Annotated in this window: 163 protein-coding genes and 4 tRNA genes; 53 read left to right on the top strand and 114 right to left on the bottom strand. The window is 48.1% G+C overall.

Annotated features, from left to right (window positions below):
* Positions 1–32: 32 nt before the first annotated feature.
* Positions 33–1,007: an HTH-type transcriptional regulator CysB gene (gene cysB, locus IDZ20_RS09705; RefSeq protein ID WP_188151227.1), complete on the bottom strand. Its 975-nt coding sequence runs from the start codon at positions 1,005–1,007 to the stop codon at positions 33–35.
* Between the two features lie 188 nt (positions 1,008–1,195).
* Between cysB and IDZ20_RS09700 the strand changes: the two genes are divergently transcribed.
* Positions 1,196–1,987 carry a sulfite exporter TauE/SafE family protein gene (locus IDZ20_RS09700; RefSeq protein WP_188151226.1) on the top strand — a complete coding sequence of 264 codons (792 nt, stop codon included), beginning with the start codon at positions 1,196–1,198 and terminating at the stop codon, positions 1,985–1,987.
* Positions 1,988–2,042: 55 nt separating this feature from the next.
* Here IDZ20_RS09700 and IDZ20_RS09695 read toward each other — a convergent pair whose 3' ends face one another.
* The 22 genes from IDZ20_RS09695 to IDZ20_RS09590 all read right to left on the bottom strand — a co-directional run bounded on the left by IDZ20_RS09695 (position 2,043) and on the right by IDZ20_RS09590 (position 21,465).
* A complete protein-coding gene (locus IDZ20_RS09695; RefSeq protein WP_188151225.1) occupies positions 2,043–2,576 on the bottom strand; it encodes a universal stress protein in 534 nt (177 codons plus the stop codon).
* A 290-nt stretch (positions 2,577–2,866) separates the two neighbouring features.
* Positions 2,867–3,772: a 5'-nucleotidase gene (locus tag IDZ20_RS09690; RefSeq protein WP_188151224.1), complete on the bottom strand. Its 906-nt coding sequence runs from the start codon at positions 3,770–3,772 to the stop codon at positions 2,867–2,869.
* 38 nt (positions 3,773–3,810) lie between these two features.
* A complete protein-coding gene (locus IDZ20_RS09685; protein WP_188151223.1) occupies positions 3,811–5,172 on the bottom strand; it encodes an alanine/glycine:cation symporter family protein in 1,362 nt (453 codons plus the stop codon).
* Positions 5,173–5,215: 43 nt separating this feature from the next.
* On the bottom strand, positions 5,216–6,238 hold the full coding sequence (locus IDZ20_RS09680) for a D-cysteine desulfhydrase family protein (RefSeq protein WP_188151222.1): 1,023 nt from the start codon (positions 6,236–6,238) through the stop codon (positions 5,216–5,218).
* Positions 6,239–6,363: 125 nt separating this feature from the next.
* Positions 6,364–6,702, bottom strand: coding sequence for a preprotein translocase subunit YajC (gene yajC, locus IDZ20_RS09675; protein WP_188151221.1), 339 nt, complete (start codon positions 6,700–6,702; stop codon positions 6,364–6,366).
* Between the two features lie 312 nt (positions 6,703–7,014).
* The gene (locus IDZ20_RS09670) at positions 7,015–8,016 is read right to left on the bottom strand and encodes a helix-turn-helix domain-containing protein (RefSeq protein ID WP_188151220.1); all 1,002 of its coding nucleotides are present in this window, start codon (positions 8,014–8,016) and stop codon (positions 7,015–7,017) included.
* 341 nt (positions 8,017–8,357) lie between these two features.
* Complete coding sequence (gene bcp / locus IDZ20_RS09665; protein ID WP_188151219.1) at positions 8,358–8,828, bottom strand: thioredoxin-dependent thiol peroxidase; 471 nt, start codon at positions 8,826–8,828, stop codon at positions 8,358–8,360.
* 193 nt (positions 8,829–9,021) lie between these two features.
* Entirely contained in the window at positions 9,022–10,005 is a 984-nt protein-coding gene (locus IDZ20_RS09660) for a malate dehydrogenase (protein WP_188151218.1), read from the bottom strand.
* 64 nt (positions 10,006–10,069) lie between these two features.
* A complete protein-coding gene (locus IDZ20_RS09655) occupies positions 10,070–10,693 on the bottom strand; it encodes a dUTP diphosphatase (protein WP_188151217.1) in 624 nt (207 codons plus the stop codon).
* Between the two features lie 4 nt (positions 10,694–10,697).
* Positions 10,698–11,501, bottom strand: a complete 804-nt coding sequence (locus IDZ20_RS09650) for a TatD family hydrolase (RefSeq protein ID WP_188151216.1) — start codon at positions 11,499–11,501, stop codon at positions 10,698–10,700.
* A gap of 90 nt (positions 11,502–11,591) precedes the next feature.
* The gene (locus tag IDZ20_RS09645; RefSeq protein ID WP_188151215.1) at positions 11,592–11,945 is read right to left on the bottom strand and encodes a PilZ domain-containing protein; all 354 of its coding nucleotides are present in this window, start codon (positions 11,943–11,945) and stop codon (positions 11,592–11,594) included.
* Positions 11,946–12,314: 369 nt separating this feature from the next.
* Positions 12,315–13,310: a DNA polymerase III subunit delta' gene (locus IDZ20_RS09640; RefSeq protein WP_188151214.1), complete on the bottom strand. Its 996-nt coding sequence runs from the start codon at positions 13,308–13,310 to the stop codon at positions 12,315–12,317.
* Positions 13,307–13,951 (bottom strand): dTMP kinase, encoded by a 645-nt coding sequence (gene tmk / locus IDZ20_RS09635; RefSeq protein ID WP_188151213.1) that lies wholly within the window; start codon positions 13,949–13,951, stop codon positions 13,307–13,309. The genes IDZ20_RS09640 and tmk overlap by 4 nt, the downstream gene beginning before the upstream one ends.
* Before the next feature lie 8 nt (positions 13,952–13,959).
* A complete protein-coding gene (gene mltG, locus IDZ20_RS09630; RefSeq protein WP_245792236.1) occupies positions 13,960–15,051 on the bottom strand; it encodes an endolytic transglycosylase MltG in 1,092 nt (363 codons plus the stop codon).
* 54 nt (positions 15,052–15,105) lie between these two features.
* A complete protein-coding gene (locus IDZ20_RS09625) occupies positions 15,106–15,999 on the bottom strand; it encodes an aminotransferase class IV (RefSeq protein WP_188151212.1) in 894 nt (297 codons plus the stop codon).
* 24 nt (positions 16,000–16,023) lie between these two features.
* Positions 16,024–17,256: a beta-ketoacyl-ACP synthase II gene (gene fabF / locus IDZ20_RS09620; protein WP_188151211.1), complete on the bottom strand. Its 1,233-nt coding sequence runs from the start codon at positions 17,254–17,256 to the stop codon at positions 16,024–16,026.
* Positions 17,257–17,408: 152 nt separating this feature from the next.
* Positions 17,409–17,648, bottom strand: a complete 240-nt coding sequence (acpP, locus tag IDZ20_RS09615) for an acyl carrier protein (RefSeq protein WP_045860003.1) — start codon at positions 17,646–17,648, stop codon at positions 17,409–17,411.
* A 251-nt stretch (positions 17,649–17,899) separates the two neighbouring features.
* A complete protein-coding gene (fabG, locus tag IDZ20_RS09610) occupies positions 17,900–18,643 on the bottom strand; it encodes a 3-oxoacyl-ACP reductase FabG (RefSeq protein ID WP_188151210.1) in 744 nt (247 codons plus the stop codon).
* A gap of 10 nt (positions 18,644–18,653) precedes the next feature.
* Positions 18,654–19,601, bottom strand: coding sequence for an ACP S-malonyltransferase (gene fabD, locus IDZ20_RS09605; RefSeq protein WP_188151209.1), 948 nt, complete (start codon positions 19,599–19,601; stop codon positions 18,654–18,656).
* A 70-nt stretch (positions 19,602–19,671) separates the two neighbouring features.
* The gene (plsX, locus tag IDZ20_RS09600; protein WP_188151208.1) at positions 19,672–20,703 is read right to left on the bottom strand and encodes a phosphate acyltransferase PlsX; all 1,032 of its coding nucleotides are present in this window, start codon (positions 20,701–20,703) and stop codon (positions 19,672–19,674) included.
* Positions 20,704–20,705: 2 nt separating this feature from the next.
* Entirely contained in the window at positions 20,706–20,888 is a 183-nt protein-coding gene (gene rpmF, locus IDZ20_RS09595) for a 50S ribosomal protein L32 (protein WP_188151207.1), read from the bottom strand.
* A gap of 49 nt (positions 20,889–20,937) precedes the next feature.
* Positions 20,938–21,465 (bottom strand): YceD family protein, encoded by a 528-nt coding sequence (locus IDZ20_RS09590; protein WP_245792235.1) that lies wholly within the window; start codon positions 21,463–21,465, stop codon positions 20,938–20,940.
* A gap of 230 nt (positions 21,466–21,695) precedes the next feature.
* Between IDZ20_RS09590 and IDZ20_RS09585 the strand changes: the two genes are divergently transcribed.
* The 8 genes from IDZ20_RS09585 (at position 21,696) to IDZ20_RS09550 (ending at position 28,394) form a co-directional block, all read left to right on the top strand.
* Positions 21,696–22,319, top strand: coding sequence for a Maf family protein (locus IDZ20_RS09585; protein WP_188151206.1), 624 nt, complete (start codon positions 21,696–21,698; stop codon positions 22,317–22,319).
* Positions 22,320–22,322: 3 nt separating this feature from the next.
* Positions 22,323–24,257 carry an ABC-F family ATP-binding cassette domain-containing protein gene (locus IDZ20_RS09580; RefSeq protein WP_188151205.1) on the top strand — a complete coding sequence of 645 codons (1,935 nt, stop codon included), beginning with the start codon at positions 22,323–22,325 and terminating at the stop codon, positions 24,255–24,257.
* A gap of 104 nt (positions 24,258–24,361) precedes the next feature.
* The gene (locus IDZ20_RS09575) at positions 24,362–25,345 is read left to right on the top strand and encodes a hypothetical protein (RefSeq protein ID WP_188151204.1); all 984 of its coding nucleotides are present in this window, start codon (positions 24,362–24,364) and stop codon (positions 25,343–25,345) included.
* A gap of 75 nt (positions 25,346–25,420) precedes the next feature.
* Positions 25,421–25,849, top strand: a complete 429-nt coding sequence (locus IDZ20_RS09570; protein WP_188151203.1) for a YqaA family protein — start codon at positions 25,421–25,423, stop codon at positions 25,847–25,849.
* A gap of 324 nt (positions 25,850–26,173) precedes the next feature.
* Positions 26,174–26,425, top strand: coding sequence for an Arm DNA-binding domain-containing protein (locus IDZ20_RS09565; RefSeq protein ID WP_188151202.1), 252 nt, complete (start codon positions 26,174–26,176; stop codon positions 26,423–26,425).
* Entirely contained in the window at positions 26,403–27,347 is a 945-nt protein-coding gene (locus IDZ20_RS09560) for a tyrosine-type recombinase/integrase (RefSeq protein WP_188151201.1), read from the top strand. The genes IDZ20_RS09565 and IDZ20_RS09560 overlap by 23 nt, the downstream gene beginning before the upstream one ends.
* Before the next feature lie 385 nt (positions 27,348–27,732).
* On the top strand, positions 27,733–28,128 hold the full coding sequence (locus IDZ20_RS09555) for a type II toxin-antitoxin system YafO family toxin (protein WP_188151200.1): 396 nt from the start codon (positions 27,733–27,735) through the stop codon (positions 28,126–28,128).
* A gap of 5 nt (positions 28,129–28,133) precedes the next feature.
* Positions 28,134–28,394, top strand: a complete 261-nt coding sequence (locus tag IDZ20_RS09550) for a hypothetical protein (protein WP_188151199.1) — start codon at positions 28,134–28,136, stop codon at positions 28,392–28,394.
* Positions 28,395–28,488: 94 nt separating this feature from the next.
* On the opposite strand, the gene IDZ20_RS09545 is transcribed toward IDZ20_RS09550, so the two are convergent.
* The 12 genes from IDZ20_RS09545 to IDZ20_RS09490 form a co-directional block, all read right to left on the bottom strand.
* Positions 28,489–29,397: an NgoMIV family type II restriction endonuclease gene (locus IDZ20_RS09545; RefSeq protein ID WP_188151238.1), complete on the bottom strand. Its 909-nt coding sequence runs from the start codon at positions 29,395–29,397 to the stop codon at positions 28,489–28,491.
* 2 nt (positions 29,398–29,399) lie between these two features.
* On the bottom strand, positions 29,400–30,428 hold the full coding sequence (locus IDZ20_RS09540; RefSeq protein ID WP_188151198.1) for a DNA cytosine methyltransferase: 1,029 nt from the start codon (positions 30,426–30,428) through the stop codon (positions 29,400–29,402).
* A 203-nt stretch (positions 30,429–30,631) separates the two neighbouring features.
* Positions 30,632–30,708: transfer RNA gene (locus tag IDZ20_RS09535), tRNA-Pro, on the bottom strand.
* Positions 30,709–30,803: 95 nt separating this feature from the next.
* Positions 30,804–31,157 carry a MerR family transcriptional regulator gene (locus tag IDZ20_RS09530; protein ID WP_188151197.1) on the bottom strand — a complete coding sequence of 118 codons (354 nt, stop codon included), beginning with the start codon at positions 31,155–31,157 and terminating at the stop codon, positions 30,804–30,806.
* Positions 31,141–31,464, bottom strand: coding sequence for an integration host factor subunit alpha (ihfA, locus tag IDZ20_RS09525; protein WP_188151196.1), 324 nt, complete (start codon positions 31,462–31,464; stop codon positions 31,141–31,143). Before ihfA ends, IDZ20_RS09530 begins: the two co-directional genes overlap by 17 nt.
* Positions 31,448–33,835, bottom strand: a complete 2,388-nt coding sequence (gene pheT / locus IDZ20_RS09520) for a phenylalanine--tRNA ligase subunit beta (RefSeq protein ID WP_188151195.1) — start codon at positions 33,833–33,835, stop codon at positions 31,448–31,450. The genes ihfA and pheT overlap by 17 nt, the downstream gene beginning before the upstream one ends.
* A 76-nt stretch (positions 33,836–33,911) precedes the next feature.
* The gene (pheS, locus tag IDZ20_RS09515; protein WP_188151194.1) at positions 33,912–34,925 is read right to left on the bottom strand and encodes a phenylalanine--tRNA ligase subunit alpha; all 1,014 of its coding nucleotides are present in this window, start codon (positions 34,923–34,925) and stop codon (positions 33,912–33,914) included.
* A 352-nt stretch (positions 34,926–35,277) separates the two neighbouring features.
* Positions 35,278–35,637, bottom strand: coding sequence for a 50S ribosomal protein L20 (rplT, locus tag IDZ20_RS09510; protein WP_188151193.1), 360 nt, complete (start codon positions 35,635–35,637; stop codon positions 35,278–35,280).
* Between the two features lie 38 nt (positions 35,638–35,675).
* Positions 35,676–35,870, bottom strand: a complete 195-nt coding sequence (rpmI, locus tag IDZ20_RS09505; RefSeq protein ID WP_188151192.1) for a 50S ribosomal protein L35 — start codon at positions 35,868–35,870, stop codon at positions 35,676–35,678.
* Positions 35,871–36,114: 244 nt separating this feature from the next.
* Positions 36,115–36,723 carry a translation initiation factor IF-3 gene (infC, locus tag IDZ20_RS09500; protein WP_425443425.1) on the bottom strand — a complete coding sequence of 203 codons (609 nt, stop codon included), beginning with the start codon at positions 36,721–36,723 and terminating at the stop codon, positions 36,115–36,117.
* A 30-nt stretch (positions 36,724–36,753) separates the two neighbouring features.
* Complete coding sequence (gene thrS / locus IDZ20_RS09495; protein WP_188151191.1) at positions 36,754–38,670, bottom strand: threonine--tRNA ligase; 1,917 nt, start codon at positions 38,668–38,670, stop codon at positions 36,754–36,756.
* A 202-nt stretch (positions 38,671–38,872) separates the two neighbouring features.
* Positions 38,873–39,178 (bottom strand): hypothetical protein, encoded by a 306-nt coding sequence (locus IDZ20_RS09490; protein ID WP_188151190.1) that lies wholly within the window; start codon positions 39,176–39,178, stop codon positions 38,873–38,875.
* 22 nt (positions 39,179–39,200) lie between these two features.
* Here IDZ20_RS09490 and IDZ20_RS09485 point away from each other — a divergent pair, with 22 nt between their 5' ends.
* The 5 genes from IDZ20_RS09485 (at position 39,201) to IDZ20_RS09465 (ending at position 44,699) form a co-directional block, all read left to right on the top strand.
* Positions 39,201–40,562, top strand: coding sequence for a capsule assembly Wzi family protein (locus IDZ20_RS09485; protein ID WP_188151189.1), 1,362 nt, complete (start codon positions 39,201–39,203; stop codon positions 40,560–40,562).
* A 78-nt stretch (positions 40,563–40,640) separates the two neighbouring features.
* On the top strand, positions 40,641–43,136 hold the full coding sequence (locus IDZ20_RS09480; protein ID WP_188151188.1) for an SLBB domain-containing protein: 2,496 nt from the start codon (positions 40,641–40,643) through the stop codon (positions 43,134–43,136).
* Positions 43,137–43,308: 172 nt separating this feature from the next.
* A tRNA-Val gene (locus IDZ20_RS09475) sits at positions 43,309–43,385 on the top strand.
* 205 nt (positions 43,386–43,590) lie between these two features.
* Positions 43,591–43,666 (top strand) — tRNA-Asn (locus IDZ20_RS09470).
* A 265-nt stretch (positions 43,667–43,931) separates the two neighbouring features.
* Positions 43,932–44,699 (top strand): sulfite exporter TauE/SafE family protein, encoded by a 768-nt coding sequence (locus tag IDZ20_RS09465; RefSeq protein WP_188151187.1) that lies wholly within the window; start codon positions 43,932–43,934, stop codon positions 44,697–44,699.
* Between the two features lie 43 nt (positions 44,700–44,742).
* On the opposite strand, the gene IDZ20_RS09460 is transcribed toward IDZ20_RS09465, so the two are convergent.
* The 11 genes from IDZ20_RS09460 to IDZ20_RS09410 form a co-directional block, all read right to left on the bottom strand.
* On the bottom strand, positions 44,743–45,225 hold the full coding sequence (locus IDZ20_RS09460; protein ID WP_188151186.1) for an NfeD family protein: 483 nt from the start codon (positions 45,223–45,225) through the stop codon (positions 44,743–44,745).
* Between the two features lie 13 nt (positions 45,226–45,238).
* Positions 45,239–46,180, bottom strand: a complete 942-nt coding sequence (locus IDZ20_RS09455; protein WP_188151185.1) for an SPFH domain-containing protein — start codon at positions 46,178–46,180, stop codon at positions 45,239–45,241.
* Between the two features lie 33 nt (positions 46,181–46,213).
* Positions 46,214–47,434 carry an MFS transporter gene (locus IDZ20_RS09450; protein ID WP_188151184.1) on the bottom strand — a complete coding sequence of 407 codons (1,221 nt, stop codon included), beginning with the start codon at positions 47,432–47,434 and terminating at the stop codon, positions 46,214–46,216.
* A gap of 111 nt (positions 47,435–47,545) precedes the next feature.
* Positions 47,546–48,838: an ammonium transporter gene (locus IDZ20_RS09445; RefSeq protein ID WP_188151183.1), complete on the bottom strand. Its 1,293-nt coding sequence runs from the start codon at positions 48,836–48,838 to the stop codon at positions 47,546–47,548.
* A gap of 339 nt (positions 48,839–49,177) precedes the next feature.
* Complete coding sequence (locus tag IDZ20_RS09440; RefSeq protein WP_188151182.1) at positions 49,178–51,271, bottom strand: transglutaminase TgpA family protein; 2,094 nt, start codon at positions 51,269–51,271, stop codon at positions 49,178–49,180.
* Entirely contained in the window at positions 51,268–52,317 is a 1,050-nt protein-coding gene (locus IDZ20_RS09435) for a DUF58 domain-containing protein (RefSeq protein ID WP_245792234.1), read from the bottom strand. Before IDZ20_RS09435 ends, IDZ20_RS09440 begins: the two co-directional genes overlap by 4 nt.
* Before the next feature lie 20 nt (positions 52,318–52,337).
* Positions 52,338–53,276 carry an AAA family ATPase gene (locus IDZ20_RS09430; RefSeq protein WP_188151181.1) on the bottom strand — a complete coding sequence of 313 codons (939 nt, stop codon included), beginning with the start codon at positions 53,274–53,276 and terminating at the stop codon, positions 52,338–52,340.
* Positions 53,277–53,430: 154 nt separating this feature from the next.
* Positions 53,431–54,408 (bottom strand): VanZ family protein, encoded by a 978-nt coding sequence (locus tag IDZ20_RS09425; RefSeq protein ID WP_188151180.1) that lies wholly within the window; start codon positions 54,406–54,408, stop codon positions 53,431–53,433.
* A 59-nt stretch (positions 54,409–54,467) separates the two neighbouring features.
* Positions 54,468–55,673: an O-succinylhomoserine sulfhydrylase gene (locus IDZ20_RS09420; RefSeq protein WP_188151179.1), complete on the bottom strand. Its 1,206-nt coding sequence runs from the start codon at positions 55,671–55,673 to the stop codon at positions 54,468–54,470.
* A gap of 48 nt (positions 55,674–55,721) precedes the next feature.
* The gene (gene purF, locus IDZ20_RS09415; protein WP_188151178.1) at positions 55,722–57,245 is read right to left on the bottom strand and encodes an amidophosphoribosyltransferase; all 1,524 of its coding nucleotides are present in this window, start codon (positions 57,243–57,245) and stop codon (positions 55,722–55,724) included.
* A gap of 67 nt (positions 57,246–57,312) precedes the next feature.
* Positions 57,313–57,810: a CvpA family protein gene (locus tag IDZ20_RS09410; RefSeq protein WP_188151177.1), complete on the bottom strand. Its 498-nt coding sequence runs from the start codon at positions 57,808–57,810 to the stop codon at positions 57,313–57,315.
* Between the two features lie 296 nt (positions 57,811–58,106).
* Between IDZ20_RS09410 and IDZ20_RS09405 the strand changes: the two genes are divergently transcribed.
* The 3 genes from IDZ20_RS09405 to IDZ20_RS09395 all read left to right on the top strand — a co-directional run bounded on the left by IDZ20_RS09405 (position 58,107) and on the right by IDZ20_RS09395 (position 61,507).
* Complete coding sequence (locus tag IDZ20_RS09405; RefSeq protein WP_188151176.1) at positions 58,107–59,801, top strand: response regulator; 1,695 nt, start codon at positions 58,107–58,109, stop codon at positions 59,799–59,801.
* 127 nt (positions 59,802–59,928) lie between these two features.
* A complete protein-coding gene (locus tag IDZ20_RS09400; protein WP_245792232.1) occupies positions 59,929–61,020 on the top strand; it encodes a sulfite exporter TauE/SafE family protein in 1,092 nt (363 codons plus the stop codon).
* Between the two features lie 283 nt (positions 61,021–61,303).
* A complete protein-coding gene (locus IDZ20_RS09395; RefSeq protein ID WP_188151175.1) occupies positions 61,304–61,507 on the top strand; it encodes a dodecin family protein in 204 nt (67 codons plus the stop codon).
* Between the two features lie 126 nt (positions 61,508–61,633).
* Here IDZ20_RS09395 and IDZ20_RS09390 read toward each other — a convergent pair whose 3' ends face one another.
* The 12 genes from IDZ20_RS09390 to leuC all read right to left on the bottom strand — a co-directional run bounded on the left by IDZ20_RS09390 (position 61,634) and on the right by leuC (position 77,001).
* Positions 61,634–62,155, bottom strand: coding sequence for an SPOR domain-containing protein (locus IDZ20_RS09390; protein ID WP_188151174.1), 522 nt, complete (start codon positions 62,153–62,155; stop codon positions 61,634–61,636).
* Between the two features lie 10 nt (positions 62,156–62,165).
* Complete coding sequence (locus IDZ20_RS09385) at positions 62,166–63,551, bottom strand: bifunctional folylpolyglutamate synthase/dihydrofolate synthase (protein WP_245792230.1); 1,386 nt, start codon at positions 63,549–63,551, stop codon at positions 62,166–62,168.
* A 46-nt stretch (positions 63,552–63,597) separates the two neighbouring features.
* A complete protein-coding gene (gene accD / locus IDZ20_RS09380) occupies positions 63,598–64,461 on the bottom strand; it encodes an acetyl-CoA carboxylase, carboxyltransferase subunit beta (RefSeq protein ID WP_188151173.1) in 864 nt (287 codons plus the stop codon).
* Between the two features lie 50 nt (positions 64,462–64,511).
* The gene (gene trpA / locus IDZ20_RS09375) at positions 64,512–65,330 is read right to left on the bottom strand and encodes a tryptophan synthase subunit alpha (RefSeq protein ID WP_188151172.1); all 819 of its coding nucleotides are present in this window, start codon (positions 65,328–65,330) and stop codon (positions 64,512–64,514) included.
* A 205-nt stretch (positions 65,331–65,535) separates the two neighbouring features.
* The gene (gene trpB / locus IDZ20_RS09370) at positions 65,536–66,720 is read right to left on the bottom strand and encodes a tryptophan synthase subunit beta (RefSeq protein ID WP_425443426.1); all 1,185 of its coding nucleotides are present in this window, start codon (positions 66,718–66,720) and stop codon (positions 65,536–65,538) included.
* Between the two features lie 22 nt (positions 66,721–66,742).
* Positions 66,743–67,375 (bottom strand): phosphoribosylanthranilate isomerase, encoded by a 633-nt coding sequence (locus tag IDZ20_RS09365; protein ID WP_188151170.1) that lies wholly within the window; start codon positions 67,373–67,375, stop codon positions 66,743–66,745.
* Positions 67,376–67,439: 64 nt separating this feature from the next.
* On the bottom strand, positions 67,440–68,294 hold the full coding sequence (gene truA, locus IDZ20_RS09360; RefSeq protein WP_188151169.1) for a tRNA pseudouridine(38-40) synthase TruA: 855 nt from the start codon (positions 68,292–68,294) through the stop codon (positions 67,440–67,442).
* Positions 68,295–68,404: 110 nt separating this feature from the next.
* Positions 68,405–72,127 (bottom strand): motility hub landmark protein FimV, encoded by a 3,723-nt coding sequence (locus tag IDZ20_RS09355; protein ID WP_188151168.1) that lies wholly within the window; start codon positions 72,125–72,127, stop codon positions 68,405–68,407.
* Positions 72,128–72,623: 496 nt separating this feature from the next.
* The gene (gene asd / locus IDZ20_RS09350) at positions 72,624–73,733 is read right to left on the bottom strand and encodes an aspartate-semialdehyde dehydrogenase (RefSeq protein ID WP_188151167.1); all 1,110 of its coding nucleotides are present in this window, start codon (positions 73,731–73,733) and stop codon (positions 72,624–72,626) included.
* Positions 73,734–73,763: 30 nt separating this feature from the next.
* Complete coding sequence (leuB, locus tag IDZ20_RS09345; RefSeq protein ID WP_188151166.1) at positions 73,764–74,843, bottom strand: 3-isopropylmalate dehydrogenase; 1,080 nt, start codon at positions 74,841–74,843, stop codon at positions 73,764–73,766.
* Between the two features lie 71 nt (positions 74,844–74,914).
* Positions 74,915–75,565: a 3-isopropylmalate dehydratase small subunit gene (gene leuD / locus IDZ20_RS09340; protein ID WP_188151165.1), complete on the bottom strand. Its 651-nt coding sequence runs from the start codon at positions 75,563–75,565 to the stop codon at positions 74,915–74,917.
* 17 nt (positions 75,566–75,582) lie between these two features.
* Positions 75,583–77,001 (bottom strand): 3-isopropylmalate dehydratase large subunit, encoded by a 1,419-nt coding sequence (leuC, locus tag IDZ20_RS09335; RefSeq protein WP_188151164.1) that lies wholly within the window; start codon positions 76,999–77,001, stop codon positions 75,583–75,585.
* Positions 77,002–77,124: 123 nt separating this feature from the next.
* On the opposite strand from leuC, the gene IDZ20_RS09330 reads away from it, so the two are divergent.
* Together IDZ20_RS09330 and IDZ20_RS09325 are read left to right on the top strand one after the other, a co-directional pair.
* Positions 77,125–77,991, top strand: coding sequence for a LysR family transcriptional regulator (locus tag IDZ20_RS09330; RefSeq protein WP_188151163.1), 867 nt, complete (start codon positions 77,125–77,127; stop codon positions 77,989–77,991).
* Positions 77,992–78,144: 153 nt separating this feature from the next.
* Positions 78,145–78,927 (top strand): TIGR04219 family outer membrane beta-barrel protein, encoded by a 783-nt coding sequence (locus IDZ20_RS09325; RefSeq protein WP_188151162.1) that lies wholly within the window; start codon positions 78,145–78,147, stop codon positions 78,925–78,927.
* A 163-nt stretch (positions 78,928–79,090) separates the two neighbouring features.
* Here IDZ20_RS09325 and IDZ20_RS09320 read toward each other — a convergent pair whose 3' ends face one another.
* The 3 genes from IDZ20_RS09320 to prmB form a co-directional block, all read right to left on the bottom strand.
* Entirely contained in the window at positions 79,091–80,077 is a 987-nt protein-coding gene (locus tag IDZ20_RS09320; RefSeq protein WP_188151161.1) for a hypothetical protein, read from the bottom strand.
* Between the two features lie 137 nt (positions 80,078–80,214).
* Positions 80,215–81,318, bottom strand: a complete 1,104-nt coding sequence (gene aroC, locus IDZ20_RS09315; protein WP_188151160.1) for a chorismate synthase — start codon at positions 81,316–81,318, stop codon at positions 80,215–80,217.
* Between the two features lie 83 nt (positions 81,319–81,401).
* Complete coding sequence (gene prmB / locus IDZ20_RS09310; protein WP_188151159.1) at positions 81,402–82,316, bottom strand: 50S ribosomal protein L3 N(5)-glutamine methyltransferase; 915 nt, start codon at positions 82,314–82,316, stop codon at positions 81,402–81,404.
* Between the two features lie 271 nt (positions 82,317–82,587).
* On the opposite strand from prmB, the gene folE reads away from it, so the two are divergent.
* On the top strand, positions 82,588–83,142 hold the full coding sequence (gene folE / locus IDZ20_RS09305) for a GTP cyclohydrolase I FolE (RefSeq protein ID WP_188151158.1): 555 nt from the start codon (positions 82,588–82,590) through the stop codon (positions 83,140–83,142).
* 46 nt (positions 83,143–83,188) lie between these two features.
* On the opposite strand, the gene IDZ20_RS09300 is transcribed toward folE, so the two are convergent.
* From IDZ20_RS09300 to sdhC, 16 genes are all read right to left on the bottom strand, one after another.
* On the bottom strand, positions 83,189–84,079 hold the full coding sequence (locus IDZ20_RS09300) for a DUF4892 domain-containing protein (protein WP_188151157.1): 891 nt from the start codon (positions 84,077–84,079) through the stop codon (positions 83,189–83,191).
* 114 nt (positions 84,080–84,193) lie between these two features.
* Entirely contained in the window at positions 84,194–85,093 is a 900-nt protein-coding gene (locus tag IDZ20_RS09295; protein WP_188151156.1) for an alpha/beta fold hydrolase, read from the bottom strand.
* Between the two features lie 25 nt (positions 85,094–85,118).
* Positions 85,119–85,577 (bottom strand): phosphohistidine phosphatase SixA, encoded by a 459-nt coding sequence (sixA, locus tag IDZ20_RS09290; protein WP_188151155.1) that lies wholly within the window; start codon positions 85,575–85,577, stop codon positions 85,119–85,121.
* On the bottom strand, positions 85,574–86,011 hold the full coding sequence (locus IDZ20_RS09285; RefSeq protein ID WP_188151154.1) for a DUF4389 domain-containing protein: 438 nt from the start codon (positions 86,009–86,011) through the stop codon (positions 85,574–85,576). Before IDZ20_RS09285 ends, sixA begins: the two co-directional genes overlap by 4 nt.
* A complete protein-coding gene (locus IDZ20_RS09280; RefSeq protein ID WP_188151153.1) occupies positions 86,011–87,030 on the bottom strand; it encodes an NAD(P)H-dependent glycerol-3-phosphate dehydrogenase in 1,020 nt (339 codons plus the stop codon). Before IDZ20_RS09280 ends, IDZ20_RS09285 begins: the two co-directional genes overlap by 1 nt.
* Positions 87,031–87,229: 199 nt before the next feature.
* Positions 87,230–89,128 carry a molecular chaperone HtpG gene (gene htpG / locus IDZ20_RS09275; protein ID WP_188151152.1) on the bottom strand — a complete coding sequence of 633 codons (1,899 nt, stop codon included), beginning with the start codon at positions 89,126–89,128 and terminating at the stop codon, positions 87,230–87,232.
* 367 nt (positions 89,129–89,495) lie between these two features.
* A complete protein-coding gene (locus IDZ20_RS09270) occupies positions 89,496–89,813 on the bottom strand; it encodes a DUF4156 domain-containing protein (protein WP_188151151.1) in 318 nt (105 codons plus the stop codon).
* Positions 89,814–90,113: 300 nt separating this feature from the next.
* On the bottom strand, positions 90,114–90,986 hold the full coding sequence (gene sucD / locus IDZ20_RS09265) for a succinate--CoA ligase subunit alpha (RefSeq protein WP_188151150.1): 873 nt from the start codon (positions 90,984–90,986) through the stop codon (positions 90,114–90,116).
* Positions 90,986–92,152 (bottom strand): ADP-forming succinate--CoA ligase subunit beta, encoded by a 1,167-nt coding sequence (gene sucC / locus IDZ20_RS09260; protein ID WP_188151149.1) that lies wholly within the window; start codon positions 92,150–92,152, stop codon positions 90,986–90,988. The genes sucD and sucC overlap by 1 nt, the downstream gene beginning before the upstream one ends.
* A 183-nt stretch (positions 92,153–92,335) precedes the next feature.
* Positions 92,336–93,790 carry a dihydrolipoyl dehydrogenase gene (gene lpdA / locus IDZ20_RS09255; protein WP_188151148.1) on the bottom strand — a complete coding sequence of 485 codons (1,455 nt, stop codon included), beginning with the start codon at positions 93,788–93,790 and terminating at the stop codon, positions 92,336–92,338.
* Positions 93,791–93,882: 92 nt separating this feature from the next.
* Entirely contained in the window at positions 93,883–95,130 is a 1,248-nt protein-coding gene (gene odhB, locus IDZ20_RS09250) for a 2-oxoglutarate dehydrogenase complex dihydrolipoyllysine-residue succinyltransferase (protein ID WP_188151147.1), read from the bottom strand.
* A gap of 231 nt (positions 95,131–95,361) precedes the next feature.
* Positions 95,362–98,202: a 2-oxoglutarate dehydrogenase E1 component gene (locus IDZ20_RS09245; RefSeq protein WP_188151146.1), complete on the bottom strand. Its 2,841-nt coding sequence runs from the start codon at positions 98,200–98,202 to the stop codon at positions 95,362–95,364.
* 267 nt (positions 98,203–98,469) lie between these two features.
* Positions 98,470–99,174, bottom strand: a complete 705-nt coding sequence (locus IDZ20_RS09240; protein ID WP_188151145.1) for a succinate dehydrogenase iron-sulfur subunit — start codon at positions 99,172–99,174, stop codon at positions 98,470–98,472.
* Between the two features lie 26 nt (positions 99,175–99,200).
* A complete protein-coding gene (gene sdhA / locus IDZ20_RS09235; RefSeq protein ID WP_188151144.1) occupies positions 99,201–100,973 on the bottom strand; it encodes a succinate dehydrogenase flavoprotein subunit in 1,773 nt (590 codons plus the stop codon).
* Positions 100,973–101,344, bottom strand: coding sequence for a succinate dehydrogenase, hydrophobic membrane anchor protein (gene sdhD, locus IDZ20_RS09230; RefSeq protein WP_188151143.1), 372 nt, complete (start codon positions 101,342–101,344; stop codon positions 100,973–100,975). Before sdhD ends, sdhA begins: the two co-directional genes overlap by 1 nt.
* Positions 101,338–101,712 (bottom strand): succinate dehydrogenase, cytochrome b556 subunit, encoded by a 375-nt coding sequence (gene sdhC / locus IDZ20_RS09225; protein WP_188151142.1) that lies wholly within the window; start codon positions 101,710–101,712, stop codon positions 101,338–101,340. Before sdhC ends, sdhD begins: the two co-directional genes overlap by 7 nt.
* A gap of 1,240 nt (positions 101,713–102,952) precedes the next feature.
* On the opposite strand from sdhC, the gene gltA reads away from it, so the two are divergent.
* Positions 102,953–104,266 (top strand): citrate synthase, encoded by a 1,314-nt coding sequence (gene gltA / locus IDZ20_RS09220; protein ID WP_188151141.1) that lies wholly within the window; start codon positions 102,953–102,955, stop codon positions 104,264–104,266.
* Positions 104,267–104,364: 98 nt separating this feature from the next.
* Here the strand turns inward: gltA and IDZ20_RS09215 are convergent, their stop codons facing one another.
* Complete coding sequence (locus IDZ20_RS09215; protein ID WP_245792228.1) at positions 104,365–105,069, bottom strand: transglutaminase-like cysteine peptidase; 705 nt, start codon at positions 105,067–105,069, stop codon at positions 104,365–104,367.
* A gap of 143 nt (positions 105,070–105,212) precedes the next feature.
* On the bottom strand, positions 105,213–105,896 hold the full coding sequence (locus IDZ20_RS09210; protein ID WP_188151140.1) for an arylesterase: 684 nt from the start codon (positions 105,894–105,896) through the stop codon (positions 105,213–105,215).
* 187 nt (positions 105,897–106,083) lie between these two features.
* Between IDZ20_RS09210 and IDZ20_RS09205 the strand changes: the two genes are divergently transcribed.
* Together IDZ20_RS09205 and IDZ20_RS09200 are read left to right on the top strand one after the other, a co-directional pair.
* On the top strand, positions 106,084–106,752 hold the full coding sequence (locus IDZ20_RS09205; RefSeq protein WP_188151139.1) for an ABC transporter ATP-binding protein: 669 nt from the start codon (positions 106,084–106,086) through the stop codon (positions 106,750–106,752).
* A complete protein-coding gene (locus tag IDZ20_RS09200) occupies positions 106,749–109,226 on the top strand; it encodes an ABC transporter permease (protein WP_188151138.1) in 2,478 nt (825 codons plus the stop codon). Before IDZ20_RS09205 ends, IDZ20_RS09200 begins: the two co-directional genes overlap by 4 nt.
* 210 nt (positions 109,227–109,436) lie before the next feature.
* On the opposite strand, the gene IDZ20_RS09195 is transcribed toward IDZ20_RS09200, so the two are convergent.
* Positions 109,437–110,666: a cellulase family glycosylhydrolase gene (locus tag IDZ20_RS09195; protein ID WP_188151137.1), complete on the bottom strand. Its 1,230-nt coding sequence runs from the start codon at positions 110,664–110,666 to the stop codon at positions 109,437–109,439.
* Positions 110,667–110,981: 315 nt separating this feature from the next.
* Between IDZ20_RS09195 and IDZ20_RS09190 the strand changes: the two genes are divergently transcribed.
* The 7 genes from IDZ20_RS09190 to trmA all read left to right on the top strand — a co-directional run bounded on the left by IDZ20_RS09190 (position 110,982) and on the right by trmA (position 115,871).
* The gene (locus IDZ20_RS09190; protein ID WP_188151136.1) at positions 110,982–112,364 is read left to right on the top strand and encodes an SLC13 family permease; all 1,383 of its coding nucleotides are present in this window, start codon (positions 110,982–110,984) and stop codon (positions 112,362–112,364) included.
* Positions 112,365–112,480: 116 nt separating this feature from the next.
* Complete coding sequence (locus tag IDZ20_RS09185; RefSeq protein ID WP_245792226.1) at positions 112,481–112,723, top strand: hypothetical protein; 243 nt, start codon at positions 112,481–112,483, stop codon at positions 112,721–112,723.
* 196 nt (positions 112,724–112,919) lie between these two features.
* Positions 112,920–113,576 (top strand): Bax inhibitor-1/YccA family protein, encoded by a 657-nt coding sequence (locus IDZ20_RS09180; RefSeq protein ID WP_188151134.1) that lies wholly within the window; start codon positions 112,920–112,922, stop codon positions 113,574–113,576.
* Between the two features lie 183 nt (positions 113,577–113,759).
* Complete coding sequence (locus tag IDZ20_RS09175) at positions 113,760–114,125, top strand: DsrE family protein (protein WP_188151133.1); 366 nt, start codon at positions 113,760–113,762, stop codon at positions 114,123–114,125.
* On the top strand, positions 114,122–114,472 hold the full coding sequence (locus IDZ20_RS09170) for a hypothetical protein (RefSeq protein ID WP_188151132.1): 351 nt from the start codon (positions 114,122–114,124) through the stop codon (positions 114,470–114,472). Before IDZ20_RS09175 ends, IDZ20_RS09170 begins: the two co-directional genes overlap by 4 nt.
* Positions 114,473–114,478: 6 nt before the next feature.
* Positions 114,479–114,775 carry a hypothetical protein gene (locus tag IDZ20_RS09165; protein WP_188151131.1) on the top strand — a complete coding sequence of 99 codons (297 nt, stop codon included), beginning with the start codon at positions 114,479–114,481 and terminating at the stop codon, positions 114,773–114,775.
* 1 nt (position 114,776) lies between these two features.
* Entirely contained in the window at positions 114,777–115,871 is a 1,095-nt protein-coding gene (trmA, locus tag IDZ20_RS09160; RefSeq protein WP_188151130.1) for a tRNA (uridine(54)-C5)-methyltransferase TrmA, read from the top strand.
* A gap of 36 nt (positions 115,872–115,907) precedes the next feature.
* On the opposite strand, the gene IDZ20_RS09155 is transcribed toward trmA, so the two are convergent.
* Both IDZ20_RS09155 and IDZ20_RS09150 read right to left on the bottom strand, forming a co-directional pair.
* Positions 115,908–116,387, bottom strand: a complete 480-nt coding sequence (locus IDZ20_RS09155) for a DUF2489 domain-containing protein (RefSeq protein ID WP_245792224.1) — start codon at positions 116,385–116,387, stop codon at positions 115,908–115,910.
* Between the two features lie 2 nt (positions 116,388–116,389).
* Positions 116,390–117,868 carry a DNA recombination protein RmuC gene (locus IDZ20_RS09150; RefSeq protein WP_245792222.1) on the bottom strand — a complete coding sequence of 493 codons (1,479 nt, stop codon included), beginning with the start codon at positions 117,866–117,868 and terminating at the stop codon, positions 116,390–116,392.
* Between the two features lie 55 nt (positions 117,869–117,923).
* Between IDZ20_RS09150 and murI the strand changes: the two genes are divergently transcribed.
* Complete coding sequence (gene murI, locus IDZ20_RS09145; protein WP_188151129.1) at positions 117,924–118,772, top strand: glutamate racemase; 849 nt, start codon at positions 117,924–117,926, stop codon at positions 118,770–118,772.
* Between the two features lie 124 nt (positions 118,773–118,896).
* Here murI and IDZ20_RS09140 read toward each other — a convergent pair whose 3' ends face one another.
* The 11 genes from IDZ20_RS09140 to IDZ20_RS09090 form a co-directional block, all read right to left on the bottom strand.
* Positions 118,897–120,771: a SurA N-terminal domain-containing protein gene (locus tag IDZ20_RS09140; RefSeq protein WP_188151128.1), complete on the bottom strand. Its 1,875-nt coding sequence runs from the start codon at positions 120,769–120,771 to the stop codon at positions 118,897–118,899.
* Between the two features lie 290 nt (positions 120,772–121,061).
* Positions 121,062–121,334 (bottom strand): HU family DNA-binding protein, encoded by a 273-nt coding sequence (locus IDZ20_RS09135; RefSeq protein WP_188151127.1) that lies wholly within the window; start codon positions 121,332–121,334, stop codon positions 121,062–121,064.
* Between the two features lie 219 nt (positions 121,335–121,553).
* Complete coding sequence (gene lon, locus IDZ20_RS09130; protein ID WP_188151126.1) at positions 121,554–123,974, bottom strand: endopeptidase La; 2,421 nt, start codon at positions 123,972–123,974, stop codon at positions 121,554–121,556.
* A gap of 316 nt (positions 123,975–124,290) precedes the next feature.
* On the bottom strand, positions 124,291–125,580 hold the full coding sequence (gene clpX, locus IDZ20_RS09125) for an ATP-dependent Clp protease ATP-binding subunit ClpX (protein ID WP_188151125.1): 1,290 nt from the start codon (positions 125,578–125,580) through the stop codon (positions 124,291–124,293).
* Between the two features lie 121 nt (positions 125,581–125,701).
* The gene (gene clpP / locus IDZ20_RS09120; RefSeq protein ID WP_188151124.1) at positions 125,702–126,349 is read right to left on the bottom strand and encodes an ATP-dependent Clp endopeptidase proteolytic subunit ClpP; all 648 of its coding nucleotides are present in this window, start codon (positions 126,347–126,349) and stop codon (positions 125,702–125,704) included.
* A 369-nt stretch (positions 126,350–126,718) separates the two neighbouring features.
* Positions 126,719–128,038: a trigger factor gene (gene tig / locus IDZ20_RS09115; RefSeq protein ID WP_188151123.1), complete on the bottom strand. Its 1,320-nt coding sequence runs from the start codon at positions 128,036–128,038 to the stop codon at positions 126,719–126,721.
* A 57-nt stretch (positions 128,039–128,095) separates the two neighbouring features.
* Positions 128,096–128,179: transfer RNA gene (locus IDZ20_RS09110), tRNA-Leu, on the bottom strand.
* 206 nt (positions 128,180–128,385) lie between these two features.
* The gene (fadA, locus tag IDZ20_RS09105; protein ID WP_188151122.1) at positions 128,386–129,567 is read right to left on the bottom strand and encodes an acetyl-CoA C-acyltransferase FadA; all 1,182 of its coding nucleotides are present in this window, start codon (positions 129,565–129,567) and stop codon (positions 128,386–128,388) included.
* A complete protein-coding gene (gene fadB, locus IDZ20_RS09100) occupies positions 129,564–131,735 on the bottom strand; it encodes a fatty acid oxidation complex subunit alpha FadB (RefSeq protein ID WP_188151121.1) in 2,172 nt (723 codons plus the stop codon). Before fadB ends, fadA begins: the two co-directional genes overlap by 4 nt.
* A 244-nt stretch (positions 131,736–131,979) precedes the next feature.
* The gene (locus IDZ20_RS09095) at positions 131,980–132,579 is read right to left on the bottom strand and encodes a helix-turn-helix domain-containing protein (protein WP_188151120.1); all 600 of its coding nucleotides are present in this window, start codon (positions 132,577–132,579) and stop codon (positions 131,980–131,982) included.
* A 74-nt stretch (positions 132,580–132,653) separates the two neighbouring features.
* Positions 132,654–134,507 (bottom strand): beta-ketoacyl synthase, encoded by a 1,854-nt coding sequence (locus tag IDZ20_RS09090; RefSeq protein ID WP_188151119.1) that lies wholly within the window; start codon positions 134,505–134,507, stop codon positions 132,654–132,656.
* Between the two features lie 287 nt (positions 134,508–134,794).
* Here IDZ20_RS09090 and IDZ20_RS09085 point away from each other — a divergent pair, with 287 nt between their 5' ends.
* On the top strand, positions 134,795–135,811 hold the full coding sequence (locus IDZ20_RS09085) for a GlxA family transcriptional regulator (RefSeq protein ID WP_188151118.1): 1,017 nt from the start codon (positions 134,795–134,797) through the stop codon (positions 135,809–135,811).
* A gap of 108 nt (positions 135,812–135,919) precedes the next feature.
* On the opposite strand, the gene IDZ20_RS09080 is transcribed toward IDZ20_RS09085, so the two are convergent.
* Positions 135,920–136,456 carry an Hsp20 family protein gene (locus tag IDZ20_RS09080; RefSeq protein ID WP_188151117.1) on the bottom strand — a complete coding sequence of 179 codons (537 nt, stop codon included), beginning with the start codon at positions 136,454–136,456 and terminating at the stop codon, positions 135,920–135,922.
* Positions 136,457–136,776: 320 nt separating this feature from the next.
* Positions 136,777–137,715 (bottom strand): TIGR01777 family oxidoreductase, encoded by a 939-nt coding sequence (locus IDZ20_RS09075; protein WP_188151116.1) that lies wholly within the window; start codon positions 137,713–137,715, stop codon positions 136,777–136,779.
* 320 nt (positions 137,716–138,035) lie between these two features.
* On the opposite strand from IDZ20_RS09075, the gene IDZ20_RS09070 reads away from it, so the two are divergent.
* The 5 genes from IDZ20_RS09070 (at position 138,036) to IDZ20_RS09050 (ending at position 144,086) form a co-directional block, all read left to right on the top strand.
* Complete coding sequence (locus tag IDZ20_RS09070; protein ID WP_188151115.1) at positions 138,036–138,353, top strand: HPF/RaiA family ribosome-associated protein; 318 nt, start codon at positions 138,036–138,038, stop codon at positions 138,351–138,353.
* 487 nt (positions 138,354–138,840) lie between these two features.
* Positions 138,841–140,757: a biosynthetic arginine decarboxylase gene (gene speA / locus IDZ20_RS09065; protein ID WP_188151114.1), complete on the top strand. Its 1,917-nt coding sequence runs from the start codon at positions 138,841–138,843 to the stop codon at positions 140,755–140,757.
* An 84-nt stretch (positions 140,758–140,841) separates the two neighbouring features.
* On the top strand, positions 140,842–142,041 hold the full coding sequence (locus tag IDZ20_RS09060; protein ID WP_188151113.1) for a saccharopine dehydrogenase family protein: 1,200 nt from the start codon (positions 140,842–140,844) through the stop codon (positions 142,039–142,041).
* The gene (nspC, locus tag IDZ20_RS09055; protein ID WP_188151112.1) at positions 142,041–143,267 is read left to right on the top strand and encodes a carboxynorspermidine decarboxylase; all 1,227 of its coding nucleotides are present in this window, start codon (positions 142,041–142,043) and stop codon (positions 143,265–143,267) included. Before IDZ20_RS09060 ends, nspC begins: the two co-directional genes overlap by 1 nt.
* A gap of 72 nt (positions 143,268–143,339) precedes the next feature.
* On the top strand, positions 143,340–144,086 hold the full coding sequence (locus IDZ20_RS09050; RefSeq protein ID WP_188151111.1) for a GGDEF domain-containing protein: 747 nt from the start codon (positions 143,340–143,342) through the stop codon (positions 144,084–144,086).
* Here the strand turns inward: IDZ20_RS09050 and msrA are convergent.
* Entirely contained in the window at positions 144,083–144,733 is a 651-nt protein-coding gene (gene msrA / locus IDZ20_RS09045) for a peptide-methionine (S)-S-oxide reductase MsrA (protein WP_188151110.1), read from the bottom strand. The genes IDZ20_RS09050 and msrA overlap by 4 nt on opposite strands.
* 53 nt (positions 144,734–144,786) lie before the next feature.
* Positions 144,787–145,416, bottom strand: a complete 630-nt coding sequence (locus IDZ20_RS09040; RefSeq protein WP_188151109.1) for a class I SAM-dependent methyltransferase — start codon at positions 145,414–145,416, stop codon at positions 144,787–144,789.
* 177 nt (positions 145,417–145,593) lie between these two features.
* Here IDZ20_RS09040 and IDZ20_RS09035 point away from each other — a divergent pair, with 177 nt between their 5' ends.
* From IDZ20_RS09035 to IDZ20_RS09020, 4 genes are all read left to right on the top strand, one after another.
* Entirely contained in the window at positions 145,594–147,078 is a 1,485-nt protein-coding gene (locus IDZ20_RS09035; protein WP_188151108.1) for a Ppx/GppA phosphatase family protein, read from the top strand.
* On the top strand, positions 147,075–147,809 hold the full coding sequence (locus IDZ20_RS09030) for a J domain-containing protein (RefSeq protein WP_188151107.1): 735 nt from the start codon (positions 147,075–147,077) through the stop codon (positions 147,807–147,809). The genes IDZ20_RS09035 and IDZ20_RS09030 overlap by 4 nt, the downstream gene beginning before the upstream one ends.
* 164 nt (positions 147,810–147,973) lie before the next feature.
* Positions 147,974–148,795, top strand: a complete 822-nt coding sequence (locus IDZ20_RS09025; RefSeq protein ID WP_245792218.1) for a glycoside hydrolase family 11 protein — start codon at positions 147,974–147,976, stop codon at positions 148,793–148,795.
* Positions 148,796–149,403: 608 nt separating this feature from the next.
* A complete protein-coding gene (locus IDZ20_RS09020; RefSeq protein ID WP_188151106.1) occupies positions 149,404–151,347 on the top strand; it encodes a DEAD/DEAH box helicase in 1,944 nt (647 codons plus the stop codon).
* A 68-nt stretch (positions 151,348–151,415) separates the two neighbouring features.
* Here IDZ20_RS09020 and IDZ20_RS09015 read toward each other — a convergent pair whose 3' ends face one another.
* The 8 genes from IDZ20_RS09015 to IDZ20_RS08980 form a co-directional block, all read right to left on the bottom strand.
* Complete coding sequence (locus tag IDZ20_RS09015) at positions 151,416–152,783, bottom strand: DUF58 domain-containing protein (RefSeq protein ID WP_188151105.1); 1,368 nt, start codon at positions 152,781–152,783, stop codon at positions 151,416–151,418.
* Positions 152,780–153,784 carry an AAA family ATPase gene (locus tag IDZ20_RS09010; protein ID WP_188151104.1) on the bottom strand — a complete coding sequence of 335 codons (1,005 nt, stop codon included), beginning with the start codon at positions 153,782–153,784 and terminating at the stop codon, positions 152,780–152,782. Before IDZ20_RS09010 ends, IDZ20_RS09015 begins: the two co-directional genes overlap by 4 nt.
* The gene (locus IDZ20_RS09005; RefSeq protein ID WP_188151103.1) at positions 153,781–155,202 is read right to left on the bottom strand and encodes a DUF4350 domain-containing protein; all 1,422 of its coding nucleotides are present in this window, start codon (positions 155,200–155,202) and stop codon (positions 153,781–153,783) included. The genes IDZ20_RS09010 and IDZ20_RS09005 overlap by 4 nt, the downstream gene beginning before the upstream one ends.
* The gene (locus IDZ20_RS09000) at positions 155,192–156,799 is read right to left on the bottom strand and encodes a DUF4129 domain-containing protein (protein ID WP_188151102.1); all 1,608 of its coding nucleotides are present in this window, start codon (positions 156,797–156,799) and stop codon (positions 155,192–155,194) included. The genes IDZ20_RS09005 and IDZ20_RS09000 overlap by 11 nt, the downstream gene beginning before the upstream one ends.
* Positions 156,789–157,742 (bottom strand): stage II sporulation protein M, encoded by a 954-nt coding sequence (locus tag IDZ20_RS08995; protein ID WP_188151101.1) that lies wholly within the window; start codon positions 157,740–157,742, stop codon positions 156,789–156,791. Before IDZ20_RS08995 ends, IDZ20_RS09000 begins: the two co-directional genes overlap by 11 nt.
* On the bottom strand, positions 157,739–158,452 hold the full coding sequence (locus IDZ20_RS08990) for an RDD family protein (protein WP_188151100.1): 714 nt from the start codon (positions 158,450–158,452) through the stop codon (positions 157,739–157,741). Before IDZ20_RS08990 ends, IDZ20_RS08995 begins: the two co-directional genes overlap by 4 nt.
* Positions 158,453–158,595: 143 nt before the next feature.
* Entirely contained in the window at positions 158,596–159,081 is a 486-nt protein-coding gene (locus IDZ20_RS08985; protein ID WP_188151099.1) for a DUF4234 domain-containing protein, read from the bottom strand.
* A gap of 148 nt (positions 159,082–159,229) precedes the next feature.
* The gene (locus tag IDZ20_RS08980; protein WP_188151098.1) at positions 159,230–159,967 is read right to left on the bottom strand and encodes a helix-turn-helix domain-containing protein; all 738 of its coding nucleotides are present in this window, start codon (positions 159,965–159,967) and stop codon (positions 159,230–159,232) included.
* Positions 159,968–160,142: 175 nt separating this feature from the next.
* On the opposite strand from IDZ20_RS08980, the gene IDZ20_RS08975 reads away from it, so the two are divergent.
* Positions 160,143–163,682: an acyl-[ACP]--phospholipid O-acyltransferase gene (locus tag IDZ20_RS08975; protein WP_188151097.1), complete on the top strand. Its 3,540-nt coding sequence runs from the start codon at positions 160,143–160,145 to the stop codon at positions 163,680–163,682.
* A gap of 116 nt (positions 163,683–163,798) precedes the next feature.
* Here the strand turns inward: IDZ20_RS08975 and hrpB are convergent, their stop codons facing one another.
* Entirely contained in the window at positions 163,799–166,429 is a 2,631-nt protein-coding gene (hrpB, locus tag IDZ20_RS08970; RefSeq protein WP_188151096.1) for an ATP-dependent helicase HrpB, read from the bottom strand.
* A gap of 40 nt (positions 166,430–166,469) precedes the next feature.
* On the opposite strand from hrpB, the gene IDZ20_RS08965 reads away from it, so the two are divergent.
* Complete coding sequence (locus IDZ20_RS08965) at positions 166,470–167,309, top strand: M90 family metallopeptidase (RefSeq protein WP_188151095.1); 840 nt, start codon at positions 166,470–166,472, stop codon at positions 167,307–167,309.
* Positions 167,310–167,358: 49 nt separating this feature from the next.
* Here IDZ20_RS08965 and IDZ20_RS08960 read toward each other — a convergent pair whose 3' ends face one another.
* The 4 genes from IDZ20_RS08960 to IDZ20_RS08945 all read right to left on the bottom strand — a co-directional run bounded on the left by IDZ20_RS08960 (position 167,359) and on the right by IDZ20_RS08945 (position 169,577).
* Positions 167,359–167,781: an MAPEG family protein gene (locus tag IDZ20_RS08960; protein WP_188151094.1), complete on the bottom strand. Its 423-nt coding sequence runs from the start codon at positions 167,779–167,781 to the stop codon at positions 167,359–167,361.
* 58 nt (positions 167,782–167,839) lie between these two features.
* The gene (locus tag IDZ20_RS08955; protein ID WP_188151093.1) at positions 167,840–168,370 is read right to left on the bottom strand and encodes a YaeQ family protein; all 531 of its coding nucleotides are present in this window, start codon (positions 168,368–168,370) and stop codon (positions 167,840–167,842) included.
* Positions 168,371–168,422: 52 nt separating this feature from the next.
* The gene (locus tag IDZ20_RS08950) at positions 168,423–169,163 is read right to left on the bottom strand and encodes a dienelactone hydrolase family protein (protein WP_245792217.1); all 741 of its coding nucleotides are present in this window, start codon (positions 169,161–169,163) and stop codon (positions 168,423–168,425) included.
* A gap of 63 nt (positions 169,164–169,226) precedes the next feature.
* Positions 169,227–169,577: a HopJ type III effector protein gene (locus IDZ20_RS08945; RefSeq protein ID WP_188151092.1), complete on the bottom strand. Its 351-nt coding sequence runs from the start codon at positions 169,575–169,577 to the stop codon at positions 169,227–169,229.
* A 203-nt stretch (positions 169,578–169,780) separates the two neighbouring features.
* Here IDZ20_RS08945 and IDZ20_RS08940 point away from each other — a divergent pair, with 203 nt between their 5' ends.
* Positions 169,781–171,226, top strand: a complete 1,446-nt coding sequence (locus tag IDZ20_RS08940; protein ID WP_188151091.1) for a PTS transporter subunit IIC — start codon at positions 169,781–169,783, stop codon at positions 171,224–171,226.
* 36 nt (positions 171,227–171,262) lie between these two features.
* On the opposite strand, the gene IDZ20_RS08935 is transcribed toward IDZ20_RS08940, so the two are convergent.
* Positions 171,263–171,619, bottom strand: coding sequence for a YibL family ribosome-associated protein (locus tag IDZ20_RS08935; protein WP_188151090.1), 357 nt, complete (start codon positions 171,617–171,619; stop codon positions 171,263–171,265).
* Between the two features lie 200 nt (positions 171,620–171,819).
* On the opposite strand from IDZ20_RS08935, the gene IDZ20_RS08930 reads away from it, so the two are divergent.
* The 6 genes from IDZ20_RS08930 to IDZ20_RS08905 all read left to right on the top strand — a co-directional run bounded on the left by IDZ20_RS08930 (position 171,820) and on the right by IDZ20_RS08905 (position 179,295).
* Complete coding sequence (locus IDZ20_RS08930) at positions 171,820–172,506, top strand: response regulator transcription factor (RefSeq protein WP_188151089.1); 687 nt, start codon at positions 171,820–171,822, stop codon at positions 172,504–172,506.
* Positions 172,507–172,531: 25 nt separating this feature from the next.
* On the top strand, positions 172,532–173,926 hold the full coding sequence (locus IDZ20_RS08925) for a FecR domain-containing protein (protein WP_188151088.1): 1,395 nt from the start codon (positions 172,532–172,534) through the stop codon (positions 173,924–173,926).
* Positions 173,927–173,960: 34 nt separating this feature from the next.
* Entirely contained in the window at positions 173,961–176,423 is a 2,463-nt protein-coding gene (locus IDZ20_RS08920) for a CHASE2 domain-containing protein (protein WP_188151087.1), read from the top strand.
* 326 nt (positions 176,424–176,749) lie between these two features.
* Positions 176,750–177,910, top strand: a complete 1,161-nt coding sequence (locus tag IDZ20_RS08915; protein WP_188151086.1) for an OmpA family protein — start codon at positions 176,750–176,752, stop codon at positions 177,908–177,910.
* Between the two features lie 112 nt (positions 177,911–178,022).
* Positions 178,023–178,844 (top strand): mechanosensitive ion channel family protein, encoded by an 822-nt coding sequence (locus IDZ20_RS08910; protein ID WP_188151085.1) that lies wholly within the window; start codon positions 178,023–178,025, stop codon positions 178,842–178,844.
* 76 nt (positions 178,845–178,920) lie between these two features.
* On the top strand, positions 178,921–179,295 hold the full coding sequence (locus tag IDZ20_RS08905) for a hypothetical protein (protein WP_188151084.1): 375 nt from the start codon (positions 178,921–178,923) through the stop codon (positions 179,293–179,295).
* 38 nt (positions 179,296–179,333) lie between these two features.
* On the opposite strand, the gene IDZ20_RS08900 is transcribed toward IDZ20_RS08905, so the two are convergent.
* Together IDZ20_RS08900 and IDZ20_RS08895 are read right to left on the bottom strand one after the other, a co-directional pair.
* The gene (locus tag IDZ20_RS08900) at positions 179,334–180,299 is read right to left on the bottom strand and encodes a hypothetical protein (RefSeq protein ID WP_188151083.1); all 966 of its coding nucleotides are present in this window, start codon (positions 180,297–180,299) and stop codon (positions 179,334–179,336) included.
* 181 nt (positions 180,300–180,480) lie between these two features.
* A complete protein-coding gene (locus tag IDZ20_RS08895; protein WP_245792216.1) occupies positions 180,481–181,086 on the bottom strand; it encodes a DUF1415 domain-containing protein in 606 nt (201 codons plus the stop codon).
* 101 nt (positions 181,087–181,187) lie between these two features.
* Between IDZ20_RS08895 and IDZ20_RS08890 the strand changes: the two genes are divergently transcribed.
* Together IDZ20_RS08890 and ypfJ are read left to right on the top strand one after the other, a co-directional pair.
* A complete protein-coding gene (locus IDZ20_RS08890) occupies positions 181,188–182,789 on the top strand; it encodes an ABC-F family ATPase (RefSeq protein ID WP_188151082.1) in 1,602 nt (533 codons plus the stop codon).
* Between the two features lie 50 nt (positions 182,790–182,839).
* Positions 182,840–183,751, top strand: coding sequence for a KPN_02809 family neutral zinc metallopeptidase (gene ypfJ / locus IDZ20_RS08885; RefSeq protein ID WP_188151081.1), 912 nt, complete (start codon positions 182,840–182,842; stop codon positions 183,749–183,751).
* A gap of 104 nt (positions 183,752–183,855) precedes the next feature.
* Here the strand turns inward: ypfJ and IDZ20_RS08880 are convergent, their stop codons facing one another.
* Positions 183,856–185,367, bottom strand: coding sequence for a helicase HerA-like domain-containing protein (locus IDZ20_RS08880; protein ID WP_188151080.1), 1,512 nt, complete (start codon positions 185,365–185,367; stop codon positions 183,856–183,858).
* A 315-nt stretch (positions 185,368–185,682) separates the two neighbouring features.
* Between IDZ20_RS08880 and IDZ20_RS08875 the strand changes: the two genes are divergently transcribed.
* Positions 185,683–186,255: DUF2780 domain-containing protein (locus tag IDZ20_RS08875; protein ID WP_188151079.1), on the top strand; the 573-nt coding region annotated here is incomplete at its 3' end.

Genomic DNA, 186,255 nt, shown 5'->3' with positions numbered 1-186,255 from the left:
CCGGCCCTTTTTATTTCTGGAGCAAATACAATTTAGTACTCTGGAAGCTCTATCCCCGAAAACAACTCGTCCAACTCGACCTTTGAATGCCGGTTAAATGCCTCACTTACCAACTCCCTCGTTAAGTGAGGGGCAAACTGCTCGATAAATTCGTACATAAAGCCGCGCAAGAAGGTCCCGCGTCGGAAACCGATTTTAGTAGTGCTAGCTCGGAACAAATGACTCGCATCCAACGCCACTAAATCGCTATCTTCATCCTCTTTGTAGGCCATCTTGGCGACAATACCAATACCGAGACCGAGCCGAACATAGGTTTTGATTACATCAGCATCGGCTGCGGTAAACACCACTTTCGGAGCCAAGCCTCTTTCCATAAAGGCTTCATCAAGCTTAGATCGCCCAGTAAAACCAAATACGTAGGTAACGATTGGATGTTTCGCCACGTCTTCTAGTGTCAGATTTTCCAATTGCGCAAGCGGATGCGCTTTAGGAACAAGAATACAGCGGTTCCAACGATAGCAAGGCAGCATAATCAGGTCGCTGAAGAGGTCCAATGCCTCTGTCGCTATTGCAAAATCAACCGAACCATCGGCGGCCATTTCCGAAATTTGCATCGGCGTACCCTGATGCATATGCAAGCTTACGTCGGGATACTTTTGAATAAAATCAGCGATGATACTCGGCAAAGCGTAACGCGCCTGCGTATGTGTCGTCGCAATAGACAAGCTACCTTTACGCTCGTTACTAAACTCTTGCGCTACCTGCTTAATACTTTCAACTTTGCGCAGAATTTCGCCGGAGGTTCTTAAAATAGCCTCCCCTGCAGGCGTAATCCGCGTAAGGTGCTTACCACTTCGTGAAAAAATCTCTACCCCAAGCTCATCTTCAAGCAAACGTATTTGCTTGCTAATACCGGGTTGAGACGTATACAGACTTTGGGCCGTTGCCGACACATTTAACTCATGATGAGCAACTTCCCAAATATAACGCAACTGCTGCAGTTTCATATGCCCTCCGGATGGCGGCTGTCGTTGATCTTCGAACCTTAGATTCGATCGCCGTGGACCCAAATGCACCCAAAAAATTAAAATGATTATAAAAATATAGAAAAATATTCTTTTGAAGAATAGTTATAAATAACTATATTTGCCACCCGTGTTTGTAATTTAGCAGCGAGAATCACACTTTTAAGCCTATGAACGATTTAATCTTCTACATTTTCGCCGGCGCTGGTGTCGGCTTGGCCGTCGGGCTTACCGGTGTTGGCGGCGGCTCACTGATGACTCCGCTACTCATACTCTCGGGCGTTCCAGAAAAGCTCGCCATTGGTACCGACCTCTTGTATGCCGCCGCAACCAAAACTGGGGCTCTGTACGGCCACCACAAGCAATCTAACGTCAGGTGGCGCACCGTTGCACTACTGGCATCCGGAAGCATCCCTGCATCGCTTATAACCGCTTACGGGTTAAAGAGTTGGATACCACCCGATTTTGACTATAGCCCCATCTTGACCCACTCGCTCGGCGTCATGTTAATCATCACCGCATTTGTTGTATTTTTTAAAAATAGAATACAAACCGAAAGCGAGTCAGCCGACCCGGTACATACGTGGGTTCAACGCCACTCATCACCAGTCACCGTCATAGCAGGCATACTTCTCGGTATTTTGGTCACACTCTCGTCGGTCGGCGCCGGTGCCTTTTGCGCCGCACTACTGTTAACCCTCTATCCTCGCTGGCCCGCATTACGAGTTGTTGGCACCGACATAGCTCACGCAGTACCGTTGACACTTTTCGCCGGCATGGGCCACCTATGGAACGGGAATGTGGACTTTCAGCTGTTAGGGGGCCTATTAATAGGATCGTTACCCGCAGTTCACTTCGGAACCAAACTAGCGGCACGTGTGCCAAATGGCATTTTACAACCGCTACTAGCCACAATCTTGCTGATCATTGGAACTCGGTTTGCTTTCTTTGCGGTCCACTAAAGCGGAATACTCACAATATTTATTAGCTAAAGTCGCAATTGGGACGCGGCAGTGATCACCTCAAACGCGATGAAAAAGACGCCAAGGAGCGTCCAACAGAACCCGCCGGATTCATCATTGGCACCATAAAAACGGGAACCCGAGACAGTTGCAAGATCTTGCTTGTTACAGAACCCATAAGCCTTGAGTCTAACGAGTCAACACCATGGCTCCCTACCACGATCAAATCGGCGTCAGTCGCTGCAGCTAAAGCTAATATTTCAGCGGCAGTATTCCCCTCTACAACAACGACATCCGTAATACGATTAGCCAATTCGTCATCTACCAATGAGTTTTGTTTGATGCTTTCAGTTACCTCGTCTCGAAGCACGTCAAGCAAGCCATCCACACGAGACTTTGCCAGCACCTCCCGCTTAACTTGCGTCGAGCAGTGTGCTTTAACTACTGCCTCAGCCAGTTCGCTCATGGGGGGAACAACATGGACCACCGTAATAAAGGCATCCATCTGAATTGCCAATGACTCAACCTGCAGCAACACATGGGGTGTAAATACGCTCATATCTGCAGCGAATAAGATTCGTTTTATCATTATCTAGCTATCACTCCGCCGCCCTAGCCTTCATAGCACTAATAATGGATAGTACTAATAATTGATTTTGTGAACCGTATAGTTAAGTTGCATGAGCAAGTACACGAAAGCGTCACCATGTGTTTTATCTAATTCATGTTATTGAGAGGTTCGATTACAGATATCGGATTAACACCTGCAGAAATCCACTGTCGCGGAGCTGCCCTCCTAAGAACATCCTTAAGAGTAGCAGGCGAAGAGCTATAGAGCGTCACGAGTGATAGATGGTTTAGCGCTTAATTTGGCGTTTCTTATTGCTCGTTTTGATTGGCGATACCATGCGGAACATGGCCCGTTGCAACGTGGTCGCGTGCCGACTGGCAATGTGCAGGCTGGTCATCAAAAAAAACATCGGCGCCATAGGCCTTAAGAAACTCACCCTTACTTAACCCACCAAGAAATAACGACTCGTCGATGCGAATATTCCAAGCGCGAAGTGTTCGGATGACACGCTCATGTGCCGGTGCAGAACGCGCAGTAACCAATGCAGTACGAATCGGGCATTCGCCAGGTGCAAATTCTTTTTGTAAGCCGTGCAATGCCGCCAGAAAAGACTTAAATGGACCACCGCTTAAAGGCGTCTTGGCTGCGGCAAGCTCACTCTTAGTAAACGCATCTAACCCCTGAGTTTTAAAAACCTGCTCAGCTTCATCAGAAAAAATTACCGCGTCACCGTCGAACGCAAAACGCAGCTCGTCCATTTCAGACTTACTTCGAGTTGACGTTAACAAGGTTGCCGCCGCCACACCATGCTCAAGCGCATGGCGCACATCCTCAGCATCTGTAGACAGAAACAAGTGGCCGTTAAACGGTGCAATATAACGATACGGACTCTGCCCGCCAGTGAAAGCTGCCCGGGTAATTTTTAAACCGTAATGATTAATTGAATTAAAGACACGAAGACCCGTATCGGCACTGTTTCGCGATAACAATATAACTTCGATTCTCGGAGTCTCCATTGCATCATTTATCTTTAAAAGCTTCTCCACCATTTGAAATGCATCGCCAGGCGGCAGCACTACATCCTCGTGTTCGATTTGATATTTAGAATAGGCTTCCAAACCTTCACTCTCAAATACCTGATGGCTCTCATCTAAGTCAAACAACGCGCGTGATGAAATTGCGATAACCAGTTTATTACCAAGCCCGGTGCTCATATTTTTTATATCCAAAAAATAGTCATTATTAATCGTAATTACGATTCAGCTTCCGCTGCCGCTTTATCGTGATTGTCGCTTTTCGAATAGAACTCTCGCGTTAATCTAGCAACCACGCCAGATAACAAAATTAACGCAATCAAATTCGGTATTGCCATTAAACCATTCATAATATCGGCAACGATCCATACGGTATCTAAACTAACTAAAACACCAATCGGAATCGCAGCCACCCAAAGCAACCGAAAAGGATATACCGACTTTTCCCCTAACAGGTATTCGACACAGCGCTCGCCGTAATAACTCCAGCCAAGAATTGTCGTAAACGCAAATAAACATAAAGCAAATGACACCAACTTATCACCATAAGGTAACACCGCGGCGAATGCTTGCTGCGACATAGCCGCGCCCTTGGCATCGCCCGTCCAAACACCGGTTACAATAATCGCCAAACCGGTAATTGAACAGACCACGATAGTATCGATAAAAGTACCCAGCATAGCGACTGTACCTTGACGCACAGGACTATCGGTCGCGGCGGCCGCATGGGCGATAGGGGCGCTACCTAAGCCAGCTTCATTTGAAAAAACGCCGCGAGCAATGCCTTTTTGAATCGCAAGGGCAATTGCCGCTCCGGCAAAACCACCCTGTGCGGCAACCGGTGAAAAAGCACTCTCCACGATCAATACAAAAGCGGCGGGCACAGCAGAGAAATTCCACAACAGCACGACTAGGCCAGCGACGAAATAGCTGATGGCCATAAACGGAACCAGGTGTTTCGCCACCTCTGAAATACGCTTAACACCGCCCAATAACACAAGCCCCACCAAGACAACCATTACCCCAGCAGACACCGGCTTTGGAACGGAAAATGAATTGAACATAGCATCGGCAACCGAGTGAGCCTGTACAGTGTTGCCGATTCCAAATCCGGCGATAGTGCCAAAAAATGCAAATGCTAAGGCGAGAAATTTCCACTTCTTACCTAGCCCATTTTTTATGTAGTACATCGGGCCGCCAACCAACTCGCCTCGGTCATTGGTTTCTCGGTAATGTACCGCGCAAACCGCCTCCGCGTACTTAGTTGCCATACCCACCAGCGCACTGCACCACATCCAAAAAAGCGCACCGGGCCCACCAATACCAATCGCAGTGGCAACACCCACAATATTGCCAGTACCTATAGTCGCGGAGAGTGACAACATCAAGGCGCTAAATGGCGCAATCGAACCATCCCCAGCAGCTTTTCGGCCAGCGAACAGCTGCGAAAACCCATACGGAATCTTTCGCAAACTAAGTGCTTTTATCCTTACAGTTAAAAGTAGGCCCACACCCAGAATTAACCCGAGGGTCACCGGCCCCCAAACGTATCCCGAGATGGTATTTAATGCGTCGTTCATGCAAATTCCCCCAAGAATTTTATTGCACATATCAAGATTATTTCTATCCCGCCCCAGCTAAGAAATCGGTAAAAACATCTCTGTAAGGAAATAATCCAAATAGGCCTCCGGTATGAACAAATACGATATTCCCCATCCCCTTCATACAGCCAGAAGACACCTCGTTTACCAATCCAACCAATGCCTTGCCGGTATAAACTGGGTCTAAGACAACCCCCTCCCCCCTCGCTAGACTGGCAATTTCTTTATATAACTCGGGGTAACCCTGAGCATATCCTGGGCCAATGTAGCTATCTAAGGTAATAATTTGCAAGCGCTCAACAACGGTCGAATCAGGCATTAGATGCGGGTATAGCTGCTGGGCCGAAATGACATCGTCGTGAATACGTTTTTCGAAATAATCTACCGAGTCGCAAACCGCAATCCCAATCACAGGGATCGCAGCACCTGTGAGAGTGGAGCCAAGGGTAAGTCCAGCCTGAGTTCCTCCAGAACCCGTAGCACAGACAATTGCATCCGGTGTAAATCCGGCTTGCTCGCAATCTCGAATTATCTCTTCAAAGGCCGCGACATAGCCCCAAACGCCAACGCCATTACTCGCCCCCGTTGGAATAAGGTAAGGGGTTTTGCCCTGCTCATGATAGTGATGCGACCACTCAGCAAAAAGGCTTGAAAGGTTTCGTTGATATTCAGCGGCGGGATACACCGACACCGCTGCACCGGCAAGTAAATCTAGTAGGTGATTCCCATCAGCGAGCTCCGGCATGGATCCGCGCAAGATCAAATGCACGTTCAGGCCCAATTGAGCCCCTGCTATAGCGGTCGCACGACAATGATTCGACTGTAAGCCACCGCAGGTGATGAGCGTATCAGCGCCAGCTGCAAGTGCGTCGGCAAGCACAAACTCTAGCTTGCGCACCTTGTTGCCACTCATCATCGAGTGGGTTAAATCGTCTTGCTTTAACCAGATTTGAGGCCCGTTAAGACGCGACGAAAACCGCTTCAGATGCCGAAGCGGTGTAGGGAGTTGAGCCAAGGATATTTTAGGAGGGTAAGTAACGGTCATGGCGCAAAGTTACCTCTATTCCACCCCACAGGTAAAGCAAAGCCATAATTTCTGTGATTTCAAAGCAAAAAAAAGCGCCAACCCAAAAAGGTTAAAGCGCTCTTTTTGAATCTATGCTCGCCGGCTTACTTGGCTATAGATTTAATAGTGCCCTTGGGCAACACCGCGTGTACTGAAGATTTCTGAAACTTAAAATCAACATTATTGGCTGCGTTAAGCGTAATGTAGTGTTCGTCAACATCTACGATTTTACCCAACATACCGCTGGTAAGTACCACCTCATCGCCTTTTGAAAGACTCTGGACCAAAGACTGATGCTCCTTTTGGCGCTTACGCTGAGGGCGAATGATAACGAAATACATAAACGCGAATAGACCGCCCAACAACAGGATATTGATGAAACCAGCGTTTGGGGGTGCTGCACCTTCGGTTTGTGCTACAGCGTCGGCGATAAAAAAGCTCATCGGTGAGGGACCTCAGTAAAATTAAATTGAGCCCGAAACTGGGCATACTTAGAGGCGGGTAACTCTACAAGAGTTTGAGATAGAGTCAAGGGCTAGATATTGTCTGACAGACGCAATAAGGGAAGATACTTATAGATCGAATGGCTATTACTAGGAAAGCTCGCTAGCGGCTCTCAACGAGATACTAACAACCCTCGCCGCGAAGTATCTCGCCCTGCTCCATCCGTCGCAGTCCAAAACACACGAGCGCTGGCGCACCCGTGTTTTTATACAGACGTTTAATAACCGTTCAAAACTTACGTAATTTCTAAACTACACGTAATCCCGGAACAGCTTTCTAAACGTACTCGGGGAAAGTCCAGTCCAACGCTTAAAAGCGTTGGTAAAACTAGTACGATCCGAGAAGTCCAAAGACGCCGAAATACTATCGATACTCAGGTGCTGCTTTATCAAGTAATCAATCGAATAGTGGAATCGAACCTGGTCTCGCAGATCAGCAAAACTAACATCTTGCTGCTGGAGCCGCCTTTGAAGTGTACGCTTAGATAGATTTAACTCTTCGGCGATATGGCCAATACTCAAAGGAGATTGTCCAATACGGCGTTCCAGTACCTCCACAACTCGTGCAGGCACCCCAAATACCTCAGGCAAACGTGCCTGTTCGAGGTATTCATCTAGAGTTTTGATTGAACCTAGGGCAAACATCGCCTGATCGGTTAACTTTTTCTGTGCTTGTGCTAAGTGTTGGTCAGTCATAGAGGCCACTCCTTCAGCCAGTAGCTCAACAAAAGATACATCCTCAACAGCAAAATCGCCCGCCTTCCCGACAGAAGAAAGAAAACACAAAACAGCATTGTCGGTATTACGAGAATCTACAACCGTGCCGAGGTACGCACCCACTTGTGTATTATTATATGCCACATTTAATGAATGCACATTAAATAAGCTAGTGTCGGGGATGGCACAAGTCTCATTTTGAGTCAGAACTTGCTCGCAAAATGCACCACTTAGGGTCAAATGCTGACCAACAAAAAAATTATCGCCCCCTCCTGCGCACGCATAGACTTCAAAAACCCGCGCGGATACAGGCCTAGTGACCAAGGCCACATCAAACTTCAAACGTTTTAATCCTACCTCTAGTAAAAGGCTAACGCCCTGATTGATCGAATCAAGGTCTTGCACATGGGCTAACACTCGGTACAAACAGGTTAGGGTTTCAACGGGGTTATCCATATCATAATCAGAAATATCGGGTATCGTCCTTGGCTGGCTCTGATGAAAACCACTACTGGCTATCAGCTTCAAATCACTCACCTTATGCGCTTTGGTTTGGCGCTTATGCATTTTTGTTATTAACAGCGATTTAGGGTCGCCAACTACTTATAGGCGTAAACTATTGTTTTGCTCTGCACGACACCAGCATCAAGTGCGCCAGCTAGGGACTTTATGCGTCATTAATTTTGGAAGGCTACCCAATCCACACTAATTAGCATGTTAAGGAACACTTTGACACGCTTTTGATCTTACTGAATTTTGTAAAAATAAAAAGAATAATTATGAGATTTGATAAGTAAAAAGCCAATGTTGTACTAACATTGGCTTTTTACGAATTGAAGCGACCGAATTTAGGCGGGAGTTGATTTATTTCTCAGCAGTTACAATTTTTTAATGCATGCAATAACGTCATCGTGATGTGTTTTTGTTTTTACCGTATCCATTACTTCACGTAAACGCCCCTCTTTATCGATAATAAATGTCGTTCGCAGAATACCCATAAACTCTCTGCCCATGAATTTCTTTAATCCCCATACGCCGTATTTTTCGGCTATCGCATGATCTTCATCAGACAAAATATCAAAGTTTAGACCTTGCTTCTCTTCAAAGTTTTTCAACCGCGATACAGGATCAGGGCTAATGCCGAAAACCTTGGTATCTAACTTAGCAAGCTCCGATTTAATATCCCGAATACCACACGCCTGCGTAGTGCAACCTGGGGTAGAAGCTTTAGGATAAAAATAGACAACGACGTTTGCCTTCCCTTTGTAATCGGTTAATTTGATAGTTTCGTCATTTTGGTTCTTCAGTGTAAATACTGGCGCTTTATTACCAACTTTTGGAAATGTCATAGCGGTGCCCTTTTCGTATTGCAATTTAAAAGTGGACGTTAAGTAATAACAATAATTATACGTAACTAACGGCTTACTGGATAACCGCATTTAATAAAAAAGAGTGTTTACTGTGTAACGAGCGGGGAAGAATGCGAGGGATCGATAAATAGGGGAAAAGCGGAAATACCTTTGTATTTCCGCTTTTGTGATATTAGGCAGGCAATAAAGATTTTACTGCATCGCGCTCTTCTTGCAACTCAGCCTCGGTTGCCTTCATTCGCGCTTGAGAGAATTCGTCTATTGATAGACCTTGAACGATCTTCCAATCACCATTCTCACATACACAAGGGAACGAGTAGATTAAACCTTCCTCGATACCATAGCTACCGTCGCTATAAACACCCATACTAACCCAATCGTTAGCCGGTGAGCCTAGCGCCCAATCACGCACATGGAAGATCGCAGCATTCGCCGCTGAAGCCGCGCTAGATGCTCCACGAGCTTTAATAATAGCTGCTCCGCGCTGCTGGACCGTCGGTATGTAAGTCGCTTCGTACCAGTCGCGATCAATCTTATCGATTGCAACATCACCATTAACCTTGGCATGAAATAAATCTGGGTACTGAGTAGAGGAGTGATTGCCCCAAATAGTCATCTTGGTTATGTCGTTAATGCTCACACCCAATTTATGACCAAGTTGTGACATACCTCGGTTGTGATCTAAACGCGTCATAGCGGTAAATTGACGTGGGTCGATATCGGGGGCGTTGCGCTGAGCAATAAGAGCATTGGTGTTTGCAGGGTTGCCAACAACTAAAACCTTAATATTACGGGAAGCATTATCATTAATTGCTTTCCCCTGAACAGAAAATATTGCGGCATTCGCTTCCAATAAATCTTTGCGCTCCATACCTGGGCCACGCGGGCGGGCGCCAACTAATAATGCGTAATCAGCATCTTTAAATACAACGTTCGGATCATCGCTACAGATAATGCTATCCACCAATGGAAATGCACAGTCATCTAACTCCATAGCAACGCCTTTAAGCGCCTCTAACGCAGGAGTAATTTCTAGTAACTGCAAAATGACTGGCTGGTCATTTCCCAACATATCACCAGCGGCGATACGGAATAGAAGTGAATAACTAATTTGGCCTGCTGCGCCGGAAATGGCTACACGTACGGGTGCTTTCACGATAATTCTCCGTGGTTAGTTAAATATCTATGCTGTGCCCAGCACATGGGGGTATTTATGAATATCAGTTTGGATATCGCGCTTCGAGTTCAGAATAGAGTGCCTGCTGTAAGTCTGGGCGCGACTGGTCAAGGCTATCAATCGCCTCTATCAAATGTTCGTTATCTTCCCTACCGCTCCAGATCTTACTGTAGGAACCCTCTTTGTAACCGTGCTCTTGGCGAAATATGTTCAATACATTTTTGCCAACATATCGACTAAATAGCTGATCAAACGTTAGCCCGACACCGAGCATTAAACGATTAAATTCTGGAATACTAAATGCCTTTGTCCGCAAGGTAGTCTCTGTGAACGCTTCCAAATCCTGTTTGAAATCTAAGTCAGTCTCATCATGATGTAGCTGTGGTGCGATCTCGCTAGCGATTTTACTATAACCAGCAAGATCAGGTTTGACTTCGAGCAACATTAAGCTCAATCCGAAGTGCCAAATATCGATAAGCTCCAAAACAACCTGATCGGTATCGGGCGTTTGCTGCTTCCACCACTTCCAACCGTAGTGATCCATTAATTCGGCACACTCAACCCAGATCGCGCGATACCATTCAAACCCCTGCTCGCGCCAATCTGCATTTACTTTTAGGTTCATGGCTTCTTGTAATTGAAGCATGGTAATTAGTTGTTGTTGCATTAAATTAAGCCTCAGCTAAACCGGTGCGCGCTTGTTCAGCACGAGAAAATAAGCGATGAAAGTTGTCGCGTGTTATCTCGGCCAACTGCTCAAGTGTCACGCCCTTTAACTCTGCTACATATTCGGCGACTTGACGAACATATTTCGGCTCATTCGGTTTGCCGCGATAGGGAATCGGAGCCAAATAAGGGGAGTCGGTTTCGATCAACAGGCGATCTAAAGGGACTTGCCGAGTAACGTCTCGCAGCTCATCGGCATTTTTAAACGTAACGATACCCGAGATTGATATGTAATAGTTTAAATCCAGTGCTTGCTTTGCCATTTCCCAACTCTCGGTAAAACAATGCATCACCCCTGCAGATTCGGTACTACCGTAATCTTTGATCAAGGCAATGGTATCTTCCTTCGCTGCTCGGGTATGTACAATAATCGGCAACCCCAGCTGGCCACCGGCGATTAAATGATTGGAGAAACTTTGTTTTTGATTGTCTGCATTGTCAGCGCTGTAATGGTAATCCAACCCCGATTCACCAAGGGCGACTACTTTGGCAGCTCGCGACCATTCGATAAGTGTCTCCACCGATACAACTTCATCGCTCACGTCGGTAGGATGAATACCTACGGATGCATAGATGTTTGGGTAGGCTGCGGCAATATCCAACACCGCTTGACGGTTTTCATCGCTGATACACACGCACAACATTTCACTAACGCCGGCCTCATTTGCAGCGGCGATAGCCCCAGCCAAACCGTCAGGGTAACGGGACAATTCAAGGCGGTCTAAGTGACAGTGGGAATCTACAATCATAATTAAAGCTTTTACGTGTAAGTACGCGGCCAATTGCCAGCGTTAGGCATACACCTAAACGCAGGAATTGAACAAGTTTTGTGATTTAAATTACATGGTATGAGTGGGTCGGTCTGACTCTATTGATCCTGCAAGATAGGTTTCGATCTTTTTTGAAGCGATATCATCTTCACTACTAAACTGCACGCCAATACCTGCAGCTCGATTACCTTGAGCGCCCTTCGGCGTTATCCACACCACTTTACCTGCAACTGGAATTTTTTCGGGCTCATCCATCAGGCTTAACAACATAAATACCTCGTCACCAAGGCTATATGTCTTGTTGGTAGGAATAAACAAACCGCCGTGCCGCACAAACGGCATATAAGCTGCGTACAAAACCGCCTTATCGCGAATGGTTAACGAAAGAATGCCATTGCGGGCTGCGCCACCTAAACCTTTCATCAAAACTCCACTGTGTTGTTTACGCCAGATATAAGCCGATACACCTTCAAAATTTAATGCTGCTAGCTAGAACCAGCTGTTCAACCCTAAAGCTGGGTCCCGCGGCTCGACAAATATCAGAAGCGCTATACTTGAATTGACCAAGCGAAACTTATGTCAAATTGTCGACCTTGACTGCCGACAGTTTAAAGGAATCCTGAGTCAAAAACCGTAATGCCGATTAAGTTTAGCCTGTTTTTGAGGAAAGTTTAGCTAGCAATAGCGTCGCGCGCCGCTACGATAGACAATCTACCAGTAGGTGTCTAGTTTCTAGGGTTACAGCCGCAATAATGAACACATAAGTAAGAAGCGCCAATCGAAAAGCTAAACCTAGCGTAGGCGAGCCAATAACTGCCAATCTAATAGGGTTTCTTCCAAGCCTAGCTGAGCGTTCACATTAGCGCCGCTAGACAACAGTTTTTTCCGCTGGCATAGACTGTCTCGATAGCGAAACAATGCCTCCAGTGGCACCGCATCAAAAGCTGAATGCAGTTCTGCCCACTCTCGCGCTACACCTGCGTCAGGCTCGACCGAGCCCATTTTCACTTTAACTAAACGCTCTACCCAAGAAATGAGTGTGGCGACTATTTCGTCCAGCGGATAATTCTTCCACTCCACAGCCAGTGCAGCCGTGGTCTTAGTTCCGCAACTTAACGATGCGAGACTTTCGCACATTACTCGGCGGTTATCGACTACTCCATCTTGCCACCACAGCATGGCCGTTAGCGGCGCGCCGCCGGCGTCATTGAGCAAACTGACGGAGTCTTCAACGCCCATGGACTGCAACCACTCCGAAGCCACGGCTGCCGCAGGAATTCCCATCGGGATAATAGCGCAACGACTGCGGATCGTCGGCAAAACGCGACTCGGTTCAAGGCTAACCAGCACTAAAATGGTGTCGTTTGACGGCTCTTCTAGAGATTTAAGTAAAGCATTGGCCGCATTGGCGTTCATTGCTTCAACTGGGTACAAGACGACAACCTTGCGCCCGCCCTGCTGGGCCGTCTTAGACATAAACTCGTTAACAGACCTAACTTGATCAACCTTAATCTGACGCGACTTTTCTTCTGGGTGAATCTCAACAAAATCGGGATGACTACCGGCCGACAATAAATGGCATGCTTTACATCTTCCACAGGCACTTTCATCGATAGGTGCCAAACACAACAAATACTGCCCCATCGCTTGACCAAGCTTTTCTAAGCCGAGCCCTTTGCTACCGGTAATCAATAACCCATGAGGCAAGGTGTTGTTGCGCAACTGAGCCGTAAAACTTTGCCATTGCGCTATTTGCCACGGATATGGCGGCATGGCTAGCACACTCATAAAACACGCTCGAGCAGACGCTCTAGTTCGGCAAGTAGATCCGCTTGCACCGACTCTAGCGTTTGCCCTGCATCGATGACAACAAAGCGCTGCGGATCGGCGACCGCACGCTGTTGGTAGCAGTCTCGCACCCGCTCGAAAAAAGCCAGCTGCTCCTGTTCAAATCTATCCAGCTCAGCGCGCGCGCGCGCCCTCTGTAAACCAAGCTCCACATCGATATCTAGAAGAAAGGTTTTATCCGGCTGACGATCGCCTTGCACCAGTTTTTCCAACTGTGCGATTACCTCTTGTGACAATCTTCGGCCTGCGCCTTGATACGCAAAAGTCGCATCGGTAAAACGATCACACAACACCCAGCGCCCAGCAGCCAACGCCGGCTCAATTACCGTGTTTAGATGCTGAGCGCGGGCCGCAAACACGGTAAGAAGTTCGGCCGTTGGGTCGAACGCCTCGTCTCGATTGGCTAACAAAATTTCTCGCAACTCTTCCGCGAGAGGCGTGCCACCGGGTTCACGTGTAACGACTAAATCAATACTGCGATCACGTAAAAAATTTTCGATTAAATTAATATTGGTAGACTTACCTACGCCCTCAGTACCTTCGACAGATAAAAATAATCCGCGCTTTTGTGCTTGTAACATTAGCGTACTTACTCCGAGTTTTCTTGCCTAGTGATAACATCGTTTACCGCATCTTCAATTACCACTGGCGGAGCCGAACGATAATTCTTGGTACGCTTTTTTTGATACTGTTGAACAGCTTTTTCGTGTTCTTCCAATGTGTCAGAAAACTGATGCGTTCCATCACCGCGCGCAACAAAATATAATTCACTACCAGCCGCAGGATGCAAGGCGGCATAAATGGCCTCACGCCCAGGCATTGCAATTGGCGTTGGCGGCAGCCCTTTGTTGGTGTAAGTATTGTACGGTGTCGGCGTTTTCAAATCAGAGCGTCGCAGGTTACCACTATAGCTATCGCCCATACCGTAGATGACTGTCGGGTCGGTTTGCAAACGCATGTTTTTTTCTAAGCGACGTACGAACACACCAGCAATCATATCGCGCTCGTAACCTACGCCCGTTTCTTTTTCAACGATAGAAGCCATAATCAGCGCGTCATACGGTGTCTTGTAGGGTAAATTCTCGGCTCGCTGCAGCCATTCCTCCTGTAGCACCTGCTGCATTTTATTAAAAGCACGAGTCAAAATATCGGCATCGCTGTCGCCCTTAATAAATTGATAGGTGTCAGGGAAAAACCAACCTTCCGCGTGCGCGCCATCTAGATTTAATTGCTTTAATAACGCTTCGGTAGGTGACGCTTCGACCTTATGGATAAGCTTCGGCTGAAGCTGCAAATACTGCAGATATTGTTGCGCTGTGAGGCCCTCCACAAGCGTAACGTGATACTTAACGACATTGCCAGCATGTAACTGATGCAGGATATCCACCGGTGAAACACCAGCTGTAATTTGATACTCACCGGCTTTAATTAAGGTTAACGACTTGAGCTTCGCGTATTGCACCCAGACCCGCGGCCACTCAAGAACACCGTCACTATTAAGCTTTGCCGCAACGCGATATAACGAAGTACCTTTGGGAACATCAATAGATTGACCACGGGAAATCGTCGCTATCGGCGTGTGCAACCAGCTATAACAAAAATAAACCGATGCCGATACCGCTAAAAAAGCAGACATTACTAGGCCTAAACACAACCAATAGACACTTTTTTTCGTCATCATTTAATCAATGCCTATATAAAACTAAGCGTGTGTGAAACTAATTGAGCTTTAAACTTAAGCCTGTGCGACCCGAAGCCTATTCGCCATATTCGAAACTTGCTCAGCGATAAGAGCCATTTCAGATGTATCACCGCTGCCGCAATTTTTTCCATCAATACTCGCGATCGGCACAATGCCGCGTGCGGCATTTGTCAAAAAGGCGTAGTCGCAAGCGCGTAGCTGAGCGAGGCTAATATCCGTCTCGACAATATTGGGTAACGCCGCTGCAGAACAGTTTTCTATCACCAACCGCCGCATTACGCCGGCAACACCGACGCGCTGAATTGTTGGGGTTAACAAATTTTCGCCCTGTTTCACAAAAATATTATGGTGTACCGTTTCAACTAAGCAGTCACGACTGTCTAAAAGTAGCAACTCTTGATTATCTTGCGGCTTTGAGCGCGACACTGCCAGCGAATAATCGAGCCGCGATAAATGCTTTAGCCCAGCTAACGCGGGATTATCGGACAGCCGATGACTAGCGCTAACAACATCAACAGGAGGCTGCAGCCAACCCAGAATATTTGTAGGCCGAAACTGTAACACCCTGCTAGGCTCGAGATTTGCGGAGAAATAATTACCGCGACCGCCGACACCCCGCGTACAGGTGATACGAGCAATTCCGTCTTTTATATTTGATTGAACGTTGTCGTTACCAACAGCTAGGCTAAACGCATCGAGCTCCCGCCGCAATTGGCTAATATCGAGCGAGATGCCTAAAAGCGTACAGCCCTTTGCTAGCCTATCTAGATGGTAATCTAAGAATGGAAAGCCGCCCAGCTGGAAGCGTAACGTTTCGAATACGCCATCGCCCAACAAAAAGCCGCGATCAGAGTAGGAACTGGTAGCACCATCTGGGGCAAGCTGTTTGCCGTTTAAAAACAAGCATTCATGCTGCCCCAATGTCATGGTGCGCACCCGATTTGAGAAGAATTAAACTTTGGTAAATAACAAAGTTCCGTTAGTACCACCGAAGCCGAAAGAATTACTAACCGCCGTTTCGATTTTCATTTCTTGTGCTTTGTGCGGCACAAAATTCAAATCGAAACCTTCGTCCGGCTCATCGAGATTAATGGTTGGCGGCGCCACTTGATCACGAATCGCCAATACAGAAAATATCGCTTCTACTGCGCCAGCGGCGCCGAGCAAGTGACCAATCATCGACTTGGTGGAACTCACCGCAAGCTTTTGCGCATGCGCACCGAAAACGCCTTTAACGGCGCCACATTCAGCGGCATCGCCGGCCGGCGTTGAGGTGCCATGCGCATTAATATAATCGACGGCATCGGCATTTAAACTGGCGTCGCGGAGTGCATTGCGCATCGACAATTCAGCACCTTCACCAGAGGGCGAAGTAATGTGATATGCGTCGCCGCTGGTGCCAAACCCTTTTAATTCTGCATAAATTTTTGCGCCGCGCTTTTTGGCATGCTCGTAACTTTCGAGCACCATAATGCCTGCGCCATCGCCAAGTACGAAACCATCGCGACCTTTGTCCCATGGCCGACTGGCACGCTCGGGGTCGTCGTTGCGCTTTGACAAAGCGCGCGCGGCACCGAAGCCGCCGATACCCACAGGGGTTGTAGCCATCTCTGCACCACCAGCAATCATAACGTCTGCTGCACCATACATAATTTCGCGTGCGGCTAGGCCAATACTGTGAGTGCCGGTTGTACAGGCAGTCGTTACAGCTAGATTAATACCCTTAAAGCCGTAACGAATAGAAAGGTTACCGGCAATCATATTAATAATCGCGCCGGGAACAAAAAATGGGGAAACACGACGTGGCCCGCGATCGCGAATGGTAATTGCAGTATCTTCGATCGAGCCTAGCCCGCCAATACCGGAACCAATTACACAGCCAATACGAGCGGCGTTTTCGGGGGTAACTTCAATGCCGGAATCTTCAACAGCCTGAATACCTGCAACCATTCCATACTGGATAAACAAATCCATTTTGCGCGCTTCTTTTGCATCTAGATAAGGCTCAAGATCCAAATCTTTAACCGACGCACTAATCTTTGTACCGAAGGCTTCAACGTCAAATGATGTTATAGGGCGAACTCCACTTTGACCGGCCAATATAGCGCGCCAAGTATCATTCACATTGTGACCGACGGAAGTGACCATTCCCAATCCGGTTACCACAACTCTTGTACGACCCACAGGAATCCTCCATTTCTTAAAAAGCCAACTCTAGGCTTTTTTATGACGTGTATTCGCCATTACATTTTGTTATTGGACACAGAAAAAACAAAAGCCGCACTATGCGAGATAGATACGGCTTTTGATGGTGGTGGTAACGAACAACCGACGTATTAAGCCAGGTTTTCGTTGATGTAGTTGATTGCCAACTGAACCGTGGTGATTTTTTCAGCTTCTTCGTCTGGAATTTCGGTTTCGAATTCCTCTTCAAGAGCCATTACCAACTCAACGGTGTCAAGAGAATCCGCACCCAAATCTTCAACGAAGGACGCCTCATTTTTTACTTCTTCTTCTTTAACGCCGAGTTGCTCTGCGACAATTTTCTTTACGCGTTCTTCAATGCTGCTGCTCATAATCGTGTTTAACTCCTAATGATAACTTTCTGTGAAGCCGATTGATTTAAAACCACTTAAGCCGTCACCTTATTGCCCGTAGTCGCTGCCCAAAGAAGGTCAAGCTAACGAGCGTTCATTTGACACTTGAAACCGCAAAATCTTTGGGCCGGCTTACACGTGCGCGCATTTTAACGCGATTTTCTTCATGTTGTAACGCATGATTCATAAATTTCTGTAAATTTCGAAAATAATCGTTTAATTTCAAAAGCTTAGCACATGTACAAGCCACCATTTACATGGATCGTTTCGCCGGTAACATAGCCTCCATCGGCGCTACACAAGAATTTTACGACGCCAGCAATCTCTTCTGGCTGACCAAAACGGCCCAAAGGAATGTTGTCAAACATGGCCTTTTTCTGCTCTTCAGGCAATACCTTGGTCATATCGGTATCAATAAAACCCGGCGCTACAGAGTTCACGGTGATGTTGCGCGACCCCACCTCTTTCGCCAAGGATCGAGAAAAACCCATAACCCCAGCTTTTGTAGCCGAATAATTAGTTTGCCCAGCGTTGCCCATTTGACCAACGATAGAGCTGATATTAACGATACGCCCCCAACGAGCCTTCATCATGCCGCGCAGGCAAGCCTTGCTAAGACGGTAAATAGCACTTAGATTGGTATTGATCACGTCAAACCACTCATCTTCACTCATCCGCATGAGCAGATTATCTTTAGTGATTCCAGCGTTGTTAACAAGAATTTGCACCGCGCCATACTTTTCTTGAATCGCAGCCAATACACCGGCAACAGATTCCGCATCAGTGACATTCAAAGCCATACCTTCGCCTTTTAGTCCCTTCTCCTGCATTCGCGCAGAAATAGCGTCTGCACCACTTGCACTCGTTGCGGTACCCACAACAATCGCCCCAGAGGCAGCTAGGGTATCCGCAATAGCAGCACCAATACCTCGGCTAGCGCCTGTAACCAGCGCAACTTTACCTTCTAAAGACATATCATTTTCCTTATTTAAGAGCTTCTAGACACTCAGAGAATGTCGTTTGAGTTTCAAGATTTGAGGTGTTTAACTGTTTTTCAATTCGCTTATTAAGGCCAGAAAGCACCTTGCCGGGGCCACACTCAACTGTCGTTGTGACACCTTGCTTGGCGAGATACTGAACGCATTCTACCCAGCGCACCGCAGAATAGATTTGCTCAACCATTAATGCTTTTATCTTTACTGGGTCTGATTCTGGCTGTGCATTAACGTTGTGGACTACTGGTATTGCCGGAACTTTAAACTCCGTGGCTTCAATTTCACTCGCCAAGCGCTCTGCAGCCGGTTTCATTAGCGATGTGTGGAACGGCGCGCTTACCGGCAGAGGAAGAGCGCGTTTGGCGCCCGCCTCTTTACACAAGACCATGGCACGCTCTACCGCTTCTTTCTTACCGGCAATAACAAGCTGGCCCGGAGAGTTGTAATTCACCGGTGCAACAACTTCAGATTCGTTACTTGCATCGGCGCATGCCTTTTCGACTAGCGCGTCGTCCAAGCCAATAATAGCGGCCATAGCGCCGACGCCTGCAGGCACAGCTTCTTGCATATAGCGCCCACGCGAGCGCACTAAGCGCACCGCATCTTTGAAGTCGACTACACCAGCGCAGACCAGTGCCGACCACTCGCCCAAACTATGACCAGCCATCAACCCAGGCTTTACGCCACCTTCGGCCAACCAAACACGCCACAAAGCAACACTACAGGTCAGCAGAGCTGGCTGTGTGGTCTCAGTAAGATTTAGCTGCTCTTGGGTACCATTTTGGACGAGATCCCAAAGGTCATAACCCAGCACCTCGGACGCTTCGGCAAAGGTGCTTTGTACCAGCTCCGCGCCCTGTGTTATATCCGCAAGCATGCCAACCTTCTGCGACCCCTGACCGGGAAATACAAATGCTAGCTGTTCAGAATGGCTCATAATCTATTTCCTACTGCCTTTACTTAATCGTATAAATTAAACGTACATGAGGACCGAAACACCTCATTATTTATTGGCTACCACTGCCATCAGTGACGACCTGTAAGCGCTCGCCAATTTTATTGGCAATATCAGCGCGAACCTGCTCAACGGCAACAGCCAAAGCCCGCTCGAAGCCAAGCTGGTCTGCACCACCATGACTCTTAACGACGGTCTTTCTCAAACCTAGTAAAGCAGCACCGTTATATAAAGATGGATTGAACTTAGCCTTCCAAGGAGTCAACGCTGGCTTGGCAATTCGCGCCAATAGTGTTCGCCACGGGCTAGACTTAAGGCTCTCACGCAAACTCGAAAACACAAACGTTGCCACACCTTCGCTAACCTTAAGCGCAACATTACCCAGCAGCCCGTCGCAGACAATCACGTCTACTAGACCCCTATATAGGTCGTGACCTTCAACAAATCCAACAAAATGAATGTCATCACGGCTCGCCAACATCTTCGCTGCGGCTTGAATCACCTCACTGCCCTTGCCCGCTTCCTCGCCTACATTTAATAATGCGACTCGGGGCTTAGTGCAGCCAGAAACTTGCGCAAGCGCAGAACCCATCACCGCAAATTGCACCAACTGATCGGCAGAGCAATCGAGGTTGGCACCAAGATCCAGCATTAAACTACTGCCGGATGCCGTTGGCACAGACTTACAAATTGCGGGGCGCGATACGCCGGGAAACGTTTTGAGTAGCTTACGGCTGATCGCCATAAGCGCGCCGGTATTACCGCCACTAACACAGGCATCGGCCTTGCCCTCAGCAACTAACTCTAACGCCTTCCATAACGACGAATCGGAGCCACTACGCAACGCTTCACCAGCTTTGCTTTGCATGCTAATGGTAGAGTTTGTGGGGTACACAGAGATTTTAGAGTCAATAGAAGACGGGCCTAGTTCGTCAAACGCTTGCTGTAATTCAGCCTTATCGCCAACTAGTATTGCGGTTACATTCGGGGAGTGGTTCAGAAAAGCGCGCACGCTTTGAACGACAAGACGGGGACCTTGGTCCCCGCCCATCGCATCAATCGAGAGATGAATGTCGTGCGACAAACTTACTCAGCGTCGCTAACGTCTACAACTTTACGGCCACGGTAAAAACCATCGGCAGTAACGTGATGACGACGATGCTTCTCACCAGTAGTAGGATCTACTGACAAAGTGGTCTCGGTAAGCGCATCGTGTGAACGGCGCATGCCACGCTTGGAACGGGTTTTTCGGTTCTGTTGGACAGCCATAAATACTCCTGGAATTTTACAAACATTCGCCTGACAGGCCTGCTTGAGATTATCCGTCAGTCGTTTTTTTCAATTGTTGCTTCAGCCCTGCCAAGACACCAAACGGATTTGGCTCTTCGCTCTCTTTAGCAACCTGGGTTTCTTCTCCGGCGAACTCAGTGCTCGCCTCTGCACAGCTATAATCGTGTAGCGCTACTGTCGGCAATGCCAACAACAGCTCCTCTTCGAGAATAGCGTGCAAATCTCCGTCGTCTTCTCCAACAATCCATGGGTCTAGTGATTTCGGCAGCTTCGCCGCTTCTTCTTCGTCCCAACAAACCGCCAGATGAACATCGGTACTGATTTGTGTAGCGAGGGGGCCTAGGCAGCGCTGACATTCCAACACCACATCCATCTGCACCAGCCCAGTCACCAGCTTACGTCTTTGATCGTCGACCGAAAACTTAAGCTTAGCAACCATCACCCGATTAGCTCCCGCCGCACCGGAAGATCCTTCCAATGTTGCGCTGGCTTCGAGCAGACGCGGTAGTTCAACCTCAGGTACAATGCCCGCCAATTCGGAAAAGGCATGGGACATTTTTCTGGGGTCAACCCGCTTCGGCAGCCGATTAAATAAAGCACCCTCTGACATAAGCGCGCGATGATAGGGAATAGACCTATCGCTGTCAAAGAAAACCTTGATATTTAACAGTTTTCCAGTGAAAAGCACGCCTAACAAGCGTTTCTACGGCGTGTTTTCTATCAATTCAGCGCTGCTTTCCGAAAAAAACGTCTGACTTACCAACTACCTATTGGCGAACGCTATAAATGAAGCAACAAACACCGAAGATCATCCTCGCCTCATCGTCCCCCTATCGTAAGCTCCAGCTAGAACAGCTGGGCATTAGCTTCAGCTGTGAACCGGCGGATATAGATGAAACACCACGGCCAAACGAAACCTGTGGCGTCCTAGCACAACGACTATCCCGAGATAAGGCCCTAGAAATCGCCAAGCGGCCCGAACACGCCAACTGCATTATTATTGGCTCCGACCAAACCGCCGAATGCGACGGCATGCAGCTAAGCAAACCGGGTACCACTGATCGCGCAATCGCCCAGCTCTGCCATAGTCAGGGCAAGGAAGTAACCTTCCATACCGGCTTATGCGTACTGCGAACGCCAGAACTGCAAACGCACGACGACGCAAACACACAAATGCTATGCGATGTAATCCAAACCCGCGTGCGTTTTCGGGCGCTAACACTTTGGCAAATCCACCGTTATATAGAACTCGAAAATCCGCTAGACTGCGCCGGCAGCTTTAAGTGCGAAGGTTTGGGCATATCGCTATTCGAGTCAATCTGTAGCGACGACCCATCAGCCTTAATTGGCCTGCCCCTTATCGCGCTAAACCTATTTCTATTTCAACTCGGTCTGGACCTACTTAACTAACACATGATTCAACTCCAATCAGTCAGCTTGCAACGCGGAAACCTGCACCTACTCGAACTTGCAGATCTCACCATTTACCCGGGCCAAAAGTGGGGTCTCGTCGGCGCCAACGGCAGCGGAAAATCGAGCCTTTTTAAATTATTGCTCGGCGAACTGCACGAAGACGCCGGCCAAGTACAAGTGCCGAAGCAATGGCAGATCGGCCACATGGCGCAAGAAACTGGGCACAGCAGCCGCTGCGCAATCGATTATGTTTTGGATGGCGACCAACCACTTCGAGATCTTGAGCAACGTATCGCCACCCATAGCGGCGACGGCGAATCACTTGCTGCCCTCTATCAAGAAATGGAAAACATCGACGGCTACACCGCCAAAGCTCGCGCCGAAAGACTGATACACGGCTTGGGTTTTAAAGATAGCGACAGCAATCGCGGCGTAAATGAATTTTCCGGCGGCTGGCGCATTCGCCTTAACCTCGCCCAAGCGTTGATGTGCCGCTCCGACCTTTTACTATTAGATGAGCCCACCAACCACCTCGATTTAGATGCAACTATTTGGCTGGAACAATGGCTTAATCAGTACGAAGGAACCTTGCTGATTATTTCTCACGACCGCGACTTTTTAGACAACCTTGCCGAAGGTATTATTCACGTTGAGCAGCGCAAGCTAATCAGCTACAACGGCAACTATTCCTCCTTTGAAAACCAGCGCGCCGAACGACTCGCGCAACAAGCCATCGAATTTAGCAAGCAGCAAACACGAGTTGCCGAAATCGAAGACTTTGTGCGCCGCTTTCGTGCCAAAGCGACCAAAGCAAAACAAGCGCAAAGCCGCTTAAAAGAATTAGAACGAATGAAAAAAATCGCGCCGGCACATGTCGACTCGCCATTTTCATTTCGCTTCCCTGCGCCCGAACGTATGCCGCAAACATTAATCACCCTCGACGATATTGACATCGGCTATGGTGACACAGCGTTGGTAAAAAAAATAAACCTCAGCATTTTAGGCTCAACCCGTGTTGGCCTCTTGGGGCACAACGGCGCCGGTAAAACCACACTGGTGAAATCCCTCGCCGAAACACTACCCTTAGTTAGCGGCGAACTTACCAAAAGCGTACATCTGCGCTGTGGTTATTTTGCTCAACATCAAGTCGAAGCATTGGATATGCAAGCGTCCTGCGCACTGCATATCCAGCGCATTAGCCCCAAGGCAAGCGAACAGGAGATACGTAATTTTCTCGGCAGTTTCGGCTTTCAAGGGGAACGCGCATTTGAATGTATCCAGCATTTTTCGGGTGGCGAAAAAGCGCGCTTAGCGCTGGCGATTTTAGCTTGGCAAAAACCCAATTTCTTACTTTTAGACGAACCGACCAACCACCTCGATTTAGAAATGCGCCACGCACTTACGCTGGCGATTCAAGCATTTGAAGGTGCTGTAATTATCGTCTCCCACGACCGCCACTTATTACGCAGCACACTCGACGAATATTGGTTAGTAGATGCCGGCAAAGTAACCGAATTTGAAGGCGATCTCGAAGACTATCAACATTGGTTAAGTAAACAGCAAACCGACGACAATGCAGCGACAGCTATCCCCTCATCCGACACCAACACAGCAGGCAACGCGGAAAGCAGCGATAGTAAGCGCGACAAAAAAGAACAGCGTCAATACGAAGCGCAAATTCGCGCCCAGCTAACGCCCTTCAGCAAAAAAATAAAATCTATTGAAAATAAAATGCAGCCCCTACAGAAAAAACTGGGCGAACTAGAAACTGCACTTGCCGACCCAGAACTCTATGCGGGCGCTAGCACCCAGCTCACCACCCTACTGGCAGATCAGCGCGCAACTAAAGCAGCTTTAGAGGAACTGGAAATGGAATGGCTCGAACAAAACGAAGCCATGGAAAATAAAGAAGCGGAATTGCGCGGCGAAAACTAGCTCAACAGGATGATCAACATAAAAAGCTGTAGTCTTCAGTAAAATATTAAGAGCAACAAAAGTAAACACAAAAAAACTAAAACATAATAATTAGAGAGTGAACAATGAACAAAGTACCCGCAACACATCATCAGCCCTCACGAAACTTATTAACTTTCGTCGGCGCACTGAGCATCGCCCTACTGGCCAGCTGCGGAGGTGGCGGCTCGTCGACTCCCGACGACGGCTACGACAACTCATCCAGCAGCTCTTCATCTAGTAGCAGCTCTTCATCGAGCAGTTCGTCCTCTAGTAGTTCCACTGGCGGCAGCCCTATTGCCTGTAGTGAAGGCCAAGTGCTGTGCGAAAAATTTGATGACGCCGCGACAATCCCAAGCGGCTGGAGTACCAGTAGTAGCCGAGTCACCGTATCGTCGGATTACGCATTTAGCGGCGAAAATTCGATTAAGGTTTCCGCCACCGGTGGCGGGTATAACGCCAACTACCTAAAGCATGACTTAACCGCCCTACCCGCACTGCAAGGCGCTCATTACGGCCGTATGATGGTTTGGCTTTCGAGCACCAATAGCATAGGTGGCGATTTCACCTTTATCCAAGCAGAAGGCCCGTCAACCGAAGCCTCTGGCGCGCCCACCGGTACACTTGCAAAGTATCGCGGCCGTCTTGATGGTCGCTACGATCACTTTTTTGCGAATTATGACACCTGGATTGACACAAATAACGACGGCAATACTGACTGGGGAACCGACTGCTGGAAGCAACCCAACTTTCCACCACCAACGGATTACTTAATCCCTAAAGATACCTGGGCCTGCGTACAGTGGCATTTTGACAGCAACAACAATGAAATGATGTTTTGGCTAAACAATGCGGAACTCACCCAAATCAACAACCAAGGCAGTGGTGATGGCTGCGTCGCGCACGACCAAGATGATGCTTGGCTGGCACCGGCGACCTTTAACGAAATTCATTTGGGGATAGAGCAGTACCACAGCTCAGCCGAGGCGCGCACTATGTATATCGACGATATTGTTATCGATGATGAGCCTGTCGATTGCTTTGGCAACCCTGTCGCCAGCAAACCGTAGAAATAGAACTATCACTTAAAAGGCCGTCGCTTACGCCGGCCTTTTTATTAACACGCAAAAACTGCAGCGAGTAACGTGACCTACCTTATTCTTTTTGTTACGGCGTTTCTCGCTGCAACGCTTTTACCTCTATCGTCTGAGATTTTGCTACTGACCTACCTCAGTGATGGCAAGTTACCGTTATTGCTCTGGCTAGCCGCCACCGCTGGCAACACACTTGGGGCCGCGCTTAATTGGGTACTAGGCCGCTATCTTCTTCGGTTTCAAGAGCGCACTTGGTTCCCATTTAAACAGGCCAAACTGGAGCGCGCGCAAAAGTGGTTCCGAAGCTACGGCGTTTGGAGCCTACTATTTAGCTGGCTACCGTTGATTGGCGATGGATTAACCTTCGTAGCCGGCACTATGAACACGCGGTTCAGCGTTTTTATTGCGCTTACGCTAACGGGGAAGGCCATTCGATATGGCTTAGTGATTTGGGCTGGCGTGCGGTTTTTTATGGCCTAGAAACTATGTAACAACTCATACCGGCAAAATAGGCTTTGAGATTTGGATTTTATCCAGACATAAAAAAACCGCCATTAGGCGGTTTTTTTATGTCTGGTCGGAGTGGCCGGATTTGAACCGACGACCACCACACCCCCAGTGCAAAAAAAAGAATATCCCCCCAACACAAACCATGAACGACAACGAACAACATTGGAAATTATTTCCTTATATTTCAATAAGTTAAAAACAAAACCATCATTCACCATTGTTCACCACTCCCCCCTGATGCATAATTCATCTGGACTTAATATGGACTTAAATAAATTGAGCTAGAGGCAAGCGTTGAAAGCCAAAATAACCACAAGCCTAACCAAACAGCTTATCCCTGAAGAAAAAGCCTATGAAGTAGCCGATACCGAGATCAAAGGGTTCATACTTAGGGTACAACCTACTGGCAGAAAAACCTGTTACTTCTCTTACAGAACAATTGCCAGAAAACGGAAACGTATCAAGATTGGAGTGCTTGGCTCAGGCTTAACAGTGGCGCAAGCGAGAGACCAAGCACAGAGCATTGCAGCAAAATACCCTATCTAATTTCATTGAGAGTAGCTACAAACCATGGGCACTTGCCAACCTAAAAAGTGCGGAACTAAGCATTCAATCAGTACAACGTGCTTTTAAAGAATCACTGAACAACCCGTTAATCTCTTTTGATATCAAAACTATCGAACACTGGCGTACTACGAAGCTGAGATCAGGTATTAAGCCCTCCACAATCAATCGCTTAGTTAATGCACTAAGGGCCATATTAACCAAAGCGGTCGAGTGGGAGGCTATCCCCGAGCACCCCCTGCAAAAACTAAAACAGCTGAAAGTAGATGAAGCCACCAAAGCGAGATTTCTTCAAGCAGACGAGGAAAGCAGACTATTCAATGTACTCTTACAGCGAGACAAAGAACTCATCGAATCCCGCGAGCGCGCAAATGAGCACCGACGCAAGCGCGGATATGACCTCCTACCCAGCCTGACAGGGTTCCACTATGGCGATAGATTAACCCCTCTCGTGATCCTTTCGCTTAAAACAGGCTTGCGACGTGGCGAACTATTTGACGCAAAGTGGGAAGGTATCGACTTTGAAAACCAAGTACTAACAGTTCACGGAGAAAACGCAAAATCGAGTAAAACTCGACATATTCCACTTAGCCCAATAGCTTTTGAGACTCTGATTCGCTGGAGACAGCAAAGTAGTTCTAAATTTGGGCGAATATTCCCCTCTGACACCGGCGGCCGCCTTAACAACGTTAACACCGCTTGGCGTAATCTACTCAAACGAGCATCAATAACCCAGTTTCGGTGGCATGACATGCGACATGACTTTGCCTCTAAACTCGTTACGAAAGGCGTTCCCCTGAATACGGTTAGAGAGCTTTGCGGACACGCTGACCTCAACACAACACTTCGTTATGCCCACCTAGCCCCAGATCACAAATCAAGCGCAATTGCGCTGCTAGGTTAACCGCCTTTAGTTTGCAAGCAGCCACCGCCTCACTCCAGCTTGAGGCGGCTGTTAGTACACCACTTATAACCAGTAACAAAACCACCTCACAGCCCTTCCAAGATCCACCAAGTAGAGAGTCACGTGCCAACTTACATAAAACTTGTGATCAATACCTAAGATTCTTAAAGGCCTCGCAGTCAGAATACGCAGCCTCCCCTAGATAAGGATTATCTAACGATGAAAAAGCAACTCGTAGTTAAAAAAAGAAAAGCTAGTAACACCAATAACGATACGAAAATCACTAGCACAGATATCAAGCGCTCCAGCCAGCAAAACCAACAATCACTAACCAAAAATAACGCATACAATACATTTACAATTATTGAAGTAGAGTAACTACAATATGGATATTAAAGTTTACCTCTCATCATTCTTTGAAGAGAGCTGCCCAAGGGAAAAAATAGACAAGCTAGTGCAAGACTTTAAACAATACAAAACTACAGGAATAAGACCGCCAGAATTCGGAAGGGACGCCAGCTTTGACAGACCAAGCTCAGTCAAGCAAGCGGAACTCCAACACCTTCACCTTAAAGATTCAACTTCTGCAAACTGGCACTTAAAAACCCTTCAGTTTAATATGACTAGTAATACCGCGCTCATATACTGCCATGGCTTTTTTGATAAGAATAAATATCTGCTACTAGGCTTTTTGGAAGGTGCGCATCAGACTTATCAAAACTCACCCCACTACCTGCCCAGCCTAGCTGAAATTGCAGAACGTTTTAGAGCGAGGTTTTAGCCATAATGAAAGCAGAAATAATACTTGATTGGGATTACCAGCCACCCGAGCTAGATGGAATGTACTTTGTAGCTATCCAATATAGAGAAGGTGCAGGCATGCTAGAGTTTATGGAATTCAAGGACGGCCAATGGAGCCAGCATAACGGCGGCGAAGTTGTGGCTCACATCGATATAGGCAAGCTAAACAACCAACTTAGTATACGATGGCCTGACGCCCCAAAAGCACCACAGGCATTTATTGAAGATGAATTTCGGGAAGCCTAGCCTCAAAATGGGGGCTTCTACTGGCCCCCTAACTTTATAACGTAAGCACCTGCCCAAGAGGCAAAAACTGAAAGTTAAAGCAGTTTAAGCTCTGCTAAACAGCTAAGTCCAATGGTAGATCACTTATATCTTTCACTCGCTTTCCCTCAATCATCATCTCCAGTGTATCTAGCGCATCCTCATAATCTAGCTCCCTTAATGCCTCCACTAACTCATAAAGCGCAAAATGATATACGCAATCCATATCACCAGTACCCAGAGCCAGAGACGCAATTCTGCTAGGTGTTGGCTCAGCCGTTAAGGAAACTATATGGGGAGACCTCCCCTTCCGAGATCGAATTAAATTTAGAGCTTCGGTTCTTGTATTTTGCGCACGGTCAGACCTCATAGTGAATTTACAGGAGACGCTTGCGTGTAATATCAAATTTGGAGCATTATCACCCTCATGATTTTTAGCCCTTAGTTTCGCCTTGAGACAAGACTTTTCATCAACGATAATCGCATTTAAATTTAAAGCCTCATCTGACTCTGGCTTTCTTGCAATGACAACATCAGGAGCAATAATATACCCCTCACCAAGAAAAGCTCTTAACTCATCATGCTCTTTAGCGAGACGATTCAAGTCAGAAAGGTGAGAATATTGCTCATACTTTCCAATCATTCCTTCAGACCTACCACCCACCTTTTCAATAACCCAAGTCCCAGGTCGGAGATGCTGTAAACTATCAAATGTAGAACTCAAAAAATTAGCGCAATGGTCTTCGAATTCATTTCCTAGTGTTTGGCCTTCTTTTTTCTTCTCACGTCGCACTATAGTGGAGCCGACATTAGATGCGATTTTTTCGGCCAAAAGATTGGCCACTTTCACGCTCATTTTTTGGCCAGAGTCAGCATTACTTGCAATAAATGATTCACTAAACTTGGAGAAACCACTAGTACTTAATGTTTGCCCCTCAATTAAACACCTATGAAAATCAGCTCGTGCACAACTAAATAGCGACATACTCACAGCCCTCTCCTCTCTTTAACTTTAATTAATTTGAGGACCCTCAAAATTTGCCTACCCACAGCCTCAGCAACCGGAGGTGGGAAAGCGTTACCAACCTGCCTGTAAGCATGGGTCTTACTTCCAACAAACTCCCAGCTATCAGGAAACCCTTGAAGCCTTGCTGCCATCCTCACATTCAACAAAGGCATATTTTCATAACCCTCCCTAATGCCCCCGCCCCTCAACTCAACACCTTTAAAGCCTCGACAGGGAATCTCGTGATCATAAGCTAACCTATGCCCATTAACCCCAAGCTCATGCCATTGACGTTTCGCACGCGTAGGCCCCAAATCTGGCCCTCCATGCTTTTTGGAACCACCCACAAGCGTTGGGGCTATCCTATTCGCTTTTTCTTTCCATTTTTGCGCACCTTCCCAATTATTAGAGGACATCAGATCATACAATGCCTCACCAACAGTAGGTGGCGGCGTCTTATGTGGTTTTGGCCATTCGAAATGATGAAAAAAAGGCTTCTTAATCGCAACCAGTATGAGCCTAGGGCGTAATTGCGGAACCCCAAAGTCACTTGCCTGTAAAAGTTTCCACTCAGCCTCAAACCCCAAGCGTCTGAGCTTAGTAATTATGGCTGACCTATAACCTGCAAACTTTGCCTCAGCGAGCCCCTGAACATTTTCAAGCATAATTGCAGTGGGCTTTATTTTTCTTGCTATTTCAATCGCCGTTGGAAAAAGATCCCGCTCATCTTTCTTTCCTAACTGTAAGCCAGCTTTGCTAAAGGGTGGACAAGGGACACCACCTGCCAAGAGATCAATTGAACCGACAAATTCCTTTGCTTTTTGCTTTACAAATAGCTTGAGATCTTCATGTAAAATGTTTTCCCAGCCCAAATTTAGGCTGCAATTATTATAATGCAATGTTTTATGGGCAAATTCATCTAACTCAATCAAAGCTGAATGTTTAAATCCAGCATTATGCAACCCCAACGCTTGGCCACCAGCACCTGCACACATTTCAATTGCTTTCATTTTAAATTACAACCTAAATAATATGTCACTCATTAACTCAATTGATACGCCTATAAACACTCATTCTCGGAGCGCTCTGGACAGGGCATAGTAACGCAGGCTAAAACGAAATAACACATGGACATAATATGGACTTAAATTTGAGGCACAAAAAAGCCCGCGACTAGGGCGGGCCTCTAAACTGTTGATTTAACAACATAATTTGGTCGGAGTGGCCGGATTTGAACCGACGACCACCACACCCCCAGTGTGGTGCGCTACCAGGCTGCGCTACACTCCGAAATCCACATCGCTGTGGAAGGCGCACATCATACGGATTGGGCGCTGTATTGCAAGTTGGAATCTGGAAATTTTACCTTGTAACTGGAAACGGCTTTAAGTCTTAAGCAGGACCAAAACTTCTTCCAATTCTTTGATCATTTGTTGCACTACATCTTTCATACTGTGTGCTTCAGGTTTAACGTCCCCAGTCATCTGCTGGCGTGCACCACCGATGGTAAAACCCTGATCGTACAACAAAGATCTGATCTGGCGAATCGTGAGCACGTCTGAGCGCTGATAGTAGCGACGATTGCCACGACGCTTCACCGGTTTGAGCTGAGGAAACTCTTGCTCCCAGTAACGCAGTACGTGCGGTTTAACCGCGCATAGCTCGCTTACTTCACCAATAGTGAAATAGCGCTTGCCGGGGATTACGGGTAATTCGTCGTTATTACTCGGTTCCAGCATACGCTTCAACTCGTGCCTTTAATTTTTGACCGGGGCGAAATGTTACCACCCTTCTAGCCGTAATGGGGATCTCCTCGCCGGTTTTGGGATTTCGGCCAGGTCGTTGCTTTTTGTCGCGCAGATCGAAATTACCGAAACCGGAAAGCTTTACCTGTTCGTTACTTTCGAGCGCATTGCGTATTTCTTCAAAGAAATACTCTACGAGCTCTTTGGCTTCACGCTTATTGAAGCCAAGTTCCTCATATAGGTTTTCAGCCAAATCGGCTTTGGTTAATGAGTCTTTTGTAGTATCAGCGAAGGCTTGCATCAAATTCTTCCTCAAGACGCTGCACAACAGCAGCTATTGAAGCGTTGATTTCTTCCTCGTTAAGAGTGCGCGATGGATGCTGAAACGTCAAGTTAAAAGCTACACTTTTTCGTTGCGGATCAATACCTTCGCCACTATAAACGTCAAATACCTTTAAGTTCTTAAGGTTCTCTCCCGCAACCGCCGCCATAGCGGACTGTAAAGCAGAAACCTCCAGCTGGCGCCCGACAACAACCGCAAGATCACGACTTACTTCTGGAAACTTCGACAGTGGGACAAATTTTGGCACCTCGGTAATCAACGACTCAGCTAGATCTAGCTCGAATACAAAGACGGCTTTGGAAACACCAAGCTCCCGTAACAACTGCGGGTGCAAAGCCCCTACAACACCGATAACAACGCCACTCGCAACAACCTCTGCCGTTTGCCCTGGGTGTAAATAGTCGCGTATGCCTGCCTGAAAGCTGATATCACGCGCCGTTAACTCTAACAATGCTTCTAGGTCGCCTTTGATATCATAAAAGTCTACATCGCCTTTCGAGGCCGTCCAACTGGTTGCTTCGCGAGGGCCGTAAATCAAACCGGCGATACCTTGTGTTTGTGTAGTTTCGCTACCGTTGGGCACAAATCGCAGCCCTTTCTCGAAAATTCGTACACGTTGCTGCTGCCGATTAACATTGTGCATTAACGCCGTGGCCAAACCGGGGATCAAGGAGGTTCGCATTACGCTTAAATCGGCACTAATTGGGTTAAGCAACTCTACCGCTGGCTGCTCCCCACTGAATAACCGGTGCATCTTCGGGTCGATAAAGCTGTAAGTTATCGCCTCTTGATAGCCGCGAGCGATCAGCTGGCGGTCAAAACGATCGCCATCGAGAACGGTTTCGGTCTGCAGGCCAATTACCGCCGGAATTCTCATGTCGGTAGTCGGCAGATTGTTGTATCCGTAGATTCGTGCCAACTCTTCAAGCAAATCGGCATCGATACTAATATCGAAACGGTAGCTTGGCACGGAGAATGCCCAACCCTGCGGATCACTATCAACCAAAACCAAACCCAATCGCGCCAGAATATCGAGAACTTCTTCGTCCGGCATAGCAAAGCCCAAGCCCGACTGAATGCGACTTCGCTCTAATCTAACCTGACGCTGCGCTGGCAAATCTGCTGCACGCTCAGCGCAAACAACAGGGCCGGCATCGCCGCCGACGATCTGTAGCAACAGTTCGGTGGCTCGCTCCATCGCGAGTAAACACAAGTCTGGATCGACGCCGCGCTCAAAGCGATGTGATGAATCTGTATGCAATCCGTAATTTCTCGCTTTACCAGCAATAGCCAGCGGATTAAAAAAGGCGCTTTCTAGGAAGATATCCTGAGTCTCTGCCGTTACCGACGTAGGCTCGCCTCCCATAATACCGGCCATTGCGATTGGCCCAGATTTATCCGTTATAAGCAGGGTGCTGTCGTTAAGCTCTACCTCCTGACCGCCGAGGATCGTCAGCTTTTCACCGGTATTCGACAAGCGTACGCTTACATCGCCACTTAACTTACCTAGATCAAATGCGTGCATGGGTTGGCCGAGCTCAAGCAATAGGTAATTGGTAACATCGACAACGGCATCAATTGAGCGAACATCACTCCGGCGCAATCGCTCCTGCAACCACTGGGGGCTTGGGCGACTCAAATCGACACCAGAAATCACACGCCCAACGTAGCGTGGGCAGGCATCGCCAGCGCCCAAGTTAACATCTACACGCTTGTCCGAAGTTGCTGCGACAGGCTCGATAGTCACTTCGCTGACCTGAGTTCGATTAAGCACGCCAGTCTCGCGCGCAAGACCGCGAATACTCAAGCAGTCGCTGCGGTTTGGCGTTAAATCCACTTCGATAATATTGTCGTTTAAGTTGAGCGCCTCACGCAGCTCCGCACCAACAACCAGGTTGAGCGGCAATTCCCACAAACCCGAATCGTCCTCACCAGCTTGTAGCTCAGTTTGGCCACACAACATACCAAACGATTCGACACCGCGAAGCTTCGCCCTTTTAATTTTAAATGGTTTGCCATCTGGCCCGGGAGGCAAACTTGCACCTACCGTAGCAAAAGGAATTTTTATTCCTACACGCGCATTCGGCGCACCACATACCACTTGGGTTAATTCATCAGCGCCACCAGCAACCTGACAAACGCGCAGCTTATCAGCATCGGGGTGTTGAGCGACGGCGATAATTTCACCGACGACTACGCCATTAAAATCTCCCGCTACAGGTTCAACGGCATCGACCTCTAGGCCCGCCATGGTTAACTGATCAACCAATGCCTGTGTGGAAATACTGGGACTCACCCAAGAGCGCAACCAAGATTCACTAAACTTCATTGTCTTTTCTTATCTCGTTAACTATTTGCAGCCGCAACAAGGCGACATTAAAAAAGGCTAAAAATATTCTGCAGATTTAAAACTGCTTTAAGAAATTCAAATCATTCTCAAAAAACAGTCTTAAATCATTTACGCCGTAGCGTAACATTGCCAAGCGTTCAACACCCATACCAAAGGCAAAGCCGGTAAATTCTGTAGCGTCAATATCGCAAGAATCAAATACATTTGGGTGAACCATTCCACAACCCATTACTTCGAGCCAGCCGGTATTTTTACAAATACGACAGCCTTCACCACTGCAATTGGTGCACTGTATATCTACCTCGGCAGACGGTTCTGTAAATGGGAAATAGGACGGTCGAAAACGCACGGGAACATCCGCTTCAAAAAAAGATTTCAAAAATTGGTCTACCGTACCCTTAAGGTCGGCAAAGCTGATGTTTTTATCAACCACCAAACCTTCAACCTGATGGAACATCGGTGTATGAGTTAAATCTGAGTCGCAGCGATAAACTCGACCGGGACAAATCACTTGAATTGGTGGCTTCTTGTTACGCATCGTACGCACCTGCACTGGCGATGTATGGGTGCGCAACACATGAGTCGCATCCACATAAAAAGTGTCGTGCATCGCCCTAGCGGGGTGATGAGAAGGTATATTGAGCGCTTCGAAGTTGTGGAAATCGTCTTCGATCTCTGGCCCCTGCGCAACCTTGTAACCAACCGCGGTAAAAATTTCTTCGATACGCTTTAGTGTACGCGTAACTGGGTGAGCACCGCCTAATTCGGCACGTCGCCCGCCTAGCGTTACGTCGATTTTTTCTGCCGCGAGCTTTGCTTCAATAGCGGCATTTTCTAACGCTTGTTTGCGCGAGCCAATTTCAGCTTCGACGCTCACTTTGGCCTTATTAATTTCAGCCCCTGCAGCAGGACGCTCCTCTGCGGACAGCTTTCCCAAGCCTTTAAGCAATGCGGTTAACTGCCCTTTTTTACCAAGGTAGTTCACGCGTACGGAATCTAATGCAGCTAGATCTTGCGCATTCGCCACCAAATCTAACGCTTCTAGAGTTAATTCTTTTAGGTTGTCCATCTAGGTCTCGAGTAATTTCTGAGAGTTACTATTTATTAGATACGCTTTTAACAACGATTGATAACCGTTATTGGTAATCACTACTATTGGCTACTACTACCGCAACTTGAAGTTCGTGTTTTTATACGCTTAAGCACTTGGCTCAAACATTTAATAGCTAAATTACGTTATTCGTTAACAACTAATTCTGCAGCCAATTAATAATTAGCTATTCGCCACCGCGATTTTGTAACAAGACTAGGGAGAACGAGTTCACGTGCAGTAGGTATGCATTTGGGTAAAACAAAAAAGGGAAGCGCCGAAGCACTTCCCTTCTTGATTACTTCATCATTGATTGCTCAACGATTTTAGATCAAGCAGCCAAGGCTTCTTTTGCTTTCGCAACAATTGCTGCAAATGCTGGCTTATCGTGAATGGCGATATCAGCCATAACACGACGATCCAAAGCGATTTCTGCTTTTTTCAAGCCTGCGATCAAGCGGCTGTAGCTCAAACCTTCAACGCGAGATTGTGCGTTGATACGAGTGATCCACAATGCGCGGAAGTTACGCTTTTTATTGCGACGGTCGCGATAAGCGTACTGACCAGCTTTGATAACTGCTTGCTTAGCTACACGAAATACACGTGAACGTGCTCCGTAATAACCTTTAGCGGCTTTTAAGATTTTCTTGTGACTGCGGCGAGCCACCACTCCACGTTTTACACGGGCCATACTATTTCCTCTTTCTCAAAATGGGGGATGGGGCTCGACTAAACGTCGCGCAACATACGAGCAACCAATGGCTTGTCAGCAGCGTTTAAGGTGCTGGTGCCGCGAAGCTGACGCTTACGCTTGGTTGTCATTTTGGTGAGGATGTGGCTCTTGAAAGCGTGTTTGTGCTTGTAGCCAGACGCAGTTTTTTTGAACCGCTTGGCTGCACCGCTGTGTACTTTAGCTTTTGGCATTGTTACTTCTCCAATGAAGAGGACACCCACTATAAAAAAGGGCCCTTCGGTTTTACTTTAGAGTGACCCAGGCAGCTAAAAAGCCCGACCACTCGTTAGAGCCGCAAGAGTTAAATTGAGCAAATCAGCCAAAACGGTGATTCGATTCATTCACTTTCCAGCGACACATTTTCGCAATATTGCGAAAATTCTAGGGTTGTTCTAGCGCCGCACCATGACTTTAGGTGCCTACGGCCACTAGAAACTACTTGCGTTTTTTCGGCGCCAGCACCATAAACAGCTGTCGACCTTCCATTTTTGGATACTGCTCTACGGTCGCCAACTCAATGAGGTCGGTTTCGACACGCTTCATCATCTCCATACCCAACTCTTGGTGGGCTAACTCACGTCCGCGAAAGCGAAGGGAGAGCTTGGCTTTGTCGCCGTTTTCCAAGAAACGCGTGATGGCGCGTAGCTTAACATTATAATCACCCTCTTCTGTTCCTGGGCGAAACTTCATCTCTTTTACTTGCTGCTGCTTTTGTTTCTTTTTAGCAGCGGCTTTTTGCTTCTTGATTTCGAACAGATGTTTGCCGTAATCCATGATTTTGCAAACGACCGGCTCGGCATCGGCGGCTATTTCCACCAAATCCAAGCTGGCCTCTTGGGCTGCAGCCAATGCGTCTTTAATAGACACGATACCAACCTGACTTCCGTCGGCACCTATAAGTCGAACTTCTTTTGCATCAATCTGATCATTGATAGTGGCTTTTTTTGAGCGCCCTTTGGCGTTATCACGATTGTTAATGGTCAAACTCTCCTCGTTAAATTTATCTTTTCCATCCACTAGCTTCCAATGGCGTACTTTAACCACTCGTTAGGCCAAGGCCTAACGAGACATAAACTACAGCCTACCGCGCTTAGCGACAGCGTCGGCCAAGAGTTTAGCAAAGTCATCAATGGAGTATGTTCCAAGGTCATCGCCGGTGCGAGTTCGCACTGTAACGGTGTTATTTGCTACCTCTTGATCACCCACTACTAAGAGGTATGGAACCTTTTGGATGGTGTGCTCGCGGATTTTAAAGCCGATCTTCTCATTTCTCAAGTCAGAAAACACGCGAAAACCTTTGTTTTGCAAGGTTTTCTGCACATTTTCAGCATATTCTGCCTGATTATCGGTAATATTGAGCACGACAGCCTGTTCTGGCGCCAACCACGGAGGAAATGCGCCTTCGTAATTTTCGATCAAAATCCCAATAAATCGCTCAAATGACCCTAGTATGGCGCGGTGCAACATAACCGGAACCTGCCGTGAACCATCCTCTGCAACATACTGGGCATCGAGACGACCCGGCATAGAAAAGTCGACCTGAATCGTACCGCACTGCCAAACTCGACCAATACAGTCTTTTAACGAGAATTCAATTTTCGGCCCGTAGAATGCGCCCTCGCCCGGCAAGTATTCGAACGGCAAACCTTTGCTATCTAGCGCATCTGCGAGTGCTTTTTCGGCCTTATCCCACACTTCGTCACTGCCAACACGCTCTTCAGGGCGAGTTGATAAGCGGATGATTACGTCGTCAAAGCCAAAATCCCGATAAACCTCGTAAAGCAGATCCGTAAAGGTTGAAACTTCATCTTGAATAGCATCTTCAGCACAAAAGATATGAGCGTCATCTTGAACAAAACCGCGCACACGCATAATACCCAACAAGGTGCCAGATGCCTCGTTGCGATGGCAGGATCCAAATTCTGCCAGGCGCATTGGAAGATCACGGTAGCTCTTCAAACCCTGATTAAAAACTTGGATATGACAAGGGCAATTCATCGGCTTTACAGCGTAATCGCGCGATTCAGACTCTACCGTAAACATATTCGAACGGAATTTGTCCCAGTGACCAGATCGCTCCCACAGAGAACGATCGACAATCTGAGGGGTTTTGATCTCTAAATAGCCATTATCACGCTGCACTTGACGCATGTAAGACTCAATCGCGGTGTAAATAGACCAGCCTTTTGGATGCCAGAACACCATTCCTGGCGCTTCTTCTTGAATATGAAATAGGTCGAACTTTTTGCCTAGTTTGCGGTGATCGCGCTTTTCGGCTTCCGCCAAGCGATTCAAGTGTGCCTTCAAGTCTTTCTTATTTGCCCAGGCAGTGCCGTAGACACGCTGCAGCTGCTTATTATCTGAATCGCCACGCCAGTAGGCGCCAGACACTCGCATCAACTTGAAGTAATGGCAAAAACGCATATTCGGAACGTGCGGGCCGCGACACATATCGACATATTCTTCGTGATGATACAGGCCGGGCTGAGCGTCGCGAGGGATGTCGCGCTCTAGAATTTCTAGTTTGTAGCCTTCACCCCTCTCGGTAAATACATCTACAGCCTCTTGCCACGACACGTTTTTCTTGATTACGTCATAGTCCGTCTTGGCAAGATCGAGCATGCGCTTTTCCAGTGCGGCCACATCTTCGTCGGTAAGGCGCCGCTCCAGATCAATGTCGTAATAGAAGCCATTTTCGATCACAGGACCAATCGCCATTTTCACGTCCGGCCAAAGCTGCTTGATCGCATGCCCCAACAGGTGGGCGCAGGAGTGACGAAGAACCTCCAAGCCAAGCTCATCGCGTGTAGTAATAATGGTAACCTCAGCATCAGCGCTGATCAGGTCGGTCGCATCTACGGCGACGCCATCCACCATGCCGGCAATTGTTGCCTTGGCGAGGCCTGGACCAATGTCGGCGGCAACATCAAGCACGGAAACTGGGTTTTCAAACGTGCGAGTAGAGCCATCAGGAAGTGTGATAACAGGCATGATCTATCCTTTACATCAGTGGTGACCCCTACCAAAGGCCACATGAATAAGACATATATTAGTAAGTACGGCAGGAGGAGCGGGATTATAAAGGCAGTACAAGCGCTGCACAAACGGTTCTCACCAAAAGCTCAAATTTCAAGCAATTCAACCATTTATACAATTCTTTTCATGCGGATGATTGACTGCTCTGCAAAACATCTTAATATGCGTGCAGTAGTTTAGTTACACCCTCTTTATATAGCCGAACATCAGAAACTTGGAATTTGATGAGCGTCCTCTCAAACACACAAAACCGTACAACGATTACACCGTACGAAAAACGTACTAGATCGTTGCGTACCAAATCGCTGCGGACTAAATCTTTGCGTACTACAGCCTCGCGCGCTGTTGCGCTATGGCGCTCAGCCTCAACACTGTTTTCACAGGCAACGTTTTCTAGGGAAAAGTCATTGTTTTCAAGGGTAAGATTTCCACGATTAAGGTTTTCGCGAGCAAAAATATTCACGCTATGGGTTCTAGTACTTTGCGTGCCTAGCGCCTTGGCTGACCCTTGGGTCAATACTGGAGACGAGCGCACTCGCCATCACTTACAAATGCTGGCTAGCTCGGGCAAGCTAAATGTACCGCTTAACACTTGGCCGGTGATGTGGATCGACATCAAGCAAGCCCTCGATGAAATAAAAGTCGAAGAACTAAGCAAAGCGGAGGTCTGGTCCTACCGCTATCTAAAGCATTCACTCGCCCTCGCCCAGCGACCAGCAACAACCAAAGCACAGCTCAACTTAAATAACAGCCCGCAAGCGTTTACCGCCTTCGCTGACGACAGCCGCGAACAAGCTAGCGCATCTGTTAGTCTTAGCGAACAATCCGAAAATCACGCAAGTAAAATTCAGGCAAATATCTATTACGATGCTGTCGATGGTGATAAATATAGCTTTGATGGAAGCTATTCAGCCCTAGCCTTAGGCAATTGGGTGCTCGGCATAGCGGCAATCGACCGATGGTGGGGCCCCGGGTGGCAATCGAGCTTAATTCTTTCGAACGCTACGCGCCCTGCTCAGGGACTTTTCTTACAGCGTAAATCGACCGAGGCTTTCAGCAGCGCTGGGCTAAATCTCCTCGGGCCTTGGAGCCTTACGCTCATCGCCAATCAACTTGAAGGTAGCAGGCAGGTAAAAAACACCAAACTAGTGGGAGCGCGCCTAAACATCAAACCGATCCCTATACTAGAGCTTGGCTTGAGTCGTTCCGCGCTTTGGGGTGGAAAGGGGCAGCCCGAATCTGGACAGAGCTTTATCGATGCATTAACGGGGTCGGATACCAACAAACAACTACTTAGCTACGACGCGCAGTTACAACTTCCAATAGTTAAAGGCATCTCCGCCAGCATCTACGGGCAACTACTCAGAGAGTCGTCAAACACAACAAACGGCGATACCAATCAATCCAGCCTAGCGGGAGTCGAGCTTATCTATTCCACTGGCTTTGTTCAGTCGCATATCACCCTAGAGCAAAGCGATACTTTTGGAGACGACAACCAAGCCTATAGCCACAGCACTTATCAAACTGGCTATCAAAACAATGGCCGCCCACTCGGCAGTAGCTTTTATTCCAACGCAAAATCAACGACTTTGCTTGGCCAGCATTACTTAGCCAACGGCCAGCAATTTAGCTGGACTTTGGGCCAAGTCGAGATCACGCCTATCGACCCAGCTCATCCGTTTGGCGATACGCCACTCGATCAGGAATTCGCGGAACTCAGCTACAAAATTCCACTGGGACGCTTTACTCAGCTCGACACCGGCATCCATTTTTTCAAAGAGCCTATGTCGATACAGTCGCAGCGCATATACAGCGGCGGCTATTTGGGCTTTAGATTTATTTGGTAAAAACAGACATACACTCAACCTTTGACTACAATGCCTCCGGGTAAACATTGCGCAAGAAATTAAGAGTACAACTATCCAATGATGACTAAATTCGCTGCTATTACATCCGCCCTTCTCATTTCGACCGCGATCATGCTGCTCGGCACAAGTGCCCATGCGCAGCAACCAACCGCAGCACAAATAGAGCAGTTCAAGCGCCTTTCACCCGCGGAGCAGCAAGCCTTAGCATCATCGATGGGCATTAACCTAAAAGACTTTAGCGGTCTGTTAGGCAGCGATAGCGCGCAGCCATCCATCACACCCGATAACATCAGCGGAAATCGTAAAGCAAAGCCTGAACCCCAGTCCGAACTAGAGAAAAATGCCTCTCTGGCCACCGACGAGCTAAGCCTCGACGAAGGCGAAGAAATCGGCACTCTAGACACCAAACTCGAACTATTTGGCTACGACATTTTTCAATTTGGTGCCGATTCTTTTACACCTGCCACCGACATCCCTATCCAAGCCAATTATATTCTTGGCCCAGGCGATAGCTTAACGGTGCAACTCTATGGCAAAGAAAACGCCACCCATACACTGACCGTTGACCGCAACGGACAAATTTCATTTCCTAACATTGGTCCGGTTACGCTCGCGGGTATGAACTTCACCCAAGCTACCGGCAAGATCAATGAGATCGTTAGCGAGCAGATGATTGGTGTTAAATCGTCGGTTACCATGGGTGCTCTTAGAACCGTTCGCATCTTTGTTTTGGGTGAAGCGAATGTGCCCGGCTCCTATGTTGTCGGCTCGCTTTCAACCATGACAAACGCCATCTTCGCTTCTGGTGGTATTACTAAAATTGGCTCGTTGCGCAACATCCAACTTAAGCGAGCCGGAAAAATCGTTACCACCCTCGACCTCTATGACTTATTGCTTAATGGTGACACCAGTAAAGACGCTCGATTATTGCCCGGTGACGTTATTTTTGTTCCGCCGATCGGCAAAACCGTAGGTGTTTCTGGCGATGTAAAACGCCCCGCGATCTACGAATTGCGAAACGAAAAAAGTGTCGCCGAAGTTCTGAGCCTTGCCGGAGGCTTGCTACCCACCGCCTATGTACCCGCCTCACGTATTGAACGCATCATTACTGAAAGCGGCGAAAAGACCATGGTCAACTTGGACCTTTCTACTGATTCTGGTCGCCGTTTCAAAGTAAAAGACGCCGATGTTATCCAGATTTCATCAGCGCTGGATACCATGCGTGATATCGTCAAACTCGAGGGCCACGTAAAGCGTCCCGGCGGATTCGCTTGGCGGCCACAAATGCGCTTTACCGATATTGTTATTAACGTCGACGACTTGTTGGCCAACCCCGATATCGAAGTGGGCCTGATTCAGAGAGAAGAAAAATCAACACGCAAAATTGAAGTGATTACCTTTTCACCTCGACTGGCCTTCGAACACCCACACAGCTCCAACAATCCACTGCTTGAATCACGCGATACGATTACCCTCTTCGACTACGAAACCAATCGCAGCGAACTGCTAGATGACCTGCTTGCGCGCCTAACAACACAAGCCAATTTCGAGCAGCGCGAACAAAGTATCGAAATTAACGGCAGTGTGCGCTTTCCCGGCAAATACCCCTTAGCGCACGACCTGACCGTAAAAGACGCCGTTAATTTAGCCGGCGGCCTAACCGAAAGTGCGCTCGATTCCTCCGGTGAAATTACACGCTACGATCTCAACGAAGATCGAACTACCGTTGTTATGCATATTGATTTGGATATGCGTTTTGATAACCCGCTGCTCAATGCGGGCGATACCCTGCGTATAAAGCAAGTTCCCCTATGGCAAGACAAGGAATCGATTTCGCTATTGGGTGAAGTTCTCCACCCTGGTGTTTATTCCATCCTGCCCGGCGAAACGTTAATGGACGTTTTACACCGCGCTGGCGGCCTTACCCCCCACGCTTACCCTGAAGGAGCTGTGTTCTCACGCGAGCAACTGCGGCGCCTAGAAGCCGAGCGACTGGAAGCGCTAAAGGCTCAAATCGAATCCGATATTGTTGCTGCCAGCTTGCAAGACAGCTCAGCAGCCAAAAAAGCTGTGGACAAAAGCCAAGCCGATCAGATTATGAAAAACCTCGACGGCGTAAAACCCCTCGGGCGCATGGTGATCGATCTCCCCTCGATCATAAAAACACCGAATCAATACGATTTTCAGTTAGTTGATGGCGACACACTAGATATCCCGCGCTACAAGCCTTCGGTAACGGTGGTGGGCGAAGTCCAGTACCCCACTTCGCACTTTTTCGACAAAAAGCTATCCGTTGAAGATTATGTCGATCGCTCCGGTGGCACCAAACACAATGCCGATCGAAACCGAATCTATATTGTGAAAGCCAACGGTCGCGTTTACCTTCCCAGCAACTCGACCTGGTTCCGCTCTCGCGGGCAGGCTATTGACCCAGGCGACACTATCGTCGTGCCGCTAGAGACCGATAAGGTAGACGCACTAACACTTTGGAGTAGCGTCACCCAAATGATGTACCAAGCAGCCTTGGGAATTGCTGCAATCGGCAAGCTTTAACAACCGATTACCCCGCACAAAAGGCAGGCGTGAAAAATTGCAATTTTCTGTAGTCTTAGCGCTTGCCCAAGTTTTTGTTCCCCGATACAATACGCGCCCTCGCGTAGCCCCCGATTCGAACCTAAGGGTTTAGTTCTTTCAAGAATCTGGCGCTAAGCAAGTGTTATACCCTAGGACCATAGCTCAGTTGGTTAGAGCGCTACCTTGACATGGTAGAGGTCGGCGGTTCAAATCCGCCTGGTCCTACCACTTTTTCATTCGGCGGCTGGTTTTCGCAAGCACCGTTGAGCCAGTGGAAAGCTAAGCTAAGGGCAATTACAGCTGCACCGATTTATTTTTGTACAGCCGTGATTAACCCAATAAAATCAATGAGTTATTTTTTATTGATGGAGCTTGACAGGGTAGAAACACATCGCTAAGATACGCGCTCTTTCGGGGGTGACCCAAAGAAAATTCCGCCTTAGCTCAGTTGGTAGAGCAAATGACTGTTAATCATTAGGTCGCTGGTTCGAGCCCAGCAGGCGGAGCCAAATTTAAAAACCTCTTCAGAAATGAAGAGGTTTTTTTTCGCCTTAGCTTTTTACTCACCCTCACATCAGTTTTAACTACAGTTAACGCTAACTGCCCCAAAGAAAGAAAGGTAAGCCTCATACACCGCTCTAACCACAACCAGCCTTGCATTCCGCTGTACAATCTACCGGCCCACCTAGCAGTACAAGTCGCCTTGCGATTTGACTGTAAACACTCGCCTTACGATTGGCCGTCCACCACACACCCTCGATAAGACAGGTTTTTATGAGCGCCCCACTGCTAGCCGATATCACCGTAACCAGCCTATCGTTTAACGCCTTGTGCGCATTCGGACTCTTTTCCCTCGTCACTGGTATGTCGAAGTCCGGCGTGCAAGGCGTAGGAACAGCGGCTATTCCCTTGTTAGCCATGGTCTATGGCGGCAAGCTGTCTGCAGGCGTGGCACTACCGACACTCATACTGGCCGATATTCTCGCTGTCGCTTACTACCATCGTCATGCGGATTGGTCGATCTTGTGGCGTTTACTTCCGTGGGCGGCTGGAGGCGTATTAATCGGGACTTGGTTTGGTCAGCAAATTGATGACTCAAGCTTTCGAAAGATTATGGGCGTGATTATTTTCGCCAGTCTGGTCATTATGATTTGGTTAGAGCGAGGCAATAAAGGCAAGATTCCCAACCACTTTACCTTTACAGCAGTCGTCGGGATTTTGGGCGGCTTTACCACCATGGTAGGCAACTTAGCGGGACCGGTTATGGCGGTGTATCTATTGAGTGCACGCTTGCCGAAGAATAATTACATCGGCACTGCTGCGTGGTTTTTTCTAGTGATCAATCTCTTTAAGGTGCCATTCCATGTGTTCGTCTGGCAGACAATCAATATTGATACGCTATTATTGAATTTGGCTGGGCTGCCCATTATTGCCTTGGGGGTTTACCTCGGAATATGGATCGTTAAAAAAATACCCAGCCAACATTATCGTTGGTTTATTATTGCCACCACGGCAATTTCAGCCGTGTTCATGGTGCTGTAGTTTCAACAACTATAGATTCAGCTACAATTATCGGTCGAAGTAATTAGCTAGTTCGAACAACGTAAAGCTTGCCGACGGCAGCTCGCTTCACCTCAACTTCGGTTCCAGCAACGATAAGCTCTTCATGTTCATCAAACAACTCTAGGTCCCATTCAATACCAGAATAGCGCTGCGTAACAACATCTGTAACACCTGCATTGGCAGCTAAGTCGGCGCTTAAGCGAAACTTAACGCCGGCAAAAGCGTTCGGCTGTATCTCCGGCGACTGCTGAGAGTTTTGGAATTTTCGCATCGGCTTCCAAAGTAGCGCGGTAGCTAGCAAGGAAAATATTCCAACAGAAATTGAAATCGGCAGCAACGCCGGCTCAAGTATTCCAACATAAAGAATTAGCGCTGTAACAAAGCAACCTAGGGCGATAAAAAGTAGAAAGAGCGTGCTGAAACCAAACACCACAAATTCTAGAATCACCAAACTCACACCCACTATGGTTAACCACGTTGGGTAACTAATCACTAAATCATTCATAGTTGTCGCCCCACTATTTAGCCTTAGTTGCGTTCAAAACCGCCATCGCCTGGGCTACCACTGACGCCGGATCAGTACCTTGATCGGGCAACAAAACTACTGAAGATTCTTTGGCAATAGCATGACGCGCCTCAATCGCTTTAGTCGCCAAATCCAACTGTACAGCCGACTGACCTTCAACCGTACTCGATACCGAGCCGATAACACGCAAGGCATCCGCCTGCGCCTGCGCAACCGCCATAATCGCCTCAGCTTCACCCTGAGCCGATAAAATTTGCTGCTGCTTGTCACCCTCTGCTGCCAATACCTGCGACTGACGATCGCCCTCGGCGCGATTAATGACCGCCTGCTTATCACCTTCAGACTCAAGAATTTTAGCGCGACGCTCACGCTCAGCACGCATTTGTGATTCCATTGCCGACATCACGGACTGCGGTGGAATAATATCTTTAATTTCGTAGCGCAATACCACAACACCCCAAGGTTCCGCGGCTTCGTTTATGGCTTGAACAATATTAGTATTCAAAACATCACGCTCTTCAAAGGTTTTATCCAATTCCATTTTGCCGATTTCTGAACGCATGGTTGTTTGCGCTAACTGCACAACAGCGAAGCTATAATCCTCTACACCGTAGGAGGCTCTGTAAGCGTCGATTACCCGAAAATACAACACTCCATCAACCGTAAGGGAAATATTATCGCGCGTAATAGCGCCCTGACTGGGAACATCTACCGCTTGTTCTTTTAATGAACGATTGTGCGCAACCCTCTCGAATAACGGAATTACAAGGTTCATACCCGCGTCGAGAGTACGATTGTACTTACCGAAACGCTCAATCACATAAGCGCTATTTTGCGGCACAAAGCGAATTAACTTTGTCAGCAGGAAGATAATAAAAATCAGCACAAAAGCCTGAATCGAAAAAATATTACCTACAAGTGTTTGAGCGTCCATTTCTATCTCCTAGTGAAGTGAAAAGCATAAAAATCATTCTTGGCGAATTTGCCACAGTGAGCGACTAAATAAAAAGACTACAAACAATAACACACTAGCGATAGCCATCGCCTGAAAGAGCTCCCCGACGGCATGATATTCCGCTACATAACCGACCACCAAAGCGCCGAGCGGAGCCATACCAAAAAGCGTCATCTGATAAATCGACACCAACCGCCCTTTTAACTCCGGTTGCTTAGCCGCAAGTTGTTGCAGTACAACACGACAGTGGGTTGACGAATGCCCCGCAACCCATCCCCAAAAAACTAACAGCATATAAAGGCCTGTCAATGTCGGCGTCCGAGCGAGCGCGAAGCCGACGATTGCAGAATAAAGCAAGCTAAATAATGCGCCCTGCCCAGGGAAATGTTGCTTGGGTTTATTCAACAACAGTAAATAAGCCAACAACATTCCAGCGACAAAACTAAATTGCAGCATACCGTATTGGAGCGCATTAAGGTGGTACACGTCACGCGCAATTATAGGTACCGCCACCAAGAAAACGCCCATGTGAACGAAACCGTTAAAAGCAATCAACGCCAACAAATGGCCCATTGGTTTATCTTTCAGAACAAACGCTATCCCCTGCTTGAGTTCGGTTCGAAAACCTCGTTCTAGATTTGAACTGAGTTCACGCCCGGGAGGCTCAGCTGCAACACTCAATTTTTGCAGACTAAGCCTATAGAGCAGCGCAGCAGAGATAAGTGTCGCGATTATCTGGGCTCCAATAATTGCCAGCAAACCAACATATTCCGAATATGAGGCCAACACAATACCCAAACTCTGCAAACTAAATTGCACTAAGCTCGCCCGTGAAATTTTAATTTGCAAACTATGATCGGATAGTTCCCCGACGATTTTCTCGCGTACAGGCTGAACAAAAGCATTAGCCGTCCCAACGAGCACGGCATATACAAGTAAATAGGAAAAATTTAGGCTGTTTTTATACACCAACAACGCCAGCCCTATAAAACTCAACACCATTAAAATTTGGGCTAATACCATTAACAGTATCGGCCGAGTACGATCAGCCCAAACCCCCGCCACCAACATCCAACCAATCGTCGGCAACAGCGCAGCGCATTGCACCCAACCAATCTCAACAGAGGTTAAATGTAAGAGCTGAATCGATAACCACGCCAATAAAACCTGGTGAATACCAGTGGCAAATGACGCGGCGCCATGTGCTGTTAAAAAAACGCGAACAGAATGCATTATTACTCAGTTTAGCCCCAGTTTTGAGGCGAAAAACAAAAAAAGGGTTCTAAACAACGCTTAGAACCCTTCCCGTTAAGACCTACTCAAGCTTGCGCCCAAGCCGGTTTATTACAGTTTATAGCCAGACTCTTCGTGCTGCACTATATCCAAGCCCTGAGTTTCTTCGTCGCGACTGACACGAATACCACCCGTCAGCAGGCCGGTAAATTTGATCAATAAAAAGGTCACTAACGCGGTATAGACCCCTGTAGCGGCCACACCAATGACTTGGACTTTAACCTGTGCAAACATGGTTTCATTGCCGTCGCCGAAACCAAAGCCGGAAAAAATACCCAATTCAGTAGACGAGAAGATCCCCGCCGCAATAGTCCCGAGAATACCACCAACACCGTGCACGGGGAAAACATCCAAGGAGTCATCAATTATCAACTTACGCTTAATAAACTGCGTAGCGTAAAAACATACAATACCCGCGGTTAAGCCTATTACCACCGCTCCCATGGGGCCAACATAACCAGACGCAGGTGTAATCGTACCTAAGCCTGCGACCATACCGGTAACAATACCTAGCACACTCGGCTTACCAAACTTGCTCCACTCCATTGTCATCCAAGCTAATGAGCCAGCAGCAGCCGAAATATGGGTTACCAACATCGCCATAGCGGCGTCGCCATTTGCCGCCAAAGCGCTACCAGCGTTAAAGCCGAACCAACCCACCCACAACATGCCAGCACCGGTGACGGTCATGGTCATATTATGAGGCGGCATCGCCTGATCCGGGAAGCCATTGCGATTGCCGATCATTAGTGCGGTAACGAGCGCCGCCACACCAGCGGTAACGTGAACAACCGTACCACCGGCAAAGTCGAGCAACCCCATTTGCGCCAACCAGCCGCCACCCCACACCCAGTGACACACGGGTGCGTATACGAAAATGATCCACAACAAGCTAAAAATCATCACCGAAGAAAATTTCATCCGCTCCGCGAAGGCACCAACAATCAGCGCTGGGGTTATGATCACAAAGGTCATTTGAAAGATTGCGAACAGTGACTCAGGGATATCACCCGCTAGCGTATCCTTGCCTATTGCAGCGAAAAACGCGTTGCTAAAATCACCAATCAACAAATTACCTTCGCCGAACGCTAGGCTATAGCCAAACGCCAACCAAACCAAGGACGCCATACAGGCGATGCCGAAACATTGCATCAACACCGACAGCACGTTCTTGGTCCTAACCAAACCACCATAAAATAGTGATAAACCCGGCAAGGTCATAAACAAAACTAAAGCCGTTGCAGTCAAGATCCATGCGGTATTGGAACCGCTAAGCTCATCGGCCATAGCCAGGCTCGGGAATAGCATTGCCAGCGCCGCCGCAAGACAAACAGAGATTTTCATTTATCGCTCCTAATTCGAATTATTCTTTTTTATATTCTTGTCGATTTTGGGGGCAAGATTGCACCAAATTAAGGCTAGCGCCTTTTATTATTGTCGTTTTCCAATCTTACGAAGGCGTCAGGCTAAGCCCAGCGGCCAGTTCTACTTAAGGCACTCAAACTCTAACAAGAGTCGAAAGTGCCGTGAGCAGCGCTAAAAATCGCCCTGCGTCAGAGTGGTGCAACAATACCACAGAGCATTACTGATTTCGACACAGTTCAGCGCTGAAAAAGCAAGGTGGCTTAGCGTCTAAAACCGGGCCGGACACAAGCATAAATCAAGACCTAAACCACGCCTGAATTAGGGCCTGAACTTAGCAACGCGGCGACGTAGCAAGGCGATAGCCTGAGGCTGAGCACGATAAGCGACGCGCTCATAGCTACTGACAATGTCATCGAATTGAGTGCCCAATTGCGGAAATTCGCTTTTTACCCGCGCGGCAAATGCGCGCGGTGTTTCAGATGGGTTCGATATAAACCCGCGGGATGATAGACGCGCTTTCGCGCGATTTAACAACTGTGTTTCCAAGGCCAAGCGTGGTCGTGACCGCAATGCCAAACCCATCAAGAAATACAGCCCCAAAAGGCCGAAAAGACTGCCGATGAAAAATAGCGCCGTGCGCCACGGATCCAGAGACCCGAGTAAACGCTGCAGTGTTTGTGACTTCTTTTCGTTATCCCAGCTCAACACGGTTTTGTGCCAAAGATAATCCCACTGTTCAATACGTGATTGCATTCGATACACCCACATACCCGCAAACCCCGCGTCTGCTCCTACCCTCACCAAGTCACTATCCGAGGCGTTTAAAGATTCGGAAAAACCGCGCTCAATTCGCGCGGGAGCGACAGCCGCAGTTGGGTCAACCCGAATCCAGCCGCGCCCCTCTAACCAAATCTCAGCCCAAGCATGCGCGTCAGATTGACGCACAACTAAATGTTCACTGCCGGTTTTGTACTCCCCGCCCTGATAGCCCACCACTACGCGAGCGGGAATACCGGCAGCACGCATTAGAAATGTAAACGCCGAGGCAAAGTGTTCGCAAAACCCACGCTGAGACTCGAATAGAAACTCATCAATCGAATCTACGCCGAGTGTTGGCGGTTGCAATGTATAGGTGAAATCGTCACCAAACATCGCTAAGGCTCTATTCACGATCGCTTCTGCACTCAAATTTTGCGCTTGCCAATCAGCCACTAATCGACGGGAGCCGGGGTTGCCCACTTTTGGCAAAGCCAATTGCACATCACGTTCATCAACCGAAAGCTGCTCGGTACTCACACTATAGCGCTGCAGTGATTGCACCTTGTAGTAGCTTCGCGCTGTAACACGTTCTGTTGCGAGCAATAAATAGTTGTTAGTGAAGAGAGTGCGCAGGGCTTGGCTTTCAACCTTAACCGCTGGCATCAACGTAAACAGCCACGAATAACCGTGAGGCTCCAACATGACGCTGTAGTCGTAACGCTGCTCAGGTTCGAGGTTGTTGAGGCGCCAATCAGGATGCAGCTGCGAACTGCTGCGAGCACCATTGATAATCGGGTACCAGCGCTGCTTTCGCTCCCATTTACGGCCGTCAAACGCGTCCAACACTAAACCGCGCCAGTAGCGGTTTTGAGGCGCTGGAATATCGCCCTCGTTAAAGCTAACGCGAAAAGCAATTGCGTTATTACGTGCAAGATTCGCAAGGTCACCGGGCGACATATCCTCACTAAAGCCCATTTTTGCCTGTTCCTGAATCAATGGAACTGACCAAATTTGACCGAGCCGAGGCATAGTAATGAAGAGCAGTAGCATGACCGGAATAGCTTGCAGCAAAATAACGAGCGAGTGTTTGAGCTGGCGACGCCAGCGCAAATGTCGATGCTGAAATAGTGACTGCAGTGCAGCTAACAACACCAGCGTGCAAGCCACGCCGTAAAAACTCAACCACAGGGTTTGATTAAAAATAAGTTGCGCGGCGATGGCCACAAAACCGATATACAAAACCAACAGTAAATCGTTGCGAGATTTAACCTCTACCAGCTTCAGAGTGAAGGCTAAAACAAGAAACGCCACCATAGGCTCGATACCAAGGAAGCGATTAAAACTTAAATAGAGCCCGCCTACCCCCACAGCCCCGAGTAAAGCTTTGACCGTCGAACTGGGAAAACCCCAAACACCGCGAAACACCTGAACACGCAGAATAACGGCGGCCGCCCAGAGGAAAGGCAACCATTTAGGCAAATAGAAAAACAAGGGTAGAAGCGTTAAACCCTGTGCCACAAACATCCAAGCCAAGGCCGATCGATTTACCTGAGTCTGCGCCAAATGCTCGGCCATATCGCCGCCGCTAGCTTCAGAGCTATAAGTGGAATCACTGCCGTTGCGGCCCGCTACACTTCCCGCTGCGCGCTTCACGAAACACTATCGCCAAGGCCGAACAAAGCCAAATGCTCCAGCACTTTGCGCTTATGATCCTCACCTCGATTGGGGGCGAGGGTAACCCCTGGCAGTCGCAAACCATAAAATTCATCTTCGCGATGAAGCGCCACGGCGAGGTAGCTCAACATTGATAAACCCTCTTCCAAATCGGAAGTTGGCAATAGGTCTAGGCTTAGCCAGAGTTCTCGCGACAAGTTCTGGCCGAACTCTTTTACATATAAACCTCGTTCACGCGCGTAAACCTTCCACGCAATATGTTTTAACGAATCACCGGCTCGAAACTCGCGAAGACCGCTAAAATCATCACCACCACGAAGCGGATGAAAGCCCTCATCTTCACCCTCGCCACCGCCTTGACTCGGTTTGTCTGTCTCAACCAAGCGCGGATAAATCAACGCCTGAGCGTCCCACACCAGCCAAGTCCAGCAACGTAATATTCCAAGCGGAAAGTGACTTTCTAACAATAAACGCCCGGGCTTTAACCAGCCTCGTTGCGGCGCGAATAAAGGCACAGAAATTGTAACCATCTCGGCGGGGGGCACATCAATATGAATTAGTCTTTGCTCGCTGCGCTGCCACTTAGCTTCAAGATTTTCAACAAAGCGGCCGGACGAACTCGTCAATTTAAAATGAAAATCAACCTCGCTACCGGCATGGGCCTGCCCTGCCCCCACATAGGTAATATCTAAGCCGGAAAGATTCGCGTGAGTTCGCAGAATCGCCACCACCAAAATACTGGTCAGCAGGAATGAGAGCCCAAGAATGGGGTTATTCTGATAGTTCGTTCCCAACAGCCATAACAACAGCACCACACCAATAAAGCCAATACCGCGCCAGCTGGGGAATATATAGAGTTTTTTACGGGTTAATAGATGCCGGTTATCGGCGGGGGTATGTTTGTCTACCCAGCGAAAAAATCGCACCTCGGCGCGCAACCGTAAAGCGCTGAACAACGGATCAAATAACGCTGAAAAAAAACCACTGACACCAGAAGGTTTTGACATTTTCGAGGCTGGGTCCATAGGGCTCACCGCTCGCGTATTCAACGCGTTTCAATCACGCTCACGCTGTTGAGTAAATGGTCGACCAAACTGCGTGCTGGACTCGCCTGCCCACTTACCGAATGGGAGTGAACCCCACGAACTCGGTGCCCCACAACCGCCGACATGACGGCCTGTAAATCATCGGGTAAGAGGTATTCTCGGTTGTCGATTAAGGCCCAAGCCTTAGCCGCGCGCAGCCACGCCATGGCGCCACGGGGTGATAGCCCGTAGGTGAAGCTTTCATCATTGCGGGTAAATTCCACCATGCGCTGTAAATAATCCAGCAACTGCTGAGTGGCCTTTACGTCTTGTACTTGCGCCTGAAGGCTCTGCAACTGGGGCAAATCGATAACCGGTTCGATCTCAGCTAAGCGCGCACGCGGGTCGACACCCTCAAAAAGTTGCCGCTCGGCTTTTCGATTAGGATAACCCAACGAAATACGCATAAGGAATCGATCTAGCTGTGACTCGGGCAAGGGATAGGTTCCCGCCTGCGACAAGGGGTTTTGCGTGGCAATCACAAAAAAAGGTTCCGGGAGTGGTCGAGTTTCACCCTCTACCGTCACTTGGCGCTCTTCCATTGCCTCTAACAATGCACTTTGTGTTTTAGGGGTAGAACGATTAATTTCGTCGGCCAATAGCACCTGAGTAAAAACCGGCCCTGGGTGGAAGTGAAACTGAGATTTTTCACGCTCATAGACGGCGCTGCCAAGAATGTCCCCCGGCAGTAAATCGCTGGTAAATTGCACCCGCTGGTACGCCAATCCCAACACCCGTGACAAACACTGCGCCAAGGTGGTTTTGCCCATTCCCGGCAAATCTTCAATCAACAAATGTCCTTTCGCAAACAGACACGCAAGCGCCAGCTTAACCTGAGGCTCTTTGCCCAAAAGAACGGTACCGATCTGAGTCGTGAGTGCTGAAATTGTATTATTCATCTTGGAAGCATAGTTCCTATCTGGTCGGTTTTGTAGTCGGCTTTACTATCAATGGCGCTTATTGCTGCACGAGCTTTTCTGAGAGATGGGTAATAATGAATAGGCTTAGCCGCTAAATGATTTAGCACGCATATGAACGTTTCGATAAAACCCGTTACTGTAAACGCAGGTTATCCAAATAAAACGTACGCGCGGTCTTTGTCCGATACGCATAAAAAATAACTTCCTTGATTTTACTCATATCCATTTCACGCTCGGCCGGACCAGCTTTAACCTTGCCCAGAGGAATACGGATCTGCTGATAGCCTGGTTTTACCGTAATAGAACGATTGTATCGATCGGAGTAGCGATGATTGTGATTAAGGTCGTTAATACGCAAATACATTTTTGCGTTTTCAGATTCTGCGCTAAACAAATCGAATACTAGATAGTCGTAATTACTCCAATCCCGTACAACCCCGTAAAATTGAATTCCCGGCCAACTACCAGGCCAAATTTGAAGACGCGCAACCTGAGTTGAGTGACCCTTCCATTCGGGTGGCGGCGCTTCAAACTTAAGTACAGCACTCGATGTTTTGGAAACAAAAACATTTAACCAGCGGCTATCAAAATCGGCTAACAGCGGCAATTCGGCCCTAACCACCTGCTCGGCTACGGCGTACTTTAGCGGTGTAAACAATGCGCGGCTCATAACGCCTAGCGCGATTGGTATCAACAGCCAACGGATGTAGCGATAGCGAGATGTGGGACTAAAATGAAAAGCGCCGTAGGTTAACAGCCCAGCAAAAGTGCCAACGCCATCTAAACCAAGGTCGCTCCAGCTGGACTGCCTACCGACAAACCCCTGTACCACCTCTACCATGCCGCCAAAAAGCAAACACAAAATGCCAATCACCATTAGAGCAACCACACCCAAGCGACGATGAAAGTAAAACGTAGCGGCGTAGCAAAGTGCGAGGGAAAGCTCAAGAAAAGCGAGGGAGTGCCCTGCATTTTGCAAGGACATCCAAAACAGTGTTTTACCGGGCAAGCGATAAAGGAACAGTAACCAGAGATTGAAAAAGATTGCCGCGACAACGACGATAATGCCAATCCATCGCACCTGTCGCACATTGCGGGAAAAGAAAGCCACGACAGTCCTTTTAATTTCAGCCACCGTAAAGCGGCTTTTTGGTGGCAATGAAACCAAGTTTAACCGACCTGACCCAAGCCTCGTTCAAGATCCTTTTTAAGATCTCCAACAGCTTCAAGACCGACTGCGACACGAATCAGGTTATCGGTAATACCGGCATTCAGTTTTTCCTCTGGGGACAAACGGCCGTGAGTAGTCGTTGCGGGATGTACAATCGTTGATTTTGCATCACCTAAATTTGCAGTAAGCGAAATAATTCGAGCCGCGTCAATCACTCGCCACGCCTCTTCTCTACCGCCTTTGACACAAAATGAGAGCACCCCACCAAACGCAGTCTGTTGGCGCTTGGCTAATTCGTGACCGGGATGATCTTCCAAACCAGCGTAGAAAACTCGCTCCACATTGGGATGTTTGTCGAGCCAGCGCGCCAGCTCCAAGGCACTTGCCGAGTGAGCCTCCATACGCAGACGCAAGGTTTCCAAGCCTTTAAGAAAGACCCACGCGTTAAATGGGCTCATACTTGGCCCACAGGTACGAATAAAACCCAGTACCTCATTCATGTGCTCAGCTTTGCCGACCACCGCGCCACCCAGACAACGACCCTGCCCGTCTAGGTACTTAGTTGCAGAGTGAATCACCATGTCGGCGCCGAGTTCCAGCGGACGCTGTAAAGCCGGCGTGCAAAAGCAATTATCGACAACCAACAAGGCATCGTGAGCATGGGCGATAGCTGCCAACGCACGAATATCGGCAATATCACTTAAAGGATTCGAGGGCGTCTCTAAAAACAATAAGCGAGTGTTCGGCTTGATCGCATTCTCCCACGCATCTAAATCCGTGAGATTCACTAAATCAATTTGAACACCAAACTTTTGCAAATACTTGCCAAAAAGTACTGTGGTGGTACCGAACACACTGCGCGAACAGACGATGTGATCACCGGAACTCAACAGCGCCATACAGGTGCTCAGAATTGCCGCCATACCAGAAGCCGTTGCGACCGCCGCCTCAGCTCCTTCTAGCGCCGCAATTCGATCTTGAAAAGTACGCACTGTCGGATTGGTATATCGCGAGTAAACATTGCCCGGCTGCTCGCCGGAAAATCTCGCCGCCGCTTGCGCCGCCGAATCGAACACATAGCTTGAGGTAACAAAAATGGGTTCGCCGTGCTCGCCCTCTTCGGTCCGAACCTGACCTGCGCGCACAGCGAGTGTATCCAGCTCGGCGCCATGTAAAAATTCAAAAGGATCGTTGTGCTCGGCCATTGCTCTATCTGCTCTTATTCGTTTCGCAATTTGTTCGTATTTGTCTTGCTAGTCGTCGTTATTTATTCCGACCATGGCGTTGTCGCTCTGCGCGAGTAAACGTTCACGGCCGGCTTTAACGCGCTCGCCCCGGGCCGTTTCTAAATCATCAAGATAGGCGGCATCTACGTCACCCGTCACGTAACTGCCATCGAAAACAGCACAGTCGAATTTTTTGATTTCGCTGTTACCCTCGCCAGACGCCGCGACTAAATCGTGGAGATCTTGATAGACCAGCCAATCAGCACCAATCGCTTCACAAACCTCCTGCTCGGTACGGCCGTGCGCAATTAGCTCGGCGGCACTAGGCATATCGATACCGTAAACATTTGGATACTTTACCGCAGGCGCGGCGGACGCAAAGTAAACTTTACGAGCGCCGGCCTCTCGCGCCATCATAATAATTTGCTGACATGTGGTGCCGCGAACAATTGAATCGTCCACTAGCATGACATTTTTATCGCGAAACTCCAGGTCGATTACGTTCAACTTTTGACGCACCGACTTACGACGCAAGGTCTGGCCCGGCATGATAAAGGTGCGGCCGATATAGCGGTTTTTAACTAAACCCTCGCGAAACTTCACGCCCAACACATGCGCCATGGCCTGCCCTGCCACGCGACTGCTGTCTGGAATGGGAATAACAACATCGATATCGTGGTCGGGGCGCTCTCGCAAAATTTTATCGGCTAGTTTTTCACCCTGACGCAAACGCGCCTTATATACCGACACGCCATCCATAATGGAATCTGGGCGAGCGAAATAAACATGTTCAAAAATGCAGGGGCTGCACTCCGGCGCCTCGGCACATTGACGAGTATGCAAGTCGCCATCACTGGTTATAAAAATGGCTTCGCCTGGGGCGACATCACGCATTAACTTATAACCCAACACATCGAGAGCTACACTCTCAGAGGCGATCATATATTCGCGGCCGCGATCAGTGTCGCGATAACCAAACACCAACGGGCGAATACCGTGAGGATCGCGAAAAGCCATCACGCCGTAACTGGCGATCATGCCGACCACGGCGTAGCCACCGCGCACGCGTTTGTGAACACCCTCTACCGCTTTAAAGATATCTTCTGGCTCTGGCTTTAATTTACCTTGCAACTGCAGTTCATGGGCAAACACATTCAGCAACACCTCGGAATCTGAGTCGGTGTTAACGTGGCGCAGATCGGCGCGAAACAAATCTTCGCTTAACTGCCGCGTATTAGTGAGATTGCCATTGTGGGCCAACGCAATTCCATAAGGCGAGTTCACGTAGAACGGCTGAGCCAACGCCGGCCCAGTACTGCCCGCCGTGGGATAGCGAACATGGCCGATTCCCATGTTGCCAACCAAACGCTGCATATGGCGAGTTCGGAAAACATCTTTAACAAGTCCAACGGCTTTTTGTTGAGCAAACTTACCGTTGTTACAGGTCATAATACCTGCGGCATCCTGGCCTCGGTGCTGGAGCATCGTCAGGGCGTCGTATAAACCCAAATTTACGTCCTGCTTACCTACTATTCCCACAATACCGCACATAGCTAAAATCCCGATAATGAATGTACTGCCACTCGCCCGAAAGCCAACACCAGCGCTGTAAAAAAAATTATTTAATTAAATTCGTCGCTAAACTTGTGAGTTCTGCCGCCGCTGCGCGGCACCAATCTTCAAATTCCAGCAGATGTGGAATCATCGTTGATTCTTGCCACCAACTATCTTGATCTATAGGAACAACCCCTGGGACGATGATAAGTACGGCCATCACAACAACAAAACCGCGTAACAGACCAAAAATCATACCGAACAGACGATCGGTGCCCGAGAGACCCGTCATTCGAACGAGTTCACCAATAAGGTAATTCACCATTGCGCCAACAATAAGTGTAGCGGCAAACAACACACCAAAGGCGACCATTTCTCGCACTGAAGGCGTGGTGATCTGACTGGCCAGCAAGGCCGACAATTGATTGCTAAAGGTCATGGCAACGAAGAATGCCAATACCCAATTAGCCATTGAAAGAGCTTCTTTTACAAAGCCGCGCTTCAAACTGATTAGGCTGGAGACTACTAATATTGCAATTATTACCCAATCGGCCGAATTCATGCGTCTGTTTTGCTCGGTTTAAGTCTTCAAAGATTTGAGAATTAATGAGGAGGCGCAATTCTAGCAGAGGCCAGCCCCAAATCGAAACATTGCTGTGCATATGAGTGAGATTAACTTCTTAGGTCAATTTGATTCCGGCGCCACATTCACAGGTTTGGACTACACTTAACAGCAGTGAGTGACAAACCCTAAAGCGCGTAAATTCACAGCTAGCAATTGCGTGGAGCCCCGCCAAAATACACATTACAGTCAACATTAACATATTATCCTAAACTATTGTTTTTTAAGATTTAAAAATGTCAGAGATTCCGTTAAAGCAAATTGACATCATCCGAACCTACAGCCAAAAACGCTGCCTGGTAATTGATGATGTGCCGGAGATACGCACTTCGTTAAAACGTATTCTTGTAGATTTCGGCTCCACATCGATTGATACGGCCGGGAACGCAGAAGAAGCTATCGATCTCTGCCAACGCCATCAGTACGATATCGTACTGGCCGATTTCAATCTCGGTAACGGTAAAAATGGCCAACAACTCTTAGAAGAGCTGCGTTTCCACAGACTATTAAAGAACACCGCAATCTACATTGTTATTACCGCCGACAGCGCAATCCACACCGTCATTCATGCCCTCGAATTCCAACCAGACGATTATGTAAACAAGCCCATCAATCGCGACAGTCTACGCCCACGGCTAGACCACGCACTATTGCGCAACGAGGCCTTGTTGCGCGCAAAATCGGCACTCGACCGCAACAAACCAAAACAAGCCATCGCTGCCTGCGAAGAGGCGCTCGCCAAAAACGACCGCTTTAGCCCAGATGCACGTAAAATGCTCGGCGAGCTACTCATAAAACAGCATCAATATCTGGAGGCATTTAACTTGTACAAAGATGCTTCAAGTGATCGGCGGCCGCTGTGGTGCTCACTCGGCCTAGCCCATGCATTGGTAGGGCTAGAAGAAGTAACCCAAGCAGAAACGCTCTTGCTGAAAATCGTCCGCGAAAACCCCATGTGCGTTGAAGCACATGATTTGCTCGCTCAGGTATACGAAGCATCGAAGAAGCTTGCCCAGGCACAACACAGCCTTACTAACGCCATCAAAATATCACCTCGATCGGCGCCACGGCAGCGGGAAATGGGCCGCATTAGCCATGAAGTGGGCGATAATCACGCCGCCGTACATGCCTATCGTTCGACGCTTAAATACAGTAAAAATTCCTGCCACGAACAAGCTGAGGACTACCTTAACCTCGCTCAGGGTTTAACTAACCTCGCTCGCTCCAAGCCAGGTAACGCTGCCGCGACCTTAACAACCGAAGCTTTAGAAACAATCAAGTCTGTGGAGCGCCGCTATGCCAATCAACCTGTCGTACAAATGAGAAGCAAGCTAATTACTGCCGATATTTGTACGCTCGCAGATCACTTAGACGATGCCGCCGAAGCTACTCAAACAGCGGCAACAATCAATAACGAAATGAAGTTGAGCGCCGTGAGTAACACCTCTAGCCAGCTGTGTATTGACTGCGCTAAAGCGTTTATGAGCTTGGGGTTATACGACGAGGGAGAGCGCCTACTACAGGAGCTGGCGAGTATCAATGACGATCCAAAGCTCGCCATTAAAATCGATAAGCTATTGCGTGAACCCATTACTCGCGAAGGTGTAATAATTGCCGCAAAACTAAACCGCCAAGGGATAGAACTCTATCAACAGCAAAAATATGCTGATGCTGTGGAAGCATTTGAGGAGGTACTACGCGAACTGCCAAACCACATAGGCCTCAACCTCAACATGATTCAGGCCATCATCAGTAAAAACAAAGATACTCACCCTAGTGCCAAAGAACTGCAAACCGTTGCGGGAAGTTTTCAGCGTATGGGACAGATCCCAAGTGATTCAAACTATGCAGGTCGCCACGATTACCTTTACAGGCATTACGAAAAGTTACTTGCGTCGAACACAGCTGAAAATGTGCCTGACACCTTATAGCCCAGAACTCCAATCTTCATAGCGCAACTGCGGTTCCCACCCCATCATCTCAGCCCCGGAACTTATTAGACTCACGCTGACTTACTGAGCCACAACAGCAGTGTTAGAATACGCGCCCACATCCTAAATGAGCGTACCCCTTTTGAAGCCCACACTTTCGGAACGCCTAAAGCGCTTTTTACCGACTAAATTTCAGTCGCATATGTCGGCATCACAAACTAAGACCCTGATGCTATACCTTGTGGCAGTTGCTGTGTACTTTGCACTTTTTTATCGCGAATTCATCGCTGCTTGGAACTTCCCGAACCTACTGGTTGCTCCCATTATGGCAGTAGGTAGTTTCGTCGCTGGCGCGACATTTTTAGGCGGTGGCGCCGTCGCCTTTCCCGCTTTAACTAAGATCTTATCCACCTCGCCAGATGTCGCTAAAACCTTTTCGCTCGCGATTCAAAGTGTCGGAATGACATCGGCGGCCCTGTATATCGTCTTTCGAATAAAGAATATCCCTTGGTTTTTCTTGGCCATCTACTTACCCGCAGCCTTTGTTGGGCTAGGCATATCATTAAGCTATTTGGACTCTCGGCTCGCGCCAGACGACATTCGAATTGCCTTCACCCTCTTTGTTCTTACTTTTTTACTGGTCTACGTTTGGGCCTATACCAACAAAGACACCCATTACCTAACGCTCGCCCGCTTCACCTGGATGGATTACAAACTCATCATTATTGCGGGAACTGCCGGGGGGATATTATCGGGGCTAATGGGGTCTGGCGCTGACGTGTTGGCATTTTGCCTTTTGGGTTTATATTTTCGCTTAGACCTAAAGCTGGCAACGCAAACATCGGTATTAGTTATGGCTGCAAATGCCTTAGTTGGCACTGCCATGCAGGGCTTGGTATTCAATGACATTAGCGCAGACGTCCGCCAACTTTGGTTTATTGCGGCGCCAGTCGTTATTATCGGAGCACCACTTGGGGCGGTAATATGCCGCAGAATTAAACCCAGAGATCTACTGATATTTATCTGCAGCATAGCCTCGGTAGAATTAGTTAGCACACTCATTTTAGTTGAGTTTCAGCCACATCGTATCAAGTACTACGCGATTGGCGCGATTACATCAATCGTATTACTGGTGTTATTGAATAAGCTCAGTCACGAAAAAATACACCGCGGCCAAAGAGCCGTGCTAGCAAAAGTAAAATCTGAGACTCTTGTATAGTACTCAGGTTAGCGACTAGCGTTAACATAACCCAGCGATAAAAGCGTAATCACAAGAAGCATGTACTTGTTACGCGAGATCTAAAACTCGCTCGGCCTAAAGCATAAGGCTGCAAGAGAAGCGCTGCAAAACCTAATTTACACGATGTACAGGTAGATATTTCTGCAGCTAGTAACGGAATCACGGATAGATTTTACAGGGTTTTACATCGAGTCTCTGGAGCACGCCCTATACTGCTCCTTCAATTCAATACGACCACACCACCAATAAAGGAATTAATGTTATGTCTATTGCAAAAGTTACAGAAATTATCTCATCCTCACCAAAGAGCTTTGAAGACGCGATTGATGAGGGCGTACGCCGAGCGGGGAAAACGATACAAAACATCCAATCCGCATGGGTTAAAGATCAGTCAGTTCGCGTTAATGGATCTGAAGTAACCGAGTACCGAGTCACTATGATGATTACCTTCATACTTAAAGACTAGTTATTACGCACGATGGGCCTGAGGTTGTTTGTGGACGAAAACCAAAAGAAACACAATCACAAAAAACCAAGGGCCCAAATCTAAACACCAGTATCGCGAGCAAAGCCCTTGTTAATAACCGAAAAGTTAAGGCTCAAATTTAAGTAGAATCGGCTGCACACCAAACTCCTTCGCAATAACACCCTTCGCCTCTATCAGTGCGCTTTTATCAATTTTAGGCCCAACGAATAAACGCGTCATTTTGCCACGCTCAGTTTCAACATCGCGCACATAAGCGGCATAGCCAAGAGCAATTAATTTATCTCGGGTCTGCTTCGCATGGCCTTCAAAACGGTAACTGGCAATCTGCAACACCCAAGAATTAGGCGTTCCATTGCTAGCATGAGAGATTGGCTCAGGGGTTTCAGGCACGGCCTTTTTTTCATCCGGAACGAAAACAGACTCCGCAGGCTCAGCCCTAGACGGCACTGGCGTTGGCGTGGCGGCAACACTGAATTCTACTAACTCTATTGTCGGAGCATTGGGAATCTGAGTATCGCGGTCAACCGGTTCAATTCGCTCGCGATCAAACACCACAGGGATAAATACCACCCCTACTGCCAGCAATACGACTGCACCTACTACGCGCTGTTTTAATCCGTCGTCCACAACCCACCTCTTACCGGTTTAAAAGTGACAACGCCGCTGACGCTGTAAAGAATGATCCAAATACCAAAATAATCGTGTTATCCGCCTGATTTTTAAGTGCCGACCCAATGCGTTCATCCGCTTGTGTAATGGCATTTTCTACCGAATCACATTCGCTGATCTGCCCCGCCGCTACACCCAACGCCTCTAAACCACACGCCAAAGCACTAGCCGTAGCCGCACGACTATTTCCAGCAAGGCTAGCAGGGTACCAATGAGCGACGTACGGCACTAACTCTGCCAGAGCTGCACTTCTGTCCTTATCAGCCATCATGGCGCAGACGGCGAACACCTCAAGCTTCTGATCTGACCCGCCCATTAAGCGTAGTTTAGTCGCCAAGTGAGCTGTAGCCGCTGGGTTATGCGCCACATCGACAACAACGCGATTCCCAAGCGAAGACGGCACCCGCTGAAACCGCCCCATAAACGCAAGCTTAGAAATCGATTTGGCGGCAGTGTCACAAACTCGAGTAAAACCTAACAACCTAGCAACCTGACACGCGGCAGCAATACTCGGTATGGCATATTGAGTGCGTAAAATAGAGAAGGTTCGAAGCTCCCCTATCTCAATCTCACCTAGACTCTGGTCACACCAAGTCATATCACTGTAACTAAGCGTTAAAATATCGAGCTCTTCGCTGCCATTAAACTCTTCTCCTATACGAAAAAGCGTCGCGTTATTTGCATCGACAATGTCTAACAGGGAGTTTGGCGGATCGTAATCGGCGCAAATCACGGGCGTCGATGGCCGAATAATCCCAGCCTTCTCGGCGCCAATCTTTTCTCTGGTATCGCCCAACCAAGCTTGATGATCTAACGCAATCGATGTAATTACCGCAACATCGGGCCAGAGACAATTAACCGCATCGAGCCGGCCACCCAAACCAACTTCGAGCAACCAGTAGTCGACCTTACGTTGCTGGAAAATATAAAAGGCCGCCAGTGCGCCAAATTCAAAGTAGGTTAATGAGACATCCGCGCGAGCAATATCAATAGCTTGAAATGCGTCGCATAGACTCTCATCCGAGACGGCAATCCCATCGATTTTAATACGTTCGTTGTAATCAAGCAGGTGCGGCGAGGTAAAGCTTCCCACCGTAACGTCTTGCGCTAACAAAAGCTGTTCGAGCATAGCTACGCAAGTACCTTTGCCGTTGGTTCCGGCGATGGTAACAAGAGTCGGCAAGTCTTGAGATGATTCCAGGTGGACAGGTCTAGCCACCATTAGTGGCCGAAAGCCTAAGCGCTTCGCCACCTTGGCGATACGCTCTAGCCCCAGATCAATTTCGCTAGGATGAAGCTGCTCGAGCCAAGCCAGCCAACCGGGTAGATCCGCAAAACGGGGTTTAGGAATCACAACAGTCGCGCTTTCTAGTGAGCCAAAAAGGAAGGACCAAGCCTGCTTAAGGAGCAGGCTGGTTAGTAAGTTTCGCAAGCAGGGAAGCAACCCTGTCGCGCATTTCCTTACGATGAATAATTAAATCGATGGCTCCATGCTCGAGCAAAAATTCACTACGCTGAAAGCCCTTTGGCAGTTTTTGACGAATGGTTTGTTCGATAATGGCCGGGCCAGCAAAACCCGCACGAGCACCGGGCTCTGCAGCATTAATATCACCGAGCAACGCCAAACTTGCTGACACGCCACCATAAACCGGGTCGGTCATAATTGATACAAATGGAATACCTTCCATTTTCATGCGCTCAATCACCGCGCTGGTTTTCGCCATTTGCATAAGAGAAATAAGCGCTTCTTGCATACGTGCCCCGCCGGTAGCCGAGAAGCATACGTAAGGAATACGCTCTTCTAAAGCGACCTGTGCCGCGCGCGTAAAACGCTCTCCAACGGCGTACCCCATGGAGCCGCCATGAAAGGCAAACTCAAACGCACTCGACACAATAGGCAAACCTTTTAAAGTGCCTTTCATGGCGATCAGGGCTTCTTTCTCGCCCGTGGTTTTTTGTGCAGTTGTTATGCGGTCTTTATATTTTTTGACGTCTTTAAACTTTAAGCGATCGACAGGTAAAACATCCGTTGCCAACTCTTCTCGGCCATCTTTATCCAGAAAAATATCTAAGCGGCGACGTGCACCAATGCGCATGTGGTGGTCACACTTCGGGCAAACATCTAGGTATTTTTCCAGCTCAGGACGATAAAGAACTGCGTCGCATTTTGTACATTTTTTCCAAAGGCCTTCGGGCACTTTGCTGTTGCGCGTGCCGTCGGCAGAACGAACGCTACTTGGAACAATCTTCTCTAACCAGCTCATAGCTTGTAATTCTCTGTTTCTAGTACGCTATTAATCGCCATTTCTAGGCGTTAAATTGAGGAAATAGTATCTAAACCTTCTCGGATAGGTTTCAGAATAGCCGCTATTTTATTACAGATTTCATCTGTAGACGAATCTGGATCGGCGCCCATTGCGTCAACCAAAACGCTACCCACTACAACACCGTCAGCTAAGGCGCCAATAGCAATCGCCGTTGCTCGATCTTTGATCCCAAACCCTACGAGTACTGGCAACTCTGTATGGTTGCGAATTTGGCGCATTTTTTCGGCAACCGAGTCGGTATCCAAGTGCCCAGCTCCAGTTACACCCTTTAACGAAACATAGTAGATAAATCCGCCGGCTGCTGCTGCAATGCTTCCGACTCGCTTATCGGCGGTAGTTGGAGCAATAAGTAAGATATTCTCCATCCCAACAGCTTCTAGCTCACGCTTTAAATCAACAGTTTCTTCAGGTGGCAAGTCGACGGTCAATAAGCCATCGACACCCGCTGCGCCAGCGGTAGTCGCTAACACTTTATAGCCCATACGCTCTATCGGGTTGGCATACCCCATAAGCACGATCGGGGTCTCTTCGTCTGTCTTTCTAAACTCTGATACTAAACTAATAGCGCTAGTTAAACTGGCATGATGTTCAAGCGCGCGCTCGTGACCACGTTGAATAACGGGGCCTTCTGCCATAGGATCTGAAAACGGAATGCCCAATTCAATAATATCTGTTCCCGCAGCAACTAGCGCATGCATCGCCGGTAGCGTAACACCGGGCTGAGGATCGCCGTGCACTATGTAGCTAACAAGGGCTTTGCGACCTTTCGCTTTATTCTCTGTTAGTCGCTTTGTAATTCTATTCACACACAAATCTCCAAACCTGAGCTGGGAAAAAACCGCAGCTAATCGCGCCGGTAGCGCCTATTTTTATTCTAGTACTGGCCCTCATCCCACTTAAGCCTGACCTACTAATATTTTGATTCATGCCCCCAGCGAAGCTGGAATGGGCGTCATCGTTAGATTAATAGACTGAGAGCTAGCCTTTACTCGGTACGATCTAGCATCGTCCTTAAACCTCAATACCGTCGATTTTAGCCACGGTGAGAATATCTTTGTCACCACGCCCCGAAAGGTTGACGATGATCGTCTCGTCTTTGTCCATTTGCGGCGCTAGCTTTTCGGCATAGGCTATAGCATGGCTGGATTCCAGCGCGGGCATAATACCTTCAACCTTGGTCAAGCGACGGAAACCATTCATAGCTTCATCATCGTTGATGGCAACGTATTTAACACGGCCAATGTCTTTTAACCAAGAGTGCTCAGGGCCCACACCAGGGTAATCAAGGCCGGCCGATACCGAATGCGTTTCAATTATTTGGCCGTTTTCATCTTCCATCAAGTAGGTACGATTGCCATGTAAAATACCTGGAATACCATCGTTAAGCGGTGCCGCGTGCTTACCGGTTTCAACTCCGTATCCGCCCGCTTCGACGCCGAACATAGATACCGAATCGTCACTTAAGAACGGATGAAAAAGTCCAATCGCGTTCGATCCACCGCCCACACAGGCTACCAACGCATCGGGAAGACGGCCAGTTTGAGCCAAGCACTGCTGACGCGCTTCACGCCCAATTACACACTGAAAATCGCGAACTAACTGCGGGTATGGATGAGGGCCGGCAACCGTTCCGATGATGTAAAAAGTGTTATCAACATTTGTAACCCAGTCGCGCATGGCTTCATTCATGGCATCTTTAAGTGTTTTTGAGCCCGACGTTACAGGCACAACAGTAGCACCGAGCAATTTCATGCGATAAACGTTGAGCGCCTGACGCTGTACGTCTTCGGCCCCCATGTAGACAACACATTCAAGCCCAAGACGAGCGGCAACCGTCGCCGTTGCCACACCGTGCTGCCCCGCACCAGTTTCCGCAATAACACGTTTTTTACCCGTGTACTTTGCCAACAGCGCCTGACCAATAGTGTTGTTAACTTTATGGGCGCCGGTATGATTTAAATCTTCACGCTTTAAATAGATCTGAGCACCACCGCATTCACGCGACAAACGCTCGGCGTGATAAAGCGGTGAAGGACGTCCAACGTAGTAGGCAAGGTCCTTATCAAACTCGGCAACAAAGTCTGGGTCGTTTTTTACCCGCGTATAAATCTCTTGTAATTCGTCCAACGCATACATGAGTGTCTCTGACACGAAACGTCCACCGAAAATACCAAAGTGTCCGCTTTCATCGGGCATCGCTGAATAGTCAATTGTAGGTTTAGTGCTCACTCTTAAACTCCGCATGGGCGTTATCAATAAACGCCTTAATTTTATTTTTGTCTTTTATACCTGGCGAAGACTCCACTCCACCACTAACATCTACGCCGTAGGGCGAAACAATTCTCACCGCGGCGGCAATATTCTCTGGAATAAGCCCGCCCGCCAATACTATCGGCGTAATAGCGTCAGCTGGGACCAGTTCCCAATTAAAGGTTTCGCCCGTACCGCCCGGCACACCTTTTTTGTAGGTATCAAGCAATATGCCGCAAGCACTCGGGTATGACGAGATTACCGCGCCAATGTCCAGCCCAGGCTTCATTCTCACAGCCTTAATAAATGGGCGGCAAAAGCTCGCGCAAAAAGGCTCATCTTCATCACCGTGAAATTGAATCACGTGAAGAGGCACCTGACGTAAAATTTCGTCTAGAAAACCGCGCTCTGGATTTACAACTAAACCGACCACCGTCACAAAAGGTCCAACGCTTAACGCAATCTCGCGGGCGATGGCGAAATTCGCAATATTTCGTGGGCTAGGCGCGAAAAACACCAAGCCAATGGCATCAGCTCCCGCAGCCACAGCGGCTTTAGCATCGCCAACGCTGGTAATTCCGCAAATTTTAACTTTGACCACTGACGCCCCAGTTCGGATAAAAGAGGCGGAATACTACCAGAAATACAGGCGATTTGGGTGGAAATTAGCAGTTTAAGAAGACTGGACCAAGTGGCATTTGCGGCAAGTCGAAACATTGCGGATAGGTAACATCAACCAAATATAAGCCGAACGGGGAAGCCGTCATCGCCGCCTTGCTTCGGTCGCGACCAGCCAATAGTTCTGCGGCCCAAGACACCGGCTTTACCCCCTTGCCGATCTCAATCATTACCCCAGCAATATTGCGCACCATATGATGCAAGAACGCATTTGCCTTTATCTCCATCACAATTAGCGGACCCTGTGTAAAAAAACGCAAACTTTCGATCTCTCTTACCGGGCTCTTCGACTGACACTGAGCCGCTCGGTAAGCGCTGAAATCGTGACGCCCAACCAAACTTGCCCCAGCTTCAGCCATAAGCGCTAGCTCTAGCGGTGCCGTTACCCAAGAAACCTGATGGCGAAGCAGCGCAGAACGCACCCTGGTCGCATGTATTACATAACGATAAACGCGAGATGTTGCGCTAAAACGCGCATGAAAACTGGGGCCAACCTCTTTCACCCAATGAACCCTCACTTCGGCTGGCATTTTGGTATTTACACCTTCGATCCAAGCGCGATCGGGGCGTTCAGCATAAGTGTCAAAGTGAACAATTTGGCCAGTAGCGTGTACACCGGCATCGGTGCGGCCAGCGCATACCAACGTTATCGGTTCATTCGCTATACGACTCAAGCCAAACTCTAGCTTCCCCTGAACGGTATTCGAGGTGGAAACCTGCCGTTGAAATCCATTGAACTCAGCGCCAGCGTACTCCACCCCAAGCGCTATGCGCCGCATGCCTGCGGGAAACTCCATGTGAGGTTTAATTTCTATATTGCGAGAATAAGTACGACTAGTCATAAATTGAACACAATCTCTATCAATACGGCGGCTGTGAAATGAATGTCTCACATATAGATGGAATAAAAAAAGCCCCGCATTAGCAGGGCTTTTTTAACATGCTTAAACGCTTAAATCTTAGCTAAAAGATTTTCAGCCTCTTGCTTTTGTTGAGCGTTACCTTCTTCAACGACTTCGTCCAGAATATCTTTGGCGCCCTCAGCATCACCCATATCGATATAGGCACGTGCGAGATCAAGCTTGGTCGCCGTTTCATCGCTACTGCTCAGGAAGCCAAGTTCATCGTCGTCATCAGACTCTGGGTCGATATCCGGCATCGAGAAATCTTCGACTGACTCATCCACTTCCCCTAAAGCCGCATCAAAAACAAAGTCTTCACTATCGTCTTCCAGGTCAGAATCTATTTCGGCCAACTCTTCAATATCAGCGGCTTCCGACGCTGACACCTTGGAATCGTCTTCAGTGCTGTCTAAGCCGTCGTCTAAGACAGAATCGAAGCCCTCTTCCATGTCAAACTCACTGCCGAGCTCGCCTTCAAGTTCCGCTTCAAAATCTTCAAAGTCGGTAACCGGCTCGTCCATAACTGTAGAGCTAGGGAGCTCATCTTCACCACCAAGATTGCTCTCCAAATCAGGCAAGTCAAGATCCAGACCATCCAAGTCGGTTTCAAGATTAGAAATATCACTTTCTTCAACACTTAACTCAGACGTTAGCGCATCAAGTTCTTCGTCTAACGCGGATAGATCAAGGTCATCACCCAAATCCAGATCATCCATATCTACCGGGGTGGACGCTTCGACCTCGGCTTCAACTTCACCATCAACCGCCAAGTCATCGACATCAAAGCTTTCCTCTGTAAGAGACGCTAAATCCGTTTTAAAGACTTGTGTATCAGTAATATCCATGTCGAGGCCATCGAGATCAAAGTCATCATCAGACTCCAACTCAATGTCGACTTCATTTGCTGCCTCAAGGCTCAGATCTGCAGCGACCTCAGCCGTCGAGAGACTGGAAGGAGAATCAAATTCAAGATCAAAATCCTCTTCGTCACCCTCGTGCCCATCTAAAGCATCACCCAAATCTAACTTGAAATCGTCTTCCAAGGTTGCTGCTGCAACCGGCGCCACCGCTTCTTCAGAAGCGCTGCTATCAATTGCTATGTCGTCAAGATCAAAGTCTAAATCGAATTCACCGTCTAGATCACCGAGTTCATCCAGCTCCGAACTAGCCGTCTCTACCGACTCGCTAGCGAGTTCAGCAAGACTCTCATCGGTTAGGAGACCCTCTTCGAGTTCATCAATACCAAGATCGTCATCATCCAACTCAAAATCGAGAAGATTCTCTAAGTCATCAGTGGATTCATCCACCTCAAAGCTCAACTCACCGACACTGGACTCAGACAAATCCGACGCGCCTGCGACGAGATCATCTTTAATTTCAGAAGAACTATCAGACAATGCATCAAGCCCTTCACTCAAGCTTTCAGCACCTAACTCACTGTCCAAATCAAGATCAAGATCTAAACCAAACTCTTCGTCGAGCGATATAAAATCGTCGTCACCGCTATCCTCGCTAAATTCAGGCTTAACCTCTTCATCAGAGGAATCACCGGCGAGGGCAAGGCTAAATTCATCTAAATCGTCAGCGGGGTCGTCGCCCAAATCCAAATCAAGGGCAAAATCATCACCGTCATCACCCGAAACGGAATCATCGAGATCTAAACTAAACTCCGGTTCTTCATCAAGTTTTAGTTCAAAATCCAGGTCATCCGCGCCCTCAAGATCTGCAACGGTATCTTCATTCGACGCAAAGCTATCCGCAGCATAAAGGCTGGCAACGAAAACACCGGCGCCAGCAATGCCAGATCGCAATTGCGATGCTCGATCCACAGCTTGTGAGTCAGCGCTGTCATTCAACGCAGCAAAGTGGGGATCGAAACTTTCGACATCCTGAAGGTTTGAGTAAACCTCAAGTAGCTTGAGACGTATCTCGTTGTTTTCAGGCTCCTTCTTTAATGCGCCCAGCAGCATTTCTTCTGCTTGGTCATACTTACCATAAGCAATATAAATATCGGCCTCGGCAACAACGTCTTCTGTTTGAGGCTGTACCGAATCAGTTTCAGCTATTGTATCGGCCGCTACCTCTTCCTCTGCGAACTCCTCTAGCGGAAAGTCTTCCTCGCTAGACTCGGCATCGGCATCTTCAAATAATGGCTCAACATCCTGCTCTTCTGAGTAAGCTAAGAAATCTTCTTCTAGCTCATCTTCATCAACGTTGGCACTGCGCTGTTTAATGAAAAAGTACACTGCAACCAAGATTGCCAGCAGCCCTAAAGCGATAAACATCAAGTTGTCGATTAGTAGATCAACAATAGATTTTTCTTCTGGCTTAGATGAGGCAACAACCTTACTCGGATCGACCAGCTTAGGCGCTTCTGTAGGTACAACGTCCTCGGCAGCTGCAGCAGCATCCGAAGCCAATTCGCTAGAATCAACAATACTCTCGCCAGCATCTAGAGCATCGGCCTCAGACGTTTCAGTTTCAGCGGCAGAATCCAACGAGGCGGCAATCTCCTCGGAAAGCGTTGAGCCCTGAGCATCGTCACCCGATGCAGATTCGGCCTGACTGGCGTCCACGGCGTCTTGCTGATTTTTAAGGGCTGCCAGTTCCATCGCCCTTAAATCTTGGCTGCTGACCTCGACTAAGCGCTCCATCGTCTCGATTTGATCTTCAAGCGCATCGATCTTTGAGCGCAGGTCAGAATTTTCTCGTGTTGATTTGTCTAACTGTTCAAGCGTAATTGCGAGCTCATTTTTAAGAGCGTCGCTGCTGCTCTCCCCGGCACCTGCGCCACGTCCGGCCTCGCTGGCAGTGTAATCTTCAGGCGACGACAGTTTTACTCGCCCTTCAGGGCTAGTGCTCGAAGTAGACGCCGAGTCTAGGCGTTTGCGCCCTTCTAGTTGTGCTCCGCCAGCTGCATCACCATTCGGGTCACCAGACCACTGAACGTTTTGCTGGGCTACTTCGGAAACGGCTTGATTACGATTGTATTGCTGGATTTCATCGCGTGACGGAACACGTAAAACCTGCCCTTCGCGCAGCAAATTAATATTGTTTTTTATAAAAGCTTCTGGATTCTTACGCTGTATCGCGAGCATGGTCTGCTGGATGGTGACACTGCGGTCTGGGCGTATCGACTTAGCTATATCCCAAAGCGTATCGTTCGCACGCACAGCAACTGAGTCGTCACCCGCTCTAACGCCACCAGACGAACTTGTCGCTGATTGTGTTTGCGCGGCACTATTGCCCTGTTCAAAGCTACTGCGTGGGTTATAGCGTGTGGAGGAGCTTGTAGTTTGCGATGTAGTTGACGGTCTGGAGTTAGAGCTGGAAGAGGTTTGCGCTGGCGCAACTGGCTGCACCGCTTGATCTGCGTATACCGGCAAATCCATCAATAGAGTGTATTCACGCAGTAACCGCCCCGTAGGCCAGCGCACCTGTAGGACAAAGTTCAAGAAAGGCTCGCGCACCGGTTTGGTCGAGGTAACTAGAACAACTGGGCCATTGCGGCCGCGCAACTCTACTTTAAACCGGAGGTCAGTCAGAAAATATGGGCGATCGACCCCTATTCGGTCGAAATCTTCGCGCCCTGCCAGTGAAACTAAAATTTCACTATCACTGAGGTCACGCACTTCTAACAGCTGAATTTCAGCTCTTAACGGCTCGTTGAGCGCCGTTTTCAGGTTGGCATCCCCCAAGCCGAGCCCTAGTACAAAGCCAGAAAAGCTCATACCCGCTACAGCGAAAAGTAATACCAGTATTCGATGACCCATCAGAGAATCCTTGTTTAGTAATGTAGATTGGCGCGTTTTTTATAAGTAGGTGGCTTAGCCTTAGTCGACCCAATCTAACTCTCAGTCATATTCGCGGTGACCAAACCTCGAATAATCTTTCACTATTGGTCGTAAGTATTCATTATAAATAGCTTTTTTTCAACTTATTGGCAACGCAAATGGCATCGCAACAGCGACTATTCCGTAGTTTTTTTGCACAAAGGCACAAAAAAACGACGGTTTAGTAAGGAAGCTCTAGATTTTAGTACACAATTGCGCCCTCACCCAAGGGGGGCGAGACTAGCAAGCGGGTAAAGACGGGGCTGACAGCGAGATAATAAGGATGTGGAGAATAGTTTTAGATAAAGAAGCTACTCAACATTTTAACGTTGAGTAGCTGTACTTACTGCGGTATCAATCAACCAGAACAGAACTGCTGATAACACTGTGTGTTATTCGCGCTGGCGAGCTAGACAAAAAAACTCACCGACGACAATTAAGCTTCTTCGCGCAAGATTCGCAGCATTCTGCGCAGTGGCTCAGCAGCCCCCCAAAGCAACTGATCACCAACAGTGAAAGCGCTCAGATACTGTGGCCCCATATGCATCTTGCGTAAACGCCCAACCGGAATAGACAAAGTGCCAGTCACCTTCGTTGGCGTCAGATCATGAATACTGGCTTCGCGCTCGTTGGGCACAACGCTAACCCACTGGTTTGCTTCGGCAATGATTTGCTCAATATCCGCCAAAGGGACGTCTTGCTTAAGCTTTAGCGTTAACGCCTGACTGTGACAGCGCATCGCGCCAATCCGAACACAAATGCCGTCAATTGGCACAGGGTTGCCGGAACGACCAAGGATCTTGTTGGTTTCAACACCCCCCTTCCACTCTTCTTTGCTCTGGCGGTTGTCTAACTGCTTATCGATATAAGGAATCAAACTACCGGCTAACGGCGCGCCAAAACGATCTGTCGACAAGCTGGTACGCATAGTCTCAACGACCGTGCGGTCTATATCCAAAATTGCAGAAGATGGGTTCGCCAGATCTGTCGCTACAGAATCTCGAATTTCACCCATCTGGGTAATTAATTCACGCATATTCTGAGCGCCTGCACCACTGGCAGCTTGATAAGTCATCGCCGAGACCCACTCGACCAAGTCGGCTTTGAAAAGCCCGCCCAAGCCCATCAACATCAAACTTACAGTACAGTTGCCGCCGATATAGTTCTTAACACCTTTATTCAAGCCGTCGCGAATAACGCCGTCGTTAACCGGGTCTAACACAATCAAGGCATCATCCTTCATTCGCAAGGATGATGCAGCATCAATCCAATAACCCTGCCAACCAGTTGCGCGCAACTTCTCGAATACTGCAGCGGTATAGTCGCCACCCTGGCAGGAGATAATCGCATCCATGGCCTCTAGCGCTTCAATACTAAAAGCATCCTGCAACGCAGGGCTGGGCACACCAACATCAGGCGAAGCGCCGCCAACGTTTGATGTGGTAAAGAATACTGGCTCGATACCAACAAAGTCATTTTCTTCAAGCATGCGACCCATCAATACTGAGCCAACCATTCCGCGCCAACCTACAAAACCTACTTTCATTTCTATAACTCTCTATTCAAGAATGAACAATTAAACTGTTAAAGCTGCTACGACCGCATCACCCATCTCTTGGGTCGATACCTTGGTCATCCCTTCGGAATATATATCCGCTGAGCGCAGCCCTTGGTCCAAAACTTTGCCGACGGCATCTTCTATCGCTTGCGCGGCTGCTGCCTCATTCAAGGAATAGCGCAACATCATCGCTGCCGACAAGATAGTCGCTAAAGGATTGGCAATGCCCTGCCCTGCAATATCGGGAGCCGAGCCATGTACCGGCTCGTAAAGACCCTTGCCATCTTTGTTGAGTGAAGCCGATGGCAACATACCAATCGAGCCCGTTAACATTGCGGCTGTATCCGACAATATATCGCCGAACATATTTCCAGTCACAATCACGTCGAATTGCTTAGGCGCTCGAACCAATTGCATCGCCGCATTATCGACGTACATATGCGATAGCGTTACCTCAGGATATTCACTCGCAAGCGATTGCATAACTTCGCGCCAAAGTACCGTAGCTTCAAGCACATTTGCCTTGTCGACTGAACATACTCGCTTGTCGCGTTTCATCGCCATTTCGAACGCCGTACGACCGATTCGCTCAATTTCGTGTTCCGCATAAACGTAGGTGTTGTAACCCTGTCGCTCACCATTTTCGAGCAGGCGAATACCGCGCGGCTCACCAAAATAAATACCGCCGGTAAGTTCACGCACAATAAGAATATCCAAGCCGGCAACCAATTCAGGCTTAAGCGAAGATGCGTCCGCTAATTGCGGGTATAAAATTGCCGGCCGTAAATTGGCAAACAACCCCATTTCGTAACGAATCTTTAACAGGCCTTTTTCTGGGCGAATACTCGAATCCAGCGCATCCCACTTTGGCCCACCAACAGATCCCATCAACACCGCGTCGGCCTGCTGACAACGTGCCAAGGTTGACGATGCCAACGGCACACCATGCTCATCAATAGCGCAACCACCGATCAGACCCGTCTCGTAACTGAGATTCAACTTAAACCGCTTGTCGACTACCTGCAGCACTTTCACTGCCTCGGCCATAATTTCCGGGCCAATCCCGTCACCCGGAAGAAGTACAATTTTTTTACTCAAAACTTAGTCCTCGTAGCCCACGCATTAATAAATATTACAGCTGGCAATTTTCTAGTAATTTGTCTCGCGAATTATTGACTTACCGCACCAAACAGCCAAGGTTTGGTGTTTTTTCTCGCGTCTTCGTACGCGTGAATTTTATCTGAATCCAACAGCGTCAGGCTGATGTCATCAAAACCATTCAACAAGCAATGTTTGCGAAAGGCATCAACCTCAAAAGCATAGCGGTTACCCTTCGGACTCACGACCGTTTGCTCGGCCAAATCGACGGTTAAACTATAGCCTTCATCGGCGTACATTTCTTGAAACAGCTGCTCTACATCTGCCTCGGATAAAACAATGGGCAGCATGCCATTCTTAAAACAGTTGTTATAAAAAATGTCGGCAAAGCTTGGCGCTATAACCGCTCGAAAGCCAAACTCTTCGAGCGCCCAAGGCGCATGTTCTCGGCTAGAACCGCAGCCAAAGTTTTTGCGCGCCAATAAAACACTAGCGCCTTGATAGCGTTCAAAATTAAGTGGAAAGTCAGGGTTAACTGGCCGTGTACTGTTATCTCGACCTGGCTCTCCCGTATCCAGATAGCGCAGCTCGTCAAATAGATTCGGGCCAAACCCCGTGCGTTTGATCGACTTAAGGAATTGCTTAGGAATAATTAGATCGGTATCCACATTGGCGCGATCCATCGGCGCAACCAAACCGGTATGAGTCGTAAAGCTTTTCATTCTAGTCTCCAGTCTGATTAAAATTCGCGAACATCAACAAAGTGACCGGCAATAGCCGCTGCAGCCGCCATTGCGGGGCTCACCAAATGGGTACGACCACCATAGCCCTGACGCCCTTCGAAATTGCGATTTGATGTAGATGCACAGTGCTCGCCAGCGCCGAGACGATCGGCATTCATCGCCAGACACATGGAACAACCGGGCTCGCGCCACTCAATATCGGCTTCGATAAACACCTTGTGCAGCCCCTCGGCTTCGGCTTGCAACTTAACCGCACCAGAACCCGGTACAACGATCGCTTCCTTCACCGACGCGGCTTTCTTACGACCTTTAACGACCGCTGCAGCTGCGCGAATATCCTCGATACGAGAATTTGTACACGAACCAATAAAGACGCGATCCACGGCAATATCTTTGATCGCTTGACCGGGCTTCAACCCCATATATTCCAGCGCGCGGGAGTAGCCGCTGGCTTTAACCGCATCGGATTCAAGTGCTGGATCGGGAATTGAGCCACCGACAGGCAGCACCATTTCTGGCGATGTACCCCAGCTAACTTGCGGCTGGATATCGCTACCGTCTATAACCACAACTTCATCAAAGACAGCATCATCATCACTGCGCAGTTCTCGCCAGTTCTTTTCCGCTAGCGACCAATGCTCAGCTTTTGGAGCGAAAGCCCGCCCCTTTACATAGTCCAGGGTAATATCATCAACCGCGACCATACCGGCGCGAGCACCCGCTTCGATTGCCATATTGCAAACCGTTAGACGGCCTTCCATCGACATCGCGCGGAATACGGTGCCACCAAATTCGATTGCATAACCGGTACCGCCCGCTGTGCCAATTTTGCCAATAATGGCGAGCACAACGTCTTTTGGGGTAACGCCTTTGCCGAGCTCACCATCAACCCGTACCAACATATTTTTCATTTTTTTGGCGACGATACATTGAGTGGCGAGCACATGCTCTACCTCACTGGTGCCAATGCCAAATGCCAAAGCGCCTAGCGCGCCATTAGTCGAGGTATGAGAATCACCACAAACAATCGTCATGCCCGGCAGGCAAGCGCCTGTTTCAGGGCCAACAACGTGAACAATTCCTTGACGCTGGTCGTTAATTTTAAACTCTACAATTCCCAGCTCATCACAATTGTCGTCAAGTGTTTTCACCTGAATCTTAGAAATTGGGTCTGCGATACCCTCCACACCAAACGCGCGCTCGGCCGTGGTAGTCGGTACATTATGATCTGGGGTAGCGACAACGCTGTCGACGCGCCAAGGCTTACGACTGGCCAAGCGAAGCCCTTCGAACGCCTGAGGCGACGTCACTTCGTGCACAATATGCCGATCAATATAAAGAAGCGACGAACCGTCATCGCGTCGCGAGACTTCGTGGTCGTCCCAAAGCTTGTCGTATAGAGTCTTGCCTGACATAGAAAACCTCAAATTAAGAAGAGCTACTGTTGATTGCAGGCATTTTACGAAGCGCAAGCAAATAACTCAAATTCATTATTTTCATATTTTGCATTCCTCAAAGGAATAGAATATAAAGTAAGGATGGATACCGACTCACTTAAAGCTTTTCTCGCGGTTGCCGAATGCCAATCCTTTTCGATTGCCGCCGAGCGCCTTCATCTAACTCAGCCAGCCGTGAGTAAACGCATAGCTGCACTCGAAGAACGCCTGAATCACAGCCTGTTCGATCGCTTAGGGCGAAGCGTTCAGCTAACCGAAGCCGGCGAGCGCCTAAGACCGCAGGCAACGTTTATACTGCAAAATATTCGTGAAACCGAACGCAGCATTCGCGAACTATCCGGGGAAATGGTCGGCAGCTTAAAGGTCGCTACCAGCCACCACATCGGGCTCCATCATCTACCGCCGATTTTGCGTATCTTTGCCTCCAAATATCCCAAGGTGAACCTGCAATTCGAGTTTCTGGACTCAGAACAAGCTCACGAAAAGGTCATTAATGGTGATTGCGAGCTGGCGGTAGTAACCCTTGCCCCGGAACTAAAAGAACCTTTAGCCGCGGAGATAATCTGGCAAGACCCACTTGTTTTCGTTACCTCACCGAAACATGAACTTGCGCAACGAAGCCAGATCACGCTTAAAGACCTGAGTCAGGCTCGCGCCATCTTGCCGGACCTGAACACCTTTACTGGGCGCTTGGTAAAAAAATGTTTCGACGAAGCGAGCTTACCGCTGCGACTCAATATGGCCACCAACTATCTGGAAACCATAAAAGTAATGGTTTCCGTCGGGCTCGGCTGGAGCGTACTGCCGGCAACAATGCTAGACTCTCAATTGAAAGAAATTCCGATTGCAGGAACACAGCTTACCCGCAGCCTTGGCGTTGTAACCCATAAGCGGCGAACACTGGGAAATGCGGCACGCGCCTTTTATGATGTATTGCGCGCCAATTAACGTGTCTTTTCGGCAATATCACAAAAACACTCAAGTATTTTGCGATAAAACCCTGAAGATAAGCGCTGACATAGAATTATGTTTTCTGCGCCAAAGCATTTTCATCAGTACCACACCATTTTTTATTTTTAATTAGTTGATACAGGTCCCGACATGAAAAAACTTCATTCTTCGCTTTTCAAAACCACGGCGCTCGCCTGCTCACTGGCGAGTATTTCACCTGCTGCCATGTCTGACACCATTTTGGGTATTTACGCCGGTGCCGGTGTTTGGGACACATCCCTAGACGGCAGTGTTGGTGCCAGCAGTGACCCCATCACCAGTTCTGAGCTCGGCATCGACAGTTCCAAAAATACCTTCGCTTATTTGGCCTTTGAGCACCTGGTACCGGTTATACCTAACGCTCGTGTAGCCCTAACAAACATCAGCCTAGACGGCGATTCGACGGTATCTCGTGAATTTACCTTCGACGACCAAACCTTTGACGCAAATGGTCGCGCAGTAACCAACATCGATCTCGATATGACCGACGTAACCCTGTACTACGAGATTCTTGACAACTGGGTGAGTATTGACGTGGGCGTAAACGTTCGAATGCTAGATGGCATGGCTGACGTTGAAGTGACCGACGACTCAGGTAACAGCCAAACCGATAGCATGGATTTTAGTGGCGCCCTACCGATGCTATACGGTAAAGCCCGCTTCGACCTTCCCTTCTCGGGCCTCTATGTTGATGCAATCATCGATTACCTATCACTCGACGGCAACACCGTCACCGACACCGATATCAAGCTCGGCTACATGTTTGAAGGCCCTCTCGATATCGGCTTTGAACTCGGCTACCGTCAATTTAAAATTGATCTCGACGACCTCGATGATGCAACCATCAATATGACCTTTGATGGTCCCTATGCAAACCTTGCACTGCACTTTTAGTTAGTTAGCGACCGCGGTCGTTAAAGTTAAGCAAGCATCCATAAAAAAGGCTGGTTCGAAAATTCGAATCAGCCTTTTTTATATCTAGTTATTTTTAACCGGTCACTGCTGGTAGGAAAGTAATACAGTGAAGCCGTAACTCTTAAACTAGGGAGCTAACAAACTAAGGAGCTAACAACGCATTTTCCGCCGATGACTCCTGCACTTCGAAAAGCTTACTTAGAGAATTCTCTTCTGGCACAAATTGCTGCGATTCAGTTAAGGACGATTTGGCTTTTTCTGGGTCGCTAGCCATCATCCAATGGTAGCTAGCACGATGCAGCCTAGATGCAGCCTGATGCTGGTAAAAATTAATGTGGGTAAGTTCAGCCCCCGAGTTGGTTTTAGCTAGCATAACGGCTCTAGATACTGTCGAACCTTTAACCCAAGCCTGAGCAGCTCCGCGGTGGTCGCCAGCACCAGCATAAGCGTAGCCTGCCACCTCGTATGCTTTCCCCGCTAGCCGGTATAGCCGCATAGCAATTACACGGTAGGCGCTACTGGCCGCTGGGTTTTGCATATTTGGCAACTGCTCCGAAATTTCCTGAGCATAGCTATAAAAATTCTCCGCCATCTTTAACGAGTCTTCAGCGTACATCGACCAAGATTCAACAGCCTCATCACTGTTTTCATAGACCCACCAACTCAAGGTCACCTGACGCTGCTGAGCGAACATTCCATCGAGGTTGTGATCCATAATTTTTAACAAGTTTAGCGCTTCGCGAACCTGTAAATTACCGACTTTAATTTTTAGTGTCTTCAGATCCGTATGTGCAGCCCAGTACATTGTCGCTGCCTTTTTGTGGGTAGCAGTGATCTCAGCCTCAGGTAAAATTTTAACTTCGTCCAGATGTACAGTTAAGGGTAAAGGCGTCGCGGCAGGGCCATGAATGGAACAAAAATCGGTTGGCGTATTGTTATTTATTGCACAGCGTTTTTTTATTAGCTGCTGGTGAGACTCGCAAGCGGAAACCCAACTGGCCTCAGGTAAGCTGGAACAATCGCAGTTTATTTGCGGGCAAAGTTCTTGGGTGTTTGACTCTTGCGCTACTACCTGAGAACCAAGTAGACCAATAAGCACTAGCGTTAATAAACACTTAAACTGGGTCAACCTAAACTCCTATTGTTATTAATATCAAAGTCTTTAGCGTGGCGTCAGAATAACCAGCCTCTGCTCTAAATACAATCTGGGGGGTAACCGAGAGTGCGGATAACTGTGACAGCACCCGCACAATACACGCCACAATTCTATTCGGTTACGCTGCTGGGGATGATTGGCGTATCCTGCTTGACGCTGCCGTTCTGCGCGCGATTGCGCATGGCATGGTCCAATAACACTAGAGCCATCATTGCTTCGGCAATCGGAGTTGCACGAATACCGACACAAGGGTCGTGTCTACCGGTAGTTACAACCTCAACCTCATTGCCAAAACGATCAACACTACGCCCAGGAATACGCAAACTGGAAGTTGGCTTTAGCGCAAGGTGAGCAACCAGATCTTGACCGGTTGAAATTCCGCCAAGCACTCCGCCTGCATGATTTGACAAGAATCCTTGCGGGGTAATTTCATCTCGGTGCTCAGTGCCCTTTTGAGCAACACTGTCAAAACCATCGCCAACTTCCACACCTTTGACGGCATTGATTCCCATTAACGCGTGGGCCAGATCAGCATCTAAACGATCGAAAATAGGTTCACCTAAGCCTGGCACCATATTCCGAGCCACCACGGTAATCTTCGCGCCTACCGAATTACCTTCTTTACTAAGGTCTTTCATGTAGGTTTCCATGGCCTCAACTTTTGATGCATCGGGGCAAAAGAATGGGTTGTTGTGAATTTCATTCCAATCGACAGTATCTATCGTAATTGGTCCCAGCTGAGACAGGTAGCCATGAACTTCGATGCCCCAGATTTGCTTCAAAACTTTTTTCGCTAAAGCACCAGCGGCAACCCGTACAGCCGTTTCTCTCGCGGATGAACGACCACCACCACGGTAATCGCGCAGCCCGTATTTTTGCTGGTAGGTGTAGTCCGCATGAGCTGGGCGAAATACATCCATAATCTTGGAGTAGTCCTTGGAGCGCTGATCGGTGTTTTCGATCACCATTCCTATAGGCGTGCCGGTTGTTACACCTTCGAACACGCCGGACAAAATCTTGACTTCATCGTCCTCTTTCCGCTGAGTGGTAAAACGCGACTGACCAGGTTTGCGACGATCTAAGTCTCTCTGTAGATCCGCAGTATCAAGCGCAATCCCCGGAGGGCAGCCATCGACAATACAGCCCAGTGCGGGACCATGACTTTCGCCGAAGGTTGTAACAGTGAAGAGTTTTCCGAAGGTATTACCAGACATAGTTTTCTCGGGTTTTCATTATAAATTAAGTGTTCAGGCTAACGCCCTGTGGATTTCAACAAAGCTACTTTGAGCTAAGTAAACTAAACAAATAAATCACTACAAACACGCAACTGTTCGGCGGTGAGCACAAATACACCGTGACCACCATTTTCAAATTCGGGCCAGAAAAATGGCACCTCGGGGTAGAGCTCTGCAAGCGCCACCCAACTGTTGCCAACTTCCACAACGAGCATGCCATCGTCGGTTAAAAAATTCGCGGCTTGCTGCAATATTTTTCGCGTAATATCTAACCCATCGACGCCAGAGCCTAACCCTAACGCTGGCTCAGCCTGATATTCCGCGGGCATCGCTGACAAATCACAATTATCTACATAAGGAGGATTGGATACTATCAGGTTATAGCGCTTACCCTCGAATTCTGCGGCTTTAAATAAGTCTGACTCGATAATGGTCACGCGTTCAGACATCTCGTGCTCGCCGACGTTCGTGCGGGCTACTTCGAGCGCCTCTGTAGAAATATCGCTAATATCGACACTAGCACCCTCAAATACAGTAGCGCAAAGTATGCCAATACAACCACTACCCGTGCATAAATCGAGTATTTTCTCTGGGTATTCAGTTAACCAAGGTTCGAAACCCGCGGTAATCAGCTCCGCAACAGGAGAGCGTGGAACCAAGACGTTGTGATTAACGCGAAACTTCAAGCCGCCAAACCAGGCCTCTCCAGTGAGATAGGCAGCGGGAACCTTGTCGGCTATCCGGCGCTGAAACAACGAAAGAATCGTATCTCGTTCATCCAAGGTCAATCTGCAATCGTAAATAGTATCTAAACGTTGCCAAGGCTGGTTTATCGCCCACAGGGCCAATACTGCTGCCTCATCCCATGAATTGTCGGTACCGTGACCAAAATATAGTTTCTCTGCGCTGAACTTAGATGCGCCCCAACGAATCCAATCGCGTAGAGTTATAAGGTCCGAAGTAATGGAATCTGGCATGGTCTGATTGTTCCAAGAGCTGAATTTAGCGATATAACGCCAGATAGTTTTGGCAAACGGCAAAAAGGCCGGTATTCTAGCGCCTTTTTTCTTGCGCGCCCAATCCAATTGATAGCCGCTTGCCTATAGTAATTGCAAGTAGGGCGATGTTAGTGTCCGAAAACGCCTAAAAACCTCCGAGCCTAACCCGTTCGACGTTCAGGCAGGATTAAGTAAGTCGAGACGCTAGAGCACGTAGGAAGTATTTTATAGATAACAACGGGTGAACATCATGTCTGCAGAAAACACCAAAGTCCTGTTCGAGAAGATCATTGACTCAACTGGCGAAGATTTACAAAGACCGGGGCTTTTGGATACTCCAATGCGGGCTGCAAAAGCATTTGAGTTCCTCACCAGCGGCTATACGCAAACACTTGAAGAAGTTGTTAACGACGCCCTTTTCCCCTCAGATTCTAACGATATGATTATCGTCAAAGACATTGAATTGTTTTCAATGTGTGAACATCACATGCTACCGTTTATCGGTAAAGCCCACGTTGCTTACATTCCACAGGGTAAAGTATTGGGGTTATCGAAAGTTGCGCGAATTATTGATATGTTTGCGCGTCGCTTACAGATTCAGGAACAGCTGACGACGCAAATTGCGACCACTATTCAAGAGGTCACCAATGCCAGTGGTGTCGGTGTCATTATTGAAGCTAAACACCTGTGCATGATGATGCGCGGTGTAGAAAAACAGAATTCAACCATGAAGACGTCATCTATGCTTGGCAGCTTTAGAGCCAACCCAAGTACCCGCAGCGAATTTTTATCGCTGTTAAAATAATTTTTCTTACGCGAAAAATTAAATTTCCGAACGTTAATTCAGCGTACTAAAGAACGACAACCTCTAAACGCCAACTGCGCGTTTTTCCTTGTGGTGTCAAGGGGCCAAGCCCCTTGACGGTCAACCTATCAGCTTTTATTCCAAGACCAACCAACGCCTCTTTTAAAGCCTCCGCATAAGCCTGCGAACGGTCTAGGCGTTGCTGCAAAGACCCTAAGCCATAATCGTGTCCAACAAGAACAACAGACAAACTGGGCTTTCTTTTTAAAGTGTTTGCCAGCGCCTGGACATGGCGATCGAGCTTCATGTTCGGCCCATCAAAACGCGGGATTGTTAACACGTAGTATTTTTTGTCTTGCAACTGCATCAATATCGTTGACGGGTCGGCCTCTAAAGTATCCAATTGATCGCCGCGCAGCTTCACGAATTCCAACTGCAAATAGAGACGTTTATTACCTCGCTGAACTAAATAGGCAACAGCAATACCGTTAGCTTGAGGGTTTGCCAACTCCCACACCGCGTAATACTGATACTGGTCTAAACCATAGAGTTGTTTAACGTTAAAAATTTCGTTCGCCCAAGCGTTACTACTGCCGCAATCCAACCCTGTACAGCTATAGATTGCACGCCCAGAACTTCCGTAGGCTTCTAGCTGATCAACGACTTTTTGAAAATTGTCCTGGCCAACTAATTCAACCGTTGCTCGCCGCAAGTCGCCACGCAGAAGTTCCGCACGATCATTCACCCATTCGTTGTTGATTTTTTTAGGTGCGGACAACACCAGCCGATAAGTTGAATTGGTTTGTTCACTTTGAAAAATTGCACGATGCTCCGCAAACAAATCAAATAGGGGGTTGGCACCTGCGATAGCGCTTGAAACACTCGCAGTAGCGACAACAAGGGACAGCACTAGGCTAAAACGAAAACTGCGCGGCATTGTTTACAAACCTTTTTTAGAATTTTTCTCAAAATAATTATCGCAAATATAAAAAATATACGCCGTCGGAAAAGTACCGGATCAAGCTGCGCAAATTGCACGGCAAGAAATAAGCTACAGTTGACTTTGCTCGGCCGCAAAATACGACTGTAACGAGAGCGCGATCGCAGGAGCCTGCTCGCTCATATGCAAGTGATGTCCGCCGGGAAACGTTTCTATATCAATGTAATCAAAGTGTTCCAACCAACTTTTATTTGGCAAAAAATCCCAAATCATACTGTTTGACGCCAAAATCAATTTCGCCTGCAACTTCAAGGCAGAAACAAATGCATGCAGCTGTTCGGTGGTAAATTTAACGGCAGACGGCGCGGCCAAAACAGGGTCATTGCCCCAATAAAAACCTTTTTCGGAATTATGAACGCCTCTTTGCGCCAAAACTTCGGCATCGGCATAAGCGAGTTCAAACAGACCTCGCGCTCGACTTTTGGTGGCCGCCGCAAGGCTTGTGTAGTATCGCGTTTTGCGATTCTTTGCAGCCATCACCGCCTTAATCGAAGCGCTGAGCTGGCCAACTGCATCACTCGCCGCAGCAGGTTGCGGCGTGAGCGCTTCTATCGCGGCAAGATGAGAAACCCGCTCGGGAAAGGTAGCGGCCGTTAAAGTTGCAATCATCGCTCCTCGCGAATGACCAAGCAGAGCAAAACGTTGCCAACCGAGCTGATTGGCCACCTCAAGTATTTCGCCAATATCCTGCCAAATACTATAGGCCTCGCAATGCTTACGTGCATCGCTTTGGCCGTGACCGGCCAAGTCTAACGCGACTATATCGAAAGACGCCGGAGTTAACTGCATAAGTTCGCGGGCTAGAAAATCAAATGAGCCACAATTATCCATCCAACCGTGCAAAGCCACTACCGGCAACAAATCAGTATCTTGCTGACTTCTCCAGCGTCGGCCACGTAATTTAAGTCCAGAAAGCGAAAATTCAACATCGCTATAAGGTAATGCGTTCAACTACCTCTCCTAAGCTCAACGGATGTTATTCTGACGGCTTAATCCAGACTAAATCGGCGCAACGAGCTGCAATCACATTGGTCTCAAGTAGCGCCAAAGACGCCGTACTCATGTGTACAGAACCACCATTTGCGCCAGACAGTATTTCTATCAAATTACTGACCAGAGGTTGATGACTTACCAGCAGCACCACATCACTCTTGACCCTATCACGCAACTTATCAACAGTTACAGAGAGCATTGCATCAGGCGCCAACCAATCGACCGTTTCCGCCTCCGGAAGAACTTCGCCACGCACGATGTCACAAGTTTGCTGCGCCCGAATGTAGGGGCTGACAAAAACTTGCTGAACCTGAGCGAGAGCTTCACGATTTGAATCTGCACAAGCTTGTACCTGTTTGCGACCTAATTCACTTAGCGCACGTGCTGAATCATTGGTCCACGAGGGAACTGCATCGCCATGTCGTAATACGTAAACCTTCACTCAGACTTCTCATTAGTTTTTTTTACAGGGGCTGAAGAGGAAGCGTCATCTCGCTCGTCGTCTACAGCGTATTCAACGGGTTGACCACTAGAATCGTCAACAGATTCAGATCTTTCCGACTCCGCATAAACGTCCTCAGACTCTTCGCCTTCGCTCTCGACAGGATCTGGCCATTCGGCAAATGGAAACGCCTTAACCTCACTGTTGTAGGTTAAAAAGCGAATCGTTGCATTAATATATTGAGCTAGCGAATCGCCAAATTTTCTCAAATTGCCATTATCGCTACCGGTCACCAAGGCAAAAAGAAACTGCACAATCACTAACACCCACATAACCGCCAGTGCAACCTGTAGTAAAACTGCGAATAACAACATATAAACTAATCGCAACCAATGTGTGCTTGAGGTTAAATTCGATTTTAACTGTTGGTCCATCACATACCCCCTTGTAAGTCTACGTCACTACTCATTTCCCCTGTCATCAAACCTTGTACAACTTTTAATATATCGCGGTCTTCAAACAGAATTTGGTACAAACCTGCTACTAGCGGCATATACACGCCCAAATCTTCAGCTTTGCTTCGAACAATTCTCAAGGTGTTAACACCTTCGGCTACCTGACCTATTTCATCCAGTGTTTCGGCAAGTTTTTTACCCTTACCCAGTGCATAACCCACTCGATAATTACGGCTTTGATCAGAGGTACAGGTGAGAATTAAATCCCCTACACCGGCCAAGCCCTGAAATGTTTTAGGGTCTGCTCCCAGCTCAGATGCAAGCCGACTCATTTCGGCAAGACTGCGGGTTAGCAACATCGCCGTGGTATTGCTGCCACAGCCCAAAGCCGCGGCCATACCGGTAATAATGGCATAAATATTCTTAAGTGCTCCACCTAGTTCAACACCAAAGCGATCGTGATTACTATAGATGCGGAAGGTCTGAGAGGAACAAGCTTGGCGAATACACTGGATCACGGAGTCGTGCTCACTCGCAATCACGCTGCCGGTAAACTGATTCTGAATGATTTCTGACGCAAAATTGGGGCCGCTCAGCACGCCGATACGAACATTGGAGAGCTCCTGCTCAAGGATCTGGCTCATCAACAAGAAGCTTTCACCCTCAATGCCTTTGGTCGTACTGATAACGATGGTATTAGGCTTTAGATGCGGGGCCACCCGCTTGGTGACCTCTCGAAATGACTTGCTAGGCACAGAAATGACCACGACGTCACTGTTCGCAACGGCGAGAGCTAAGTCGTCGGTAACGGTTAGGTTATCGTGTAGCGCATAACCAGGGAGGTATTCGGGGTTTTCGCGCGCAGCCTGAGCTTTATTTGCTCGATCGGTATCTCGCATCCACAAAAAGGTGTTGTTGCCATTGGCCGCGATGATATTGGCAATAGCGGTTCCAAAACTGCCTCCACCCAAAACTGCTAGGGTTAATCTTTCGGTCATTGCTGCTCCCGTGCAGTCATGTGATCGCCGTAATCCAACATAAGTGCATTAGCGGTGTTAAGTTCAGTGCCTAGATTACCCACTAAACAGTATAGCTAACGAAATGCTTCTAGCCTGACTACCCTATCGCGTACCGGCAGGTAGGCGATAGGGTCATAGCGAGCAGCGTCAAGCATACCAGAGCTATACAGACTCGTGGCTATTGAATATCCATTAACAGCTTATTCAGACGCTGCACATAGGCCGCAGGATCTTTTAGCGCTCCACCTTCAGCAAGGTTAGCCTGATCGAACAACACGTGAGCAAGATCGGAAAAACGGTCTTCATCAGCTTCCTTATCCATTTTTTGGACTAGGGGATGATCGGGATTAATCTCGATACTCGGCTTGCTCTCTGGTACCGCTTGACCAGCAGACTCAAGCAGACGTCGCATTTGAGCACCCATATCGTCTTCGCCAACCACCAAACAGGCAGGAGAGTTGGTTAAACGATGGGTCACACGTACAGCTTCTACTTGATTGTCTAGAACAGCCTGTAGGCGCTCGGTAAAGCCCTTATACGCTTCTTCAACTTTTTCGTGCTGCTCCTTTTCTTCTTCGCTATCGAGCTTACCTAAATCAAGCTGACCCTTACCAACATCCTGGAACTGCTTGCCGTCGAATTCATTCAAATGTCCCATCAACCAATCATCAACGCGATCGGACAGTAGCAATACTTCAATACCCTTCTTGCGGAACACTTCTAGGTGAGGGCTGTTTTTCGCCGTATTAAAGTTGTCGGCAACAACGTAATAGATTTTATCTTGGCCATCTTTCATTCGAGAGACATAATCAGCCAAGGATTGATTTTGTTCGCCGGTATCGTTCTCGGTGGTTGCAAACAAGAAAAGCCCAGCGATTTTTTCTTTGTTAGCAAAGTCTTCCGCCGGCCCCTCTTTTAGAACTTGGCCAAACTCTGCCCAGAACGTGGCGTAGGCTTCGGCAGAATTCTTTTTCAATTTCTCTAACATATCGAGCACCCGCTTGGTCAGCGCGGCACGCATGCTATCGATGCTTTGATCTTTCTGTAAAATCTCGCGGGAAACGTTCAATGACAGATCGTTAGAATCTACGACACCCTTAATAAAGCGCAGGTAGAGCGGCAAGAACTGCTCAGCGTCGTCCATAATAAACGTTCGCTGGACATAGAGTTTCAACCCTCGAGCCGCATCGCGATTATAAAGGTCGAACGGTGCTTTAGCCGGTAAGTACAATAAGCTGGTGTAATCGAGCTTACCTTCTACGCGGTTGTGGCTCCACTTTGCCGGTGCAACGAAGTCGTGAGAAACATGCTTATAGAATTCAGTATATTCTTCATCACTAATGTCGCTACGTGAGCGAGTCCAAATTGCAGTAGCCGTATTAACGACTTCATCTTCAGCTGCCGCTTCTGCGTCGTCAGTGGCTGCCGCAACCTTTTCCATTACGATTGGAAGTGAAATGTGATCCGAGTATTTTTTGATGATGGAGCGTAAACGCCAACCGTCAGCGAATTCGGCCTGATCCTTTTTGAGGTGTAAGACAATTGTTGTGCCACGCCCGGCCTTCTCTATAGTCTCGATACTGTAATCGGCTTCGCCGCTGCTTTCCCAATGAACACCCTCTTCGATTGGCGCACCGGCGCTACGGGTCATAACTTCTACTCGATCGGCAACGATAAAAGCAGAGTAGAAACCTACGCCAAACTGGCCAATCAGATGAGAATCTTTCTTTTGGTCGCCGGTCAACTGGGACATAAAACTAGCGGTGCCGGACTTGGCAATAGTGCCGAGGTTCTCGATGACTTCATCTCGGTTCATACCGATGCCATTGTCCGCAATGGTGACAGTATTCAGCTCTTTGTCAAAACTTACACGAATTTTAAGCTCTGGATCATCTTCGTATAGAGCTCCGTCATGAAGAGCCTTAAAACGTAGCTTGTCGGCGGCATCAGATGCGTTGGAAACCAACTCACGCAAGAAAATTTCTTTGTTGGAATACAATGAATGAATCATTAGATGCAGAAGTTGTTTCGCTTCTGTTTCAAATCCTCGGGTTTCTTTTACGGCCTCTACGGTCATTGGTCTGGCTCCTGAATACAGTTGGGCAGGTCAACTTTTGACCTGCGCAGAAAGAATTTTGGCGCTCGTCTCAGGACAAGCAGCTGGTGAACTATATGGAGGTGGTAGCCAAAGATTTCAAGCACTAGAATTTAGGTGAAGAAGCCGGATTGTTTGAAAAGTAGTGATCGAGGATTTTACGGTATTGACGAATGCCGGTAACACGGCCATAAAAGGCTGCTTAGCACGATCGTTTTACAGAAATCGTCTAACACAGAGGAACACACAGAAACAGAAACCCCACACCGATTTCATACTGGCCTGCTGGCTAACGATGAAACGGGAGTGGGGAATTGTATCTCTATGACTTGCAGATCAATATAAACGCTTAGCGACAGCGATATAAACCATACTTTTGGCTTCCGTCGTCAGCGGCAGTTTCCGCGACAATAGTATCGGCGCCCGCCTGAACAGCTTGGTTACGCGCCATAGTGAGGAGCTCTTTCGACACCTTGGCGCCGCTTCGGTTAATAAAACCGACCTTGTCTTTTACCTGTAAGACTGCAGTCGAAAGCTTTTCACAATTTTGAACCACTTGCGGCTTCACCAGTGCAATAGCCTCAACACCATCCACAGGTGTCACCCAAGTGCAGCCTCCAGCTAAGATTAGCGCGCCGATCAGTGCTGCTGTTTTTATCCTGCTCACATTTTTCATGGTGCCCCCAAACATTGACAAGGTAGTCAAATTTCAATTCTAGTTCTGCGATAAACACCTGTGTATCGCGCCTTTTCTTACCTGCTTTTCCTTACGAATATGTCTTCACGTACTTTTCCGTGTGCCCCATTAGGCAACACAGTAAATAAAAGTTCCGTTCAACTGAAATCAAATCAGCTTCTGATCACGCTAGTCAACTACGGAAGTAAAAGCTGTATGCTCAAGAAAACTAAAAAAGCCGACAAAACTGTCGGCCTTTAGTAAAACGATTAAGAACCAAGACTTACGACTTTACCAGCCAGTAATCGCTTTTAAGCCATCACCAATTTCAGCCAAACTGCGTACAGTCTTAACGCCTGCATCTTCTAGCGCCGCAAACTTTTCATCGGCTGTTCCCTTACCACCAGAAATAATTGCACCGGCGTGCCCCATACGCTTCCCAGCAGGAGCCGTAACACCAGCAATATAGGATACAACAGGCTTGGTGACATGTTCTTTAATGTAGGCTGCCGCTTCTTCTTCTGCAGTACCACCGATCTCACCAATCATCACAATCGCTTCAGTTTTAGGGTCTTCCTGGAACAACTTCAAGATATCAATAAAGTTCGAACCCGGAATTGGGTCGCCACCAATACCAACACAGGTAGACTGACCAAAACCATAATCGGTGGTTTGCTTAACCGCTTCGTAGGTCAAGGTTCCCGAACGGGACACAATGCCAACTTTTCCTGGCAAGTGAATATGGCCCGGCATAATACCGATTTTACATTCACCAGGAGTAATCACTCCAGGGCAGTTTGGTCCGATTAAAGTAACACCCAACTCGTCGCATTTAACTTTACAGTCAAGCATATCCAGCGTTGGGATACCTTCGGTAATACACACGACAAGTTTTACGCCGCTATGAGCAGCTTCAAGAATGGAGTCCTTACAAAACGGAGCTGGCACATAAATAACAGAGGCATCGGCACCCGTTTCGGCGACAGCTTCTTTCATGGTGTTAAATACTGGCAAGCCCAAGTGAACCTGTCCGCCCTTACCGGGAGTAACACCGCCTACCATTTTAGTGCCGTAGGCAATCGCTTGTTCAGAATGGAAGGTTCCCTGAGAACCGGTAAAACCCTGACAGAGGACTTTTGTATCTTTATTAATTAAAACACTCATTATTTGCCCTCCGCGGCTTTTACAACTTGTTGTGCAGCGTCAGTTAAGCTGTTTGCGGCAATAATATTCAAACCACTATCAGCGAGGACTTTTGCACCAAGTTCTGCGTTGTTACCTTCTAAGCGAACGACGACTGGAACCTTAACGCCAACCTCTTCTACCGCGCCAACCACGCCTTCGGCAATAAGATCGCAACGCACGATACCGCCAAAGATATTAATAAATACAGCCGATACATTGTCGTCGGAAAGAATAATCTTAAAAGCTTCAACTACACGCTCTTTAGTCGCACCGCCGCCAACGTCAAGGAAGTTCGCTGGCTGACCACCATGCAATTTGACGATATCCATAGTGCCCATTGCCAAACCGGCGCCGTTTACCATGCAGCCGATGTTTCCGTCTAACGCGACATAATTGAGCTCCCACTTTGCAGCATGAGCTTCGCGCTCATCTTCTTGCGAGGGGTCGTGCATTTCTTTAAGCGCTGGCTGACGGTACATAGCGTTGCCATCGATAGTGACCTTAGCATCCAAACAATGTAGGTCGCCGGCGGTAGTAATAACCAGTGGGTTAATTTCTAATAACGCCAAATCTTTTTCATGGAACATTTTCGCCAAACCTAAAAAGATTTGGGTAAACTGCTTAATTTGTTTGCCCTCTAAGCCCAGTTTAAAAGCAAGTTCGCGCGCCTGATAAGGCTGTGCGCCAGCGAGCGGATCTATAGTCGCTTTGAGAATTTTTTCTGGCGTTTCATGGGCGACTTTTTCAATTTCCACACCGCCTTCGGTCGAGGCCATAAACACCACACGACGCGAAGAACGGTCTACAACAGCACCTAAATAAAGCTCTTGATCAATATCGGTACACTCTTCTACCAATATACGGCTCACTGGCTGACCATTTTCATCTGTTTGGTAGGTTACCAAATTATTGCCCAACCACTTTTTGGCAAACTCTTCAATTTCAGCTTTTGAGCTAACCAGTTTTACACCGCCAGCTTTACCGCGGCCACCGGCATGAACCTGAGCTTTAACAACCCATTTATTACCACCAATAATGCTTGTCGCCGAAGCTGCTTCTGCTGGAGTTTCTGCAGCGACACCTTTTGATACGGGCAGACCATATTCAGCAAAAAGCTGTTTACCTTGGTATTCGTGTAAATTCATCTTTGTATCCCATATGTTTCTAAGCTGTAGTATGCGCACCCTACAAAATCTACAGCGAAGAAAATCAGTTTCCGATTGCCGAAATATTCCGGACCTTGGTTTGACATCACCTCAAAAAGTGAGCCAATGCGCTGATTATTATTTAGTAATAGCGAGTAAAATTTTCGAAAAAGAAAACTCCCGCTATTTGCGCCGTTTTTTATTGGGCATATGAATTGCGTGCCCATTGACTGCCAAAGCCGCTTCTTTTACTGCTTCGGAGTAAGTTGGATGGCCAAATACTGTCATACCAATATCTTCAGCACTTGATCCAAACTCCATCGCGATAGCGACTTGCTGTACCAAATCTGGAGCACTCGGACCGACAATATGGCAACCTAGAATGCGATCGGTTTCTGCGTGAGCGATCATTTTTACCATGCCGTCGCTCTCATCAGCCGCTACTGCGCGGCCAATCGCCAAAAATGGGAAGGTTCCTACATTGTAGGGCTCGCCATCCGCTTTAATTTGTTCTTCAGTACGCCCTACAGCCGCGATTTCTGGGTGGGTATAAATAACATTCGGGACGATGTCGTAGTTCATAACCGTCTTCTGACCAGCGATACGTTCAGCCACCATTACGCCTTCTTCTGAACCTTTGTGCGCAAGCATTGGGCCACGCACAACGTCACCAACCGCCCAAACACCCGGCGCGCTTGTAGAACACAAATCATTTACGTAAATAGATCCGCGCTCGTCGAGTTTAACGCCGCTGTCTTCAGCCAACAAACCATCGGTGAACGGACGACGGCCAACGCATACGATTAACTTATCAAACGTTTCGGTCGCTTCTTTGCCTTCTTTGTCGGTATAGGTAACAACAACTTCCTTACCCTTTTTCGTCACTTCAACTTTTGAACCGGTAACGCGACAACCGAGGCGAATATCCAAGCCTTGCTTCTTATAAATCTTGTTGGCTTCTTTGGCGATCTGCTGATCCATAATTGCCAGAAACGTTTCCATGGCTTCCAACAAAACCACTTTGGAACCGAGCCGAGTCCATACACTACCAAGCTCAAGACCAATTACACCTGCGCCAATAACACCTACACGATTTGGAACTTCTGTGAATTCTAAAGCGCCGGTGGAATCGACAATAACATCATTATCAATAGGGGCGACTGGAATGGCTATCGGAATAGAGCCGGAGGCAAGAATAACGTTATCCGCCTCTAACACTTCTTCCTTACCTTCAAGATTTACATACTGGACTTTACGGTTAGCCAATAATTTACCTGTGCCAAAAAGCGAGGTTACTTTATTCGCCTTAAACAAACCCGATACACCACCAGCCATTTGCTTAACAATTTTATCCTTACGAGCAATCATCGCAGGAACATCAATTTCAACTTTTCCGGTAGAAATACCGTGATTTTTAAAGTTGCTATGAGCCTCGTGATACTTGTAAGAGCTATCGAGTAAAGCTTTGGAAGGAATACAACCCACATTAAGGCAAGTACCACCGTTAACGCCTTTTCCTGCTTTGTCTTTCCACTTTTCTATACAGGCTACGTTCATACCCAGCTGTGCAGCACGAATAGCAGCCACATAGCCCGCCGGACCCGAACCGATAACGATAACGTCGTATTTGTTGGACATTGGTCTATCCCCAAAAAAATTAAAATTGTGCAAATATTTATGTGAAATTGAATAAGTACGCCGATAGAACTATCGACGTACGAATGGTCGAATTAAAGCTCGAGTAAAATACGCGCGGGATCTTCGATCATATTTTTGATCGCCACTAGGAATTGAACTGCTTCTTTTCCGTCAATCAAGCGGTGATCGTAGGACAGAGCCAAATACATCATTGGCAGAACTTTTACTTCACCATTTACAGCCATTGGCCGCTCTTGGATTTTGTGCATTCCCAAAATCGCTGCCTGTGGCGGATTCAAGATTGGAGTCGACATCAACGAACCAAAAACGCCACCGTTGGTAATGGTGAAGGTTCCACCCATCATCTCGTCTATGCTAATTTTTCCGTCACGAGCACGCATACCAAAATCACGAATGCCGCTTTCAACATCAGCGAGGCTCATGTTCTCCGCATTACGTAACACCGGAACAACCAAACCCTTCTCGGTAGATACTGCCACGCCAATATCTTGATAACCGTGATAAACAATATCGTTACCGTCAAGCGAAGTATTAACCGCAGGCAGCCGACGCAGGGCTTCTACTGCCGCTTTAACAAAAAAGCCCATAAACCCTAAGCGAGTACCATTATGAGATTTTTCAAACTGCTCTTTATATTTAGCCCGAAGCTCCATAATAGGAGCCATGTTAACCTCGTTAAACGTGGTTAACATGGCCGTTGATTGCGATGCTTCTAACAAGCGTTCTGCAATACGTGCGCGCAATCGCGTCATGGGTACGCGCTTTTCTATACGCTCGCCTCGCATCGGCGCTGCAGCCGGTGTTTGCGCAGGTGCTGCGGATGACTTAGTGCTGGGGGCAACCGGCGTTGCGGGTGCTGGAGCGGCTGGAGCGGCTGGAGCGGCTCCATTTTTAATATAACTAGCAACATCTTCTTTGGTAATCAGACCGCCTTTTCCGGTACCGGAAACGGCGGCTAGATCGATACCTTTTTCACTCGCCATCTTTTTCGCAGCTGGCGCAGCCACGATTTCGGCGCTGGAACTTTTAGCTGCCGGTGTTGATGACTCACTAGATGCAGCCGCCGGAGCTTCGCCAGCAGAACCGGCAGAAAAAATTGCAATAACCTCGTTACTGACAACGGTTTCGCCTTCACCTTTTACAATTTCCTGTAAAACACCATCGGCTGGAGCTGGCACTTCTTGCACGACTTTGTCGGTTTCAATATCGACAATCACTTCATCGCGCGAAAACGCTTCACCAGGTTGTTTGTGCCAGGTGGCAATGGTGCCTTCCTGAACAGATTCGGGAAAAGTCGGGACTTTTATTTCGTTACTCATTCCAGATTTGTCCTTGTCGCTTTTTAGCAAAGTACGCGCTATTTAAATTTAGTTACTTACAATTTAACGTCTTACAATTTAGCTATTTTCATTTTTACCGGTGAACCTAGCTATCAATGTTCAACCCAAAACCCAATCTTCTGCCGCTGCGTTAATTTTGGGGGTAACGCGCGACTTAAAACGTCGAAGCCAGCAGTTTTGTGTTCCGCTGGCCACACTCCTTTTATCCTATTAAGCGCTAGTATCCAAAGCGCCCGATACAAATTTATTCAGCTCATCAAGGTGAGTAGACATATACCCAGCAGCAGGAGCCGATGACGCGGCTCGCCCTACGTAGCGCAGATAGGCATCATCATTAACACGTTCGATTACTCGGCTAATACGATGCTGAGTTAAATACCAAGCGCCCTGATTATGCGGCTCTTCCTGACACCAAACATAATCGGTGACGTGAGGGAACGCTGAAAATGCTACTTTTAACGCCTCCTCTGGAAACGGGTAAAGCTGTTCGATTCGAATAAGCGCAATATCTTTTTGCTCATTTTCTTCACGAGCTTCCAGCAAATGGTAGTAGACCTTGCCGCTACAGATAATCACTCGTTTAACGTCTTTCGGCTCCACGCTGGTGTCCGGAATGATATTCTGGAAAGTCCCGTCAGCAAGTTCTTCCAGCGTACTAGTCGCAAGCTTATGGCGTAAGATCCACTTCGGACTCATCACGACTAATGGACGGCGCATTAAGCGTATCGCCTGACGGCGCAGCATATGATACACCTGCGCTGGAGTCGTTGGGTTGCAAACTTGAATATTGTTTTCTGCACATAACTGCAAGAAACGCTCTAGACGAGCAGACGAGTGCTCAGGCCCCTGCCCTTCATAGCCGTGCGGCAACAACATAACCAAGCCACACAAACGCTGCCATTTATGCTCGCCACTGGTAATAAATTGATCGATCACAACTTGAGCGCCGTTGGCGAAATCACCGAACTGCGCCTCCCAGATAACGAGACCACCGGGAGATGTCGATGCATAGCCATACTCGAATGCCAACACCGCCTCTTCCGACAGAAACGAATCAAAAATATCAAACTCAGGCTGATCCGCTGAAATGTTTTGCAACGGAATATAACGCTCGCCGTCTTTTTGATTATGGACAACCGCATGGCGATGAGAAAAGGTTCCTCGCCCGACATCTTGCCCAGTAAGACGTACTTTATAGCCCTGCCTCAACAAGGTCGCGTAGGCTAGCGTCTCTGCCATCCCCCAGTTAATAGGGACTGCACCACCAGCCATTTTACGACGATCGTCATAAATTTTGGCAACTTGACGCTGTACAATTATGCCGTCGGGAACATGGCTAATGGCGTCGGCTAGCTGCTGCAAATCTTTTATTGGGTAGGTACTATCGTAAGGCGTGTGCCAATCATGGCCGATGTAGGGGCTCCAGTTTACAAAGAGGCTGGAATCGGGCTCACTCACCAAACCACGCGCAACATGCTCACCACGATCTAGTGCCGCACGGTATTTCGTCGCCATTTCTTCGGCTTCTTCCGCCGTAACAACTGTTTCATTTACAAGTTGTTCAGCATACAAGGTACGGGTGGTCTTTTGGGCTCGAATCGCCTTGTACATAACCGGCTGAGTAGAGGATGGTTCATCGGTTTCGTTGTGACCGCGACGGCGATAGCAAACTAAGTCGATAACCACATCTTTGTGAAATTCGTTGCGGTAATCTGCAACCAAATTAGTAACGTAAGCAACCGCTTCAGGGTCGTCGCCATTAACGTGAAAGATCGGAGTTTCAATCATCTTAGCAACATCGGTTGCGTAGATGGTGGAACGGGCATCTTCTGGCAAGCTAGTGGTAAACCCGACTTGGTTATTCACGACAATATGGACAGTCCCACCAGTTTTATAGGCGCGGGTTTGTGACATCTGGAAGGTTTCCATTACCACGCCTTGACCGGCGAATGCCGCATCACCGTGGATCACAACCGGAACAACCATATTGCCTGTAGTGTCATCGCGTCGATCTTGACGCGCGCGTACAGACCCTTCAACTACTGGGGCAACAATCTCCAAGTGAGATGGGTTAAACGCCAAAGCCAGATGCATTTCGCCACCAGGGGTCATCACATTAGATGAGAAACCCTGATGGTATTTTACGTCGCCCGAGGTATCGACCAGCTTCTTCCCCTCAAACTCGCTAAAGAGCTGAGAAGGATTCTTACCAAGTACGTTAACCAAGGTATTTAAACGACCTCGGTGCGCCATACCGATAACCATCTCCTTGGCACCATAACCACCACAGCGGCGAATCAAGGTGTCGAGCAGTGGAATAAGGCTTTCACCGCCTTCTAAACCAAAGCGTTTGGTACCCGGATACTTACTATCAAGGTGGCGCTCTAAGCCTTCTGCCGCCGTTAATCTACGCAGAAGGTTACGCTTAGCTTGCTCACTAAAATTCGGTTGCGAGCGCGTGCTTTCGAGGCGTTTTAGCAACCATCGACGCTCGTCGTAGTCGGTAATATGCATGATTTCTGCGCCGATAGATCCGCAGTAAGTTTTTTCAAGATCGGAGATTAGATCGCGCAGCGCAGCTTCTTTATAGCCAAACGCAAGGTCGCCAGTTTGGTAGAGCGTGTCTAGATCGGCACCATTTAAACCATGAAAACCAAGATCAAGATCTTGCGGCGTCTTGCGCTCGCGCAGGTTTAATGGGTCAATTTTGGCTTTCAGATGACCACTTAGACGGTAAGCATTAATCAGTTGTACAACTTCGACCTGCTTGCGCTCGTGATTGTTGGTGGCCGTGCCTGATGAGCCTGGAATAACCGCCGCACGGGTGCGATTACGACCAAGAATTTCAAAGTACTCAATCACCTCGGAATGACGAACATCCGATCCGCTCGCGCCATTCACTTTGGGAAGCTTTTCGAAATATTCGCGCCACTGCTCTGGTACTGCATTGGGGTCTTGCAGATAGGTTTCGTAAATCTCTTCTATATAAGCAGCGTTACCGCCAGAGATAAGAGACGTACTCCAAAGCGATTCCATTGAACTTTCTTGCATTGTATTTTTACCGTCCCGCAATCTTGTTGAGACAAAAATTCAAGCGGTCAAAAAGACCTCTAACAAACGATCATCCGTATCTATATTGTAAACCCGGAGCAACTACCACAAACGTGGACACACTAGGCGAAACAACAGTGACACGCACCTTTTAATATTTAAGTCTAGAAGCAAAGCAAAAACTAACCCAGTTTTTAACGGCGCTGAGTGAAGTTTGCAAAAACCTCTACGCCGATCAACGCTAAGATCGACGGGTTTGCGACGAGACTAAGCGCCGCGATGTAATAACATGTTGCGAATATGACCAATCGCACGTGTTGGGTTCAAGCCCTTTGGACAGACATCCACACAGTTCTGAATACCGTGACAGCGGAAAACACTGAACGGGTCATCCAACTTAGCTAAGCGCTCATCAGTCGCGGTATCTCGGCTATCGGCCAAAAAGCGATAGGCCTGAAGCAATCCCGCAGGACCGATAAACTTGTCTGGGTTCCACCAAAATGATGGGCAGCTGGTCGAACAACAGGCACACAAAATACATTCGTACAGACCGTCAAGCTTCTCACGTTCTTCCGGCGATTGCAGGCGTTCAATAGCCGGCGCTGGTGTGTCGTTTTGAAGGTAGGGGTCGATTTTATGGAATTGATCGTAAAACTGGGTCATATCAATTACTAAATCGCGCACAACAGGCAGGCCTGGCAAAGGTCGCAGCACCAACTTGTTGCCCTTAACGCTTTCAGACAAAGGCGTAACACAGGCCAAACCATTTCTGCCCGAAATGTTCATGCCATCTGACCCGCAAACACCCTCGCGACAAGAACGGCGGTAGGCAAGGCTAGCGTCTTCTTCTTTTAGAAGCTCGAGCACGTCCAACACCATTAAGTCTTTGCCTTTGGTGTCGATTTCGTAGGACTGCATATAAGGAGCTTGATCGGTCTCCGGATTGTAACGATAAACTTCAACTTTCAGCATGTCTTGGTCACCCAACATTACAAGATTTAATAGGTACGAATTTTAGGTTCAAATGCGTCCATCGTTTTTGGCGCAAAGTTTACGGCTCGCTTACCCACGCGCTTATCGACTGGGTAATACATGGAATGGCACAACCAGTTTTTATCGTCTCTATCTTGAAAATCATCACGAGCATGAGCACCGCGAGACTCTTTTCGCTCTTCTGCTGCTATCGCCGTCGCTTCAGCAACCTCAAACAGGTTTTGGATCTCTAAGGCTTCAATACGCGCTGTATTAAAAGCACCACTCTTATCGCTAAGCCCAACATTTTCAACGCGCTCACGCAGATCGGCCAATTTACGAATGCCCTCTTGCATAAACTCGCCTTTGCGGAAAACACCGAAGTGGTTCTGCATAATGCCCTGCAGCTCTGCACGTAATACTGGTGCAGACTCAGTGCTGTTTGATGCATTGACGCGATTCAAGCGTGACATACCCGCTTCAATATCAGTCTCTGAAGGCGCACGCATTTCGATACCTTCGCGTAACGACTTCTCGATAAACAAGCCCGAGGCACGACCAAACACCACCAAATCCAGTAGCGAGTTACCGCCAAGGCGGTTCGCCCCGTGAACAGATACGCAAGCAACTTCGCCACAAGCGTAGAGCCCGTCAATTACCTGATCGTTGCCGTCGGCATCTACCGTGAGCGCTTGTCCGTTAATATTGGTCGGAATTCCGCCCATCATGTAGTGGCACGTTGGCACTACCGGAATGGGTTCTTTAATTGGGTCGGCATGAGCAAAGGTTCGCGACAACTCAAGAATACCTGGCAAGCGCTGGTTTAAGGTGTCGGCACCCAAGTGATCAAGCTTCAAGAAGACATGGTCGCCATTTTCGCCGCAGCCACGCCCCTCTAAAATTTCTAATACCATCGAACGAGCAACAACATCGCGCCCCGCCAGATCTTTTGCGTTAGGAGCATAACGCTCCATAAAGCGCTCACCATCCTTATTTACAAGATAACCGCCTTCACCGCGGCAGCCTTCTGTAACCAAGACACCGGCACCGTATATACCGGTTGGGTGGAACTGCCACATTTCGATATCTTGTACGGGGAAGCCCGCGCGCAACGCCATCCCGATGCCATCACCGGTGTTGATATGGGCATTGGTAGTAGAAGCGTAAATTCGGCCTGCACCGCCAGTCGCCAAAACAGTAGCTTTCGACTTAACAAAGACCGTTTCGCCGTCTTCAATGTTAATTGCAATAACGCCACAAACAACGCCGTCTTGGTTTTTAACCAAATCAACCGCAAACCACTCGTTCAAGAATACCGTGTTACTTTTTACATTACCTTGATAAAGGGCATGAAGTAACGCATGACCCGTTCGGTCTGCTGCCGCACAGGTACGTGCCGCTTGACCGCCGCGCCCGAAATCCTTCGACTGCCCACCAAATGGACGCTGGTAAATACGGCCGTTTTCAGTTCTTGAAAAAGGGAGGCCCATGTGTTCGAGTTCAAAAACAGCCTCTGGACCAACCGAGCACATATACTCGATTGCATCTTGGTCGCCGATATAATCTGAGCCTTTAACGGTGTCGTACATATGCCACCGCCAGTCATCATTTTCATCAGAACTGCCAATAGCACAGGTAATACCGCCCTGAGCGGATACAGTGTGCGATCGTGTCGGGAAAACTTTCGTGATAACCGCCGTTTTAAAGCCTGACTGTGCCATTTGTAATGCGGCGCGCATACCCGCACCGCCACCGCCAATCACTATGCCATCGAATGATATAGTACGCATGTTACCCATTAACTTAACCCCCAAATAATTTCCACACCCCAAACTACGAAGGTTACGCAAATAAGGACATATATAAGCATAGCGGTCATACGTAAAAACAATGCTGAACCACCAACCATGCGCGTAGTAATGTAGTCTGTAAGCACACCCCACAGCCCTATCCAACCATGCGCGACAGTACTAACTAACGCTAGCAAGCTAAACACTCGCATCCAAAGCGTGCCAAACAGGCCAGACCACTCAGCGTAAGTTAAGTTTGGGTGACAAATAATAAAACCCACCAAAAACAAAGTGTAAGCCGCCAGAACAATCGCGGTAAAACGCTGTATTAGCCAATCGTGAAGGCCACTACGCCCCCAATTCGTTACTGCCGTTACCATAACCAAACCCCCAAACCCGCGATCATTAACAAAGCCACTGCGAACATTAGCTTGGCACCTAGTCGACCGCCTTCTAGCGATTCACCAAAGCCAAGGTCCATGATGAGGTGTCGAACACCTGCAGCTAAGTGATAAGCCAACGCCGAAAGCACCGCCCATACGATAAGCTTCGCCCAAACAGCCGACATTAGCTGCTGCAATTCAGCAAACGAGTCTTCCGAAGATAGGCTCATATCCAGCATCACCAACAACAGCAATACTCCAGCAAGTAATATCACACCGGACACCCTGTGTGTTATTGACGCTATCGCCGTTATGGGGAACTTGACTGTGGAGAGGTCTAGATTAACCGGTCTTTTATCTTTCACGATGTAGTTGCACCTTGCATTCAAGAGTTGAAAACATAGTATGAAAATTTGGATCTGAGGCGCACCAACCTAAATAAGTCGGTACCGCCATATATCGCACGTGACTGTTTCACCGAACGACGTAATACATTGCTGAATCAGCGTTTGGATAACCAACTCAGCTATAAAACAAGGGCGCGACCGGCCTTGCAACTTTAAGCACCTGCGCGAAACCTAAAACAACAAAGCTATAACCGAACTAACTTATCCGTATAACTGGCAAAACACCAAGCGCTTAACAACGAAAAGTACTTTAGTTTAAAAGTACGCGCCATTGATAGAGTCGGTTTTCTCTAGACGGGGCAAATCAAGAGCCTCACCCAAAATACAACTCAACAGGACTGAACTCTGCACCGAACAAGTGGCACTGATCGACGACCAACACAATTTCGAACATGAAAATTGCGCCAAAAAAACGTTCACATAGTCCGCCAAAACCGCGCGGAATTATAGTGATCGCACACCAAAATTACAATTATTTATAAGCACTTAGCACGCTTTTGGACCAGTGGCCCCAGCCTTCCCGCGCACCAATTTGGTTAACTTATCAAATTATTCACCACAATGGATCGTTATGCTCAAATTTCACTCACGCCCAGTTAAGTAAAGCAGGTTTTTTTGATTCTGCTTTGCATAAGGCTACACCTAAAACCTCAAAATTATCTATAATCCACGCGCCCGCAGCCGATCAACTTTAAGAAGCTCACCCATTTTGGTTCAGCTAGCACTAAAATTGATAGCCATCGACATATCGCTATCACGCGTGATAACAAGACGGCCTGCGGACAACGCCTTCATTAGACGACGTTTATTGATTTAAATAGAGCTTCTAGCGCGCACTAACCCTAAAGGGTTTCCATCTAAAGGCTTATTCAAATGTTAAAGTTAGCTTTAACGCGATGTAAGTGACGATTAACGCGTCAGCCACGCGAGGTTACTCTTTAGCATAGCTTTCCTCAACGACTCAAAAGAGAACCGAGGAAAGCTGATCGGGAACCTGGCACATGTAAAAAACGATTCACGCTGTATCTGCACCTACAAAGGTTATAGATCAGCCAAATTGATCGCAACCTGCTCAGAGCCGTACTTTATATTCGCCACCCACTCGGCGATTGTTGAAATCTGGTTTATGATTGGGGAACGCTCATCTCGCGGCTTCTAGAATTACTGCAGCCGGCACACAGAAATACAGGAGTCCAAAATGACTGACAAGAAAGCCACGCTCTCGATTACAGGGCTAAACGACCCCATCGATTTGCCCGTTTTAAGTGGCACGGTTGGGCCCGACGTCTTAGATGTCCGCGCCCTTGCAGGTAATGGCTACTTCACCTACGACCCAGGCTTTGTATCAACAGCGTCCTGCGAGTCTAAGATTACCTATATTGACGGCGACGCAGGTGTGTTGTTACATCGCGGCTATCCAATCGATGTTTTGGCAAAAGAATCTGACTACCTCGAAACCTGTTACCTGCTGCTTCATGGCGAACTCCCCTCCAAAGCTGAATACACCGAATTTGTTGATATAATCACCAACCACACCATGGTGCACGAGTCGATCGCTCGATTTTTCCGCGGATTCCATTACGACTCTCACCCAATGGCAATGATGTGCGGAATAGTGGGCGCCCTTTCGGCCTTCTATCACGACTCTCTTGATATTAGCGACCCGCGCCACCGCATCATTTCCGCACACCGTTTAATAGCCAAAATGCCTACGCTTGCCGCAATGTGCTACAAACACTCTCAGGGCCAGCCTTTCATGTACCCAGATAATGATTTAGGGTACTCGGAGAATTTCCTCCACATGATGTTTGGCACGCCTTGCAACGACCCCTACGTTAACCCGGTTATCGCTCGCGCAATGGATCGCATATTCCTGCTTCACGCGGACCACGAGCAGAATGCCTCTACCTCTACTGTTCGTCTCGCAGGCTCATCTGGCGCCAATCCATTCGCGTGTATCGCTGCCGGTATAGCGACTCTTTGGGGCCCTGCCCATGGCGGCGCAAACGAAGCCGTGCTGGAGATGCTTGAAGAAATTGGCGACGAAAAAAATATCGACCAGTTTGTCGCTCGCGCTAAAGATAAATCCGACCCTTTCCGCTTGATGGGTTTCGGGCATCGCGTCTACAAGAACTTCGATCCTCGCTCTAAAGTTATGAAAGAAACCTGTGATGAAGTATTAGCCGAGCTGGGCTTAGAGAACGATCCTCTATTGCGTATCGCCAAGCGTCTTGAGCAAATAGCGCTCGAAGACGAGTACTTTATCGAGAAAAAACTCTACCCTAACGTCGACTTCTACTCCGGCATTATTATGAAAGCGATTGGTATTCCAACTGATATGTTTACAGTGATTTTTGCAACTGGACGCACCGTTGGCTGGATTGCACACTGGCACGAAATGATCACAGACGGATACAAAATTGGTCGCCCGCGCCAGCTCTATAAAGGCTATGCAAAACGTGACTTTGTAACACGTGACGACCGCCCAGCAGTTAATCCAACCAACTTCTAAACGATTCTGCCAACTTCGCACACTTACCTCTGCAGATTAAAAAAGGCCGCTATAAAAGCGGCCTTTTTGTATAGCTGAGCAACCTAAACATTCACTCACTAGCGCTTGATCAACAACTTCATCCGCTCCTTCAACTGGTACCACTGCGGCAAACTCTGGTCTGGGCTGCGAGCCAACTTGCGATCCCGCTCATGCGCCAACCAAAGACTTTCGGCGTCAAAACTATAAATGGGGATCAAGTCTGGTCGCTGCGAAGCCGGTAGAATTTCGTGTTTAATATTATCTAAAATTAGCGGCTCTGAATCTGGCGTTGGATAAAACGCAAGTACCATATGCGCCTGATTGTAAGTGACCGATTTCACATAGGTAAGCCGCAACTTATCTGGGTCAATTGCGGTCGCTTTAAGTGTGAAGTATTTCCCAATTGAGTAATCTTCACAGTCGCCGCCATTTGACGCAAGCGTTTCTACTGGGGTAGCCCAATAGTCTTCAACCCCCCAATGTTGCAAGTCGGAAATCCATTCCACTTGATTAAAAAAATCATTGGCGTTGACCATCTTCTGCATATCGCTGAGTTCAGTATTATTGCGGTCTGCAAGCATCATCTGCTCCCAGCGCTGCACCCGAGTCCTAGCAAGACCACCCCACTTGCTCGCCACTTCACTCAAGCTCTCGTCAGACACAAATAAATAGCCGTAAGCGCCCGCAGGCAATATCAGCCCGAACAACAGCAACCCCATCAGCAGAAAGACAGCAAAGGCAGACGCCGAATAACGAGCAGGCGGAGGATGCAGGGCCAACACCCCGCGCCTCCGCTTTATGTAAGACTTAGAACTCATTACCCCAGTATAGTTAACGAATCACTCCACCGAGGCTACCGAATGCCAATACCACTAGAACTTTTATTCTGAATTTGCCCCTGAGTACGAACTCAATGACCTAAAGTTCACAGCAACGCCTCTAAACTCGACCAAATGTTTTGTAAAACTATTGGTTGACCTGCCGCCGTAGGGTGTAGACCATCAGCTTGCATAAGTTCGCTATTGCCCGCGACACCGTCGAGAATAAATGGCACTAAGGCAACCCGGTTATACTCAGCCAAATGACTGTATTGATCAAAAAAAGGCCCAGTGTAGCGAGCCCCTAAATTTGGCGGCAAACGTGTACCAACCAGTAGGACTTTTGCTTTTGCAGCTAGGGCGATATCAATCATTTTTTGTAAGTTAGACGTAATATAAGGAACCGGCTTACCTTGCAAACCATCATTCGCACCCAACTCTAATATCATAAGGTAGGGGCGATATTGCTGAACTAAGCTGGGCAAACGTTGTAGACCGGCTGCAGTTGTAGCTCCTCCAGCAGATGCATTAAAAACCACGTAATCGCTATAGGCTGGCGTTGTCGCCAAGCGCTGCTCGAGCAACGTCACCCAACCCGATTCAACGGCAAGATTGTAAGCAGCGCTTAAACTATCACCGACAACGAGAATATTTCTTTTGCCCTCAACAACGTCGGGCTCAGCATTTAGCAACGGCGCGACAGTAAAAGCGCATGAAAAAAATACAAGCAAACGGCAGCGAACAAAAAACAACCAAACTGCTGTAAATGTCGTAATTAAAGACGAAATCATAAAATGGCTTCTTGGTAAATTTATTAGTGATGCCAAATAGCATCAGAATAGAGCAACACCATTGTATTAATATAGCTGCCCCCCGCTAATACTGAAAAGTCGATTAGTTGACACAATAGCAGCGACAAATAGCGCTGTGGTGTCTAAACAAATTTATACACATCTTAAAGGTTAACGAGTGATAACTATGATAAAAACGGAACAACTACAACATCAGGTACCCGTAACCGATGGCGTGTTGACTATCTTGAAAGGAATCAACCTTAGTATCAAGCGTGGTGAATCAATCGCGATTGTAGGAGCCTCAGGCTCCGGAAAATCGACTCTGCTAGGCATGCTGGCGGGGCTTGATACGCCCTCCTCCGGAAAAATCCTCCTCGATGGCACCGAGATCACACAGCTAGATGAAGAAAAACGATCGGCGGTTCGAAGCAAACTCGTATCCTTTGTTTTTCAAAACTTTCAATTACTTAGCAGTTTAAATGCGCTTGAAAACGTTATGTTGCCCTTAGAGGTCGCCAACCACCCGCAAGCAAAGCAACAAGCCATAGAGTTTCTCGGGCGTGTTGGCCTAGCTGAACGACACACTCACTTCCCACGACAACTGTCTGGCGGTGAGCAGCAGCGCGTGGCCCTCGCCCGCGCATTCGCGTCACAAGCGCCTATTTTATTCGCCGATGAACCGACGGGGAACTTAGACACCGTAACCGGTGGTAAGGTTGCGGACCTGCTCTTTGCGATGAATAAAGAGGCCGGCACAACACTTGTACTGGTGACCCATGACAGAGCGCTCGCGCAGCGTTGCACACGTCAATATTTAATGACGGCTGGTGAATTGGCGGAGCTGGATACGTGAAAAACCTCTTAACCTTTATTTGGCGCGACTGGCGCGGCGGCGAGCTGAGCATCTTAGTATTTTCCGTTATTCTCGCTACTGCAACGGTTACCAGTATCAGTCTATTCACCAATCGAATTCAAAACTCTATTCAACAGGAAGCCGCGGAATTTCTCGCCGCAGATGTTCAAGTTCGCAGCTCCATGAACATTCCAGATGAATGGTTTGAGGACGCCAACGAGCTAAACTTACAATCAGCACAGATTCAAAGTTTTCGAGCAATGGCGTTTGCTAAAGACGCAATGCAACTTGCCACCGTCAAAGCCGTATCTAATAGCTACCCGCTGAAAGGCACACTTACCATCGCAGAAAACCCCGCGGACGAAGGTCAAATCGTCTCGAACGGCCCTGCCGCTGGCGAGGCTTGGATTGTTGCACGTTTAATGGCAGCACTGGATATCAAAACCGGCGATACTGTTACGATTGGCGATGCTGACTTGACCGTAACATCAGTACTAATCAAAGAACCTGACAGTCCGCAAACATTTTTCGGCGTCGCGCCGCGCATTATGATTCATCAATCAGACGTTCCCAGAACCGGCGCGGTACAAGTCGGCAGCAGAGTGAATTACGCACTTTTACTTGCCGGTGAAAACAAACAACTGGACGCATTTAAAACGCTGCACCAAGATGATTTTGGCAATCATTTTCGCTGGACAACACCGCAACAAGGAAGCCAAAGCTTAGATCAAGCACTACAGCGCGCCGAGAAGTTTTTGCTGTTGGCTGGCAGTTTGAGCGTTATCCTCTGCGGCGTTGCAATTGCACTGGCTGCGCGCCGCTATGCCACCCGTCAAACAACTAACGTTGCGCTGCTAAAAACATTTGGGCAATCCCCCAATCAAATCGCAAAGCGATACCTCGCTGTGTTATTCGTGGTTGCATCTATAACACTTAGCTTAGGGTTTCTAAGTGGTTGGGGGCTGCACATTTTGCTGCTAACTTTACTAGCGGACTTATTGCCGGCTAATCTAGCGGCCGCAAATTATAGCGCCTACGGTGTTGGTGCTCTTGCAGGATCGGTCGCATTATTTTCTTTTGCTCTGCCACCATTGCTGGCATTGCGTAAAGTGCCTCCAGCTAAAGTTTTGCGCGAAGATTCGGAGGACGCGTTAATTTCTGCGCGACTTTCTGCGGTTATTGGCTTTTTCAGTATTCTACTGTTAGTCGCAATTTTCAGTCGTGACTTGGCAATCACAGCAATCGTTACTGTAGGCTGTTTGGTAACTATTTTCGGTGTTGGTTTCCTAGGCTGGCTTACGCTGCAGCTCGGCAACTTAGTGGCCTCTAGCCTAGGGCAAAGCTGGCGTCTTGGACTTGCAAACTTACAGCGTCACCAACAGGTGAATGCGCTCCAAATCATGATTTTTGCCAGCCTTTTTATGTTGCTCTTTGTGCTTATTGCGAGCCGTACATCGTTGATTGGCCAGTGGCAATCACAACTGCCAACACACAGCCCAAACGTGTTTGTGTTTAACATCTTTAATCATGAAAAAGCGCAGATAGAAGAACAGTTAGTCGCGAATAAAATCGACCATCAACCTTTCTACCCTATGATGCGTGGGCGGGTTATTGAGGTGAATGGCGAATCGATCACGCCACGAATTGAACAAACCGCATCGCATATGAATTACGAGCGAGAACTAAATCTCACATGGGCTAAAAACCTAGGTGACGACAACAAGGTGACCGATGGCCACTGGCACGATGCTGAATCTGAGAGCCTCGAAGTCTCCGCAGAAGCAGATTATGCTCAGGGGTTAGGACTAGTCGTTGGCGACAAACTTACCTTTAGTATTACCGCTCAAGAATTTACCGCCACCTTGACCAGTATTCGTTCGGTGCAATGGGACTCCATGAATCCGAACTTTTTTATGATATTTAATCAACCGGTATTAGATGATGCCGCGACTAACTGGCTGACAAGCTTTTACTTACCGCCAGATAAAAAAGCCGTATTAAACCAATTGACAGCCGCCTTTCCGACAATTTCGTTGATTGAACTCGATCAGATGATCGCGCAAATACAAGGTATTATTAGCCAGGTGTCGATGGCGATTGAGTTTATTTTGCTTTTAGTGCTGGCCGCAGGAACCCTAGTGCTAATTACCAGTATTCAGTCGACTTTGGATATTCGCATGCAAGAAAGCGCCATTCTGAGAGCGTTAGGGGCGCCCAAGCGTTTAGTTATTCGAACACTCTTAGTGGAGTTTGGGTGCCTAGGCGGGATGGCGGGCTTACTTGGCGCTATCGCGGCGGAAGCCGCCTTGTACGGTTTGCAAACGCGAGTGTTTTCTCTCGATTACGCGCCCAATTCTATGTTGATTCTGATTGGCCCCATAATGGGAGCGTTGCTGGTGGGAATGGTGGGATGGCTGTCGACCCGTTCGGTTGTGGCTACACCGCCGTTACAGGTCCTCAGGCAACTGTCTTAAAGTGTGGAATACGCTTATATTGCAACTGTCAATACAGCTTATACAGTTGTTTTTATAACGCTCATGTGTAACGTTTTTTATAGCATTGCAAGCCAAACTATCCACATTGCCGTTTATTCAATACTCGATAAACGGCAATGTGTTTCTGTACTAGTAGTTAACCCATTCATTAAACAAAGAACAACTGAATGGTTAAATAAACCAAACTAATTATTGCGCTGCAGACGGCTGATGAAGTCGCTTCAAACAGGCAATTAATTGCTCTGAATGCTCGTTCCACTGCCAACCCCAACCCCCAGCATAGCCATGCTCATGTAGCACTTTACATAAATCAAACGCCGCGATTGGCTCATCAAGTACGTTTAAATCTTCAACATGAAATTCACCAACTACAATCGGCTTGTTCACCGCCCAATAGCTAGCCGGATGATGAAATGGCGACCAACGCCCTTGTTTACCTTCATTGTTATAGTAGTGTGGCTGATAAAAATCTAACGTCGCCAAAGGATCACCACCTGCCGCCGTTATCATGCGGTCATCTCGATACCAGTTAAAACCACCAGCAACATCAGAATTGTACTTACCCATAGATTTTGAACCAGTGGTGACCAGTGCCACCTCGCCCTGGTCAATCGCAGTGCGGTGAATGGCTGCCGCCATAGTCGCCTGAACCCGTTGTAACTGCTCTAGTGTTGGAACGGCCCCTCCATAGAAATCGCTCTGTTCTGGCAGCCAACTTTCCGTCATATTTTCCGGTTCATTAAACAGCTCCCAAGCCACCAATTGTGGGTGAGAATTCAGCGCCTTGACCATGGGGATAAGCGCATTATCGATATAAGATTGCAATACTTGGGGATCAGTCAGCAAACGAAAGTTATCGGCACTAGGCGGGTTGCGATAGTCGTTTTTCTTAAGCATATCGAAAGACCATAGCGACGGCACGATATAAACCTTGTATTCCGTGGCAATATCTAAGGCAAGCTTTAGATCTTCGAGAAAGGTCTTACCGGGGCCAACAACCATACGCTCGCCGTTAATATCACCCCATTCCGGCGTTAACGAACCATCAATATGCATCCACCAACGTAGCGTATTGCCACCCGCCGTAGCCACATCCTGCAAAGCAACTCGTAATGCTGGCTCGGATATACCTGCACCAACGTCGCGGGCGAAATCAAACCACGCGATATTGAACCCACTTAAATACACCGGTCTACCGTTATAGAGGATACGACTCTGCTCAGCATTAGAGCCTAAGCCTTCAATATGCTTCAAATGCTCTCTATTTAGAGCTTCAGCCTCAGCAGACTGCTGCACACTGGCGTCGTCATGGGTATCGGCACAGCCTCCTAACGCAGCAACCCCAAAAAGCAGCGCCAGACTCGCCGGCCTGAAGACACTAATAAAATTCATTATCTGTAATCTACTTATTTCAAACATCGAAACTCCAACCCAACAAAATAAATGCCGATGTTACCGGTTTAGCGGGGCTTGCCACAAACCTTTTAGAGGATGGAGAGCGAATACTCCACTTATTCCGTGCTAGTTTAAGCATCAACTCCATGATTTGCGCTGAAACAGCAAAAACGACAAGAGAAGCCCACACATATCGAGGCGCGCTTCATTCAAAAGCCTGACTTGGATCAAGCCCAACCACATTGGCACAATTAGCACTCTGAATTGCCATTACAATAAGGGCAACCAAATTTCCACTCATCCTATTTTTCCAATAGCCCCCACCGTTCAGGAGTTTATATGAGCAAGGCTGGATTTGGCAGTTGGGCAGCAACTGCGTTGTTAATCTTAGCTGTCGTGATCGTAGAATTTGTAACGATTCCATACATGTCACTACCGCCTGCGCAGCAAATCACTGCGGCCATACTTCTCGTTGCCGCCGTCCTCTGGGTGACGGAATGGGTATCTCTATTTATCGTTAGCTTTTTAATCCTAGCGCTGGAAATCGTCTGGCTCATTCCTGTACTCGGCCTCAGCGGTCAAGTAGTATCCAGTTCTGTTTTCTTTGCACCGTTCTTTTCCAATATTATCTTGCTGTTTCTTGGTGGCTTCGTGCTATCTAGCCTGATGCAAAAGTACGGGCTGGATATTCGCTTTGCCCAAGCAATACTTAAACGCACTAAAGGCAAACCAAGCGCAACCCTACTCGGCATCATTTTGGCTTGTTCTTTTCTTTCTATGTGGATTAGTAATACAGCTACAACTGCCATGATGCTAACCATGGTGTTCCCATTAATTAAACGCATCCCAGAAGAGCATCAATTTCGTAAGGCGCTGGTGCTTTGCATACCCTTCGCCTGCAATCTGGGCGGCATCGGGACACCAATCGGTACGCCTCCGAATGCAATCGCATTAAGCTATCTAACCAAAGCGGGTTACACCATTAGTTTCGCAAAGTGGATGATGTTAACGCTGCCCTTCTTAATTGTATTTTTGGTACTACTGTGGCAGTTACTGATACGACTCTACCCTGCCCGAGGCCTTACACTCGACATTCCCGAGCGTAATACCGGAGATTTCAGCCTACAACACTGGGCCGCATTGGGGGTCTTTGTGGTAACCGCTTGCGGCTGGTTTTTTGCCAGTCAACTTGGCCTAGCCACCGGAACTATCGGTCTATTTCCGCTAATTTTCTGTTTTTGGTTTGGTCTTCTCGACACCAAAGATTTCCGCGATCTACCTTGGGATGTACTCTATATGGTAGCTGGCGGCTTAGCACTCGGCGTTGCCTTGCAGGTGACAGGTTTGGGGGAATCCTTGATTAATGTTCTACCCTTATCCGGCTCCCCTTGGGCGCTACTCGCCATTACAGCCGCCGTTGCAGGCGTAATGTCTACCGTAATGAGCAACACAGCGACGGCAGGGTTGATCATTCCCCTCGTGATGAACCTGCCTTTTGGCAGCGACTACATATTGTCGTTGGTAGTAGCGCTCGCATTAATGTGCTCTATGGCGATGGCTCTACCAGTTAGTACCCCGCCGAATGCGATCGCCTTTAGTTCACGCGCCATCAATAGCCGCGATATGATTATCACCGGCGGAATAATCACTATCTCAGGCTACATTTTGATCACCCTTTTTGGGCCTAGCTATTGGCGCTTCATACTGAGTTTTATCAACTAATTTCAATCACGCTGAGCGCTTAAGAGAACGAGAATATTATGGAAATTCACATCCAAAAATGTCAGAACTGTAGGTCCCGCAATCTACGTAATATTTTGGTTAGGGATCAGGTTCAAATGGTCTATATACAATGTCGCGACTGCGAGCAACTTGTTGCTCGTTACGTGCTAGCTAAAGGCGGTTACTTCCATGCAGGTAAAGGCTTTGAGAGTTTTCTGCGTTCGGTAGAGCGCGATGGCGACTTTGCTAGCGCTCGCGATATCAACTCGACCTATGACGAGATTGAAGCGCAGATACAAGCGGAGTTCGATACATTAACGGAAAAAGTCACTACGCTTTATAAGGGTAAGCTACCCTAGCCTGGCAGGCAGCCCGGTCGATAATTCACCTCCAACACACTTGTATTTGTCACGCCGACCCCAAACTTACTAGGAAGCAAGGTCGATTAAACTTTTCTCCTATCTTGCTGCCTAAGTTAACGCCTAGCCCCTTGCTTTTTAGAGGGGGCTTTGTATGATGAGGGCGAACTGACAATTACCGTTTTGGAGACACACAATGCAAGAGCTATACACTCAATCTGCGACATACAGCTCGTCGCTGGAAGTGAGCAAAGTATTACGTAATACCTATGCGTTATTAGCCATGACGATAGGCTTTAGTGCCATTACTGCCACTATCTCCATGGCGATCAACTTCCCACACTTGGGGCTTATCTCGCTACTGCCCTATATCGGTCTGCTGTTTGCCGTTGAAAAGACCAAAAACTCTGGCTGGGGAATAGTCTGGGTTTTCGCCTTGACAGGCTGGCTTGGTTTAACGCTTGGTCCAATCTTGAACTACTACGTTGGCGTTAGCGGAATAGAACCTATTTTAATGGCGCTTGGCGGCACTGCGCTTATATTCTTTGGCTTGTCTGGATACGTGCTAGTTACCCGCAAAGACCTTAGCTTTCTAACCGGCTTTATCATGACTGGCTTCATCGTAGCCTTCGTAGCCATGCTAGCCGCCTACTTCTTAAACATTAGCGGGCTAAGCTTGGCTGTAAGCTGTATGTTTTTGGTGCTATCGTCACTACTAATCATGTGGCAAACCAGTAATATTATTCACGGTGGCGAAACAAATTATATTTCGGCAACCGTAACTTTATACGTGTCGCTATATAACATCTTTACCATTCTACTTAGCTTTCTAGGCGGTAGCTCCGACGACTAAACGAAAGCCGAAGAGCTGAACCGATAAAACTGTAGTAGCAACCTTTGGTACACCAGCTCCATTAGTAGATTATGCTCGATCAAGCCCCGCCTAGCGCGGGGCTTTTGTTTATAAACCTAAAAGTCTACTAGAACTTTTTTTCCGAGCTATCGCAGGCCAAAAAGATTGTTTTAACCATCGCTTATGAACATTTTTGTCCTAATCAATGCCGCGCCAGGCAGCGCCACAGCAACTCAAGCGCTGCGGGTTAGTCACGCCTTGTTAGCCGCTGGGCATGATATCGGCCAGATATTTTTCTACGAGGATGGCGTTTTACATGCACAGCCGAATCTAAAAGAGGCACATCCATGGAGGAGTTTCTTCGAGCAGTATGCAACCGAGGCGATATGCTGCTCTAAAGCAGCAAACAAATACGAGCTTACAGAGCATTTTAGTGCAGGACCGTACCACTTAGGTGGCATGGCACAAATGATCGCGCAACAAGCACAAGCAGACAGAGTTTTAACCTTCGCCGTACGCAACACCAATCAGCAAGACGACGCCGTATGACAAAGCCAACATCTGATCTAAATTTGTTATTCGTTGTAAAACTCGTAGATGACTGCAGCCATCTCGATACCGTTTTAGATGCAATTACAACCGCATTAATATTTGATCAGTCAATCGCTGTACTTATGTTTGCCCCAGAAAATTCCGATGAGGACAAAGAAAAATGTTTTCATCTAGCATTACAGAACCTCTGTTCCCAGCTGCAACCCTTCGCCATTTATATGCTCAATAAAAATTCGCCTGACGATACGCCACTAACTGCCGAGAGTAACGATAGCTTGATCTTCCTCAGCCCAAAAAGCACTCGCTCGCTACTCACAGAATCTAAACAGTGCCTTTACTTTTAACCCCCTATGCTGCATATATTTAATCTCGATCAGATTTCTAACTGCCGCAGCCTGTATCAACAGGCCGCAGTGCTGATCGTCCCTACAGACACACTTGTGCTAATGAATATTTCCGAGTCAAGCCAACTCGAGCAAGCGTATGACGCACTGTGTACTGAACACGATATACCCCATTTATTCCTATTCCCCGCACCAGAACTAGATCATAAAATACAAACATTCGGCGATAAGATTCCCTGTTTAAATGCTGCCACATTTGCAGAGCTCTGCACGCGCCACACGGCAATCTCACATTGGTTTTAATATGACTATAGGCAGCGCTCAACCGCACAATTACGATTTACAACTTCAAGACAAGATAACGCAAACAGAATCTGAGTTTGCACAGTTCGACCTACCCGGCCTCGATGTTTTTAGATCTCCTAAAGACTACTTTCGCATGCGCGCCGAGTTTAAAGTCTGGTATTCAAAAGAAACTGAGCAGGCGGATTTTGTTATGCACAATCCGAAAAATCCGCAAGAGTTAGTCGTAATCGAACATTACTCTATTGGATCAACGCGTATAAATGAATTAATGGCAGCTCTAAGGCAAGAGATTAATAACGACCCAGTACTACGCCACAAGCTATTCCAAGCTGAATTTCTAACCGCCACCACCGGCGAAGCAGTCATCACGCTGATATACCACAAGCCCGTTAGCGAACAGTGGAAAATTAAAGCGCAACAGCTTTCAAAAACACTTAATTGCAGCGTTATCGGTCGCAGCCGAAAACAAAAATTCGTAGTCGGTAAAGATTATATTTACGAAAATATGCGGGTCGGAGATAAGCTGTACCAATACCAGCAAGTTGAAACTGGCTTCACCCAACCCAATGCCAACGTCTGTGAAAAGATGCTGAACTGGGCTTGTGATTCGGTTGCGGGGGTTGGTGGCGATTTACTCGAACTCTATTGTGGTAACGGCAATTTCACTCTGCCGCTTGCAGCTCATTTCGATAAGGTTCTAGCGACAGAAATTTCCAAAACGTCAGTCAATTCTGCACTGCACAATATGGACATCAATGACGTCGATAATATCAAGATAGCAAGAATGTCGAGTGAAGAGTTTACCCAAGCGTTAAATGGCGCGCGGGAATTTCGCCGCCTTAAAGAGATCGATTTAACAAGCTATAACTTTACAACGATTTTTGTCGACCCACCAAGAGCAGGCTTGGATTCAGAAACAGAAGAACTCGCAAGTCGGTTTAATAATATTTTATATATATCATGCAACCCTGAGACTCTAAAAACTAACTTAACCTTCTTGAGTGACACGCATAAAATAGAAAGGTTTGCCCTATTCGATCAATTTCCCTACACCCATCATCGAGAGTGCGGCGTGTGGCTACGAAGGCGTTAACCAGACTTACAGAGAGGTCAAAGCGGCTAGCGCCCCCTAGGCACTGCTACCTAGCAACGCGCGATACCGCTCACTATTTGCTAATAGCTGGCGCGCAGCCGCTTCAATAAAGTCCTGATATTTTTGTTCGTGCTGAAGACGCTCTTGCTCAAACGCGCGCTTTTCGGTTTTGGGCAACGACGTCCAACGATCCAATATCGGAATATGGGCCGTCGCCTCCGCAAGCTTAGTAAACACCTGGAAATCACTGAGCTCATGCTCCGAAAACCCTAAACGCTCTGACAGAACTGTTATGCGTATGCTCGCCTCGGTTAAACTTACCTGCTTTTCAATTGCCGCCTGAGCCAATACTATGATGCTATTCAAGGCTTCTTTTTTTACTTCCTGTAACCTTACGTTCTGCTGCTGCAAGCGCTCTTGCTGCTGTTTCTTTAGGCGCCGCAACTTCACCTGATAGTAGAGCGCCAACCCCGAAAGCAAAATGACGATTACCACTGCAACTACAATTAAGTTCACTATTAAGACTCCATGTTTTCAGTTTTCTCAACCGCCAATGATTCCGGCTCGCTGTCACTGTCCAACGCCTCTGAACGCAACTTATCCGGCAAATTCTTACTCGTTTTAGCACCTAGGTCACGCAGGTTCTCGACACGGCGAATAAGGTTTCCACGGCCATCAGTTAAGCGTTTACGCGTCGTATCGTAAGCTCTAGTAGCCCGATCTAGATGGCTACCAATGTCTTCTATAGCCGCTACTACCATCACAAATTGATCGTACAGCTTCCCCGCACTAGCGGCTATTGTCTCGGCATTGGTATTCTGTTTTTCATATCGCCAAAGGGTTTCTACCGTACGCAAAGCCACCATTAAACTTGAAGGGCTCACCAACACAATATTTTTATCGTAAGCTTCTTTAAACAAGGCTGGAGCGGCTTGGATAGCCGTAATATAGGCCGCTTCGATTGGCACAAAGATAAAGACAAAGTCGAGGGTTCTAACGCCTTCAAGCTGCTCATACTGTTTTAAAGATAAACCCTTGATATGCGCCCGTAGGCTATCCACGTGTCGCTTTAAGAGTGTTTCGCGAGCGCTAGTATCCTGTTCAACACAAAAGCGTTCGTAGTCGACTAAAGAAACCTTAGAGTCGATGACAATATCCTTACCTTCAGGTAAATGCACAATCACGTCGGGCTTATACCGCTTGCCCTCAGCATCGGCGTGAGACTTCTGGGTAGTGTATTCTCGGCCCTTCTCTAACCCCGACTGCTCCAGTAATCGCTCGAGAATAATTTCACCCCAATTACCCTGCGCCTTATTATCACCTTTTAACGCCGCCGCTAGATTATTGGCATCCGCACTAATCTTAGTCGCCTGTTTCTGCAATTCAGAAATTTGACCGAGGAGCTGATTACGCTGATTATTCTCTTTGGAATAGACGTCATCAACTTTTTTGTGGAAGTCTTTCAACTGCTCCTTAAAGGGCGTGATAACCGCCTCTATAGTCGAACGACTACTACTGGTAAATTGCGCCTGCTTAGCATCAAATAACTTGTTTGCCGCCAACTCGAATTCTCTAAAGAGTTGCTGTTTTGTTTCATCGAGTAGACGCTTTTCCTGCTCTCGCTGTAGCTGCTGTTCACTTAAACGCGTTTCTGCCTGAACATATCGAGCTCTTAATGTGTGTAGCTCATTTAACTCCCCCCCTAGCGACTCCACCCGCGACTGTGCCGCCCGCAACTCCGCTTGTAATCGAGCTGTCTCTAACGCTTGCTGATGTACCTGTGGCTCCCACTCAGCACGACTAACCTGCACCTGTTGTGCAAGTTGATTTTTTAAATCTAAAGTCTCTAAGACTAACGTTTTATGACGCATAGCATATTGATATCGAACAACAAGCCAGCCGCAAAACACGCCAAAAACAACACTACAAATGACTAAAATCATTTGCTCTTGTGTAATCGAAATGTTGACGAGTTCAACCAATGTATTGTCTGTCATGGAGTATTAAGCTTTGTTATCATGAGTTGAATTTATATTTTTACTATTGAGACTTATGTCTACTAGAGCAAATATTCTCGTATTCGACTCCGGGGCTGGGGGCTTAACTGTTACCCGAGAAATCTTACTCTCGAACACTTATGCCGACATTACGTATGTGGCGGATAACGCGCTATTCCCCTACGGAATCTTAGAGGATGCACAACTGTCCACCCGTATTATTACGCTTATGGGGGTACTGCTGGCTCAACACCAACCAGATATTGTTGTAATCGCCTGCAACACTGCGAGTACTATCGTACTCGAAACACTTAGAAAATGCTTCGATACTATATTTGTTGGCGTTGTACCGGCGATAAAACCGGCAGCCGCTATTACTCAAACAGGCGTAATAGGCTTACTTGCGACACCCGCTACAATCGACCGCGCTTACACGGCAAATCTTATTAGGGAGTTTGCAAAAGAGCATACAATTCTACGCCATGGCAGTGGCCTGTTGGTGCGGTATGCTGAAGATTTACTCGCCAATAGTCCTATCGATGAAACACTGCTCACTAGAGAGTTACGCTACCTTACGGAGCAAAAAAATGGCAAGAATATTGATACCATCATCCTCGCTTGCACGCACTTCCCAATACTTCAAGATAGGCTTCATCTACTCCCAGAGTTTTCGCATATAAACTGGGTTGACTCAGGGAATGCGATAGCTCGACGGGTAAGCTTCCACCTCGCAAACCTCGGTAAAAGTTGCAGCCAACACGGGAATATTGACGCGCCATTAAAGCTGGAATTTATCTATACTCTAGCGTCGACATCGCCAGCCACCCAGCACAATTATCAGCGTTACCTCTCTACATATCTTTTGCCGGGAACCGAGGTTACCCACCAAACGGTGACAGTATAATCTTCGCGCCATATAGTTTTGGCTTCACGCCCCAAACCTCAAGTCGCAAGCGAAAAAAAACCCCGAGCCATACGGTCGAGGTCTTCATAACATGAAACTAGAAAATCAGGTTGCCCGCAACAAATTATCGGGTAACGATTTTCGCACTAGAAACGATACCGGCTTCGAAAGAACTACCTTCATAACGGCTATTTTCACGCGCCAACTGACTTGAAAGCCCTTCCACCATATCATCACCAACTTCACTCGCTTTACCAGGCTCCCGAGAGGTAACACCAATAACACGAGTGACTCCCGTCGGCGTAATACTGACATGCAGGTCAACCGGCGAATCTGTTTTAGCTATCGCAAACGCTTGACTACGGGTCGCGGGATCAGACACCGGGTCTGATCTAGTAGCGCCTTCAAATGACGAGTAGGCATAACCAAGCGATTCGGCTAGTTTCTCAGCTGCTTCGCCAGACTTCACTGTCTCCACAAACACATCGGCCTTCGACTTCAGCATCTCATTCACTTGCTGTTGTGTGAGTTTGTCGACAATAGACGCCTTGACCACGTCAAAAGCTTGAATATGCTCAGGCTCATGCTGCTTAACGTGCAGAACGACGGCGCGGTTGTTAGCAAGCTCTACAATTCGGCTGTTATGGCCGTCTTGAAGCACCTCTGGCGCAAACGCCGCATTGCGAACGTCTGTATTGCCTGCGATGCCAGTACCGCTGGTACGGGAGAACAGGGTGGACTGAGCGACAGTCAAACCCAACGTAGCAGCTGCATCACTCAAGTCTGGAGCACTAAAGGTAAGCTTATCTAAGGACTCCAAGTTAGCCGTATAGAGTTCTTCAGCTTGAATTCGCTGAAGGTTGGCCTTGATTTCGGCTTTCCGGTCCGCGAACGCTGGCGGCTTAGGTACATGCTTATCAAGTACTTTAATTAGGTGGGTACCAGCATCGCTTGTCACTGGAGCCGATATCTCGCCAGAGTCCAAACTGTATACCGCCATTTCGAAATCAACAGGGTAGATACCAGGCAATACAACACCAAGAGAACCACCCAAATCACGCGTACCAGCGTCATCAGAATACTGCTTTACCAATTCAGCAAAGTCTTCACCTTCGGCGAGCTTGGCTTGTACCTCAGCAAGTTTGGCTGCGCTACTATCACCATCTTCAATAAGTAAATGCGCAACTGTATATTCTGGCGCGGCATCAAACTTAGCGACATCAGCTTCATACTGAGATTTTACTTGCGCCTCGTCAACCTTCATCGTCTCAGCCAATTTCGCCAGCGAAAGCTCAATATACTCGACGGCAACCTGTTCGGCTTTACGGTAAGACTCTTGATTCTCATCGTAATAGGATTGAGCATCCGCATCCGAGACAGTTACCTGCTCGCGCAAACCTTCGGAGGGGATATCGACAGTAAAGAATGTTCGCTTTTCATGCACTAAAGAAATTAAAGCTGCCTTTTCCGCTTGAGTTACAAACGAAGAGGCTTCCAATCCGTAGTTGATTTGGTTCAACATCAAATCTTCTGCGACCGACACTTTAAAATTCGCTGGAGTCAAACCGATTCGAGATAACACACTCCGGAATTTCTGCGAGTCAAACCTTTCATCGGTAAGGAAGTCAGGCTGTGTTGCAATAACGCGATTTACCGTTGCCGCATCCACCCCCATTCCCGCGTGATCAGCAGCAGCAAGCATTGCCGCTTTGCGAGTTAAGCGCTCGAGTACAGGGCCTCGTAGGTTCTCGTCTTTTAAATAGTCCGCCGACGGGTCTACACCTTGCTGAGAAAGCATGCGCTGCTTCTGCAAATACACTTCGCGATCAAGTTCCGCAAAACTCACGGATCGACCATCTACCTCTGCGGCATCAGTTCCAGCCACCGAACCAAGAAAAGAACTTCCAACGCCGGCAATAACCATTGGAACAATGAATAGTACAATGATAACAATAGACACTGTCGTGCCCTTTAAATTATCTCTTACACCCTGGAGCATAGTGAACCTCGAATTTCGAACCAAACTTTTATATAAAAGAATTGAGCTACACAAAAGATAAGAATATTTATACGAAAAAAGGCGCCGTTTAGATGCGCCTTTTTTGTATCAGCAACTTTTGTATGTCTTTTCCGATCAGTGCCTGGTTTATTATTTTTTTTAGTCAACGATCAACAAAATTAAATTCAAAAACGTTGGGCTGACACGGAAAATATATTACCTATTACCAGTCTTTCTAAGCGCCGGACAAAAACCTATTACGGTCAGCGCCGAACTCGTGACAGAGCAAATTAGTTGACAGCATCTTTTAGCGCTTTACCCGCTTTAAAACTAGGGATCTTTGCAGCAGCGATTTCAATAGGAGCGCCGGTTTGCGGGTTGCGCCCTGTTCGAGCTGCACGCTCTTTCACGAGGAAAGTACCGAAACCAACCAAAGCTACTTGATCACCTTCTTTTAACGCCCCAGCGATTGAATCAGTTACGGCGTCAAGTGCACGGCCAGCAGCTGCTTTGGATATGTCGGCAGAAGCGGCAATCGCTTCGATCAGTTCAGATTTGTTCACTTTAATCCCCTCTTATTATTGGATTAGTCAATTAATTCTTTTTGCACCGCAATCGCTGTGTAACCACGCAAACCTAAGCCTGGGACAACTCAACTGCTCTAAAGGAATTGCGATTTATACCAACTGCCCGTATACCGGTCAAGAATGAAATCCATTATTTGCCCTGCAGGCAGGAAACTGGTTGGTTTTCAACCAGTTTTATGGTGCTATACGCTATTCCTAGTGTGTGCTTATACGATTTTCATCTTCCTTTTTTTCACCACTGGCTTTCGCCTCTAGTGCCCGATACTCCTCATCGCTGTAGGGTTTTGGCATATATTGCAACGCTACTTCCAATACTTCATCAATCCAACGGACCGGCTTAATCACCAAGTCTGCCTTAATGTTATCGGGAATCTCACGCAAGTCTGCCTCATTTCCATGTGGGATGATAACTGTTTTTATCCCCCCGCGGTGTGCTGCAAGCAGCTTTTCCTTCAAACCGCCTATTTTTAACACCTCGCCACGCAGGGTAATCTCCCCAGTCATGGCAACATCTGCGCGCACTGGAATCTCTGCAAAAACCGACACTAATGCAGTGCACATAGCAATACCTGCACTCGGACCATCCTTGGGGGTCGCCCCTTCTGGAACGTGAATATGCAGATCTTTTTTCTCGTGAAAATCTGGCGCAATACCAAGCCCCTGCGCACGTGAACGCACTACCGTCATCGCCGCTTGTATCGACTCTTGCATAACGTCACCAAGCGAACCGGTTTTCACAAGAAGACCTTTACCTTTTACGGCGGAAGATTCAATAGTTAACAGTTCACCACCCACTTGCGTCCACGCCAAACCGGTAACCTGACCGATTTGATTTTCGCTTTCGGCTTTGCCGTAATCAGCTTTGCGTACACCCAAATAATCTTCTAACTTTTCGGCGCTAACAATGATAGTTGTATTCGTTTTCGCTTTTGCATTTTGGGTAACAACCTTTCGGCATATTTTTGCAATCTCGCGGTCAAGGCCGCGGACACCAGCTTCGCGAGTGTAGTAACGAATTACATCAAGAATCGCTTCAGGCTCTATAATTAATTCGTCTTTATGCAGGCCATTATTTTTAGTCTGTTTGGGTATCAAATATCGCGTTGCGATATTGACCTTTTCGTCTTCGGTGTAACCGGGAATACGGATAACTTCCATACGATCGAGCAATGGACCAGGAATATTCATACTATTCGAAGTACAAACAAACATCACGTCAGACAAATCGTAATCCACTTCCAGATAGTGATCATTAAAAGTAGAGTTTTGCTCTGGGTCCAACACCTCCAATAAAGCAGATGCAGGATCGCCGCGATGATCCATACCCATTTTATCGATTTCATCTAGCAGGAAGAGTGGATTCTTCACACCCACCTTTGACATTTTTTGCACGAGCTTGCCAGGCATAGAGCCAATATAAGTACGGCGATGACCGCGAATTTCGGCTTCATCACGCACACCACCCAGAGCCATACGAACAAACTTACGATTTGTAGCGCGCGCTACAGACTCACCCAAGGAGGTCTTACCGACCCCAGGAGGCCCCACCAAACACAAGATTGGACCTTTAACTTTTTTCACGCGTTTTTGAACGGCGAGGTATTCTAGAATCCGCTCCTTGACCTCAGCTAAACCATAGTGGTCCTGCTCAAGGATTTTCTCCGCCGCCTCTAGATCATGACGAACCTTACTGCGCTTCTTCCACGGTAGGTTAACCATCCAATCGATATAGGCACGCACAACCGATGCCTCTGCAGACATAGGCGACATCATTTTAAGCTTGTTTAGCTCCGCTCGCGTCTTAGTTTCAGCCTCTTTCGGCATACCAGCCTCGGCTACTTTTCGCTCCAGCTCCTCACCTTCACTCGGCTCCTCGCCCATTTCGCCAAGTTCTTTCTGGATGGCTTTCATTTGCTCGTTCAGATAGTACTCGCGCTGACTCTTCTCCATTTGTTTCTTTACCCGGCCTCGAATCCGTTTTTCGACTTGATACAGATCGGCTTCAGCAGCCATCAGGCCAATAAGATGCTCTAAGCGCTCTCCTACGTCCGCCACCTCGAGAATTTCCTGCTTTTGTGCAAGATCAAGACTCATGTGGGCAGCGACGGTATCGGCCAGCCGGCTTGGCTCATCGATACCGCTTAGGGAGGTCATAACTTCTGCGGGAACCTTTTTACTGAGATTCACATACTGCTCGAAGCGGCTAAGCAGGGTTCGCGTTAACGCCTCCATTTCACGGTCTTCTGGCTCGCTGTTAGCAACCACCTCGATCTCGGCAATAAAGTAGTCCTGCTCTTCGCTTACCGAGACGATTGAGGCACGCTGACGCCCCTCCACCAAAACTTTTACGGTTCCGTCGGGTAACTTCAATAGCTGAAGCACGGTAGCCACAGTCGCAAAACTGTAGAGGTCATCAACACCGGGCTCATCTACCGACGCGTGTTTTTGAGCAACTAGGAGTATCTGCTTATCATCTGCCATTGCCCGCTCAAGCGCAGCAATCGACTTTGCACGACCAACAAAAAGAGGAATAACCATGTGTGGGTAAACCACTACGTCACGCAATGGAAGTAATGGGAGTTTGTTATCGCTTAATACCTGCTCGGACTGATCCATTGACTGACCTCTTTATAGAAAGCTGGGGTCTTGGCAAACTAATATGCCAGACTTTAAGACCGCTTTAGGCTAGTTGGGGGCGGAAACAATGATTTACAAGTCAATCACCGCCCCATACGAATGATGACAGTTTTAGGTTGCTATTCCATCGCCCAAATAAGAATACAACCAGACCTCGAACAAATCACAAAGTAAGACGCAAAAAAAAGGGCCATAGGGCCCTTTTCACGTATCTTAACCAATCTTTGGCGCACAACTTAGCGATAAGCCGGATAAAAAACTAAGTAGTGTCGTCTAGTGTAATTCCGATATACGCTTACTCTTCGGGCAACGCCTTAGGTTGATCGGTGTGCTCATAAACTAACAATGGCGCCGACTCACCCTTTATCACAGACTCATCAACTACAACTTTCGACACATTCGTCTCGGAAGGAAGTCTGTACATGGTATCGAGCAGTACGTTCTCCATAATTGAGCGTAAACCACGTGCACCGGTTTTTCGCTCCATAGCCTTACGCGCTACGGCATCAAGCGCTTCGTCGCGAAAATCAACCTCAACGCCCTCCATTTCAAACAACTTACCATACTGCTTGACTAAAGAATTTTTTGGTTCGCGGAGAATCTGTACTAGCGCTGCAGCATCTAGCTCATCAAGTGTCGCTATGACGGGTAAGCGGCCGACAAACTCTGGGATTAGGCCGTAACGCACTAGATCTTCTGGCTCTAGATCTTTTAAAGTTTCGCCGACGTTCTTGCTGTGGTCTTTGCTCTTAACTTCCGCGCCGAAGCCGATCCCGCCTTTTTCTGAACGGTCTCGAATAACGCGATCTAACCCAGCAAATGCACCTCCACATATAAAGAGGATATTGGACGTATCGACTTGTAAAAACTCTTGCTGCGGATGCTTGCGGCCGCCTTGAGGGGGGACGGAAGCAACCGTACCCTCAATAAGCTTCAACAACGCCTGCTGCACACCCTCACCAGATACATCACGAGTAATCGATGGGTTATCAGACTTGCGAGAAATCTTGTCAATTTCATCGATATAAACAATACCCTGCTGAGCCTTATCTACATCGTAATCACATTTTTGTAACAATTTCTGAATAATATTTTCTACGTCTTCACCAACATAACCCGCTTCAGTTAGGGTCGTAGCGTCTGCGATGGTAAAAGGTACGTTCAATAAGCGCGCCAATGTTTCCGCTAGGAGCGTCTTACCACTACCGGTAGGGCCGACCAGCAATATGTTACTTTTACCCAGCTCGACATCATTTTTTACTTTCTTCGACTCACCTACACGAAGACGCTTATAGTGATTATAAACCGCCACCGCCAGCACCTTTTTAGCATCGCTCTGGCCGATAACGTATTCATCTAGAGTTTGTGAAATCTCTTTTGGTGTAGGTAGCTTATCGCCACTACCCTCGGTGACACTCTCTTGTATTTCTTCGCGAATAATGTCGTTACAAAGATCAACACACTCATCACAGATAAAAACCGAGGGGCCTGCAATTAGCTTACGTACTTCATGCTGGCTCTTTCCACAGAACGAGCAATAGAGAAGCTTGCCGCTATCGTCGCTGTTGTTACTGTTGTCAGACATCAATGGTCTCCAATCTGGCTATATCTCTTAGCAAGCGGTTGTAGCCGCCTATACAGGTCATTCTGACCTTTCCCCAAGCTCTGTTCAAGCTGGGCTAACCGCTAGCGGCTAAAACTTAAAATTACGACTTAGCTGTATCGAATACGCGCTTATCAAGCACATCATCAATTAAACCGAACGCTTTTGACTCTTCTGCACTCATAAACTTATCGCGCTCTGTATTAAGCGCAATCTCTTCAACAGACTGACCGGTGTGATCGGCCATAATCTCATTTAAGCGCTGTCGGATTTTCAAAATTTCTTGAGCTTGAATGTGTATATCACTCGCCTGACCCTGAGCACCGCCGGAAGGCTGGTGGATCATGGTGCGGGCATTTGGCAAACAGAAACGCTTGCCCTTTGCACCGGCAGTCAGCAAGAAAGCACCCATACTACAAGCTTGACCAATACACATAGTGCTTACGTCTGGCTTAATAAACTGCATCGTATCGTAGATCGACATACCGGCGGTTACTGAACCACCGGGGGAGTTGATATAGAGGTGAATATCCTTATCCGGATTCTCCGCCTCTAAAAACAACATTTGCGCTACGATCAAATTTGCCATGTGATCTTCAACTTGCCCGACGAGAAAGATGACTCTCTCCTTCAGAAGGCGAGAATAGATATCATAAGAACGCTCACCTCTTGCTGTTTGCTCAACAACAATGGGCACGAGAGAGTTAGTTACGGTGGACGCGTCGCCGCCGAGAAGATCAATTTTTGACATAGGCAAATCCAGTTGGTTGTCTTATCCAGAAAGATGGTTATACGCACTGCGCAACACATCGGCTTTATATGGAGCTTCGTCTTAGACTGCTTTTATAAGAGTTTAGTCGCTCATTCCCAATATCACTAATCAATTGTGAACAGCGCGCCAGATTATTTACGCAGTTGCGGAATAAGTATTTCAGCAATTATATGCGCATCAGGCGGAACTACAATATTTGCTGTAGGTTAACAGCATATTCGCTGCAAAACTGGCCAGCATTCGACCAATTCGAACAACTAGCGGGCAAAAACTTTAACTCGCTATAAACGAAAACAGCCCCATAAAGGGGCTGTCATGATAAACAACTAACGCAGTTAAAGATTGGCGCTATTCCGCTTCCGCACCGTCCGCTTTAATTAGCTGCTCGTAACTTACTTTTTTGTCGCTTACTTTTGCTTTTGTCAAAAGTAATGCAACAGCCTGTTCTTCCAGAGCTGCAGCTTCCACACTCGCCAACAACTGTTCGTTGTTATAGTAGTAGTTAACCACTTCCTGCGGATCTTCGTAGGTTGCAGCTGCATCCTCAATCAAAGATCGTACAACGGCTGGATCAGCTTTTATCCCTTCTTTTGAAACTAGGGCCGAAATCAACAACGCCAAACTAGTGCGCTTTTCCGCTTGAGCTTTAAACATATCGTCCGGCAAAAGGGCTTTCAAATCGAGGTTTTTAGCCATTTCACCATACTGCTGGACCATCTGCTGACGCATCGCATCAATTTCAGACGCAACCAAAGCGGCTGGCAACTCCACTGGATTAGCTGCCAACAAACCATCTAATAGCTGCTCACGTACTTTATTTTTACTGGCGCGCGACTTCTCACGGGCCATATTTTCACTTACGTCTTGACGGAATTTTTCTTCGCCGCCCTCGGTAATACCGAACTTAGCAAAAAATTCATCATTCAAAGCGGGCAACTTCTCACCATTTACTTCGGTAACTGACACTACAAACTCTGCATCAGCGCCGCGCAAGCTTTCAACTTGATAATCTTCAGGGAAGGTTACGGATATCGTTTGTGACTCACCAGTCTTCATACCGATGATGCCCTTTTCGAACCCAGGAATCATAGCCCCAGAACCCAACTCTAACTTGTGATCTTTAGCGCTACCACCCTCAAACGGTTCACCACCTACAGTACCGTCGAAGTCGATCACAACCTGATCACCCTTTTTAGATTTGCGTTTAACCGGCACAAAAGAGGCCTGATTTTTCTGCAAAGTCTTAATCATATCGTCGATATCAGCATCGGTGATATCGGCATCTAAGCGAGCCACTTCTAGCTTCTCTAGATCCTTGAGCTCCACTTCGGGGTAAACTTCGAAGGTGGCAACGTATTCAAGATCTTTACCTTCTTCAAGTTGGCGCGCATCAATCTGCGGCTGACCGGCGGGACGCACAGCCTTCTGTTGAACAGCTTCGTAAAACGAACGCTGAATTGTATCTCCCACAACTTCCTGCCGTACGCCAGCACCGTAGCGCTGTTTCACGACCTTCATAGGAACTTTACCCTTACGGAAACCATTGATACGCACGTTTTTTGCGGCATCTTTCAGGCGTTTTTCAACTTCCTGATCAACTAAATTTGCAGGGATACCGACGGTTAGACGACGTTCCAGACCGGATGTCGTTTCAATAGAAACTTGCATCTTGTTCCTCGTAAAGAATCATGGGAGTAATAAATACTGTTGGAGTTAAAAGGCTAATGGTACGGTCGGAGAGACTTGAACTCTCACGTCAAAGACACTGGAACCTAAATCCAGCGCGTCTACCAATTCCGCCACGACCGCACTACACATCCGCCTAGCAAACTGCATCAAAAAAGTTTCGCAAGCCATTGTTTTAATTAGATAAAACAATAAAACAAACTTTGCTCACCCATTTGAAGGGGGGCAATTGTGCCACAGTAAAGAGACTGGTTCAACAACTGCTTATAAGGGGACTCAACCCGAACAAGGCTCTGTTCGAATTGAGCGCGCATTCTAGAGGTAGTTGGCTAAGGATTCAAGCGTTCGATTACAGTTGTTATCCCCTGCCCTAAACCAATACACATCGTCGCCACCCCTAATGTTGCATCAGTATCCTGCATAACACTTAAAAGAGTGCCTGTTATACGGGTTCCAGAACAACCAAATGGGTGACCGAGGGCAATCGCACCGCCATATAGATTCACTTTCGTATCCATATCGTCAAGCAACTCCAAATCTTTCAAGACAGGCAGAGCCTGTGCTGCAAACGCCTCATTTAACTCGACCTTGTCAATATCGCCCATGGTCAAGCCAAGCTTAGTCAGCGCTTTTTGGGTCGATGGGACGGGGCCGTACCCCATAATAGATGGATCTACGCCCGCCAAGGCCATACCGCGGATTCTCGCGATGGGCTTTAAACCTAGGTCGGCAGCTCGCTGAGCCGACATAACGAGCATGGCCGATGCACCGTCAGTAATCTGCGACGAAGTACCGGCGGTTACACTTCCACCTTTAGGGTTAAACACCGGCTTTAATGCAGACAAAGCCTCAAGCGTCGTCTCCGGCCGAATCGTCTCGTCGTCTCGTATCAAGACTGGCGCACCAACTGCGTCGTGACCAACCATCGGCACAATCTCTCGATCAAACTTGCCAGCAGCGCGAGCCTGAGCGGCTAGCTGGTGAGATCGAACCCCGAACTCATCCATCTGCACCCGGCTAATTCCATGCAACAACGCCAAATATTCAGCGGTCAATCCCATCGAACCAGCCGCTTGCGCAACCGACAAACCCAAAGCGGGGTTTGGATTAACACTCTGGTTCATATCGACATGCCCCATGTGCTCAACGCCGCCGACCAGATAAACGTCACCCAAACCGGCCATAATATTGGCGGCAGCAATATGTAACGCCGACATAGATGAACCGCACAAGCGATTAACCGTTTGTGCGGGAATCTCATGCGGCAATCCAGTGCGCAACAAAATATTTCGCGCGACATTGAAGCCCTGCTCATCCCTTTGCATGACACAACCCCAAATCAAATCGTCGATAGTTTTAGGGTCCAAGGCTTCGTTGCGCTTTAGTAACGCGTTAATCAAAAGCGCACTCATATCATCGGCGCGAAGATTGCGGAAACAACCATTTTTGGAGCGGCCCATTGGGCTGCGAGCATAGTCAACAATAACGGCATCGCGTGGATTTATACTCATTGTTCGTCACCTCGAGGCGCTGTGTAATAGGACGAGCCATCTGCAGCTTTGGCCAGCATGTCGACTGTGGGTGCATATAGAGGCCCCAACTCAGCCAAGGGCTTGGCCATATCAACAAAGGCCTGAATTCCAACTTCGTCTAACCAGCGGAAGATACCGCCTCTAAAGGGCGGAAAGCCTAAACCGTAGACTAAGGCCATGTCCGCTTCGGCAGCAGTGGCGACAACGCCCTCCTCCAGACAACGCACCAGTTCGGTTGCCATCGGCACCATCATGCGCGCGATGATCTCTTCATCAGAAAAAGTTTTTAGCGAGCCGTATTCTGCGGCAAGTAACTCAACGCTAACCTGGGTTGCGTTTTTCTGCGGTTTGCCACGTTTATCCGGAGCGTAATCGTAAAAGCCATGACCATTCTTTTGACCTAAGCGCTTTGCGGCAAACAGCAGATCGGAAGGTGCAGTAAAATGCTTACCCATTCGCTCAGGGAAGCCTTGCGCCATGACCCCTTCAGCATGGACGCCGGTATCGATACCAACCACATCCATTAAATAGGCTGGCCCCATCGGCCACCCCCAACGCTCCATAACCTTATCGACTTGCTGAAAATCTGCACCGTCGCGCAGCAACATTGAAAACCCTGCGAAATAAGGGAAAAGTACTCGATTAACAAGAAATCCTGGGCAATCGTTCACGACTATCGCCTTTTTACCCAACTGATTGGCGTAGGCTACGGTAGCGGCAACTGCCGCGTCAGATGTTTGCTTACCACGAATCACTTCGACCAAAGGCATGGCGTGCACAGGGTTAAAGAAATGCATGCCACAGAAATTTTCTGGCCGCTTCAGCGCCTCGGCCAACAGACTGATCGAGATAGTCGACGTGTTGGAACACAGAATCGCATCGTCGGACAAATGCCCTTCCACTTCGGCAAGAACAGCTTGCTTCACCTTTGGGTTTTCAACCACGGCCTCGACAACTAGATCGACGCGATCGAAACCTTCATAACTAAGCACAGGGTCGATGCGAGTGAGAACTTGAGCCATTTCCAGCGTGGTCATACGGCCACGCTCAACGCGTTTATTTAGCAGCTTTGTCGCCTCAGACACGCCGAGAGCTAAACCTTCGTCTGCAATATCTTTCATTTTTATTGCCGTGCCCTTGTAGGCGGACTGATAGGCGATACCACCACCCATAATCCCTGCCCCCAAAACGGCCGCCTGTTTAATAGGTTTTAAAGCCGCTTTTGCGAGAAGTTTAGATTTTTTGGTGATGTATTGATCGCTGAGGAACAGACCGACAAGCGATTTTGTTGTTGTCGTTTGCGCGACGGAGATAAACGCGTCGCCCTCGGCAACTAAGGCTTGGTCACGACCAAATTTGGCACCGTTTTGCATGGAGGTAATAGCCGCTACCGGCGCGGGATAATGATAACCAGCTTGCGCCTTAACAAAGGCTTTGGAGCTTTCAAATGCAAGCAGCGATTCAATGTCGTTGTGCGCAAGCGGACTGAGTTTTTGTTGTTTGCGCTGAGCGTAGTCCAGCTCTCCAGCCGCGGCACGGGTTAACACACCGAGCGCTGCTTCATATAACTGCGAGGCTTCGACCACGCCATCAACCACGCCCGCCTTTAGCGCCTTAGTGGCAGCCTGCTCCTTGCCCGACGCAATCCAATCAATCGCCACATCAAGGCCAGCCAAGCGCGACAGCCGCACCGTGCCACCCCAACCTGGAATAATACCCAGCTTGGTTTCCGGCAAACCGATCTTCGCGCTTTCACTTAAAAGACGGAAATCACACGCTAGACACAGCTCTAAACCGCCACCCAAGCAGTATCCATTAATAGCCGCCACGGTGGGCACAGCCAAATCCTCAAGACGATTAAAGGTCTGGTTTACACCGCCAATAAAATCGCGGACACCTTGGTCACCACTCGCAAAGACATTGCCGAACTCTGCAATGTCAGCGCCGACGATGAAAACCTCTTTGCCGCTGGTAATCAGCACGCCGCGAAGATCCGATTTGGCCTCCAACAACCCGACGACCTGATCCAGCTCCCGCAAAGCGACCCCGGTAAATTTATTTACCGACTCGCCCTTTAAATCAAATGTAACTTGCACCAAACCTGCGTCCAGCGCCTTAACTTGAAATGCCTGTCCTTCGAAAATCATCGCCGACCTCGGGCTAATTTTTAGCAGTTAAATATTGTATTTATCTTGGTTAACCTAGCGGGCCTATTTTGAAGAATCGAACCCATGCCCACTAAGAAACCCAAAGACAGTAAACAGTTCTGGGAAATCACGTTACCCTATTCAGCAGCCATCATACATTGACCAAATCGACTGTTTCGAATGGCGTAACCAGCCTCTCTGACCATAGAGTATGGATCAAGATCTAGGTTTTAGACAGGGGCAACTAACCGCGACGATCGCTAAATGACACGGAAATAATCTCGCACTCTTCATGCCCGAGATTTCGATAGCTATGGGAGCGATGCAGAGAAAAATGGAAGCCTTCACCGGCTTTAAGTTCATACTCCGCGCCATCCAGTTTTAAGACCAATGACCCTCGAATAACGATGCCGCCGATAAAACCTTTATGAGTCATCCATTCCGCATTTATTTTGGCGCCAGCTTTAAAAGTCTTCCGCGCCAAAAAGACACCTTCCCGACCTGCCTGTGCCAACGACATAACCTCACTGTAGATACCTTCGTTGTCCGTGCAGACAAAATCATCGCGGGCGAGAATTGGTGAAGCCAACTCCAAAGCGTCGGAAAAAAACTCCTGTAGACTCATGGGAATGACGGCAAGAATTTTTTCCAAAGAAGCGACCGAAGGACTGACCTTGCCCTGTTCAATCATCGACAGAGAGCTATTAGTAATGTCGGCTCGGCGCGCAAGTTCACGTTGAGACAATCCCAGCTGTTTGCGCACCGCGTGTAAACGCTCGCCAATTTCACCGCTTAATTTAGGTGCCCCCAACTGCGCTTTTCCAAGGGTGCGCTTTTCTTTCATAGACTATTCCTTTCGGCAATACCTTAATAGGTAGTAACGGTGGCAAAACGAGTCGAGGTCGAAAAAATTGACATTTAAAAGTCGGAATAGCCCTCGTTATCCCCCAGCGCTATAGGTTTGCTATAGCCGGGAATTGTGATCGCATCTGCGGTTATTTTTATTTTGTCTTCGTCGATAAGCCCGGCGCCAAAATCGTAGATAGGGTTTAGATTGCCCGCATCGGCTTCAGCTAAATACGCCGCCGATTTTTCAGTGGTTTGACTCAGCTTGTTGCGATAGCTGGACATTGATGCCTTGCCGTGACGCTTTTCGAGATACCCGGCAACAACATTCGGCGACAGCACCGTTGCGGTCGCATTATTGCCGCCGAACCCCTTGGAGTTCAGAAATGCAACGGCAGCATTATCGACGCCCAACTCATTATCCTTATTGGATATATTTAAACGGCTGGAAAAAATATCATCGGCAACAGCATCAATCGTTTTTATTCCGGGCAAAATGCCCTTGGCAAAAACACCTAAACTCGCCGCCATTTGATCGCCACTCGCAGGCCCGAGGGAATGCCCCAAATAAGCCTTAACCGCGGCTACCGGCCAATGCTGAATACCAAAACCCTTTGCCACCTCATCAAAAATACGTGACTCCGTCACGCGATTGTGCGGCGTACTTGAACCATGCGCCTGCACAAAACTACGATGTTTAATCGCATCTTCGCCAAGCAATGAGCGCCCCAGGGCAACCGCTTTCGCCATGGTGATGTAATTACCTGCCCCCGGTGCGGAGATCGATTTCTTATAGCCATCGGCGTTTACATACACACCCGGCACAGCGCCAAATACCTGCGCGCCCAGCTCCATGGCCAAATCATCGGCCATCAGCACCACATACTGGCTGGATTCAGCGAGCGTGAACCCGCAATTCGGGCCAAACGGACGGCTCGCACGACGATGGTCCGGCAACACCCCAGAGGGTAAGCCTTCCAGCTTCAACAAGTCTGCATCGGTGGCCAGGGCGCTCATAGCCGAGTAGCCGTCCATAACTTCGGGTAAAATCGGAGCCTCACTCGCACCAACCACCGCAACTTTACGACGACCGCTGCGGATTTCATCAACCGCAAAACGAAGATTATAGAGGAACGTTGCACAGGCGCCGGTAACACCGGCTGTCGCCCCTACGCTGCCAAGCACATAGGCGTTTATAAAGTCCGCCGGCATTGTGTTCAAGCCCATAGCCAACTGCTTCGACGTTGCACGACAGGCTCGCATCCGCGCGCCCATCATGCCGCCAAAGCCGTTTTGATCAAGCTGGCTCATAACACTGCTGCTGTATACCGAAATAGCATCAGGTGACACAGAGTCAGCAATGGTCTGCCAATCAATTCCTACAGATTTAACGGCATCCGAAGCACCTAAAATGGACATTTGCAAACCGCGGGGATGATGCTGCGAACGGTAGTGGGCGCCTGGGTCGAATCCTTGCGGCAACTGACCAGCAGACTGCACAGGCATAGTGGTTTGCGCCGAAAGCAACAGTTTCTCTTCCTGACTGAAAGTCACGCGACTGTAACGACTCTCTGTGTGCACTGGCTCGATTTGCCAAGTATCTGGAATAAAATCGGGAAGGTCTTTGGTGGCGATGATGAAGCTATTTGGAGAATCTTTTGACGCCTTCAGCGTGACTTCTTTGCCGACCGGCGCTTTGTTTACATCGAAGAACTCGGAGCCAATCCGGCGTACCAATGTTCCCTTAATTACCGTATCTTCAGGCGCATCGGGGACACCCATTAGTTGCGCGAGTGAATTCAAGGTTTGCGCCCTATCCGCGTCACTCAAACTTTCGAGAATCATACGCTGGTAAGACTGATGACCAGAACTTCGGCCGGCCGCATTGTAGCCGCCAAAGCCAACAATAAGAGGCAAATAAGACATAAGGTAATTCCGCTAATACAGCACCCTGAACGGGCAACAAGGACTTTGAAAGGTATTTAAGAGAACCACAGTTTATTGTCTGTTACAGGAGTATTCTCTGGCATCTTAGCCACAAAACCATGCCAATTACGCCACGAAACCGCTAAACTTGGCAAAATACGGCTAGAACCTCGACATACCGCTCCACCGCGCTAATTTGGCGAAGAAGAGGTTCGCCCGATCTGCGCCGAAAACCGCCTCTAGCGGCTCTGCAGGCAACCGGATAACAAGCTTTAAGAGACTACTAAGTGCTTAACATTCATTTTCTGCTCTGCCCTAATATGCTCGCCACAAGCGCAACTCTACCTATGGAATTGCTGCAGGCCGCATCAAGTTTGGCGCGCGTAGCCACAAAACGAACTAAAGGGGTAAGACTAAGGCAACAGGGCGCTGTAATTCGGCTTGTATCTGTCGATGGTGCGCCGGTCAAGACCCACACGGGTATCGTACTTACTGCCGACTGCGCAATTGCCGATGCGCCCCTAGCCGACATCCTGTATCTGCCCGCTTTATGGCGCAATCCAGCACCTATCGTAAATCGCTTGCCAGAAGTTGCGCCTTGGCTAATCGAGCATTATGAGAACGGTCGTGTATTGGCTGGCGTTGGCACTGGATGCTGGTTTCTCGCCGAAGCTGGGCTGCTGCATAACAAACCGGCAACCACCCACTGGTATTACTTTGATGAGTTCCAAAAGCGCTTTCCGCAGGTGCAATTAAAGCGCAACCACTTTATTACCCAAGCCGGGAATCTTTACTGCACAGGCAGCGTTAACTCCCTTGCAGACCTTACCGTTTATTTTATTCAGCGGTATTTTAGTCGACACATAGCTAGCCATGTCGAACGTCACTTTTTTCACGAAATTCGCAGTAGCTTTGAAGATTCACGAACCTTTATTGAAACCAATATCGGCACTAATAACGCGCACCCAGACGAAGATATCGTCCAAACCCAAATCTGGCTACAAGACAATTACGCAAAAGAAATAAAGCTGCAGGATTTGGCCGCAGAATTTGGCATGAGCACACGTACATTCAACCGCCGCTTCAAAAATGCTACTGGTACAACGCCGCTGACCTACTTGCAAAACATTCGCATGAACAACGCAAAAGATCTTTTAAAGACGACGAATCTATCGCTCAGTGAAATAATTTTTCGTGTTGGCTATCAAGATACCGCGCACTTTAGCGAACTCTTCAAAAAGAAACACGGCACCACCCCCAGCCAATACCGAACAACGGTGCGGGCCAAATTGTTTACCCCCTAGTAAAACAAAATAGGGCCCGTTAGGGCCCTATTAAACTGTCGTAGTCTTAACGCTCAGGGAGGCTCAAAAATTAAGCCGAAAACGCTTCCCCCAAAGCTGTCTACCTATTTAAGCGGCATCATTAGCAACCTTTACCGAATCGCTATCAATATTGCTTGCGCCGCTCTTACTTTCAACACGATTTTCTTCGCTTCGCGTTAGCCGCGAAGATTGCGCGGAAGGCGAGGCATTAATTGCGATGGTACGAGGTTTCATTGCCTCTGGTATCTCGCGCACCAAGTTAACATGCAACAAACCGTTGACCATACTGGCATCTTCAACTCGAACATAGTCAGCCAATTGAAAGCGGCGCTCAAAATTACGCGCAGCGATACCTTGATGAAGGAAAGTCCTGCCCTCGTCCCGACTTTGTTTGTGGCCGGTAACGGTCAAATTATTTTGTTTTACCTCGATCTCAACTTCAGACTCCTCGAAGCCGGCTACTGCCATTGAGATTCTATAATGATCTTCCCCTGTAAGTTCAATATTATAGGGAGGGTAACTCGGCTGAGTTTGCTCTGCCCGAGTTAAGTTATCCAGCAAACCGGCCATACGATCAAAGCCAATAGCGGAACGATAAAGAGGTGCAAAATCTAAATTACGCATAGTAATATCCTCGTGTTGTGAGCAATATAATGTGTTTGGCCTACCGACATTGGTCAGACCATTCTATATCAACAGCATTCGCTGCTGGAGCTCCTCGAAGAGCAAGCTCACAACTAATATGAGGATAAGTTTTTGGAGTTCAAGCGGATTTTTAAAAAATTTTATGTTTTTTATTTGTGCCGACAAATCGTCTTTTAATGGCGACAAAAATAACATTCCCTAATGGCGACCTAACCGGCCCTTAAAGCAATTACCTGCCATAAAATTATGGTTCGGCGGCGAGGACTTTAATCAAAGGCCGCTGGAGTAGCTCAGCTTTATCAGTGACGAAGAATATCGCGTAAAGCTAGATCCAGCTGTGGATAATCAAACTTAAAGGCATCCTTCTCGGCCTTCACAGGCATTACCCGCTGCCCCTCTACGAGCAACTCCTTTGCCATCTCACCGTAGATCGCCGTCAGCAGCCAGCTAGGTGTTGGCAAAACAGCTGGCCGCCTTAGCTCTCGCCCTAACGCCTTAGCAAAATCTTTCTGTTTCACGGGGTTTGGCGCCGTCGCGTTATACACACCGCTATAACGAGCATTGCCTAACATCGTAGTAATTAGACGCAGCAGATCTGTTTTATGTACCCAAGAAAACCACTGCTCACCGTCACCAATCGGGCCCCCTAGGCCGAGCTTAAAAATCGGCAACAACTTTGCCAGCGCACCGCCGCCAAGACCCAACACTATACCTATACGCAAAATGCATACCCTAGTTCCCAAACGATTAAAACCTTGGGCGCTGGCTTCCCAATCGGCACATAAGTCGGCGGCAAAACCAGTGCCTTTCGAGTGATCTTCATCTACACAAAAATCGCCACAGTTACCGTAAAAACCAACCGCCGATGCATTAATTAAAACCTCCGGTGTATGGCCTTTCTGGATGACAGAATTGAGAAGATTGTCGGTTAATAAAACGCGGCTATTGCGAATAATACGCTTGCGTCGATCTGTCCATCGCCCCTCTGCAATAGGCGCGCCGGCTAGGTTAATAATCGTATCGGGAACAACATCATCGGGAAGATTTTGATAACTGGAAACAAACGTAATGCTTTGATGACGATGCTGATTGGGGTGCCGTGTTTGCACGTACAGCTTTGTACCACTGCCAACAGTGGTTTGATGCGTATCTTCACAAGGACGACTTAAAAAATCGCTGCATAGAGCTTTCCCTATAAAGCCTGTTCCACCATTTATAAAAACTATTCGACTAGGCATATATAGATTCCCAAGGGGCAATTTCCACGCATGTTTTAAAAACTTTATACGGCTCCAGAATGCGGTTCTTTTTAACTATCGTTTCAAAACAACGTTTTTCTTCTGAACTATAAAATATAGATACGGACAAAGACTGTAAGGGGATTACAAAAGCATTAACAGTGCTGAATATTCCCAGAGGTTCGCAAAAGTAAAATGATTATGCTTAAAAAGTCGTTGTAATATTTTCGCTATCCGCCATTATTAAAGCGTGAGTTCTCGGCGAGAAATTTACACCACGACGTTCTATTTAAACCAATATTTTTAATGGAGGTTAATCTATGAAGTCTTATGCAGACGTTGTATACCGTGACTTTGACGCGTCACCTGCACTAAACGACATCATCCAGAAAAAAGTAGAAAAATTGCACCGTTTTTCCGATGCTATTATGCATAGCCGAGTCGTGCTAGAAAGCCCTCACAAACATAAGCACAAAGGTAAACTGTTCCGCGCCTCGATAGAGATTGGCCTTAAAGGCGTGCCTCTCACCGTTACCCAAGACAACTCCTCCGTCCACTTGGCGGTTAAAGAAGCCTTTGCGGTAGCCGAGCGTAAAGTCAAAGAAAGTACCGACAAGCGTCGCGACGTTCGACACTAAACACCTAAGCTACCTTTTCCGGGCCTGTCGGCGCTGTTTCCCGGCGGGCCCGAACCAATTCTTGATTGCCTAACCACTCACACTCCCCACCGTACTGTGGAGTAGCAGCAACCATAACAAGCAGCCCGTGTCACACAAAACTGTCATCAAACGAGCATACCCTAAGCTTACGCCCTCCTAGGCTCACAAGCTTCCTATTCCCCTTTACATTACAGCATGATTTCAGCGCCACTTTTAGCCTTCAAACCTTACGGCTGAACCCTAGAAATTTACTTTCAAATCTGCGATAGTTCGCGCCGTCGTTGCGCCATAAGTTCCCCCTAGTCTACTGGTCGATTTCACCGCTGATTTCAGCAGGAGAAACGGCTGGCTATTCCCGCTAGTTTAGGGGCCGAAGCAACTTGCGCACAAACCACATAAGTGCCTGATTTTTAAGTATTTTGGGCGGATTTTTAGTACAACCTTTTGATTAGCGAGCATTACTATATTGAACAAGATTTTGCACCAAAGCTGGAGCGCCGACCGATCAGCTGAACTCTACGGCGTTAACGACTGGGGCGTGGGCTATTTTAGCGTGTCGCAAGATGGCTTATTAACAGTCACATCGGAGAACAACGGGCATAAATCCGAAGTTCCCCTGCTGAATATTGTTCAAGATATTAAAGAACGTGGAATGGACGTACCGGTATTGGTGCGTTTCGAAGATCTGCTCGAACAACAAATCGGGCGCCTAAACGGCGCTTTTAATAATGCTATCGCTAGCTGTGGCTATAAAGGCAAGTATCGCGGTGTATTCCCCATCAAAGTGAACCAGCAGTGCCATGTAATCGAAGAGATTGCCAAAGTAGGCGCGCAATATGGTCACGGCTTGGAGGCTGGATCTAAACCCGAGCTGATTATCGCCCTTGCCCATCTTGAGTCACGCGAAGCGCTTATCGTCTGCAATGGCTACAAAGATCAAGAGTTTATCGACCTCGGCCTGCACGCCTGCAAAATGGGCTATAAGTGCGTGTTTGTGATTGAAACGCCAACCGAATTGCCGATTATTCTGGCTCGCAGTCGCGCACTAAAGATCAAGCCGCTGATCGGGGTTCGAGTCAAACTCGCTTCTGTCGTCGGTGGACACTGGAACGCCACCAGTGGTGACCGCAGCATTTTCGGTCTATCAATCGCTCAAGTTGTAGAAATGATCGACACCCTCAAAGCCGAAGACATGCTCGACTGCCTGCAGCTTTTGCACTATCACTTGGGTTCACAAATCCCCAACATTCGCGATATTCGTGCGGGTGTTACTGAAGCCTGTCACGTCTATATCGATTTAGTCCGCGAAGGTGCCAACATGCAATACATCGATCTCGGTGGCGGCTTGGCTGTGGATTACGATGGTAGTAAAACCAACTACGTTCATTCCAAGAACTACACCCTCGACGAATACTGCACAGACATCGTCGATGTAGTAATGAACACCCTCGACCTAGAAGGCATCGATCACCCGGTAATCGTCACCGAATCGGGTCGTGCGACCATTGCCTATTCATCGGTACTGCTTTTTAACGTGCTCGACGTAACTAACTATACCCCAAGCGTAGTGCCGGAAGACAAAGGCGAAAGCGAGCACCAGCTGATTCGCAACCTGTTTTATACACTGAGGAATGTGACACTTAAAAACTTACAGGAATGCTACAACGACGCGGTCTATTACCGCGATGAAGTTCGTGAGCTATTTAAGCGCGGTCAATTTGGTTTGCGTTCGCGTTCTACCGCCGAAAATTTATTTTTGTTAATTATGCAGCGGGTACTACAAGTATCCGATACAGCGCCGCGAGAGTTCCAAGAACTGGATAAACTGCGCGAACTATTGTCAGATATTTACTACTGTAATTTCAGTCTCTTTCAGTCGCTGCCCGATGTTTGGGCGATCGATCAAATATTCCCTATCGCGCCAATTCACCGGCTTACCGAACAGCCAACACGCGAAGCTATTATTGCCGACATTACCTGCGATTGTGATGGCAAGATCGATCGTTTTACCAATATGCACAGTACCAAAACCACCATTCCCCTCCACCCATTAGTAGAGGGCGAAGAATATTATATTGGTGTATTTCTGGTTGGTGCTTACCAAGAAACGCTTGGCGATCTGCATAACCTATTTGGTGATACCAACGTAGTCAGCGTGAGAATGCACGCCGATGGCACCTATGATTTTGCTGATGAAATCGAAGGCGATAGCATTGGTGATGTACTGAGTTACGTAGAGTATCAACCCAACCTGCTAAAAGAGCGCTTCCGTAAAATTGCAGAAGCGTCGGTGCGCGATGGCAACATCACAGCAGTCGAACGCCAAGAGATTATGAAGGCCTTCTCTGAAAGTATGCTCGGCTACACCTACTACGAAAAATAACCTAATTTCACTTATTTTTAACCACATCTATTTTTCTAAAGGGTTGCGCTTATCGCGCCCTTTAGTTAATTGGGAGACAAATCCATGAGTAAAGTTTTAATTATTGGCGCCGGCGGCGTTGGCGGTGTGGTCACGCACAAATGTGCACAGCTTGTTGATGTATTCGATGAAATCATCCTCGCTAGCCGCACGGAATCAAAATGTAAGGCGATTGCAGCACAGCTTTCACGTCCTATTCGCACAGCACAAATTAATGCCGACGACGTTCCGGCACTTACCGCTTTTTTACAAGCCGAAAAGCCCGACCTAGTGATTAACGTGGCACTGCCCTATCAAGATCTGCCAATAATGGATGCCTGCTTAGCGGCGAAGATCGATTACCTAGACACCGCAAATTACGAGCCACCAAACGAAGCCAAGTTCGAATATTCCTGGCAGTGGGCCTACCAAGATAAATTCAAGCAAGCCGGTATTATGGCATTGCTCGGCAGCGGCTTTGACCCAGGCGTAACTAACGTTTACACCGCCTATATCAAAAAGCACTATCTCGATGAAATTCACGAGCTGGATATTATCGACTGTAATGCCGGCGATCACGGCCAACCCTTTGCCACAAACTTCAACCCCGAAATCAACATTCGTGAAGTGACCGCCAAGGGCCGCTATTGGGAGAATGGCCAGTGGTGTGAAACCGACCCGCTGACCGTAAAAGACAGCTACGACTTCCCAGAAGGCATAGGTGCAAAAGATATTTACTTGATGTACCACGAAGAATTGGAATCCATTACCAAGCACTTCCCTGAAATTAAACGTGCTCGCTTTTGGATGACCTTTTCGCAAAACTACTTGAATCATTTGCAAGTACTGCAAAACGTCGGCATGACGGGAATTGAACCGGTAATGTATAACGGCGTAGAAGTTGTGCCACTGCAGTTTTTAAAATCGGTACTGCCAGACCCATCTAGCCTTGGCCCACTCACCAAGGGCCGCACCTGTATTGGCTGTGTCGCAAAAGGCATTAAAGACGGCAAAGAAAAAATCGTCTACATCTACAATATTTGCGACCATGAAGCCTGCTACGCCGAGGTTCAATCTCAGGCTATTTCCTACACCACGGGTGTACCAGCCATGATTGGCGCGAAGATGGTATTGGAAGGCAAGTGGAAAGCCGCTGGCGTGTGGAATATGGAACAGTTTGATCCAGACCCCTTTATGGAAGACCTAAACAAATATGGCCTACCTTGGACGGTAGTAGAGCTGGACAACACAGGGTTGAGTGTTTAATGAGCCAATCGCCCCCGCTATTTCACCCGCACCAACAGAGCTTCGGTAATTTCGACCCCTATTCGGTGCCGAGCCCCTGCTATGTTGTGGACGAAGTTGCCGTCGAAAAAAACCTGCAAATATTGGCGCGCGTGCAAAATGAGAGCGGGGCGAAAGTCCTGCTCGCTTTAAAAGCCTTCTCGATGTTTTCGCTCGCCCCGCTGGTCATGCGCTACCTCAACGGTGTTTGCGCCAGCGGGTTAAACGAAGCCAAACTTGGACGCGAAGAATTTAACCGCGAGGTACACACCTATGCGGCCGCTTTTCGCCCAGAAGAATTCGACGAGATTGCCGGGCTGTCTGACCACCTAGTCTTTAACTCCGTCAACCAATGGAATAAATACCGAACCCGTGCCCTAGAGCTACAGCGGGTTCGCTCTTCTGGCCAAGAGCAACAATCAAACAAAAGCAGAACGCTGGAACTTGGTTTGCGTATCAACCCCGAGCACTCCGAAGGGGAAACGCCCATGTACGACCCATGCGCGCCCTGCTCGCGAATGGGCATCCCCGCCAAACAACTAGATGGCGTCGACTTGACGGGAATAAGTGGAATACATTTTCACACCCTCTGCGAACAAAATTTCGCACCACTTGCGCGCACGCTAGATGCCGTAGAGGCCAAGTTTGGACATCTTTTAGGCTCGCTGAAATGGGTAAACTTTGGCGGTGGCCACCACATTACCCGTGCCGACTATGATGTTGATGGTTTGATCGAGCGAATCCGTGCGTTTAGTGTCAAATATGACGTTCAGGTTTACATTGAGCCTGGTGAAGCCATCGCGCTCAATACCGGCGTGTTTGTTGCAGAAGTACTCGACACCCTGCACAACCGTATGGACTTGGCTATTCTAGATACATCGGCCACCTGCCATATGCCTGATGTATTAGAAATGCCCTATCGGCCGCGGATTACCGGTGCCGGAGAGCCGGGTGAAAAAGAAGCAACTATCCGCTTGGGCGGCCCCAGCTGTCTCGCCGGTGACGTGATCGGCGACTATAGTTTTGATGCCCCGCTTGCCGCAGGACAAAGGCTCATGTTCGAAGATATGGCAATTTACACAATGGTTAAGAATACAACCTTCAACGGCATCAACCTGCCGTCGATTGCGATCTACAACAGCGATAGCAACGAGGTGCGCGTGGTTAAGAATTTTGGCTACCAAGACTTTAAACAACGGCTCTCCTAAACCAGCCGATAGTCGTAGCGCGCAAACTCAGCCGACTTAAACAGCCAACACAATATACGAGCAGCTAACGGGATGAGCGACAAGAATAATAACGATCACCCATGTCCGCAGGGGCCAGAACTTTGTCCTATTTATAATGAGGTCAACGAGCTGCAATTGCAGCTGGACAGGCTGAACAGTGAGGTTCGTACCGACGAACTGACAACGCTGTTCAACAGTCGCCACTTCTGGAACACCCTCGAGCAAGAAATTGAACGCACCTTGCGCAGCGGCCAGCCGACCACACTTATCATGCTCGACGTTGATCACTTTAAACGGTTTAACGACAGCTACGGACATGTTGCCGGTGACGAGGCGCTGCGGCACCTCGCCACTTTAATCAAACACTCCACGCGAAGACTGGATATCCCCTGCCGCTATGGCGGTGAAGAATTTGCCATTATCTTGCCTTCAACACCGCTGTTAATCGCCACCCAAGTGGCCGAGCGGCTGCGCGAATCGATCGAACGCTCGGCAATAGAATGGCAGGGGAAGACCTTACAGATTACCGCCAGCCTAGGCGTCGACACCTTCCATAACCACCAACCAGAATCCAGCCAAAGCTTTGTTGAACGTGTAGACAACCACCTGTACCGAGCGAAAACCACGGGTCGCAACCAAGTTTGTCACGGCCGCAGCTCGCGCGAAACAGTAGTGGAAGTTAGTAGCGCGGAGAAAAAAGCGCTTTGGGAGGGGTTGCGCGAACAGCAGGACAACAGCGATAGCGCACAGGACTCATTGCAAGTGCCAGACGACATTTCGTCTAACCGACAGCCTTAGTAGCACACGCCGGTGCCACCAAGCCCGCAATAACCATTTGGGTTTTTAGACAAATATTGCTGATGGTAAGCCTCGGCATAATAAAACTCCCCAGCCATACAGATCTCGGTGGTTATATCACCTTCACCAGCAGCGCTTAGCTGTTGCTGGTAGCGCTGTTTACTTGCTTGCGCGGGCTCCATTTGTGCGGCATCCGTTAAGTAGATTCCCGAACGGTACTGGGTTCCCACATCATTGCCCTGACGCATCCCCTGAGTAGGATTATGCGATTCCCAAAACAGCGCGAATAACGCCTCTAGAGACAAAACGGCAGGGTCAAAAGCGATCAACACCACTTCATTGTGGCCCGTTTTACCCGAACAAACTTCCTCGTACGTCGGATTTGGCGTGATACCCCCACAATAGCCTACGGCCGTCACGGCAACTCCAGGGACACTCCAGAAGCGTTTTTCTGCCCCCCAAAAGCAACCCATGCCGACAATGACTGTTTGCAGCTGTGGGGCGAATGGCGGCTTTAGATCCGTCTCTAAAACATGATGCTTAGGGGCTGTTGCGATTGCATCGGCCCTCCCCGGCAAACAATCCTCTGCCGCGGGAATCTGCAGCTTATCTGCCATGCGTTGATTCATTTTTTGAAATAAGTCCATAGCAACCTCGACGTCAATTGAAAGCGTTAGGGTTAAGTGAAGTCAATATCAACTCACTGCCCCATTGGGTCATAATCCATAACAAAACCCGAAGTATTATACGGCGGCGGCACCGACCAAGCTTCGTGTAATGCAGCTAATTTTGCTTCGCACTGCGAAGCCATAGCCGAGAAAGTTGGTCGCCCAGGGTCGGTCATCACTACCCTTACACCGGCCTGCGCAGCACGGCGGGTTAAGTTATACAAAGGTGCAACCATCTCGTCCCAAAAGCAAATATCGGCCCCAATCATTACATCAAAATTTTCCAAATCGACTTTACGTATCTTCTCGTATCGGCATTTCCAGGTGGTGACCTTTACACCATTTAATGCCGCATGGTGCTCTAAATACGGGAATACAGAATCGTCAGCATCTAACGATGTTAATTCCGCACCGAATTCCTTGGCGCAATATATTCCTGCCAAACCCCAGCCGCAGCCAATTTCTAGCACCCTCAGCGGCTTATCCTTACCGGCCTTTGGCGGCGGAAATTCGCACAAATAGTCCATCAAGACCAATGTCGACTTCCAAAATTTATTGCCGTGAATATTGGGTGTACCCGTCTGCCGTCGTAATCGCCGGATATCTGGATGATTATTAGTCAATATCTTCAATCCGTAGGCTTCTTTTTCGGTACTAGGCATCTATATTCCTCAATAAGAGTAAAAGCATGTTTATATTTAACTCGGATGTTTCGGTGATTAAACAGGAAGCAACGGTAATTAATCCAAGCAAAACCTGATTAGGGTATTAATTAAAGTTATAATTCTCAACTCGCTAAGCCGTCACCATTCATAGCAGCCACAACCTAGGGGCCTCCAATGACCCAATTTGCATCACCCTACTTCGCCGCAGTCGATCTTGGTTCCAACAGCTTTCATATGCTGATCGTGCGTTTCAATGACGACCGAATTGAAATCGTAGACCGAGTAAAAGAAATGGTGCAAATTGCGCGCGGACTAAAAGATTCGGCAACCCTCGATGCCGAGACCCAAACCCGTGCACTGGATTGTCTTAATCGCTTCGCCGAACGCTTGCGCGATATTCCCGAAGCTCAGGTTCGCGCCGTTGGTACCAAAACCCTGCGAACCGCTCGCAACTCAAAGGCTTTTTTGAAAGCCGCCGAAAAAGCGCTCGGCGCCCCCATTCAAATTATTTCTGGCTATGAAGAAGCCCGCTTAGTTTACAACGGCCTCGCCAACACCGTAGTGAATGATCACGATCAACGTTTAGTTGTTGATATTGGCGGCGGCAGTACCGAATTTATTATCGGTAAATCTTATGACACTTTTTGTATGGAAAGCCTGAGCTTAGGCTGCGTCACCTACACCGCAAACTTTGATCTAAGCCCCGATAAATTATCAGCCCGCAATATGCGTCGTGCTTATATGGCCGCCTGTGGCGAACTTGAAGAAATTCGACGCAACTACCTTAACACCGGCTGGCAAGTAAGTTACGGCACATCAGGCACGATGAAAGCGATTGCAGAACTATTACAAGACAACGATGGCGGTGCGGTAATCACAAAAGCAGCACTTAACACGCTGATTGACGATACCATTGCCAACGGCAAGCTAAATGCGCCCAATACTGCGCAATTGCGCCGCGATGTTTTACCTGCTGGACTGGCAATTCTGCAAGCTATTTTTGACCAACTCAAACTCGAAAAAATTCACGTTGCCGACGCCACCCTAAAAGAAGGCCTAATTTACGACACTATTGGGCGCTTTAGTGATCACGATATGCGCTTTACCACAGTGCGCAAATTAGAAGAGCGCTATGGTATTGATACAGTACACGGTGGCCGCGTCGCAAAAACCGCCATGCACCTTTGGTTGCAAATGCCCGACCTGCCATTACTCGCTGGCGTTTCGCGTTCAAAAATTTTGTCCTGGGCGGCACGTTTACACGAAATTGGTTTAAGTATTTCTCACTCAAACTACCATCATCACAGCTACTATATTTTACGCTACTCAGATCTCGCCGGCTTCGGCCGCTACGAACAATATATAATGGCCGCACTTACCCGCAGCCATAGAAAAAAAATATCCGATACCCGCTTCGACGGCATGGATGCCGATGCGCTAAAATCGTTTTTGCCACTTTTGTTTTGTTTGCGCATTGCAAACATCCTCCACCGTCGGCGCGACGATGCGGATATTCTTCCCAGTATTACGGTCGATGATAGTCAGTACCAATTATGTCTAGATCCCGAATGGTTAAGCAATCACCCACTAACCCAAACCGGACTAGAACAAGAAGCTAAATTTCTAAAACCTTTGGGTGTACAACTAAAACTATTATGATCCCACGCCTACTTCTCGCTTTAGTCGTTATCGGTTTTGTATTTTGGCTGCTCGCCAAATATCGACGCCTACCCAACGAGCAACGCAAACAGTGGTTGGTAAAGCTAGCTATCGGCGCGGTTATTTTCGTTACCCTGCTAGCGGTAGTAACCGGGCGTATGCATTGGTTAGGTGGCGTTCTTGCCATGCTGGTAGGTGTGGCCAAATTTGGCTTGCAAAACTTCGCTCGATTTATGCCGTTTTTGGGGATACTCAAACAACAACCCTTCGGCAACCCGGTATTTACCACGCCTTATTTACGCCTAGTCTTGGATTTAAAAAACTCCAGTATTAGCGGCGAAATTATCGACGGCCCACACAAGGGCACACCATTTGCCGAACTTACCGACGCACAATTTATCGAGCTTGAGGACTTCTATCGCGACAAAGACAAACGCAGCCTCTACCTAGTGCGTGTGTTACGCCAACGCCTGCAAGGCGCTAACGGAGCGCAAAACCAACAACATAGCAACCGCCAAGAGTTTGCAACAGTCGGCGACCCATCCTTTAAAGAATCGCTACAGATTCTCGGGCTAGATAACCTCCCTCCAGAAGAGGTCACCCACAAAGAGATCAAAACAGCTCATCGCCGACTTATGCAAAAGCTACACCCCGACCACGGCGGTAACGACTACCTCGCCGCAAGGGTAAACCTCGCCAAAGAAGTCGCTATCAAAAACACACCGCGCTAATACGATTTGCGGGCCGCTCGCCATACTAAAGCGTCCCCCTGACTAATTGGGCTCTTCAGTTGTTCGCTCTCCTGCCCAGTGCTGGAATTAAAGTCATTAGCGGCTTTACTCTATTTATAAGTATTGTAAGTGCTTGTCGTGCACGCCTTAGAGAGGAAACCCGTTTGAAAAACTACTTTAGTAAAAATGCATCTATTCTACTCATCACGGTCGGCCTAATGAGCTGCGCTCAAGAGCAGCAGCGCTCGAAAGCGGAAAGTGACGTAAAAGCACAGACCGTAAGCAGTATTGAAAAGTATCAGGCTTATACGCAGGCCTACACCAGCAACACCGTGCTCACTCAAAATCATGCGACCGGTCATGTTGGTGATTTGTTCTTTACACACTGGAAAGACGGCGGCTCAACCTCCTTAGCTCTGGATACAGAAGGCGATTTCAGTGTTAGCTGGGAGGGCGGTGGCTATAACTATGTCGGCGGCCCCGGATGGCATTCCGGCAAGAAAAACAGAGTTATCGGCTACCGCTTCAATGAAGACAGCGGCGCAACCTATATTACCTTGTATGGTTGGGGGTACGACAAAAACATGCCCACCTCAAACCCTGCACACCTAGTGGAGTACTACATCCTACAACGATGGACCTACGACCCCAGCCGAGATGGCTCATTTGGTAAAACGTTTGTGAGCAATGGCGTTGAATACTCGACCTACCGATCCTTGCGCACGCAACAACCATCCATCAATAGTACCTCTACCTTTTATCAGTACTGGAGCAAACCAAGCCAACAACGAGAGCTTGGCCAAGATTACGAAATTAATTTTGCCGATCACGTTAAAGCCTGGGCCGATACCGGCTGGATTATTCCGAACATGAACAACTTCGACGCCAGCGATGACCCCACCTATCAAGTTATGGCCGTCGAGGTATTTAACCCCGGCAAAGATGGCACGGCTTCTGGCCGAGTCTGGGATGCAAGCTCCCAATAATTGGGAAATATAGAAGGGGTTACTTCGCATAAAACGAATTGCGGGCGGGCGTTCCTGATGCTAACGCCGTTAGCATCATTTAAATCCGGTTCATCACTCGCTCGTTGCCATGCCTGACACCAAGATCAGGCAAACTCCATATAGGCGCAACCCGACGGACCATTCCCTGCTCAATTCCAAAAAAGCACTATCAAAAAAATAAAAAAGACAATAAACACGCCAAAAACTGTCGATTTATCAACCATTGCGAAAGAAGTGTGTTACTATTCGCGCCCATTTTTTATGCAATCTAACGCTGTTAGCCCATCCCCCTCTCATTGAAGAGAGTAGACTCTGTAGGAGCTGTTCGGGTTTATAGCGTGGCAAAGCCAAGGTGCTGCGCCATGAATGATCGTAAATCACAGCTACAGACAAATTTCCGTAACACCGAGGCATTCGAATCCTCTGTATCGCCTGTTGTGTCGCCTGATTCACACTAATTCCTATTGCGGTTGCAAAAATTTTGATCGCTGAGCGAAAAACACCAAACCCGCTGGATCTCGTATCCAGCTGGCGTTGGCGTGTTTCGCACTATTACATACTTTGATTTACCCTGACAAAGGACACCAATGTCTACTACTCCCGATGAGAATCTCCGTTTCGAAGACCTTAACCTTCCCGACTTCCTCCTAAAAGCGTTAAACGCGGTGGGTTATGAGTCGCCCTCCCCTATTCAAGCGGCCACCATACCGGTATTGATAGCGGGCAATGATATTGTTGGTATGGCGCAAACCGGTACCGGCAAAACGGCAGCCTTCGCTCTGCCACTACTGAATAAAATCGACCTCAAACTCACGCAACCACAAGCGCTTGTACTTTGCCCAACCCGCGAACTTGCCTTGCAGGTTGCCGAAGCGTTGCAGTCCTATGCGGCGTTTATGAAAGGCTTTCACGTGCTGCCGATTTACGGCGGACAAGACATGCGTACGCAACTGCGTGCAATTAGTCGTGGCGTGCACGTTATCGTGGCAACACCTGGCCGCTTGATCGATCACCTCGATCGTCGCAGTATCAGTTTTGACAAGCTACACACCCTCGTCTTGGACGAAGCCGATGAAATGTTACGCATGGGTTTCGCCGAAGACGTTGAAACAATTTTGCAAAAAACACCGGCGGATCGCCAAATCGCATTATTTTCAGCGACTATGCCACCGCAAATCCGCCGCGTAGCCTCGAAGTATCTAAACAACCCAACGGAAGTGAGCATCGCCTCCGCGGTATCCACTAACGACAATATTGAACAAAGCTACTGGCTAGTTAGCGGCACGAATAAACTCGATGCACTAACACGAATCCTAGAAGTTGAAGAATTCGACGGTATGATTATTTTCGTGCGAACTAAAACTGCCACGGTAGATTTGGCCGAAAAGCTCAGTGCACGCGGTTTTTCTGCTTCGCCATTAAACGGCGATATGAATCAAACCCTGCGCCAGCGCACCGTTGACCAACTTAAGCGCGGCCAACTGGATATTCTCATCGCTACCGATGTTGCTGCTCGCGGCCTAGATGTCGATCGAATTAGCCACGTTATAAACTTTGACATCCCTTATGATGAAGAAGCTTACGTTCACCGTATTGGCCGCACCGGCCGCGCAGGACGTAAAGGTAAAGCGATTCTGTTTGTTGCACCGCGCGAACGCCGCCTGCTTTACTCAATCGAGAAAACAACGCGTCAAAAAATCACGCAAGTACAATTACCTTCACGTGATGACCTTATTGATCGCCGCTCGCAAGCGTTTAAAACCTCGATCATTGAAGGCCTGAATAACGACGACAAAGGTTTCTTTGAAAAAATCGTTTCAGAAATTTGCCACGATCAAGAAGTCAGCCCCGAAAATGTTGCTGCAGCCATGGCCTATTTGTTACAAAAAGACCGTCCGCTGCAACCGCCAAAAGATCGCCCAGTGCGTGAACCACGCCCTGAGCGTGATTCACGAGACTCACGCGAGCCACGTCAAGATAGAGACCGCAACCGTAACTCTCGCGACGGACGCCAAAAGGAAGAGTTTCGAGATCGACCATCGCGCCCAGCGCCAAGCAATCTCGGCAGCGCAGAACCGCTGAAAGATAACCCCGAAATTGAAATGGAACGCTTCTGTATCCGCGTTGGTCGCAACGACGAAGTTTCTCCACGAGAAATTGTTGGCGCGATTGCGAACGAAGCGGATATCGAAGGTCGCTATATTGGCCACATCAAAATCTACGATGATTTTAGTACGGTCGATTTACCCGGCGGTATGCCAAACGATGTTATGGCCGTATTGCGTAAAACTCGAGTTAAGCAACGTCAACTCAATATCGAACGCATTAACGATGATGGCACTCCGCCAAAAATGCCAGAACGCAGTGGCGAAGACCGCAAACCAAGTAGTAAGCCAAGAGCTAACGCTGGTAAAGGTAAGCGCGATTACGGAGACAAGGGGAATAAACCGTTTAAAAAGTCTGGCTCAAAGCCCGACTTTACCGGTAAAAGCGACGATTCAAAAAAGCCGCATAAGCGACCCAAGCCATAGGCACGGTTTAGCTTAAACAAAAAAGGGCGACATTTATGTCGCCCTTTTTTGTTGGCAAGTCTAATTCGTTAAATCTTACCGCTACGTTTTAAACGTAAATATTCTGCTAATAAAGCGTGATGCAAATGTTGCGGTTGTGCATCGGTCATCCCTACCCCTAGGTTTTGCAACCGGTGCAAAAGTTTACGGCGCTGCTCTAAATGATCATTTGCGCCACAGTAACTTAGCGCGTCAGAAATAGTTTTTACCGGTATATCGATGCACGATTGAATAATCGCTTCCTGCAAGCTCGCCACCACCACCAAATGCCGTTTTGTTAAAATTCCTATGGCGGTATTTAAATCATCCGAGTCTTCTTCTTGTACGTTAGTGATCAAAATAACGAGTGACCGTTTGCTATAACGGCCCACTAAACGTTCTGCTGCCTCAACATAATCACTTGTTGTCGTACCGCTGTGTAAATCGTAGAGCTGGTTCAACAGCACATTAATATTCGCAGGCCCCTTAACGGGGTTTAACCATCGTTCCTCACCCGCAAACGTCATTAAACCAACCGCATCGCCCTGCCGCAGCGCAACGTAGGATGTGAGTAGCAATGCATTAAGGGCATGATCGAAGTGACTGAATTCATCATCTTTATTGCGCAAACGACGACCGCAATCCAGTAAAAAAATTACTGACTGATCGCGCTCGTCTTGATAGTCACGCGAGATCGCTTTGGAGTGGCGCGCCGTGGCTTTCCAGTCGATTTGACGAATCGCGTCACCTTCGCGAAATTCTCGCAACTGGTGAAAGTCGCTGCCATCGCCACGACGCTGCTGCAAGTGAACACCCAATTGCGATAGCTGATGTTCCAGCCCCATCATTGCCAGCTTGGCGATAGGTGCAAAGTTTGGGTAGATTTTTAAACTTTGCAATTCGCCCTGCTGTTGGCGTTTTTGCCAAAGTCGCCAACGGCTCTCGATACGAAGATGGGTTTTACCAAATTCTGCCGCACCGCGCCGAATCGGGCGAATTAAGTAGTCTACATCTTTATGAGCGTTTGCCTCGATACTACAAATAATCGGTAAGGCTTGGGTCTCAACTTCGGCGGGGTAATAGTCCGTCAACTCCAGTTGCACTGAAAAGTCATAACCATTTTCGATACGTAAACTTACCTTGGCCTCCGCCCCCAAGGCGAGGCTATGGGGTAATTGGCGCACTACCCTAAGCATTGGGTAGCGACGCTGACGAACGGCATCGATCCAAGCCGCTACCAGTAAAACGCCACCTAGCAACCACCACAGGTTCGCGAACTCTTGCGCAGATTGCGAGGCATTCGCTAGCAGGTCTTTATCGCTAGGTTGCAATACCGCAGCGATACGCACAGCAAAAACTAAACCGGCTAAGGCCAACCATGCTGCAACCAAGCTTAATAAACGCTTGCTCGGCCTCATAAGCGTGGCGCTTCAACCATATTTAATATTTGCGAAAGTACCTGGTCAACATCAAAACCATCAATTTCCATTTCAGCCGACAAGCCGACGCGATGACGCAATACCGGAAATGCCATAGATTTAACATCACTGGGCAGAACAAAATCACTACCCCGTAAAAAGGCTTTAGCACGCGCGCAGCGAACTAACGCTATACACGCACGCGTGCCCGCGCCACGAATGAGTGAAGTTGTGGTTCGCGTGGCTCTAACCAATCGCACCGCGTAATCCAGCACTTTGTCATCTAAGGTGATTTCGGAAACAAGCTGCTGGAATTGAAAAATATCGTCGGCATTAAACAGCGCTGAACCCTGCGCAAATACATCTTGATCATTCACATGACCGGTGGTGATTTGTTTGGTTAAGGCAATTTCATCATCTTGATTCGGGTAATCGATAACAACCTTCATCAAGAAGCGATCTAATTCGGCTTCCGGTAAAGGGTAAGTGCCCTCTTGTTCAATTGGGTTTTGCGTAGCTAGTACCATAAAGGGCTTGGGTAATGGTCGTGCTACACCTTCCAGCGTCACTTGTCGCTCTTGCATCACCTCCAAAAGTGCCGCTTGGGTTTTAGCGGGAGCACGGTTAACTTCGTCCGCCAACAATATATTAGTAAATACTGGGCCTTTACGCATACGAAACTTACCTTCGCTCGCGTCATAAATAACATGCCCTGTAACGTCCGCCGGCATTAAATCCGGTGTAAATTGTATTCGCTTGAAGTCGCCATCAAAGCAATTCGCTAAAACACGTACCAACAGTGTTTTACCTAAACCTGGCACACCTTCTAGCAAAACGTGACCGTTTGACAGCAACGCAATCAGAACCTGATCAACCACTTCAAGCTGACCAACAAGTTCGCCGTTAATTTTTTGTCGCAGTTTGTCCACAGATGCTAAAGCACTTGCAAATTTTTCGCTCACATTCGATGCGGCAGACGTTTCTGTATGTTGTTCGGTCATATTGCCTTCCTAATTCGCTGCAATAACGTTACTTGATGAATAAAACTGGATTCAGTATGGCTCGAGGAAACCTGTAAGGCCTGAGCCACATCGGCCTCAGGCTGATGACTAGCCTGTGCCAATAGCGCCACTCTGCGCGCCTCTTCCGCGTGATGAAATTCGGGTAAAACACGTCCGGCGTGCAGCAGAAGTTCACTTCGTAAAGGTGTCAATAACTGCTCGTATGAACCGCCGCGCCAAAAATAGAAAGCACGAGCAAACAAATGCTCAAGCAACGAACGACGGGTAGTAACTTGCAGAGAGTTGATCGGACCAAAACGGCCACTGCGATACCATAGCCATAAACAAAAAAGTAACAGTGCTGCCGCCAATAACTCAGGCATAAAGGCGAGCATAATCGACAACAGCGACGGCATATTGGTTGCGTATAGAATGGCCATACGATTATCCCGGCCGGCCAACACCTGCCACAAAAAAGCATGGTCGAACTTATCTATATTCTCATTGGTAAAAACATCGCCGTCGGACAACAGCGTTACCATACCGCGACCAAACCGAAGCTGCAGAAAATTAACGCCTTGAGATCCGCCGCGCATATAAATCACGTTATCGGCTAGCGGGTACAGCAGCCCATCGTCAGAACTGTTTTGGTCGCTATCTGCAGAGCCATCAGAATCGGAATCAGAGCCATCAGTATTGTTAGAAGAGTCGTCGCGACTGTAACTAGATACATCAAAAGCGCGATCCGGGAGGAACTCTATACGCAGGCCTTCGTCAACACCACCAAAACGCAAATGGGTTAATTGGTGAGGTTCAACACCGTCTTCGTAGGTTCTGATACGATGTTCGGGACTCAATTTTTTTTCGTCTGATTCCGCATCGGCTTCTGCTTCCACAATGCGATTATACTCACGCAGCGCTTCGCTTAGCAGCAGAGAGTCGGATTCGTTCCCCTTGTCACTAGGCGGCGAATCTGAATAATCAATCGCATTGCCATTTTCATCAAAAATTGGACGTCCATCATATTCGGTCGCGTAAAGCTCCAACTTTAAACGCTCTAAAACCTTATCGCTATACCAATCGCTGCCACCCTGAGCCGCGACAATCAAATCATTACCCAAAGCTACCCAAGTGAGCAACTGATCTAACCGCGGCTTAGAAACTATTTGGCCGCTTTTTGCGACGAACAGTGTACTAATGCCCTCAATGTCATCAAACTTTGTGATGCTATCTATACTCGTTACCTCGTTCCCAAATTCACGCGCATAAAGCTCGGCCGCAAGATAGGGATTGCGCAACGCCTTTCTCGACCAGCCCTGGTCGTCCTCTTCTTCATAGCGTTCAAACATCTGAAAAAATAGATATAGAGTCAGAGCGGCGAGAGCAAGGGTAATTAACACGAGTAATTTATTTTTCAAAATCAAAGTGCTCCCGCCAACGTACACACAAATTTTGCACCCTTGCGACTGCTGGTAGCCGATGTCCATAGGCAAGCGATTGCCAACAATCGGTCAACTCTGCGGCGTAGTCACTCAGCGCTGGTTGCTGTAACTTTCGCACCTGCTGAATACATTCGTCCTCGGTATCAGAATCGCTAAAACTACACTCGTAATTGTGAATAAGCTGTGCCAACAAAGCGCGGTAAAGCAGGCTTATAGCTGCACGATGTTGATCGGCCTCCCACAGCTTACGAACTTCTGCTGGCACATCTTCCGGCAAGCTTTCGCGGGTAACATCCAAACCGAATAATACTTTAGGTGGCAACTCCTGCTTTTCTGGCAAGCGGAACTGAACCGCGAGCGATTTAATATTACCGCGATAGCGCACCACAACATAGATCACTAACGCCGCTAAACCACACCACAAGATAACTTCCAAAAAGCTAAATGAAAGATCACCAAGCGCGCCACCAGCACCAAATAGCTTGCCGAATTTTTCGAAAAATTCCACTAAAACAATTAACCACAACGGGAGCTCATCGTCTTCAATTTGGTCTTCAAGGCTTTTTAACCGCCAACCCTTTTCCACTTTTACGGTGTGGAACTCTTCACCCGCCAAAATCGCAATAATGCGCTGTTTGGCAACTTCCGATTGAGTTTTAGCTAACGACTCTGATTTGGCAGGCAGGTCAGTACTAAACGAAAATTCAGCAGAAGAATTTGGAGACTGAATCGATTCGTCAGCATAGACCGCGCCTGGACTGTAGGTTAACGCAGACAGAGCAACGAACGCGGCAAACAGCATCGGCATTAGCGCAGAAACCACTGGCGTAGCCCGACGCTGAAACTGTTCAGCAAGATGCCGAAAGCGAATTTCAATATCCCAAGCCTCCAAATCCATACGCCGTGCAATATAAAGTGAAAAGCCAGATACAACATAAAACGGCCCGACTAAAGCCATTGGGATATAGGCCGCAAGATTTTCAAAGACCGAGAAAAAATTGCTCGATTCAATCAGCAACGCGCTGTAATCAATATCGGCCTGTTCTGGAATCATAAGATACAAAAACATGTAGAGCGCGAATAAAATAAACGACTCAATATGAATGGCGACAATCGACAACCATGTTGCTGCACCGCTGTGTTTTCGATGTAAGATCATCTGTCGGGCACTTCGCGCACTACCACTCAAACCTTCTAATTGAGTAAGCGGCAGGTCGAACGATCGTGTAAGACTAAACCGCCGTATTGTTAGAGCTGGCAACCAATCCTTGCGGTACAAGCTTGGTAATTGTCGCAATACTTGTCCGAGGGTAACCGTTTCACCAAACAATGCGCGACTCGCAATATACAGTGGCCCGCAATCCCATAAAGGTTTTAGCCACCAAACGACTAGCGCTACAACCCAGCTATGGCTATAAAAAATGGGCGTTAACAATAACCAAAGTGTAAAACTTGGGATAAACCAACTTAAAAAAGTCAGTCGCCACCATTGGCGAGTCATCACCACACCCAAATCTACCGCTTCCATGGGAGATCTAATGCGAGCGCGAATTGCCAGCCGGTTAAGATCCATGGCGGCGCCCCGATAAAATACAATATCCAAGTACCGCAGCCCACAATACAGCGCCCACCGAGTACTTAACCACTTGCGGCAGTTCTGCAGTAGAGGACCAAAACGCCTCTATAAAAGCCGCAATTAACAGCATCACGGCAACACCGTACATAATGACAATAGCATCGCGCCCTGCAATTCTTAGCGCTTCTAAGCGTGAATAAGCGCCGGGAGAAATAATTGAATATCCCAACTTTAAACCAGCGGCACCGGCAAAAACTAAGGCCGTCAGTTCAAAAGAGCCATGCCCTACCACAAAAGGATAAAAGGTAGATGTGTAGCCCAACTGAGTAAGATGCCCCGCCACACCGCCAATCGCGAGGCCGTTAAAGATCAAATAGAAAACAGAGCCAAACCCCGCCAACATCCCGCCGGCGAACATTTGAAAGCTTATGCCAATATTATGTTTTATATAGAATCCAAACATCTGAATATCGCTGCTTGAATCTCGCTCGCGACCAAGCACGTTGTTACTCGGGTCGTACATTGCCTCATACTTCATTACCTCCTCTGCGGAGGACATCGAATAGATAAATTCTGGATTTAAGTAGCAGGCTAAGCCCATCGCCAACATTGGCAATGCAAACAAAAGTAACGAAGCGAAAATAAATCGATAATTATTACGAAGCGTTTGCGGGAACTGCCAAACAAAAAAATACAACCACTGCATTTTAAAGCGGGCATTGTGTTGATAGAAAAGGTGGTGGGCCTGAATAACTTGGGCATTAAGCCGTTCGACTAACTGCGGGCTATAACGGCGGTGCTTCGCTATGGCCAAATGATGACAGATGGAACGAAATAGATTGGGGAAATCCTCATCGTAACCAGCTTTACCAAGACTAACTATTTCGGCTACTCGACTCCAGCAGCCCTGATATTTTTGTTCAAAGACTTGTTGTTTCATTTACGCTCACCCAGTAGCCAACAGCCAATACCTTGAATAAAGCTAACCGCTTCTGGCCCCGTTTTTTGCGTTACACCAGATAACATATCCGCGAGCTCCTGCTTGCGGGCTGTCGTTAGTGCCGCGTCCCTCTCGACAAAGCCGGTGAAGGCAACAACATCGTCTAGACCTAAATCAAAGGACGGTGGGGTTGGCGTTACCTTGGGTAAGGTTGTTGCTAGCGGTAATGTTTTTTGTCGATGAACAACAACCGAGCCCGCGGCAATGTCACCCAGGCGCTGGAAGCAGTTGGTCATTACCATGGTGAAAAAGCCGAATACGTAACACAAAGGGAGAAAATCGACCGCCCGCAACAAGTTGCGAATTATCGAAGTACTCCAGGAAACTGGGGTTAAATCATCGTTTACGACAGCGATATTCATCCAGCGCTTACCCGGTGTTTGGCCCTTATATAGAACTTCAAATAACACCGGATAAAACCATTCCAAAACAAAGCTCACAATCAGAAAAATACCTACACCCGCCTTCCCACCAATTGCCAAAATAATGAAGAGAATGCTCAAGACAATTGAACGCAATAGTAAATCGGCGCTAAAGGCTAATGCGCGGGGAACCGGCCCCGCCAACTGGGCAGAAAGGTCAATGGCTTCGGGGGTTTCGACTTTGTAGGTGGTATCGAGTAACGCGGTGTCGGTAGAGGCCTTAGGCATTGGGGCAAACCTATAGAAGTTTTTAACAACTCATTCTGAAATTTGCCGAGTACAGCTCAGAACGCATGCACAGGCTAGAGCCAGATATCATCTAAAAGACAGTCGCGATATCAGAAAATACCGCGACTGTTCGCTAAACCTATTTAGCGCTCTTGATCAATTGCCTGATTGATCTTGTACTGCATATAAAGAGTTGAGAAAAAGAAGGTCAGGATTGGACCGATCCAAAGGCGATCGCCTTTATGAACACCCAAACGCTCGTGAATTTGACTGCGAAGTTTGTACGCACAAATGTAGTAGATCACCATATAAGGCAAGCTTGCAAACGCAAAAACAGCACCTATAGCGGGCTCGATCCTCACCACCACATTGGATGATAGGTTAAGAATAAACAGCACCCACATAGCAATCAACAAGCCCTGTGATGTGGGGTTGCTAACATAGCTTGTGATCTGCTTAGAGCGAGTATGAAGCCAATAGGGAATGTAGATACCCAAGGTAATGATGGAAAGGCCGAACACTCCCCAAGCGCTAAAGCGCGGGAATATATCACTTAAGCTACCCGTACCGGAGTCGCTTACAACTTCGGCTTCTGGGGCTTTGTAGGGGTTTTCTGCGGTGTTATCCATAATCACTCCTGTAAATTAATACGTTTATTGTTGTTTGAATTATCTGTATTACAACCAATAGGAGTACTGCGCAAAACTGACTCAAATCCTTTGGTCGGGTTGAGGATGCTACCCCGTACCCAACCGAAAAGGCAAGCCCGATAACCCGCTATGGTTTTGGCTTGTAAGCCTCAAACCCTGAATACTGCCAGCGACGCAAAGCCATAACTAGGGTAGCGCCGTTACGCTCGCTCATGGGCAGGCTCATATCTTCCTGCTGCAGTTCGGCGAACTGTCTGGCCAACAGGCTTAAGCGGTTTTGCAGCTCCTGATTTGAGGCGTGGGACAGTAGCGCGGTTAGTACCAATAGTTTTTCGTCATCTTGATCAAAGCGCGAATTGAAAAAATCTTCCTTAACCCGCTGCAAAAAAAAGCGCTGAATAGGCCCATTGGCGATCCACCGGAAGTTTGGCGAAACTTTGAGTTTTATCCGGTTGCGGGGTAACAGGTCGATTAGTTGCAGCCGGTCCATTTGCGCCAGCGCTCGAATCAGTTCAGCCTCAGAAATAGCGTAAAGCTCCAGCAAATCGCGAAACCCGCAACCGTTAATCACCGATACGGCCACCAACAACAATAGATTATCGTCTACAATCTGCTGCTCTTGCGCCAGAGTGAGCTGCTGTAGGCGCGGCTGCTCCGTTTTTAACAGCGCCAGTAAATCGCTCAACTGGTAGCCCATGAGCTGGCAAATCGCCTCCAGCCTAGCAAGGCTAAAGCTCGCCTCGGCAAAACTGCGCTTAATGGTGGCTTCGCTCAACTCTAGTGCCTCAGCAACCTGCAGATAGGTATAGCCGTGGGCTTTAAGCTGCTTTTTGAGCGTACTAACTAGTAGCCTTATTTGAGACATAAGTATTCGCCAAAGGATAGATTTAGTATTAAGTATCGTATTTTAATACTTAAAGTCAATTAGAATGACCTTTTCGTCACAACCTTTGCAGCACAGTATTAACTTCGTCAGGATCGCATCTACACCTGAACCGAAGCGTTCAGAACACCTTCGGATTATCTAAAGGAAATTAGCAATGTCCAAGATTTTAAAAACGGCTGGTGCCCTGCCCTTTTTGTTTGCCGTGTTTCTCAATTCATTTGTCGACCTAGGTCATAAGATTGTTATTCAAAATACAATTTTTAAGGTCTACGACGGTAGCACTCAAATTGTCTACGCGGCGATTATCAACGCGATGATACTGCTCCCCTATATCCTCTTTTTTAGCCCTGCGGGGTTTGCCTCAGACAGGTTTCCAAAAACATCGGTAATGCGTTTTAGCGCTTGGTTAGCGGTTGGTCTCACAAGCGCGATTACCGTGTGCTATATGTTGGGTTGGTTTTGGCCTGCATTTGCCATGACTTTTCTTCTCGCCGCGCAATCGGCTTTTTACTATCCAGCTAAATACGGTTATCTAAAAGCCTTTTTTGGCAAACAAAACCTCGCCCCCGCCAATGGTGCTGTGCAGGCGGTTTCGATTGTTGCCATTCTAGCCGGGACTTTCATCTTCTCGATTTTTTTTGAAAACCTCATTCCAGTCGCCACACCGTTATCACCGCACAGCAACGTCGGCATACTTTCCAGTCTTGTACCCGTCGGTATTATTCTGATTGTCACAAGTCTTGCAGAAGTCTTTATGATCTATCGCCTGCCCAGTATTAGGCCAGGTGATCCGCGTATGAACTTCGATACCAAAGCTTTCGTTAGCGGGAAATTATTTAAACAGGATTTAGATCCCGTATGGCGACGCGATGTAATTCGCCTTTCCGTCATTGGCTTGGCGATGTTTTGGTCAATTGGCCAAGTGCTACTGGCATCCTTCCCGGAATTTGCCAAGTCGCAACTCGGCGAGACTAACACCATCGTTATTCAGGGAACCGTAGGCGCATCGGGTATTGGTATTGTTATTGGTTCGCTCATCGCCAGCCGACTTTCACGCAACTATATTGAACTCGGATTAATTCCAATTGCCGCCGTCGGCATTGCTGTTGGGCTTTGGATTTTGCCCAATCTAACCAGCATGAAGTTTTTTATTGCAGACTTTATTTTTATTGGCGCAATGGGCGGAATGTTTATCGTACCCCTGCAGTCGCTGGTACAGTTTTACGCAGGTGAAAATGAGCTTGGCCGAGTGCTAGCCGGTAGCAACTTAATCCAAAACATCGCGATGCTGTGTGTGTTACTTATAACCATCGGCTTTGCCGTGGTGGGCCTCAGCAGTAAACAGCTTTTGCTGGTAACCGCTGGGCTGTCGGTAGTCGGCGGCATCTATACAGTAATGAAACTTCCCCAGAGTTTAGTGCAATTTGTTATGGGCGGCACTTTCGCCCTGCGCTACAGAACAGACGTACAAGGTATGAAAAACATTCCTGAGCGCGGCGGTGTACTGTTACTGGGCAACCATATTAGTTGGATCGACTGGGCCATTGTTCAAATCGCTAGCCCGCGCCCCGTTCGCTTTGTCATGCTAAAAAGTATTTATCAACGCTGGTACTTAAAGTGGTTTTTCGATCTGTTTGGTTGTATTCCCATTTCATCTGGCGCGGATAGCAAAAAATCACTGGAGCGAGTGGCCGAACTACTCGACGCAGGTGAAGTTGTCTGCCTCTTTCCCGAAGGTGCGATCAGTCGCAACGGTCAGCTAGGACAATTCCGCAACGGCTTTGAGCGTGCGATTGCAATGACCACCACCGATATAAAAATCCTACCCTTTTATTTGCGCGGACTTTGGGGCAGCCAATTTTCACGTGCCAGCAACGATCTAAAGCGAAAACAACCGCGCGGCTCGAAGCGCGACTTAATCGTGGCCTTTGGCGAACCTATCGAAAAAGATGCAACTACCGATCAAGTAAAGCGACGCGTCTTCGACCTCTCGATTAAATCCTGGGATAGTTTCGTGCAACAGCTGCCATCGCTTCCCAACGCGTGGATTGAGAGTGTTAAAAACAACAACTCGCAAGCTATCGCTATAGCCGACACCACCACTCAACCATTATCGCCGAGCCGCGCCTTAGCGGTGTCGATAACCCTAGGCCGACATCTAAAACTTGGCGATTCAGCATATAAAAACGACATCAATATCGGCATACTTCTACCAACAAGCGCCGCAGCGGTATTAACCAATATGGCGCTACTATTAAAAGGTAAGACACTGGTAAACCTGAACTACAGTGCATCTAACCTTGCCATGCAAGGCGCTATTGACCAGGCCGAAATTAAAACCATCTACACATCGAAAAAGTTTATTGGCAAGTTGCAATCGCGTGGTATCGATTTCACCTCTCAGCTAGAGCAACTGCGGGTAATCTATTTGGAAGATGTATTCGCGGGGCTATCCAAAGTTGAACTTGTTAGCCAGTGGTTACTCGTCAAACTACTACCTGCAAGATTACTGCGGCTACTGTTTTCTAAGCCAACCCTCAATACAGATCACGCTGTTATCTTATTTTCCAGTGGCAGCGAAGGCGTGCCCAAAGGCGTACAACTCAGCCATCAAAATATTATGGCCAACCTAAAGCAAGTTGCCGATGTACTGAATACCCAACCCGATGACGTGATCATGGCTTCATTGCCGTTATTTCACGCCTTCGGTCTCACGGTTACACAATTTCTTCCGTTAATTGAAGGCATCCCTATGGTTTGCCACCCAGACCCAACCGACTCGTTTGGCATTGCAAAAGCTATTGCCCAGTATCGTGCGACAACCTTATTTGGCACCTCGACATTTTTACGGTTATATAGCAGCAATCGTAAAGTTCACCCACTGATGCTGAGCAGTTTACGTATTGTTGTTGCTGGAGCTGAACGCTTACAACCCGAAGTTCGCAGCGCCTTTGAAACGAAATTTAACAAAACGGTATACGAAGGATACGGCGCGACCGAAACCACGCCGGTAGCCAGTGTAAACGTGCCCGATGCACTCGACACCGACAGCTGGAGGCCGCAGGTCGGCACCAAGCTTGGTAGCGTCGGTATGCCTCTGCCCGGCACCAGTTTTAGAATTGTTGACCCAGAGAGCTTCGACGAGCTAGCGACCGATGAAGAAGGTATGATTTTAATCGGTGGTGCGCAGGTGATGCAGGGCTATTTAAATAATCCAGAAAAAACCGCAGAAGTAATTCGTATAATCGATGACGTACGTTGGTACGTAACCGGTGATAAGGGTCGCTTAGATGGCGACGGCTTCCTTACCATCGTCGACCGCTATTCACGTTTTGCCAAAGTAGGCGGAGAGATGATCAGCCTAAGTGCCGTGGAAGCGGCGGTAACAAAGGTCTTAAACCAATGGTTTGAAGCTGAACTAAAAAATTCGACCGAGGCCGAAAGCACCACAACGAGCGTCCATTGCGAAGTTATTGCAGTAGCGATTAGCGATGAGAAAAAAGGCGAAAAAATTATTTTGCTGTGTAATCGAGAGTTGGAAATAGCGGCCTTAAAAGCAGCCTTAGCAGACGATAACGTCAGTAATTTAATGCTGCCATCCGCCTGTTTTTACCTGGAGAAACTGCCAAAATTGGGATCGGGAAAAACCGATTTCGGGCAAGCTAAAATAATCACCGAAAACTTTCTGGCTTAGGTTGCAATTCAAACCTCTGTATCACAAAACAACCCAGCCCGTCTAAGGGCTGGGTAATCACCCACAAGACTCGATTTAAAAACCTTACACAGCACAATTTAAACCCTGTAGAACACTTACTTATTATCTTTCGGCAAGGCTTCTTTTAGCAGTCGCTGTTTAGTAAATCGAGTTGCCGTTGCCTCCCAAGGGTTATCTGGCCAGGGGTGTTTCGGGTAACGCCCTTTCATTTCTTTTTTCACCTCGGCGTAGCTGCCATTCCAAAAACCTTCTAAATCTTGGGTAACCTGTAGCGGCCTTCGTGCTGGCGACAATAAATGTATTAATATTTTCACCTTGCCCTGAGCAATTGTCGGTGTAGTTTTCGCACCGAACATTTCCTGTAATTTAACTTCCAAAACCGGGGGAAATCGATCGTAATCCAATGAGTAGGATGAACCGGAGGGAACCGTTATATTTGTGGGTGCTAATTCATCCAGTTTTTGCGGTAGCGGCCAAGGTAAAAGGCCCTGTAAAATCGAGTGTAAATCCAGCCCCTGTAAATCACTTTTGTTTTTCACTTGATTTAAATAGGGTAGCAACCAAGACTCTAGGTTCGCGGTAAGTGACTCATCGCTCAAGTCTGGCCAAGGTTGATCGTCGGACAAACAATAGTTGCGCAGCAAATTAACACGCGCCCGCCACTGCCGTAATTTTTTTGTCCAAGGTAAAATATTTAAGCCCTGTTTTTGAATGTACCCGAGTAAAGCTTGCTGGCGTTGCTGATCACTAATTGCGCCTAGCGGCTTTCGCTCCAATATAATTGAGCCGACACGCTTATGCGTTTCGGCAACTAAGCGCTCATCATTCCAATGCACGACAACATCTTCCGTTACCCAAGCTTGCATGACCTGAGCAAAAGTCTCTTCTGCTAACCTGACAGCAGAAAAAATGCGATCATCGGTTTGGCCAACCGCACCGCCGACTTCGGTTACCACCAACCAGCGACTACTAGTTAGTCCATCGCGGTCACCTAACTTTGCCGAGCGACCATTACTTAATTGATAGAGGGTTCGATTGTTGTCTCGCTGCCGTGCGATTCTATCCGGATAGGCACAAGCCAAAATGTAGGCTAAAGCCTGCTCGTCAATATCATTCCCATTCGAAGCAAACCTTACTTCATCAGCCGTTATATCGAGCTGTTTTGGCAACTGTTGTAAATAATTTTTCGCTTGCTGGCGAGTACGAGTGCACCAGTGCTGATAGGCTTTATCACAGTGACGGCGGCCGGCAAGCACCTCCACGCTTGGCAATAAATCAGCTGCGAACCCTTGAATAGGATTGCGTTCCGCCAGCAGTGCGGCAACCCACGTCCCCAATTGAGCCTGACCGCAACTCATAGACTTAAGCAGCATGTGGCCAATACGCGGATGCACCGGCATTTGCGCTACCAGTTCACCATGATCGCTAAGCCGATCATGGTCACCACTAGAAATCACAATACCCAAAAGTTTTAGTAGTTCCAGCGCCTGCGCCACAGCGGCCGCTGGAGGTGTGTTAAGCCACAATAATTCACTTGGGTTGGAAATCCCCCACTGCAGTAATTGCAGTAGCAAGGGTGCCAAATCGGCTTGAAGGATCTCGGGGCTGCTGAACTGAGTCAGCTGTGCTTGTTGTTCTTCGGACCAAAGCCTATAACAAACGCCAGCCGCTAAGCGCCCTGCTCGACCCGCCCGCTGAATACTCGAAGCACGCGATATACGTTGAGTTTTGAGGCGAGTTAAGCCCGTACGCGGATCAAATTCTGGCTTGCGGGTTAAACCGCTATCAATCACCACGGTAATACCTTCAATGGTGAGACTGGTTTCAGCAATATCCGTAGCGAAGACAATTTTTCGTGTTGCTGGTGCGGTTTTATCGAGCGGCTTAATGGCCTGCTGTTGCTGAGCCATAGACAAACCACCATGCAAGGGCAACAAAGCAACACTGGCATCAACTTGCCCAGACATAGCTGCGATACAGCGGTTGATCTCACCCTGCCCAGGCAGGAATAGTAAAATACTACCAACCTGCTCGACTAAGGCTTGCAAGGCGGTTTTTACAATTCGCTGCTGAATATTTTCATCAAACTTTCGCGCCGCCCCGTAATGCATAGCAACAGGAAAACTGCGGCCTTCACTTTTAAGCACTAGGGTTGCTGGCATCGCGCTAGCGCTGGGTTCGCGGGCATCTAGACGCGCGCGATCAAGCAGCTCTGCAACACCCACGCCATCTAGGGTTGCCGACATTACCAAAAGTTTTAAGGGGTTTTGTGCATCGCGAAACAGCTCGCGGGCTTGTAAACACAGTGCTAAGCCCAAATCTGAATGAATACTACGCTCGTGAAATTCATCGAAAATAATGGCCGCAACATTACTGAGTTCCGGATCGTCTTGCAGCCAACGGGTTAGAATCCCTTCGGTGACCACTTCGACAATAGTATTTTCGCTAACTTTTTTCTCGAGACGAATACGGTAGCCGACACGCTTGCCGACAGGCTCGTTAAGTAGACTCGCCATTCGTTCAGCCGCCGCACGTGCAGCGACCCGACGCGGCTCAAGCACAATAATTTTACGCCCACAAAGCCAGCTGCAATTCATTAAGGCCAGTGGCACCAAGGTGGTTTTACCGGCACCGGGAGCCGCTTCCAAGACCAATTCGTGTTGCTTGTTTAAGGCTTCGACGATGGCCGGCAACAGCGTGCTAATCGGCAAATTGGGTAAATTCATTTAAAGTAGACTTCTCTTTTAAGGATGCGACGTAAACACTATGACAATAACTCAAACATTTTACACCCTTCTCGCCAGTGCAATTTTAGCGTTCGTGGCTTGGCGCTACTACCGAAAATGGCGCTATCGCCAAGCTATGGCGCAGCCGTTCCCCACCGAGTGGGCATCCATTTTAAAACAATACTTACCCATCTACCCGCGTCTTCCCGAAGCGCTGCAAGGCGAATTACAGCAGCACATACTCCACTTTATTTACACCAAACAATTTGTCGGCTGTAACGGCCTGAACATCAACGACACCATTCGCGTAACCATCGCCGCCGAGGCCTGTTTATTACTGCTGAATAGGCCCACAACTCGCTACGCAAATTTAAAATGGATTTACGTCTACCCTACTACCTTCACTGCAAAACGCGAGCACCAGGATGAGTACGGCGTGGTTTCGCAAAAGCGTGCGCATTTACTTGGGGAATCTTGGCAGAATGGTCGAATTGTTTTAGCTTGGGACAGCGTAGAGCAAGGTATGGCAAATTTTACCGATGGCCACAATGTGGTACTACATGAATTTGCCCACCAGCTCGATCAAGAAGACGGCGCCGCCAATGGTGCGCCGCTGCTGTATACAAAAGATGCCTATCGAATTTGGGCACAGATTTTTAGTGATGAATTTAACCAATTACAATCGACCTTAGCACGCGGCAATTCCAGCTTGATCGACAGCTATGGCGCTACCAACCCCGCAGAATTTTTCGCCGTGGTTACCGAGGTTTTTTTCGAGCGACCACTGCAAATGCAAGCCCGTCACCCGGAGCTGTTTGAACAGCTGCGCGATTACTATCATCTCGATCCGTCACAGTGGTTAAGCACCAAAGCGATGTAACGACTTTAGCCTGGACGCTCCACAAGGAAAGCGCCCCCAAGGACGGAAATTACAGAATAGAAATTGCCGACAACACCAATAATGCAATTGTGGCAATAAAACCAATAAGGAAAAAGTAGCTGCGCGGGCTAGGGTTTTTAGACGTAGAAATAAAGTAATAACCCAACATATGAATAAGCCGCGCAACCGCGTAAACCCATACAAAAATAGCGGTCCACTTAGCATCCGCACCAGAAAAAATTGCCAGAAAAGCGGCCGCCAACATCGTTGGGGTATTTTCCAAAGAGTTCATAAATGTTCGGTGGGCGCGATAAACGATTGATTCATGGCCAAGGCTTTCATCTATTTTCCCAGGTATCGCACCCGGCTGCTTGGCTTTGATAAAACTCGCAATTAGCGACTGTACAACCAAGGTTGCGATTACCACGAATATACCGAATAACGCACTATCATAAGTTTGAAAGCTAATCATAAGAATGGGCCTTTTTAGTCAGAAGTAGAAAACCTAATTTAACAGTCGGGCAGAAAAGCTACTGCAAGTTTAGCCAGTTAACTTCACACTCACCATCGGCGGTAGCAACAAATGCGGAATCGCCTGAAATAGTGACCGAGATCTCCATAGTGCGCTGCAACTTCGCCGCTAATGACTCTATTCCAGCGCGCTCAAAACGTCGTACATGAACCTTAAGCGCATCAATATGCTTTGATTCCTGCGCCCACCATACATCGGACTTAGTATTAAAACTATACACCCAAACATCCTGAGCTACGCGCGTTGCTTTTTTTAACTTATCGGGATTCGGTTCACCAACCTCGATCCAAAGGCCGGTTTGGCCATCTAAGGTTTTCGCCCAAATATCCGGCGTCTCCGGCGTGGACAAACCCTTGGTGAAAGCCAAGAACTCTTCAGCATGAATACAATACGCCATTACACGCGCCATCATCCGCTCGGCCGTTTCCGACGGATGCTGCGCTACTGTAAGCGTAAGCGTGTCGTAGTGGTTTCGATTTAAATCGGACAGTGAAATAGAAAATTTAATAATGGTGGCATTTAAAGCCATAAAGCACTCCGATTAAAAATTAAAACCAAAAACTATTATCGCGACAGCCAAATTAAGCGCGCAACACCCGCGAGAAAAAATCTTTCGCTTTTATATACATCTCTAATGCCAAGGCAGGGTCATAGCGTTCACCTTCATCACGCATAAATGCATGCTGGGCGTTCACTTCATGCCACTGATAATTCAATCCGATGGTTTGAAAATGCTGGATAAGTTTTTGCCGGCCCTCTACGGGAACATGAGGATCTTGCTTACCAAATACCAACACGACCTCACAGGTAATATCGACAGCTCGACTAAAACTATCATTACCCTCTGCAGCGGGCAGACTATTACTGTGTATATCGGTGGGATACAAACAGAATGCACCGTCGAGATTAGGGTTAATCGCCGCGCGAAAAGCGAGATGGCCGCCAATACAAACACCCATAGCGCCAACCTTGCCGCTGCAATAATCTTGCTCGCGCAAATAGTCGATCATCGCACTGGTGTCACTGTCGTGGCTTTCGAGTGGTTTTTCCCACTTGTCATTATTGCCTTTATCTTTACCGGCATCATCGTAGCCAAGCACTGTACCCAGCGGATTAAGCTCGTGAAAAACTTCCGGAACGATAACAATAAAACCCAAGCCTGCAAGTATATTGGCACTGCGCGCAATCGGTGCGGTAATTTGGAATATTTCGGAATAAAAAATAATCGCGGGGAAACGCCCATCTTCAACGGGGCGAAAGATTTGTACTTGCATCGCCCCGGTTGGGGTGATTAAGGTTTCAAAGTGCTTTTGGGTAATCACAGTAGTCTCCTATTTATTAGCCGATGTTATTTTATTCGCCAATGTTATTCGCTTAAGCTGTTTTTACGCGTCGTGCTTAGGCGTTAACGCAATGCCGTCGAAGCGAATTCCCAGCCAGCCATCGAGAATAAAGTTGCGGATATTGGCGTGATCGTCACCACTTGGGTTACCCATTACATCGTCCCTATAGTAGGCGCCAAATAAGGCTAAGGTTTCGGTTTCACTCAATGCATTTATTTGCGCGAAACAAAAAATCTTACATGAACCTTCATTGCTACCCGCAACATTTACGATGTCGCCATTATGAAATGTTGTGGGTATGTAGTCATAGTTATTCGCAATCACTGCAATAACGTCATTAAACTCTATACTCTCTGGGGTGTTGCGTACTTTTTGAATAAGGGCATCAATCATGGATAAACTCTATCTTCTATAACTATTGTAAAACCGAACCCTTGTAAGTGAACCGCTGAAACTAACCTAAGCCGCCACTTTTGTGGGCTAATAAAGCCGCGCTATTCTATAGGAGTTTCGACTGAAACGCTTTAGTATTGCCGTTCTAGTTCATCTAGTATTGCCAGCCAATCCATCCTGAAAAGCCCTGTGAGTTTGCCCCTATGCTACAAACCGCCCTCGATACCTTTTTTAGCTTCAAAGCCTACGTGATGCTACCCATTATCATTTTCTGTTTGGCTTTAGCGGTAAGGCTTTCACTAAAAAAATCGCTTATTACCGCCATTGAATTGGCGGTCGGCTTCGCAGGTGTGTTTATCGCTTTTGACTTTTTTGTCGCCAACATTAAACCCGCCGTGGAACAGCTGACTATAGTGCGCGGCTTAGATTTCCCCATCCTCGATGTTGGCTGGCCACCATTGGCAGCAATCACATGGGCTTCGCCGCTGGCAGCAATCTCAATTCCACTGGTGATTGTGTTAAATCTGGTCATGATCGCCACCGGCTTAACGCGCGCTATCTATATCGACGTATGGAACTACTGGCATTTTGCCTTCTTGGGGGCGCTGGTTATGAATGCGTCCGGCAGTATGCTATTGGGGTTGACGGCAACCGCCTGCTTGGCCATTTACTGCTTTAAATTAACCGAGTGGACAGCGCCGGACGTAGAGCGTGAACTTGGGATTAAGGGCGTTTCTGCATCACCGGTCTCCGTGAACGGCATTGTGCCCTATACCGCACTATTTGACTGGTTAATTGAGCGTATTCCGGTGATTAATAAAATCAACTTCAACCCTGAAAAAGCAGCTAATATCACCTTCACCAGTAATGCTAATAAGCCCGCGGGTCGTGATGCAGATGAAAAAAACAAGGATCAATCAGCGGACGAAAAAGACACCGAGCAAAGTTTACTCAGTTTATTAAGCGAGCCGATGGTTATGGGCGGCTCGATGGGTTTACTTCTCGCTCTGGCTGCTGGCTATTCGTTAAAAGAAACCCTAGAACTTAGCGTGCACATTGCCGCGGTGATGTTCATTTTGCCAAAAAGTGCCGGCCTTATTGGTAGCGCTATGATCCCGGTGACTACGGCACTTCGAATTCAAGTTGAAAAATACTTCCCGCACCGCTCCAACCTTATCGTTGCTTTGGATACGGGGTTTTTAATGAGCCACAAATCAGTAATCGCAACTGGCTTGATTCTAATGGCCTTAGCCATTCTTATCGCTTTGATTCTACCGGGGAATAAAGTGCTGCCGCTGGGGGATCTTCCCAATTTAATTTCGGTTATGTCGATTTCAGTATTAATGTTTAAAGGGAATGTGTTTCGAGCGGTGCTAGCCGGCATTCCGGTAATCATTTCATTTTTACTCATCGCCACACACCTAGCGCCGAAGTACACACAACTCGCGAGTCAAACATCGGCATTCAGCATCGAAAATATGGGGCTTATTACCGCCTTTACTGATGGCGGTCATCAGGTAAGATACATTTTATATTATGTGTTTGAAGGGAAAGTTTTAGCCCTAATTGCAGCTGCTCTCATAATACTAGCAATGCTATTTGTGAAACGTCGCCACGATCGATTGGCCCGCGCTAACGCCAAGGCATAACACTACAAAGCACTAGCACTGTAGAGCTACAACACACTAAAACTCAGATTTCGCGTAGCCGGTTACCACTGATATTCCCATGTCGCGGCCCAGCGCCGTCATGGGGTGAACAACAACCAAGCCTCGCACTTTCTTTTTTAGCGATCCCATATCCGCCTGCTCGGCTTTGGTTAGGGGCCGCGAAAAGGGTAACGCCTTAATCGCGCTGCCCTTTTCCACATTTTGCCGCGCGGTTTGTTGCTTTAGCGATGCTAACTGCTTTTCTAGAACGGCAATATCGGTGGTGAATTTATCCACCATCGCGGTATCGCGTCGTTTTTCGGCCGCGTCCAATTTCTGTTGCGCGTTGTACAGTTTATTGGATGTATTCTGTATATCGTTTTTAATACTCATCGAAATGCCTAATTGCTGTATGGTGAATTCACTCGCCGATCTCCCACAAACAGCTCAACACAAAGTCCCACAAGTGGAAAAAGCTGAGCGTAGCGGAATTTATTTGGCATAATAGGCGCTGTGCTGCTGCCGTGCACGCGGTTAATGCATTCACAGGCAAAATCTATTGCCGTGACCACACTAAATACTAGGGGGTTAGAGTGAAAATTGGGCTTCTCGAAGACGATCCAGCACAAGCCGAACTTGTCATAAGCTGGCTGGAAGAAGAGGGCCATGAAGTACTTCACGCTAATCGCTGCAACCTGTTTTTAGACCTGTGTCGCGAGCATCTCCTCGATATGGCGATTCTCGACTGGCAGCTTCCCGACCAAACCGGTCTGGACGTACTGGTCACGCTGCGCCAGCAAATGGCCAGCACCATGCCGATTCTATTCTCCACGCAGCGCTCCGCCGAGGAAGATATTGTTAAAGCCCTGCAATCTGGTGCTGATGACTATTTGACCAAACCGGTTCGCCAGTGGGAGCTACTGGCTCGCATTAGCGCCTTGGGCCGCCGCGCTGGTATTGCTGACGACTCCTCCACTATTGAGCTGGGGCCAATTCAGCTGAATACACAAACTGAATCTATTAGCCTCAGTGGCGAGCCGGTAAAGCTTACCCGCAAAGACTATTTGGTCGCACTCTGCCTGTTTCAGCATCAAGGTAAAGTCCTTTCCCGCGAGTTCTTGTTAAAGTCTGTATGGGGCATTGCCACGGGTTTAGATACCCGAACGGTAGATGTACACGTTAGCCGCGTCAGGCGCAGCCTAAAAATTGGGCCGGAAATGGGCTACACCATAAAAACAATTTATCAGCATGGCTATCGCCTCGAAAAAGTTATTGCTTAATTAATCCGCAAAAAGGAACTGCCTTGTGCTTAAGACTCTAAAACGTCTCGACTTTGGGTTTATTACTCGCCGCTGTCACCTAACAGGCGTCGCCATTGCTCTAATGCTTGGACTAGGCTCCGCCAGTGTAGGCGCCGAAGATTGGGTTTACACCGTGCGAGCCAACGACACGCTTTGGCACCTGTGCTTGAAATACACCACCCAGAAAGGTTGCTGGCAAAAAATTGGCCCCTATAACGGTGTTGATTACCCACGCTCGCTCGCCCCGGGAACTCGTATACGCTTCCCTGTTGCTTGGCTTAAAGCCCAACCGATAGGCGTAGAGCTAATTTATGTTGCTGGTGAAGTTCGAGTACGCGAAACCAGCGAAGGTGATCAAACCACACGCATTGCAGCGCTTGGCGACACACTGAGCATGGGCAATGAAATTGAGACCGGCGCCGACAGCAGTGCCAGTTTGCGCTTTGCCGACGGCGCTGTAATGGTGCTAGAAGAAAACAGTCATATCCAGCTGGACTCACTCTCCCAGCACGGCAACACCGGCATGGTCGATTCGCGCATTAACCTGTTGCGCGGTGCCGCCAAAACGAAAGTGCCCAAACGTGAACCGCGCTCACAGTTTCGCGTTTCTACTCCATCCGCCGTGGCTGCGGTACGCGGCACAGACTTTCGGGTAAGTGCCAATGGCAACGATGGCGCCGCCAGCATGCTCGGCGAGGTGTATGAAGGTAATGTCGATGTCGACAACAGCGCTGCAGATGCAGTGATGGTCGCCCGTGGCTACGGGATTAAGGCCGAAAAAGGCCAGCCACTTATGCAGCCTACCGCCCTCTTGCCCGCACCAGAATGGCGCGACCTAAACCCCAGCCAAGCGCTGCCAATTACCCTTACATGGCACCCGCTAGCCGGCGCTCAAGGTTATAAAATCAGCATATTAGAGTACTCAGAAGAGGAAAAGGTCATAGGCTCTGGGTCGACAACAGACAATGAACTTACCCTGCCAATTACTGAAAACGGCTGCTACAAAGTTCGTCTTAGCGCACGTGACAAGCTTGGGTTACAGGGCATGCCTGCACAGCAAAATATTTGCGCGGCACTAGCACCTAGCGCTGTTACCGTAAGCGCCAATAGCAGTAAAAAACTCACCCATATTAGCTGGACACCTGCAGAGGGAGCCGTTGCCTATCAGCTGGAAGTTTCCCGCAGCCCAAGCTTTGACAAGCTGCTGCGCAACGAAACCGTCGCCGCTACCGAGCTAGATCTCGCCGGCAGGCTACCGGGTAAGTTTTATGTGCGCGTGCGCCCACTGGCCGAATACCAGGTGGCCGGCAACTACAGCGAACCGGTAGAAGTTAAAACCCGCGATACCGCTTTAATTATGTGGGTACTCGGCTCTTTATTAACTATGCTGCTTCTGTAAATAAACCCACTTAGGTAACTAAAGCACAACCCTAATGCGGCAACTCTCTAAGCTGTTCTCTCACCTGTTTATTCCGCTACTGTTAGCGCTGCTGGCCGCCACGGCTCAGCAGCGCCAATGGCTGGAAGCGTTAGACCTGCTTATCTACGATACCATTCAGCAACACCTGCCCAACCCGAGCAAACCAACCCAAACCCTTATTGTCGCCATCGACGAACAGAGCATTGAACAGCTGGGTCGCTGGCCTTGGCCACGTGCCACTCACGCCGACCTGTTACAACAACTAACCGATGCCAAGGTTAGCGCCGTAGTATTCGATATTTTATTTAGCGATCCAGATAAGCGTTCGCCCGAGAACGACATACTCCTGCAAGAGGCGATCGAACAGAATGGCAAAGTGGTATTACCACTGTATTTCGAGGCCATCAACAACAAAGGGCAACTACTCGAGATTCCGCCCACGCCACAGCTTTATCAGGCTGCGGCCGCTATCGGCCACGCTCATGTTTCCTGCGACAGTGACGGCGTCTGCCGCTCGGTCTTTTTGAAAGAAGGCTTAGGAGAACCCCGTTGGCCACACATAGGTGCTGCTCTGGCGACCCTGTTAAATACGCAGACTGCACTACCGGGGAGTCGCTCGCCGCCAGAAGTAGAGCCCTCGCCAATGCTGTTATACCGCGATTACCACAATTACATCGCTTTCAACGCCAGCAACCGTATTCCAACTCTGTCCTACATCGACCTGCTCAACGGGCGCTTTCCGCCGGAGCTGCTAAAAGACAAAATTATCTTTATCGGTGCAACCGCAGCCGGCGTTCACGATGTGCTAACAACACCTATTGGGCGTATTGCCGGGGTTGAGATTAGCGCGCAAATTTACAGCCAGCTCGCCAATCATGAACTTATCCAACGCCTCGCCAGTGGTATTGCAAGCGTTGCTACCGGCCTAGTCGTCTTAGTCCTACTGAGCGCCCTATCCTTCCTGAGCCCAGCACAATTCCTACTGAGTACGCTAGGCAGCGTGATTCTTTTGATAATTGCGACCATCTGCAGCCTACAGTTTGGCCAACTATGGATTCCAGCCGCCAGCAGTATTATCGCGGTACTGGTGTTTTACCCCTTGTGGAGCTGGTTGCGATTGGAGATTGCCCTAAATTATTTAAAGCGCTCCATACGTTTTATTGAACAGTCGGAAAACACCGCAAACTATGCCGCACTCAACCACAGCTTATTCTCCAAACCCTCTTCTGCCACAGCGTTAATCGGCGGTTCGGAAGTCGTCAGCCGCACCATTACCCAACTGTTTAATGCCAACCGGGAACTGGAAACAACTCGACAGTTGCTGCAACAAAGTATCAACGGCTTGCATGAGGGTATGATCGTATTCAGCGAATCTGGTGAAATCATTCTGTTCAACCAACAAGCCGAGGTTTGGTTTCCTCATATCCGCCAGAACAGCGATATTGTAGACCTACAGGACGGCTTCCAGCTGACCGCAGAGTACGACTGGTCAGCCTTAACCCGCGACCTATTAGCCAACGACAGTGATTTTCACCTCGAGGCCAAATGCCAAAATAATACCCGCCAAAGCGATACTGTAGCGACCATTGCCGAGCTGGCAAGTGAGAATGACGAACCCGAGACTGGCGAAATACAGCTGTTTATTCAAGCGCGTAGAATTGGCATAGAGCGCCGCTCTCACACCAAGCGTGGCACCTCCTATTCGGCAAAGGTGGGAGTGTTAACGTTTATTGATATTACTCAATTGAAAGAGAGCGAATTAGCGCGCATGGAAACGCTCAACTTTATATCCCACGATTTGCGCTCGCCGATGGTATCGATACTCGCCCTGATCCAAAGCGCCCGAAAAACTAAACCCGAGGCTCAAACCGGCGAAAGAGCCAAGCTTCTCGCCGATATCGAACAATACGCACAACGCAATTTAAGCTACGCCGAAAGCCTGCTGCAACTAAGTCGCGCCGAAAACTCTGCCAACGAAAGCTTCCAGTGGTGTGACCTTCACGCCATCATCGACGATGCACACCAGCAGGTAATGGCACTAGCGGCCGATAAATCAATCTCGATAGACGTACACAAACAAGATGCCGATTTTTGGGTAAATGCCGACTTTGAGTTGCTACTGAGAGCATTAATTAACCTCTTAACCAACGCGATTAAATACAGCCCCAGCTACACCAAGATTCACCTCTCACTAAATGCGGCCGAAAGCCTCGATTCGGCTCGTCCTCACGCGCTAATCACCGTTGAAGACCAAGGCCAAGGCATCGCCAACCAAGACCTGCCGCTGCTGTTCCAACGCTTTAAACGCCTTCCAAACAACGGCGACAACCCCGGCGCCGGCCTCGGTTTATTCTTCGTCAAAACCGTTGCACAAAAATTACACGGCCGCTTAAGTGTTCGCTCAGTCGTTAACGAAGGAACAACATTTGAGCTTGCTCTTCCGCTCGCCGGATTTGAAGACGAGCTCCACAACTAGCTTTTTGCATGCTATTTTATTGCCTAAGCGTGACCCATAAACCTGCCGACAACGTAAAAGCGCGCGACATGACCCAATGTCTCTCAGCTAAAACCGCAATACTGGTTTAAAAACAACCTAAGTCGAACGAGTTCTGAGCTAAAACCGAACAATAGCCGCTCTCTGGTCAAAGTTCTGTCTAACCGCTTTTAGCGTTCGTAAAACAAAATGTAAAAATATTTTACAGGGTTTTACACACCTTTTTTTGCATCTCAGCCACAATAGCCTCATCGCTTAACACACATAAAAACATTCACAATTCACACTAGACGTAAGGAAGAAACACAATGGATCACAATAACAACCAATCTAAAAAAATCAGCACATTGAAGCCTTTAGCTTTGGCCGTAGCCTCAGCTGCATTAATTGCAGCTCCGCTTAGCAATGCCGGCGACGTCCAAGACAGCGGTTTTACCCTCACGCCTTCTGTAGGCTACATCACTCACGATAGTAATCGTCAAGGAGTGGAAGACACTGCGTCAATGTCGCTAGCGGGTGGATATCAATTTAACAGCCCTTGGGCTGTGGAACTTGCTTACCTAACATCTGAACCTGAAATTTCTGGCACCAACCTAGACGCCGATTCTGACCAATTGCGCCTGGATGCTTTGTACCATTTTGGCAAGGGCGAAAAAGCTCAGCCATACGCTGTGTTTGGTTTGGGCGAAAGTGACATTAAATCTGGCGGTTCATCCTTTGATGACGTTTTTGTAAACGCGGGACTGGGTTTGAAGTATGCGTTTAACGATGTTGTTTCTTTGCGTACCGACGTTCGCGCCATCCAACAAAAAGATAGCGACGCATTTCAAGCTGCGGTAAACCTTGGTGTTAGCTTTTTACTTGGCGGCAAGTCAAGCGGAACCAGCACTACAAAAGACGATAACAAAGATAGTGATCGTGATGGCGTATTAGATCGTGTAGATGCTTGCCCTGGCACAGATCAAAACACACCGGTAGACACTAGCGGTTGCCCTCTGGTACTCGATGCTGACGGCGATGGTGTGCAGGATAAAAATGACATTTGCCCCGATACAAAAGCCGGCGCAAAAGTTGATGGCCGCGGCTGCTACATGACGTTAAAAGAAGACGTAACCGTTGCATTGAATGTAAATTTTGCTAACAACTCAGACGTTATCGTAAGCGAATCCAATGCAAAAATTCTTGAACTAGCGAGCTTTATGAAGCAGTTCCCAATGAGCAAAGTTGAAATTAAAGGCCACACCGATGATCGCGGTGCAGCAAGTTACAACAAAAACCTTTCTCAGTTGCGTGCAAACGCGGTTAAGAAAGTCTTAGTCGAAAAACACGGTATCGATGCTAACCGCGTTACTGCAATTGGATACGGCGAAGTTCAACCGATTGCCGACAACAACACCGCAGCTGGTCGCGCTAGTAACCGTCGAGTAGAAGCTCAGGTTAGCGCCACCGTAGAAAAAACCATTCAGTAAGGGTTTAAACAGTAACAATCCAATCTAGGCGGGCGCAAGCCCGCCTATGTCACCGCCCCGAATACATATCTTCAAACCTATAATTTTCACATCAAATATTAAGGACATAAGCATGGAACAAAATATTCAAGATCTGTTGGAAAAAGCGCCGGAACTATTGGCTACTTACGGAATAAAAGTGGCCTTAGCCATTGCGGTCTACATTGTCGGCAAATGGATAGCCAACTTGATAGCCAACCTTTTACTAAAAGGCCTAACGGCACGTAAAGTTGATTTAACAATTTGTACGTTTACTCGCAACATTGTTTATTACGCACTGTTCACCATGGTCATTATTGCGGCTTTGGGTCAACTCGGAATTCAAACAGCCTCATTCGTTGCGATTATCGGTGCTGCTGGTCTTGCTATTGGTTTTGCATTACAGGGATCGCTCGCTAATTTCGCTTCTGGCGTACTACTTATATTATTTCGCCCGTTTAAAATTGGTGATTTTGTTGAAGCTGGTGGAACCGCAGGTGTGGTAAGAGAGATTTCGATCTTCTCAACTATTTTGACAACCGGCGATAACAAAACCGTGATTGTTTCCAACTCTGGCATCATGGGTGGAAACATCACTAACTACTCAACACAGCCAGAGCGTCGTGTCGATTTTACTGTTGGTGTTGGCTACGGTGCTAACCTAGATTTAGTTCGTAAAGAGTTAGAAGCTATCGCCAGTGAAGATACCCGCATCCTGCAAGAGAAAGGTATTACTATCGGTGTTGCCGAGCTAGCCGATTCATCAGTAAATTTTGCCTTCCGCGTTTGGGTAAACTCAGCCGATTACTGGGCGGTATTCTTCGACACTAACGAGAAAATCAAGAAGCGTTTTGACTCGGTTGGAATTGAAATTCCATTCCCACAAATGGATGTTCATTTATCCAAAGAAGGTTAATTTCCGAAAATCTTAGCTGGGGGCCCTCCCCCAGCTATATCAAAGGCAAAGAAGTACAAAGGAACGAGGTAATAAAATGGACGTGATACGCAGTAGCGCAACTTTTCTAATACTACGCTTACGACTTGCTTGTTCAGAAACTCAAGCAATCCAAACTTTTTGTGAGCTGTGTGATATTGACGATCGCCACCAAACTATAGAAATTTTGCAAGCGAAACTAAAGCAGATACACCACACACCCTTAGAAGAAAGCACGGTTAACCAAGGCTATGCGGTTCCAGAACTAACGCCAACCGACATACAGATTATTTTTGGCCAGAAAAAGCTATTAGCTTTCGCGCATACACTTGAGGCCGATGTGCAAAAGGTACGTGAAGCACTGTGCGAATTACTACCAGCACTAATCAACAGATTTTATGCGCTAGAGTTGGACAGCCAAAACTCGCAATAGTGAAAGCAGCTTAGTAGCGAACAGAGATAGGATTAGAACTAACGATAATGGCGAATAAAATACTCGGTAATTTCTTTACTCGCGGACTGAGAGATGAACGGGTTTTCCAGCATTAGCAAAACTTGATCGTCAGTAAAGCTTACCGTTTTAGCCACCGGGAAATGTTTAAAAAGCAACTCATCAGAGTCAACCTCACCGCCAGCCTCCGCTAAGCTAGCTTCAGTTTCGCTAACAGCATCGTCATCATGAAACAAAACCTTCAAGCCATAAGCAATACGCTGTGAAGCCGCGGGAGACATTTTGCTAACGCTGATGTAAAGCGGGATTGGGTAAAAAAGATAAATATCTTCGGCGATCACGAAGTCCGGGTAGGTTTCCTGTACCGCGGCGAGCGCGGTATCCACCTCTAAAATACTCAGTGGAATAAAATCAAAGCGTTTCTTTTCCAGCATAGGGAATAACGCAGAAAAACTGTTAGCGTCGACAACCTCCACATCATAGTGACTGTAAATACGAGAATCTGGCCAACCGCTACCCTGCCCAGCTTTAAATGCCCTAAGGTCGTCAATCGTTCGTACTGCCCGAAAAGCCGTTTGATCCTCTTTACGAATAATTAATTGCCGCAAGCCCAGTAACGACTTCATATAAGCGCGTAAATATAGGTCTACCTTTTCTGCACCATTTTCACGCATCCCCCAACCGGTACTCATCCCTGTATCAAGCGCACCGCGTTCGCTGGCAATCATAGCGCGAACGGTGCTCATCACCTTATCGACAAACGTCAGCTTATAAGGGCCAAATTTGCTCTCGCCTGCCGCAACCACAGCCGAGATCAAATCTTCTTGGTACGACTTCATCTCACCACTCCAACCGCTGACGTTGTGCTTTATCTCAAGCGGTGCTGGCGTCGATAGCAGGGACTTAGAATCAGCCTGAAGATTAGCGGCGTGAAGCGACGCCAACAGCAGAGTTAACTGTGTCCAGAAACGTTGAGCATTAGTCATTAGAGGTCTACGCACAGAGAACATCCACCGGGAAACTACCTGAAGTATAGACTCCATAATCGACCCAGAGTGCAGAAAGTTTCGCGGTTTACAGGGCCTAGATCGCCAGAAGGATGATTTTGGTGCCTCGGAGAGCTCTAGACACCGCTAAGTTGAACCTGCCGAAGTACGCGGTATATCGCTAGTTCTTGGGTTTTAATAACGCCAATATTTGTTCAACGCCGAGATTGCGCAATAACTCGATATTCTTGTCCGGAACCCGCTCAGCGTCGGGGTAATGGGCGATCGCTTGCTCGACACTTCGCTCCCGTAACAGATGCAGCACCGGATACGGCGCACGATTGGTGTAGTTTTCCACATCATCCGCTGCGGTACCAGCAAACTGATAGTCTGGGTGAAAACTGGCTACCTGAAACACCCCTTCTAAGCCCATTTCGAGCAACAAGTGGTCTACGGTATCTAGGAACTGGTTGTAATCGTAAAAATCAGTGAGCACTTGAGGGTGAATCAAAAGGCTAGTTTCAATCGCCGCATCGGCAACTAAGAGTGTTAGCTCCGCCTCTAAATCGGCCAACAACTGTAGCTCTTCGGTCGCTTCAGAAACACTAAAGCGCACTCGGTTGGCGAGTAGCTCGCGCTGGGCAAATGGGCAAAGGTTTAACCCTACGACTAGGGTTTCAACCCAATGTTGCACTGCGCTAATGACCGCTTGGTTATCCAAGATAAGACTCCACGAAGCTGGAAATGGGGAGGCATGATAGGCCCCCACCCCAAAACCTACAACCACAGGTCATTTATCTCCCCGTTTTACTCGACCTTAGCTGCACACTTGCCTATAGTGCGCCCCACAAAACCCTCTTCTAATCTGCTTGTAACGGGAACTCCATCTTGATCTCCACAGCCAACATCACCATGCAATTCGGCGCCAAGCCGCTGTTCGAAAACATCTCTGTCAAATTTGGTAATGGCAATCGCTATGGCCTGATTGGCGCCAACGGCTGCGGTAAGTCGACCTTTATGAAAATTCTCGATGGCAGCCTCGCGCCGTCTGCTGGCAATGTCTCGCTGGCACCAAACCAACGCGTAGGCAAACTGAGCCAGGATCAGTTCGCATTTGAAGACTATTCGGTGATTGATACCGTCATCATGGGGCACGACGAACTCTGGAAAATTAAGCAAGAGCGCGAACGCATCTACGGCTTGCCCGAAATGTCGGAAGAAGACGGTATGGCCGTTGCTGAGCTGGAGACCCAATTTGCAGAGCTAGATGGCTATAGCGCCGAAAGTCGCGCCGGAGAAGTACTGCTTGGCGCAGGCATCGAGCTAGACTTGCACTTTGGCCCCATGCGCGAAGTGGCTCCGGGCTTAAAGCTGCGGGTATTGCTCGCCCAAGCCCTGTTTTCCGACCCCGACATACTGTTGCTGGACGAACCGACCAACAACCTCGACATAAACACCATTCGCTGGCTGGAAGATATTCTGAACCAGCGCAGCAGCACCATGATTATCATCTCCCACGACCGTCACTTCTTAAACGCGGTGTGTACCCACATGGCGGATATAGACTACGGCGAGCTGCGCGTTTACCCCGGCAGCTATGACGACTTCATGATGGCTTCGGAACAAGCTCGCGAAAGCCTACATTCAGAAAATGCGAAGAAAAAGGCTCAAATCGCCGAGTTACAGCAATTTGTTAGTCGCTTTTCGGCAAATGCCTCAAAAGCCAAGCAGGCCACTTCGCGAGCCAAACAACTTACCAAGATAAAGCTGGATGATATCAAACCCTCTAGCCGCGTATCCCCGTACATTCGCTTTAACCAAGACAAAAAACTGCACCGCCAAGCACTAATACTCAACAAAGTTGGCCACGGCTTTGACGGTGAAACGCTATTCGAAAAAGGTAGCTTGATTCTTGAAGCAGGGGCTCGACTTGCCATCATTGGTGAAAACGGCGCCGGTAAAACAACCCTGCTACGCTGCTTAATGGACGAATTTAAGCTCCAGCACGGCACAATACAGTGGGCTGAAAACGCCACCCTAGGCTACTGCCCACAAGACAGCACCGCCGATTTTAATTGCGACCTCACTCTATTCGACTGGATGAGCCAATGGCGCAAACCCACCCACGACGATCAAATTGTACGGGCCACACTCGGCCGCCTACTCTTCTCTGCAGATGATTTTCAGAAAAAAGTTAAAGTCTGTTCCGGTGGCGAAAAAAACCGTTTGTTGTTCGGCAAGTTGATGATGCAAGACACCAACGTGCTGCTTATGGACGAACCAACCAACCACTTAGATATGGAATCCATCGAAGCGCTTAACCTGGCGCTAGAGCATTACCCCGGCACGTTGATTTTTGTGAGCCACGACCGTGAATTTGTTAGCTCGCTTGCAACCCGCGTGGTAGAAATTAAAAACCAAAAGCTAGTAGACTTCCAAGGTACATACGACGAATACTTAGCCAGCCAAGATGAAGCCTCTAAGAAGTAATAGAGCTACCGGCAGTTAAGCTAAATCCAGCCTACTTAAGGAGTGCAGTTATGCGTTGGCAATCGGGCAGACGTAGTAGCAACATAGAAGACCGTCGCGGCAGCTCAGATGCGCAAGGTATGATTGGCGGCGGAGGCATAGGCATACTGCTTAGAGTTTTACCGTTTTTACTGCGTACAAAAGTCGGTCGGATTATTTTGGGCTTGGGTGCGGCGGTATTTTTTGGTGCAAAAATGATGGGCATAGACCTGCTGCCACTACTGCAAGGTGGCGCAGTTAAATCGTCGAGTTCGGGGAGCCCCCAGCTCTCTAAAGCGGATCAAGAGTTAGCGGAATTTGTCGCCGTCGTATTGGCCGATACCGAAACCACTTGGCACCAACAATTCCAAAAACTAAACAAAACCTACCAAGAGCCAAAACTGGTACTGTTCAGCGGTTCGGTATCATCCGCTTGTGGCCGTGCTGGTGCGTCTATGGGCCCGTTCTACTGCCCTGCAGACCAAAAAGTCTATATTGACCTTTCCTTCTATCGCGACCTTAAAACTCGCCACAACGCGCCCGGCGACTTCGCTCAAGCCTACGTGATCGCGCACGAAGTGGGCCACCATGTGCAAACATTGCTCGGTATCTCAAAGCAAGTTCACGCACAAAAAGCCAAGGTTTCGAAAGAAGCTGGTAACGCGCTCTCGGTAAAGCAAGAGCTGCAAGCCGATTGCTTTGCAGGGCTTTGGGGCCACACAGCTCATATCGATAGGAAATTGTTAGAACCTGGCGACCTAGAAGAAGCACTAGTCGCCGCCAGCGCTATTGGCGACGACCGCTTACAAAAGCAGTCTCAAGGGCATGTAGTACCAGAGAGCTTTACTCACGGCTCGTCTGAACAGCGTGTGCGCTGGTTTAAGAAGGGTTTCGAATCAGGCGATATTCGCCTATGCGATACCTTTTCGGCTAAAACGCTTTAATCCTACAAACTCGCTTTAGCTTACTTTTATCAACTGGCTTTTATCAACTGGCTTTTAAGCGTTAAACGCTTAAAAGCCAGTGCTTACAACACACTTATTCAAATCTAGCGCTTAAAAATAGAACCAAGTATGCCCCGTGCTATTTGTCGCCCCAGCTGACTGCCAACCGCACGGCTAATACTCTTCATTAAAGCCTCGCCAACCGACTGTCGATTGCTGGCGCGACGCTTCGGCTTTGCCGCCGCTGTACGCTGTTTACTCTCCTGCTTTGCCGCTCGTTCGCGTTCCAGCTGGCGCTGCTCTGCCGACTCGGCAGCCTTCGTTTCCGCCATTTGCTGTTCGGTACGCTTTAACAACAACTCATGAGCCGACTCGCGGTTAATCCTTACATCGTACTTTTCACCAAATGCCGAACGCGCCAATTCTACTTTTCGTTCTGCCTCAGTAAGCGGCCCAATACGACTAATCGGCGGGCATATCAAAGTTTTCTCCACCGGCTGCGGTCGCCCTTTTTTATCTAAACAGGAAACCAAAGCCTCACCGGTTCCCAGCTCAGGCAAAACCGTTAAGGTTTCAAATTCGGGGTTATCACGAAAACTTTCGGCCACGGCTTTTAACGCTTTTCGATCTTTACCGGTAAAAGCCCGCAGCGCGTGCTGAATCTTTAAACCTAATTGACCGGCAACCTCACTGGGAATATCCAGCGGGTTCTGGCTTACAAAAAATACCCCAACACCCTTCGAGCGAATTAACCGCACTACGTTTTCAATTTTTTCGGTTAAGGATTTGTTGCTGGTTTTAAATAACAGGTGAGCTTCATCCAAAAAAATGACCAGCTTAGGCTTATCTGGGTCGCCCACTTCAGGGAGTTCTTCAAATAGCTCGGACAACAACCACAACAAAATCGTACTGTACAAACGCGGCGAGTCTCGCAGCAGGGTTACCGCATGTAAAATATTAACAGCACCTTCGCCAGCGTCATTAACGGCCATTATGTCTTTTAATTCGAGCGCAGGTTCGCCGAGAAAATCGGCAATACCCTGCTCTTCTAAAATGAGTAAACGACGCTTAATTGCGCCAATACTGGAACTAGAGATATTGCCGTACACCGTTTTCAGCTCGGCGGCGTTCTCGCCAAGCCAAGCTAGCATTGCATTAAGATCCTCAATATCGAGCATTAACCAGCCCTGCTCGTCGGCCTCTTTAAAGCAAGCATATAAAATGCCGGTTTGGGTTTCGTTTAACTCCAACAGGTTGGACAGCAACAGCGGGCCAATATCACTAATAGTTGTGCGCAAGGGGTGGCCGCTAGTACCGCGCACATCCCAAAATACCGTTGGTAAGGGCGCGAAATTGTGTTCGCTAATACCGATATAGTCCAATCGCTCAGTTACTTTTGGGTGCGGCTTACCCGCACTGGCTAAGCCGGAAAGGTCGCCTTTTACATCCGGCAAAAACACCGGTACACCGGCGCGGGAAAGCTGCTCGACCATCACCTGTAGCGATACGGTTTTACCCGTTCCTGTGGCGCCAGCAATTAACCCATGTCGATTTAGCAACGACGTATCGATTTGCACCTGCTTTGTACCCGTACCACCCAACAGTATATGTGTCATAAAATGCGCCTCACCACATGCTTAATGTTAATCTCTATTGATAAACACCCATACTACCGTTTTAGCTCGCGGATAGCAGCTCTCAGGTGTGATAGACATCTAGTTTATTCTGCCCGCTTAACCGTATGATGGTAAGCCGCACCGCAATGTAAAACCTTGTTAAATACTCCCAAAACAACGCTTAGAAATTTGCTATCAAAAGCTTTCACCTGTAACTTCTCCAACACAAATTTACGACATAATATTTCAAACAAGCCGCAATAAAACGGCGAAGATTTTTAACTCTCATCACACTAGTCGAAACGGAGATCCACCATGAAAAAATTACTTATCGCGAGCGTTATCAGCCTATTTAGCCTGCATGCAAATGCCGGACTATGGGATAGCATCACAGGCCTATTTGGCAGTGACGAAAAAGAAGTAACAGAAGAAGTAGCCGACCAAGCTGCAACTATGGAAAAGCAAGCCGCAAGCGTAGAAAAATCTGCAACTAGCGACATGGTAGCGCAAGGTATGGCGCTGCTTCCTATGTTAACCAAAACACTGGGCGTTACCGAAACTCAAGCAACTGGCGGCATGGGCGCGCTATTGCAAGCGGCTACCTCTTTGCTTTCCGATGGCGACTCAAAGTCACTTCTTTCAGCCATCCCGGGTGCCAGTACTTTAATGTCAGCGGCTCCAGCGCTTAAGAAGCTAGCCGGTGGCGAAGCTGAAGGCGGAATGTTAGCCGGTGCAATGGGCGCCGCTGCTGAATACAGCGACAAAGCCAAGGCAGCAAGTCAGCTTACCTCACAGTTTGAATCTTTAGGTTTGGGTGCCGATATGATTCCTAAGTTTGCCGATACTGCTAGTAGCTTTTTAGATCAGTCTGGCAAAGGCGAAGTCGGT

Origin of the sequence: Teredinibacter waterburyi, from assembly GCF_001922985.1 — a bacterium.
Taxonomy (GTDB): domain Bacteria; phylum Pseudomonadota; class Gammaproteobacteria; order Pseudomonadales; family Cellvibrionaceae; genus Teredinibacter; species Teredinibacter waterburyi.
The sequence above is the reverse complement of the archived record's forward strand: the minus strand, read 5'-3'. Positions and strand labels throughout refer to the sequence as shown.

Coding starts and splice junctions, on each gene's coding strand:
- IDZ20_RS09455 (WP_188151185.1), bottom strand. CDS start 46,180: ATGGACGCTCAAACACTTGTAGGTAATATTTTTTCGATTCAGGCTTTT.
- gltA (WP_188151141.1), top strand. CDS start 102,953: ATGACTGACAAGAAAGCCACGCTCTCGATTACAGGGCTAAACGACCCC.
- IDZ20_RS09330 (WP_188151163.1), top strand. CDS start 77,125: ATGGATACCGACTCACTTAAAGCTTTTCTCGCGGTTGCCGAATGCCAA.
- IDZ20_RS09015 (WP_188151105.1), bottom strand. CDS start 152,783: ATGAGGCCGAGCAAGCGTTTATTAAGCTTGGTTGCAGCATGGTTGGCC.
- IDZ20_RS09645 (WP_188151215.1), bottom strand. CDS start 11,945: ATGAAAGGTTTAGGTGGCGCAGCCCGCAATGGCATTCTTTCGTTAACC.
- IDZ20_RS09435 (WP_245792234.1), bottom strand. CDS start 52,317: ATGGACCCAGCCTCGAAAATGTCAAAACCTTCTGGTGTCAGTGGTTTT.
- IDZ20_RS08995 (WP_188151101.1), bottom strand. CDS start 157,742: ATGAAACAACAAGTCTTTGAACAAAAATATCAGGGCTGCTGGAGTCGA.
- IDZ20_RS09075 (WP_188151116.1), bottom strand. CDS start 137,715: ATGCCTAGTCGAATAGTTTTTATAAATGGTGGAACAGGCTTTATAGGG.
- rpmF (WP_188151207.1), bottom strand. CDS start 20,888: ATGGCTGTCCAACAGAACCGAAAAACCCGTTCCAAGCGTGGCATGCGC.
- IDZ20_RS09580 (WP_188151205.1), top strand. CDS start 22,323: ATGATTCAACTCCAATCAGTCAGCTTGCAACGCGGAAACCTGCACCTA.
- IDZ20_RS09545 (WP_188151238.1), bottom strand. CDS start 29,397: ATGTCGCTATTTAGTTGTGCACGAGCTGATTTTCATAGGTGTTTAATT.
- sucC (WP_188151149.1), bottom strand. CDS start 92,152: ATGAATTTACACGAATACCAAGGTAAACAGCTTTTTGCTGAATATGGT.
- IDZ20_RS09575 (WP_188151204.1), top strand. CDS start 24,362: ATGAACAAAGTACCCGCAACACATCATCAGCCCTCACGAAACTTATTA.
- hrpB (WP_188151096.1), bottom strand. CDS start 166,429: ATGAATTTACCCAATTTGCCGATTAGCACGCTGTTGCCGGCCATCGTC.
- IDZ20_RS09050 (WP_188151111.1), top strand. CDS start 143,340: ATGAGCGACAAGAATAATAACGATCACCCATGTCCGCAGGGGCCAGAA.
- IDZ20_RS08965 (WP_188151095.1), top strand. CDS start 166,470: ATGACAATAACTCAAACATTTTACACCCTTCTCGCCAGTGCAATTTTA.
- IDZ20_RS09625 (WP_188151212.1), bottom strand. CDS start 15,999: ATGACATTGGGGCAGCATGAATGCTTGTTTTTAAACGGCAAACAGCTT.
- IDZ20_RS09240 (WP_188151145.1), bottom strand. CDS start 99,174: ATGCTGAAAGTTGAAGTTTATCGTTACAATCCGGAGACCGATCAAGCT.
- IDZ20_RS09245 (WP_188151146.1), bottom strand. CDS start 98,202: ATGCAAGAAAGTTCAATGGAATCGCTTTGGAGTACGTCTCTTATCTCT.
- aroC (WP_188151160.1), bottom strand. CDS start 81,318: ATGTCTGGTAATACCTTCGGAAAACTCTTCACTGTTACAACCTTCGGC.
- IDZ20_RS08975 (WP_188151097.1), top strand. CDS start 160,143: ATGTCCAAGATTTTAAAAACGGCTGGTGCCCTGCCCTTTTTGTTTGCC.
- IDZ20_RS09450 (WP_188151184.1), bottom strand. CDS start 47,434: ATGCATTCTGTTCGCGTTTTTTTAACAGCACATGGCGCCGCGTCATTT.
- IDZ20_RS09165 (WP_188151131.1), top strand. CDS start 114,479: ATGCTGCATATATTTAATCTCGATCAGATTTCTAACTGCCGCAGCCTG.
- IDZ20_RS09650 (WP_188151216.1), bottom strand. CDS start 11,501: ATGATTGTAGATTCCCACTGTCACTTAGACCGCCTTGAATTGTCCCGT.
- IDZ20_RS09460 (WP_188151186.1), bottom strand. CDS start 45,225: ATGAATGATTTAGTGATTAGTTACCCAACGTGGTTAACCATAGTGGGT.
- IDZ20_RS09410 (WP_188151177.1), bottom strand. CDS start 57,810: ATGAATTCGGCCGATTGGGTAATAATTGCAATATTAGTAGTCTCCAGC.
- truA (WP_188151169.1), bottom strand. CDS start 68,294: ATGACTAGTCGTACTTATTCTCGCAATATAGAAATTAAACCTCACATG.
- IDZ20_RS08935 (WP_188151090.1), bottom strand. CDS start 171,619: ATGAGTATTAAAAACGATATACAGAATACATCCAATAAACTGTACAAC.
- IDZ20_RS09080 (WP_188151117.1), bottom strand. CDS start 136,456: ATGCGTAATTTAGATTTTGCACCTCTTTATCGTTCCGCTATTGGCTTT.
- IDZ20_RS09090 (WP_188151119.1), bottom strand. CDS start 134,507: ATGTCTTATTTGCCTCTTATTGTTGGCTTTGGCGGCTACAATGCGGCC.
- sucD (WP_188151150.1), bottom strand. CDS start 90,986: ATGAGTGTTTTAATTAATAAAGATACAAAAGTCCTCTGTCAGGGTTTT.
- mltG (WP_245792236.1), bottom strand. CDS start 15,051: ATGATGACGAAAAAAAGTGTCTATTGGTTGTGTTTAGGCCTAGTAATG.
- IDZ20_RS09355 (WP_188151168.1), bottom strand. CDS start 72,127: ATGGGTCATCGAATACTGGTATTACTTTTCGCTGTAGCGGGTATGAGC.
- IDZ20_RS09280 (WP_188151153.1), bottom strand. CDS start 87,030: ATGACCGAAAGATTAACCCTAGCAGTTTTGGGTGGAGGCAGTTTTGGA.
- IDZ20_RS09585 (WP_188151206.1), top strand. CDS start 21,696: ATGAAGCAACAAACACCGAAGATCATCCTCGCCTCATCGTCCCCCTAT.
- IDZ20_RS09555 (WP_188151200.1), top strand. CDS start 27,733: ATGGATATTAAAGTTTACCTCTCATCATTCTTTGAAGAGAGCTGCCCA.
- tmk (WP_188151213.1), bottom strand. CDS start 13,951: ATGTTACAAGCACAAAAGCGCGGATTATTTTTATCTGTCGAAGGTACT.
- IDZ20_RS09030 (WP_188151107.1), top strand. CDS start 147,075: ATGATCCCACGCCTACTTCTCGCTTTAGTCGTTATCGGTTTTGTATTT.
- IDZ20_RS09465 (WP_188151187.1), top strand. CDS start 43,932: ATGAGCGCCCCACTGCTAGCCGATATCACCGTAACCAGCCTATCGTTT.
- IDZ20_RS09685 (WP_188151223.1), bottom strand. CDS start 5,172: ATGAACGACGCATTAAATACCATCTCGGGATACGTTTGGGGGCCGGTG.
- ypfJ (WP_188151081.1), top strand. CDS start 182,840: ATGCGTTGGCAATCGGGCAGACGTAGTAGCAACATAGAAGACCGTCGC.
- IDZ20_RS09695 (WP_188151225.1), bottom strand. CDS start 2,576: ATGATAAAACGAATCTTATTCGCTGCAGATATGAGCGTATTTACACCC.
- asd (WP_188151167.1), bottom strand. CDS start 73,733: ATGAAAGTAGGTTTTGTAGGTTGGCGCGGAATGGTTGGCTCAGTATTG.
- IDZ20_RS08960 (WP_188151094.1), bottom strand. CDS start 167,781: ATGATTAGCTTTCAAACTTATGATAGTGCGTTATTCGGTATATTCGTG.
- IDZ20_RS09175 (WP_188151133.1), top strand. CDS start 113,760: ATGAACATTTTTGTCCTAATCAATGCCGCGCCAGGCAGCGCCACAGCA.
- IDZ20_RS09700 (WP_188151226.1), top strand. CDS start 1,196: ATGAACGATTTAATCTTCTACATTTTCGCCGGCGCTGGTGTCGGCTTG.
- nspC (WP_188151112.1), top strand. CDS start 142,041: ATGAGCCAATCGCCCCCGCTATTTCACCCGCACCAACAGAGCTTCGGT.
- IDZ20_RS09540 (WP_188151198.1), bottom strand. CDS start 30,428: ATGAAAGCAATTGAAATGTGTGCAGGTGCTGGTGGCCAAGCGTTGGGG.
- leuC (WP_188151164.1), bottom strand. CDS start 77,001: ATGTCAGGCAAGACTCTATACGACAAGCTTTGGGACGACCACGAAGTC.
- IDZ20_RS08905 (WP_188151084.1), top strand. CDS start 178,921: ATGGACGTGATACGCAGTAGCGCAACTTTTCTAATACTACGCTTACGA.
- IDZ20_RS09405 (WP_188151176.1), top strand. CDS start 58,107: ATGTCAGAGATTCCGTTAAAGCAAATTGACATCATCCGAACCTACAGC.
- IDZ20_RS09430 (WP_188151181.1), bottom strand. CDS start 53,276: ATGAATAATACAATTTCAGCACTCACGACTCAGATCGGTACCGTTCTT.
- purF (WP_188151178.1), bottom strand. CDS start 57,245: ATGTGCGGTATTGTGGGAATAGTAGGTAAGCAGGACGTAAATTTGGGT.
- IDZ20_RS08955 (WP_188151093.1), bottom strand. CDS start 168,370: ATGGCTTTAAATGCCACCATTATTAAATTTTCTATTTCACTGTCCGAT.
- IDZ20_RS09205 (WP_188151139.1), top strand. CDS start 106,084: ATGATAAAAACGGAACAACTACAACATCAGGTACCCGTAACCGATGGC.
- IDZ20_RS09140 (WP_188151128.1), bottom strand. CDS start 120,771: ATGCTCCAGGGTGTAAGAGATAATTTAAAGGGCACGACAGTGTCTATT.
- trpB (WP_425443426.1), bottom strand. CDS start 66,720: ATGCCCGATGAAAGCGGACACTTTGGTATTTTCGGTGGACGTTTCGTG.
- yajC (WP_188151221.1), bottom strand. CDS start 6,702: ATGAGCTTTTTTATCGCCGACGCTGTAGCACAAACCGAAGGTGCAGCA.
- IDZ20_RS09190 (WP_188151136.1), top strand. CDS start 110,982: ATGAGCAAGGCTGGATTTGGCAGTTGGGCAGCAACTGCGTTGTTAATC.
- IDZ20_RS09590 (WP_245792235.1), bottom strand. CDS start 21,465: ATGTCCCATGCCTTTTCCGAATTGGCGGGCATTGTACCTGAGGTTGAA.
- IDZ20_RS09445 (WP_188151183.1), bottom strand. CDS start 48,838: ATGAAAATCTCTGTTTGTCTTGCGGCGGCGCTGGCAATGCTATTCCCG.
- IDZ20_RS09640 (WP_188151214.1), bottom strand. CDS start 13,310: ATGAGTGTGCTAGCCATGCCGCCATATCCGTGGCAAATAGCGCAATGG.
- murI (WP_188151129.1), top strand. CDS start 117,924: ATGTCTACTAGAGCAAATATTCTCGTATTCGACTCCGGGGCTGGGGGC.
- IDZ20_RS09300 (WP_188151157.1), bottom strand. CDS start 84,079: ATGCCGCGCAGTTTTCGTTTTAGCCTAGTGCTGTCCCTTGTTGTCGCT.
- IDZ20_RS09010 (WP_188151104.1), bottom strand. CDS start 153,784: ATGACCGAACAACATACAGAAACGTCTGCCGCATCGAATGTGAGCGAA.
- IDZ20_RS09170 (WP_188151132.1), top strand. CDS start 114,122: ATGACAAAGCCAACATCTGATCTAAATTTGTTATTCGTTGTAAAACTC.
- tig (WP_188151123.1), bottom strand. CDS start 128,038: ATGCAAGTTTCTATTGAAACGACATCCGGTCTGGAACGTCGTCTAACC.
- lpdA (WP_188151148.1), bottom strand. CDS start 93,790: ATGTCCAACAAATACGACGTTATCGTTATCGGTTCGGGTCCGGCGGGC.
- IDZ20_RS09210 (WP_188151140.1), bottom strand. CDS start 105,896: ATGATTTCGTCTTTAATTACGACATTTACAGCAGTTTGGTTGTTTTTT.
- IDZ20_RS09285 (WP_188151154.1), bottom strand. CDS start 86,011: ATGGACCAACAGTTAAAATCGAATTTAACCTCAAGCACACATTGGTTG.
- IDZ20_RS09185 (WP_245792226.1), top strand. CDS start 112,481: ATGGTCTATATACAATGTCGCGACTGCGAGCAACTTGTTGCTCGTTAC.
- sdhD (WP_188151143.1), bottom strand. CDS start 101,344: ATGGTAACGGCAGTAACGAATTGGGGGCGTAGTGGCCTTCACGATTGG.
- IDZ20_RS09060 (WP_188151113.1), top strand. CDS start 140,842: ATGAGTAAAGTTTTAATTATTGGCGCCGGCGGCGTTGGCGGTGTGGTC.
- IDZ20_RS09530 (WP_188151197.1), bottom strand. CDS start 31,157: ATGCTGGAACCGAGTAATAACGACGAATTACCCGTAATCCCCGGCAAG.
- prmB (WP_188151159.1), bottom strand. CDS start 82,316: ATGCCAGATTCCATTACTTCGGACCTTATAACTCTACGCGATTGGATT.
- IDZ20_RS09680 (WP_188151222.1), bottom strand. CDS start 6,238: ATGACCGTTACTTACCCTCCTAAAATATCCTTGGCTCAACTCCCTACA.
- IDZ20_RS08900 (WP_188151083.1), bottom strand. CDS start 180,299: ATGACTAATGCTCAACGTTTCTGGACACAGTTAACTCTGCTGTTGGCG.
- IDZ20_RS09035 (WP_188151108.1), top strand. CDS start 145,594: ATGACCCAATTTGCATCACCCTACTTCGCCGCAGTCGATCTTGGTTCC.
- IDZ20_RS09395 (WP_188151175.1), top strand. CDS start 61,304: ATGTCTATTGCAAAAGTTACAGAAATTATCTCATCCTCACCAAAGAGC.
- sdhA (WP_188151144.1), bottom strand. CDS start 100,973: ATGGGTAACATGCGTACTATATCATTCGATGGCATAGTGATTGGCGGT.
- IDZ20_RS09040 (WP_188151109.1), bottom strand. CDS start 145,416: ATGCCTAGTACCGAAAAAGAAGCCTACGGATTGAAGATATTGACTAAT.
- fabG (WP_188151210.1), bottom strand. CDS start 18,643: ATGTCTTTAGAAGGTAAAGTTGCGCTGGTTACAGGCGCTAGCCGAGGT.
- IDZ20_RS08910 (WP_188151085.1), top strand. CDS start 178,023: ATGGAACAAAATATTCAAGATCTGTTGGAAAAAGCGCCGGAACTATTG.
- IDZ20_RS09325 (WP_188151162.1), top strand. CDS start 78,145: ATGAAAAAACTTCATTCTTCGCTTTTCAAAACCACGGCGCTCGCCTGC.
- IDZ20_RS09150 (WP_245792222.1), bottom strand. CDS start 117,868: ATGACAGACAATACATTGGTTGAACTCGTCAACATTTCGATTACACAA.
- accD (WP_188151173.1), bottom strand. CDS start 64,461: ATGAGCTGGTTAGAGAAGATTGTTCCAAGTAGCGTTCGTTCTGCCGAC.
- IDZ20_RS08990 (WP_188151100.1), bottom strand. CDS start 158,452: ATGCCTAAGGCCTCTACCGACACCGCGTTACTCGATACCACCTACAAA.
- IDZ20_RS09690 (WP_188151224.1), bottom strand. CDS start 3,772: ATGAGCACCGGGCTTGGTAATAAACTGGTTATCGCAATTTCATCACGC.
- IDZ20_RS09550 (WP_188151199.1), top strand. CDS start 28,134: ATGAAAGCAGAAATAATACTTGATTGGGATTACCAGCCACCCGAGCTA.
- fabD (WP_188151209.1), bottom strand. CDS start 19,601: ATGAGCCATTCTGAACAGCTAGCATTTGTATTTCCCGGTCAGGGGTCG.
- IDZ20_RS08980 (WP_188151098.1), bottom strand. CDS start 159,967: ATGTCTCAAATAAGGCTACTAGTTAGTACGCTCAAAAAGCAGCTTAAA.
- IDZ20_RS08940 (WP_188151091.1), top strand. CDS start 169,781: ATGCTACAAACCGCCCTCGATACCTTTTTTAGCTTCAAAGCCTACGTG.
- folE (WP_188151158.1), top strand. CDS start 82,588: ATGTCTGCAGAAAACACCAAAGTCCTGTTCGAGAAGATCATTGACTCA.
- clpP (WP_188151124.1), bottom strand. CDS start 126,349: ATGTCAAAAATTGATCTTCTCGGCGGCGACGCGTCCACCGTAACTAAC.
- IDZ20_RS08880 (WP_188151080.1), bottom strand. CDS start 185,367: ATGACACATATACTGTTGGGTGGTACGGGTACAAAGCAGGTGCAAATC.
- lon (WP_188151126.1), bottom strand. CDS start 123,974: ATGGATCAGTCCGAGCAGGTATTAAGCGATAACAAACTCCCATTACTT.
- rpmI (WP_188151192.1), bottom strand. CDS start 35,870: ATGCCAAAAGCTAAAGTACACAGCGGTGCAGCCAAGCGGTTCAAAAAA.
- IDZ20_RS08945 (WP_188151092.1), bottom strand. CDS start 169,577: ATGATTGATGCCCTTATTCAAAAAGTACGCAACACCCCAGAGAGTATA.
- pheS (WP_188151194.1), bottom strand. CDS start 34,925: ATGGACAACCTAAAAGAATTAACTCTAGAAGCGTTAGATTTGGTGGCG.
- msrA (WP_188151110.1), bottom strand. CDS start 144,733: ATGGACTTATTTCAAAAAATGAATCAACGCATGGCAGATAAGCTGCAG.
- IDZ20_RS09195 (WP_188151137.1), bottom strand. CDS start 110,666: ATGTTTGAAATAAGTAGATTACAGATAATGAATTTTATTAGTGTCTTC.
- IDZ20_RS09095 (WP_188151120.1), bottom strand. CDS start 132,579: ATGAAAGAAAAGCGCACCCTTGGAAAAGCGCAGTTGGGGGCACCTAAA.
- leuD (WP_188151165.1), bottom strand. CDS start 75,565: ATGAAAAGCTTTACGACTCATACCGGTTTGGTTGCGCCGATGGATCGC.
- fadB (WP_188151121.1), bottom strand. CDS start 131,735: ATGATTTTCGAAGGACAGGCATTTCAAGTTAAGGCGCTGGACGCAGGT.
- IDZ20_RS09000 (WP_188151102.1), bottom strand. CDS start 156,799: ATGGATCTTAACCGGCTGGCAATTCGCGCTCGCATTAGATCTCCCATG.
- IDZ20_RS09020 (WP_188151106.1), top strand. CDS start 149,404: ATGTCTACTACTCCCGATGAGAATCTCCGTTTCGAAGACCTTAACCTT.
- trmA (WP_188151130.1), top strand. CDS start 114,777: ATGACTATAGGCAGCGCTCAACCGCACAATTACGATTTACAACTTCAA.
- IDZ20_RS08920 (WP_188151087.1), top strand. CDS start 173,961: ATGCGGCAACTCTCTAAGCTGTTCTCTCACCTGTTTATTCCGCTACTG.
- IDZ20_RS09180 (WP_188151134.1), top strand. CDS start 112,920: ATGCAAGAGCTATACACTCAATCTGCGACATACAGCTCGTCGCTGGAA.
- IDZ20_RS09420 (WP_188151179.1), bottom strand. CDS start 55,673: ATGGCCGAGCACAACGATCCTTTTGAATTTTTACATGGCGCCGAGCTG.
- pheT (WP_188151195.1), bottom strand. CDS start 33,835: ATGAAGTTTAGTGAATCTTGGTTGCGCTCTTGGGTGAGTCCCAGTATT.
- acpP (WP_045860003.1), bottom strand. CDS start 17,648: ATGAGCAGCAGCATTGAAGAACGCGTAAAGAAAATTGTCGCAGAGCAA.
- thrS (WP_188151191.1), bottom strand. CDS start 38,670: ATGCCTGTTATCACACTTCCTGATGGCTCTACTCGCACGTTTGAAAAC.
- odhB (WP_188151147.1), bottom strand. CDS start 95,130: ATGAGTAACGAAATAAAAGTCCCGACTTTTCCCGAATCTGTTCAGGAA.
- IDZ20_RS08985 (WP_188151099.1), bottom strand. CDS start 159,081: ATGGATAACACCGCAGAAAACCCCTACAAAGCCCCAGAAGCCGAAGTT.
- cysB (WP_188151227.1), bottom strand. CDS start 1,007: ATGAAACTGCAGCAGTTGCGTTATATTTGGGAAGTTGCTCATCATGAG.
- IDZ20_RS08915 (WP_188151086.1), top strand. CDS start 176,750: ATGGATCACAATAACAACCAATCTAAAAAAATCAGCACATTGAAGCCT.
- rplT (WP_188151193.1), bottom strand. CDS start 35,637: ATGGCCCGTGTAAAACGTGGAGTGGTGGCTCGCCGCAGTCACAAGAAA.
- IDZ20_RS09655 (WP_188151217.1), bottom strand. CDS start 10,693: ATGCAACAACAACTAATTACCATGCTTCAATTACAAGAAGCCATGAAC.
- ihfA (WP_188151196.1), bottom strand. CDS start 31,464: ATGCAAGCCTTCGCTGATACTACAAAAGACTCATTAACCAAAGCCGAT.
- bcp (WP_188151219.1), bottom strand. CDS start 8,828: ATGACATTTCCAAAAGTTGGTAATAAAGCGCCAGTATTTACACTGAAG.
- IDZ20_RS09480 (WP_188151188.1), top strand. CDS start 40,641: ATGATGACTAAATTCGCTGCTATTACATCCGCCCTTCTCATTTCGACC.
- htpG (WP_188151152.1), bottom strand. CDS start 89,128: ATGACCGTAGAGGCCGTAAAAGAAACCCGAGGATTTGAAACAGAAGCG.
- IDZ20_RS09070 (WP_188151115.1), top strand. CDS start 138,036: ATGAAGTCTTATGCAGACGTTGTATACCGTGACTTTGACGCGTCACCT.
- fadA (WP_188151122.1), bottom strand. CDS start 129,567: ATGAGTATAAATCCACGCGATGCCGTTATTGTTGACTATGCTCGCAGC.
- clpX (WP_188151125.1), bottom strand. CDS start 125,580: ATGTCTGACAACAGTAACAACAGCGACGATAGCGGCAAGCTTCTCTAT.
- IDZ20_RS09400 (WP_245792232.1), top strand. CDS start 59,929: ATGAGCGTACCCCTTTTGAAGCCCACACTTTCGGAACGCCTAAAGCGC.